At 39.4% G+C, this 230,686-nt stretch carries 218 protein-coding genes and 7 tRNA genes (2 of these 225 running past the window's edge); 117 read left to right on the top strand and 108 right to left on the bottom strand.

Going from position 1 to position 230,686, the window contains the following annotated elements:
• The 9 genes from murD to ASG14_RS12835 all read left to right on the top strand — a co-directional run.
• Positions 1-1,018: the 3' portion of a UDP-N-acetylmuramoyl-L-alanine--D-glutamate ligase gene (gene murD, locus ASG14_RS12875; protein ID WP_056871447.1), read on the top strand. Its footprint begins 371 nt before the window's first position; only the last 1,018 of its 1,389 coding nucleotides appear in the window; its start codon lies beyond the left edge, outside the window; it ends in the stop codon at positions 1,016-1,018.
• Between the two features lie 14 nt (positions 1,019-1,032).
• Positions 1,033-2,226 carry an FtsW/RodA/SpoVE family cell cycle protein gene (locus ASG14_RS12870; RefSeq protein ID WP_056871446.1) on the top strand — a complete coding sequence of 398 codons (1,194 nt, stop codon included), beginning with the start codon at positions 1,033-1,035 and terminating at the stop codon, positions 2,224-2,226.
• A gap of 121 nt (positions 2,227-2,347) precedes the next feature.
• Entirely contained in the window at positions 2,348-3,454 is a 1,107-nt protein-coding gene (murG, locus tag ASG14_RS12865) for an undecaprenyldiphospho-muramoylpentapeptide beta-N-acetylglucosaminyltransferase (protein ID WP_056871445.1), read from the top strand.
• Between the two features lie 222 nt (positions 3,455-3,676).
• Positions 3,677-5,032: a UDP-N-acetylmuramate--L-alanine ligase gene (gene murC, locus ASG14_RS12860; RefSeq protein WP_056871444.1), complete on the top strand. Its 1,356-nt coding sequence runs from the start codon at positions 3,677-3,679 to the stop codon at positions 5,030-5,032.
• Entirely contained in the window at positions 5,025-6,206 is a 1,182-nt protein-coding gene (locus ASG14_RS12855) for a hypothetical protein (RefSeq protein WP_056871443.1), read from the top strand. Before murC ends, ASG14_RS12855 begins: the two co-directional genes overlap by 8 nt.
• 44 nt (positions 6,207-6,250) lie before the next feature.
• A complete protein-coding gene (gene ftsA / locus ASG14_RS12850) occupies positions 6,251-7,609 on the top strand; it encodes a cell division protein FtsA (RefSeq protein ID WP_056871442.1) in 1,359 nt (452 codons plus the stop codon).
• 129 nt (positions 7,610-7,738) lie between these two features.
• Positions 7,739-9,358 (top strand): cell division protein FtsZ, encoded by a 1,620-nt coding sequence (ftsZ, locus tag ASG14_RS12845; protein WP_056871779.1) that lies wholly within the window; start codon positions 7,739-7,741, stop codon positions 9,356-9,358.
• Between the two features lie 166 nt (positions 9,359-9,524).
• Complete coding sequence (locus ASG14_RS12840; protein ID WP_056871441.1) at positions 9,525-10,766, top strand: aminotransferase class I/II-fold pyridoxal phosphate-dependent enzyme; 1,242 nt, start codon at positions 9,525-9,527, stop codon at positions 10,764-10,766.
• A 257-nt stretch (positions 10,767-11,023) separates the two neighbouring features.
• A complete protein-coding gene (locus tag ASG14_RS12835; protein ID WP_056871440.1) occupies positions 11,024-11,200 on the top strand; it encodes a hypothetical protein in 177 nt (58 codons plus the stop codon).
• A gap of 52 nt (positions 11,201-11,252) precedes the next feature.
• On the opposite strand, the gene ASG14_RS12830 is transcribed toward ASG14_RS12835, so the two are convergent.
• The 12 genes from ASG14_RS12830 to ASG14_RS12775 form a co-directional block, all read right to left on the bottom strand.
• Entirely contained in the window at positions 11,253-11,540 is a 288-nt protein-coding gene (locus ASG14_RS12830; RefSeq protein ID WP_056871439.1) for a hypothetical protein, read from the bottom strand.
• Positions 11,537-11,848, bottom strand: a complete 312-nt coding sequence (locus ASG14_RS12825) for a hypothetical protein (RefSeq protein WP_056871438.1) — start codon at positions 11,846-11,848, stop codon at positions 11,537-11,539. The genes ASG14_RS12830 and ASG14_RS12825 overlap by 4 nt, the downstream gene beginning before the upstream one ends.
• A gap of 290 nt (positions 11,849-12,138) precedes the next feature.
• A complete protein-coding gene (locus ASG14_RS12820) occupies positions 12,139-12,909 on the bottom strand; it encodes a hypothetical protein (RefSeq protein WP_056871437.1) in 771 nt (256 codons plus the stop codon).
• Between the two features lie 73 nt (positions 12,910-12,982).
• Complete coding sequence (locus tag ASG14_RS12815; protein ID WP_162238736.1) at positions 12,983-13,564, bottom strand: Crp/Fnr family transcriptional regulator; 582 nt, start codon at positions 13,562-13,564, stop codon at positions 12,983-12,985.
• A 174-nt stretch (positions 13,565-13,738) separates the two neighbouring features.
• On the bottom strand, positions 13,739-16,027 hold the full coding sequence (locus tag ASG14_RS12810; RefSeq protein ID WP_056871435.1) for a GH92 family glycosyl hydrolase: 2,289 nt from the start codon (positions 16,025-16,027) through the stop codon (positions 13,739-13,741).
• Between the two features lie 35 nt (positions 16,028-16,062).
• Positions 16,063-17,613 (bottom strand): glycoside hydrolase family 28 protein, encoded by a 1,551-nt coding sequence (locus tag ASG14_RS12805; RefSeq protein WP_056871434.1) that lies wholly within the window; start codon positions 17,611-17,613, stop codon positions 16,063-16,065.
• Positions 17,594-19,807, bottom strand: a complete 2,214-nt coding sequence (locus tag ASG14_RS12800) for an alpha-N-acetylglucosaminidase (RefSeq protein ID WP_056871433.1) — start codon at positions 19,805-19,807, stop codon at positions 17,594-17,596. The genes ASG14_RS12805 and ASG14_RS12800 overlap by 20 nt, the downstream gene beginning before the upstream one ends.
• 1 nt (position 19,808) lies before the next feature.
• Positions 19,809-21,035 carry an acyltransferase family protein gene (locus ASG14_RS12795; RefSeq protein WP_056871778.1) on the bottom strand — a complete coding sequence of 409 codons (1,227 nt, stop codon included), beginning with the start codon at positions 21,033-21,035 and terminating at the stop codon, positions 19,809-19,811.
• A gap of 53 nt (positions 21,036-21,088) precedes the next feature.
• Positions 21,089-22,066 (bottom strand): metallophosphoesterase, encoded by a 978-nt coding sequence (locus tag ASG14_RS12790; protein ID WP_157274919.1) that lies wholly within the window; start codon positions 22,064-22,066, stop codon positions 21,089-21,091.
• 155 nt (positions 22,067-22,221) lie between these two features.
• Entirely contained in the window at positions 22,222-23,892 is a 1,671-nt protein-coding gene (locus ASG14_RS12785) for a RagB/SusD family nutrient uptake outer membrane protein (protein ID WP_056871431.1), read from the bottom strand.
• Positions 23,893-23,910: 18 nt separating this feature from the next.
• Positions 23,911-26,949: a SusC/RagA family TonB-linked outer membrane protein gene (locus ASG14_RS12780; protein WP_056871430.1), complete on the bottom strand. Its 3,039-nt coding sequence runs from the start codon at positions 26,947-26,949 to the stop codon at positions 23,911-23,913.
• Positions 26,950-27,002: 53 nt separating this feature from the next.
• On the bottom strand, positions 27,003-27,890 hold the full coding sequence (locus tag ASG14_RS12775; protein WP_056871429.1) for an inositol oxygenase family protein: 888 nt from the start codon (positions 27,888-27,890) through the stop codon (positions 27,003-27,005).
• Positions 27,891-28,301: 411 nt separating this feature from the next.
• Between ASG14_RS12775 and ASG14_RS12765 the strand changes: the two genes are divergently transcribed.
• From ASG14_RS12765 to ASG14_RS12740, 7 genes are all read left to right on the top strand, one after another.
• Positions 28,302-29,312: a LacI family DNA-binding transcriptional regulator gene (locus tag ASG14_RS12765; RefSeq protein WP_056871427.1), complete on the top strand. Its 1,011-nt coding sequence runs from the start codon at positions 28,302-28,304 to the stop codon at positions 29,310-29,312.
• Between the two features lie 117 nt (positions 29,313-29,429).
• On the top strand, positions 29,430-31,058 hold the full coding sequence (locus ASG14_RS12760) for a sodium/sugar symporter (protein WP_056871426.1): 1,629 nt from the start codon (positions 29,430-29,432) through the stop codon (positions 31,056-31,058).
• 33 nt (positions 31,059-31,091) lie between these two features.
• On the top strand, positions 31,092-32,510 hold the full coding sequence (locus ASG14_RS12755) for a glycoside hydrolase family 28 protein (RefSeq protein WP_056871425.1): 1,419 nt from the start codon (positions 31,092-31,094) through the stop codon (positions 32,508-32,510).
• 187 nt (positions 32,511-32,697) lie between these two features.
• Positions 32,698-33,147, top strand: coding sequence for a hypothetical protein (locus ASG14_RS12750; RefSeq protein ID WP_162238735.1), 450 nt, complete (start codon positions 32,698-32,700; stop codon positions 33,145-33,147).
• Between the two features lie 32 nt (positions 33,148-33,179).
• Complete coding sequence (gene uxuA, locus ASG14_RS20710; protein WP_369817230.1) at positions 33,180-33,626, top strand: mannonate dehydratase; 447 nt, start codon at positions 33,180-33,182, stop codon at positions 33,624-33,626.
• A complete protein-coding gene (gene uxuA, locus ASG14_RS12745; protein WP_369817229.1) occupies positions 33,614-34,456 on the top strand; it encodes a mannonate dehydratase in 843 nt (280 codons plus the stop codon). The genes uxuA (ASG14_RS20710) and uxuA (ASG14_RS12745) overlap by 13 nt, the downstream gene beginning before the upstream one ends.
• A 65-nt stretch (positions 34,457-34,521) precedes the next feature.
• Positions 34,522-35,568: a LacI family DNA-binding transcriptional regulator gene (locus ASG14_RS12740; RefSeq protein ID WP_056871423.1), complete on the top strand. Its 1,047-nt coding sequence runs from the start codon at positions 34,522-34,524 to the stop codon at positions 35,566-35,568.
• A 159-nt stretch (positions 35,569-35,727) separates the two neighbouring features.
• On the opposite strand, the gene dapA is transcribed toward ASG14_RS12740, so the two are convergent.
• Both dapA and ligA read right to left on the bottom strand, forming a co-directional pair.
• Entirely contained in the window at positions 35,728-36,615 is an 888-nt protein-coding gene (gene dapA, locus ASG14_RS12735; RefSeq protein WP_056871422.1) for a 4-hydroxy-tetrahydrodipicolinate synthase, read from the bottom strand.
• A gap of 84 nt (positions 36,616-36,699) precedes the next feature.
• Complete coding sequence (gene ligA / locus ASG14_RS12730; RefSeq protein WP_056871421.1) at positions 36,700-38,712, bottom strand: NAD-dependent DNA ligase LigA; 2,013 nt, start codon at positions 38,710-38,712, stop codon at positions 36,700-36,702.
• A 149-nt stretch (positions 38,713-38,861) separates the two neighbouring features.
• On the opposite strand from ligA, the gene ASG14_RS12725 reads away from it, so the two are divergent.
• Complete coding sequence (locus ASG14_RS12725) at positions 38,862-39,239, top strand: hypothetical protein (RefSeq protein WP_056871420.1); 378 nt, start codon at positions 38,862-38,864, stop codon at positions 39,237-39,239.
• A 9-nt stretch (positions 39,240-39,248) separates the two neighbouring features.
• Here ASG14_RS12725 and ASG14_RS12720 read toward each other — a convergent pair whose 3' ends face one another.
• Positions 39,249-39,923 carry an ACP phosphodiesterase gene (locus tag ASG14_RS12720; RefSeq protein ID WP_056871419.1) on the bottom strand — a complete coding sequence of 225 codons (675 nt, stop codon included), beginning with the start codon at positions 39,921-39,923 and terminating at the stop codon, positions 39,249-39,251.
• A gap of 154 nt (positions 39,924-40,077) precedes the next feature.
• Between ASG14_RS12720 and tyrS the strand changes: the two genes are divergently transcribed.
• On the top strand, positions 40,078-41,364 hold the full coding sequence (gene tyrS, locus ASG14_RS12715) for a tyrosine--tRNA ligase (RefSeq protein ID WP_056871418.1): 1,287 nt from the start codon (positions 40,078-40,080) through the stop codon (positions 41,362-41,364).
• A 111-nt stretch (positions 41,365-41,475) separates the two neighbouring features.
• On the opposite strand, the gene ASG14_RS12710 is transcribed toward tyrS, so the two are convergent.
• On the bottom strand, positions 41,476-43,209 hold the full coding sequence (locus ASG14_RS12710) for a RagB/SusD family nutrient uptake outer membrane protein (protein WP_056871777.1): 1,734 nt from the start codon (positions 43,207-43,209) through the stop codon (positions 41,476-41,478).
• A 10-nt stretch (positions 43,210-43,219) separates the two neighbouring features.
• Complete coding sequence (locus tag ASG14_RS12705; protein WP_235528580.1) at positions 43,220-46,159, bottom strand: SusC/RagA family TonB-linked outer membrane protein; 2,940 nt, start codon at positions 46,157-46,159, stop codon at positions 43,220-43,222.
• 682 nt (positions 46,160-46,841) lie between these two features.
• Between ASG14_RS12705 and ASG14_RS12700 the strand changes: the two genes are divergently transcribed.
• Positions 46,842-48,455 (top strand): DUF6377 domain-containing protein, encoded by a 1,614-nt coding sequence (locus ASG14_RS12700; RefSeq protein ID WP_056871416.1) that lies wholly within the window; start codon positions 46,842-46,844, stop codon positions 48,453-48,455.
• 29 nt (positions 48,456-48,484) lie between these two features.
• Here the strand turns inward: ASG14_RS12700 and ASG14_RS12695 are convergent, their stop codons facing one another.
• The 3 genes from ASG14_RS12695 to ASG14_RS12685 are packed head-to-tail and all read right to left on the bottom strand — an operon-like array spanning position 48,485 to position 52,283.
• The gene (locus tag ASG14_RS12695; protein WP_056871415.1) at positions 48,485-49,468 is read right to left on the bottom strand and encodes an acyltransferase; all 984 of its coding nucleotides are present in this window, start codon (positions 49,466-49,468) and stop codon (positions 48,485-48,487) included.
• Positions 49,469-49,487: 19 nt separating this feature from the next.
• Positions 49,488-49,847 (bottom strand): hypothetical protein, encoded by a 360-nt coding sequence (locus tag ASG14_RS12690; RefSeq protein WP_056871414.1) that lies wholly within the window; start codon positions 49,845-49,847, stop codon positions 49,488-49,490.
• A gap of 6 nt (positions 49,848-49,853) precedes the next feature.
• Positions 49,854-52,283: a penicillin acylase family protein gene (locus ASG14_RS12685; protein ID WP_056871413.1), complete on the bottom strand. Its 2,430-nt coding sequence runs from the start codon at positions 52,281-52,283 to the stop codon at positions 49,854-49,856.
• Between the two features lie 192 nt (positions 52,284-52,475).
• Here ASG14_RS12685 and ASG14_RS12680 point away from each other — a divergent pair, with 192 nt between their 5' ends.
• The 4 genes from ASG14_RS12680 to ASG14_RS12665 all read left to right on the top strand — a co-directional run bounded on the left by ASG14_RS12680 (position 52,476) and on the right by ASG14_RS12665 (position 60,367).
• The gene (locus ASG14_RS12680) at positions 52,476-55,361 is read left to right on the top strand and encodes a TonB-dependent receptor (protein ID WP_056871412.1); all 2,886 of its coding nucleotides are present in this window, start codon (positions 52,476-52,478) and stop codon (positions 55,359-55,361) included.
• A 153-nt stretch (positions 55,362-55,514) separates the two neighbouring features.
• Positions 55,515-57,977, top strand: coding sequence for a glycoside hydrolase family 31 protein (locus ASG14_RS12675; protein ID WP_056871411.1), 2,463 nt, complete (start codon positions 55,515-55,517; stop codon positions 57,975-57,977).
• Positions 57,978-58,041: 64 nt separating this feature from the next.
• A complete protein-coding gene (gene glgB / locus ASG14_RS12670) occupies positions 58,042-60,024 on the top strand; it encodes a 1,4-alpha-glucan branching protein GlgB (RefSeq protein ID WP_082491539.1) in 1,983 nt (660 codons plus the stop codon).
• A 163-nt stretch (positions 60,025-60,187) separates the two neighbouring features.
• Positions 60,188-60,367: a hypothetical protein gene (locus ASG14_RS12665; RefSeq protein WP_056871410.1), complete on the top strand. Its 180-nt coding sequence runs from the start codon at positions 60,188-60,190 to the stop codon at positions 60,365-60,367.
• Positions 60,368-60,492: 125 nt separating this feature from the next.
• Here the strand turns inward: ASG14_RS12665 and ASG14_RS12660 are convergent, their stop codons facing one another.
• Positions 60,493-60,726 (bottom strand): hypothetical protein, encoded by a 234-nt coding sequence (locus tag ASG14_RS12660; protein WP_157274917.1) that lies wholly within the window; start codon positions 60,724-60,726, stop codon positions 60,493-60,495.
• 80 nt (positions 60,727-60,806) lie between these two features.
• On the bottom strand, positions 60,807-62,993 hold the full coding sequence (locus tag ASG14_RS12655; protein ID WP_056871408.1) for a TonB-dependent receptor domain-containing protein: 2,187 nt from the start codon (positions 62,991-62,993) through the stop codon (positions 60,807-60,809).
• A 516-nt stretch (positions 62,994-63,509) separates the two neighbouring features.
• Here ASG14_RS12655 and ASG14_RS12645 point away from each other — a divergent pair.
• The gene (locus tag ASG14_RS12645) at positions 63,510-63,887 is read left to right on the top strand and encodes an RNA polymerase sigma factor (protein WP_056871406.1); all 378 of its coding nucleotides are present in this window, start codon (positions 63,510-63,512) and stop codon (positions 63,885-63,887) included.
• A 166-nt stretch (positions 63,888-64,053) separates the two neighbouring features.
• A complete protein-coding gene (locus tag ASG14_RS12640) occupies positions 64,054-65,484 on the top strand; it encodes a PAS domain-containing protein (protein ID WP_082491537.1) in 1,431 nt (476 codons plus the stop codon).
• Positions 65,485-65,523: 39 nt separating this feature from the next.
• On the opposite strand, the gene ASG14_RS12635 is transcribed toward ASG14_RS12640, so the two are convergent.
• Together ASG14_RS12635 and ASG14_RS12630 are read right to left on the bottom strand one after the other, a co-directional pair.
• Entirely contained in the window at positions 65,524-66,576 is a 1,053-nt protein-coding gene (locus ASG14_RS12635) for a sensor histidine kinase KdpD (RefSeq protein WP_162238734.1), read from the bottom strand.
• 162 nt (positions 66,577-66,738) lie between these two features.
• Positions 66,739-67,962, bottom strand: a complete 1,224-nt coding sequence (locus ASG14_RS12630) for a GAF domain-containing sensor histidine kinase (RefSeq protein ID WP_056871403.1) — start codon at positions 67,960-67,962, stop codon at positions 66,739-66,741.
• A gap of 137 nt (positions 67,963-68,099) precedes the next feature.
• Here ASG14_RS12630 and ASG14_RS12625 point away from each other — a divergent pair, with 137 nt between their 5' ends.
• Entirely contained in the window at positions 68,100-68,447 is a 348-nt protein-coding gene (locus ASG14_RS12625) for a response regulator transcription factor (protein ID WP_162238733.1), read from the top strand.
• Between the two features lie 229 nt (positions 68,448-68,676).
• Positions 68,677-69,546: a PRC-barrel domain-containing protein gene (locus ASG14_RS12620; protein WP_056871401.1), complete on the top strand. Its 870-nt coding sequence runs from the start codon at positions 68,677-68,679 to the stop codon at positions 69,544-69,546.
• A gap of 645 nt (positions 69,547-70,191) precedes the next feature.
• On the opposite strand, the gene gap is transcribed toward ASG14_RS12620, so the two are convergent.
• The 3 genes from gap to pfkA are packed head-to-tail and all read right to left on the bottom strand — an operon-like array spanning position 70,192 to position 73,033.
• Complete coding sequence (gene gap, locus ASG14_RS12615; RefSeq protein WP_029280245.1) at positions 70,192-71,190, bottom strand: type I glyceraldehyde-3-phosphate dehydrogenase; 999 nt, start codon at positions 71,188-71,190, stop codon at positions 70,192-70,194.
• Positions 71,191-71,197: 7 nt separating this feature from the next.
• Positions 71,198-72,040: a hypothetical protein gene (locus ASG14_RS12610; RefSeq protein ID WP_056871400.1), complete on the bottom strand. Its 843-nt coding sequence runs from the start codon at positions 72,038-72,040 to the stop codon at positions 71,198-71,200.
• A gap of 6 nt (positions 72,041-72,046) precedes the next feature.
• Positions 72,047-73,033 carry a 6-phosphofructokinase gene (gene pfkA / locus ASG14_RS12605; protein ID WP_056871399.1) on the bottom strand — a complete coding sequence of 329 codons (987 nt, stop codon included), beginning with the start codon at positions 73,031-73,033 and terminating at the stop codon, positions 72,047-72,049.
• Positions 73,034-73,143: 110 nt separating this feature from the next.
• Between pfkA and ASG14_RS12600 the strand changes: the two genes are divergently transcribed.
• Positions 73,144-73,833, top strand: a complete 690-nt coding sequence (locus tag ASG14_RS12600) for an NUDIX domain-containing protein (protein WP_056871398.1) — start codon at positions 73,144-73,146, stop codon at positions 73,831-73,833.
• Between the two features lie 99 nt (positions 73,834-73,932).
• Here the strand turns inward: ASG14_RS12600 and ASG14_RS12595 are convergent, their stop codons facing one another.
• Complete coding sequence (locus ASG14_RS12595) at positions 73,933-74,139, bottom strand: hypothetical protein (RefSeq protein ID WP_235528579.1); 207 nt, start codon at positions 74,137-74,139, stop codon at positions 73,933-73,935.
• A 64-nt stretch (positions 74,140-74,203) separates the two neighbouring features.
• On the opposite strand from ASG14_RS12595, the gene ASG14_RS12590 reads away from it, so the two are divergent.
• A complete protein-coding gene (locus ASG14_RS12590; RefSeq protein WP_056871397.1) occupies positions 74,204-75,169 on the top strand; it encodes a hypothetical protein in 966 nt (321 codons plus the stop codon).
• Positions 75,170-75,311: 142 nt separating this feature from the next.
• Here the strand turns inward: ASG14_RS12590 and ASG14_RS12585 are convergent, their stop codons facing one another.
• On the bottom strand, positions 75,312-76,172 hold the full coding sequence (locus ASG14_RS12585) for an N-acetylglucosamine kinase (protein WP_056871396.1): 861 nt from the start codon (positions 76,170-76,172) through the stop codon (positions 75,312-75,314).
• Positions 76,173-76,390: 218 nt separating this feature from the next.
• On the opposite strand from ASG14_RS12585, the gene ASG14_RS12580 reads away from it, so the two are divergent.
• The 4 genes from ASG14_RS12580 to ASG14_RS12565 all read left to right on the top strand — a co-directional run bounded on the left by ASG14_RS12580 (position 76,391) and on the right by ASG14_RS12565 (position 80,141).
• Complete coding sequence (locus ASG14_RS12580; protein WP_056871395.1) at positions 76,391-77,413, top strand: low specificity L-threonine aldolase; 1,023 nt, start codon at positions 76,391-76,393, stop codon at positions 77,411-77,413.
• A 17-nt stretch (positions 77,414-77,430) separates the two neighbouring features.
• Positions 77,431-78,924 carry an acetyl-CoA carboxylase biotin carboxylase subunit gene (gene accC / locus ASG14_RS12575; RefSeq protein WP_056871394.1) on the top strand — a complete coding sequence of 498 codons (1,494 nt, stop codon included), beginning with the start codon at positions 77,431-77,433 and terminating at the stop codon, positions 78,922-78,924.
• Positions 78,925-78,933: 9 nt separating this feature from the next.
• The gene (locus ASG14_RS12570) at positions 78,934-79,521 is read left to right on the top strand and encodes a riboflavin synthase (protein WP_056871393.1); all 588 of its coding nucleotides are present in this window, start codon (positions 78,934-78,936) and stop codon (positions 79,519-79,521) included.
• 158 nt (positions 79,522-79,679) lie between these two features.
• On the top strand, positions 79,680-80,141 hold the full coding sequence (locus tag ASG14_RS12565) for a DUF4268 domain-containing protein (RefSeq protein ID WP_056871392.1): 462 nt from the start codon (positions 79,680-79,682) through the stop codon (positions 80,139-80,141).
• Here the strand turns inward: ASG14_RS12565 and ASG14_RS12560 are convergent.
• Together ASG14_RS12560 and ASG14_RS12555 are read right to left on the bottom strand one after the other, a co-directional pair.
• On the bottom strand, positions 80,138-80,392 hold the full coding sequence (locus ASG14_RS12560) for a hypothetical protein (protein WP_056871391.1): 255 nt from the start codon (positions 80,390-80,392) through the stop codon (positions 80,138-80,140). The genes ASG14_RS12565 and ASG14_RS12560 overlap by 4 nt on opposite strands.
• A 99-nt stretch (positions 80,393-80,491) precedes the next feature.
• On the bottom strand, positions 80,492-81,289 hold the full coding sequence (locus ASG14_RS12555; RefSeq protein WP_157274916.1) for a lipopolysaccharide assembly protein LapB: 798 nt from the start codon (positions 81,287-81,289) through the stop codon (positions 80,492-80,494).
• Between the two features lie 131 nt (positions 81,290-81,420).
• Here ASG14_RS12555 and ASG14_RS12550 point away from each other — a divergent pair, with 131 nt between their 5' ends.
• From ASG14_RS12550 to ASG14_RS12540, 3 genes are all read left to right on the top strand, one after another.
• On the top strand, positions 81,421-81,717 hold the full coding sequence (locus ASG14_RS12550; RefSeq protein ID WP_056871774.1) for a hypothetical protein: 297 nt from the start codon (positions 81,421-81,423) through the stop codon (positions 81,715-81,717).
• Between the two features lie 15 nt (positions 81,718-81,732).
• Complete coding sequence (locus ASG14_RS12545) at positions 81,733-82,323, top strand: porin family protein (RefSeq protein ID WP_056871389.1); 591 nt, start codon at positions 81,733-81,735, stop codon at positions 82,321-82,323.
• A gap of 72 nt (positions 82,324-82,395) precedes the next feature.
• Positions 82,396-82,671: a hypothetical protein gene (locus tag ASG14_RS12540; RefSeq protein WP_056871388.1), complete on the top strand. Its 276-nt coding sequence runs from the start codon at positions 82,396-82,398 to the stop codon at positions 82,669-82,671.
• A gap of 33 nt (positions 82,672-82,704) precedes the next feature.
• On the opposite strand, the gene ASG14_RS12535 is transcribed toward ASG14_RS12540, so the two are convergent.
• The 5 genes from ASG14_RS12535 to ASG14_RS12515 all read right to left on the bottom strand — a co-directional run bounded on the left by ASG14_RS12535 (position 82,705) and on the right by ASG14_RS12515 (position 85,584).
• Positions 82,705-83,649, bottom strand: a complete 945-nt coding sequence (locus tag ASG14_RS12535; protein ID WP_056871387.1) for a YihY/virulence factor BrkB family protein — start codon at positions 83,647-83,649, stop codon at positions 82,705-82,707.
• A gap of 61 nt (positions 83,650-83,710) precedes the next feature.
• Positions 83,711-84,118 (bottom strand): META domain-containing protein, encoded by a 408-nt coding sequence (locus ASG14_RS12530; RefSeq protein ID WP_056871386.1) that lies wholly within the window; start codon positions 84,116-84,118, stop codon positions 83,711-83,713.
• A 46-nt stretch (positions 84,119-84,164) separates the two neighbouring features.
• On the bottom strand, positions 84,165-84,377 hold the full coding sequence (locus tag ASG14_RS12525) for an alkylphosphonate utilization protein (protein WP_056871385.1): 213 nt from the start codon (positions 84,375-84,377) through the stop codon (positions 84,165-84,167).
• A gap of 75 nt (positions 84,378-84,452) precedes the next feature.
• Positions 84,453-84,992 (bottom strand): DUF4199 domain-containing protein, encoded by a 540-nt coding sequence (locus ASG14_RS12520; RefSeq protein WP_056871384.1) that lies wholly within the window; start codon positions 84,990-84,992, stop codon positions 84,453-84,455.
• A 112-nt stretch (positions 84,993-85,104) separates the two neighbouring features.
• Positions 85,105-85,584: a response regulator transcription factor gene (locus ASG14_RS12515; protein ID WP_056871383.1), complete on the bottom strand. Its 480-nt coding sequence runs from the start codon at positions 85,582-85,584 to the stop codon at positions 85,105-85,107.
• Between the two features lie 153 nt (positions 85,585-85,737).
• Here ASG14_RS12515 and ASG14_RS12510 point away from each other — a divergent pair, with 153 nt between their 5' ends.
• Positions 85,738-86,523 (top strand): hypothetical protein, encoded by a 786-nt coding sequence (locus tag ASG14_RS12510; RefSeq protein WP_056871382.1) that lies wholly within the window; start codon positions 85,738-85,740, stop codon positions 86,521-86,523.
• Here the strand turns inward: ASG14_RS12510 and ASG14_RS12505 are convergent, their stop codons facing one another.
• The 4 genes from ASG14_RS12505 to ASG14_RS12490 form a co-directional block, all read right to left on the bottom strand.
• Positions 86,524-87,132: an alpha-ketoglutarate-dependent dioxygenase AlkB gene (locus ASG14_RS12505; protein ID WP_056871381.1), complete on the bottom strand. Its 609-nt coding sequence runs from the start codon at positions 87,130-87,132 to the stop codon at positions 86,524-86,526.
• A complete protein-coding gene (locus ASG14_RS12500; RefSeq protein ID WP_235528591.1) occupies positions 87,108-87,317 on the bottom strand; it encodes an Ada metal-binding domain-containing protein in 210 nt (69 codons plus the stop codon). Before ASG14_RS12500 ends, ASG14_RS12505 begins: the two co-directional genes overlap by 25 nt.
• A gap of 32 nt (positions 87,318-87,349) precedes the next feature.
• Positions 87,350-88,201: a methylated-DNA--[protein]-cysteine S-methyltransferase gene (locus tag ASG14_RS12495; RefSeq protein WP_056871379.1), complete on the bottom strand. Its 852-nt coding sequence runs from the start codon at positions 88,199-88,201 to the stop codon at positions 87,350-87,352.
• A 118-nt stretch (positions 88,202-88,319) separates the two neighbouring features.
• The gene (locus tag ASG14_RS12490; protein ID WP_056871378.1) at positions 88,320-88,616 is read right to left on the bottom strand and encodes a hypothetical protein; all 297 of its coding nucleotides are present in this window, start codon (positions 88,614-88,616) and stop codon (positions 88,320-88,322) included.
• 456 nt (positions 88,617-89,072) lie between these two features.
• Between ASG14_RS12490 and ASG14_RS12485 the strand changes: the two genes are divergently transcribed.
• Positions 89,073-90,155, top strand: coding sequence for an ATP-binding protein (locus ASG14_RS12485; RefSeq protein WP_056871377.1), 1,083 nt, complete (start codon positions 89,073-89,075; stop codon positions 90,153-90,155).
• Positions 90,156-90,220: 65 nt separating this feature from the next.
• Here ASG14_RS12485 and ASG14_RS12480 read toward each other — a convergent pair whose 3' ends face one another.
• The 5 genes from ASG14_RS12480 to ASG14_RS12460 all read right to left on the bottom strand — a co-directional run bounded on the left by ASG14_RS12480 (position 90,221) and on the right by ASG14_RS12460 (position 94,604).
• Positions 90,221-90,775: a DNA-3-methyladenine glycosylase I gene (locus ASG14_RS12480; protein ID WP_056871376.1), complete on the bottom strand. Its 555-nt coding sequence runs from the start codon at positions 90,773-90,775 to the stop codon at positions 90,221-90,223.
• 42 nt (positions 90,776-90,817) lie between these two features.
• Complete coding sequence (locus tag ASG14_RS12475; protein WP_056871375.1) at positions 90,818-91,735, bottom strand: AraC family transcriptional regulator; 918 nt, start codon at positions 91,733-91,735, stop codon at positions 90,818-90,820.
• Positions 91,736-91,749: 14 nt separating this feature from the next.
• Entirely contained in the window at positions 91,750-92,646 is an 897-nt protein-coding gene (locus ASG14_RS12470; protein ID WP_056871374.1) for an NAD(P)H-binding protein, read from the bottom strand.
• Positions 92,647-93,298: 652 nt separating this feature from the next.
• Entirely contained in the window at positions 93,299-94,129 is an 831-nt protein-coding gene (locus ASG14_RS12465) for a hypothetical protein (RefSeq protein WP_157274915.1), read from the bottom strand.
• Positions 94,130-94,136: 7 nt separating this feature from the next.
• Positions 94,137-94,604 (bottom strand): nuclear transport factor 2 family protein, encoded by a 468-nt coding sequence (locus ASG14_RS12460; protein ID WP_157274914.1) that lies wholly within the window; start codon positions 94,602-94,604, stop codon positions 94,137-94,139.
• A 221-nt stretch (positions 94,605-94,825) separates the two neighbouring features.
• Between ASG14_RS12460 and ASG14_RS20535 the strand changes: the two genes are divergently transcribed.
• The gene (locus ASG14_RS20535) at positions 94,826-95,941 is read left to right on the top strand and encodes a sensor histidine kinase (RefSeq protein ID WP_235528578.1); all 1,116 of its coding nucleotides are present in this window, start codon (positions 94,826-94,828) and stop codon (positions 95,939-95,941) included.
• Positions 95,938-96,672 carry a LytTR family DNA-binding domain-containing protein gene (locus ASG14_RS12450; protein ID WP_056871371.1) on the top strand — a complete coding sequence of 245 codons (735 nt, stop codon included), beginning with the start codon at positions 95,938-95,940 and terminating at the stop codon, positions 96,670-96,672. The genes ASG14_RS20535 and ASG14_RS12450 overlap by 4 nt, the downstream gene beginning before the upstream one ends.
• Before the next feature lie 680 nt (positions 96,673-97,352).
• On the opposite strand, the gene ASG14_RS12445 is transcribed toward ASG14_RS12450, so the two are convergent.
• Positions 97,353-98,453: a Fic family protein gene (locus ASG14_RS12445; protein ID WP_056871772.1), complete on the bottom strand. Its 1,101-nt coding sequence runs from the start codon at positions 98,451-98,453 to the stop codon at positions 97,353-97,355.
• Between the two features lie 480 nt (positions 98,454-98,933).
• Between ASG14_RS12445 and ASG14_RS20275 the strand changes: the two genes are divergently transcribed.
• Positions 98,934-99,191 (top strand): zinc ribbon domain-containing protein, encoded by a 258-nt coding sequence (locus tag ASG14_RS20275; protein ID WP_157274913.1) that lies wholly within the window; start codon positions 98,934-98,936, stop codon positions 99,189-99,191.
• Between the two features lie 542 nt (positions 99,192-99,733).
• On the opposite strand, the gene ASG14_RS12440 is transcribed toward ASG14_RS20275, so the two are convergent.
• The 3 genes from ASG14_RS12440 to ASG14_RS12430 all read right to left on the bottom strand — a co-directional run bounded on the left by ASG14_RS12440 (position 99,734) and on the right by ASG14_RS12430 (position 101,998).
• Positions 99,734-100,309 (bottom strand): hypothetical protein, encoded by a 576-nt coding sequence (locus ASG14_RS12440; RefSeq protein ID WP_056871370.1) that lies wholly within the window; start codon positions 100,307-100,309, stop codon positions 99,734-99,736.
• A 273-nt stretch (positions 100,310-100,582) separates the two neighbouring features.
• Positions 100,583-101,134, bottom strand: a complete 552-nt coding sequence (locus ASG14_RS12435; RefSeq protein ID WP_056871369.1) for an RNA polymerase sigma factor — start codon at positions 101,132-101,134, stop codon at positions 100,583-100,585.
• A 267-nt stretch (positions 101,135-101,401) separates the two neighbouring features.
• The gene (locus ASG14_RS12430) at positions 101,402-101,998 is read right to left on the bottom strand and encodes a ferritin-like domain-containing protein (RefSeq protein WP_056871771.1); all 597 of its coding nucleotides are present in this window, start codon (positions 101,996-101,998) and stop codon (positions 101,402-101,404) included.
• Positions 101,999-102,250: 252 nt separating this feature from the next.
• On the opposite strand from ASG14_RS12430, the gene ASG14_RS12425 reads away from it, so the two are divergent.
• A complete protein-coding gene (locus ASG14_RS12425) occupies positions 102,251-102,856 on the top strand; it encodes a hypothetical protein (protein ID WP_056871368.1) in 606 nt (201 codons plus the stop codon).
• Between the two features lie 78 nt (positions 102,857-102,934).
• Positions 102,935-103,384 (top strand): PA2169 family four-helix-bundle protein, encoded by a 450-nt coding sequence (locus ASG14_RS12420; protein ID WP_056871367.1) that lies wholly within the window; start codon positions 102,935-102,937, stop codon positions 103,382-103,384.
• Positions 103,385-103,427: 43 nt separating this feature from the next.
• Here the strand turns inward: ASG14_RS12420 and ASG14_RS12415 are convergent, their stop codons facing one another.
• Both ASG14_RS12415 and ASG14_RS12410 read right to left on the bottom strand, forming a co-directional pair.
• Positions 103,428-103,622: an RNA-binding protein gene (locus ASG14_RS12415; RefSeq protein ID WP_056871366.1), complete on the bottom strand. Its 195-nt coding sequence runs from the start codon at positions 103,620-103,622 to the stop codon at positions 103,428-103,430.
• Positions 103,623-103,654: 32 nt separating this feature from the next.
• On the bottom strand, positions 103,655-104,377 hold the full coding sequence (locus ASG14_RS12410) for an SDR family oxidoreductase (RefSeq protein WP_056871365.1): 723 nt from the start codon (positions 104,375-104,377) through the stop codon (positions 103,655-103,657).
• Between the two features lie 201 nt (positions 104,378-104,578).
• Here ASG14_RS12410 and ASG14_RS12405 point away from each other — a divergent pair, with 201 nt between their 5' ends.
• Positions 104,579-104,827 (top strand): hypothetical protein, encoded by a 249-nt coding sequence (locus ASG14_RS12405; protein ID WP_056871364.1) that lies wholly within the window; start codon positions 104,579-104,581, stop codon positions 104,825-104,827.
• A gap of 84 nt (positions 104,828-104,911) precedes the next feature.
• On the opposite strand, the gene ASG14_RS12400 is transcribed toward ASG14_RS12405, so the two are convergent.
• The 11 genes from ASG14_RS12400 to ASG14_RS12350 form a co-directional block, all read right to left on the bottom strand.
• Positions 104,912-105,466, bottom strand: coding sequence for a DUF4256 domain-containing protein (locus ASG14_RS12400; protein ID WP_056871363.1), 555 nt, complete (start codon positions 105,464-105,466; stop codon positions 104,912-104,914).
• A gap of 45 nt (positions 105,467-105,511) precedes the next feature.
• Entirely contained in the window at positions 105,512-105,940 is a 429-nt protein-coding gene (arr, locus tag ASG14_RS12395) for an NAD(+)--rifampin ADP-ribosyltransferase (protein WP_056871362.1), read from the bottom strand.
• Positions 105,941-106,144: 204 nt separating this feature from the next.
• Entirely contained in the window at positions 106,145-106,678 is a 534-nt protein-coding gene (locus tag ASG14_RS12390) for a GNAT family N-acetyltransferase (RefSeq protein WP_056871361.1), read from the bottom strand.
• Between the two features lie 124 nt (positions 106,679-106,802).
• On the bottom strand, positions 106,803-107,234 hold the full coding sequence (locus tag ASG14_RS12385; RefSeq protein WP_056871360.1) for a VOC family protein: 432 nt from the start codon (positions 107,232-107,234) through the stop codon (positions 106,803-106,805).
• Positions 107,235-107,289: 55 nt separating this feature from the next.
• Positions 107,290-107,787 carry an SRPBCC domain-containing protein gene (locus ASG14_RS12380; RefSeq protein ID WP_056871359.1) on the bottom strand — a complete coding sequence of 166 codons (498 nt, stop codon included), beginning with the start codon at positions 107,785-107,787 and terminating at the stop codon, positions 107,290-107,292.
• Positions 107,777-108,103, bottom strand: coding sequence for a helix-turn-helix transcriptional regulator (locus ASG14_RS12375; RefSeq protein WP_056871770.1), 327 nt, complete (start codon positions 108,101-108,103; stop codon positions 107,777-107,779). The genes ASG14_RS12380 and ASG14_RS12375 overlap by 11 nt, the downstream gene beginning before the upstream one ends.
• Positions 108,104-108,551: 448 nt before the next feature.
• Positions 108,552-108,842 (bottom strand): YdcF family protein, encoded by a 291-nt coding sequence (locus tag ASG14_RS20705; RefSeq protein WP_369817228.1) that lies wholly within the window; start codon positions 108,840-108,842, stop codon positions 108,552-108,554.
• 44 nt (positions 108,843-108,886) lie between these two features.
• Positions 108,887-109,015: a hypothetical protein gene (locus ASG14_RS20615; RefSeq protein WP_255352799.1), complete on the bottom strand. Its 129-nt coding sequence runs from the start codon at positions 109,013-109,015 to the stop codon at positions 108,887-108,889.
• A gap of 633 nt (positions 109,016-109,648) precedes the next feature.
• Positions 109,649-111,697 (bottom strand): TonB-dependent receptor, encoded by a 2,049-nt coding sequence (locus ASG14_RS12360; protein ID WP_056871357.1) that lies wholly within the window; start codon positions 111,695-111,697, stop codon positions 109,649-109,651.
• Positions 111,698-111,787: 90 nt separating this feature from the next.
• Positions 111,788-113,119 (bottom strand): sorbosone dehydrogenase family protein, encoded by a 1,332-nt coding sequence (locus ASG14_RS12355; RefSeq protein WP_056871356.1) that lies wholly within the window; start codon positions 113,117-113,119, stop codon positions 111,788-111,790.
• 83 nt (positions 113,120-113,202) lie between these two features.
• Entirely contained in the window at positions 113,203-113,790 is a 588-nt protein-coding gene (locus ASG14_RS12350) for a hypothetical protein (protein WP_157274912.1), read from the bottom strand.
• A gap of 362 nt (positions 113,791-114,152) precedes the next feature.
• On the opposite strand from ASG14_RS12350, the gene ASG14_RS12345 reads away from it, so the two are divergent.
• Positions 114,153-116,372 (top strand): NADP-dependent isocitrate dehydrogenase, encoded by a 2,220-nt coding sequence (locus ASG14_RS12345; protein WP_056871354.1) that lies wholly within the window; start codon positions 114,153-114,155, stop codon positions 116,370-116,372.
• A 79-nt stretch (positions 116,373-116,451) separates the two neighbouring features.
• Here the strand turns inward: ASG14_RS12345 and ASG14_RS12340 are convergent, their stop codons facing one another.
• The 3 genes from ASG14_RS12340 to ASG14_RS12330 form a co-directional block, all read right to left on the bottom strand.
• Complete coding sequence (locus ASG14_RS12340) at positions 116,452-116,757, bottom strand: putative quinol monooxygenase (protein ID WP_056871353.1); 306 nt, start codon at positions 116,755-116,757, stop codon at positions 116,452-116,454.
• 16 nt (positions 116,758-116,773) lie between these two features.
• On the bottom strand, positions 116,774-117,454 hold the full coding sequence (locus ASG14_RS12335; RefSeq protein ID WP_056871769.1) for a type 1 glutamine amidotransferase domain-containing protein: 681 nt from the start codon (positions 117,452-117,454) through the stop codon (positions 116,774-116,776).
• Between the two features lie 118 nt (positions 117,455-117,572).
• On the bottom strand, positions 117,573-118,142 hold the full coding sequence (locus tag ASG14_RS12330) for a Crp/Fnr family transcriptional regulator (RefSeq protein ID WP_056871352.1): 570 nt from the start codon (positions 118,140-118,142) through the stop codon (positions 117,573-117,575).
• A 238-nt stretch (positions 118,143-118,380) separates the two neighbouring features.
• Between ASG14_RS12330 and ASG14_RS12325 the strand changes: the two genes are divergently transcribed.
• Positions 118,381-118,788, top strand: coding sequence for a hypothetical protein (locus tag ASG14_RS12325; RefSeq protein WP_056871768.1), 408 nt, complete (start codon positions 118,381-118,383; stop codon positions 118,786-118,788).
• A gap of 66 nt (positions 118,789-118,854) precedes the next feature.
• Here ASG14_RS12325 and ASG14_RS12320 read toward each other — a convergent pair whose 3' ends face one another.
• The 3 genes from ASG14_RS12320 to ASG14_RS12315 form a co-directional block, all read right to left on the bottom strand.
• Complete coding sequence (locus ASG14_RS12320; RefSeq protein ID WP_056871351.1) at positions 118,855-120,687, bottom strand: DNA polymerase III subunit gamma/tau; 1,833 nt, start codon at positions 120,685-120,687, stop codon at positions 118,855-118,857.
• A 109-nt stretch (positions 120,688-120,796) separates the two neighbouring features.
• Positions 120,797-120,928, bottom strand: a complete 132-nt coding sequence (locus ASG14_RS20610; RefSeq protein WP_255352798.1) for a hypothetical protein — start codon at positions 120,926-120,928, stop codon at positions 120,797-120,799.
• A gap of 85 nt (positions 120,929-121,013) precedes the next feature.
• Entirely contained in the window at positions 121,014-121,886 is an 873-nt protein-coding gene (locus tag ASG14_RS12315) for an AraC family transcriptional regulator (protein ID WP_056871350.1), read from the bottom strand.
• A gap of 171 nt (positions 121,887-122,057) precedes the next feature.
• Between ASG14_RS12315 and ASG14_RS12310 the strand changes: the two genes are divergently transcribed.
• From ASG14_RS12310 to rplI, 4 genes are all read left to right on the top strand, one after another.
• Positions 122,058-122,651 carry a hypothetical protein gene (locus ASG14_RS12310; protein ID WP_056871349.1) on the top strand — a complete coding sequence of 198 codons (594 nt, stop codon included), beginning with the start codon at positions 122,058-122,060 and terminating at the stop codon, positions 122,649-122,651.
• 214 nt (positions 122,652-122,865) lie between these two features.
• The gene (rpsF, locus tag ASG14_RS12305) at positions 122,866-123,222 is read left to right on the top strand and encodes a 30S ribosomal protein S6 (protein ID WP_056871348.1); all 357 of its coding nucleotides are present in this window, start codon (positions 122,866-122,868) and stop codon (positions 123,220-123,222) included.
• Positions 123,222-123,485: a 30S ribosomal protein S18 gene (gene rpsR, locus ASG14_RS12300; protein WP_056093004.1), complete on the top strand. Its 264-nt coding sequence runs from the start codon at positions 123,222-123,224 to the stop codon at positions 123,483-123,485. Before rpsF ends, rpsR begins: the two co-directional genes overlap by 1 nt.
• Before the next feature lie 11 nt (positions 123,486-123,496).
• A complete protein-coding gene (gene rplI, locus ASG14_RS12295; protein ID WP_056871347.1) occupies positions 123,497-123,940 on the top strand; it encodes a 50S ribosomal protein L9 in 444 nt (147 codons plus the stop codon).
• A gap of 122 nt (positions 123,941-124,062) precedes the next feature.
• On the opposite strand, the gene ASG14_RS12290 is transcribed toward rplI, so the two are convergent.
• On the bottom strand, positions 124,063-124,767 hold the full coding sequence (locus tag ASG14_RS12290; RefSeq protein WP_056871346.1) for an SDR family oxidoreductase: 705 nt from the start codon (positions 124,765-124,767) through the stop codon (positions 124,063-124,065).
• Positions 124,768-124,892: 125 nt separating this feature from the next.
• Here ASG14_RS12290 and mtgA point away from each other — a divergent pair, with 125 nt between their 5' ends.
• Positions 124,893-125,621: a monofunctional biosynthetic peptidoglycan transglycosylase gene (gene mtgA / locus ASG14_RS12285; RefSeq protein ID WP_056871345.1), complete on the top strand. Its 729-nt coding sequence runs from the start codon at positions 124,893-124,895 to the stop codon at positions 125,619-125,621.
• A 78-nt stretch (positions 125,622-125,699) separates the two neighbouring features.
• On the opposite strand, the gene ASG14_RS12280 is transcribed toward mtgA, so the two are convergent.
• Both ASG14_RS12280 and ASG14_RS12275 read right to left on the bottom strand, forming a co-directional pair.
• Positions 125,700-128,117, bottom strand: coding sequence for an AsmA-like C-terminal region-containing protein (locus ASG14_RS12280; RefSeq protein ID WP_056871344.1), 2,418 nt, complete (start codon positions 128,115-128,117; stop codon positions 125,700-125,702).
• Positions 128,118-128,213: 96 nt separating this feature from the next.
• Positions 128,214-128,693, bottom strand: coding sequence for a hypothetical protein (locus tag ASG14_RS12275; protein ID WP_056871343.1), 480 nt, complete (start codon positions 128,691-128,693; stop codon positions 128,214-128,216).
• A gap of 51 nt (positions 128,694-128,744) precedes the next feature.
• On the opposite strand from ASG14_RS12275, the gene ASG14_RS12270 reads away from it, so the two are divergent.
• Complete coding sequence (locus ASG14_RS12270) at positions 128,745-129,209, top strand: hypothetical protein (RefSeq protein ID WP_056871342.1); 465 nt, start codon at positions 128,745-128,747, stop codon at positions 129,207-129,209.
• A gap of 1 nt (position 129,210) precedes the next feature.
• On the opposite strand, the gene ASG14_RS12265 is transcribed toward ASG14_RS12270, so the two are convergent.
• Positions 129,211-129,999: a (Fe-S)-binding protein gene (locus ASG14_RS12265; protein ID WP_056871341.1), complete on the bottom strand. Its 789-nt coding sequence runs from the start codon at positions 129,997-129,999 to the stop codon at positions 129,211-129,213.
• A gap of 43 nt (positions 130,000-130,042) precedes the next feature.
• Complete coding sequence (locus ASG14_RS12260; RefSeq protein ID WP_056871340.1) at positions 130,043-131,338, bottom strand: 4Fe-4S dicluster domain-containing protein; 1,296 nt, start codon at positions 131,336-131,338, stop codon at positions 130,043-130,045.
• Between the two features lie 229 nt (positions 131,339-131,567).
• Between ASG14_RS12260 and ASG14_RS12255 the strand changes: the two genes are divergently transcribed.
• Positions 131,568-131,640, top strand: a tRNA-Phe gene (locus tag ASG14_RS12255).
• Positions 131,641-131,754: 114 nt separating this feature from the next.
• Positions 131,755-131,827: transfer RNA gene (locus ASG14_RS12250), tRNA-Phe, on the top strand.
• A gap of 52 nt (positions 131,828-131,879) precedes the next feature.
• Here ASG14_RS12250 and ASG14_RS12245 read toward each other — a convergent pair.
• The gene (locus tag ASG14_RS12245; protein ID WP_056871339.1) at positions 131,880-132,302 is read right to left on the bottom strand and encodes an SRPBCC domain-containing protein; all 423 of its coding nucleotides are present in this window, start codon (positions 132,300-132,302) and stop codon (positions 131,880-131,882) included.
• A 651-nt stretch (positions 132,303-132,953) separates the two neighbouring features.
• On the opposite strand from ASG14_RS12245, the gene ASG14_RS12240 reads away from it, so the two are divergent.
• On the top strand, positions 132,954-134,549 hold the full coding sequence (locus ASG14_RS12240) for a S41 family peptidase (protein WP_056871338.1): 1,596 nt from the start codon (positions 132,954-132,956) through the stop codon (positions 134,547-134,549).
• A 40-nt stretch (positions 134,550-134,589) separates the two neighbouring features.
• On the opposite strand, the gene ASG14_RS12235 is transcribed toward ASG14_RS12240, so the two are convergent.
• The 3 genes from ASG14_RS12235 to ASG14_RS12225 all read right to left on the bottom strand — a co-directional run bounded on the left by ASG14_RS12235 (position 134,590) and on the right by ASG14_RS12225 (position 136,250).
• Positions 134,590-135,189 (bottom strand): hypothetical protein, encoded by a 600-nt coding sequence (locus tag ASG14_RS12235; protein ID WP_056871337.1) that lies wholly within the window; start codon positions 135,187-135,189, stop codon positions 134,590-134,592.
• A 66-nt stretch (positions 135,190-135,255) separates the two neighbouring features.
• Positions 135,256-135,531 (bottom strand): hypothetical protein, encoded by a 276-nt coding sequence (locus tag ASG14_RS12230; RefSeq protein ID WP_056871336.1) that lies wholly within the window; start codon positions 135,529-135,531, stop codon positions 135,256-135,258.
• A gap of 77 nt (positions 135,532-135,608) precedes the next feature.
• Positions 135,609-136,250 (bottom strand): DUF47 domain-containing protein, encoded by a 642-nt coding sequence (locus ASG14_RS12225; RefSeq protein ID WP_056871335.1) that lies wholly within the window; start codon positions 136,248-136,250, stop codon positions 135,609-135,611.
• A gap of 84 nt (positions 136,251-136,334) precedes the next feature.
• Here ASG14_RS12225 and ASG14_RS12220 point away from each other — a divergent pair, with 84 nt between their 5' ends.
• The 6 genes from ASG14_RS12220 (at position 136,335) to ASG14_RS12195 (ending at position 143,496) form a co-directional block, all read left to right on the top strand.
• On the top strand, positions 136,335-136,817 hold the full coding sequence (locus tag ASG14_RS12220) for a GNAT family N-acetyltransferase (protein WP_056871334.1): 483 nt from the start codon (positions 136,335-136,337) through the stop codon (positions 136,815-136,817).
• Positions 136,818-136,920: 103 nt separating this feature from the next.
• Positions 136,921-137,919: a sensor histidine kinase gene (locus ASG14_RS12215; RefSeq protein ID WP_162238732.1), complete on the top strand. Its 999-nt coding sequence runs from the start codon at positions 136,921-136,923 to the stop codon at positions 137,917-137,919.
• Complete coding sequence (locus tag ASG14_RS12210) at positions 137,916-138,629, top strand: LytTR family DNA-binding domain-containing protein (RefSeq protein ID WP_056871332.1); 714 nt, start codon at positions 137,916-137,918, stop codon at positions 138,627-138,629. The genes ASG14_RS12215 and ASG14_RS12210 overlap by 4 nt, the downstream gene beginning before the upstream one ends.
• A 108-nt stretch (positions 138,630-138,737) precedes the next feature.
• Positions 138,738-139,202: a nucleoside triphosphate pyrophosphohydrolase family protein gene (locus ASG14_RS12205; protein ID WP_056871331.1), complete on the top strand. Its 465-nt coding sequence runs from the start codon at positions 138,738-138,740 to the stop codon at positions 139,200-139,202.
• A gap of 19 nt (positions 139,203-139,221) precedes the next feature.
• Positions 139,222-140,082 (top strand): alpha/beta hydrolase, encoded by an 861-nt coding sequence (locus tag ASG14_RS12200; protein ID WP_056871330.1) that lies wholly within the window; start codon positions 139,222-139,224, stop codon positions 140,080-140,082.
• 36 nt (positions 140,083-140,118) lie between these two features.
• Entirely contained in the window at positions 140,119-143,496 is a 3,378-nt protein-coding gene (locus ASG14_RS12195; RefSeq protein WP_056871329.1) for a DEAD/DEAH box helicase, read from the top strand.
• A gap of 26 nt (positions 143,497-143,522) precedes the next feature.
• Here ASG14_RS12195 and ASG14_RS12190 read toward each other — a convergent pair whose 3' ends face one another.
• Together ASG14_RS12190 and ASG14_RS12185 are read right to left on the bottom strand one after the other, a co-directional pair.
• A complete protein-coding gene (locus ASG14_RS12190) occupies positions 143,523-144,314 on the bottom strand; it encodes an NAD(P)-binding domain-containing protein (RefSeq protein ID WP_056871328.1) in 792 nt (263 codons plus the stop codon).
• A gap of 159 nt (positions 144,315-144,473) precedes the next feature.
• Positions 144,474-145,055, bottom strand: a complete 582-nt coding sequence (locus ASG14_RS12185) for a thymidine kinase (protein WP_056871327.1) — start codon at positions 145,053-145,055, stop codon at positions 144,474-144,476.
• Between the two features lie 310 nt (positions 145,056-145,365).
• Between ASG14_RS12185 and ASG14_RS20700 the strand changes: the two genes are divergently transcribed.
• The 3 genes from ASG14_RS20700 (at position 145,366) to ASG14_RS12170 (ending at position 147,870) form a co-directional block, all read left to right on the top strand.
• On the top strand, positions 145,366-145,596 hold the full coding sequence (locus tag ASG14_RS20700) for a PLDc N-terminal domain-containing protein (protein ID WP_056871326.1): 231 nt from the start codon (positions 145,366-145,368) through the stop codon (positions 145,594-145,596).
• 310 nt (positions 145,597-145,906) lie between these two features.
• Positions 145,907-147,067, top strand: a complete 1,161-nt coding sequence (locus ASG14_RS12175) for a hypothetical protein (protein ID WP_056871325.1) — start codon at positions 145,907-145,909, stop codon at positions 147,065-147,067.
• A gap of 8 nt (positions 147,068-147,075) precedes the next feature.
• Positions 147,076-147,870, top strand: a complete 795-nt coding sequence (locus tag ASG14_RS12170) for an SDR family NAD(P)-dependent oxidoreductase (protein ID WP_056871324.1) — start codon at positions 147,076-147,078, stop codon at positions 147,868-147,870.
• Here ASG14_RS12170 and rodA read toward each other — a convergent pair.
• The 6 genes from rodA to purH all read right to left on the bottom strand — a co-directional run bounded on the left by rodA (position 147,867) and on the right by purH (position 155,296).
• Complete coding sequence (gene rodA / locus ASG14_RS12165; protein WP_157274941.1) at positions 147,867-149,129, bottom strand: rod shape-determining protein RodA; 1,263 nt, start codon at positions 149,127-149,129, stop codon at positions 147,867-147,869. The two genes, ASG14_RS12170 and rodA, sit on opposite strands and share 4 nt — an antisense overlap.
• Positions 149,129-151,129: a penicillin-binding protein 2 gene (mrdA, locus tag ASG14_RS12160; protein ID WP_056871322.1), complete on the bottom strand. Its 2,001-nt coding sequence runs from the start codon at positions 151,127-151,129 to the stop codon at positions 149,129-149,131. The genes rodA and mrdA overlap by 1 nt, the downstream gene beginning before the upstream one ends.
• Entirely contained in the window at positions 151,129-151,644 is a 516-nt protein-coding gene (locus ASG14_RS12155; protein ID WP_056871321.1) for a hypothetical protein, read from the bottom strand. The genes mrdA and ASG14_RS12155 overlap by 1 nt, the downstream gene beginning before the upstream one ends.
• Positions 151,641-152,480: a rod shape-determining protein MreC gene (mreC, locus tag ASG14_RS12150; RefSeq protein ID WP_056871320.1), complete on the bottom strand. Its 840-nt coding sequence runs from the start codon at positions 152,478-152,480 to the stop codon at positions 151,641-151,643. The genes ASG14_RS12155 and mreC overlap by 4 nt, the downstream gene beginning before the upstream one ends.
• 90 nt (positions 152,481-152,570) lie before the next feature.
• Positions 152,571-153,593 carry a rod shape-determining protein gene (locus ASG14_RS12145; protein WP_056092903.1) on the bottom strand — a complete coding sequence of 341 codons (1,023 nt, stop codon included), beginning with the start codon at positions 153,591-153,593 and terminating at the stop codon, positions 152,571-152,573.
• Positions 153,594-153,769: 176 nt separating this feature from the next.
• On the bottom strand, positions 153,770-155,296 hold the full coding sequence (gene purH, locus ASG14_RS12140; protein ID WP_056871319.1) for a bifunctional phosphoribosylaminoimidazolecarboxamide formyltransferase/IMP cyclohydrolase: 1,527 nt from the start codon (positions 155,294-155,296) through the stop codon (positions 153,770-153,772).
• 423 nt (positions 155,297-155,719) lie between these two features.
• On the opposite strand from purH, the gene ASG14_RS12135 reads away from it, so the two are divergent.
• The 5 genes from ASG14_RS12135 to ASG14_RS12110 all read left to right on the top strand — a co-directional run bounded on the left by ASG14_RS12135 (position 155,720) and on the right by ASG14_RS12110 (position 159,747).
• Complete coding sequence (locus ASG14_RS12135; protein WP_235528577.1) at positions 155,720-156,568, top strand: chromate resistance protein ChrB domain-containing protein; 849 nt, start codon at positions 155,720-155,722, stop codon at positions 156,566-156,568.
• Positions 156,569-156,611: 43 nt separating this feature from the next.
• The gene (locus tag ASG14_RS12130) at positions 156,612-157,106 is read left to right on the top strand and encodes a hypothetical protein (RefSeq protein ID WP_056871318.1); all 495 of its coding nucleotides are present in this window, start codon (positions 156,612-156,614) and stop codon (positions 157,104-157,106) included.
• A 120-nt stretch (positions 157,107-157,226) separates the two neighbouring features.
• Entirely contained in the window at positions 157,227-157,748 is a 522-nt protein-coding gene (locus ASG14_RS12125) for a GNAT family N-acetyltransferase (protein WP_056871317.1), read from the top strand.
• Between the two features lie 289 nt (positions 157,749-158,037).
• The gene (locus tag ASG14_RS12120; protein ID WP_056871316.1) at positions 158,038-158,307 is read left to right on the top strand and encodes a hypothetical protein; all 270 of its coding nucleotides are present in this window, start codon (positions 158,038-158,040) and stop codon (positions 158,305-158,307) included.
• Positions 158,308-158,769: 462 nt separating this feature from the next.
• On the top strand, positions 158,770-159,747 hold the full coding sequence (locus ASG14_RS12110; RefSeq protein WP_235528590.1) for an SDR family oxidoreductase: 978 nt from the start codon (positions 158,770-158,772) through the stop codon (positions 159,745-159,747).
• A 182-nt stretch (positions 159,748-159,929) separates the two neighbouring features.
• Here the strand turns inward: ASG14_RS12110 and ASG14_RS12105 are convergent, their stop codons facing one another.
• Positions 159,930-160,508, bottom strand: coding sequence for a phosphoribosylglycinamide formyltransferase (locus ASG14_RS12105; RefSeq protein WP_056871314.1), 579 nt, complete (start codon positions 160,506-160,508; stop codon positions 159,930-159,932).
• A gap of 237 nt (positions 160,509-160,745) precedes the next feature.
• Between ASG14_RS12105 and rpsT the strand changes: the two genes are divergently transcribed.
• The 14 genes from rpsT (at position 160,746) to ASG14_RS12040 (ending at position 175,677) form a co-directional block, all read left to right on the top strand.
• Positions 160,746-161,000 (top strand): 30S ribosomal protein S20, encoded by a 255-nt coding sequence (gene rpsT, locus ASG14_RS12100; protein WP_056871313.1) that lies wholly within the window; start codon positions 160,746-160,748, stop codon positions 160,998-161,000.
• A gap of 70 nt (positions 161,001-161,070) precedes the next feature.
• Positions 161,071-161,769, top strand: a complete 699-nt coding sequence (gene radC / locus ASG14_RS12095) for a DNA repair protein RadC (protein WP_056871312.1) — start codon at positions 161,071-161,073, stop codon at positions 161,767-161,769.
• A 65-nt stretch (positions 161,770-161,834) separates the two neighbouring features.
• Positions 161,835-162,674 (top strand): endonuclease/exonuclease/phosphatase family protein, encoded by an 840-nt coding sequence (locus ASG14_RS12090; protein ID WP_056871311.1) that lies wholly within the window; start codon positions 161,835-161,837, stop codon positions 162,672-162,674.
• A 3-nt stretch (positions 162,675-162,677) separates the two neighbouring features.
• On the top strand, positions 162,678-163,451 hold the full coding sequence (locus ASG14_RS12085) for a prolipoprotein diacylglyceryl transferase (RefSeq protein ID WP_056871310.1): 774 nt from the start codon (positions 162,678-162,680) through the stop codon (positions 163,449-163,451).
• Positions 163,444-164,838, top strand: coding sequence for a radical SAM protein (locus ASG14_RS12080; protein ID WP_056871309.1), 1,395 nt, complete (start codon positions 163,444-163,446; stop codon positions 164,836-164,838). Before ASG14_RS12085 ends, ASG14_RS12080 begins: the two co-directional genes overlap by 8 nt.
• On the top strand, positions 164,838-165,026 hold the full coding sequence (locus ASG14_RS20270) for a hypothetical protein (RefSeq protein WP_157274911.1): 189 nt from the start codon (positions 164,838-164,840) through the stop codon (positions 165,024-165,026). Before ASG14_RS12080 ends, ASG14_RS20270 begins: the two co-directional genes overlap by 1 nt.
• 6 nt (positions 165,027-165,032) lie before the next feature.
• Positions 165,033-165,227 (top strand): hypothetical protein, encoded by a 195-nt coding sequence (locus tag ASG14_RS12075; protein WP_056871308.1) that lies wholly within the window; start codon positions 165,033-165,035, stop codon positions 165,225-165,227.
• Positions 165,228-165,572: 345 nt separating this feature from the next.
• Positions 165,573-167,972 carry a phenylalanine--tRNA ligase subunit beta gene (gene pheT / locus ASG14_RS12070; protein WP_056871307.1) on the top strand — a complete coding sequence of 800 codons (2,400 nt, stop codon included), beginning with the start codon at positions 165,573-165,575 and terminating at the stop codon, positions 167,970-167,972.
• 31 nt (positions 167,973-168,003) lie between these two features.
• Positions 168,004-168,294 (top strand): hypothetical protein, encoded by a 291-nt coding sequence (locus ASG14_RS12065; RefSeq protein ID WP_056871306.1) that lies wholly within the window; start codon positions 168,004-168,006, stop codon positions 168,292-168,294.
• 32 nt (positions 168,295-168,326) lie between these two features.
• Positions 168,327-168,617: a cell division protein ZapA gene (locus ASG14_RS12060; protein ID WP_056871305.1), complete on the top strand. Its 291-nt coding sequence runs from the start codon at positions 168,327-168,329 to the stop codon at positions 168,615-168,617.
• A 312-nt stretch (positions 168,618-168,929) separates the two neighbouring features.
• On the top strand, positions 168,930-170,501 hold the full coding sequence (gene rny, locus ASG14_RS12055) for a ribonuclease Y (protein WP_056871304.1): 1,572 nt from the start codon (positions 168,930-168,932) through the stop codon (positions 170,499-170,501).
• A 215-nt stretch (positions 170,502-170,716) separates the two neighbouring features.
• Complete coding sequence (locus tag ASG14_RS12050; RefSeq protein WP_056871303.1) at positions 170,717-171,232, top strand: DUF962 domain-containing protein; 516 nt, start codon at positions 170,717-170,719, stop codon at positions 171,230-171,232.
• A 111-nt stretch (positions 171,233-171,343) separates the two neighbouring features.
• Positions 171,344-174,139, top strand: a complete 2,796-nt coding sequence (locus ASG14_RS12045; RefSeq protein ID WP_235528576.1) for a TonB-dependent receptor — start codon at positions 171,344-171,346, stop codon at positions 174,137-174,139.
• Positions 174,140-174,222: 83 nt separating this feature from the next.
• Complete coding sequence (locus ASG14_RS12040) at positions 174,223-175,677, top strand: hypothetical protein (RefSeq protein WP_056871302.1); 1,455 nt, start codon at positions 174,223-174,225, stop codon at positions 175,675-175,677.
• A 64-nt stretch (positions 175,678-175,741) separates the two neighbouring features.
• Here ASG14_RS12040 and ASG14_RS12035 read toward each other — a convergent pair whose 3' ends face one another.
• The 4 genes from ASG14_RS12035 to ASG14_RS12020 all read right to left on the bottom strand — a co-directional run bounded on the left by ASG14_RS12035 (position 175,742) and on the right by ASG14_RS12020 (position 179,994).
• On the bottom strand, positions 175,742-176,053 hold the full coding sequence (locus ASG14_RS12035) for a hypothetical protein (protein WP_056871301.1): 312 nt from the start codon (positions 176,051-176,053) through the stop codon (positions 175,742-175,744).
• Positions 176,054-176,241: 188 nt separating this feature from the next.
• Positions 176,242-176,517, bottom strand: a complete 276-nt coding sequence (locus tag ASG14_RS12030; RefSeq protein ID WP_056871300.1) for a hypothetical protein — start codon at positions 176,515-176,517, stop codon at positions 176,242-176,244.
• Between the two features lie 100 nt (positions 176,518-176,617).
• Complete coding sequence (locus tag ASG14_RS12025; RefSeq protein ID WP_369817227.1) at positions 176,618-177,826, bottom strand: hypothetical protein; 1,209 nt, start codon at positions 177,824-177,826, stop codon at positions 176,618-176,620.
• 416 nt (positions 177,827-178,242) lie between these two features.
• A complete protein-coding gene (locus tag ASG14_RS12020) occupies positions 178,243-179,994 on the bottom strand; it encodes a lysophospholipid acyltransferase family protein (protein ID WP_056871299.1) in 1,752 nt (583 codons plus the stop codon).
• A gap of 96 nt (positions 179,995-180,090) precedes the next feature.
• Here ASG14_RS12020 and ASG14_RS12015 point away from each other — a divergent pair, with 96 nt between their 5' ends.
• The 3 genes from ASG14_RS12015 (at position 180,091) to ASG14_RS20415 (ending at position 182,657) form a co-directional block, all read left to right on the top strand.
• Positions 180,091-180,990 carry a ComEA family DNA-binding protein gene (locus ASG14_RS12015; protein ID WP_056871298.1) on the top strand — a complete coding sequence of 300 codons (900 nt, stop codon included), beginning with the start codon at positions 180,091-180,093 and terminating at the stop codon, positions 180,988-180,990.
• A gap of 207 nt (positions 180,991-181,197) precedes the next feature.
• Positions 181,198-182,349, top strand: a complete 1,152-nt coding sequence (locus ASG14_RS12010; RefSeq protein ID WP_056871764.1) for an acyl-CoA dehydrogenase family protein — start codon at positions 181,198-181,200, stop codon at positions 182,347-182,349.
• A gap of 131 nt (positions 182,350-182,480) precedes the next feature.
• Entirely contained in the window at positions 182,481-182,657 is a 177-nt protein-coding gene (locus ASG14_RS20415; RefSeq protein WP_200940337.1) for a DUF6496 domain-containing protein, read from the top strand.
• A gap of 15 nt (positions 182,658-182,672) precedes the next feature.
• Here ASG14_RS20415 and ASG14_RS12005 read toward each other — a convergent pair whose 3' ends face one another.
• Complete coding sequence (locus tag ASG14_RS12005; protein WP_056871297.1) at positions 182,673-183,059, bottom strand: hypothetical protein; 387 nt, start codon at positions 183,057-183,059, stop codon at positions 182,673-182,675.
• Between the two features lie 335 nt (positions 183,060-183,394).
• On the opposite strand from ASG14_RS12005, the gene rpsU reads away from it, so the two are divergent.
• The 20 genes from rpsU (at position 183,395) to ASG14_RS11900 (ending at position 202,361) form a co-directional block, all read left to right on the top strand.
• Positions 183,395-183,589 (top strand): 30S ribosomal protein S21, encoded by a 195-nt coding sequence (rpsU, locus tag ASG14_RS12000; protein ID WP_056871296.1) that lies wholly within the window; start codon positions 183,395-183,397, stop codon positions 183,587-183,589.
• 141 nt (positions 183,590-183,730) lie between these two features.
• Positions 183,731-184,615, top strand: coding sequence for a tyrosine-type recombinase/integrase (locus ASG14_RS11995; protein WP_056871295.1), 885 nt, complete (start codon positions 183,731-183,733; stop codon positions 184,613-184,615).
• A gap of 15 nt (positions 184,616-184,630) precedes the next feature.
• Positions 184,631-184,978, top strand: coding sequence for a ribosome hibernation-promoting factor, HPF/YfiA family (gene hpf / locus ASG14_RS11990; RefSeq protein ID WP_056871294.1), 348 nt, complete (start codon positions 184,631-184,633; stop codon positions 184,976-184,978).
• A 716-nt stretch (positions 184,979-185,694) separates the two neighbouring features.
• Positions 185,695-185,767 (top strand) — tRNA-Thr (locus ASG14_RS11980).
• 37 nt (positions 185,768-185,804) lie between these two features.
• Positions 185,805-185,887, top strand: a tRNA-Tyr gene (locus tag ASG14_RS11975).
• An 84-nt stretch (positions 185,888-185,971) separates the two neighbouring features.
• Positions 185,972-186,044: transfer RNA gene (locus ASG14_RS11970), tRNA-Gly, on the top strand.
• A gap of 86 nt (positions 186,045-186,130) precedes the next feature.
• Positions 186,131-186,202, top strand: a tRNA-Thr gene (locus ASG14_RS11965).
• 127 nt (positions 186,203-186,329) lie between these two features.
• Entirely contained in the window at positions 186,330-187,517 is a 1,188-nt protein-coding gene (gene tuf, locus ASG14_RS11960; protein ID WP_056871292.1) for an elongation factor Tu, read from the top strand.
• Between the two features lie 84 nt (positions 187,518-187,601).
• A tRNA-Trp gene (locus ASG14_RS11955) sits at positions 187,602-187,675 on the top strand.
• Positions 187,676-187,762: 87 nt separating this feature from the next.
• Positions 187,763-187,960 carry a preprotein translocase subunit SecE gene (gene secE / locus ASG14_RS11950; RefSeq protein ID WP_056092816.1) on the top strand — a complete coding sequence of 66 codons (198 nt, stop codon included), beginning with the start codon at positions 187,763-187,765 and terminating at the stop codon, positions 187,958-187,960.
• Positions 187,961-187,967: 7 nt separating this feature from the next.
• Positions 187,968-188,510, top strand: a complete 543-nt coding sequence (gene nusG, locus ASG14_RS11945; RefSeq protein ID WP_056092813.1) for a transcription termination/antitermination protein NusG — start codon at positions 187,968-187,970, stop codon at positions 188,508-188,510.
• Between the two features lie 267 nt (positions 188,511-188,777).
• A complete protein-coding gene (gene rplK, locus ASG14_RS11940; RefSeq protein ID WP_010601094.1) occupies positions 188,778-189,221 on the top strand; it encodes a 50S ribosomal protein L11 in 444 nt (147 codons plus the stop codon).
• 19 nt (positions 189,222-189,240) lie between these two features.
• The gene (gene rplA, locus ASG14_RS11935) at positions 189,241-189,939 is read left to right on the top strand and encodes a 50S ribosomal protein L1 (protein WP_056092810.1); all 699 of its coding nucleotides are present in this window, start codon (positions 189,241-189,243) and stop codon (positions 189,937-189,939) included.
• Positions 189,940-189,941: 2 nt separating this feature from the next.
• Positions 189,942-190,463 carry a 50S ribosomal protein L10 gene (rplJ, locus tag ASG14_RS11930; RefSeq protein ID WP_056871291.1) on the top strand — a complete coding sequence of 174 codons (522 nt, stop codon included), beginning with the start codon at positions 189,942-189,944 and terminating at the stop codon, positions 190,461-190,463.
• 64 nt (positions 190,464-190,527) lie between these two features.
• On the top strand, positions 190,528-190,905 hold the full coding sequence (gene rplL / locus ASG14_RS11925) for a 50S ribosomal protein L7/L12 (protein ID WP_025143257.1): 378 nt from the start codon (positions 190,528-190,530) through the stop codon (positions 190,903-190,905).
• Positions 190,906-191,063: 158 nt separating this feature from the next.
• Entirely contained in the window at positions 191,064-194,867 is a 3,804-nt protein-coding gene (gene rpoB / locus ASG14_RS11920) for a DNA-directed RNA polymerase subunit beta (RefSeq protein WP_056871290.1), read from the top strand.
• 94 nt (positions 194,868-194,961) lie between these two features.
• Positions 194,962-199,248 (top strand): DNA-directed RNA polymerase subunit beta', encoded by a 4,287-nt coding sequence (gene rpoC / locus ASG14_RS11915; protein WP_056871289.1) that lies wholly within the window; start codon positions 194,962-194,964, stop codon positions 199,246-199,248.
• 199 nt (positions 199,249-199,447) lie between these two features.
• Positions 199,448-199,759, top strand: a complete 312-nt coding sequence (locus ASG14_RS11910) for a DUF3467 domain-containing protein (RefSeq protein ID WP_056871288.1) — start codon at positions 199,448-199,450, stop codon at positions 199,757-199,759.
• Positions 199,760-199,836: 77 nt separating this feature from the next.
• Entirely contained in the window at positions 199,837-201,060 is a 1,224-nt protein-coding gene (locus tag ASG14_RS11905; protein WP_056871287.1) for an OmpP1/FadL family transporter, read from the top strand.
• A gap of 11 nt (positions 201,061-201,071) precedes the next feature.
• A complete protein-coding gene (locus tag ASG14_RS11900) occupies positions 201,072-202,361 on the top strand; it encodes a hypothetical protein (protein ID WP_056871763.1) in 1,290 nt (429 codons plus the stop codon).
• Between the two features lie 49 nt (positions 202,362-202,410).
• Here ASG14_RS11900 and miaA read toward each other — a convergent pair whose 3' ends face one another.
• The 4 genes from miaA to ASG14_RS11880 all read right to left on the bottom strand — a co-directional run bounded on the left by miaA (position 202,411) and on the right by ASG14_RS11880 (position 206,230).
• Positions 202,411-203,331 (bottom strand): tRNA (adenosine(37)-N6)-dimethylallyltransferase MiaA, encoded by a 921-nt coding sequence (gene miaA / locus ASG14_RS11895; protein WP_056871286.1) that lies wholly within the window; start codon positions 203,329-203,331, stop codon positions 202,411-202,413.
• A gap of 71 nt (positions 203,332-203,402) precedes the next feature.
• Positions 203,403-204,053, bottom strand: coding sequence for a hypothetical protein (locus ASG14_RS11890; protein WP_056871285.1), 651 nt, complete (start codon positions 204,051-204,053; stop codon positions 203,403-203,405).
• Positions 204,054-204,152: 99 nt separating this feature from the next.
• Positions 204,153-205,559 carry a CCA tRNA nucleotidyltransferase gene (locus ASG14_RS11885; protein ID WP_056871284.1) on the bottom strand — a complete coding sequence of 469 codons (1,407 nt, stop codon included), beginning with the start codon at positions 205,557-205,559 and terminating at the stop codon, positions 204,153-204,155.
• Between the two features lie 104 nt (positions 205,560-205,663).
• Positions 205,664-206,230: an L-threonylcarbamoyladenylate synthase gene (locus tag ASG14_RS11880; protein WP_056871283.1), complete on the bottom strand. Its 567-nt coding sequence runs from the start codon at positions 206,228-206,230 to the stop codon at positions 205,664-205,666.
• Positions 206,231-206,434: 204 nt separating this feature from the next.
• Between ASG14_RS11880 and ASG14_RS11875 the strand changes: the two genes are divergently transcribed.
• The gene (locus ASG14_RS11875; protein WP_056871282.1) at positions 206,435-206,992 is read left to right on the top strand and encodes a DUF4136 domain-containing protein; all 558 of its coding nucleotides are present in this window, start codon (positions 206,435-206,437) and stop codon (positions 206,990-206,992) included.
• 3 nt (positions 206,993-206,995) lie between these two features.
• On the opposite strand, the gene ASG14_RS11870 is transcribed toward ASG14_RS11875, so the two are convergent.
• Together ASG14_RS11870 and ASG14_RS11865 are read right to left on the bottom strand one after the other, a co-directional pair.
• Positions 206,996-208,111, bottom strand: a complete 1,116-nt coding sequence (locus tag ASG14_RS11870; protein ID WP_056871281.1) for a glycosyltransferase family 1 protein — start codon at positions 208,109-208,111, stop codon at positions 206,996-206,998.
• A gap of 77 nt (positions 208,112-208,188) precedes the next feature.
• Complete coding sequence (locus tag ASG14_RS11865) at positions 208,189-209,007, bottom strand: 2,3,4,5-tetrahydropyridine-2,6-dicarboxylate N-succinyltransferase (RefSeq protein WP_056871280.1); 819 nt, start codon at positions 209,005-209,007, stop codon at positions 208,189-208,191.
• Between the two features lie 191 nt (positions 209,008-209,198).
• Between ASG14_RS11865 and ASG14_RS11860 the strand changes: the two genes are divergently transcribed.
• The gene (locus ASG14_RS11860) at positions 209,199-209,603 is read left to right on the top strand and encodes an RNA-binding S4 domain-containing protein (RefSeq protein WP_056871279.1); all 405 of its coding nucleotides are present in this window, start codon (positions 209,199-209,201) and stop codon (positions 209,601-209,603) included.
• Between the two features lies 1 nt (position 209,604).
• Here the strand turns inward: ASG14_RS11860 and ASG14_RS11855 are convergent, their stop codons facing one another.
• From ASG14_RS11855 to ASG14_RS11845, 3 genes are all read right to left on the bottom strand, one after another.
• The gene (locus ASG14_RS11855) at positions 209,605-210,357 is read right to left on the bottom strand and encodes an EcsC family protein (protein WP_056871278.1); all 753 of its coding nucleotides are present in this window, start codon (positions 210,355-210,357) and stop codon (positions 209,605-209,607) included.
• Positions 210,358-210,411: 54 nt separating this feature from the next.
• Positions 210,412-210,894 (bottom strand): nucleoside deaminase, encoded by a 483-nt coding sequence (locus ASG14_RS11850; protein WP_056871762.1) that lies wholly within the window; start codon positions 210,892-210,894, stop codon positions 210,412-210,414.
• Between the two features lie 68 nt (positions 210,895-210,962).
• The gene (locus ASG14_RS11845; protein WP_056871277.1) at positions 210,963-211,559 is read right to left on the bottom strand and encodes an OmpH family outer membrane protein; all 597 of its coding nucleotides are present in this window, start codon (positions 211,557-211,559) and stop codon (positions 210,963-210,965) included.
• A 505-nt stretch (positions 211,560-212,064) separates the two neighbouring features.
• On the opposite strand from ASG14_RS11845, the gene gyrB reads away from it, so the two are divergent.
• Positions 212,065-214,023, top strand: a complete 1,959-nt coding sequence (gene gyrB / locus ASG14_RS11840) for a DNA topoisomerase (ATP-hydrolyzing) subunit B (RefSeq protein WP_056871276.1) — start codon at positions 212,065-212,067, stop codon at positions 214,021-214,023.
• A 321-nt stretch (positions 214,024-214,344) separates the two neighbouring features.
• Here gyrB and ASG14_RS11830 read toward each other — a convergent pair whose 3' ends face one another.
• The 8 genes from ASG14_RS11830 to mdh form a co-directional block, all read right to left on the bottom strand.
• Positions 214,345-215,271: a bestrophin family protein gene (locus ASG14_RS11830; RefSeq protein ID WP_056871274.1), complete on the bottom strand. Its 927-nt coding sequence runs from the start codon at positions 215,269-215,271 to the stop codon at positions 214,345-214,347.
• A 26-nt stretch (positions 215,272-215,297) separates the two neighbouring features.
• Entirely contained in the window at positions 215,298-215,792 is a 495-nt protein-coding gene (locus tag ASG14_RS11825; RefSeq protein WP_056871273.1) for a hypothetical protein, read from the bottom strand.
• A gap of 180 nt (positions 215,793-215,972) precedes the next feature.
• Positions 215,973-217,325: a HAMP domain-containing sensor histidine kinase gene (locus ASG14_RS11820; protein WP_056871272.1), complete on the bottom strand. Its 1,353-nt coding sequence runs from the start codon at positions 217,323-217,325 to the stop codon at positions 215,973-215,975.
• Complete coding sequence (locus ASG14_RS11815; protein ID WP_056871271.1) at positions 217,325-218,002, bottom strand: response regulator transcription factor; 678 nt, start codon at positions 218,000-218,002, stop codon at positions 217,325-217,327. The genes ASG14_RS11820 and ASG14_RS11815 overlap by 1 nt, the downstream gene beginning before the upstream one ends.
• 151 nt (positions 218,003-218,153) lie before the next feature.
• Positions 218,154-218,693 carry an SRPBCC family protein gene (locus ASG14_RS11810; RefSeq protein WP_056871270.1) on the bottom strand — a complete coding sequence of 180 codons (540 nt, stop codon included), beginning with the start codon at positions 218,691-218,693 and terminating at the stop codon, positions 218,154-218,156.
• A 58-nt stretch (positions 218,694-218,751) separates the two neighbouring features.
• Positions 218,752-219,147 carry a group III truncated hemoglobin gene (locus ASG14_RS11805; protein ID WP_056871269.1) on the bottom strand — a complete coding sequence of 132 codons (396 nt, stop codon included), beginning with the start codon at positions 219,145-219,147 and terminating at the stop codon, positions 218,752-218,754.
• Between the two features lie 84 nt (positions 219,148-219,231).
• On the bottom strand, positions 219,232-219,657 hold the full coding sequence (locus ASG14_RS11800) for an aspartyl protease family protein (RefSeq protein ID WP_056871268.1): 426 nt from the start codon (positions 219,655-219,657) through the stop codon (positions 219,232-219,234).
• Positions 219,658-220,596, bottom strand: a complete 939-nt coding sequence (gene mdh, locus ASG14_RS11795) for a malate dehydrogenase (protein WP_056871267.1) — start codon at positions 220,594-220,596, stop codon at positions 219,658-219,660.
• A 276-nt stretch (positions 220,597-220,872) separates the two neighbouring features.
• Here mdh and ASG14_RS11790 point away from each other — a divergent pair, with 276 nt between their 5' ends.
• The 8 genes from ASG14_RS11790 to ASG14_RS11755 all read left to right on the top strand — a co-directional run.
• Entirely contained in the window at positions 220,873-221,325 is a 453-nt protein-coding gene (locus ASG14_RS11790; protein WP_056871266.1) for a lipocalin family protein, read from the top strand.
• A gap of 427 nt (positions 221,326-221,752) precedes the next feature.
• Complete coding sequence (gene dnaE, locus ASG14_RS11785) at positions 221,753-226,186, top strand: DNA polymerase III subunit alpha (protein ID WP_056871265.1); 4,434 nt, start codon at positions 221,753-221,755, stop codon at positions 226,184-226,186.
• A gap of 175 nt (positions 226,187-226,361) precedes the next feature.
• On the top strand, positions 226,362-226,682 hold the full coding sequence (gene trxA / locus ASG14_RS11780; RefSeq protein ID WP_056871761.1) for a thioredoxin: 321 nt from the start codon (positions 226,362-226,364) through the stop codon (positions 226,680-226,682).
• Between the two features lie 116 nt (positions 226,683-226,798).
• Positions 226,799-228,007: a PQQ-dependent sugar dehydrogenase gene (locus tag ASG14_RS11775; protein WP_056871264.1), complete on the top strand. Its 1,209-nt coding sequence runs from the start codon at positions 226,799-226,801 to the stop codon at positions 228,005-228,007.
• A gap of 260 nt (positions 228,008-228,267) precedes the next feature.
• Positions 228,268-229,185 carry a DUF58 domain-containing protein gene (locus ASG14_RS11770; protein WP_056871263.1) on the top strand — a complete coding sequence of 306 codons (918 nt, stop codon included), beginning with the start codon at positions 228,268-228,270 and terminating at the stop codon, positions 229,183-229,185.
• A gap of 76 nt (positions 229,186-229,261) precedes the next feature.
• Positions 229,262-229,723, top strand: a complete 462-nt coding sequence (locus ASG14_RS11765; RefSeq protein ID WP_056871262.1) for a redoxin domain-containing protein — start codon at positions 229,262-229,264, stop codon at positions 229,721-229,723.
• Between the two features lie 2 nt (positions 229,724-229,725).
• Complete coding sequence (locus ASG14_RS11760) at positions 229,726-230,244, top strand: thioredoxin domain-containing protein (RefSeq protein WP_056871261.1); 519 nt, start codon at positions 229,726-229,728, stop codon at positions 230,242-230,244.
• A 330-nt stretch (positions 230,245-230,574) separates the two neighbouring features.
• Positions 230,575-230,686, top strand: the 5' end (the start) of a protein-coding gene (locus tag ASG14_RS11755) for a thiamine pyrophosphate-dependent enzyme (RefSeq protein ID WP_056871260.1). 1,625 nt of this gene lie beyond the right edge of the window; only the first 112 of its 1,737 coding nucleotides appear in the window; its start codon is at positions 230,575-230,577; its stop codon lies off the right edge, out of view.

Genomic DNA, 230,686 nt, shown 5'->3' with positions numbered 1-230,686 from the left:
CACCGGTTCCAATGGCAAATCAACAACGAGTTTACTTACCTACCACATCCTGAGGAACGCGGGTATAAATGTAGGGCTAGCAGGCAATATCGGTCATAGTTTTGCTGCTCAGGTTGCAGATGAAACGTTCGACTGGTATGTACTCGAAATCTCAAGCTTTATGCTGGATGATATGTATGAATTTAAAGCAGATATATCAGTCCTGCTTAACATCACGCCCGATCATTTAGATAGGTATAATTATAAACTTGAAGATTATGCGGCTTCAAAAATGCGCATTGTCCAAAATCAAACCGAAAGTGATGTATTCATTTACTGTGCCGATGATCAGGAAACTTTGAAAGCTATGGAGGGAATACAAATCCAGGCAACAAAATACCCCTTTTCAATTTTAAAAAAAGCTGCACCGGGTGCTTACCTGGAAAGCGAAACTATTCACATCCTTATTGAACCAAATAAAGAATTCACCATGTCTATTTCAGAATTAGCCTTACAAGGCAAGCACAACATTTACAACTCTATGGCATCAGGCATTGTGGCGAAAGTGTTAGAGTTAAGAAATGATACCATTCGCGAGAGTATGGGTAATTTCAAAAATATTGAGCACAGGCTGGAACATGTGGCCAAAATCTCGGGAATTGATTTTATTAACGACAGTAAGGCAACCAATGTTAACTCGACATGGTATGCGCTGGAAAGCATGACGACCGACGTTGTACTGATTATGGGGGGTGTTGATAAGGGAAATGACTACAACATGCTTAAAGATTTGGTTAAAAGTAAAGTGAAAGCAATTGTTTGCCTTGGCAAAGATAACAAACGCATTCATGATGCTTTTGAAGATGACGTAGAGGTTATTGTAAATACTTTTTCGGCAGAGGAAGCCACCCAAATTGCTTTTCACCTGGCGAAACGTGGTGATGCGGTATTGCTTTCGCCGGCATGTGCCAGTTTCGATTTATTTAAGAATTATGAAGACCGCGGCAATCAGTTTAAGGCGGCTGTAAAAGAATTATAGAAGGAGGTTTAACAATGTTTCAGGTTTTGCTAGATAAAACAAAAGGCGACAGATGGATATGGCTAATCATCATCCTGCTTTCGCTTATTTCTGTGATGGCTGTTTACAGCGCCACAGGAACGCTTGCTTACAAACGTGGCGAAGCAGTAGAGAAATTGCTGCTTACCAAGCATTTGATTTTTGTTTTACTGGGGATTGGAATGATTTACATTTCTCACTTGTTGGATTACAGATACTATGCAGGTATCTCCAAAATACTGATGATTATCACAATTCCTTTACTGCTCTACACCTTGATTTTCGGAGCGAACGTAAATGATGCCTCCAGGTGGGTGAAAATTCCAGTTATTGGGTTAACATTTCAAACATCCGATTTGGCGAAACTGGCCTTGATTACATTTCTAGCCAGAATGCTTACCAAAAAACAGGAGAACATTAAAGATGTAAAAGAGTCATTTATTCCTATTATGGGCTCTGTTTGCGTGGTATTCGTATTAATCGCATTGGCAAATTTATCTACCGCATTGATGCTCTTTGGGGTTAGTATTTTGCTCTTAATTATTGGCCGTATCAGCATTAAGCAAATTTCGTTGGTTTGTTTGGGCGGGGCTATATTATTAATGTTTGTTGTTTTTTTAGGTCCGAGGCGGGATACCTATGCATCCAGGATAAAGTCATTTCTTCATCCGGAGATGCAGCATTCAGATAAGACTTTCCAGGCAGACCAGGCAAAGATTGCATTGGCCACTGGTGGTGTTTTCGGTAAAGGACCAGGTAATAGTACACAACGCAATTTCCTTCCGCATCCTTATTCCGATTTTATTTTCGCCATTATTATTGAAGAATGGGGAACGTTTGGAGGAATGGTGATTATGTTGCTTTACCTGGTGCTTTTATACCGATGCATTAAAATTGTAACGCGGGCACCCAAGGCGTTTGGTGCCTTACTGGCGGCCGGACTAAGTTTCAGTTTAACCATACAGGCTTTCGCAAACATGGCTGTTGCGGTGGGCCTTGGTCCGGTTACGGGTGTGCCGCTACCATTGGTGAGTATGGGTGGTACATCGATGATTTTTACCAGCGTGGCTTTCGGCATTATTTTAAGCGTAAGCCGCGATGTGGAAGAAAATGTTGCCGGGAAAGCGGTGGCAGATAAATCAAAAGTGAGTAATAAAGTGATTGTTGGAGAAATCCCGGCAATGGGTTAAAAGGTTGCGCATACTTGCGAGCAGGTATGACAAGGCAATCTGGATAATTAAATGAATAGAAATTAAGACTGCTTAGCGACCTTAGTGATGGTAAACAAGCAACTTCAGTAATTAAAGAAAAATGAATAATTCCCCAAAAATTATCATATCAGGAGGTGGCACAGGCGGGCACATATTTCCCGCCGTTGCCATTGCCAATGCGTTGAAACGTATTGTGCCTGGCTGTGAATTATTATTTGTGGGCGCTATTGGCCGCATGGAAATGGAAAAAGTTCCGGCTGCCGGCTATAAAATTGTTGGTTTAAATATTAGTGGTATACAGCGGGGTTCAATTGTAAAAAATCTGGGCTTACCCTTCAAATTACTGGGCAGCGTTAGGGCGGCAATGCAACTGATTAAAGACTTTAAGCCAGATGCAGTTGTTGGAGTTGGCGGCTATGCTTCCGGGCCTTTATTGTACGCTGCATCGCTAAAAGGAATTCCGTACCTGATACAGGAGCAGAATTCTTATGCAGGCATTACCAATAAGTGGCTGGGAAAAAAAGCAGCAAAAATTTGTGTTGCTTTTGATGACATGGAACAATTCTTTCCGGAAGCTAAGATTCTGAAAACGGGCAATCCGGTTAGGCAGGACGTGGTAGACATTAAAGGTAAACACTACTCTGGTGCCGAACTTTTAAAGCTCGATCCATTGAAGAAAACAATTCTGGTTACAGGGGGAAGCCTGGGTGCCGGAACATTAAATAAGAGCATTGAAAAACATTTGCCCGAAATTCTGGCTCAGGATGTTCAGGTGATATGGCAAACAGGCAAGTTTTATTATAAAGGCGTAATTGAGAGACTGGGTTTAGAATACCATCCAAATGTTCGCATTCTGGAATTTTTAAATAAGATGGATTTGGCGTACGCGGCAGCTGATGTAATCATCAGTAGAGCAGGCGCCGGAACCATTGCAGAACTTTGCCTGATAAAAAAGCCGGTAATTCTGGTTCCATCGCCAAATGTAGCAGAAGACCACCAAACCAAAAACGCTTTGGCACTGGTAAAAAACAATGCGGCAGTATTAATAAACGACCGCTCTGCAGAAGATACTTTGGTAGCTGAAGCATTGAGGCTGCTAAACGACAAAGCGTATTGTGCAACGCTTAGCGAAAACATTGGCAGGATGGCCCTGCCACAGGCAGATGAAATTATTGCACATGAGGTTTTGAAACTGGTAAAAGGGTAAGGACTAATAGGCGAAAGGTTAAGGGCTGAAGTAAATAAACGATACGAAATTGCAAACAAGATGCCTGCAAGTGTTAAGAAGGCAAGCTTAAGAAAATAGAAATAAAAAGAAAGATAATTGAACGGTTGAAAGGTGACTTTGAGCTTTGTACTTCAACCATCAGCTTAAATTGGTAGAAAGAAAAGCTTAAAGCTTTAATCTTTCTGCTTTAAACATGAATAAATGGAATTAGGTAAAATAAACAGGGTGTATTTCGTTGGTATCGGTGGTATCGGTATGAGTGCGCTTGCCCGTTATTTTGCCAAACGCGGATTGGCTGTTTGTGGCTATGATAAGACGCGTACCAGGCTTACTGAAACGCTTGAACAGGAAGGCATACTCGTATCCTACCTGGATGAGGCATCTGCTTTGCCTTGCGCTTTTCTAGGTAATCACGATGACACGCTCATTGTTTACACCCCCGCAATTCCAAAGGATTCCAAAATATTAAACCACTTTAAAAATAAAGGATTCAGTCTAAAAAAACGGTCAGAGGTTTTAGGAATTATCAGTAAAGGCATGTTTTGCATTGCCGTCGCGGGTACGCATGGTAAAACAACCACCTCATCAATTGTTGCCCACATTTTAAAAGATACGGGCTACGATTGCACTGCGTTTTTAGGTGGGATTACGAGCAATTACAATACAAATGTGCTGTTTGGCGCAAACGATGTCGTTGTGGTGGAAGCAGATGAATACGATAGATCGTTTTTAACACTCCATCCGGATGTTGCAGTGATTACCTCAATGGATGCAGATCACCTTGATATTTATGGTGATAAAAGTCAGCTTGAAGAGTCATTTCACCTTTTCGCAAATCAACTCAAACCTGCTGGCCACATATATGCACATGAGGGATTACCCATTGCAAATGCCACAACTTATGCAGCCAATAGCACTGCCGACGCAAGAGCGGAAAATATTCGGGTAGAAGGCGCAAAGTTTGTTTTCGATTACCACGATGCGAACCATACCATTCGCGATTTAAAGTTGATGCTGCCTGGGAAACACAACGTAGAAAATGCAACAGTTGCCATCGCCATTGCTTTACAATTATCCATCGATACAGAGAAAATTAAACAGGCGGTGGAAAATTTTAAAGGCGTAAAGCGCCGTTTTGAATACATTGTAAACAAAGACACCCAAATATATATAGACGATTATGCCCATCATCCCGAGGAATTAAAAGCCTGTTTTGATGCGGTGCGGCAGTTATATCCTGAAAAAAAATTAACAGTTATTTTTCAGCCGCATTTATTTAGCAGAACCAAAGATTTTGCAGATGAGTTTGCCAGCGTTTTAAGCACCGCAGATGAACTGCTCTTGCTTGATATTTATCCTGCGAGGGAATTGCCTATTGACGGAATAGATGCTCAGTTTTTACTTGATAAAATAACATTGACCGATAAAAGGGTGTGCGGAAAAGAATTTGTTATTCAGCATGTTAAGAAAACCACACCTGAGCTAATTTTAACGGTTGGTGCCGGTGATATAGATACATTAATTGAACCCTTAAAAAACACAATAAACAATGCTTAAGCGATTAAACTGGAGCGCAATTTTTACTGGCTTTGCCTGGCTGATAAGCCTGGCGGGCGTGGTGGTGCTTTTAAGTTTCATCAACGTTAAAAAGCAAAGTGTAAAATGCACCGAGGTGAAGATATTGATTCCCGGCGCCGACAATTTTATTGAGCGGGAAGAAGTTGACCAGATTTTGCGTGAAGATCAGGGCGTTTTAGTCGGCAGAAAATTAGAGCAGATTAACATCCACCAGATTGAGCAAAAGCTAAGGGCGAACCCTTATATCGGCTTCGCGAAGGTGTATGCAGATATGGACGGTGTGCTTAGAATTGAAATAAAGCAGCGACAACCAATTTTAAGGGTGCTGAATATCACCGGTCAGGATTTTTATATTGACAATGATGGATTAAAAATGCCGATTTCGCCAAACTTTACTGCCAATGTACTTGTTGCAACTGGTAATATCCAGGAAGTATTTGGATCTCGTGTTGATACATTGAGAACACAGATGGCCCGGGATTTATATAAAACCGCACAGTACATTAAAAAAGATACGCTGTGGGATAACCAAATCGAACAGATAATTGTAGATGGGAAAAATGATATCGAATTGATACCCAGGGTAGGCAATCAACGGATTATTTTGGGAAGCGCAGATTCTCTGGATAAGAAGATGAAGAACCTATTGGTTTTTTACAAGAAAGCAATGCCACAGGTTGGGTGGGAAACGTATCGAACCATCAATATTAAATACACGAATCAAATTGTTTGCGAGAAAAGAGATTCATCTTTAATTGCTAAAAAAGACAGGGTTTTATCGAGTGCTGACAGCATAAGTGTTACCAGAAGGGTTTCTGATTCTTTAATTCGGAATTCGATTGCCGATGCGATAAAGAGCGAAACTGTAGTCGACGACCGTGAGCCCGGGCAGCGTGATGCGCAGCCGGTTATTGCCGCGAAACCCAAAACAGAAGTTAAAACGGAAAAGCCTAAAGCTAAGCCGGCAATCACTGAGGTAAAAAAGGAGAAGGCAAAAACGGTAGAGAAAAAGCCTGAGCCCGCCAAAGAAAAACCTAAAGTGGCCGAGAAAAAGCCTGAGGCGAAAAAAACCTTGACATTTGCGGAAAAAATGGCAAAGGAAAAAGCTGCAAAGGCCGATTCGAAAAAAACAGCAGCAAAGAAAACTAAATAAGTCCCTAGAAAAACAAAATATATAACTCAACAAAATTAACGAATATGGACAAGGCAAAATTTACTAGTCAGTCTCCAATTGTAGTCGGCCTGGATATTGGTACTACAAAAATCTGTGTTATTGTAGGCCGCAGAACACAACATGGTAAAATTGAAGTTTTAGGAATTGGGAAAGCCGAATCTGCAGGGGTTACCCGCGGTGTGGTATCCAACATCCAAAAAACTGTACAGGGCATTGCGCAGGCTGTTGAAATTGCCAGCGGACAATCAAATGTAGAGATACAGGTGGTTAATGTCGGCATTGCGGGTCAGCACATTAAAAGCTTGCAGCACCGCGGTATTTTAACCAGAAGGGAATTAAACAACGAAATCGGCAAAAAAGACATTGATAAACTGATTGATGACATGTTTAAACTTGTTATGCCTCCGGGTGAAGAAATTATTCATGTTTTGCCGCAGGAGTTTACGATTGATAACGAACCGGGTATAAAAGACCCGATCGGCATGGCTGGGGTTCGTTTGGAAGCAAACTTTCACATCATTTCGGGGCAGGTTACGGCCGTTAAAAATATAATCAAATGCGTTAATAATGCAGGCTTGCAAACTCAGGATTTAATTCTTGAGCCTTTGGCTTCTTCTGAATCGGTGTTGAGCGATGAGGAAAAAGAAGCTGGTATTGCATTGGTTGATATTGGTGGGGGTACAACTGATATCGCTATTTTCCATGAGGGAATCATTCGTCATACCGCCGTAATTCCTTTTGGTGGAAACAGTGTTACTGAAGACATTAGAGAAGGTTGCTCGGTAATGCGCAACCAGGCCGAATTGCTGAAAACACGATTTGGATCGGCACTGGCAGAAGAAAATAAAGAAAACGAAATTATCTGTGTACCTGGATTGCGTGGCAGAGAGCCAAAAGAAATTTCGGTTAAAAACCTTGCTTACGTTATCCAGGCCCGTATGGAAGAAATTATTGAGCATGTTTATTACGAAATCAAGGCTTCAGGCTACGAGAAAAAATTAATTGGTGGTATTGTAATTACCGGTGGCGGTGCATTACTTAAGCATTTAAGCCAGGCTGTTGAATACGTTACCGGTTTAGATTGCAGAATTGGTTATCCTAACGAGCATTTATCGAAATACGAAGATATGCCGAAAACTATTTACGATGATTTGAAAAGCCCAATGTATGCAACAAGCGTTGGTTTATTAATTAAAGGAATTCAAAAGGCAGAAGAGCTGATAGAGGAAATGAAACAGCCGGGCGTTTTTGTTGAAAAACCTAAAACAGCAAAAGAGAAAGAAAAACGTGGTCCTGGTTTATTTGATAAGTTACTTGCCAAAACAAGAACTTTTATTCAGGATGACATGGACGTTAGCGACGAAGATTACCTGAAAGGATAGTTTTTTTCAACAAAAGATGAGTTTTCCACATTATGAACAGTTGTGGAAAACGTGTGTGGAAAAAGTGTTAATATTACGTTTGGTAATGAACAGAATTTAAGAATTTTTAAACAACTGATTCATAAGATTATGCAGTTCGAAATGTTAAAAGATAAGTCGTCAATCATCAAGGTAATTGGTGTTGGTGGCGGTGGCGGCAACGCAGTAAACCATATGTACCTATCGGGTATTACTGGTGTGGATTTTATTATTTGTAATACCGATGCCCAGGCTTTGGAATCTAGTCCGATACCTAACAAGGTGCAATTGGGTGCTAGTTTAACCGAGGGGATGGGTGCTGGTTCTATACCTGAAGTTGGAAAAAATTCGGCGATAGAAAATATAGATGATATCAAGGCAATGCTTGGCAGCACAACCAAAATGTTGTTTATTACAGCAGGAATGGGTGGTGGTACCGGCACAGGCGCTAGTCCGATTATTGCTAAAGCGGCCAAAGAACTGGATATTTTGACTGTGGCAATCATAACTACACCATTTTCATTTGAAGGCAAGCGACGCAGGTTGCAGGCCGATGAGGGTATGGAAGAGTTGAAAAAATATGTAGATTCTTACCTGGTTATATCAAACGATAGGTTGCGTGAAATTTTCGGAAACCTAACTTTGGGCTCAGCATTCGGGCAGGCAGACGATATTTTAACAACTGCTGCAAAGGGCATCGCAGAAATTATAACTGTTCCGGGATACATCAACGTGGATTTTAAAGATGTGCGTACGGTAATGAAAGACAGTGGCGTAGCCATTATGGGTAGTTTTGCTGCAGATGGTGAGGAACGTGCTTTACAGGCTGTGGAAGGCGCTTTGGCTTCACCACTTTTAAAAGATAATGAAATTGAAGGTGCCCGTTATATCTTATTAAACATCAGCTCGGGTTTGCGTGAGGTAACGATGGATGAGGTTTCAATCATCACCGATTACATTCAGGAGAAAGCAGGCTTATCTGCTGATTTAATCTGGGGTAACTGTACCGACGAAACTTTAGACGATAAACTGTCTGTCACGATTATCGCAACGGGTTTCCAAACTTCAGAAGAACGCGTTAACGAAGAAAAAAATAAAAAGAAAATATCTCTGCTAACACCAGAAGAGGCGCCATTGGTTCGTCCGGTAGAGCCTGTTAACTCATTTATTCAGCCGAAAGCAGCGCCATCATACGAGCCGGTGCTTAAAGCTAAAGAAGAAGCACCTCAGGCCGATTTATTTGGTGGAATGTTCAGCAAAGCTGAAACACCAAAATATCAGGAACCTGAAAATGATGTTGTTCGCCATACTTTAATTGAAGAAGAGCCGCAAACGGAAACAGCAGAACCAACTGGCTTCGAATTTGAAATTAAGCTTGCAGAAACGGAATTCGTTTTCGAGACACCCGTTGCAGAAATTCCTTCAATTCCAGAACCAGAGCTTCCGGCAGTGGGTTTAGACGATAATCAAAATGATGAATCGGTTGAAGAACAGTTAAAAAAATCAAGAGAACGTATTATGCGTTTGAAAGATTTAAGCATGAAACTGCGTACCACTAATGGTTTGCAGGAGTTAGAAAATGAGCCGGCTTATAAGCGTAAGCAAATGCAATTGCAGCAGGTTCAGCATTCATCTGAATCGCAGGTTAGCCGTTTTACACTGAGTAATGATCAGGATGGCGGAACTGAGATTAGACCAAATAACTCGTTTTTGCACGACAATGTTGACTAGTATAAACCAAACATAAATTTAAAGCCTCGATATTTCGGGGCTTTTTTGGCATAAAATTAGATTGTTAAATTCAGTTAATTGACAAGCAACAGATTAAGCCTGTTGATTTTAAGCCTAATAAACCGTAAATTCGCAACAATTTCAGTACAATAAAAAACATATTACATTGGATATATTTGATAAAATAGCAAAGCACATGGGTCCGCTTGGTCAGCACCAGAAATGGTCTCATGGGTATTTCTCATTTCCAAAATTAGAGGGAGAAATTGCACCACACATGCAATTCAAAGGAAAAGAGCACTTGGTTTGGAGTTTAAATAACTATTTAGGTTTAGCCAATCATCCTGAGGTTAGGAAAGCTGATGCAGATGCGGCGGCCGAATTCGGTATGGCATACCCAATGGGGGCGAGGATGATGAGTGGCAACTCAAAATATCATGAGCAGCTAGAGCAGGAATTAGCAACATTTGTTGGCAAACCAGATGCTTTCCTGTTAAATTACGGTTACCAGGGCATGGTATCTATTATCGATACGCTGGTAGATAGAAATGATGTAATCGTTTATGATGCAGAATCGCATGCCTGTATTATCGATGGACTGCGTTTGCACATGGGCAAAAGATTTGTTTATCAGCATAATGATATCGATAGTGCCAGAAAACAACTGGAACGTGCTACAAAACTTACAAATGAATCTGGTGGTGGTATCTTATTAATTACTGAAGGCGTTTTCGGAATGAGTGGCGCTCAGGGTAAGCTAAAAGAAATCGTTGAGTTAAAAAAAGATTTTAATTTCCGCATCCTTGTAGATGATGCACATGGTTTTGGTACCATGGGCGAAACCGGTGCCGGAACACATGAGGCGCAGGATTGCATAGAAGGAATTGATGTTTACTTTGGAACCTTCGCAAAATCAATGGCCGGAATCGGGGCTTTTGTTGCTTCTACAGAAGAGATTACAAACTTTCTTCGCTATAACATGCGTTCGCAAACATTTGCTAAAGCATTGCCAATGCCAATGGTAAAGGGATTGCTAAAACGTTTAGAACTATTAAAAAGCAAACCGGAATTAAAAGATAAACTTTGGGAAATCGCGATGACTTTACAGAAAGGTCTTCGTGAGCGTGGTTTCGATTTGGGCGTAACCAATTCTGTTGTAACACCGGTTTTCTTAAAAGGTGAACTATCAGATGCAACGGCAATTACTTTCGATTTACGCGAGAATTACAGCATTTTCTGTTCTATTGTGGTTTATCCGGTTATCCCGAAGGGAATGATTGAATTACGCCTGATTCCAACTGCGGTACATACCCTTGAAGACGTTCAGCGGACTCTAGATGCGTTTAGCGAGGTTGCTGAGAAGCTGGAAAACGGCTATTACAAAGAAAATCAATTTGCTACGGCATAATATTCACAATAATTTAAAGCCCTCTAAAGATAATTTAGGGGGCTTTTTTTTATAAGTTTGTTTGTAATTTCCTGTCTGTAAATAAGTTATCTCTATTTTTAACGTGATATATGTTTATAAACTCGCTGAATGTGGAAAAAAACCACTTTAAACGGCACTTTTTAACCCTTTAAAAGTTTTTTTTGTTAGTTAAACGCTTTAAATTAGAGTTACATTAAAAAAACTAAAAACCTAAAAATTTACAGGAGCCATTAAAAATGAAAAAGTTCGAAGAAGTTAAAAGTTTAGTTGCAGCTTTGGAAGCTGACGCAGACAAATTTTACAACAAAGGAAATAGCGCAGCTGGTACACGCATACGTAAGGGCATGCAAGATTTAAAAAATTTAGCGCAGGCGATTCGTTTAGAAGTTCAGGATACGAAAAATAAAGCCTAAGTGACTCAAAATATTTATTAAAAAAGCCTTCAATTTGAAGGCTTTTTTAATTTTATATAAATTTATAATCGTCTCCCCGGTCTGATTTGATGAACCTTACCAGTTTTCCCTGCTGAAAATAAAAGAAAGAATATGGTTCTGGCCGCGGTATCCAGGTGTTTAGAGTGGTTCGATAAATTTTTATTCCATCATTAGTAGACGATACCAGTTCTGCTTTTTTATTTGCTTCCTTAAAGCTTGTTTCTGTCATGCCGATTTCGAACTTTGGTTCGTAAAAAGAAACAGTTCTGCAGCTCATCGCCGAGATTGCCAACAGGCAAATGAATAGTAGCTTTTTCATTTTTTGGCCTCCTCAATTTTTACGGTGTTAGTATTAAAAAAATGAGTTTTTTGTTCGAAGCAGGATAGTTTTCCTTTGTAAAAATGGTAAACATTATCTGCCCAATACAGGGTGTTGTTGGCAACATTTGTTTTGTAAGTAGCAGAATCGCCCGACAAATAGATACGCTCTGCCCGTTGTTCTTTTGGCTTAAATTCATCCTCTCCCATACCCATGGTTGGGTCTGCCTGGGTAACTTGCCTTTTGCCAAGCCAAGCACAGCCACTGGCTACTATAGCCGGTGGTGCAATAAAAAATAATTGTTTCATTTGTGTGTTTTTGTGTGTAATGAAGACTATTCAATAATGATGCCCGCGTTACGCTTACAGGCTCTTATATGCCCCGATGCGAGGTCAATATGAAATTGCTTTCCAACGAACTGAATGCCAGTAGATTTATTTTTGTAATTTTTCTTTTACAGATTTTTAAGCGCCGTTTTACAACCTGCCAGGGCAAAATATTTCCTGTTTACCACACACACGGCCTTGCGGATTTCTTCTGTTTCTGCTGCCCCTGATTTTGCTGTTTTCTCAAATAAAAACTGAATAGGTACAATCAATTAATAGCCTTTTGCCAGTAATGCGTGGTAAAAAAGAAAGCTGACCAAAATAAAATAAATAGCCCCAAAAATAATGACAGGTGCCGGACGCCTTAATTTTCCAAGCCAAACAAATGCAGGTAGAATCTGTAAAGCATGGAGGCCAAAAAAGTGTGCAATTCGCAAATCTCCGTAGGTTGTATTCCAGTTAAAAAACAGCAATCCTGGCCCACCATCTGGTGCGCCCACCGTGTGCGCCATGCGTTGTCCTATAAATCCGCCTTGTAATGCGAAAACAGATGAAATAACGATGCCAAATCGGATTGCCCAAAGCATTGCTACTTCAATTTTGATGTTTTGGTTTTTAAAAAAGCTGATGCCAACATATAATGCAAAACAAGTTTGGGCTGTTATAACGATTCCCATCAATGCGTAAACCACGATATTGTATGTTCCAGACTGATTAAAATGAGAAAGCTGCCCCCTGGCAGCCTGACTGGAAATTGCGAGCATTTCAAATGCCATCGCAAAAATTGTAAACCAAATAAAATATTTTTTAGTTTTTGTATTCGATAAATAAGGAAGGATTTTGGCCCAGCTGATGCAGTAAATGCCGATTGAAACCGCAAACTTTAACGGTTTTATCCACAGGTTTATTCCCAGCACCTGGCGATGCTCGAATGGTAAAAGCATTACAAACAAAAGCGCCAGGGCAAATTGACTAAATCCAAAATATAAAAGCGGCTTCGCTTGCTTGTCTTGGCTTTTAAAAAGGTATAGAAGTGTTCTCATTTAAGTGCTAAAGTCTGCAAAGACAACGCAACAAAAAATAACATAGGTTACTATTTTGAGTATTTTAAAGCCATCAGTTTTTCTTGCTGGCAATGTTTCTACGAATGCGACTAAGGCTTTGTGGTTGTATGCCAAGGTAAGTTGCAATGTGCTGAATTTGAATTCGTTTTAAAATATTTGGGTATCTGTTGATTAAGTTTAGATAGCGTTGATCGGCGGGGAGATTAGCCAGATCATGTCTGGATCTTTCGGTACTGATGAATAAGTTTTCGGCGATAAGTCTGCCGAATCGCTCAAATCTGATGCCCTTGCTGTATAATTTTTGCATGTCATCATAACTCAGGCAGAAGATTTCTGTATCTTCCAATGCCTGAATAAAGTGTAACGAAGGTTGCTGCGTTAAAAAACTTTCGTAATCACCCAACCACTCGCCTTCAAACGCAAACCAATTACTTTGTTCTCCTTTTTCCGTAATGCTGTAGTAACGAAGTCCGCCGGTATTAATTATCGCCATAGATTTACAAATTGTGCCAGCTTCGAGCATGAAATCATTTTTTTTCAGCTTTCGGGGTTTCAGCGCTTCCATAAATTCTGCCAATTCCGCATCGCTAAAGTCGATTAAGGCGGTTAGTGCGTTAATAATTGTCGTACTCATTCTAAACTGAATTTTGCTAGAAAGATAATTATAATGGCGCATAAGCAAACACCCACAAATATCTTTTTAACTGGCTGTTTCGGCATCTGGACTTAAGGTTATTCACCCCGCAAATGTTCCGGAACTGGTTTCCTTTTCAAACGCCGACGCTATTCATTGGTATTCAGCGATTTGTTATCTTTTGTTGAAGGGATTACTTTCTGGAATTTTCTCTTGAAGGTAAAACGTAAGTGTTCCACCTTTTAATAAATCAGCGTGACTTATTTCAGGTTTACTCAACGCTTTGCCATTTAGTAGAACCTTTGAAATGTAACCGGCGTTATCAGTTGTTTTTACAGTCGTGATTTTTAGTAAAACGCCTGATTCTAATTTCAAGGTTGCCTGCTCGAATAATGGTGTCGATAACTGGTAATTTCCCGAAACCGGATCGACAGGGTAGAAGCCAAGCGCACTGAAAACATACCAGGCCGACATCTGCCCGGCATCATCATTTCCGCTTAAACCGCCTGGTCCGTCATCATACTCCTCATCAAGTAACTTTGCAACTGCTCTTTGGGTTTTCCAGGGCGCAGCAGTAAAGTTGTACATAAACGGAATTTGATGGCCGGGTTCATTTCCATGCCAGTATTGGTTCTTTTCAAATAACGAGTCAAGCTGATTTTCCAGATTCTTTTTCCCCCCTAAAATGGCTGTAAGTCCCGGAATGTCTTGAGGAACATAAAGACTGTATTGCCTCGGCGTACCTTCCGTGATGTAGCTTTCGCGATGATCCGGATAAAAGGGTTTGTACCAGCTTCCATCGGCAAATTTCCCGCGAACCATGCCAACAGAAGTGTCAAAAACATGCTTATAATTTTTTGAGCGTTGTTCAAGTTCAATAAAATCCGCTGTTTTCTTTAAGTCTTTGGCCATCGTTGATAATGCATAGTCATCGTATGCATATTCAAGCGTGCGACTAACCTGCTCTTTTTTATGGAAAGCGTTTGGAACACTATCTTCCAACGGAATGTAGCCATATTTTAGATAGCTGGAGATGCCTCGTCGGCCCTTTCCCTGTAAATAATCTGCGTCGTCTGGAACTTCAAACGCATTTTTCCGCATAAGCCTATAAGCTTCATTTACATCAAACGAGCGGATCCCTTTATTGTAAGCTGATATAATAAATGCAGTTGTATGGTCTCCAATCATAGCAGAAGTATAACTGTTCCAACACGGGAATATTGGCAGCCAATTTCCTTGTTGCCCCTTTAACACGAGCGAATTTACGAAAGCACCGGTAAGTTTAGGTTTTAGTAATTCCATCAAAGGCAATTGGGCCCGGTAAATGTCCCACATGGAAAAATCATCGTAATAATCAGCTCCTTTTAATCTTTTGGTTTGCTTGTTACCTGCAAATTCGGGGTAGGCTCCGCTTACATCACTAAATAATCTTGGGTGTTGCTGCGCATGATATAAGGTCGTATAGAAAATTCTCTTGCTTCTTTCATTTTTGTCTTGCAGCTTAACCTGTGCGAGTGATGCCTCCCAGGTTGCCGTGGCTTTAGCTTTAAGTTCATTAAAGTTTTTAGCATTGATTTCAGCGTTTAAATTCTTTTTGGCTTCCGCAATGCTGGTAAAAGACGTTCCGCAGCTTAACAACAGTTGTTCGCCTTTTTTAAGTTTGAAACCTGCATAAGCCCCAATATCTTTTTTATTGCTTAGGATTTGGTCTTTATAAAGCTGTCCGGCCGAAAAAGTTCCGCTTGTTAAAATTGTCTTTTTTATTTTGATGAAAAAATAGCCGCTGAAACCAGCTGGCTGGCCTAAACCCTGGTAAAGTCTGTAGGCAGGATTATAGCCCGAAATTTCGCCTTTCGCCCTATCAATTTTTATATAACCTTTCTGCCTGTCGCTGTTCGGGGTGATGAGCAGGTAAATGCTGTCGGCCTTTGTCGCGGTTATGCGCAACATGGCACAACGTAAACTCGAAGTCATCTCCACCGTTAAGTTGTACTTTTTTAATTGCGTTTTATAGTAAGCGGGCGAGGCTACTTCGCCATCGTGACTGTAATCTGTTCCATAGTCTTTCCATAATGTGCGGAGTTTGCCCGATATTGGCATTACTGTAAAGCTTCCATAATCCTGAGTGCAAGAACCACTTATCCAATGCGTGCCCCTAAATCCGTATATTTTTTTGTTATTGTAGTAGTAAGGAGCAAGGCACTTCTGTTCGGTAATTTGCGTCTGTGGCGTCCATTGCGTCATCCCAAAGGGAAGGCCAACAGCTGGAATTGTATTGGCAAGACGTTCAGTTTTATCTTCAACATGTTCACTTGCCTTGGTTGTACTTGCGGCGGTACCGGAGAAAGGCTGAACATATCGCACCAGGTCAGCCTGCTGACTAAATGCGCTGGTTCCAACAAAAAGCAGCGCAATAAAAAAGAAGGCGAAATATTGTACGTCTGTTTTTCTAAAAATTCTCATTCGATATCAATTTTGATGGCCTGTGCAAGGTTTTACTATAATTTTAAAGTTTGCTCAACCTTCGAACCGGGCAGATTTGCATTTTCAATGCTGAAGTTAGTCACGTTTTTCAACGCAATGGAATGTTTTTGTTCACTTCTTTCAACCACCAGACCATTTAAATCAAGTGTGTCCACGTCGTCAAATACAATAGGTGTTCTAAAATCAGTTGTAAAGTAATTTAACTTAATATTTTTCATTTTCAGGTTTTTAGCATGCCGCACATAAATGCCCCATGCAGGAAGCTCGCCAAACATCGAGAACTCAGGGTATCCGCTTTCATTCTCGGTAACAGTATCCAGCGCTTCTAAAGGGATATTCGCAATTGCTTTTGAAGCACCACCACCGTAGCTGACGGAAATGTTTTCAAGCAAGATATTTTCAATTTGGTGTCCGGGAATTCCGGCCAGCACTATCGGCAGCAGGTTATGGGGTGCCGATTTAGGAAGCGGTCCCTCAAGTGGATAACCGGCGTCAGGTTTGGCGCTTGGGATATCTGCTATAACATCAACGATTTTTACATTTTTTAAGGTACTGTAGCTAGCAGTTGTATTCCGGTGGCCGAGGCGGATAAAGATTGCATTACCAGTATACCTTGCAACAACACCCTGAATATCAATTCCATCGATAAAGCCTCCATCTACTGCTTCGAGTGCAATTGCGGAGCGGAAAGTGTTATAAACCGTAATGTTTCTAACCTTAATGTTTCTGAAACCTCCCGCCGAACCGGTGCCCAGTTTAAATCCATTTGCGCTTGAGCGAATTTTACAGTTTGCAACGTAGATGTTCTCGCAAATGCCCGGGGTACCTTCCGATTTTAGACAGATTCCATCATCAGCAGCGTCTATGTCGCAATTGGTTATGCTAACGTCTTTGCAATTTACCACATCAATTCCGTCATTGTTCCAATAAACTGTACTTTCAATTTTCAGGCTATCAAGTTTTACCCCAACGCAGTTTGCGAAATCCTGAACCCAGCCAGCACTATTTTTAATGGTGATGTTTTTAACCGAAATGTTGCGGCATTCGCTGAAAGCAATTAGCCTTGGTCTGTTTGATTCGTCTGGCCTTTTAGCCGTCCAGGATTTATCTTTCAGTATTCCCTGATGAAGTAAAGCCAACAAATTTTTTACGACTTCAGCACCTCGGCCATTAACGATTCCATTTCCACTTATAGTGATTGATTCCTGTTGAAAGGCAGAAATGAGCGGTTCTGCATCACCATTGCCGTAAGCGAGCCGGTTAGTACTGCCTAACAATTCCGCCCCATCGTTTAGGATAAGTTCAATTCCAGATTTGAGCCGAAGAGGCCCGGTTACGAACTGTCCGGATGGAATTATCACCTTGCCTTTTACCTTAGCTGCTGCATCTATGGCTTTTTGAATCTCGATGGTATTGGTTTTATCAAGTCCGGATTTTGCGCCAAAATCAACGATGTTAAAGATTTTAGACTGCCCAAAAGCTTCGAGGCTGCTCAGCATAACGATGATGGCCAAAGCAAACAACAGCCCAAACCTATTTTTCATATTACTTTCTATAACTTTCATCGGCCATTAGCTTTCTGTATTTTTTATACATTTCAATCGAACGCAATACGGGGTTTCCACTTGTTTGCAAGGGATAATCCTTTCGTTTATTTACCCATTTCCATTCCCATTTTGCCACCTCGCGTTGAAAAGCGGGAATATCGAGCGGTTTTTCTTGCTTCAGCGAACTTGTTGCTGCTGCAAAAAACATTTCCCATCTCGGTTTGTAGAAATCGTTCATTAGGCCACTCCATTGCCTGCAGGCGTACTCATGCAGCGGACTTTCTTCATTACCCCAAAGCGTTATCAAATTCTTTGCATTCATTTCATAAAGGGCAGATTCCTTTTCATTTCTTCCCCAAGCCCTTGCACCAGCAACCCAGGGGCCGAGTAAAAAATCACGTCTCGAAGCCAGGAGTAAGTCCATGTCGCTGATTAATTCTAAAAACTTTTTACTGTCTTGGGTAAAATTTTGCAAATCTTTTTTTTCCAAAGCCGAAACAAATTTTCGCTGTAAAGGCAAGGCATAATTTGCCATCACCTGCCGGGTTACATCAACTAAATCATATTGAAAACCGTCGCTGTTTTTGCAAGCATCGGCGGCTTTAATGAGTGCATCCCAGGCTGGAAGTAAATCTTTTTCTTTGTAATTAAGTTTTGTGTTTGTCCACCGGGAAAGCGAATCCAAAGTTGGCCGGGCCTGAATAATTGACTCCGCACCATCACGGATATATTTATCGGTAGGTACTGTATAAACTGTTTTCCTTAATATTGACCAGGCTTTTTGTGCTTCTTTGCTGTCGGTTCCGTAACGGTTTTTAACATATTTTGGTAGCCATGCATCCAGATTTATGGGCTTGCTTTGCCAGGTATTCGCCATCATAAGCTCGTAGAGTACAGGGTTTTGTTCAATTCCCTCCATACTTAAGCCTATGCCTTTCATTTTGCCACTTTTAGCATCGGCAAGTGCCTCTGCGGGTGCCTTTGCAACAACGTCCATCCGGCCAAAAAGATTGGTATTACCACCAAAATTGTGCAGCATGTTCCATATCCAGGGCTTACCATAAAAGCCTTCGGTACGTTTCCAAACCGGTTCAATTTCCGTTGCCAAATCAAGCAGAATCATTTTATCATCTGGTACCGCTTTTAATAAGGCTTCGGTTTGGGGTGCTTTCCAAAACTTTCTGTCACTATAAAAAAGCCATCCCTGCATTACCCAAACGGCCTTTGCATCGGCTTGCGACATGCCATCATAAATTCTTGCACTCAGTTTTGCCAGATAATCAGGCTCTGCAGATGGCGGTTCATTTTCATTAAACGTATCTGCAGAATATAAATGATCTGTTCCAAGCAATTCTGTCTGTTTCTGAAGGAACTTTTTACCAATTTCCGCAAACATCGGGTCTTCCGAATCCAGAATATAGGTATCTGCAAAACCATTCGTCCAGTTGGTGGCTTTAAGTTTTGCGTTTGGATATTTTAACTTAAATGCAGCCGGCACATGCCCGGTGAATGCAGGCAAAACCGGTTTCATACCTAAAGAACGTTCTCTCTGGATGATTTTTTTCTGCAATTCAAAGTGTTCTTTCATCCACGCAAGCGGCAGTGGTCCGCCCCAGCCATCTATATTTCCCATCCAAAACCACGAAAAATACGCAGGGCCTGTAAAAAAACCTTTCAATTCATCGTCAGAAAAGCCCATTTCTTTATAAAGCAGATACCAGGTGTATTCTTCGCCAGTAATGGCCAACGGCATATTTATGCCATGTAATGCCATCCAGTCTATTTCCTTTTCCCATCGAGGCCAATCCCACCAGCTCATGCTGTAATTCAGCGTACAATAATTTAAATAGTAACGGTATTGATAAGGTGTTTCCTTTCTGATTTTAGCTGGTACTAATGGAAGTTTTGCAGGCAGTTTTAAGTTTTCGCCATTCCAGTTTATCTGGCAATGTGCATATTCTGTTAAATAATAATAGAATGCGGAAGCCAGCGCTACGCCGCTACTACCTCTTAAAACGATTTTGTTATTTTTGCTTTCTATTTCGAATACGTCCATGCCGCTGTTGCTGGCCAGGCCCTGCGTGCTAAAATTGCTGTATTGTTTTGGTAAAACTCTTTTTATGAGTTCCTGAGTGGTTTCAATGTGCGATTGCGACCATGCCTTATTAAGAGATAATAACGTAATCGCGAGTAGTAGAATTTTCAACTTCATATTATATTTTTAAAAACCATTTGTTGTCGTATAGTATTTTCAGGAGAAATAGTTGAATGATAAGCACGCCAGTCCAAAGCCCTGCCTGTTGCCATTCGGGCGGCATTTTCATTATCAAACCTCCAAAAAGAAAGCTAGAGCTCGATTCGAAATTTACCAGACCATGTGCACAGATGTATATTAAAATGGAATTGCTTCCAATCCAGATGAAGGGTAAACACCACTTTCTGAGCGGACAAATATCGAAAAGGAAATAAAATAGTGAAAACAGTATGAGGCTCCATCCACCGGCAAACAAAACGAAAGAGCTGGTCCACATTGTTTTATTGATTGGAAAAACTCCAGACCAAAGCAGCCCAAGGCAAATGCATAAACAGCCCGCAGCGAGTAAGAAACCCATCTTCTTTAACGGGGTTAGGGTGGCCGATTTACCTTTGATAAATGTTCCGGTGAAAATGCCCATCATCGCAGAGCATATAGATGGAACAGTACTCATCAAGCCTTCCGGATCGTAAATAATTCTATGCAGTTTGCCGGGCAGAAACAGCCTGTCGAAGTAGGCGGCAAAATTACCCTCAGGTGTTAACACGCCGCTTCCGAAACCTGGTACGGGAAAAGTTACCATAAGCAAGTAATAGCCAATCAGGATAAATGCAAACCAAATAAGTTGTTTAGGCAGCGAAAAGTTAAGGTAAATTATCGCTGCGAAAAATGTTGAAAGCGCAATACGGCCAAGCACACTTGCGAAACGCGTATTTTCATAACCATTCCACTTCAACAAACCATTTACAATAAAGCCTAAAATTATTAACGTTATCGTTCTTTTTATTAAAGCCATGTAAATCTGTTTCCCTCCACCTTGGTTGGAAACTTTTCCATCCAGGTAACGCTGATAGGAGAAGGGCATTGAAACGCCGGAAATAAATATGAAGAGCGGAAAAATGAGGTCGTAAAAAGTAAAACCATTCCAGGGTGAATGGTGTAATTGATTGCTTATTGTTATCAGCAAACGTTCTATAAACGATAGCGATGTGCTTTTTTCGATTTGCCAGTTGTATGTGTTTTGAACCAGACCGTAATTTTGCTTTATGCCCTGAGCCAGGCCATGAAAAATTCCTTCGCCGCTAATGATCCAGAACATGTCAAAACCTCTAAGGGCATCGAGAGAAACAAGCCGGCCGTTAGCCTTTACATTTTGTTCTTTTGAATCGGTTTTAGTGGAATTCATTTCTGAACTGGTTATACTCATGAGCAGCGTAAATTTATTGATTTTAATACAGCTTATTTTTTAATTGTGGTGTGGTAAATTGCTTCGCCTTTTTCATTAACTACCTGCACAAGTAATTGATTTCTTTGCACCGAGAATAACATAAATCCATATTCTGAAGCAACCATTTCTGCTCCCGGAATTAATTTAACAGGTGTTTTTTCTGATGCGGCACCAGAAATAAAATGATGTGTTTGTCCATCTGGTTTAATGTATTGTAAGCTGTGTTCGTGGCCGGTGAGGTAAACATCTACGCCATACTTATCGAAGACGGCTTTTAATGAATTTCTTACTGCCTTAGTATCATAGGCATCGGTTCGGCTGCCGCCAGTGTACATGGGATGATGACCTACAACGATTCTCCATTTTATGGACGGGTCTTTGTCTTCGAGGGTTTTAATAAGCCACTTTTTCTGCGCTACGGTATCCTGACCTTTAACATTTGGCCCGTATTCGGCATTTTTATAGAATTCAGGTATCAGTGGGTTGGTGTCAATAAAAGCGATTAACACCTGGTTTTGGGCGTCGCCATTGATTGCAAATTTTTTGGAAAAATAACGTGCAGGCATTTTCCACCTTCTGCTGATTTTTGAATATTCGACTTCAGCATCCGGATTTGATTTGTAATCGTGATTCCCTAAAACCACATACCAATCCCATTGTAGCGAAAAGTCTGTGTAGATGTCTTCAAAAGAGTATCTGAAAAGGGGATCCTGTGCACTGATTACGCCGCTTGGGTAAAAGTTATCGCCGGTAGAAATTATGAACTGTGCTTTGATATCTGAAGCCGTGCGCCCCATTGCGGCAGCTACCTGTTTCTGATGGTCGGCACCGTTTCTTCCCCAATCTCCCATTGCGATGAAATTTAAGCTCGAATCTACTTTGATGAGTTTACCGGCGGGCGCATTTGGCACTCCGCTTTTCAGTAATAATTGACTTTTGGCAGAAAGACCAAAGCAGAAAAGGAAGGCGATAGAAAAAATGATGCGCATGGTGTTGGTAGCAAAGGTTTCAAGGTCAAAAAAAATAGAATTAGTGGTTTTGAAAAGTTCGCAGTAAATGCAAAAATCCCGCTCCTGTAGCAATAGCCACAGGAGGAGGGAATTTTATGGTTTTTAGTAAAGCTAAACTTTTTTAAAATGATACATTAATAGCCTGGGTTTTGCACGAGAGTGTTATTTGTTGCAATCGCAGTACTCGGAATTGGGAAAATTCTGCGGTAGGTATCTGCATTGGTTTTAGATAAGCCATAACTTGCCTCGAACTTGCCGAATCTAATCATGTCATTGCGGTGCCAGGTTTCCCAGGTAAATTCTTTACAACGTTCATTATACAAAACATCCAAAGTAATTGCCGATAGGGCAGGGGAAGTTGTACGGTTAGATCGAACACTGTTAACTAAAGATAAAGCTGTTGCCCCCAAAGTGGCCGTTCCACCTCTAAAAATTGCTTCAGCTTTCATCAATACGATATCAGAATAGCGGAAAACAGGCATATCGTTATTTTGGTTGCGGTTAATCGGGTTGGTGTAATCGGCCAGAAATTTTATGTTTCTGTAGCCTGTGTTCCAGGCAATTTCATCTTTTCCTAAATCGTAAGCACTTGCGCCTAAACGCGAAGAAGTTAATGGCGTTAAGTTAAGCTGATAGGTTAAAACGCCCGCAGGAGTTGAGCCCGCATAGAACTGGTCGTAACCAAGATTTGTTGTGCTAACCATCACCGGGCTACCATCCTGCCAGGTTTGCAAACCTGTAAGCCATTGTTTGTTGCGAATATCGTTGGGGTCATTAAAGTTGGTGTAAAATTCAGAAGTGGTCATTCTTGGTCCGCTAGGCTTATTGTTAACAAGTCCGCTACCCGTATTTTGATTCATCACCGGATTTGTGAAAGCACCTGGAGTAGAACCGGAATATAAGTACCTGATGCCCAGATTTCGGTTAAGATCATACCTTGCATGGGCCATTGTTCCGCTGGATGTAGATGCATCAAAAGGAATGGCGAAAATAAATTCTTTTTGCGAGGGTCCGTTGGTTGGGTAAAACATCTGAAGATAGGTAGACATCGGTTCAATACTGTAAAGACCAGAATTGACGATTTGATCGCAAGCGGCAATACAGTCATCATATCGTGGTGTGCCAGTATAAACAGCTGCGTTTAAGTACATTTTTGCCAAAATGGAGTAGGCAAGGTACTTTGTTGGCAAGCCATATGTTGCTGTACCCGTTGTTGTTTTAAGATATGGAATAGCCGCCTTTAATTCACTTTCTACATACGAAAACACTTTTGCCCTTGGTGCATTGGATTTTAAATCGGTTGCGCCATACAAGGTATCTAAAGGAACGTTTCCGTATAAATCCATCATCATGTAATAAGCAAAGGCACGCATGGTTTTAAGTTCTGCCATACTGGTGTTTTTTGTTGCACCTGCCGGAGCTGAATTTCCGATAATGGAAATGGTTTGGTTTGCTGTTCCGATGATGTTGGTTAAATAAGACCAGCCAGCCGCCACCCAGGCATTATCTTTTGTCCAGGTGTGGCGATGCAATTCAAGGTATTTATTGCCGTCAATCCAGTCAGAACCAAAAATGGCGAGCACAGATTCGTCTGTAGATGAGCTTTGTAAAAACCAGTATGTACTGGCATAATCGCTTCTTAAATTGATGTACACGGGGCCGGATGCCGATGTAAGTTGTGCGGCAGTTTGTGGATACGACTCTGGTGTAAGTTCCGAAGTAATCGGAACATCAAGTTTTTGGCAAGAGGTAAACATTAACACCCCACTAATCAGGGCTAACATTCCAAATATTATCTTTTTCATAACTTATAATTTCTTTCTTTAGAATGATACGTTGGCACCAAGCAAGAAGGTGCGTGTTTTTGGATAGAAGTTGTTGTAATCTACACCTGGTGCAACGCCACCCTGGTTAACTTCCGGGTCTATACCTTTATAACCAGTAATGGTAAACAGGTTATTGGTTGAGCCGTACAAGCGGATGTTGCTTACATATTTAAACGGTGTTTTAAAATTGTAGCCCAGCGTTGCATTATCAAGCCTAACGTACGAACCGTTTTCTATATATCTGTCAGAATAGTAAGAGTTTCTGGTGTCAGATATCTTGTCATCGGCTGCGCTGTTAAGTATATTATTAACTGTTGCACCGGCCGTGTAAGACAAATCTGCTCTTGTTGCGTTGAAAATCTTATTACCGAAAGTACCTCTAATAAATATGTTTAAATCGAAGTCTTTGTATTTAAAGGTATTGCTCCAACCCATTAAAACCTTTGGCTGTGCGCTTCCTAAGTAAAAATAATCTGTTCCAATTCCTGGACTATTAGTTGTTGAGCCGTCGCGTTTATAAAACAAAGAGTTTCCGTTTGCATCTTTACCTGCATATTTAAGCGAGAAAAACTGGCCTAACGGATACCCAACTTTAAGGATTTGCAGTGTCGCGTTCGTTTGTCCCGGTCCTTCAGGATCAGAATATCTAACAGAATCACCATTTGAGTAAGGTCCTTTTAAGCTTGTAATTTTGTTTTTGTTGTAAGCCATGTTCACACTGGTAGACCATGAGAAATTTTTGGCCGAAACCGGGGTTGCGTTTAAACTCACCTCAATACCTTTATTGTTTATGCTTCCACCATTCGCCCAAATTGAACCACCCGGAACAAGTGAGGCAGAAACGCTATATCTAAAAAGCATGTCAGTAGTGTTTTTATCATATACATCTACACTTCCTGTTAACTTATTTTTGAAAAGCCCAAAATCAATACCAGCATTTTTTGTAGCTGTTCTTTCCCACTTAAGGTTTGGGTTTGAGCCCTGCACCGGCGCATACGCTGCCGCCTGAACGCCGTTGTTGTAATAGGTGCCGCTTGTACCGTAAATTAGTTTCCCTGTGTAGGCACCAATGCCCGAAGAGTTACCCGTTACACCGTAACTTAAACGAAGTTTTAAATCGCTGACAACGTTTTGGTTTTTCATGAAATTTTCTTCACTGATCCTCCATGCAACACCTGCAGATGGAAAGTATCCCCATTGGTTGCTGTCGCCAAATACCGAACTGCCGTCCCGTCTGATGGAGCCCTGAAAAAGATATTTGTCTTTATAGCTATAATTCACCCTGAAAAAATCTGATATCATTAGTATCCTGCCATAAGTAAGGTCGTTACCCAAATTAATTCTGTAAGAAGAAATGGCGTATGGATTACCAAGCGTTAGGTTAGAAAAGCCAATGTTATCCGTCGGGAAATTTGTACTTGAAGTTTGAAAACCATCGCCATAAACATTGTCCTGATAGGTGTAGCCAAGCACTGCATTAATAGAGTGATCGCCGAGCTGTCTGTTCCAGGTTAAAAATGTTTCGAGGGTTTTAGTTGTATTTTCAAAATTACTTCTTAAGGCCGAACCGTTAGATCCGAATAAGCTTCCGATTAGTGTATGTGCGATACCGATACCTGGGTCTGGGTTATTGTAAAAGTTTGAGGTTGGGTATTTTCCGAAATAGCTGCTGTAAAATTCACCGTGCGAAGCGGTAGTTTTCTGGTAAGACAGGTTTACGTTGTAAGTAAATCCCCAGGGAAGTTTCACTTCTGTATTAAAGCCTCCCAACAAAACGTTATATTTTGTTTCATCCTGTGCATTGCCAACAATCGCTAAGGGATTAAAGTAGCCCGAATTGTTTAAGTTTTCGAAGTAAGAACCATCTGCATTGTAAATTGGAGATACCGGAAGGCGTTTTGCCGCCTGCAATAATACAATGTTTTGAAGCGGCTCATTTATTGCTTTGCTGCTCGAATTTGAAATGTTTAAACTGAATTTCACTTTATCGTTAAAAGTATACTGATCGATATTTAAACGGCCAATTACACGCTCCAACGAACTTTCAGATAAGATACCATCTTTTTTGAAATAGTTTAAACTCCCACTGTAAATTGTGTGGTCTGAGCCACCATTAAAAGAAAGGTTGTGGTTTTGAGCGTAAGCAGTAGAACGTTCAATAGCTTTCATCCAGTCGGTACTCGCACCAAGATCATCATTAGGCGAAAAGGCCGATTTGTTAGCAGTTAAGAACGCACGTAACTGATCTGCATTCATTAAATCGAGCTGACTGCTTATCTTTTCTGCGCCAGCATAACCGCTGTAAGAAACCTGCGATTGTCCTTTTTTACCCCGTTTGGTTGTAACCATAATTACACCGCTTGCGGCACGGTTACCGTAAATAGCAGTAGCTGCCGCATCTTTCAACACATCAATAGATGCAATGTCGGCAGGTGCTATCGCCGCGATATCTGCTCCAGGTATTCCATCAATTACATAATAGGGAGCACCAGGACTGTTAACTGTAGATGCACCACGGAGAATAACTGCGGCAGGTTTATTTGGATCGCCACTGGCACTGATATTCATACCTGCAACTTTACCTTGCAATAGCTGCCCAACATCGGCAATAGCACCTTTGTTAAGTTCTTCGGGCTTAACGGATGTAATGGCACTTGATAAAGTTTTACGGGTAGTGGTACCATAGCCCACTAAAACCACTTCTTTTAACGAAGTGCTGGCCTCTGTAATGGAAACTTTATAGTTCGATGCAGCACCTACCGTAATGGTTTTTGTTTCGAAACCCATAAAGGTGAATGAAATTACATCGCCCGTTTTGGCAGATATGCTGAAAGCACCTCCGTCTGTAGTAACCGTTACTTTACTGGTTCCCTGCACGGCCACAGAGGCGCCCAAAATAGCTCTGTTCTCCGTGTCGGTCAAAGTTCCGGTAATTTTTCGTTCGGTTTGTGCCGAAACGATATTAAAGGATTGGCAAATCAGTAAAAGAAGTAAAAAAATACCGCCATACTTTAAGCGTACAAATTTAGATTTCATGATTTTTGTAGCATTAGGTTCATAAATGGTTAGTTTTATTTGATTAATAGTTGTTAGAATTTTATCGTTTCGGGTAGGTATTTGGAAACCAGTTCCTGGTAATATGGTTTAAGCTCTGCCCAGCTTTTCTGATTTGGATTTTTTGAGTACAAATCGTAGGGATTGAATAATCTAACCCATTTAAACAGCTCGTGGTCTTTTTCACTCATCAGGTGATTGTAGGCATTTTCCCGGTGCTGCGAATAAAAAGAATGATAACGCAGCATGTAAAGGCCTGCTTCCGGTATGTATGGCTTCATCATATGGTACACATACTCGTCATGTCCCCATGATAAATGCACATTATCCAATCCACAGTTCTGTTCGTAAACGCCTAGTTTCGTTTGGTAAAGCGGGTTGTGGAAATCTGGATTATTGCTAAAAAACTCCGGGTAAACGATTTTATCTGAGTACGCACATCCCACAGGAAAAGTATCGCCAACAACTGCCCACTGTGGTTCGCCGTAAAGGCACAAAACTTTACCCATATCGTGTATTAGTCCCACCAAAACCATCCAGTCCGGATGTCCGTCATTGCGGATCGCTTCAGAAGTTTGCAAAAGGTGCTGCATCTGATCCAGGTCTGTATCCGGGTCAGAATCATCTACAAGTTTGTTAAGAAAATCGAAAGCATTCCAGATTGGCATTTCTTCTATGTTGAATGCCAGATACTTTGCCTTTTTTTCCATAACAAAATCATAGGTTTGATAGGTATGGTTTAGCCGGTAAAATTCTTTTACACTGTCTTTTTCTGTTTCAGCATAATTTCTAAATTCCTGCTCTTCTTTATCCGAATTGATAGCAGAAGGATCCGGATAACGCTTCAATACATCGTTTTCCCATTGATCGAGATTGTCCAAAGGATTGTTGCTATCCCTCGCAGCTGTTTGTGAATTGCTCATATATGGTTAGATATAAATTAAAACTTATTGTTTTTTCGAGATTTAAAATTGTGCTTTTGAAACCTGATTACGCTGTTTTATGCGAAATTTATTTACGTAAACGATTAAGTAAACCTGAATATGCTGCCGAAAACAAGGCACTCTGGCGATTAATTTGGAGGTTTATTTCAGAAATTAGTGTTGTCTTAGCCAATTCCGGATTTTGGGTAAATGTTAAAATTATGTAACATAAACGTTAATGTTACGATTATTTTCTACTTTCGTATGCTTGGGTGCCTTATTGCCGGTAGGTAAGTTGAATTTCTGCTTACCGGATTTTAGATATTGCATTTCCAACATCAATAATTTAACTGGCTTATTTAAACCGCTGGTTAATTTGATTGATGAAATAACTAACCAAACAACATCGCAATGGCTTCGGATCAGGTAAATATTAAACGGCTGGCACAGGAACTTAACATTTCCATTGCAACGGTTTCTAAGGCATTAAATGATAGTTACGAAATTAGTGCAAAGACAAAAAACAGAGTCTGGGATTTGGCAAAAGCGCTAAATTATACGCCTAATCCTGCAGCCAGCAATTTGCGTAGCCATAAAACAAAAACCATTGCTGTAATTATTCCCGACGTTGCAAACAACTTTTTCTCGCTTGCGATAAAAGGGATTGAAGAAGTGGCGAGAATACACGGTTACCACGTGTTAATTTACCAGACGCATGAAGATACTGAAATGGAAATTTCATTTACTAACAGTTTATTAAACGGGCGGGTAGATGGGATTTTAACCTCTGTTTCCAGTAACGAGTACAATAATGACTACTACCGGGATTTGGTAAAAAAGGTTCCGCTGGTTTTCTTCGATCGTGTTTATGAGTCTTTGCAGACTTTTAAAATTACAACCGATGATTATGAGAGCTCCTTTGCGGCAACGCAGCATTTGCTTGATTGTGGTTGCAAAAAAATTGCCTTTTTGTTTGGTTTGGAGAAACTGCCGGCTGGTAGAGCCAGGTTTTCCGGCTATCAGGATGCGCTTAAGGCAAATGAGATTGATTTCGATGAGCAGCTAATTTTGCATTATGAAAACCTCGAAGAGCAGAATGTGGATAATATTGAACAATTGTTTCAGCAACATCATCCTGATGGCATTTTTTCCTCGATAGAAGAATTCATTATACCAACTTACCTGGCCTGCAGAAACATGTCGCTAAGCATCCCGCAGGATGTTAAGGTATTAAGTTTTTCAAACCTAAGTTCAGCGAAATTGCTTAATCCGGCGCTAACGACCATTACGCAGCCGGCTTTTGATATTGGCCATGAAGCTGCAAAGTGTTTGTTTAAAATTTTGAATAACAAAGGTTTTGATGATGAACAAAACATTGTGCTGAAATCTACACTGATAAAAAGAACCTCTACAAACTGCTGATTTGCCGCATTTAGGCCCCAGTTTACCGAAAACGTTTACGTAATTAAATCCAGGGCTTGATCGGCTTTGATTGGAATTTTTTCTGATTTTTAGAACAACCAAATATACCAAACAACCATGAATCACCTTTCAGCGCTAGATTGCGCCGTTTTTATTTTATATTTTATTATTGTCTCCGCATACGGTTATTATGTTTACCGGTCGAAGAAAAAGAAAAAAACAGATACCAAAGACTATTTTCTTGCCGAAGGTTCACTAACATGGTGGGCAATTGGTGCATCAATTATTGCTTCTAATATCTCTGCCGAGCATTTTATTGGCATGTCGGGTTCTGGCTTTGCCATGGGCTTGGCCATTGCAAGTTACGAATGGATGGCTGCCGCTACTTTAATTATCGTAGCCGTATTTTTTCTGCCAATTTACCTCAAAAACAAAATTTACACCATGCCGCAATTCCTGTCTAACCGCTATAACAATACGGTAAGCACATTAATGGCGGTTTTTTGGCTTTTGGTTTATGTGTTTGTTAACCTTACCTCGATATTTTTTCTGGGCGCCATAGCCATTGAAACCATAACCGGCATTCCTTTTAACATCTGTATCATATTTTTAGCGGTTTTTTCGGCGATAATAACTCTGGGCGGCATGAAGGTAATTGGCTATACCGATGTAATTCAGGTTTTTGTTTTGGTAATAGGAGGCTTAATAACGTGCTATATGGCCCTTCAATTGGTTTCGCAGAAACTAAATGTTGATGGTGTTTTGGGTGCGCTGCCTTTGTTAAAAAGCGAAGCCTCGGATCATTTTCATATGATATTCTCCAAAGGGGATAAATTTTACAACGAACTTCCGGGCGTTGCAGTTTTGGTTGGTGGCCTTTGGATAAATAACTTAAACTATTGGGGATGTAACCAATACATTGTACAGCGGGCGCTTGGTGCGGATTTGAAAACCGGCCGTAGCGGTTTAATCTTTGCAGCCTTTCTCAAATTGCTGATACCTTTAATCGTTGTTATTCCAGGTATTGCAGCTTTTGTACTGTACCAGCGGGGCTACTTTCATACCGAAATGCTGGATGCTGCGGGCACGCTTAAACCGGATCATGCGTATCCCGTGTTAATGAATTTATTACCCGTTGGTATTAAAGGTCTTGCTTTTGCAGCACTAACCGCGGCAATAGTTGCTTCGCTGGCCGGAAAATCAAACAGTATTGCTACAATTTTTACGCTTGATATTTATAAAAAGTACATCAATCCCTCTGCAACCGAAACACGTATGGTGGCTGTAGGCCGGTGGTCTGTTGTTGTAGCTTCGTTGATAGCAATTGTTGTCGCCCCAGCGCTCAGAAGTTTCGATCAGGTTTACCAGTTTATCCAGGAGTATGTGGGCTTTATTTCGCCAGGTGTGTTTGCTATCTTTTTACTGGGCTTTTTCTGGAAAAAAACAACCTCAAGGGCAGCGCTTTGTGCGGCATTGTTAACCATTCCGCTTTCCATATTTTTTAAGTTTTTGCCTTCAATCAGTCAGGGCTTAATTGGCGATATCCCCTTTCTTCATCGAATGTCGTGGGTTTTCGTGACCATCATCATTGTTATGGTTTGCATTACGCTTACTGATCCGAAAAGCAAAAATAATCCGCAGGGACTCGAGATTGATAAGTCGATGTTCGCGGTTACGCCGGGATTTATGGTTGCTTCTGTAATTATATTGGGTATTATGGCTGCACTTTACACCGTCTTTTGGTAACCACTGCTGTTATAAAAAAGCTAAACTAACAATATGAAATATTACCTCTTTTTTGCCCTGCTGGTTTTTGGAACTTTGGTTGCCAGCGCACAATCAAAATTTAATGTGCTTAACTATGGCGCAGTAGGAAACGGTAAAGTGAATGATGCTGCTGCAATTCAGAAAGCTATAAATGCCTGTTCGGCTGCAGGTGGTGGCCAGGTTTTGATACCAGCCGGCCACGTTTTTTTAGCGGGGCCGTTTGCGCTTAAATCATTCGTTGAACTCCGGGTAGAAGGTGGCGCCAAAATATTGGCAAGCCCGGATGAATCGCTTTACACAGAGAGCGCCTTCGGAGCGAATAAAGGAGAAGGTACCGTGTGGATAGGCGGAAAAAATTTAGAGCAGGTAAGTATTACCGGAACAGGGATGTTGGATGGGAATGGCATATCTTTTATGAGCGAAGAGTTGGTGGATTCTTATGTGCTTAAACCTTTCAACGTGGTAGATCCAAGGCCACATCTGTTAACACTTATCGGATGTAGAAAAATTAATATTGATGGGGTTACGCTGCAAAATTCGGCGTACTGGACTTTGCATCTTATCGGTTGTAATGACGTTTCATTATCAAACATTAGTTTGCTTAATAGTATCAAAATTAGAAATAGCGATGGAATTGATATCGACCACAGTAAAAATGTACGGATTACCAATTGTTTCATCGAATCTGGCGATGACTGCATCTGCCTGAAAAATCGCCGGGAATTTGAATCTTATGGTCCTTGCGAAAATATTGTTATCAGCAATTGTACCATGACTTCCAGTTCGTGTGCCATTAAAATTGGCTCCGAAAATATGGACAGGATTAGTAAAGTGCTGGTTAATAATTGTAACATTCGCAGCAGTAACCGTGGCATAGGTATTCAAAACCGGGATGAAGGTACTGTGAGTGATGTGGTTTTTTCCAATATATTGATTGAATCAAAGTTATTCTCTGATGTTTGGTGGGGGAAATCTGAACCAATTTACATTACTGCGTTTCCGAGAGCAACAGGAAACAATAAGGATGCGGGCTGGCGCTTGCCTAAAGGGAAAACAAAAGGGGAGGTAGGTTCAGTTAAAAACATTTACTTTTCTAACATTCGCTGTGTTGGCGAAAGCGGGGTATATGTAAGCGCCGCCAGTGCCGATAAAATTTCAGATATTCATTTCGACCAGGTTTCTGTACTGATAGATAAAATTACAAACCTGCCTGGGGGCGTTTATGACCGGCGTCCGAGTAATGTTGAAGGACTTGTAAAAAGTGCTATCGCAGGGTTTCATTTCGAAAATGCAGGCTACATCAGTTTAAAAAATAGCGAAGTTATCTGGGGGAAATCAAAGCCTTCGTATGCAGGCAACGCAGTTGAAACTAGAAATGTATCGAAACTAGAAAAGACCAATTTTGTAGAGCGAACGGTATCTGGTCGATGATTTATGCCTTACCATAATTATTTAACCAATTATATAACTAAGTTTTCTTCAAACAGGTGATAGACTTCCCGATGCCTGCTCTAAATGGCATTTTTACTTAAACGTTTACGCAAATAAAGTTTAGTGGTTTAAGATTTAGCGCTTGTTTTTTTTACAATTTAGACCTAAATAAGTTGCAAAGAAAAAATTGTTGATAGGTCTGTTCTTCATGATTCATTGCCGTACCGGACCAGAAATGCTTTCCGGAACTTATTCCAAATGGATTTTGAAAATGGAAAAGAGAATTACCGTCCTTATTGATTTGTTTGGAGAAGGCATTGTGCATTTACCGGTGGTTTACCGGACTAAAATAGATGATCGGCAACCAGCAATTCCTTTGAGGTATTGTACGATTGACCTCCCTCAACGTAACCTTCCGGGATGGCTTTATTCCAGCGCATTCAGTTACAGCGTAAGTTCAAATCAATTAAATAATGCGAAAGCTTTCCACTTCACGAGGGCAGAAGGCAAAAAGAATTTGTATTATGAAATTATGCTCAGTGTTATTTCGGAATATATAGAGCTCGTCGAATCTGGCAAAGTGGAAAGCCTGACAAGTGATGCTGAAACTAACTTGCACAACAAACTTGCCTCTTAATCGCAGTTAATGCCAGCACTTCCGGCCGAAACATGAAAACCAAATATAAAAAATTAGAACAAACCTGGCGTTGGTACGGACCTAACGACCCTGTAACTTTGTCTGACGTGAAACAGGCCGGTGCAACCGGCATCGTTACGGCTTTGCACCACATTCCACATGGCGAAATCTGGCCGCTGGCCGATATCGCAGAACGAAAAGCAATTATCGAGGCAGCAGGCCTGAGCTGGTCTGTTGTAGAAAGTGTACCTGTGCACGAGGCGATAAAAACACGCCGGGCTGATGCCGGTAAATTCATTGAGAATTATAAAATTTCCCTTCAAAATCTTGCTGCCTGTGGCATAAAAACCGTTTGCTATAACTTTATGCCGGTGTTAGACTGGACCCGCACACAGCTCGATCTGGAAATGACCGACGGCTCGAAAGCCCTCTATTTTAACTGGATTGATTGGTTTGCTATAACTTTATGCCGGTGTTAGACTGGACCCGCACACAGCTCGATCTGGAAATGACCGACGGCTCGAAAGCCCTCTATTTTAACTGGATTGATTTAGCGGTTTTCGACCTTTATATTTTAAAAAGAGACGGTGCGAAAGGCGATTACCCGGTTTCAGTTCTGGAAAGGGCTGAAAGTAAGTTTGCAACTTTAAACCAGCAGCAACTTGATGATTTGCGCATAAATGTTTTGATGGGCATACCCAACGAAAAAGAAATTGAACTGGAAACCCTGCGCAACAGCATTAATGAATATGCCAGGATTGGTTTCAATGGCCTTCGGGAAAACCTGGTTTATTTCCTTTCATCAATTGCCGGTGTTTGCGAAAAGGAGGGTATAAAAATGACCATCCACCCAGACGACCCGCCTTATCCAATTTTGGGTTTACCAAGAATTGCAAGCACGCTTGATGATTTCAATTACATCCTCAGCAACGTGGATAAACCTTTTAACGGCGTTTGCTTTTGTACAGGCTCGCTTGGCGCAGGTGTAGAGAATAATGCATTAGAAATTTTCAACGCAGTGAAAGCACGGGTTTATTTTGCACATTTGCGTAATGTAACCAAAGATGAAGATGGCAGTTTTTACGAAGCCGACCATTTGGGTGGCGATGTAAATATGTACGAAATCATGAAAGCTTTATCTGAAGAAAATGCCCTGAGGGAAAAACCGATACCTTTCCGCCCAGACCATGGTCACCAGATGCTGGATGATTTGGCGAAACAGAGCAACCCGGGCTATTCAGGGATAGGACGCCTGAGGGGTTTAGCAGAACTTCGAGGCCTCGAACTTGGTGTTACCGGAAATTATTAACTTTAACAGAATAAACACCCTATTTTTTAATAAACAAAAGATAAAAGGTTTTAAGATATTTTTCAATGCAGAAAGTTTCAATTAAAGACATCGCTAGGATTAGCGGCACCTCAGTAACAACGGTATCGTTCGTGATAAATGGTAAAGCGAAAGAAAAACATATTAGCGAGTCGGTAATTTCGAAGATTGAAAAAATCGTAGCAGAAATGGCCTATAAGCCAAACTCCCTTGCGAGGGGATTGCGTACAGGAAAATCCAAAATTGTCGGCTTCCTAGTAGATGACATCTCGAAACCTTTTTTCTCGGAAATTGCAAGGCATATCGATGAAAAAGCTTCAGAACACGGCTATAAGATAATTTTTGGCAGCATAGGAAACGATAAAGAACGAGCCCGCGATATGTTGAAGATTTTTAGCGAGCGCCAGGTTGATGGTTACATTATCGCCTTGCCGGAAGGCCTGGAAAACGAAGTGTCGTCGCTGCTCGACAGTAAGGTGCCGATGGTATTTTTCGACAGATTTTTGCCCGAAATAAATGCAGATTTTGTACTCACAGACAACGCAAAAGCTACTGCAGATGCTACTGCGCATCTTGTTGATAATGGGTTCAATAATATTGCGTTCATCACAATAGAAACTGCTCAGCAACAAATGCTCGACCGTTTAGAAGGCTACCGGAACACGATTAAAAGATTTGGACTCAAAGAGAATATTCTTAAGATTGTTTATACCGACCAAAAAACAACCGTTGGTAAAATAAAAAGCTTTTTACTCGAAAATAAGGATATTGATGCGGTGTTATTTGCTGCCAATTACCTTACCATGAGTGCGCTTCAGTTATTTAAAACTAAAGACAAATCGCTGCTTACTTCAAAGGCACTTATTTCATTCGATGATTTTGAACTGCTGGAATTTATTAGCCCTTCAATAACATCCATCGAGCAACCCATTAAAGCAATAGCAGGGCAGATTTTTCAGCTGATGTTGAAAAGGCTCGACGCGAAAAAAAATGATGGATTGCAGGAATCTTCTGTAATCAAACTGCCGGCCAGCCTTATTAAAAGAGCATCAACAGCTGCCAAGTTAGCTAAGAAAGTAAAGCTTGTAAGTTAATAACCGATTAAGCACTGCGTCATTTTGTTTGCCTGGCAGCGAAAAATGAAAACTGTAGCATTTTATGCTGCTTTCGCAGAAGAAGTGGATTGCATAAAAAAAACAGGTTGTTTTAATTGCTATTGATAGCAAAACAACCTGTTTTTTGTTTAAAGAATGTTAAGCAACTACACTTATCTTCTCTAATTCTTTTACAATTGCCGCTTCAAGTGCTGACGATGCTTTAACTAATGGAAGTCTAACTGTATCATCACACACGTTGAGGTTTTTTAAAGCCGCCTTAATCCCAGCGGGGTTGCCTTCTGCAAAGGCTAACTTTGTAAATTCTATCAGGCTTAAATGTGCCGGAACCGCTGATTTAAAATCGCCTTTTAAACAAAGGTTTACCATATCAGAAAATTGCTTCGGCAAAGCATTTGCAATTACCGAAATAATGCCCGAAGCACCTAACGCAATCATTGGTAAAGTAATTGGATCATCTCCGGATATTAAAAGAAAATCTTCCGGTTTATCACGCATTATCTGGTTAAACTGGTCGAAGTTACCTGATGCCTCTTTGGTTGCAATGATATTGTTAAAATCGTGTGCCAATCTGCACGTTGTTTCCGGAGTCATGTTACTCATCGTTCTTCCGGGCACGTTATATAAAATCAAATCAAGCGGAGAAACCTCTGCAAGGTGCTTGTAATGCTGATAAATTCCTTCCTGAGTTGGTTTGTTGTAATAAGGGCTAACGGATAATATTGCACTGTAGCCAGTAGAATCGAATGATTTTATTTCCTCGGCCACTGCATATGTATTGTTGCCACCAATTCCGGCAACCAATGGTAATCTATTGTTGTTAATTTCAGCAGTAAAAGCCCACACCTTCTTCTTCTCGTCTTTAGTCATGGTGGCTGTTTCGCCGGTTGTACCTAAAGAAACGAGGTAATCTATCCCTCCGTTTACCAGGTGATTAATAAGGTTCTCTAAACCATTATAATCAACTGTTCCATCTGTGTTAAAAGGCGTAACTAAAGCCACACCAGTACCCTGAAATTTGTTCATTACTTTTTTAATTATTGAATGTGAATTATGGAGCGATGGCGCATTTCCTCGTCATATCAGCCAATAATTCAATTACACTCTTTCTTATTTTATCATTCCCAATAGCTCCGCATCGCTGATGATTGGGATGTTTAATTTGTTTGCTTTTTCCAGTTTTGAAGGCCCCATATTTTCTCCGGCAACCAGGTAATTCAGCTTGCCCGATATGCCACTTAAAATTTTTCCGCCGTTAGCTTCGATTAAATCTTTTAGTTCATCCCGGCTATAGTTTTCAAAAACGCCCGAAATTACGAATGTTTTTCCAATTAGCATATCACTGTCGAGCGTTATTACTTTTTCTTCAATTTCGAACTGTAATCCGGCCTCTTTTAATAATTCTATTTGCGATATATGCTCCGCTTTTGCAAAATACTCAACAATGCTTTCAGCAATGCGTTGTCCAATTTCATCAATAACGATGAGTTCTTCTACATTTGCTTTAGCCAGGTTATCTACATTTTTTGCCCCCGCGGCTAATTTTTTAGCAACAGTTTCGCCAACATAACGAATGCCTAAGCCGAAGAGCACTTTTTCGAAAGGCATTTCCTTCGATTTTTCGATACCGGCAAGCATATTTTCTATTGAACGTTCACCGAAGCGGTCAATGGACTTTAGCTGGTCCGACTTCTGATAAAGTGTGTATAAATCACTTATATGATTAACGAGTCCTCTTTTAAAAAAGGTTTCGATAGTTTCATCTCCCAATCCGTCGATATTCATTGCCTTACGGCTAATAAAGTGTTGAATTTTTCCAACAATCTGTGGCGGACAACCTTCATCGTTCGGACAATAATGAACTGCCTCGCCTTCTTTTCTGATTAATTCAGTTCCACATTCAGGGCAGTTATGAAGGTAATGAACCTTTTTAGCATTTGGTAAACGCTTATCTAGGTTAACTTTTATTATTTTGGGAATGATTTCACCGCCTTTTTCAACAAATACGGTATCACCCTCGTGCAAATCCAGCCGTTCAATTTCATTTGCGTTATGCAAAGTTGCTCTCTTTACGGTTGTTCCGGCAAGCAAAACAGGTTTCAGGTTTGCAACCGGGGTCACAGCGCCAGTTCGCCCAACCTGGTAAGTTACCTTTTCGAGTGTAGTTTCTACCTCTGCAGCTTTATATTTGTAAGAAATTGCCCAACGTGGCGATTTTGCGGTAAAGCCCAGTTCCTGTTGCTGGCTGTAATTGTTAACTTTAATAACAATGCCATCAATGTCGTAACTTAGCTTAAAGCGCTCGTTTTCCCAGTGGTGGATAAAAGCTAAAACATCATCAATACTGTCTACCAGCCGGTTATGTTCGCAGACGTGAAAACCCCAATCTTTAACTGCATTTAAACTTTCCCAGTGGGTTTTAAATTCATTCTTATCTGTGTAGAGGAAATAAATAAACCCATCGAGGGGTCTTTTTGCAACCTCGCCGCTATCCTGCATTTTTATTGTGCCAGAAGCAAAGTTTCGTGGGTTTGCATAAGGAATCTCGCCAAGCTCTTCACGATAAGCATTAAGTTTGAGGAAGGCAGCTTTGTGCATAAAAATTTCGCCACGAATTTCGAATTGTGCAGGCGCTTTATCGCTTTTTATTTGGTGAGGAATGGTGTGGATTGTTTTTACATTGTTGGTTACCTCATCGCCCTTGGTGCCATCGCCACGGGTAACGGCCCGGAGTAGTTTTCCATTTTCATAGGTTAAGCTTATGGATAAGCCATCGAATTTAAGCTCGCAAACGTATTGAAAATTGTCTCCGATCGCCTTTCTGATTCGTTCATCAAAATCGCGGAGGTCCTGCTCATTGTAAGTGTTCCCGAGCGATAACATTGGGTATTTGTGCGGAACAGTTACGAAGTTTTTGGTAATGTCGCCACCAACCCTTTGCGTAGGTGAATTTGGGTCTGCATATTCCGGGTTGGCATGCTCGAGTTCTGCCAAATGCTTAAGTTTTTTATCAAATTCAAAATCACCAATGGTTGGCATTGCCAGAACATAGTAATTGTAATTATGTTGGTTTAACTCTGCCACAAGGGCATCCATTTCTTCTTTTGCAGTAAATAACGACATGCAACAAACTTATAGAAAATTGTTGTTTTTTGCCACAGTTAATCGCCTTTATCTCGCTTTTGCCAAATTAGATTTTGCTTGGGTGGAAACTTTGAAATACTCAAAACCTTCTTCGTGGAAGTGGTGTTGAATTTATAGAGGGAAGAGATATGGAAAATACGACTACTAAGAAAAACATCAAAAACGATTTATTACTTGAAGGCTTAAAGTTTGCTGGCAATGCCATTGGCATCCACTATGGAAAAGGGAAAATAAAAAAGTCGGTTTCCAGAAATCTGAGCATGGTAGATAGCCTGGTAACCGCCGCTTTCACCCGTAAGGGAAGCGTGCCTTTTAAGTCGCAAAGAGCTATAGAATTAGGTAGTTTGGGCGTAATAGCGCTCTATAATATTATGCGGGGTGTAAAAAGAAAACGTACAGGGCTAATTGTAGAAGGTGTTTTTCTGTCTCTAGCTTTGGGTACTGTGCTCGTTGCTTCAAATATGCAGCGGAAACGGCCAGTTGCATCGATTAAAGTGGGCGGCTAGGTTCAGTGTTTAAACCAACCTGGTTTCTATGTACTGAAAAATGGTTATAAAATCTTTATCCAAAATTTCTTTAAAAACTGCCAGCTGGTAAGTAAGTTGGTTCAGTTGATGTTCATTAAGGGTTTGCGGCCACAAGCGCATACAAATCCGGTTTAACGCATAGCTGATGTTTTCCAGTTTTTGGTAACTGAGCAGGTATTTGCTGCTGATAAACTGTTCAAGAAATTTAAAAAAAACCTCAGGATTTTTGAGTTTGCAATGTTCCAGGAAATCGCTCAGCGAATCTTTTTTAACGTTGCTTAAATTATCGTAAAACTGATTTACCTGTACCAGATTGTGTTCGATAAGCAGGTGATCTAACAGGAGTTCGAGACCGATGTGGGCCAGGAATGAAGGGCGTACGGCGGTATTTTCCACAACAGGGATAATCAAGTGTTTCAATTCAGTTGTTTTTTCCAGGAAGAATTCAGATGAGTGGAACAATAAATCAACGGCCAGATGTCTTTTCCATCCCGCCAGTAAGGCTTCTTCGTCCGGATTTCCAAAGAATAAAAACTCATTTTTTTGCGGATACAAATTGGCTTCCTTTGACGCATTCTTAACTAAATCGGGTAGCACAACGCCCATTACCACATTGGCATTGCTATTAAACCTGTCGAAATAAAAATGCGAAAGAAAATTCATGTTGTAAAGATAACTTTTATCGGTGGCGAAGTTTAAATTAGCTGCTATCTTAACCTGAAGATAACAAATCAATTTTCGAATCTATAAATCACCTTCCGGATTTCGTTTTCGGCTTTACTTTCAAAAAACTATCTTTGCGCAATAATTTTATACCATGACAAATTTTGTTGAAGAGTTACGTTGGAGAGGCATGTTGCACGATATTATGCCTAATACTGAAGAAAAGTTAAAAGAGGGTATGACATCAGGTTATATCGGTTTTGACCCAACGGCAGATTCTCTACACGTAGGCCATTTAACGCAGATTATGACACTGATCCACTTTCAAAATGCCGGGCACAAGCCTTTTGCATTAGTTGGTGGCGCAACAGGCATGGTTGGCGATCCATCGGGGAAATCTGATGAGCGCAATCTGCAAACACCGGAAATTGTTGAGCATAATTTAGCCGGCATGAAACGACAACTTGCAAAGTTTTTAAAGTTTGAGGATGCTGGGAATGGCGCTGTAATGGTTAACAATGCAGATTGGTTTAAAAATATGAACTTTTTAGACTTTATCCGTGATGTTGGCAAACACATTACAGTGAATTATATGATGGCAAAAGACAGTGTTAAAAAACGTCTTGAAGGCGATACAGGGATGTCATTTACAGAATTTTGTTACCAATTGGTTCAAGGCTATGATTTTTACTATCTATGGAAGCACCACAACTGCGTGGTACAAATGGGTGGATCTGACCAGTGGGGCAATATTGTAACCGGTACAGAATTAATTAGAAGAAAAGATAGTGGAACTGCATTTGCAATGACCACGCAATTGATAAAAAAGGCAGATGGAACTAAATTTGGCAAAACGGAAAGCGGCGCCATTTGGTTAGATCCCGAAAAAACTTCTCCTTATAAATTTTACCAGTTTTGGTTAAACGCATCTGATGATGATGTTAAAAAGTGGATTCGGATTTTTACGTTAAAAACCAAGGCCGAAATCGAAGATTTAGAAATTCAGCATGATGCCGCACCGCATTTAAGAATTTTACAAAAAGCTTTAGCTGAAGATATAACGGTTAAAACGCATTCGCCTGAAGCATTGGAAACCGCGATTAAAACCTCTGAATTTTTGTTCGGCAACGGCTCGCTCGAGTTTTTGCAAAGTTTGTCGCCAAATCAGGTTCTGGAAATGTTTGAAGGGATTCCTCAGTACAAAGTTCTCAAATCAGAGTTGCAGGCGGGTTTAGATGCTGCCACACTACTTGCTGAAAAAACCGCTGTATTTGCGTCAAAGGGTGAAACCAAAAAATTAATCCAGGGTGGTGGCGTTTCAGTAAATAAAGAAAAGGTTTTAGATGCAAACCAACTATTTACCACAGCACATTTAATTAACGAGCAGTTTATTGTCGTTCAGAAAGGCAAGAAAAATTACTTTTTATTAATTGCTGAGTAACGGTAAAAGCGGTAGTTCTTAAAATCGCATTCATAAAAAAGGTGCCTCCGTTTTACCGGAGACACCCAACTAATCCAAATTTAACTTTATTTATTTTTGAGAGCGATATAACTAGTATCCGGGATTTTGTTTGAGCTTAGGATTAGCACTTAGAATATCCCGTCCAATTGGAAAAATTTCCGTGTGTTTATCTGCATCAGGTTTTTTGTCCCACCAAATGCCTGTGTTGAATACACCCCAGCGGATCAAATCTGTTCTGCGGCGGTTTTCCCCAATAAATTCTCTGCCCCATTCATCAAGCATTTCCTGGTCTGTAAGCTGGCTGCCCGTAGCATTATACAAGCTCGGTGAGGCTGCCGGATAGTTCCGTTGCCTTACCTGATTGAGGAGCGTGGCAGCTGCGGCTTTATCACCTGCACGGTATCTGCACTCTGCAAGGGTATAGTAAACTTCAGATAACCTGATTTCTGCATAGGCAGATGTGATTCTGTTCGGATCGGAAGTTGGGTAAACCGGGTATTTTACCAGGAATACGCCAGAGTTATGATCTGCGTGATTCATGTTAGACTCCTTATCGGCGATTTTTACTCCAGGTTTTGCACCGAGGAAGAGGCCAACCTGGTCTCTGATAAACAAAGCATAGGGACCTTTATTTCCCCTTACGGTATCGGTTCTGGTAACACCGTTTACCACTTTCGAGTAGGGTAGGTAGCCATATAAAAACATACCTTCACGTTTGCTGTCGCCAAGATTTTTGTACTTTTTCAAGCGCAGATCATCCGGATATTTCTGGAATTTAACAAACGGTTTGCCCAAAGTGTGGGTATACTCCACGCTGTCTACATCGCGGCCAGGCTGTAAAGCAAAGCGGGGATTCGACTGTCCAAAATCTGTGAAACCACAATAAAGCGGGGCAGCATCGTAAGTCATTCCCCAAAAAAACATACCACTATCGTATTGCCAGTGCGTTCTGGCTAAGGTTCCTGGGAAACCGTAAATAACCTCTGAGTTTAGCGTTTTATTGGTATAGTCGAAAGGTGCGTCCCATCGGTTATCCAAGGTATAACTGCCGTACTTGCCGGCAATAATATCACGACAAACGGTTTCGCATTCTGTGTATTTATCTGTACCGATATACACTTTTGCGTTTAGGTAAAGGCGGGATAATAGGGTCGCGGCGGCTGCTTTTGTCCACCTTCCAATTCCATTTGCGCCAAGCTGCTCCCGTGTTGGTAAAAGCGGAATTGCAGCCTTAAGCTCAGATTCGATGTAATTAAAAGTCTCCTGAGGCGTTGCCTGCGTTCCACCTTGTGTAGAATTTTTTACGTCGGTTACAATTTCGATGTTCCGGTAAAAATCGAAGGCACGCAGGTAAAACCAGGCCCTCAAGGTTCTCAGTTCTGCTTTAAAATCAGTTAATTCATCAGGTGTTATGCTCAGTTTGGCTGGGTCTGTTATGCCCTCCATATCCTGTAAAGAGTTTGTTGCCAGCACGATACCCTGGTAGAAGTTTCGCCATCCGCCATTTGCAAATCCATCCTGTGCGGTCCAGGTGTGGTAGTGCATACGCTGATAATAGCCACCATCCTGCCAGTCGCCCTGGCGGTTGTAAGTGCCAATTTCATCTGTACAATCTTCGCCAACGGCGTAAACATCATTACCCTGGATGCTCCAGTAAGCATGTTCGAACGGTCGAAGAAAATCCCGGATTACATCATCCCGTCTGGTTAGGAAATTCGCCGCATCAACCTGATCGTAAACATGTTCGTCTAATTTTGTACATCCTGTAACTGCCAGTAAAAAGCACAGGACACTGCCGGTAATTAATTTATAATTCTTTTTCATTTTTTCTGCTTTAAAAAGTTGCCTGTAAACCAAAGATGAGCTGTAGCGTTGAAGGATAGTAATTAAGTGACGTATTCACACCGGGAGTAAGCCCATTTACCTGAACCCATTCAGGGTCGCCACCTGTAAATTTGGTAAAGGTGTGAAGATTCCTACCTGCAGCATAAACCCGAACAGATTTTAAATATTTTGTTGTTAACGGTTGTCTGTAGCCAAGTGATACATTATCAATTTTTAAGAAAGAGCCGTTTTCAAGAAAATAATCAGAAGCGATGGAAGTTGTTGCATTGCTCTTAAGAAGGGAATATTTGCTTGAGCTGTCGTAAGCCGATTTTAGCACGTTTGCATCGCTCTGACTTGAGGGTGTGCCAATATAAAACGCACTTGTGTTGAAGATTTTGAAGCCAAAAGTACCTCGGATAAAAATCCCTAAATCAAAACGTTTATACCTGAAGTTGTTGCCAAGTGAACCGGTAAACTTTGGTAAGCCATTGCCTACAAATTGTTTATCATCATTCGACGCTAAATTTGCCTGAACAATTGAGCCGTCTGCTTTGTAAACAAGAAGAGCGCCTGCATCGTTCACGCCTGCAGAGCGAAGCGTATAAAATTCCCCGATACTGTGGCCTTCCTGAATCCGCTGGATATTTCCTGGCGAACCCGGAGCCGGAAGTCCGGCCACATCCTGGAAAGTACCCCCTTTGTAGATTTCATTTGAAAAGGAAATAAATTTATTGCGGTTGTAAGCGAAAGTAAGATTTGCGCTATAGCTAAAGTCTGTAGCTTTCACAATCTCGCCGGTCAGGGCCAGTTCAAGGCCATAATTTTTCATAGTTCCAACGTTGGTAAATGTCGTTGATTGTGTATTTGGAGGAACCGGAACCGTATAAGAACCTAGTAAATCTTTATTGGTTCTAATGTAATAATCTAACGAGCCACTAAGGCGGTTGTTAAATAATGAAAAGTCTACACCGACGTTAAAGTTTTCAGATTTTTCCCAGCTTAAGTCTGGATTTACATTTGATGATGGTCCGTACACCTGATAATATTGTCCATTATACGGGAAGTATCCGGCGCCACCGTACAATAATAGCGAAAGGTAATTTCCAAAATCCTGATTACCGGTAATGCCATAATCTGCACGAAGTTTTAAGTCGCTAATCCAAGGCACAGATTTTTTAAAGAATTCCTCATCAGAAATCCGCCATGCGGCAGAAACTGCAGGAAAATTTCCCCATTTATTGTTGGCTCCAAACTTTGAAGAACCTTCACGCCTCAAGCTGGCTGTTAAAATGTATTTGTTGTCGAAATCATAGTTTACCCGCCCAAAAAAGGAAATTAATGTAGAGCCATTTTGTGTTGAGGCAACGGCAGATTGCCCTTGACCGGCGGCGCCACCATTGTACAAGCCAGAGCCCAGGTTATTCCACAGATAAGTATCAAAAGGCAAATCGTAATTCTGGGCATAAAACCGCTTGTAATTGTAAAGGGAATACGAATAACCACCCAAAAGCTTAACGTGGTTTTTGCCTACAGCCGCTGAGTAATTGCTAGTCCATTCAATGTTTTTCTGGTCATTTTCCTGTTGCTCCTGCGAGGCAAAGTTGGTTTGGGTAATTTTATTGGCCTGTACAACTGATGACAATGTTGAGGGTTGGAAATATAGGTTTTTCGCTGAACGGCTAATCTCGGAAATGGTTACGGTTGTACTTAAATTCGAGAGAATGTTCATTTTCAACGAGCCGTTAATGTCCAACTCTTTAATTTCAGCTTCGGATTTTAACACATTTGCATTTTCTACCGGGTTATTAGAAAAGAATCCGGTGTTGATGTAGTTGTATTTACCGGCGTTATTAAAAATCGGATAAGTTGGATTAAGTGTCAGTGCGTTGTTAAAGTTTCCCTGGTCAGAGTTGTTGCTACGCATAAACCGTGGCGCTGCTGTCAACGTTGCTACAAACATGTTGTTATCTGTCGCGTGGTTTATCGATAATCTGGCACCATATTCGGTTTTGTGTGCACGTAAATCTATCCCATCTGCATCGCGGTAATCGCCAGATGCGAAATAGTTTGTTTTAGCCGAACCGCCAGAGAATTGAACTGTATGTTTTTGCGCAAACGCCGGCGAATTGGTAACGGCATCGAGCCAATCGGTTCTGCCCTTGTAATCCTGGCCTTGCTTGTTTGCCACTCTATTGGCAATAAATTCATCTGTTGTTAAATTTTTGAGTGCATTTGTGATGTAATCAAAACTGGCATAACCATCATAGAACATTTGAGATTGTGAACTGCCTTTCTTTGTTGTAATGATAATTACACCGTTACTTCCTCTGGTGCCATAAATTGCAGAGGCAGCACCACCCTTCAGAACATCGATACTTTCAATATCATTCTGATTGATGTTATCGATATTTCCGCCGGGAACGCCATTAATTACATAAAGCGGGCCTAAACCAGCACTCCTTGATGATACGCCCCTAAGTTGTATGCTCGGACTCGAATTCGGGTCGGCCATTGCGGTATTTGTAATGTTCAAACCTGCAACTTTTCCTTGTAAGGACATTAATGGGTTATTTGCCGCAACAGGCAGTAAATCTTTAGAAGAAATGTGCGTAATTGCACTCGAAACCTCACGCTTGTCTATCGTTCCGTAGCCTACACTAACCACAACAACATCTTGCAGGGTATTTGAGCTTGAACTCATAACAACGTTAATGGTGTTGGCGTTTGTTACAGGCAATGTTTTTGGCTGATAGCCGATGTAAGAAAACGTAATTGTTTTTGCGTTTGCCGGGATAGACAAGGTGTATTTTCCCTGCGCATTGGTGGATGTACTCGATGATTTGGCATTATCTGCTACCGTAACACCTGATAACGGTGAGCCATCTGCCACATCGGTTACGGTTCCGGAGATAACTTTGGTTTGCGCTTTTGCAGAAAAAGTTGCCATACAAAGAAGTGAGCAAAAGCCCAGTAATAGTAAAAAATTCCTGTACATATAAATATTTTAAGTAGTTCTTGTTCGTTGAATTAGTTTTAGGGAGCCGCATTGAAAAAGAAAATCGTTTAATGCGAACTGGCCTGTTAAGGTGGTTTTCTTCTGCTCATAATGATTCAGATTTATTGATAAATTAAGCGACTAAAAGGTTTTACTAAATTGACGCCGATGATAATTTTATCAATGGTTTTTCTATTTGGTTAAATGTTTTACGATTAGCCTGATGGCCTTTGGATATCGAATCATCTAATTTATCATTGCTTTTGCTGTAAAAGCATTGCTTTAATGCATGAGAAAGAAATGTATAATAAAAAAATACGTTTTATAAATTTAAATACTTAAAAATCAACGTATTGTAAATGGATGTACTTCGTAAAATATAAAACATTTCGCAACCAAATCCTCTAATAGCACTTAAGATTGAAGCTTTTTTAGCAGGCTTTTCCTAGCCTGACTATATCAAGTAATCCAGGTGTCGGGATTTTTTGTTTCCAGGATGGTGTTGAAGTTTTCTTTTTATGAGTAATTATCTACCAAACTGAATTTCTGCGTGTAACATTTTATCCTAAAAATGGTAATCAACATTTTTTGATGTGTAAATAATATTATTTTTGGTTCTACCTATCTACCAAAAATGAAATGTTTGCTTCTTTACTGTTTTCTGTTTTTTATTTCCTTAAATCTGTATTCAAGTTCCAGAAAAGATAGCCTTTTAGCAGAGTTGAAGCGTGAGATTCAGAACAAGGATGTTTATGATAAAAAAAAGCTTCACAGAATTGAGTTGATTAAGCTCGCCTTACAAGAGAAAAAAAATAGCCAGTTTAATACTTTGCTACAACTTTTTGATGAATACGAATATTACAAATTTGATTCGGCCTATTATTACGGTAAAAAACTCTTGTTCGAAGCAGGCAGAATTAGCGACAAAAAGAAGGTTAATGAAAGCAAGGTTAAGCTTGCATCGCTGTTATTACATGCAGGTATGTTTAAAGAAACTTTTGATTACCTGAAAGAAATCAACTCTGATGTGCTGGATAAAAAATATAAATACGATTATTATTGTTTAAAGTCTGGCGCATATTCTAACCTGGCCATTTATAATGATGACCCCAACTTTACCCGTCCATATAATCAAAAGGCGGTAGAATTTTTAGATTCTGCAATTGCGCAATGTGCGCCAAACTCTTTCGAGCTACTTTTCACATCGGGCAACAGGCAGGTGGTGGCCGGCGATGTGAACAAATCGCCTTTGGTTTTTCTCCAAATCCTGAAAAAATTCAAGTTAACCGCACACCAAAGGGCAAGGTTATTAACTGCCCTTGCTGCTTTTTATCAAAATGAAAAACAAGATGATCAACGCGTATCGCTCTTAGCCGAATCTGCCATTTGGGATATCAAATCTTCTACAAGGGAAACACTGGCAACACTTTTACTTGCAGAAGATTTATTTAAACATGGCGACTTAGATAACGCTTATATTTTTATAAAAAACTCAAGGGATGATGCCGGCTTCTACGGCAACAGGCTAAGGAAGCTTAAAATTGAATCGATACTGCCGGATATCGCTGCCCAGGTAAATATGGTTGCTCAAAGAGCTAACAATAAACTAATGTTCTATTTTTTAGCTACAGCGCTGGTTACCGTTATCGTTCTATTGGTTTCGTTTGTAATTTTTATTCAGCTGAAAAAACTCAGGGTAAAAGAGCGGATTATCGAAGAGAAAAATAATGAGTTAAAGGTTATTAATGAGCAACTTTTATTCATCAATGATAAACTAAGGGAATATGCTACTGTAAATGAAAAGTACATAGGCTATTTCTTCGATGTAATTTCCGGTTACATTTTAAAACTCGATCGTTTAAAGAAAAACGTTGAGCGAAAAATTCTCGCAAAAAGGTTCAACGAAGTGCTCCCTGCTTTGCATGATATTGATATCAAGAAAGAACGCGAAATTTTATTCAATACGTTTGATAGTGTGTTCATTAGCATCTTTCCGAATTTTGTCGAAGTTTTTAACTCCTTACTAAATCCTGAAGATCAGATTTGGCCGAAAGCACCTGAGCTTTTAAACACCGACCTGAGAATATTTGCGTTGATGAGACTTGGTATAAACGACGTTCAGGCAATTGCAACAATTTTAGAGTATTCTGTTAACACTATTTATGTTTATAAAATGCGCATTAAAGCAAAAGCACTCGTACCCGGCGACGAGTTTGATACCAGAATTATGGCCGTGAAGGCGATTTGAGTTGCTTTGTCGTTTTCTTTTTTAAAATTTTATTGAACAAGTAAGTTACAGCCTCTAATGTCTGCGTTGTCAAACCGGCCTAAAACTTCAAAACTTTTATCAGGGTTAATTCTACCTAAATCCTGGGTAGCAATAAATGAACAGGAATTAACATTGGCTAAATCGATTACGTTAATGCCGCCGGTTTTTCCATCTTCAATCCATGTTAAAGGGTCATTTGTATCTCTTATCATAACCTGCATCCAGTTTGGGCAATTGAAAATGCCATCGCCCAAAGAGTAAGCCTGAGATAAAAGTTCGGTCATGCCGTACTCGCTGTGAATGGCAGTAATTCCAAAACCTTGTGTAAGTTGTTCGTGTAATTCTTCGCGAACCATTTCCCTGCGTTTACCCTTCATACCGCCGGTTTCCATAACAATCAAACCTGGAAATTCCAGCTTGTAGCTTTCGATGAAATCAAGCAAGGCATAGGTAACGCCAATTAAAACGGTTTTTTGCCCTTTCGATTTTAATTCGTTCAGGGTTTCGAAAAGCTCTTGGTGGTTGTATAAAAAATAGCCACTTTGTGGATGTTTACTCTTCTCAATTAAATCGTTAACCATATAAATCAACGACGAACCGGCACGTTGCTGATAGGATGGGAGCAGTGCCAGGAAGCAGTATTCTTCAATATCGCCATAAAACTGCTCAAAAGCCTGGAGATAGCTTTGCTCGTAAAGTTTTACATCAGTAACATGGTGGCTGCTCTGCACCATTCCCGTGGTTCCAGAACTGCTAAAGGTAACCGATACTGGCGCAGCACTGCTTAAAACAGAATGGGTTTTGAAGAAACTTATCGGCAAAAAAGGAATCTCGGAAATGTTTTCGATACCGTTGGCCAGAATACCCAAATGATGGATATATTGTTTGTAAACCAGGCAATTGTTGGCCTGGTGTTTAAAAATACTCAAAGCCAGCGCTTCAAATTCTTTTTCATTGTCGATGGAAAAAATGTTGTCTGCAGTAAAAGTCACCTGGCAAAAGTACGAAGCCTTATGCTATTTTTTCGTCAGTTTTTTTTACAAGCATAGCCATTCGGAACTGATAGCCGCAATAGCCACTTATTCCTGCAGCCAATCCGCTGAGTAAACCGGTTACCAGCAAAAGTATCCACCAGATTTTAACGCCCGTCATAATGGCAACCCTTGCAGCCAGAATATTATCGTTGGGTAAACTTTTAAATAGCGAGTAGCCAATCCAAAGCAAAAATATAGCAAAAAAAGATTGCCAGAAAGCAATTTTTCCGGTTTTGCCGATGATGCCACAAGTTGCGAATGAGATGACGATAATAACCCACCAAGGCGCTACCATCTGTAGCAGGAAACAAATTATCAGTATAACGATGAAGACCATTTTTAGCTATTTAGAAATTTTTAAACGAGAGATTACTTTTCCGGATTTATCATCAGGCGATTGCATATAAAACAAATCGTAAAGTTTGCCGTTCGCCCAGGTATCAACCATGTTATCATAAAATTTACTGCCTGGATTGCCAGATTGGCCACCCGGATAAACCCCATGGCCCTTTGGTATTTTCCCAAGTTCGATAACCATTCGCCAGGATGGACCGTTACTCTCGCTAATTGCATTTATGGTGCTCTTTGCGCCCCCAATTAAAAGAACTTTTGAACCAAAACCTGGTATCTTTGCAAGGTGAGGCACGTTAGTTTGCTTCACATTTGCCCAGTTCCAATCTTTATTAATCGGCCCGAACCTGCGTTCTAAACTATCGCAACTATATTTAAACGCTTCATTAACCAAATCACTTAAGGTTTCTTTGGCTGGTGTTTTTATATTATCAAACCATGGTGCATTTGGCTCTTTTAAAATCATTTCAACTGTACGGTCTCTCGATGGATAACGCATCGGGATGCCATCCACTTCGAACTCATCATTCCAGATGTCAAAACTTAAGCGTTTTGTCCATATTTCGAAAACACTGGCGGCAATTTTGTCTGCATCATATCTTTTATCCCATTTAGATACATAGTTAAAAGCCTCCTTTTGGGTTGCATTTAACTTTTCATTATCAACAAGAGGCATCAATGCCGGCAAAAGATTCTGAGCCATTATGCTATAGTTATCGGTTTGCATCAGGCGAATGCTGTCGGCAGTTGCTTTATTCATTGCTCCAAGCCTATCGTTAATGCGTTTTCCCCGCTCATATGGGGCAAACTCCCAATTTATGTAATATGGATAAGTGGTATCTGTTGAAGATTGATTGGCTGAACTTACAAAACCGCGTGTCGGATTCTTTACCGTAGGATTTTGGTCTGCCGGGATCCAGCCTTGCCAATCATAAGCTGGATCGGTTCCATCCAGTATAAATTTTCCCTGGTCTTTCCATTTTAAAGGAAACTTTCCATTCGGTGTAATTGCGATATCATTATCAACGCTTGCAAAAACAAAATTTTGTGCCGGAGCAGTATAAAAAGTCAATGCTTTTCGGTAATCGTCGTAATTTTTACCTCGGTTCAGGTAATAAAAAGTCATCAGCTCGTTAGATTCATCGTGCGCAATCCACCTTAAAGCATCACCAACAGGAACATTATTTGCCCTGCTGTATTTTGGTTTCTGGAAATAAACCACTGGCCCGTGGTGGGTATAAAATACCGTATCAATTTCATCATTTCCGCCACGGATTTTAATTGTTTCAAGCCTGGTTTTTGTAGGTTTCCAGGCGTTTTTATACCAATATTCTTTGTGCGAATCATCCTTGAACTTTATTTGATAAAAGTCCAGAACATCTGCGGCAACGTTGGTTACGCCCCAGGCAATTTTGCCATTAAAACCGATTATAACGCCAGGTGCGCCAGGGAGGGAAACGCCATAGGTATTTACGCCTGGTGCGTGGAGCTGAATTTGATACCAAATAGAGGGAAGCGTTAAATCAAGGTGCGGGTCATTGGCTAAAATTGGAAAGCCGGATGCCGTTTTACTGCCAGATAGCGCCCAGTTATTGCTTCCTATGCCTTCAACTTTTTCTTTGGTTTTTACCTCGCCCGTTTGTGCCTGGGTAAAAGAAGCTGGCGTTTTCGGTGTTGATAGTGGCGAGAAATTCCATTTTGTCCCAACTGGAATGATCGGATCTTCACGAAAAGGATAATCGGGGAAAAGGCTTTTGGTAACTTCAGGGCCAAATTTCTTCAAAATGTTGGTCATGTAAAATTCATCAGAACCCATGGCCAGTACAGCCGACATTTGCTTTAAAAGAAGCGCACATTTTTTTGGCGACCAATTTTCGGGTTTAAAATCGAGAATTTTATATTCTATTGGATAATTTGCATGAGATAATGTTTTAATGTAGGCGTTAATTCCATCCGTATAAGCAAGTATCATCTCCCTGGCTTTTGGATCAGCCATCATCCCTTTTAATGAACGTTCTGCGCCATAAACCATACCCATTCTACGCTGATAACGGTCTACTTCTATTGCTTTTTCGCCCACAACCTCACTAATTCTTCCAGCGGCAAAACGGGTTTGAAAATCCATTTGCCACAACCTGTGCATGGCGGTAACGTAACCTTGCGCAAGATATAAATCGTGATCATTTTTAGCAAAAATATGAGGAATCATCCGGTCATCAAACACAATTTCAATTTCCTCAAAAGCACCTTTAATTTTTGCTTTATGATTAAAAATAAAATGGTTGTTTTCAGCATTTTGCCAAAAGCCCATAAAAGGATTGAGGAATTTTAACAGGGGAGGCGTACTGCCAATTTTTGTATTTAATAGAAAAGCTAACGCTATAGGGACAATGACACAAAAAAGAGCCTTAATTTTATTCATAGATGGTTAGCTAAAAAAGACAACTTGCATATATTAACTTTTGGAGGATGTTATGCAAATTACAACAAAAAAACCTCAATCAAAATTATTAAATGATTTGGATTATTATGCTAACATAATTTGTTTAATTCAAAAAAAGCATTTAAGTTTAACTAACTAAAAAACACACTAACCAAATTTATTTACTTATTTATGAGCAAAATCTTTACACAGATCTTCTATGTATTTATGCTTGTTTGCGCAACTTGTTTTGCCGTGCAGGCTCAGAACATAACCGTGAGTGGTACGGTAAAAGATAAGCAAACAAAGCAGCCATTAATTGGCGTAACTGTTACGGTAAAAGGTCAATCCGGTGGTACGGCAACAAATGCTAACGGCGCATTCAGCTTTACAACCTCTGCAAAATTGCCCTTCACATTAATGAGTAGTTATGTTGGTTATTCGGCCGTAGAACAGCAAGTAACGGGTTCAGCTACAGGCATAAATGTAGAAATGGAGGCCGCTGCCTTACTTGGTGGCGATGTGGTTGTTTCCGCATCAAGAACACCTGAGCGGATTTTAGAATCGCCTGTTTCCATCGAGCGGATGAGTGCTGCATCCATTAAAGAAATAGCTGCACCTTCTTTTTATGATGCGCTCAACAACATGAAAGGTGTTGAAACGAGCATGCAGAGTTTAACTTTTAAATCTATAAATACCAGGGGTTTCAATTCAAACGGGAACACACGTTTTAATCAGTTTATTGATGGCATGGATAACCAGGCGCCCGGTTTAAACTTTTCGGTAGGCAATATCGTTGGCATTACCGAACTGGATATCGACAACGTTGAATTACTTCCCGGCGCAGCTTCTGCACTCTACGGTGCAGGCGGTATTAACGGTACACTCCTGATGACATCAAAAGACCCTTTCAAATACCCAGGAGCAAGTTTTCAATATAAAACAGGGGTTAACCATGTAAATGATAATAACAGTAGCGTACAGCCTTTTAACCAGTTAGATGTTAGGGTTGCAAAATCATGGAATAATAAATTTGGCGTTAAAGCGGCATTCTCATTCGTACAGGCTAAAGACTGGTTCGGCAACAACTATTCAAACTTCGACAGGGTTGCAAATAGTGTAAAGCCAGGCGATAGAAATTCAGATCCTGGTTATGATGGCGTAAACGTTTATGGCGATGAGGTTAATTCCAATCTCCTGGGCGCAGCAAGGTCTGTACAAGCCGCTTTTCAGGCTTCTTCACCTGCCGGATTTGGTGCTTTTAACAGTTTTATTGGTTCCGGATTAACGTATCCGCAAATTGTTAACCTGGTTAGTACAAACGCAACTTACGCTGCTTTGCGTCCTGCATTGCCATTTTTAGGGGTAATGTATAGTTTGAATAAAAACACAACGCCTAGCCAAACGGTGTCCCGAACAGGATATAACGAAGCAGATTTAGTAGATTACGACACGAAGTCGCTAAAAACTTCAGGTGCACTTTATTATAATTTTACGCCTACAATCCAGGCCATTGCGCAGGCAAACTGGGGTACGGGAACATCGGTTTATACCGGTTCTGATCGTTATTCGCTCCGCAATTTTAGCATTGGTCAATTTAAACTTGAGTTAAAAGGACAGGATTTCTTTGTAAGGGCTTACACTACGCAGGAGCGTTCAGGTGATTCCTATATCTCTTCAATCTTAGGTAGTTATATAAATGAGAAAACAAGTCCGACTGCTGCAGCATGGTTCCCAACCTATACCATTGCTTACTCGGCCGCGAGGGCACAGGGCGCCAGTGATGTAGCGGCACAAGCCGCCGCCAGGTCCGCTGCTGATGCAAACCGGGCGCTTCCGGGCTCGTCTGCCTTTGCCGTAGCAAAAGACCAGATTATGAATACAACCATTAGTGCTACAGACCCAAGCAAAGGTGTTTATGGCGCTAAATTCGACGATAAAACGAACCTGTATCACTATGAAGGCATGTATAACTTTACCAATGCATTCAATAATGTGATTGAATTCCAGGTTGGTGCTTCTTCAAGAAAATACCAGCTAAGATCTGGCGGAACAATCTTTGATGATTTAAATAGAAAAATTGACATTAATGAATACGGCGCTTTTGCGCAGGCGGGTAAGAAATTTGGAGAGATTTTTAAGTTAACTGTTGCCGGCCGGTACGATAAAAGTACCAACTTCGAAGGGCGGTTTACACCGAGGATTACTGGTGTATTCACTGTTGCGAAAAACAATAACATCCGTCTTTCCTTCCAAACAGGTTACCGCAACCCAACCACGCAAAATCAATATATAGATTTATCTGTAGGCGGCGGGGTACAGCGTCTAATTGGCGGCTTACCTGAGTTCCTGACTAAATACGGACTAAACGTTGAGGCTACCAAAGGTTATACGGAAAGCAGTTACAGGTCTTATCTGGGCTCCGTAATTGGCGGTACACCAAGCCCGGCACTGTTACAAAAATATACTTTTGATCCACGCGGCGTTCGTCCGGAAAGTGTTAGATCTTACGAAGTTGGTTACAAAGGTTTGCTTGGTCCGAAGTTGCTAGTTGATGCTTATGGATACTATAATCAATACAAAGATTTTATAACCGCAGTTAATGTTTACCAAAATGTTAATGGAAGTTTTGTAAAATATGGTGTTCCTGTAAATGCAGAAGGAACGGTAAGTTCTTATGGCGCTGCTTTAGGTTTAGATTATTTAATTGGCAAGTACAACCTTAGCGGAAATGTTTCATACAACCAGATTGGCGATTTGCCGGCTAACTACATTAACGATTTTAATACTCCGAAAGTTAGGTACAACCTTGGTTTGGGAAATAAAGAGGTGATTAAAAACTTTGGTTTCAATATTTCTTACCGCTGGCAAGATGAATTTTACTGGAATTCTACTTTCGCTGCGGGCCAGGTACCATCCTACAGCACAGTCGATGCTCAGGTTAGTTTAAGAATTCCATCGGTTCTATCTACCATTAAGCTCGGAGGTTCAAACATTTTAAATAAATATTATTTCACTTCATATGGTAATCCAGAGGCTGGTGCTATTTATTATTTAGGATTTACTTTTAATCCATAAGGATAAAAAATTAACATAAGGCCCTCATTACGTTGAAAAGTAATGGGGGCTTTTTTATGAAATAGTGTCATTCCTTTTATAAAATATTTGTATTATAGTGCTTTCTTAACGAGCTTGTTTTAGAAAATCGAACTAAATTTTGAAATTATTAGGATGGAAGAGCAAAACGATAAGCCGAGCCCGGCTAGTGAGCTGATTGAGAAAGAGCAGGAGATACAACATTTAAATAATCCTGTAGATATATCTGTTAAACCAATTGTTAAACAATATCTTGGTGCAGTAACAAAAGTTAAAAAAGAAGGCAACAGGTTTTACTTCTCAGATGGCGATGCAAGAGTTGAGATTCGGGTGGTTAGCGATGATATTATTCGCGTTCGCCTGGCGCCGCACGGTGTTTTTCTTGATGACTTTTCATACGCAGTACCGGAGGTTGATCAGAAGGTTTCGGTGTTTAAAATGCAGGAACACGAAGATAGCTACACCGTTTCTACCCATGCAGTAACCTGTAAAATCGACAAATCGAACTTCCATATTTCTTTTTCTGATAACATTACAGGTACGGTAATGGTTGATGAGGCAAATTCTATGCACTGGGAAGAAAATACCGATTTTGGTGGCTATTACATCTTCGCAACAAAAAAATGCCACCCCGAAGAAAATTTCTTTGGCCTTGGCGATAAGTCGGGCAACTTCAACTTACGCGGGCGCAGGTTTCAAAACTGGAACACCGATGCCTACTCTTTTGGATGGAACCAGGACCCATTATACCGAACCATACCATTTTACATCGGCCTGCATAACCAATCTGCCTATGGAATTTTCTTTGATAACACATTCAAATCGTATTTTGATTTTGGTGCAGAAGATGTAAGCAAAACCAGTTTCTGGTCTGATGGTGGCGAATTGCAATATTATTACATCCACGGTCCGCACATGATGGATGTTGTTAAACGTTATGCGAGTTTAACCGGCACACACCCAATGCCACCAAAATGGACTTTGGGCTATCAGCAATGCCGTTGGAGTTATTATCCGGAATCAAAAGTTAAGGAAATAGCAAAACAATTCCGTGAGCGGAGTATTCCATGCGATGCCATTTACCTGGATATCGATTACATGGACGGTTACCGATGCTTTACCTGGAATAAAAAGTATTTTCCAGATCCGAGAAGGATGATAAAAGAGCTTTCTGACGATGGTTTTAAAACCGTGGTGATGATTGACCCGGGGATTAAGGTTGACGACGATTATTGGGTTTTCAAAGAAGGTAAAGAGAAGCGGTTTTTTTGTCGCCGGAGTGATGACTATTATATGGAAGGGCATGTGTGGCCAGGACGTTGCCAGTTTCCTGATTTTACAAACCCAAAAGTTCGAACCTGGTGGGGCAACTTATACAAAGAACTGGTAGATATGGGCGTTGCAGGCTTTTGGAATGATATGAACGAACCGGCTGTTTTTGGTTCGGGTACATTTCCAAACGATGTACGCCATAATTATGATGGTTTCCGCGGTTCGCACCGCAAAGCACACAATGTTTATGGGATGCAAATGGTGCGCTCTACTTACGAGGGCTTAAAGAAACTGATGCGCAATAAAAGGCCGTTTACAATTACCAGGGCCGGTTATTCGGGTATGCAACGTTACGCAAGTGTGTGGACAGGCGATAACCTCGCAAGTTGGGAACATTTAAAAATGGGCAACATCCAATGCCAGCGATTGTCGGTTTCCGGAGTTCCTTTCTGTGGCACTGATATTGGAGGCTTTAGTGGCGAACCTGATGGCGAATTGTTTACCAGATGGATTCAGTTGGGTACTTTTTCGCCATTTATGCGGGCGCATTCAGCAGGAGATACCGCAGAGCGGGAGCCATGGAGTTTCGGCGAATTCTTTGAGAATATTAACCGTAAATTTATCGAGTTAAGGTACCGCCTGATGCCTTATTTATATTCTGTTTTTTGGGAACATCACCGTTACGGTTTTCCAATTTTGCGGCCATTGGTTATGCTCGAGCAGGAAAAAATCAGCAACAGTTTCCGTCAAGATGAATTTTGCTATGGCGATAAATTACTAATCTGCCCGGTTTTAGAACAGGGAGCAGTTTCGAGGAAAGTCTATCTCCCAAAAGGAACCTGGTATAATTTCTGGACAAACGAAGTTTTATCTGGTGAGAGCGAACATCTCATAGAAGCTAAAATCGATAGCATGCCAATGTTTGTGAGAGCAGGGTCGGTAATTCCGGAGTATCCGGTTATGCAGTATGTAGATGAAAAGGCGATAACAGAGGTAATGCTGAACATTTATTACAGCGATTACGAAGTTAACTCGTTCATGTACGAAGACCATGGCGATACATTCGCTTACGAGCAAGACATTTACCTGGAGAAAAAATTTACCGTGAAAGGTGACGCCTCGACGTTGAAAATCGGTCAGGTAACGGAAGGCCTTTATACGCCAAACTACGAATTTTACGCTTGCAACATTTTCGGCGTTAATTTTCAGGTTAAAAAGATTGTGGTTGATGGCAGGGAAGTTTCCGAGTTTTATACCGATGAAAAAGGTTCGCCACATTTTAAATGCAATAAGAATTTTTCTGATATACAGATTCTTAGTCTGTAATACTTTAACCCCGAAAACTTTCAAACTGTTTTCGGGGTTTTCAAACATCTAACTGAAATTTACGATGTCAGCAGTAAAAAAAGTACCTGCAAAATCTCCGGCGAAAAAACCGGTGCAAGCAGCAGTAATAATCGATAAGACTTTGGCGGTATGGCCGCATAGTTTGTACACCGATTATGATATCGATTTATTTCTTGTGGGCAAACATTTTCGTTTATACGAGAAAATGGGCGCTCACCTTATCACACTCGAGCAAACCCCGGGCGTATATTTCTCTGTTTGGGCGCCAAATGCAACCAGTGTTGGTGTAGTTGGCGATTTTAACGATTGGAATCGAAACCATCATCCTTTGAATAAAAGATGGGATAAATCTGGTATCTGGGAAGGATTTATTCCTGGCTTACAGAAAGGTGATGTTTACAAGTACGTTGTAAAAGGCTTTGATAAATCTGAACACTTAAAGGGAGACCCTTACGCAGTTAGGTGGGAACATCCGCCTCAAACTGCAAGTATTGTTTGGGATACTGACTACAGCTGGAAAGATAAGGGTTGGTTATCCAAACGGCCAAAAATCAATGCCCTGGATCAGCCAATTTCTGTTTACGAGTTACATTTAGGTTCGTGGCAACGCGACCCGGGCAACCCCGAACGGGTCTTGAATTGCAGGGAAGTGGCAAATGCATTAGTGCCTTATGTTGTCGAAATGGGTTTTACACACATAGAACTGATGCCGGTGATGGAGTTTCCTTTTTTCCCGAGTTGGGGTTATCAGATTACAGGTTATTTTGGAGCGAGTTCAAGATATGGCAGTCCTCAGGACTTGATGTACCTTATCGATGAACTCCACAAAGCCAAAATTGCAGTCATTCTGGATTGGGTTCCATCACATTTTCCGGGCGACAGGCATGGTTTATATGAATTTGATGGCACGCATTTGTACGAACACGCCGATATGCGCAAGGGTTTTCATCCCGATTGGAAATCTTATATTTTTAACTATGACCGGAATGAAGTGCGTTCATTTTTGATTAGTAACGCACTTTTCTGGCTGGATAAATATCATGCCGATGGCCTAAGGGTTGATGCGGTGGCTTCAATGCTTTATTTTAATTTCTCGCGGGAAGATGGCGATGCCGCAACCAACGAGCACGGTGGTAGTGAGAATTTAGGCGCCATCCAGTTTCTGCAGGATTTAAACGTTGCTGTTTATGGTAATTTCGATGGTGTACACACCATTGCAGAAGAAAGCAGCACCTATCCGGGCGTTACCCATCCGGTTCATACCGGGGGTTTAGGTTTCGGTATGAAATGGATGATGGGTTGGATGAACGACACCCTCAAATATTTTAAGGTAGACCCATTGGGCAGAAAGCACTATCAAAATCAACTCAGTTTTAGCATGACCTATGCCTTTACCGAAAACTTCATGCTGCCTTTTTCGCATGATGAGGTGGTGCATGGGAAATCGCCGATGTTGTATAAAATGCCCGGCGATGAATGGCAGAAATTTGCAAACCTGCGGGCGCTCTACGGCTATATGTATACGCACCCGGGCGCAAAATTGTTGTTTATGGGTAACGAATTTGGGGATACAAATGAGTGGAATTTTACGCAGTCACTGGATTGGCATTTACTTCAATATCCTCCCCATAAGGGCATGCAGGAAACCGTTAAGGCATTAAACTTTTTATATAAGAAGGAACCTGCTCTCTATCATTTCAATTTTAGCTATGAAGGTTTTGAATGGATTGATGCCGATAATAGTGATGAATCAGTGTTTGTGTATATGCGTAAAGGCCCAAAGCCGAAAGACACATTAATTATAGCCCTGAATTTTACGCCGGTTGTTAGGGAGAGTTACAAAATAGGTGTTCCGTTCAAAACTAAATGGAAAGAGCTTTTTAACTCAGATGATATTGTTTATTATGGAAGCGGAATTAATAACCGGGGCGAAATAATTCCAGGTTTGGAGCCGTATAACAATCAGAAATATTCCATCACCATAACTTTACCGCCACTGGCAGTTGTTATTTTTAAAAGCAAGTAAATAATGTTTTTCAAAAAAAAATCCCGCAAATGAGCGGGATTTTTTTTTAATGCGCTGACTTAAGCTGTGCGTTGCAAGGAAAACAGATAGCTGCCACTCAATGGGTGAAAAAACAAAAACCTTCAATCACATCTTTATGTTGTATTAATAAAAACTTGTAATTATGAATACAGATCCAAAAAACGAGCAGGAACGAGAAGATAATAAAGGTCAGGCTACCGAAAGTCCGAATGAGCAAAAAAATGTTGATGACAACGAAGTGCAACGCGGATTGACTGGCGAAATTGATGATGAAGAGAACGTAGGCGGGGACCTAGCAGGAAATGCTAGTGGTAATACATAATGGCCATTTGGTCGTCTTTTCCCATCAGCCTGCTTCAGAAATTAAAATGCAGGAAACAAAAAAAGGTAGCCAATTGCTACCTTTTTTTTTGTTTAGAATCTGTGCCTTAAAATGCCGACTGATGGTTACTGATCATCTTCGTCGTCGCTAAATTCCTCATTTAACAACGTTCCTTCTCCGTCAGCATATTCAACCTCGTCTTCCGAATACTCGGCGTCCTCTGTCACTTCATCTTCATCATCAGGATCGGGATTAATACCTTCTGATTCTGGTTGAAAGTTATCCTGCGGGCCTGAACGCTCCACTTGAAATTGCTCAACATTTGGGATTTCTTCCTCTGTTGATGTATTGTCTGGCATTAAATTGTTATTTTCCATAGCTAAGTGATTTAGGTAAACTTCATTTATAACAGGATAAAATGGAATTAGGTTTTCGGTTTTTACAATTTCAGTTTTATACCTCCGTTAAAAGTTCTGCCTTCCGTGTGTGTCCAAATATCATCGAAAGTGGGATTCGTATGTTCGCCATTAACAACACTTTTGTATTTACTTTGCCTGGTATCTGTAAAGTTTTCAGCATTTATAAAAATCGATATTTTGCCAAAAACCTTTTCTGCCATAAACCCAAATTCCCAGTAAGAAGGCGTTTGGAAATTGTTGTAGAGATATTGCCTGTCGGTGAAATAGCCCTCAAGGCCAAATTTGAAGATTCGCTCTTTCTCATACAAAAGCGCCAGGTTTAACCGGTTTTTGGGTAGGAGGCGAATATCTTCTATAACCGGCAGGTATTTTGCTTTAGCATTGGTGTATGTATAACCCGCGAATAACTTAAAATATTCCTTAAATATAATTTTTGCATTGCTCTCCATGCCGAGGCTGTTCACCGGCGAAGTGGTGTTTGCAAAGTAGAAACGGGCTTCTGCATCCTGTAAAAGTATGGTTGAATTGCTGATTCTCGTATAGAAAAACATTTGATTCAGGCTTATTAGCCAGTCGTCGCCAATACTCGTTCTATAGTTAACATCTGCCGTACCGCCATAACTCTTTTCAGAGGAAACATTGTTTAATGGCAATAGTCGCTGATACTGAAAAGTTTCAGTTTGTTCAGTAAAAAGCGTTGGTGTTTTGTAACCTAATCCGCCACCAATTCTCGAACTCCAGTTATCGTTAAATTTATACAAAGCAGAAACTCGTGGAAGAACGAAAAAATCTGTTTTGTTGTACAAACGATTGTAATAATGTGTTAAATCTGCTCTGATACCACTTTCCAGCTTCAGCTTTTCTGAAGCATCCCAGGTTTGTTGAAAGTAAATGCCGGCGGTTTTTGTGTTAAAATCTCTGGATTCTTTATTAACATCATCCTCCCTGAAATTATCATAAACAAGATTGGCTCCGAATATCAAACTTTGTTTTTTCAAAGTTTTCAGGTAACTAATATCTGTGTAAACGTTGTAATTTGTGCCCTTGAAACTATAGTTCGGCACATCGATACTCCTCTTAAAATAATTAAAGCTCGATTTAATACGAAACAAATCCCGCTCACCCGATTTTAAACTTAAATCAACCGTTGAGGTGTTTCTTGTGGTTTTGTTGGTCTCGAAGTAAGTGTGGTTTACATCAGCGCCGTCTTTAATCAGAAAAATGTCGCCACCAGTTCTTTGGCTTTGTGTAAATGCGTTTCCAATAACGAGCGTTGTCTTCTCATCCGGATAAATAAATATTTTTGGGTGAATGGTGAAATCCCTTGATTTTGCCAATTCTGTAAAGTCATCTTTATCTACGTCATAAGGCTTTTGAAAGTTAGTTAAGGCGAGTAAACTGTAGCCAATTTTTTCGTTGCGTTTCATTGCAAAACCTCCAATATTTGTTTGGCCTACGTTAGATTGATTTACAATAAAATTGTAATCGCCTTGCGTTCTTGGGGTTCTGGAAATAAAATTTACAACACCGGCGATTGCGCCTGCTCCGTAAAGTGTAGATGCAGGGCCTTTAATAATCTCTACCTGAGCCAAATCTAATGGTGGAATCTCTAGAATGCTTAATCCATTAGCGAAATTACCAAAGCTTGCATAGCCGTCTTTTAAGAGCTGGGTGTAACGCCCATCCAAACCTTGTATTCTAATACTCGCATTGCCGCTGGTAGCAGAGGTTTGTTGAACCGAAATGCCGGTGCTCTCATGCAAAATCATGGAAACATTAGCAGGCCGCATGTTACTTTTTTCGTCAATTTCTTCCAATTCAATCGTTTCTACCCTTGTTGGGGTATTTTGAATGGATCTGCTCGTCCTGGTCGACGAAATGATAACTTCTTCAAGTTCTTCCTCCGTTGGATCCAAAAAAATCTCTAAAGGATTAGCCTGGTCTGCAGGAAAATTAACAAGCACCTGTTTTTGCTGAAACCCGACATGATTAATTTTTATGGTTTGCTTTCCTGCCGGCACATTGCTTAGTTGGGCAAGTCCGCTTTCGTTTGATATACTGGTTATTTTATGGGCAGCAATGCTTACTGTTGCACCCTCTACAGGTGATTTCTGGACTGCAGATTTAATTAAAATTTTGAAATCGCTTTGTGCGTAAGCGCTTGTTGCACAAAAAAATATGCACAACAATAAAAATATTTTTTGCATTAAAATTATTTTTAATTGAATGAAAATACTGGATTAACTTTTATTATCCGAAGAGGTAGACATTCATTTTTGGCGGTTGCCAGATGGTATTTGAAAACCCTGAAACAAAAAAGTTTAAGTATTGTGCTTCATTTTGAACTGCGCTTTCTAATCTAAAAGAGTTTGGACCAGAAGATTTTAAAAGAAAAACAAAGTTTTGCCCGCAACAACTACAAACGCAAAGCGGAGAGCAGCTATCTGCTTCAGCGCAAGGGCTGTGTTTTTTGATAGTTAACGACGAAGCCTGCTCATTTAAGCCTGTTTCTTCCCTGATGTCATCGCACTTTACGAATGACATTAATAGAACCAGTAAACTAAAAAAACAGAGGCTAAACTTCATTTGAGGCAAATGTACAAATCTATGGTATAAAAAATTTAAAACTTCTGTGTTTAATAGCTTTTATAGGCTGCGTTAGCCGTGTGTTTTGGCTATTATTCCCTGGAGTTGTTTGTTTTTCAATAACATAGCTAAACATTATGAGCTTGGCCCTGTTGCTAATCTGTTTACCGCACAATTTTAATATGCAGATGTTAATTACCACTAACCAAACCCCCGAAAATAACCCTCTGAAGGTTTGGCTTTCTGCAAATCAGATATCGGTAAGTAAACTTAAAGCTAAAGACAAACAAGTTTTTAAAACGCTCTATGCAGTTTATGCTCCGCTGATTTACGGCGCAATTAACAGGGCTTTAAATGATGATGCTAAATCTGCTGAGGTTTTGGAAAGGACGTTCTTGAAAGCATGGGAAAGTGTTGCTGAGTACGATGAATCAAAATTGAAAATTTACACCTGGCTCAACCGCATTGCCACTCAGGAGACCATTGAACTGGCAATCGAGCCTAGGCTCATCTAAGCTAAGGCATACCATCAATCTTCAGAAAAATTATTTTTCCGTTTGGATTTAAATTAATTTGCAAACTTTTTAATTACGCAATGGATTGTATAAAAGCAAACATAGCGTGATTTAAATTTTAAATCTGAATTTATTAGTTAAATAGGTAAGATAGATAGGATAGGTAATGTCAAAAATTTCGATAGAAGATAGGTTGAGGCTATTTATCAGGGCAAGCGTCGATATTGTCTATGAGATGAGTGCGGATTGGTCTGAAATGAAAAGGCTTGATGGTAAAGACTTCATGTCAGATACTGCCGAGCCAACTAAAGATTGGTTGTCCAAATATATTCCCCAGCACGAACAACTACGGATGAAAACTGCAATTGCGGAAGCCATAAATAATAAGACTGTTTTCGATTTAGACCATCAGGTTAATTGTATTGATGGCAGCGTTGCCTGGACCCATTCAAGGGCGGTACCGTTTATCGATAAAAAGGGCAATATCCTCCACTGGTTTGGCACCGCTGGGGACATTACCAAGCGAAAAGCGGATGAACTTGCACTACGTACCAACCTAATGTTACTACAACAGGCCGAGCGGGTCGCTAAAGCCGGCAGCTGGTCGTTCGATGCAGAGACTTCTACCTTTAGCTGGTCGGATGGGATGTACAGTCTTTTCCAATTAGAAAAGGGATCGGTTATCAAGCCGGAAATTTATGCGGAATTTGCCGGAGCTGACAGTTTTGAAAAAGCCACTTCCATTGCCTCGCTCATTCGGCTGGTAGCCACGCCTTTTGATGAAGTGCTTAACTTCAACATTAACGGCGTTAATAAAACAATGCACATCAAGGCGAGTGCGGTTAAAGCTGATGGCTCTGCCACCATGATTGGTGTCAATGTGGATATTACCTCACTTCTTGAAGCCCAGCAGGCAGTTGAGGAGCTCGAAGATGGTCAGAAATCCGAAATCCTGAAAGCAATTTTAAATACCCAGGAGCACGAGCGGTATGTGATTGCAGAGCGCTTTCACAATGGTATTGGCCAGCTGCTTTATGCGGTTAAGCTGGCGCTGATTCAACTTACCCAGTCTTTGGCAATCGAATCAACTGTAAAGTTCGAAGAAAGGAAGAAATACCTTGATGAGTTGCTAAATAATGCAATTAAAGATAGCAGAGCCCTTTCACGTGAGCTTACGCCCCAACTCCTTCAGGATTTTGGTCTGGAAGTTGCCTTAAAAGATATTTGTACGAGAGAAAACAGCGCAATAAACTGGTCTTTCCAGATTGCGGCAAATGCAACGGTGTTAGATCCATATTTATCGATTTTTCTATGCAGAACCTGTCAGGAACTTGCACTAAATATTGCTCGGGAGAGCCAGGCAACTCACGCCGCCTTATCATTAAAAGAGAATTCCGGCCTTTTAATCCTGTCGCTAACCCATGATGGAACGGGGATCATTTATCAAAATGGATTTTCAGACGGTATTGATTTGAGTTTTATCAAGAACATGGTGGCCCTGCTCAACGGTAAGTTTACTTTTAATTCCAACGTCACCGGGAGTGAAGTATCTATTGTGCTGCCGATGAGTACGCGATTTAAATTAATGCATGGTTAGTGGTTGCTTTCGTTAATTTTCCTTCACTTGTGCTTAAAACTATTTCGATAAGGTTATGGTGAATGTTGTACCAAGATTTTCTTTGCTTTCGCAGTAGATAGTACCTTGATGCCAACCAACAATTTCCCTCACTATAAAAAGTCCTAATCCGGTTGTTGGTTCACCGTTAAGTCCTGGTCGTTTTGCCACGGTATACCGGTCGAAGATATTAGGTAACATTGCTTCCGGAATTCCAATTCCGTCATCGTTAAATGTTAAAATAATTTCTTGCTCGGTTTCATCAATATGAATAGAAATTTTGCCGTTTGCATGTGTAAATTTTAATGCATTGGTAATCAGGTTATTTACTATCTGCATAAATTTCGCCTCGTCTATATTTGCCCAAATTTCTTCCTGCTGAACATGTAGCGTAAACGACCGTTCATTTAGGTCTTGAAACTGCTTGCATTGTTCAATATACTGCGCAATTTTTTCCACTAAATTTACCCTGCGTTTTACAAGCGGGGTGTCTACAGTTTCTAAAAATTCTTCACCAACAAGATTTTCAATCAAGGCGATGGTTTGCGATAGGATGTCAGAAATTGCTTTGGTCTTTTTGAGACTTTTTGGTTCCAGCGCATCCTGGCCAAGCGCAAAAGCCATAGATTTTGCAATCTCCAGCGGTCCCCGTAAATCATGCGATAGCATTTGTAAAATAGAATTCTTTTTATTGGCAAATTTCATAGCCGTTTGGTAGTTTTCTACCTCATCGGTGATGATGCAAATGCTCGCAAATAATATTAAGTCAGTTTCACTTCGATAAAGGAAAGGTATAACCGAAATCCACTCTTCCTTTGCGTTTTTTAGTATTCTGAATTTAACGATGCCAATTGATTTCCCCTCCTTTAAGCGAGCGTAAGCTTGTTTTGCTATGTCAACATCTTCCTGATGAACTAGATTAATGAGTTTACCAGTGTCGGAATTGCCTGTCTCCTCAAGCAAATGAGATAGCGTTTCATCAATATGCAATAGCGCTCCGGTATTTATATCAAAACTGAAATTGATGTTTTCTAGTTCAAAAAAAGGAGATGAGTTTTGATGAATTCTAACCATATGATTAATAGAGTTTATTGCCATTCAGTCGATAAATGCCAAAACAGGTATCGTCAGGAATTGACTGAAGTTGGTTTTTAAGATATAACCACACTATTTAAACAGTAACAAGTTTCAGTGAAATATTGTTCAAAAAAAATCTTTAAACTATGGATAAGAAGGCTAGGAAAGCATTCCGATTGGTTTTAAAGCCGGAAGTGAGATAAAAAAGGAAGAACCTCTATTTTTGCCTTCGCTGGTAGCCCAAACTTTGCCTTTATGCAGTTCAACTAACATTTTTACGATGGAAAGGCCCAGTCCATTAGAGCGTTCATTGCCGGTTGGTATAGATGAAAGTTTAGCAAATTTTATAAACAGTTTACTCAAATCTTCTTCGGATAAACCTACGCCATTATCTTTGAATTCTATAACAATGTCTGCTCCGGACGGAAAGCAATTAATGTAAATTACAGAGCCGACGTGCGAATACTTAATGGCATTGCTCATCAGGTTGGTCAACGCATCTTCAATTCTCCGCCTATCAATTTTAAAAGTTTCCTTGGCATCGCAATTAATTTCTAGTGTTTGAGATTTGTTTGCCAAGGCACTTTCAAAAGTCGATTTAATGAACTTTGCTAACTCCTCGAAGGTAATTATTTCAAGTTTTAAATCGATTACACCATTATCGTTGCTAGCTTCCTCTAAAATATTATTTAAACTTTGCTCAATAGCTCTTGATGACCTCTCAATTTTACTCCCCAGCGCAGATTGAGTTTCAAATGGTAAAGAACGTGAGGCTAGAATTTGCGAATAGGCCAGAATTGAAGTTATCGGATTTTTAAGATCATGCACTAAGCGGTGCATCCTGTCGTCGTACGCATTCACATTTGTCCTGTGCGCAAGCCGCGATTCGAGTTTTTCGAGTGTCAAGTCGGCAAGCATTTTCAACATGTTAAGCTGTTTTTCTGAAACTGTCGATCTCGGTTTTTCGTCAATTACGCAAACGGTTCCAATTTGGTACCCTTCATGCGTTACAATGGGTGCACCCGCATAAAATCTAATCCCATTCCTGGCTGATACATACGGACTGGCAAGTAGGGCAGGGTAGCTATGCGTGTCGGTAAAAACGGTGATTGCTTTATTTAATATTGTAATTGAGCAAAGGCTGTCCTGTCTTTTAATCTTATTTGTTTCGATAGCGCTAATATTTGCTTTAAAAAAAACCTGTTCCTCATCTACAAAGTTTACAAATGCACTCGAAGTATCGAATACTTCTTTAGCCAGGAGCGCTATGGTATCGAATGCCTTTTCGGCGGGTGAATAAAGTATGTCATACCTCAACAATTTCTCCAGTCGCTCTGAATCGTTGTGTGGTATTAGATTAAGTGGGACGTTATCTGAGGTCATATTCGAACTTATAATTGCATATTAACAGAAAAGTTGTGCTTCTGTTTCAGAAATTTAAAACAAAAGGACGTATTTATACTTATATAGATGTATAAATTCTTATTGCTAAAGCCAGGTTCCGGAAAATGTTTAAAATAATGATAGTTGACGATAGTCCGGAAATATTAGAGGCCCTGCAACTGATATTTGAGCTCGAAGATTACGATGTAGTTGTTGCCGATAGCGGCCATGCAATTATTCAAAAAGTATATCTTCATCAGCCTGATATAATTTTGTTAGATATTATGCTTGGGGATTTTGATGGAAGAGACATTTGCCGTGAAATTAAGGATGATGATATGATAAAAAAAATTCCAATCATCATGATATCATCAACACATGGCATTAACACATTTCTCCAATTGAAGTGTAAGCCCGATGGTTATATGGCGAAACCATTTAACGTGGCAGAACTTACGGCGCTTGTTGCCTCGAAATTGGCTTAAATTATTATTCTTCACCAAACTGTTCCCAACAATTAAATTTTCTGGTTTATATCTATCAATCTCTTACTAAGGGCAGTCGCCATTTCATGCCGTTCCGCGGTGTCTTTTGTATCCGTCTATTATTTAAGTTATTACAGACGCCCAATCTTTCTCTTTTTTAAACTTCAAACCATTTAGAATTGATGGTGTTAAATTATTGACTGAATAACAGTTTTAAAATTTGAAAGATATGAACGAAGGAAAAATTGAATATGTCAACCTGGAAGAGTTGTCAAATACCGATTACAAAATTAGTGACGGCCAGGCCAATATTACTTCCTGGCCAGTTCTTGATGAAAGCGATAGTACTGTTGGTAAGGTAAGGGATCTCTTGTTTGATCCTTCGCAAAATGCGATACGTTACATTATCGTTGATTTAGATGAGTCGATTGCTGGCCCGGATGAAAAGGCTATTTTAATACCTATAGGTTATGCGAATCTTGCCGACGACAGAAAAGCCGTTGTAATACCTGTGATGAGCATTGAGCAATATCAGTTAATGCCGAGGTATATTATTGGCGAGGTAACAAGGGACACTGAAATGCAAATAAGATCTGCTATTGGCAGCCCCGCTGCGTTAAGGATAGAAGAAGAAATCGTAGAACTTGAGCATCCAGACTTTTATCAGCATCATCATTTTGATAGGGGAAACATTATTTTTCAGGAATTTTCCCATAATTCAGCTGAAACCGAACCTACAATAGCGCCTGCAGACCGTGAGGAAGAAAGAGCGACAATTCATGACCTTATCGATAACTCGCACACAAACATTACCAGCTCGCATGCTAATGATAATGTAGCCCATCAATTACACGAACAAGCAGGTGGAACGGAAACCGGTAGTGCTTTTGAAGTTACTGCTGATGGAAGAATTTTTAGTATTGAGCCGCAAGACAATGGTACTTACAGGATTCTGGAACACGGTGAAAAAGTTGGGGTAATTTACGCCGAATCAGGAGAGAGAGGTGTTCAGTGGGCAACCATGGATGAATTAGATAGTAGGTTTGTCGAGGTAATTGGCGAAGCAATTACGTCCCACAATGCCTCAGCGACCAATTAGGTTGTTTCAATAATATATGCTTAAGCTTTATTCTAAATTGAATTATTTTGGGTATTGGCTGTTAAAATAGTAAAAGCTATAAAATAAGAAAAGGAGACCTTATCCAAGCGTCTCCTTTTTTTCTAACCAAATATAAACCTGTTATGAGCCAGGCTTTGTCTTTAATTCTCTTTATCAAAATTAATTTTGCCAAGAGAATGATTTATCTTTTCTATATGAATAAACATCTTCCGTTTATTACTCTACAAATATAGTAAAATTTTTCTTAGTGTAAAAAATACACTAACATTTTTTTAGGTATTTTTTTTGTCATTTTTTATTCACAATTCTTTTTAATGAACATTTGATGAATTAAAATGATTGTGTTGCAAATATACCATAGATTTATTCACAGCAATTGTTAAATCTTATCAACTATTGGTATAATCTGCCCAAAATTTCATTCATTTTTTCAAAAGTCGTAATATTTTGACCAGCTAACTATCGTTTTTACTTGATATCGTTAATAAACGGTTTATAATAAATAATGTTTTACAGATTAAGTTAAATTTATGTTAAATAAATAATCTATTCATATGTAAAAAAGGTATATAAGCAAAAAAGACTCCGTTGGGAGTCTTTTTTGCTTATGATGTGAGCAGGCAATTACAAGCTAGCGTAATATTCTACAAATTTAGCCAATGCTGAAGAGTAACCCCATTCGTTATCGTACCATGAAACAACCTTAACAAAGTTGTCGTTTAATGAGATACCTGCTTTAGCATCAAAGATAGAAGCATGGTCATCTCCAATAAAGTCTGAAGAAACTACTTCATCCTCAGTATAAGCTAACACACCTTTCAATTCACCTTCAGAAGCTGCTTTCATTGCTGCTTTAATTTGCTCATAAGTTGCTGGTTTTTCTAAACGAGCAGTTAAATCAACAACTGATACATCTGCAACAGGCACACGGAAAGACATCCCTGTTAATTTACCTTTCAATTCAGGAAGAACCATACCTACTGCTTTTGCAGCACCCGTAGATGAAGGAATAATGTTCGAGAAACCACCGCGGCCGCCTCTCCAGTCTTTCGCAGATGGGCCATCAACTGTTTTTTGTGTTGCAGTTACAGCGTGGATTGTACTCATTAAACCTTCTACAATACCAAAGTTATCGTTTAATACTTTAGCAATTGGCGCCAGGCAATTCGTGGTACATGATGCATTGGATACGATAGTTTGATCTGCAGTTAATTTATGATGATTTACACCCATAACATAAGTAGGGATATCGCCATCTTTAGCAGGAGCAGAGAAAACTACTTTTTTAGCACCTGCCGCAATGTGTTTCTCAGCATCAGCACGGGTTAAAAATAAACCTGTAGATTCAATTACTACTTCAACACCAACAGCATCCCATTTCAAATCGGCTGGATTGCGTTCTGCTGTAACGCGAATGGTTTTACCGTTAACTACTAAATTTCCATCAACAACTTCAATCGTACCATCAAACTTGCCATGGGTAGTATCGTATTTTAACATATAAGCCATGTAATCCGGCTCAATTAAATCGTTTATTGCTACAATATCTAATCCTCTTTTCAAAGCAGCTCTGAAAACCAGTCTGCCGATACGGCCAAAGCCGTTTATTCCAATTTTGCTCATTGTTTTGTTAATTAATGTAATGTTTTAATAAATTAAGTATTGGTTCTTTTATAATGCTTTTTATTGTCAAATCGTATTTATCGGCCGTATGTATCAACCTGTCCTGAAATTCTGCTGCAACCGTTCCAACAAAATGTAATTGCTCTTCCGGATATTTTTCAACCATTGGCAGAACACAAGTTCTAAAATGCTTCTCAAACCCTTCGTCTATCATTCTGATAATATAACCGTGTTTATTATTTTGTACGAAAAATTCAAAAAAAGAACTCAAAAAAATGTTGGCTTGTGGCTTATTATAAATTCTTTCAAATATCTGCGGCCTGTCCAGGTTATAAGTTCTGTTAAATTTAGCTTCGAGCTCTGCTGGCAAACGGTGATTTAAATAACTCTTCAGCAACATTTTGCCCAGGTAATTTGCCGAACCTTCGTCGCCCAATATATAACCTAAACCAAAGTTGTTCGTAAGCGGTTTTTTACCATCAAAATATGCGCAATTAGAGCCGCTGCCTAACATAGCAACAATTCCTGTTTTATCATAGCAGGCTGCTTTTGCAGCACCAAATAAATCATTCTCGACGATTATTTTACTGTATCTAAAAAATGACGACAGCGTTTTTGCCAGTTCTTCTTTTCTTTCTGCAGATGATGCTCCGGCGGCAAAAAAGTAAATCTTTTTAATGCTTTCCGCATTGTTTACCAAAACTACTTTTTTATTTAAAATTTGAAGAATAGTTTTCGAATCTACAAAACATGGATTCAGGCCAGTTGTATTGCAGTGTGCTACAACCACTCCGTTTTGTGTAAGTTTCCAAAAGGCCGTTCTCGAACCGCTATATACTACTGCTATCATTTTAAATTAAATCGATAAAACTTCCGTCATCTCCATCAGGTCATCTTCAAGCTTAAACGTGTGGTTAGACAGTGCTTCCTCAATACTTGTAAGTTTAATTTCATTGCCTCTTAAACCTACCATTTGCGCACTCTCGCCCGAAATAAGCGCATTAACTGCCGCAAAGCCCAACCTGCTGCCTAGTATTCTATCGAAACTGCTAGGACTGCCGCCCCTTTGCAAATGCCCCAGAATGGTAACTTTAGTATCGTAATGGTCGAAAGTTTCCTTAACCCGTTTTGCAATATCATAGGCGCCACCTTGTTTGTGTCCTTCTGCAACAATAACAATACTCGATGATTTTTTTGTAGCAGCACCTAAGGCAAGCTTTTCAATCAATTCATCAACACTGGTTTCAATTTCCGGTAACAACACTGCTTCTGCGCCACTGGCTATCGAGCTTCTTAAGGCTATACAGCCAGAATCACGGCCCATCACCTCTATAAAAAATAACCTGTCGTGTGCATCTGCAGTATCTCTTATTTTATCAATTGCTTCAATTACTGTATTAATTGCGGTATCGTAACCTAAAGTAAAATCAGAACCGCTTAAATCATTATCTATCGTGCCTGGTATACCAATTACTTTTACGCCAAACTTTTCACCAAAACGTTTCGCTCCTGTGAAAGTTCCATCGCCTCCAATAACAACTAAGCCGTCGATATCATTTGCTTTTAAATTTTGGTAGGCAATTTCCTGTCCTTCATCCGTTTTAAATTCTAAACAACGGGCAGTTTTTAGTATCGTTCCACCCAGATGTAAAATATTACTTACAGAACGGGCGTCCATTGGTTTTATAGTATTGGCGATTAAACCCTGGTATCCTTGCATAACACCAAACATGTTGATGCCATGGTAAATTCCTGTACGAACCACTGCTCTAATGGCAGCATTCATTCCTGGTGCATCGCCCCCGGAAGTAAGTACAGCTATATTTTTAATATTTGGTTTCATCTTCGTAGTACGAATATAGTGTGTATTTTCTACACTAAGTAATTTATTTTATTTTTTTTACTTAATATTGAAAGTCATACCTTTAACGCTTAAATTAACTAAATTTTACCTTGGAACAAATTTTACCTCATTTAGATTCCGTTTTCTCCATCGACTGTGTGCTGTTTGGATTTGATGGTAAGGAATTAAAAATCTTACTCATTGAACGGAATGAAGAGCCATTTAAAGACTGGTGGGCATTACCGGGTAACATCGTTGGCGCAGATGAGAGCCTTGATCAGTCTGCTGCCCGAATCCTGTACGAATTAACGGGTTTGCGTGGCATTTATATGGAGCAATATTATGCCTTTGGCGACCCGGGAAGGCACCCGCAAGGACGCGTTATCACGTTAGCTTATTACGCCCTGATTCGTTTAGGCGGAGATAAAGATTTGCGCCCGGTTAGTACCTATGCAAAACAAGCCAATTGGTTGCCAATAACTGCACTTCCAAAACTAGCTTTCGACCACCAGAAGATTTACGATAAGGGTTTAGAAAAAATAAAGCGAAGAATTAAACACCAGCCAATTGCATTCGAATTGCTGCCTGAGAAATTTACTTTAACCCAGTTACAGCATGTTTATGAACTTGTGCTTGGTAAAAAACTTGACAAACGAAACTTTAGAAAGAAAATTGTTAGTTTTGGTGTGCTAAAAGAACTAGATGAGAAACAAAAAGGTGTATCATACAGAGCTGCAACCTTATACCGGTTCGATAAAAGAAAATACGCCAAACTCTTCGGAAAAGAAATTTCCTTTTAGCGATAGTAAAGCGGTGGCCAAACTAAAAAGGTGTATCATAAATGCGGTTATCTGCTTCAGCGCAGCGTTAGGCATTCAGGATACACCTTTTGTATTCTATTAAATATCCAGTTCGAATGATGATCTGGAAGCTTTATCTGCCTGATCTAATAAATCGGCATCATGTGCTGCAGCATCCTCGCCGCTAATTACCGTGCTTTGATTTAGGGCGTCTTCTTCGCTGGTTAAAGCATCTTCCTTATCGTCAGAAAGTTCTTCTTTGTTCGGGTCTATACTCATTTGATTGGGATTTAAAATATTCGTCAAGTTATCGTTTTTGTAAGCAAATTACAAGTATTTTAGACCAGAAATAATTCAATCCGATATTGAAATGTTGTGTCAACCCATTATCAAAAAGCATGTTGCTTTCATCCTGCTAATTTTAGCCTTCTGCGTCAGTTTTACGGCTTGTAAGATTTCCCTCTCAGGAAAAAAAACGCCGAAAGTATTAAGTGCTGATTATTGCGTAGCCGATTATGCGCAGGGGCTGCCAGCTTCGTATAACGATTCTGATTCGTTAAGAATTGTTTTTAAAATGCTATCCGGCAAATTGAATGCTGAAGAATTGCGGCTTGCGAATACAACGGGTACTTTGCGCCAGATTAAAGAACGGTATGATTTAAACAACAGTACTAACGATAAAGGTTTATTGCGCACCCGGGCACTCGATGTTGAAATTGAGAACAGAATTACCTACGCAGAAAATGTGCTTAACGGTATCTCTGCAGCATTGCGTTGCGAATCTGAGCGGACTGGAAGGGTTGCTGATTATCTGGACGACCTCGGGAAAAAGAGAGTGAACAGATTTACTGTTGGGGCTATAATTGCTGGTGCAGTAACGGGTGTTGCACCTTTAATAATTAAGGCACAGCAGCCGCAAAATGCAGTCGTAATCGCAGGGTCGGGTCTGTCTGCAGGTTTAGGCATTGCAGCGTTAACCAATAACCGAAAGAAAATACAGTTGTCTTTTCAAAAAAATCTGCTTTCGGATATCTGGTATGTTCCCGATAGCTCAAAAGTGTATCCTAAATTTGTCTGGTTAATGCTTAATGAACCTGATGAGGTTTCGGGCGGCCAAAAAGCATCCGTTGTGGGGAGGCTTAAAAAAAGATGGTTAAATTTTGAATTCGAGCAGAAACTTAGCGACCATCTTCGCATGCTTCTTTTTGATAACGGTGGCGTTTTTACAGAAAGCGAACTCAACACCAGGCAGGTTTTGCTTAATCAGCTGAGTACAGAAATGCAATTGTTAAACGTAAAATTATTAACGCTTTCACGGAAATTGAAAACTTATTAAAGGCAGGTTATTGACAGCCCGCAATTAAAAATTTTGGTAAACAGCATTGCGTAGTTTCTACCAATAAAAAAAACCGACTGAAATTTCCAGTCGATTTTTTTAATATTATGAACTTCAGCTTAGGTAATAAAAGCTGATTTGATTAGCTTTTTGGAGCCAACTCCAGGTGGTAATGCACTAAATCATCTATTGGCGAGCGGATAATTTTACCAACACCCATTTCATAGCGGTCGGCAACGATACTCAAAATATCGCGGAAACTGTAGCCAACAGAACCAACGCAGTTTAACTTGTGGTCTTTGTAATTTGGGTAATGAATTACCAAAGCTTCAAAAAAAGCAGTGAAAGCATAGTCGATGGTTTTGTAAGTATAATCCTCGTAACTATCTTTAAAATCGTATAAAAATTTACTGAAACTTGCGCAGAAACGGTTCGGTAATGGTTTGTTATAAATGTTATCGAAAATATCTTCGTTTGTTAAAGCGTAATTGTCGTAAAAAGCTTCTCTTAAACCTTTTGGCATATAACCTTTCATGTAATCGCCTAAAATGCGCTTCCCGATGTAAGAACCGCTACCTTCATCGCCCAGGAAATAGCCTAATGAATCAATGTTCATGGTAATATCGGTTCCGTCGTAAAGGCATGAGTTAGTGCCGGTGCCTAAAATACCTGCAAATCCGGGCTCGTTACCCAAAAGTGCTCTGCATGAGGCAAGTAAATCATGACCAACAAAAATTTCTGCGTTCACAAAAACCTGTTTCATAGCATCGGCAACAATTTTTTTATTTGCTGGCGTAGAACAACCTGCCCCGTAATAGTATACAGCCGTTAGTTTCTCTTTTTCTAGGTGGTCCGGAAGAGTTTCATTTAAAGATTGTACAATATATTCCCCTTTTGAGAAATATGGATTGTAACCTTCGGTATTAAAGTAAATTTTTCTGCCGGCCTCGTTGATCAGGCACCAATTTGTTTTGGTTGATCCACCGTCTGCAATTACTATCATTTTATTTATTTTTGGTTTTAGCACGATAAAAGTATAAAAACTCTTATATTTTGTATCTTTTTTTTTAATAATTTTTTAACAATTTGTTGTTGTTAAAATATAAGTGTGTAAAAAATACACTATATAAGCTGTTTAATCATGCTAAAACCTTAAAATTATACCATATAAGGCATTGGTCTTATTTTTTAACCTAAGCTATTTTTTACAATTTTTATACGATGAATAACGAACTTTTAGATTTCAGAAGTGATACTGTAACCAAGCCGACTCCGGGTATGCTCGAAGCGATGATGAGTGCAAAGGTTGGCGACGATGTTTTTGGAGAGGATGAAACAGTCCACCAGCTGGAAACCAAACTTGCAGAATTATTTAATATGGAAGCGGGTTTATTTTGCCCGTCAGGCACGATGACCAACCAGATTGCGATAAAGTGCTTTACACAGCCGATGGATGAGGTTATCTGCGACCAGACGGCACATGTTTACAGGTATGAAATCGGAGGCATTGCCTTTCACTCTGCGGCATCAGTAAGGTTGTTGCATGGCGAAAGAGGTATTTTAACTCCGGATCTTATCGAACCCGAAATCAATGAAGACAATATCCACTATCCTAATTCCAGTTTGGTTGTACTGGAAAATACTGTAAATAAAGGCGGAGGAAGTTGTTACAAGCTGTCAGATATTGCTCCCATTCATCACCTGTGTAATATAAAAGGCTTAAAACTTCATTTGGATGGTGCCCGTATTTTTAATGCATTAACTGCTACAGGAGATAGCGCCCATGATTATGGCCAATATTTCGACGGTATTTCGGTTTGCTTGTCGAAAGGCTTGGGCGCTCCGGTTGGCTCTGTTTTGCTGGCCAGTAAAGCAACCATCCACAAAGCAAGAAAAATAAGGAAGGCTTTTGGTGGTGGAATGCGGCAGGCCGGCTTTCTTGCCGCTGCGGGAATTTATGCTTTGGATAATCATGTAGAAAGATTGAAGGATGATCACAAACATGCGAGAGATTTGGCGGCAGCATTAAGTGGTACAAGCTATGTAAAATCAGTTATGCCTGTTGAAACCAACATTGTAATTTTTGAAGTTGCAGCCGGAACGGCAAACAAAGTTGTAAGCCGCTTGCAGGAAAAGGGGCTGCTTTGTAACACCACAAGCTCAAGTACAATAAGATTGGTTACACACCTCGACTTAAGCAGTTCGATGATTGATAGGGCAATCGAAATAATAGTACATTTGTAATTTACCAGCCTAACCAAATGCCACAAATCTCGAAGATTTTAATCGCAAACCGCGGAGAAATTGCTTTACGTATTATGCGTTCGGCAAAAGAAATGGGAATTAAAACCGTTGCCATATTTTCAGAAGCAGATAGGGACGCTTTACACGTCAGATATGCTGATGAGGCCGTATGCGTTGGTCCGCCGCCCTCTAACCAAAGTTATCTGGTTGGGGAGAAAATTATAAGTGCATGTAAGGAAACCGGTGCAGAAGCCATCCATCCTGGCTACGGTTTTCTTTCTGAAAATGCAGTTTTTGCAAAAATGGTGGCTGATGCCGGGTTGATTCTAATCGGGCCATCGCCGGAAGCAATGGAAACAATGGGTAACAAGCTCTCTGCAAAGGCGGCGGCGCTGAAATACAACATCCCAATGGTTCCCGGAACCGAAGAAGCTATTCAGGATGTGAATGAGGCAAAGCAGCGTGCAATTGAAGTAGGATTTCCGATTTTAATAAAAGCCGCTGCCGGCGGTGGTGGAAAGGGGATGCGTATTGTAGAGCAGGCTGCAGATTTTGAAGAACAAATGCAACTGGCTGTTTCAGAAGCTACTTCTGCGTTTGGCGATGGCGCAGTATTTATCGAGCGTTATGTAACCTCGCCAAGGCACATCGAAATACAGGTTTTAGGCGATACACATGGTAATATTATGCACTTGTTTGAACGCGAATGTTCTGTACAGCGACGCCATCAAAAAGTTGTTGAAGAAGCTCCATCAGCAGTTTTGACGGAAGAAATAAGACAGAAAATGGGCAAATGCGCAGTCGATGTAGCCCGTTCTGTGAATTATACCGGTGCCGGAACCGTTGAATTTATCCTCGATGAAAATCTGGATTTCTTTTTTCTGGAAATGAATACCCGGTTACAGGTTGAACACCCTGTTACAGAATTAATTACCGGAATTGACCTTGTAAAGGAACAAATAAAAATTGCCGCCGGCGAACCAATTGGATTTTCGCAGGCAGACCTGAAGATAAGTGGCCATGCGATAGAACTTAGGGTTTATGCTGAAGACCCAAACAATAATTTCCTTCCGGATATTGGTAGACTTCAAACCTATAAAACGCCCAAAGGTAACGGCGTAAGAGTGGATGATGGTTTTGAACAGGGAATGGAAATCCCGATTTATTACGACCCAATGATCGCGAAGCTCATAACCTTTGGTAAAGATAGGGAAGAGGCAATACAGAGAATGGTTAGGGCAATTGAAGAATATGAGATTACCGGGATAGAAACCACCCTTGGATTTGGTAAATTTGTGATGCAACATGAAGCTTTTAAAACCGGGAGGTTTGATACTCATTTCGTAGGTAAATACTTTAACGCCGGAAGTTTGAAAGCTGAAAATGACGATGAAGCCTTAATTGCTGCGGTAATCGCATCGAAATTGTTTCAAAAACCGGAAATTGATGTTGCGCAAAAAGATTTGTCGGGAGTTACCTCCAATTGGCGAAAAAACAGAATGAATTATTAATAGCTTGAAATGTTTACCGGAATAATCGAAACCCTTGGCGAGGTTACAGCCATTAAAACCGAACAATCAAATATTCACTTTACTATTGCTTCAGCGATTAGTAAAGAGTTAAAAATCGACCAAAGTGTGGCGCATAACGGCGTTTGCCTTACTGTTGTGGCCCTTGGAGAGAATACCCATACGGTAACGGCTATTGATGAAACACTTAGCAAAACCAGTTTGGGTAATTTAAAAACCGGCAGCAAGGTAAATCTCGAACGTTGCATGCAAATGAACGCCAGACTAGATGGACACATCGTTCAAGGGCATGTAGACCAGACCGCAACCTGCATAAAACGAGAAGAACTGGACGGAAGCTGGGAATTTCGTTTTAAATATGATGCTTCCCTCGGAAATGTTACGGTAGAAAAAGGTTCGGCCTGCGTAAACGGAATTAGCTTAACGGTTGTAAATTCAGCTGCTGATGAGTTTTCAGTATTTATCATTCCATACACCTTTGAACACACAAACCTGCAGGAAGTTATGCCTGGCGATGTTGTAAATCTAGAGTTCGATATTATTGGAAAGTATGTCGCCAAACTAATGGGCAATAAATAACACTGTGAAATTATCTTTAACCGCAAGAGTCTAAAGCTTCATTTTATTCAAACATTGCCAATAGTTGAGGCCGGCAAATACTTGATCGCGAGCGAAACATTCCCTTTTAAAACCGAATTAAACTTTAATTTTGCTGTAGATAGCAAGCAGAAGCTAATATGTATAGTAAGGAAGAGGCGGCAAAGTTACGGCAACAGTTTTGGATAAGTTTTGGGCAATATATGAAACCGGTTCCTGCTACTGATGGCTATCCTGTAAATTGGATAAATTACAAAACCGGCGTTAAACACGTTTTCATTAAAATGGATGTTAATACCAAAAAAGCCATCATCTCCATTCAGCTTACCCACACTGATGAAGGCATACGGGAATTGTTTTTCAACCAATTTGAAGAATTCAAAACGCTGTTTGCAAGTTCCATGGGCGAGCAGTGGCACTGGATGCAGGATGCGACAGACGAATACGGCAAAACGGTTAGTCGGATATCAACCACACTGGAAAACGTTAATATTTACAACAAGCAAGACTGGCCCGAGCTGATTTCTTTTTTTAAGCCCAGACTGATTGCACTTGATGAATTTTGGGACAATGTAAAACCCGTTTTTCAAAATTTAAGCTAATCAGGGTTTTTCAACTGCTTCATTCTGGCTTTTACGTAAGCAATTTCATCTTTATCTGTTTCTGCATTAAGCTTGCTTGCAAGGTAAAGCTTGTAATATTTTTCTGCCTGTTTAAGCTGCTTATACTTCGTATCGTGTAAAATACCCAAACGATAGTAGATGGCAGGCGTTTCTTTAAACTCCAGGCCTCTTTTATAAGCGGAGGTTGCCTGCACCAGTTTGTCTGTTTCCTGATAAATTAGACCCAGCAAAGCGTAATAATCGGCGGTGTTTGGAGAAATTGCTTCATCAATTGTTCTTTTTGTATAGGTAGCGGCGGCCGAATAATTTTTGAGTGCTCTATAGCCGAGCTAGGTATAATATAGCGTAGCCTCATTTTGTAAGCCCATTACTTCCAACAGTTTAAATAAGCTTATTGCCTTTGTATAGTTTTTGGTAAAATAGTAGGCCTTGGCAACGTCTTTAATTACATAAGCATCGTTATCAACACTCAAAATCTTCTCGCCAGAAGCAATAACTTCATTATATTTTTTTAAAAAATTAGCTATCGGTAAAAGTGCTTTTTTTAAAATGATGTTACCCGTATCAGCAGCAATGGCTACATTTAAAACCTTGTAGGCTTTTTCCCGCTCTTGTAAACCGGCATAAACATCGGCCAAATCATTAGCAACATCGCCTTCCAAAGGGTTGAGTTTATTCGCTTTGACAAGGTATACAAGCTTAAGTGAATCCTTATTAGAGGCAAACAGATTAGCCAGCGATTTATAGACACTAAAATTATTGCTATCTATCTTTACAATTTCTCCGTAGTACAATTTCGCTTTGTCAATATTTCCCCGCCTTGAATTTATGCTAGCCAGGCTAAACAATATCGGTAAACTATGCGGTTGCACGCTATAAGCCTTGAGGTAAAATTTCTCCGCATCTACGTTATTGCCACTCATCAGGTAACAATAGCCAATTTGCGACAGCGTTCTGGCATCAGTTATGTCTTCCCCATAAACCGTTCTTAAGTAATTTGCAGCATCAGCGTATCGCTGTGTCTGGTAAAAATCGAAAAGCTTTTCTTTATCAACCAAATTAGCAGTTTGGCTGAATACGGCATTACAACATAACATGATTACAAGACTAGCAAGCCACCTTTTCATATAATTTAGTTTTCAACTAATCTATTAGTTGTTTTTGGTAATTGCAAATCCTCGTTAAAAATTTTCCTTCTGAAAACAAAAACGGCCTGTCGCGGTTTATTGTTTATAACATAATATTAAAACAAGAAGCTATGAATACTTTAAAGAAGTTTGAATTAATGGAAAAGATTGTGCGTGAATTGGAAGATTTACAGAATTCGCAACAGGCACTTATCCAAAAAATAGCGAAAATCGAAGTAGATAACATCGAATTAAGCGATAAAAGATTAGAAAACGATTTGCCGGATATTCATCAGAATCTTGCTGATAACTTAGATACCATTTCAGGTATTTTAGATTATTTTGCTGATAAGACTCAAAATTTTGGTGATAAGAACAATGTAGATGCGCTTAAAGAGCAGGAAGCAATAAACAACGCAACAAGCTAATTAATAAACACGATCATGAAATCTCTCTATCTTTCAATCGCCTGCTTGTTTGCGGGCTTTTGTGCAAGTGCACAAATTTTACCTTCATTTCAGCTTGGCGTAAAAGCTGGTGCTAACTTTTCAAAATTTGATACTGAAAATACTTTCAGTAGTGATAACAGAACAGGATTTTATGGCGGGTTGTGGGCAAGAGTAGGTGGAGCGGGTGTGTTTTTCCAGCCTGAGTTATACATTTCGGGTAAGAAAACCAATTTGGTAAGTGATGCAACCGGGCAGGTAAATCAGGTAAGGTTTACAAGTTTAGATGTGCCACTGTTAGTTGGGACTAAGTTTGGCGCTATAGGCGTTGGCTTGCGTGTTAACACCGGCCCTATGTTCTCCCTTATTTTAGATGATAAGCAAAGTTTAGGTCAGGCAACTGGTAATGTTTTTTCTGGTAATTTTAAGGATCAGGCAGTTTCCTGGCAATTCGGAGCTGGTTTAGACATTAAGAAACTTAGCATCGACGCAAGATATGAGCTTGGCCTATCAAAATTGAACAAAGATGGCTATCCGCCAACTAAATTAAACCTCTTTACAATCGGCTTAGGCTATAGAATTCTATAAAAGTAGAATTCTTTTTAGCTGGCCTTTTGAATAATAATGCTTTTAAAATACAACTAACCTAATATTTACCCTATGAACTTAAAAGAATTATTACTTAAAGGGCAAAACTTTGTTGCCTTGTTAAATCAATTCAGAATTGATGTGAATGAGTTAATTATCAAAGATGAGGAAACACTTTTTAACGACAAACCTGTAAAAAATATGGAAGTAGTTAAAGAATCTGTTTGGATAGAAGGAAAAAACAATGACGGACTCGTTAACTTATTCGGAACCTTACATTACAATCTCTTAAACAAACTTGCAGTATTTGAGATGCAGGATTACGAAAAAGTACCTGCAGTGCATTAAGTGATTCTACCAAAAAAGAGGATAATTGATTTTTCAGTTATCCTCTTTTTTATGCACATCTAATTCGCCGTCAATAGCGGTTAGCTCGTAAGCAAATGCGCCATTTTTGGGGATGATTGGTGTATCTCTGCCAACACTTAAAGCTTTAATAAATGATGCGCCAAAATAGAAAATAAGTGAGGAGTAGAAAACAAAAAGCATAATCACGATGATGGAACCCGCTGAACCGTAAATGTTACTGATGTTGCTGAGTGGCAAAAGGATTCGCAGAATAAATTTTCCGGCCGTAAATAAACACCCGGTTAGCAGTCCGCCAGAAATTGCTGCCCGCCAGGTTGGCCTGCCATTTGTTAAAAACCTGAAGAGAATGGTAAACCACGCGGTAACAATAATTACAAACACCAACTGATTGATGACAGAAGTTGCTACCAACTCAAATGAAGGCGAATTCGTTTTCAGGTACGAGCCAATTATTGCCTGAATGCTATCTGCCAGTAGCCCTATAAAAAACAGGATTCCCGCCAACAAAATAATCGTAACCGAAATTGCCCTCGACTTTAGTGTGTCCACAATACCCTTTTTATCTTGTAAACCAATATTCCAGATTTGTTCAAGAGAATTTTTAATAACGTTGAAGAGTGTTGTAGCAACAAATAAAAAGAAGACAAAGCTGAAAAGCGTAATGTACCATTCCTGATTGATGCCGCGGATATTTCTTAACGTTAGCCTTATCTGGGCAATACTTTCATCATCGAGTATGTTATTCAAGCGCTCAAAAAGGTGCGTAACCAACAACCGTCTGTCGGTGAACATCCCGAACAGCCTGATTAAGATAATGAGAATAGGAGGCAAGGCAAAATTGGTAAAAAAAGCGGTTGCACCTGCAAGTCGCAATGGGTCGTTTTTTTGAAATAAATTGAACGCTTTTCTCAGAGTTGAGAAAAAAAACTTTAAATCCCGCGTTAATTTTAGATACATTGTTCTTGCTTAAAAGGCCGAAAATAACAAAAAATTGGTTCTGTAGAAGCCTTCGTAAATGTTAATTTGTTGAATTCACTTTTTTAAAAACCAGTAGCGTTTGTTCACCTTTAAATAGTTTTAACTGACCATCAACCAGTTTGGCATTATCCGTTTCATTTAATGCAGTTAGGAAAGCATTTTCTTCTGAGGCTGTTTCCTGACACATCATTTTTGTGCCGTATATATTCTTTAGCGATACTTTTCCGTCACTCATCTCCGCTTTTCCGCCGTAGTTGTTGCAGAAAGATTTCCCTGTCACATTCAAACTATCGCCAAAATTTAACGTTGCTTTAGCATTTTCAGGGAGCGTTTTGCCGGTTAGTTCAGTCAGTTCCCAGGTTGTATTTTTCAATTTTGCAGGGTCAAGCTTTTCCAGACAAGAGCTTAAGAGGCATATCAGGAAACAAAATATTAATAATTTTTTCATAGGTTTTGATTTCGCAGATTGCTACAAAAACCACTCCAATAAATATCTAGTTTTTCTTCTTCAAAAATTCAGTTTTCAACACCAGAATGGTACCGTTCACTTTTCCTTCTATGGCCTTAGGATCATCAGTTAAGCGAATATTTTTCACCGCCGTTCCTTGCTTAATATCCGAAGCCATTCCTTTAACTTTTAGGGTTTTGATTGTGGTAACCGAATCTCCCTCGTTTAGGATGTTGCCGTTGCTGTCTTTAGTATCCATGATTAAAATTTTCGGCGAAGTTAGAATTATTAATCAATAGATTACTTTAAGTGGCTTCCAATCTCTGAAATAGAGTTATTCTGCCATTAAGCGTGGTTCAGCTTTCGTCCTTTTAAAAATTAAAGCACAAATAACAGAAACAATTAAGCCAACAGGCAGGATTTCCATGTAAGTAAAGAGAATGACTAAAACCGGACTCTTGTACATTTCCCTATAATCATTCATTTCTTTAACTTTTACAGCCATTTCTGTTGCGGTTGCTCCTGCTTTTTTAGCTTCTGCAAGGGCATGGGCGGTATATTTATCCATAAAATCAGGCACAAATAAATAGTAGTCGATTAACCACACCGCAACATACATAGTCGATGCTATTAAGCTGATGTATAAGCCAATCTGAAATGCTTTCCCGAAAGATATTACGCCATTATTATGTTTATCGCGATAGCTTTTTACCGCGACAAATATAAAGGAAAACGCGAGCAGCATGGACGCATAACCGATAATCATGCTGCCTTCAAAATTTGCGTTCTTGTAGCAGTTAGTGATTGAGAACAACATTAAAGCGGAAACCACAACACCTGCAATTAACCCGAATACGATAACAATTCTTTTCATTTTATTTTTTTTTAAGTTTCGAGGAACAATTTCCAGGAAACATTTTATTCATCGTTCATACTTTCGGGTGATTTTTAAAAAAGGTCTGATTTACATGCTTTAGGGTGATTTTTTACTTGATTATATTGAGGCGCTTAGCCATTTCCACAGCCTGTGTTCTGCGTTTAACTTCCATTTTTTCGAACAGTTTTGAACTATGCGTCTTCACCGTATTCACTGAAACGAATAACTGAGCGGCTATTTCCTGGTTACTTAAACCGGTTGCCATTAGGTTTAAAACTTCCAGTTCGCGTTTACTTAAATTGAGTTTCGCCAGTTCGTGCTGGTTAACGGTGAAGTTTTCGGGTTTCTCCACATAGATTTCCTTTTCGACAACGACGGTTTTAATTTTGGGTTTGGTGAGCCTTAAAGCCAGCCAGATGCCAAGGCCGGTAAAAATTAAGGCAATTATTCCTGCATATATTTCGAAAGCATGGCTCATTATTATAAACCGGAGTTCCAACCATTTCAATAAAAACAATAACACGGCCAATGAAATACCGTAAAGGATTACATTTTTGTTTTTAGTTACAAAGTTTGATTTAAGTAGCATTAAGTTTTCCCAGGTCAAAAATAGCAAAAATCGTAGTTATTAAATTACTGGCCCCAACCGCTATTATGTTTTCTTTAATGAGATAAATTTATTTCAATTATAAAAAGGTAAATAAAGATGATAAATTAGCAAATAAAAAAACAAAGCCCATTTATGAGAACATCTTTAATAGCACTTTTCTTATCGGTAGCATTATTTTCATGCAAGCAGGAAAAAATCGAGAAAACATATAAGCCAAGAGCGTTAGCAGCCGGAGAAAGTTTCAATGATTTTCCAAAAGATAAAGGTGACGCATTAAAAATTGCTAAAGTTGATTCGGGTAGAAAGGAAGGCGACCTGTTTGTTTTAAAATTTAGAGATACCGCAATTCTGATTCAGGACGATCAAAGGCCTTTAGCTAATAAATTTTACCAGCCAAAGTTTTTAAACAGCCAGAAAACGGCCGCACTTATCCAGGTAGCAGATAGCTCGGGTTTGGTTTCGCCATTTTACATTGTTTCGCTTAAAAACGAAAAACCCGAAGTTATCAAGTTGGATAGGCCATCAAACGGTGCAAACGATCGAAAAATAACTGTCGGTTTGCAGGAATTAAGCCTTAGCACCATTTTAGTAAATAACGATTACATCATTACACTTATAAATGGTAAGGTTTACCCTTTAAAGAGACAGAACGAAGCGGAGCGAATTCAAGGACAATTTTTATTTAGCTCGGGCGATAGGAAGACGCTCATTTTCGCAACTGCGAAGTCGCTATACCAGATAAATTACATTACGGGCGAAACTGTGAACCTTACGGCGCCTGCCTCAATATTAGACCCAGCAACCGTAGCAACGAATGTTCAACAGAATTATCATTTTAAAGAGAATGCTAAAGGAAGTTTGTTTTTAGAAAAAAATGACGACAATAAAATTGTTGATATTAGCGAATTTAGAAAGTAGTTAGCCAAGCATTGTTCTAAACGTTAAGTTTATTCGTGGGCGGCTTACCTTTTTAGTTGGCGGAAGTCGATGCAACCAATTGGTTTGGGTTTCATCAGCCATGATTAATAAGCTGCCATGCTCTAAAAAGGTGCCAATCGTTTCTTTGGTTTGCTTGTGCTTGAAAAGAAATTTTCTCTCAGCACCGAAACTCATTGATGCAATTGCAGAATTTTTGGCCAATGCTTTTTCATCATCGCTGTGATAGGCCATGCCTTCATCACCACTGTGGTATAAATTTAACAGGCACGAGTTAAACATTGTGCCAGTTTTTTTCTCTGCTATGCTCTTTAATTCCAGCAGCTCAGCTGTCCAGGGAAGCGCCGTTTTCGACGACCTTGAATAGGTATATGAGTAATTTTCATCTCCGTACCAGGCTACTTTTCTTTTGGTAATTATATGTTTGCCCATAATAAAAGCTTCGTCATTCTTCCATTCAATAGTATTCAAAAGCACTTCGAAATAACGGTTTGCTTCTGTTTCAGAAAACAATTTTCCATAATATTTAACCGTTCCGCCATGTGGCAGCAGATTGGTGTCTTCATTTATCGCTTTGCTAAACAAATCCATCTTTTATACTTCTGTTTTAAACAATTTCCGCAAGGCCGGAATCCATGTGCAATAGCGTCGCTTTCTGTTGCGAAGAACACCCGGTTTTCCATTTTCATTCGCTTTCCGGATTTACAATTTAAATTGCCGTAAATTTTTAAGCGCCTATTACCTGCGAAACAAATCTTTTTATTTTTTACCTGCATTTTCAGCAACCCTGATGATAGTTCCGTGTGTTTTACCATGCCGGCTGCGGATTGGCTTTTGCTGCTTCCCAGCCGATTATAGCTGTTTTTCTATCGGTACCCCAATGGTAGCCGCCCAATGCACCACTAGACTGAATTACCCGGTGACAGGGAATTAAAAATGCAACCGGGTTGTCGCCGATGGCTGTCCCCACCGCTCTTGCAGCATTCGGGTTTGCTAAATTTTTCGCAATTGCCCCATAGGTTGATAGTTGCCCCATGGGGATTTTTAGCAAACTTTCCCAAACTTTTATTTGAAAATCAGTTCCTTTTAAATGCAGCTTTATTTGCCGGAGTTTGGTCCAATCATGGTTAAAAATGAACAACGCATTTTGCTGTTCTAAATCTGCTAACTGCGTGTAAATGGCTTCCGGAAATTTGTTTTGCAGCGTTTGCAGCGCCGTATTTTCATCCTCATAAAAAGATATATCACAAATTCCCTTCGATGTAGATGCGACAAGGATGTTCCCGAACGGACTTTGGGCAAAACTGTAATTTATGCTAAGGTTTTTGCCACCATTTTTGTATTCGCCGGGCGTCATCCCTTCAATATTAATGAATAAATCGTGCAGACGGCTTGAACCAGACAAACCTGTCTCCAGGGCGGTGCTAAACAAGCTATGATTGTTTTTAAGTAACTGTCTTGCGTGGCCAATACTCACATATTGCAAAAAACGTTTTGGACTTGTGCCCGCCCATTCGCTAAAGAGTTTTTGGAAATGAAACGGACTAAGATTTACCTTTTTGGCAATTTCTTCCAAACTTGGCTGACTTTTAAAATTAGCCCGAATGTATTTTATCGCTTCGGCAATTCTATTGAAGTTGAGCTCATCCTGTGCTTTCATAATGTTTTGAATTATTAATATACAAAAGTACTTTTAGAATACGCTCCTTACCACCCGAAACTTGCTGAATATCGCCAAACTTCATCTTTTGTCTGCCAAACTTGAGAGATTGAAAATTTCAATTAATTAATAGAAATTTAAGAACCAGATGCGCCCATTCTTCGTCTAAAGATATTTCAGGTCGGGTTTGCTGTGCCCTGCGATACCAATAATCAGCATTCCAGATATCGCCTTCCTTGCGGTGGAGATAGGCATGAATATGTGCTGAGCCCACATCATTTAATTGGTCAACTTCCTCATGTGCTTTTTGCCAATCGCCCTTGCCATCGAACCAAAGCGCTCGCAAGTGAATAGAAAAGTCATCATAAGGAGTATCATTTTTTAGTGTTTCTTTAAATTCTGTTAAAGTTTTCATTAAATTTTTTCTCTGGTTAATGCTTCAAATACTTGGAAAATGAATGAATTGTATGGTCATAAGTCGACTAAAATCAAAAAGGTTGTTAACATTAAACTTAACAAAATCTTGTGTTTTCATTTAGCAATAGCAAAAATATAAAGCGATTTTAAAATAGTAATTAAGAAATGCCTGAATTTTATAAAGTACGTTCTAAAGGGCTTAAAACATTTCTTATTTTGTGAACGAGGTTTATGTTTTTACGGTTTTAGCAATAATTTATAGTGGCCATTTCCGGCCTTCTGAAAACAATTGATACCCGAATCTGTTCTTCTATCGATTAAACTGCACTCAAAACCAAAAATCATCACCAGTATTGCATGCTAGTCTCACCCACTAATTGTGCATTTATCCATGATGTTATTGAACCATGGATTTATTATACACATAGTGAAATAATTAAGCTATATTTTGGTAATGAAAGAACACACTAAGCAAATCTCAGAATTAACAAGTTTAAACGAAGAACTCGAGAACTATTTCCGCAATACGATAATTCCACAACTTTTTGTTGATGGCAACCTCAATCTTCGGAAGTTTACGCCTCCCGCAATGAAACAGTTCAATCTGACAGCGGGTGACATTGGGAGGCCGATAAGTGAGATAAAGGAAAACCTTCGTTTTCCGTCGATATTGGAAAATATAAATGCCGTTATTGAAACTGGTGATATTCTCGAAAAAGAAATTCAGACGGTAGATTTTCGTTGGTATCAGATGAACATTCTGCCTTACATTACCAGAAATGATGGGAACACCAATGGCGTTATCATTACTTTCGTTGAAATTACCGCTAGAATTAAAGATCTAAAAGAGCAGGAAAAGCTGATCGCTGAACATGAGTTACTTTTAGATACCATCTCTCACGACATAAAGACGCCGCTAACAGGTTTAGGCCTAACGCTGGAATTGCTGAAACTCTTGCCCGAGAAAGGTATGGACAGATTTCCGGTGTTGATGCAAAATGCCGAGAAAAGTCTGGTTAAAATGAGAGATATTATCTATGAACTTACCGATACGAGGATTAAGGAGCATAAATACCAGGCCGTAGAAGAGTTGCTGAATTTTGAGCACATATTTGAGGACATACGACTTACCCTGGCTCCACAAATTTTGGAAAGCGGGGCACAAATCAGTACAAAAATTGAAGTTTCTGAAATTACGTACGTCCGGCGGAAGCTGAGAAGCATTGTTTACAATCTTGTTAACAATGCTATTAAGTATAAAAGCCCTGATCGCAAGCCCAAAATCTCTATTAAAACATATATTGAAAACGACCATATTTGCCTGTCAGTTGAGGATAATGGAATCGGAATTGAAGATAAAAACCTCGATAAAATTTTTACCAAGTACCAGCGTGTTGAAAATCTAACCGAGGGAAATGGTTTAGGCCTTTATCTGATAAAGGAAATAATTAATCGATCTGGTGGCCAGATTTTCGTAGACAGTAAGCTTGGCGCAGGCACAACGTTCAGGATTTTACTGAAAAAGAAATCTCCATAAATGCTGCCAGATAAATAATTTTTTGTTTTTGATAAAATCTGTGCCGTGTGGAATGCTTTTGCAACTTATTTCTTCAGTAGCCACATTGGCTTATGTTTCTCAATTTTCTTATTTATCGGGCAGTTTTCGTCGTGGCAACCCGGCAAATACCCAATGCTCATTAAAAATTCGTTAACAATTTCTCCGCCCGTAAATTTAAATGTCTTCTTAAATATCTTTATCCATTCTTCCTTAGTTTTTGGATGCTGAAACTCGAGCCAGCGCTCAAAAGAACCTAAGTCTTTTTGCAGTGTTAAAATGGTCCTGGCGTTTTCTATTGCAGCATTAACTTTTAAACGGTTCCTTATAATGCCCGGGTCATTTAACAACCTTTCCCGAGCGGTTTCGTCATAAGCAGCCACCTTTTGGATGTTAAAATTATCATATGCTATCCTGAAAGATTTCTCCTTTTTTAAAATGGTTTCCCAACTTAGCCCGGCTTGATTAATTTCCATAACCAACCGCCCAAAAAGCTCATTATCATCATGAATCGGAAAGCCATAATGATTATCATGGTAGTTTTTGTGCAAAGCCTTTCGTTCTTCAGGCTGCATGTGGTCGATGGCACTGCAATAAGACATATTTGTTTTTATAAATGAAGCATTAAAGTACGCGAAACTTTTTTAATTAAAAGAAGCCCTAAAAGCCAGTGGAGAAAAATTGGTTTTCGTTTTAAATAATTTGCTGAACGATTGCGGATGTTCAAACCCTAGTTGATAGGCAATTTCGCTAACCGATAAATCTGTAACGGATAGTTTTTCTTTAGCCATGTTTATCAATTTCTCATGAATGTGCTGCTGTGTACTCTGACCAGTTAATACTTTTAGAAGGCTACTGAGGTAATTAGGCGACATGTTTAGCGCATTAGCTATAAACTGTACCGATGGCAAGCCTTTATTTTCCAAAGCATCGTTTTCAAAGTAGCCCGCTAAAATAGCTTCCAGTTTGTTAAGTACCGAATGGTTGGTAATTTTCCTGGTTAAAAACTGGCGGTGGTAATACCTGTCGGAATAGGTAAGGAGCAATTCCAGTTGTGCAAGCATCACATTCTGGCTAAACCTATCAATGTTGGAATGGTATTCGTGCTGAATGTTCTGCATAATGGCAGCAATGGTATTTTCCTCTTTGTCAGAAAGAAAAAGTGCTTCATGAACTGTGTAATGAAAAAATTCACTTTGTTTAAAAAGCTTAGCTAAAGGCGTGTTCCACAAAAAATCAGGATGAACGAGTAACATCCATCCCGAATGATTTATTGCTGCTTGTTTTTCTACTTCGATGCTGAAAATCTGGCCTGGTGAAATGAAAAACATAATGCCCTCATCAAAATCGTATTCCTGTTGCCCATAGCTGATTTTTGCATTAAAATTTCTTTTCAGGGCAATGGAGTAAAAATCAAATACAAGATTATTTTTGCCCTGAGGCATTTTTTTGATGTCGGCCAGATTGATTACACTAATCAGCGGATGGTCCGGTTTTGGTAGACCCCGGAAATTGTGAAGTTCGCTAATGGTTTTAAATTTATGAAACTGAACGCCTGCCATATTCAAATATAATGTTATTGATTGAAGGCTGCTGCAAATTCTTTTGCGTAATCTTTCATTTTAACTTTGCCCATTTCAGCAGGCTTATTCTTATAATAGTCTTCTGCTAATAAACCACTATGGAGTGCGCCGTACATTTCTACCAAGCCTGCAGCAATTTCCGGGTTCATGCCAATCGAAATCAAGGCATTGAGTGTATCTTCGTCAGACACTAAGATCCATTGTAAATCTGGTTTCCCAATGGCTTCACCCAAAATTTTTGCCGTCTCATCGCCAGACAAATCTTCGCTGGCTACAGAACGTGCTTTTCGACCAGTTGAGGTTGAGGTTAATTCTGCGGCAACAGCGCTCGCGATATCGATAGGAGAGACCCAGGGAATTACCTCTTTTCCACCGTAATTTGCGGCTATTATTCCTTGCGATTTTATCATTGGGATATAACTGAGAAGATTATAGTAAAACGAGTTAGGGCGCATGTGCGTAATGGAAATCTCCTCCGGCAAGGCATTCAAAATCTCTTCTACCTGATGAGCGCCTTTTAAGATTCCATTGCCTTCGGCTAAATTTCCTCCGATGGTACTTAAATTAACCACTTTTTTAACACCGGCTGCTTCGATGGCTGTGGCATAATTTTTTCCTAAACCGGTATAATAGGCAAGAAGATCTAAATTTTGGTCGAAATAATTTCCTGGGGGAACCATTGTATACACTGCATCGGCACCGGCAAAAGTATTTTTTAGAAACTCAACATCATGCAAATCACCAATTGCGGGGGTAGCGCCAAGGTCTTCAATTTCTTGCTTCCTTGCCGGGTTACTGCTGATCACAATTACCTCATTGCCATTTGCAACTAAATCGCTCGTTAATGGTTTACTTATATTCCCTAACGAACCTGTTATAATAACTTTCATATTCCTTTGATTAATTATTCAAAGTTGTGAATTATGAAAATACATTTTGAAGCCAAATTTACTGTCTTTGTAGCCAAATTCTAGAACACTATACGTGCTTTTGTGACTTCCAAAGTTGGTTGGTATAATCTTTATGGCGATGAAGGCATCATTTGAAGTTAAGTAACCGCTTTTAACGATTTACTCAAAAATTTGGGAGCCGTTACTGGACAAATTTCGAACTTTTTCTTGTCTGATTTGCAGGAATTGGCGAAAGTTGCAAATTATTTTAAAATTTAAAAGTAGCATACTGGACAATTTTCGAACTCAAAATCAAGCCATTTGACATGTTCAAGGAGAGACATTTTTGAAGAAACTGCCACTCAACTTGGCAACTTGCTGTAGAGTCAATCCGCGAAAAATCGAACTTTTATGAACATTATGAAGCGATAGTAAATTTTGAAAAAGTGTTGAAGAATAAAATTTAGGGACAGTACAGGAAAAAGAAATTATTGTAAGTGTTTTATGGATTGGGATAATGGCAAGCTATAGTAGGACTCCACAGTTATTTAGCGAAAAACAGAATCCAACATTGATACGCAATTTGCCGTACTTAAGCTAAATTAGTGTGATACAGGTTCGAGCCAAATCATGTGCACGATTAAGTGCCGAACTACTGCCTGATCAACCAGGGGGTGGTACCTTTCGGACCGTACCATGGAAATGTGCTTAATGCAGTTGATATGCGAGCAGCAGAAAACTCATAGGCGTCAACATACAATATTTTCCCATCGGCGGAGAGCACACCATAATACGGGATATGCGTTATCAGTGGTGCTGCTACATCGGGGTTAACGCCGGAAAATATGATCCGTGAGCCATCCTGTATGTAATTTTGGGCATAGTTCGTAGGTGGATCAAACGCTGCAAGTATAAATTTGCCGTTCTGAAAGTAATTGGTTGTACCTGTTGCCAAAAAACGGATCACGTTGACATCCGGGAACCATTCAGGATGATCGGGCTGCGCCCAATTACCAACAATGCTGGGTGCATCTTTAGGAAATAATTTCATATCGACCATGGAGATAATGGGCGACATTCCGCCCGTGATCCTAGACTTGTCAGCAGAGATCGTATACACCTGCGGCGAATTGAATTGCTCATCCCCGGGCAGGTCAAAATGAATGGTGACCGTTGTCTGCCCCTGGGGGTTCTCTTCCACTTTGGTGATCTTTCCATGAACATCGCCCCGGTGCCATACGCTTAGCGTCAGGTGCGACCAGGCCGTCACATCGTTTCCTTCACCGAACCTTAAGGATAGTGGCCTTGGAAAATAATGATTACCGACATTCGCAAGGCCGGTGTATTCTGTATTTGAAAAACTGTACAGGCCCTTTGTATCCTTGTCCGGATCTTTCTGCGTGTTATCTTTTTTACATCCCGCGCTGATCAGCAACGTACTTAGGATCATCGTTGTAAAAATGAATTGAATAACTTTTTTCATGATATGGTTAAGGTTTATTATTTGTGCTGACAGGGAATAAAGCCTCATCTACTTGCGTACCCTGGCCTGCCACCCGGCACCAGTTGCCCGAAGTCTTATGATATACTTCCAGCCGGCGGACCTTGATATTCAGATCACTGCCATTGACAACGATATTTACATTGATCAGCAGGTTGACCACAGCGGTGGTGCCATCATAGATCCGGATGAACTCATTACCGGGTACGGGACTGACCGACTTAAATACCAGTTTCTCCTTTTTTTGTGCCTCGATCCATTGCTGACGGGTGAAAGAAATATCCCCTTTAGGACCAACAGCGATCATATCCGTGCAATCCAAGTTTGTGCCAGGGCCCTGGCTACGCAAGAGTTGTCTAATCTCCTGTCGTTCTTTAGCGTAACTGCTGGTATCGATCTGGGCCGATGCGCCGAGCGCTACCACCAATAAAAGAATTAATGTTGATAGTGATTTCATGGTGATCTTTTTCCTCAAATCTACCGGCATGGATCATACAAAATGAGAAAAGTAGACTAACCCACCCATGTCGGAAACAGACAAAGGTTTCCCATCTACCAGATCATTTCGTCGTCGATGAAATGATCTGGTAGACATCATGGCGAGGTTGGTCGAATAAGTGTCAGTTCGTGCCGTCCCGCGCAAATTGATACGTATCTTAGCTGGTGATCAACGACAGCATGAAGAAATTACCATTCATTTACGCCAACGAACCTAAATGGAGGCTTTCGCGCCACATGGCGTTCTGGTCTCTTTGGTTCATTTTCCAACTGTTACTTTATTCCTTTTCGCCTTCGCCTGTACTGCAAAAACAACCTTTCTTACATCGACTGGCCATCACTTTACCGGAAACACTGGTTTATATGATCCCAAGCATCTTCCTTGCTTACACACTGATGTATCTGATCATCCCGAAGCAGGTAATACCCGGTCATTATTTGTTGGCAGCTTTTTGCTCGGTTGTACTCATCATTTTAACGGCTGTTTTATCTGCTGCGTTGTCCATGACCATTGTCGATCATTTACGGCATCTTCAGGCCGATAAGTTATCACCGAGGGTCGCGGGTGAGCCGCATCCTGCTTTGTATATCCAGTTAGGCACGGCAATTCTGGCCGGTTTGCGGGGAAGTATCACGGTGGGCGGCGTAGCGGCTGCCATTAAACTGATGAAATGCTTTTATGAAAAGCAACAGGCTGCGCTGCTGCTGGAAAAAGAGAAGGCCAATGCTGAACTGCAAATGCTGAAAGCCCAGCTGCACCCGCATTTTCTGTTCAATACTTTGAATAATATTTACTCGTTCACCCAGGAGGTTTCAGAAAAAGCTTCAGGGATGATCATGGGCTTATCCCAATTACTCCGCTACATTTTATACGATTGCAGCAAGCCATTGGTACCGCTTGATAAAGAGTTTAAAATGATCAGGGACTATATTGAACTCGAATCGACCCGTTACGATAATAGCTTAGATATATCGCTGCAACTACCCAACGCAGATAGCCATTTGATCGCTCCGCTAATCTTACTGCCTTTTATTGAGAACTCGTTTAAGCATGGGGCAAGCCAAATGACAGAACATCCCTGGATCAGCCTACATATAACTATTCATAGTGATGCACTATCGATGAAGCTGATCAACGGCAAACCAGAGACGGTCAAGGTAACAACGCCGGGTATCGGCATCGAGAACGTGCGCAAACGCCTCCAATTACTTTATCCCGATCAGCATAAGCTGACCATTAACGTTGAGGAGGAAATGTATATCGTTGATCTGGAACTTGATCTCATAAAAAAATGAAGACTCTCAAAACCTACAACTGCCTCATCGTTGATGATGAACCTCCAGCAAGGGAGATAATGCGGCGCTACATTGCTCAGGTGCCGATGCTGACGCTGGCGGGTGAGTGTGGTAATGCTTTACAGGCCATTACGGCTCTTAAGCAGCAGCAGATCGATATCCTGTTTCTGGATATCCAGATGCCGCAGATCAGCGGATTAGATCTGATAGGTACACTAGTCAACCCGCCAATGATCATATTGACCACCGCTTTCGAGCAATATGCTGTTAAGGCATTCGAATTAGATGTCACGGATTACCTGGTCAAACCGATCCGTTTTGAGCGGTTCCTGAAGGCTGTAATGAAAGCATTGCCAGAACAAATGTTGCCTTCAGAAACACAAACTGCGGCCATTGTAAACGACAGCGCAGCCCCTGCTTTTCTTTATTTCCGGGCCGATCGGAAAATGGTGAAAGTCCAGCTTGATGATATCCTTTACATAGAGAGCCTGAAGGACTATGTCAGGATACACACCACGAAGGGACCTCTCATGACCAAATATGCCATGGCTTCCCTTGAAGCCATGCTTCCCGCTGCTTCATTTATCAGGGTGCATCGATCATATCTTGTAGCACTCACTAAGATCGATTCTTATACCACAGAAGACATCTATATTTTAAATAAGATCATACCGATTGGGAAAATGTATCAGTTACAAGTGATAGCGTCATTAAGAAAAGCGAACGGATAACATTTCGAAGTTCATAGTAACTATTTCTCGTATTCTTTCCTATCATTCCAAAAGAAAGTTCTAAACAGTATCCAATTTAGACCCGAGGCAGCCTAATTGGGCATTTCGGCAAAAATGGCCGCCCGTTCCGCATTTAAGGTGTCACCCCATTCCGCTTTAAAGTTGACCACCTGTTCCGGGGCAAACTGGCCGTTTTGATCTTTCGATCAACTTTTTCACGACTTGCTTTTTGGTATATTCTTTTAGTTTCTGCGTCAAATAATCGCTCCTGGGAGCATATCAGCAAATCAGAGTGGACTACGGTCGCTTTGCTATTTTTGAAGGGATTACAGCGTTTTTTAAGCGTTGCGGTTCCTCCGCAATGGATTTTGATCTTTAGAAAAGTCTAAATTGGGGATAAATCGGGCAGGGAGATGAACTAAACCGAAAAGTCTTGAGGAAAATGGATTTGGATCCGAAGTGTATATTTGCTCAAAAGGAAAGGAACTAGATGCGCATCATCCGGTAATCAAATTGGTGGCCAGTTTGGCCTGAAACAGAGGGGTCACTTTCAGGTTCTTCCCCACAGTAGGCCTTACTGGACAGATTTCGAACTTTTTCCTGTCCGATTTCCAGGAATTAGCAAAAGTTGCTAGTTATTTAAAATGTTAACTGTATAGTCAATATGGTTTCCTTGCACATTAAACATTTAGAATATAACTTGTGCTTCTTCCACCAGCAGCTTCTTTTAATAAAAGCCCTTTTTCCACTAGTGTAGAAATATCTCTTCCAGCAGTATCTTGAGAACATTTTGTGATTTTTGCCCATTTTGAGGAATTAAGTTTTCCTTCAAAGCCATCTAATAGCTTGTTAAGCATAAGCCTCTGTCGATCATTAATGTTTGCGGTTGCAGTATTTTCCCAATATTTTGCCTTTTGCATCACCTTGGCTAATGTCTGGTCCGTGTTGGATAATGCTCGATCATAGCAGACAAGAAACCATTTTAACCATTCAGTAATATCAAGATTACCTTTTTGAGTTTTCTCAACCATGCTATAATAAGTGTTTCTTTCAACTCTTATTTGAGCAGACATGCTGTAGAATCGTTGTGTGCTTTCATCTGCCCTGCCAAGTTGCATATCTGTAATAGCCCTTGCAATACGGCCATTTCCATCATCAAATGGGTGGATTGTCAAAAACCATAAATGAGCTATTCCTGCTTTTAAAACTGGATCAAAATCACTTAAAGAATTGAACCAAGTTAGAAAATGCTTCATTTCTTGCTCTAGTAGTTCGGCGTCGGGTGCCTGATAGTGCACTGTTTCCCTTCCCATAGCACCGGAAATTACCTGCATAGGATCATCTTTGGAATTATTCCTCCAACTACCTACTACAATTTTATACATACCACTTCTGCCTGTTGGGAAGAGTGCTGCATGCCATCCAAACAATCGCTCGTCACTTAAGTCTAAGTTATGGCGTTGGGTCGCGTCCAACATCATTTCAACTACACCATCGACATTTCTGTCTGAGGGAACAAGTCCGGCGACTTCCATTCCTAAGCGTCTTGCAATAGATGAACGTACTTGGTCTGGGTTAAGTATTTCCCCTTCAATCTCACTCGACTTCAGAACATCTAGAGTAAGTGTTTGTAAGGTAGCTTCTTTTTTTAAGCTGAAACCGAGCCCCTCCATTTTGCCTAATAACCGACCCTGCTTATACCGTACCGCCGTAAGTAATTTCGAGAGTTCCCGATCATTCCAAGTAAAGTTAGGCCACCCCTTATATTGATGTATGTACATTCTATTCTCCGCGCTGTATGCGGTAAATATAACATGTTTTCTCCGCATAATCAAATACGATCTAACGATGAAATGCGGAGATTAAGTAGATTAATCTCCGCAGGTTTAGGATTTTTTATTATTAAGTGGATAAACCAGGATAGATTGACCCCATTCCACCAGAAATGAATCTAGTGTAAATTATTGGTGGTGTTTGTGTTAGAGTTTGGCGGAAATGGGTCAATTGGAATGGTATTTCCAATATATACCCCTTCTAGTAAAACAAGATAAATATAAAATACAGGTGTTATCAGATGATACAGGTAATTCGTGATTTATTGTAAATATGGAGATTTCGCTAGAGGTGATCAATTGATTTCGGAATTTAAGGTTAGTCTCTTTCGGTCTAAACTGACCAGTTCAACAAATTGATAATTAATATTCTACAAATGAGTCATGTGTTTCTTAGGCTGGTAAACCCGCTACGAAAATACCTGGTCAATGGAGCCGAAATCTCCAGCCATGGATGTTTTGAACGGTAGAAACAAACCAAAAAAGACGACTATATCTTCTCCAGATGCGCTTCCCTTACGTGGCTTTCTGATATGCCCAAATTGTGGCTACATGCTCTCAGGTAGTGCTTCAAAAGGTTACAGCAAGCACTATCACTATTACCATTGCTTTTCGGAATGTGGGGTGAGATATAACGCGGAAAAAGTCAATAGGCTTTTTGCGGAGGAGTTAAGAAATATTCTATAGATCCAATGTTGCATGAGGCATATGTTATGATTTTGAGACAGGTTTAACAAGCTTTTTCAAGTGAAGATAATAGTGAATAGTCAAATGTAAAAAACCAGTTGGAGGAGTTTAACAATAGACTTTCTAAGCTAGAGACAAAATGCTCAATGATGTAATTCTTGATTTCGAGTACAGGAAAATAAAATCAGACTATGAAAGAAATACCCTTATTCTTGAAAATAGACTCATCGATTTATCCAGGGGAAAAGAGAATATCGTTGAGTTAATCGGAAAAGCGACTGGGTTGCTCAAAAACTTCATGAAACATATATAGAGACAGATTCTGAAGGAAAAAGGCGATTAATCAGTTCGATCTATCCCCAAAACTCACTTTTGACGGAGCACAACATCGAACTGTTCGAATGAATGAGGCTGTAGGCGTTCTAGGTACTTGGAAGGCTGTTTTGAGGAAAAAAAAAGAGGCAAACCAGACAAAAATTTGATTTGTCCACTATGGTAGCTGTCGCTGATCTCCGAACGGAGCGTGTACAGAATTTAAATTACTAATTAACGGGTATGCTGATGAAATAACCATCGCCATCCTTTTTCACCAAAAGCTCTAAATATTCATCAAATTCGACAAGGTTTGGCAACTCATCCTTCAAAAAAGTTGTGAAGATCTCGATATCTGTATCTTGATTTAAAACTACTTCTAATGTTTCGGGAGTTTTCCAGCTTGCAGTTTTAATTTCGGGATAAACACCTGCTAAAATATCGTTAAAAGAATTTCTGCTGCCCGGATTTGGTAAATGTTGTGCGATGACGCTTAAATAGGGCTTTAGCGCTTTACCTTTTGCAACCCAGTCATTGCCACGTTTAAATACACGACCAAGATATTTGCCTTGAAGACGTACCGCGAATGAACCGCCAACACGCTCAAGCTTAAGCGAAGCATCGCCTTGTTTTGATGGTAAACTAAACTTGTAGCGCTCCAAGTCAATCCCGATTTCTCCCGGATATAAAACTGTTTTGGGCTTGCGGAGCCTTTTGAAAATTATCCAGGATAGCGTAACGACTAATGTTCCACCGATAAAAATTTCTGCGGTTTTAATGTCCCGCTTTGATAAAAAACCATTCATTAAGCTAAAATCAATTTCTGTATGTAGTTTTATATATTTTGTCTGAAAACCTACCGAATACTGATAGCAATCAAGCTAACACTATTATCAGCTTTGTGTTCAGTTTGTAAAACCGATTTTTAAAGTCCGTTAGGCAATACTGGCGAAATTTCTGGCTGCTTTGCAACCTGTTCTATTTCTTAGTAATAAACGAGCTTAAGGCCACAAAAGTTTTTTTTAAACCGATTTATACGACTAACGAATGAAAATTGATCTAACCATTCGTATATTCTGCTAGCTCAAAAATGGTGACTGAAAATCTTTACTCTTTTCCCCATCGTTTAACTTATAAATTTTCAGAATTTTTTTGAGCATCTCCCGGGCCATATGTATTCTGGTTTTAACCGTTCCTAATGGCAAACCCGTTGCATCAGCGATTTCCTGATACTTGTATCCTTCAAAATATCTAACAAATGGCACTCTGTAAATGTCTGGAAGCATATCCAATGCCTTGCCAATGTCTTTAATTACAAAGCTGCCCTCTGCAAGGTTCGCGGTTGCCGAATTTGATAGCTGACTAGAAGTAATTTCATCCGTTTGGCAAACGTGGTCTCGCTTGTATTTTTCTTTGCGAAAAGTGTTGAGAAAAGTATTTCTTAAAATTGTGTAGAGCCAGCCTTTTAAATTTGTGCCGTCGCGGTATGATTCTCTAAAACGAATTGCCTTAATTAATGTATCCTGCACCAGGTCTGCTGCGTCACTTTCATCTTTGGTAAATCGTATGGCATGATTTAATAGTGCCACCGAGTGGTCATTTAGGGATTTGTTGAATTCTGATTCAGTCATATTGAGTAAGGATGATACTGTTCATAATTTATCAGATTCGCATGCAGTTTGGTATTACAGTACTACACTGCAGCTCCAATATTTTTCGCAGCAACATTAACGCCCGAAATTTTTAAATTGCTTATTAAATGAACTAAGAACTAATTGTATTTTTTTGATTACAGTTGCCTTGCAAGCTACACGTCAAACTGCGAGATTGCCTTTAAAAGCGGAAAAACGCTGGTTAAATGCAAAGAGCCCTGTAAACAGAGCTCTTCGTATTTATTTTTATTCTTGTGCAGCGGCCTGGTTAACGAAGTTCACTGAACATTCTGTTAATGCAACGTCAGTCGCTTTTTCGTTTTCAAGTGTTTGTCCAAGCAATTCAGCAACATCTGTGTGGCCCATGTTTTCTGCGAAAACCTTCAATGTTCCATAGGTTGCAATTTCGTAATGCTCCACTTTTTGAGCAGCAAGAATTAAACCTGCATCGCGTACCATTGTGCCCGAATCTGTATCTTCGATAATACCATTAGCTTCTTCTAAAAGTCCTTCCATTGCATCACATTTTTTCGCAGATGCTTTTTCATCAAGAAGTGCAAATACCTGCTCAAGTGTATCGATGTGTGTTTGGGTTTCCTGGGTATGTTTCTCGAAAGCTGCTGCAAGCTCTGGGCTGGTGGCTGCTTTTTGCATTTTAGGTAATGCTTTTACCAAATGTTTCTCAGCCCAATAAATATCTTTAAGTTCATCTATAAAGAATTCGTGAAATTCAGAATCCTCCATTTTTCCTGAAGCAGATTTTGAAGATTTTTTTGGCGCTGCTTTAGTTGAGCCAGTTGTTTTGGCCGAACTTGTCGTTTTGCTTTTTGTTGTAGTTGCCATAATTATGTTTTTTATAGAATGTTTATACACAACCAAGAACTTCTTCAAAATGTTTAGTAAACGCCTGCCGAATTTATACTCATTTTTTTGCGGTAAATACAGTACAAGAACCATACAATACGGTTTTCTAGCCTCCAACCGGCATTGGCGATGATTGTTTAAACTTCTTAAATTTCGGCGGGTTATAGAAGTGTTACAATCCGGCAGGTAATTCCAATAAGTAATCAGAGGTTAAACTAAATACAAAATTTTATGGAAGAAGATAATCAATCGGGTCATGTGCCAGCACAGGTAACTGGCAGTAAAATGGATGCTGTGGATGAAAGAACCGCCACAACCGAAGAGGAGGCTGAGCTTTTATTTAACCGGGCGGCGATTCGTTTAAGAAACGTAAATGAATGGGAGGCCTACGCAGGCATTTCAGGCTTTAAACTTACTGATGCAAACGGAGCAATATTAGATCGGCAGGCAGAAATCGGCGATTTTATTCGTATAGACATACCCGGGCCGGGCACGAAAGCGGGTGAAGGTTACGATTGGGTTAAAATCACTTCAATTAAGTCATCCGGCGAGAACGGAGAACAAATATTATCGATGACCGTTCACCCCACACAAAATCCGCTCACTGAAGAAGAGGATACGGCGCACTTTTTGAAAGATGGCGCAAGTTCTACCTTTATTGTTCGCAAAAAGGGATTGGTTGTTTATGCAGAAGAACATGGCAGAAATGAGGAGCCGAATACCGACGAGGGCAATGTATATGATAAGGCCAGGAATTTCGTTGTTGGCATGGCGGCTAAAGCAGGATTTTCTTATCCGCAATGGAAAAGCCTTGTTAAAGGTTTATTGGCCGATTAGTTTTCATCAACGTAGGTTGTATAAAATTCAAAACAATTAGCTGATGCGATTCGTTTGTGTTTTAAACCTATTGAAATTATGGAAAATAATAATGAAATCATCTCAGATTTAAAAGGACTAATCTCTATCGTTAACGACGGAAAAGAAGGCTACCAATCTGCAAGCGAAACAACTGAAAATTTAGAGTTGAAAGCAATATTTTTAAAATATGCTGCAGAGCGTAAAGCATACGAATTAGAACTTAAAGCGCATTTAGCAAGCCATGGCGGAGAGTCGGATAACAGTGAAGGTGGCATCCTTGGTGCTATTCACAGAACATGGATCGACATTAAAGAAGCTTTGAGCAGCAAAGAAGATCAAGCAATTCTTGGTGCTATTGAAACTGGCGAGGCTGCCGCAGTTGAAAAATACGACGCGGTGCTTAACGACCCAAAAACACATGCAGACCATCTTGATTTGTTAAATAAACAAAGAGATGGAATACAAAATGCACTTACGGAGATTAAATCTCTTAAAGCAAGCGCATAAACAGATAAGTCTCGGTTTTTAGCCGAGACTTATTTTTTTGTTCTTAGTTATCTTTTGGTTCAGCCTGATTAGCCACTTCTACGTTACGGCTGAGTGTTTTAAACCTGACGCCGTTTTCCTGAGCTACCGTAATCGTTTCGTGTCCGTTTTTGCTAATATTCAGATCACTTATTTTACCTGCTTTTTCCTTGTGGGTACCGCCAATAACCATGCATTGGTCGCCATTTTTAACTGCCATAGTTCCCTTTTATTGTTAACATTGCTTTTCTTCTAAGGATTCATCATTTTGAAATAAGCCGAAATGGCATCGTTATTTGCTTTTGCCCTCGGCTCGCTGGTTCCAAATGTAAGTTCATTTTTTCCCTCTAGCAACTGATTAAATATAGACTCAATAAAATCGCTTACCGGCGGATATTCATTGTGCAGACCAGTTCCGCCCAACTCGGTATTCAATGCAGGTGGTATTATTTCAATAACCTCTACATTTTCATTTTTTAATTGATGTCTGAGTGAAAGTGTAAATGACCGCAGAAAAGCCTTCGTTGCGCAATAAACAGGTACTCTTGATAGCGGCGCAAAAGCCAGTCCGGAGCTTACATTCATTATCGTGTCCAGACTTTTCAGTTTCAAAAACAGGTTTGTCAAATGTATCGGAGCCAAAACGTTAATTTCCACCTCGTTTTTTGCTTTATCATAGAGGTCGTTATCACGTACATCTACCCAATTTTGAATTCCCGCATTGTTCACTAAAACATTTAAATCGGGATGATGCTCTTCAATCCAGCTGAAAAGGTCCAAGCGTTCTTTTGCATTGGCCAAATCGCAAACTCTGGTTGTAACCGAGGGAAAAGTATTGCGCACTTCTTCAAGCGCAGACGTTCTCCGGCCGCAAATGATTACGGTATTATTTTCTTTTAAGAATCTTTCTGTCAACCCTAAGCCAATTCCGGTAGCGCCTCCGGTTATTAAAATTTTATTACCTGCTATTTTCATGTTTCTAGTTTTAATACTACAAATTTAACGCTCAAAAAATGAAGTTGATGGTGAGTAGTTAAGTATTTTAGCGCAGTAACTGCAGATAGTTATACGGCTACAACTAAATACACTTAATATTGACATTTATTCGGGTAAAAAGGGTGTTTTTACGGTTTCAGTTGGGCTAAATCTAAACTAAATTTGTACAAACCTTACAACATGAAAAATCAATCCTATCTTAAATCGTTGCAAAATTTAATACATAGGGCAGAAATGCTAACCGCTTATGAGCCTGAAAATTTTGAAGAAATTTTTAATGTGCTGAGGAATTTCCCTCAATTGCAAACCACTAGAACCGCTTTACTCATTAATAACTTACCAACAGAAAAAAACTGGCTCAACATTAAGTACAACATCATCGACGATATGGTTACTAAAGTTGGCGACTTCATTAAGCCAAATGCATAGCATCCATAAGGTTAACGCAAATGCCTTGGTTTCATTTTCGTTGCCGCAAACGCTAAGTTTCAACAGCAGTTTTCATATTTTTATTTACACCCTCAACAAGCCACGAAATCCTCTGGCGGCGTAATAAGATTCTGCACCATTGTGGTAAATAAATACCTGGTTATAACGTCTGTCGCCAAAAAGTGCACCGCCCAAAGCCCTAATATTTGGCGGACTCAAAATCCAGCTCGAGGTTTTTGTATCAAAAGCTCCAAATTCTTGCAGGTAACGATAATTTTTTTCGTCCAGCAGTTCTATGCCCATTTCGCCTGCCACATCAATTACATTATTTTTCGGCTTATTTTCCTTTCTTGATTCAAGCGCTTTGCCATCGTAGCAAAAGCTTCGCCGGTTTTTGGGGCTTTCCACAGCACAATCAAAAAAGACAAATTCATTTGTCGCGGCGTCGTAATCTAGAATGTCGGGTTCTCCTCCGGTAATTTCCATTTCATTAAGAGACCATAACTTATCGTTGTTAATTTTAAGCTTTGTTTCCACGTCATTCCACGCCACATCCTTATGGCGGTTCATGTTTTGCTCAAATCTTAACTTCAAAATATTAGTCAAATTTTCCTGCTGCTCTGCTGTTAATTTTTTCATTCGTTACCTTTATTAATGTTTGCGCTTACAACTTCAATTCAATGTTTAATCCTCTATCGCTTCAATGCCTGATGCTTTTAGCTTTTCTAAATGCTCCTTCATTTGTTTTAGCTGTTCAGGCGAGTGTCCTTCCCATTTAAGCAATTCGCCAACAACCCTAATTGCGTGTTTGCTGCGGTATGATTTTGTTGGGTTTCCTGGAAATTTCTTATCCGTTAAGTTTGGGTCATCTTCGATAAAACCAGTTGGTTCAACAATGTAAATTCGACCGGTTGCACTGCCAGAAGCCAGTTCTGCACCCCATGTGGCCGCATCAATCGTTTCCGTAAGGTAAACAGATTTGGCATTTTTATTTGTGCCATAATTTGAATTAAATCCCGGCACAATGGCATCACCAATCTTTAAATCTGCTTTGGTTCCGTGGTAGAATATCCGCGTTTGGCGCTCAGCATCATTTGCAGTTTTTGATTCCATATTATTGTTATTAAAGCTTTTAAACCATAAATTTAATAAAAGGGCAATTAAAAGCTAACTCTTTTTAAACGACTGTTTCGATATCCATCGCGTTAAATTGAACCGGTAATTCCCTTTGTTTCCTTTTGGTTTAGTGTTGCAATGGCGTCTTCGATGTTTCTTGCATAAGGCTTTAGTCTTCGAATTACCTATTTAGAACTACAACTATTCGCTACTGGTCTTTAATGAAAGTTTCATCATGATATCGGTTTGTTCATCATTTCCCAACCTAAAAATATGTTTATCGAAGGCGACAAAACCATTTTTCTTGTAAAAGCTTATTGCTCTTGGATTTTCTTCCCATACACCCAACCAAACGTAATCTGCATTTCTACTCTTCGCAATTTCAATGGCCTTATTGTATAAAAGTTGACCAACATTTTTTCCATGAAACGATTTAAGAACATAGATTCTTTCAATCTCCACCGCATTCTTGAGTTTCAGCTCTGTTTGGGAGTTGCCGTAATTAATTTTAAGATAGCCAATGGTTTCATTTTGCAGTGTCGCAAAATAAAATTCCGAATTTTGATTATCCAGCTCAGCGCTTAACTTTTCCTGAGCAAAGCCAGATTCAAGGTAGGCGTTCATATCTTCCGCTGCATTCGTTCCCGAAAAAGTTTCTGAAAACGTTTGTTTTCCAATGCTTTGCAGCGCTTCAACATCCTCCGAAGCAATTTTTACAATTTGGATATTTTCCATCTCTCTATGTGTGCATTTATGTAAGTTTATAACTGCTCAAAATAGGCCAGTTATAAAACTAAATTAAAATAAAGTCTGCTTAAATTTTTAACGAAATTTACACAAGCAAAAAAACTTTCAGCCTCTAAGCCTGGCTTTCACTTGCAAAGTCAATCATCCATTCAATGCCGAATTTATCTCTAAACATCGCAAAATAAGACCCCCACGGACTATCAGCCAGTGGCATTTCAATATTTCCGCCTGCTGAGAGTGCTTTGTAAAGTTGCTCTGCCTCTTCGCGGCTCTCTGCGCTGACCGATATTTTCGACCTGTTTTCATTTTCGTCCACGCGGCCCATTGCCTCTGGGACATCGTTTCCCATTAGTGTGTTTGCGCCAATTGACAGGGCGATGTGCATAATTTTGTTGGCATCGTTTTCCGCTACCGGAAAGTCATTTGTAGCCAAGTCTTTCAGGCGAATAATTCTTGTGAAATCGCCACCGAAAGCTGCTTTGTAGAAATTAAATGCTTCTTCGGCATTGCCGTTAAAGTTAATGTGTGGATTAATAAGTGCCATGATTCTGTTTTTATTTGGTTAAAATTGGTTGTTTTTTATCAAGTATTGCGTACTATTACTTAGCGGAGACACTAAGTAATTTTTCCAGATTTTCGACAGAAGCAGTGAAGCCTTCTTTAAAGCCCATGTCAATCATTCGCTCTAAACGCTCCAGAGATTCATTATAAATGGTAAGATTTATGCTGGTAATGCCATCCTGCTCCGCAAAATTGTAGTTCCATTCAGAACCAGGCAGTTCTGGCCGCTCATTTTCATCTGCGAAGGCATTGAGCATTTTAAAATTGGTTTTGGGCGTTATAGAAGTGTACTCCTGAATCGACCAACGCTCGTGGCCTTCCGGACTAACCATTGCATAAAACCTTTTCCCACCGACTTCGAAATTCATATATTTCGTTTTAGCTTTCCAGGGCTTTGGTGCCACCCATTGGTCGAGCAAGTTGGCCTTAGTGAAGGCATCCCACACCAAATCCAATTCAGCATCAAATTCGCGATTTATAACGACTGTTTTCGTTTTCTTGTCGACAGTAAAATCAAATAATAGCTTATTTTTCATTGTTTTGTTTCTTTAGTATTGATAAGACATCATCTAGTTGGTTAAATCTCGTTTCCCAAATCTTTCTCAGCTCATTTATCCATTTATCTATTTCCTGCATTTTCTCAATTTCAAGCGAATAATAAATTTCCCTGCCTTGCTGTTCCTGCTTTACCAGCTGGCATTCGCTTAGAATGCGAAGATGCTTGGAAACTGCCTGGCGGGTTGTGTTGAAATTTTCGGCTATCGCATTGGGTGTCATTGCCTGTAAGGCAATTAAGGTTATAATTGCTCTTCTGGTTGGGTCGGCTATGGCCTGGAAAATATCTCTTCTCATCGAAAATGAATTTACGAAACTATTCGGTTGCACAAATATATATGCAACTATTCGGTTTCGCAAATTTTTAAGGTGATATTTTGCCTTTATTTTTCTGTAGTAGAAAATGCGCAAGTAGGAGGCAGCAAAGAACGTTTTCTTGGCGTTATAATGGGGTTTACGAATCAGCTGGAAACTTTTTTAAATCGCTGATTGCGTTTTTTATGAATAACTCTTTATTTATTTTGACATCTTTTAGTAACGCTTTCCGTTCTTCAGGAAGTGTAAAATACTTCTCTGCCGACAAATTTATTTCAATCATAATGGGCAACAAATCAATTCCTTTGGCTGTAAGTTTGTATAAAACCTTCGCTTTGCTTTCCGGATGTTTTGATTTTCTGATTGTACCATGCGCACCCTAAATCTGCGCTCCTTAACCCTTATGTTGGTAGCAAAGAAATTTACCTACTTAACCAAGATGTTCTGTGTAATAAGCAACGAACTCTCTGAAGGATGAGTAGAAATCTCTGAATTCAAAATATCGTGGACTTATACTGCTCACGTTTGGAAAATTTGCTTTTCTGAACAGCATTTTGGTTCTGGTCAGATGGAAATACTGTGAAATAACAAGAATACTTTTAAAGTGCAAACTGTCTGTCAATTTAATTGTGTTTTTAACCGTTGCGAGTGTGTTATTGCCGAAATTGTCCACGAAGATAACGCTGTCAGGCACGTTTTTTTTTATTAGATACGCTTTCATTTTATCGCCCTCATAAAACCCCTCTTTTCCAAGTCCACCACTTACTAGTATTTTTTTACGCGGCCGGAACGATAGACGTTCACGACACATTCCATACGTTTTTCAAGTCTTACCGAAAGCGTTCCATCTTCATTTACCTTGCTGCCCAGAACGACAGCGAGGTCGGCTCGCATTTTTTTGTCTCTCAAGCCGTCAACAGTTATGAAAGTCAAATGTCCACCTATCCATAATAGTAGGATTAAAATAAATATTTTGACTGTTGGTTTGAGGGTTATCATGAAAGTTAGCTAAAGTAGTGGGGCTTCGCGTTGGGGAAGATAATCAAAATAAAAAGCTCCTTTTCGTATTTTTTAATTTAGAACTGGTGCTGAATTTACAGTTTTGGTCGGTGGAGGTAAATTCGTACTAGCGGTCTTGCTAAATTGTCAACCAGAACCTGCAACGACGAAAATATCTGTCACATTGCTCCTTTACTTTTTTAAGATCATAAGGTGCTTAATTCGTTCTACGGGTTTACAAGACATTCAAATCTGGCTAAATCTACCGTTTTAATTATTTCATCGTGAAGGATATTTTCCATATGTAACAGATGCAGCGTCAATAAAATTTATATTTCCTGGATTTCCAAAAAAAAATAGCTGTTAAAAATTTTTACTCAAAGGCAATTTGTTGCCGTGATTGTCCATCGCCTTTTTTAGTGGTTGTTTAGCATTACATTTCTAAGGTCATCATTTTATTGTCAGTTCCGTTATCATCCGGTAATCAATGTAAATGTTTTATGAGATGCATCTATCCCAAAAAACCATTTAAAGTTTTGCCGAAAATCCTATATAAAAATTTCTCGTCGCAGCCGGATTAAAGAACCGGTTATTCGCTGCATTCAGGTCATTTCCCAAACTGTAATTTTCATTAAGTAAGTTGTTTATTCCAGCAAAAACCTCCATTTGAGCGCTTGCGATTTTTATATTTCTTTTCCCGGCTTTTACCTCAATAAGGTTATATTTTCTAGCGAATGCTGTATTTGCGTCATTCAGGGGAATTCGGTCTGTGTAATTATGCTGGACGAATAGGTAGTAATGATTTTTAAATGCCATTTCCAAACTGCTCACCAATACATTTTCGGGCACACCGGTTAATTTATTGCCGGAAAAATTATCATTACCGCTGCTAAAATTCTCGAATCGATAGTGGTTATAAGTATAATTGCTGCGAAATTGTAGGTTTTTTAAAAGGTCGTCACCGTTTTGGATCAGCCAAAAGCTCGTTTCCAACTCAATTCCTTTTTGTTTTGTACCACCCGCATTAATGAAATATTCTGAGCCATCAGCATTTAGCCGTCTGACAATGGCCTCATCCAGGGCATAGTGGTATAAATTTGCATTCGCATAGAATCGATTATTCATCGTTTTGAAACGTAATCCGGCTTCATAATTCCAGCCTTTTTCTGCCTCAAGGTTGTTATTTATCGTATTATCGGACGAACGAACTTCGGCAAGGGTCGGGGGCGAATAGCCTTTACTGGCCGAAAGTCGGATTGATAGTTCAGGCTTCAGTAAATAAGAAACCGCAAACTTCGGCATCAGTTGTTCTGCAAACGTTCGCTTTTGTTTTGCCACGAGCATCGGGAAAAAACGCTCGTAATTGTAGTTAAAAAAGTTTATGCTAGATGCCACTTCAATGAGTAACTTACTTTGTATGTCGAAGTTGAATCGTAAAAAAGCAAAGTTTTGCTTTGCGGTTAGGTCATCATTTGCCGTAATGTCCGCAGGCTCGCCGGCATTGTTCCCGAAGTTTTTAACCTGCGTTCTGGTGTCTGAGCTTTCTAAGCCGCCTTGTGCATTCCATCTGAAAGTGCTGGTATTTTGGGCGAATTCTAGAAATGTCCTTAAACCTAGAGTGCGCTCGTATCGCTTCTCGTAATTGGTTATAAATGGATTTTTAAAATCAGTGTATGAAGTAAACAACGCAACTACGTGCCTGAAGTTTTTGTCGATTTGGTAAGTATTGGAAAGGCCCGCGAACGCCGTTTTGTTGTATATAGCAGCCTGCTGCGCGACGGCGCCAGGTATCGTTGGCGTGGCTGGTCGCGCCTGTTTTGGGTTTTGTTCCATTTGCGCTGCGGTCAGACCGCCTGGCGTTTTGTAAAACAAGTCGCTATAAAACACGAAAGCTTTTAGAAATCCCGATGGATTATAGTTCCATTCCTGCGTGGTTTGAAAATACTTTCTGTCCAAAGCACTGTTCTCCCGATACCCTTCACTTTTTTGATAACCCTGAATAAAGCTGAAATTGTAATTCTTGAAACGGTGCTGTACGCTCGCCGTTTGATGCAACAAACCGTAAGACCCACCACTCAGCGACGCTTCAATTTTGTTATTTATTTCAGGCGTACTTACTAAAACAGCGCCTCCTGTGTTTGCGCCGAAAATGCTGGCATCAGGTCCTTTATAAATTTCTACCGCACCCAGAGCGCTCGCATCTAAAAGATTTAAATAAGTATTCCCCCCCGCATCTGTTAATGGGAAATCATCTAGGTAAATCTTTATGTTTCGAATGCCAAAAGGCGACCTCAGTAAGCTTCCGCGGAGCGATAAACGATAACTCCCTGGCGAGCGCTCTTCCATCCGCACCCCTGCAGCCGAATTAAACGCGCTTACTAAAGCAGTATTAGGCTGGTTTTTAATTAAATTGCTATCAATTAAACTTACTGCAGATACTGACCGGATGATAGGCTGTGAATTATAATAACCCTTGATAACAACATCATTCAGTTTTTTAACAGAATCGGTAACGGTATTTTGGGCTTTGGCGGTCAATGCAATACACACGCAAATTATGGAAGCAGTTAATTTCAATCAGATTATCTTAAAAATGGTTACAAAAATGAATTCGCAGACTACTTGACAAAATTACAAATAACCTGCAAATACCTTTTTAGAATTGTACTATTTCGTTGCTACTTTCCATATAATTCCACTCACATCATCGGCCACGAGCAGTGCGCCGTCAGGCGTTAAGGTCACGCCAACCGGGCGGCCATAAACATCGCCTTTATCAGCATCCGCGATAAATCCTGTTAAAAAATCTTCTGGTTTACCAATTGGTTTGCCATTTTTAAAAGGCACGAAGGCGACCTTATATCCTGATAAGGCAGAACGGTTCCAGGAGCCGTGCTGACCAATAAATGCACCACCCTGATATTTTAAAGGAAATTTGTTGCCTTTATAAAATGCTAATCCTAAAGAAGCGGTATGCGAGCCGACTGGAACGTCGGGAACAATTGCTTTTTTTACAAGGTCAGGGTTTTTACCTTTCATGCGGGGATCTTCATTCTGACCATAATAGGAGAACGGCCATCCGTAAAAAGCCCCTTGCTTCACGCTTGTAATATAATCCGGAACAAGTTCATCGCCTAATCCGTCCCGTTCGTTAACTGCTGTCCAAAGCATATTGGTGCCAGGTGCCCAATCAATGCCAACCGGATTGCGCAAGCCACTTGCGTAAATTCTTTCGCCGGTTCCGTCAGGATTGACCTCAAGAATATTTGCACGCCGTTTCTCATTTTCCATTCCGTTTTCACCAACGTTACTGCCAGAGCCAACGGTAATGTATATTTTCGTTCTGTCAGCATTAGTCAGCAAATTTCTTGTCCAGTGGTTATTATAGCCACCTGCAGGCAAACTCAAAATTTTCTTACCATTTCCGGTAATTTTGGTGTCGCCGCTCTTATATGGGTATTGTAAAAGTCCATCGGTATTGGCAACATAAAATTTGTCGCCTATAATTAGCATGCCATAAGGTTGGTTCAATCCGTTTAGAAACGTTGTCACCGTTTCTGCTTTTCCATCTTTATCAGCATCGCGGTACAATAATATTGTGTTGGAACTTTTCCCCGGAACCTCAGATTTTGATTTGCCGGTAACTGCGCCCGCAACTGATTCTGCTGCGCTTCTTTCCGAATTGCTCAAGGCAACTAAAACATCACCGTTCGGGGCTATGTATGTATTTCGTGGGCTTTTAATGCCCGAAGCAAATCTGGTTACCGTGAAACCTTCAGGTGCTACCGGCATTTTATTTTCGGGCCAGCCAATTACCTTGCTAAACTTATTTTTCGCAGCCTTTTCATCCGGCGCAGGAAGTGCCAAATCTGCAGTATAGGTTTTTACGGTGGTGTCATTAGCAAGGCTATCTGAACCATTTGCTGAATTCGATTTAGATTGACAACCGGCAAATACCGCCGATGAAATCAAGGTCACATATATAATGTCTTTTTTCATACAGTTATTATTGAGCAATAGAATTGATTGTTACTCCATTACAACAGCAAACAGGAAAGTATGTTTTGACGGATTTGAACTTGTTAAAGTAGCCTGTAAGTAATCCCAAATCTTATCATTCTGGCATGAACAGCCTCATTTAGCCCGCCGATAAGATCTCGTTTAAAGTTCGCTAATCGAAACGAATAACCGGAGTATATGCCAAATTTTTTAAGATTGACGGCTAACTGTAAACGCGCTCTTATATCCGTGCCTATCGTTTTACGGTCTTTATCAGAAAAATATTCTTTGTCGTTAGCAGCTAAAGCATCACCTTTTTCATAGATATTTAATATTAAAGCCAAGTCTAAACCGCCGGTTAAATCTACAGTTGTTTTTCCTTTTCCAAATCTGTAGCCAACGTTTGGATGCAGAATCAGCGCATTTGCATTTAAAAATGTTTGCCCGGAAGCAGACAAATCTGCGGCAAAACCAGCTGGATTCACATTAGAAACACGAATGATTTTTGTTTTAGCGCTTAATCTTTCAAAGCCTAGATCAAAACCGGCAAGTAAGCTGCTGTTAAAAATATATTTTGAATTCAAAGAAATTCCATAACTCAATGTAAATCCTCGTCCGTAGGGATTATTAGTGTAGTTAAATTCTTGACCGCTTACAGTATTTGTATTCAAATAACTTGTGGCAGCTGCCCCCGGACCGCTATAACTAAACCAACCGGAATTTACAGCTACTGATAAGTCAGCCTTTTTGAGCGAAGGTATGTTGTGAAATTAGGAGCAAAAAAATTAAAGCAAGGATGAAATTCTTCATTTTCGGAGCATGTTTTAAAGTAGATTTGTTAAATGTACAAAAAATGGAAAATTAAATTAATAGTATGAGTTTAGGTCTGAAATGAACGGATTTTGCAGGATAAATAACAATGCAATGTTCCTTAATTCAATCGATTCTTTTATCTTTAGGCGATTTTAAAAAAGGGGATTTCTAGATAAAATTCCATTGTTTCATCAAATAATTAGTAAAAATCAAATATATTATGTCAAATACATCAAAAATCATCTATACCAAAACAGATGAAGCGCCAATGCTGGCTACCTATTCGTTGTTACCTATTGTGCAGGCTTTTACCGCGTCAGCAGGTATTGATGTAGAAACCAGAGACATCTCCTTAGCGGGAAGAATTTTGGCAAACTTTCCCGAGTATTTAAATGAGGACCAAAAAATTGGAGATGCTTTGGCAGAGCTTGGTAGTTTAGCAACAACGCCGGAAGCAAACATTATAAAATTGCCAAATATTTCAGCGTCTATTCCACAATTGGTTGATGCAATTACTGAATTACAATCTCAGGGCTTTGCAATTCCAAACTATCCGGATAATGCGCAAAGCGAGGAAGAAAAAGCGATAAAAGCTAAATATGCGAAGGTTTTGGGCTCGGCCGTAAACCCAGTTTTACGAGAAGGTAACTCAGATAGAAGAGCGCCTAAAGCAGTTAAGAATTATGCTAAAACCAACCCTCATTCTATGGGCAAATGGTCTTCAGATTCTAAAACTAAAGTAGCAAGCATGAGCGAAGGTGATTTCTATGGCTCGGAAAAATCTGTAACCATTACAGATGCAACGCAGTTTAAAATAGAGTTTGTTGCTGCAGATGGCACCGTAAAAGAATTGAAAGCCCTTGCACCTTTAAAGGCAGGTGAGGTGATCGACAGTTCTGCACTGAGTCTATCGGCATTGAAAACTTTTGTTGCCAAAGAAATTGAGGAAGCGAAAGCAGCAGGCGTTTTATTATCTGCGCATTTAAAGGCGACGATGATGAAAGTATCAGACCCGCTTATTTTCGGGGCAATTGTAGAGGTATATTTTGCAGATGTTTTTAGGAAATATGCTGATCTGTTTAAAGAATTAAATGTTGATACAAGTAATGGTTTGGGTGACGTTTATGCAAAAATTGCAGGCAACCCTAAACAGGCAGAAGTTGAAGCAGCCCTAGCCGGAGCGATTGCAAATGGACCGGCACTGGCCATGGTAAACTCTGATAAAGGCATAACAAATTTACATGTGCCATCTGATGTTATCGTAGACGCCTCCATGCCGGCAATGATTCGTACCTCTGGCCAGATGTGGAACGCAGAAGGTAAACCTCAGGATACCATCGCATTAATTCCCGATCGTTGTTACGCCGGTGTTTACACAGCAACAATCGAAGATTGTAAAACACACGGTGCTTTTGATGTAACGACCATGGGATCGGTTCCAAATGTTGGTTTAATGGCTCAGAAGGCGGAAGAGTATGGTTCTCACGATAAAACTTTTCAGGCTACAGCCAGCGGAACAATCCGTGTAACCGACGCAGCTGGTAAACTATTCTTCGACCAAAAAGTGGAGAAAGGCGATATCTTCCGCATGTGCCAAACTAAAGATGCGCCAATTCAGGATTGGGTTAAACTGGCTGTAAACAGAGCCCGTTTATCAGAAACGCCTGCGGTTTTCTGGTTAGATGAAAAAAGAGCCCACGATAGGGAAATCATTGCCAAAGTAAATACTTACCTGAAAGATCATGATACGACAGGATTAGACATTCGCATTCTTGCGCCAATCGAAGCCACGAAATTTACTTTGGAACGCATTCGTAAAGGTGAAGATACCATTTCTGTAACGGGCAACGTTTTGCGTGATTACCTTACAGATTTGTTTCCGATTTTAGAACTGGGAACATCAGCTAAAATGCTTTCTATTGTTCCTTTAATGAATGGTGGTGGTTTATTCGAAACCGGTGCTGGTGGTTCTGCTCCGAAACACATTGAGCAGTTTATCGAAGAGGGTTACCTGCGTTGGGATTCGTTAGGCGAATTTTTAGCGCTTCAGGCATCTTTAGAGCATTTATCGCAAACTCAAAACAATGCAAAAGCACAAACTTTAGCTGATGCACTGGATGAGGCGAATGCAAAATTTCTTGCTACTGATAAATCTCCCGGCAGAAAATTAGGCACAATTGATAACCGTGGTTCTCACTTTTACCTGGCTTTATATTGGGCAGAAGCATTAGCTGCACAAACAAAAGATGCTGAACTGCAGGCTAGATTTGCACCTTTAGCAAAAGCTTTAACAGAAAACGAAAGCAAAATTAATGAAGAGTTAATTGGCGCACAAGGCAAGCCTCAGGAAATTGGCGGTTACTATAACCCAAATGATGATTTGGCAAGTAAAGCCATGCGACCAAGTGCAACTTTAAATGATACACTGGCTTCTTTATAAGTAAAATACGAATAGCTAAAAATCCCTTCCGAATCTGATTCGGAAGGGATTTTTTATTTAAACCATTCTTTGTTTTTAATTAGACGCCGATAGGCTTTGTGAGAACAACGGCTCTGCTATCCAGCAAAGGAAGAATTTTCCCGACAACTAAATCTTTATAATGTGCGGAGTCCCGATGTTCGTCTATTGCTGCTTCATTTTCATAACCTTCAAACAAAACGATGGTATTTGTATCGGCAATGCTTTGATGGATGCTGTAAAACAGGTTTCCAGGTTCCTTAACACTCTCGGCTGATACAGTTTCCAGTAACGCTAATACCGATTCTACGCTTCCTTCTTTAACTTTCCATGTGGCAAATACATGGATTGGATTTTGATTTTTCATTTCCTTTTTGATAAGATTACGCCTCAACCAGTTCTAATATTTCAATCATTTTTTCTGCTACAGCCTTAGCTGAGGCAGGATTTTGACCCGTTACCAGGTTTCCATCGGTAATACTATTTTCAGACCATGGCGTCGCCGCGTGAACGATTGCGCCCTGGGCAGTCAGCGCTGTTTCCAATAAAAAAGGGACATCTGCTTTTGCATAATTTTCTTCTTCTTCATTAGTAAAGCCGGTAACGTTTTTGCCGTTTACAAGGTAAGAGCCGTCGTTAAGCTTAACATTTAATAATGAAACCGGACCGTGGCAAACCGCACCCAAAACCGCATTGCGCTCGTAAGTTTCTGCAAGTATTTTTTTAAGCAAGGGATGTTCTGCCATATCAACCATTGGTGCTAATCCGCCGGGAATAAAAACAGCGTCGTACACACCTGCATTCACTTCCGAAAGTTTCGTTGCTTTTTGCATGGCTGCCCAACCTTCACCTGTTAAAAATGCAAGGTTTGCCGGGTCGTTTGCGAGGTTCACGGCATCCAGGTAAGGTGTTTCGCCAGTTAAACTCGCAAAGTCGATAGTGTAACCTGCCTTTTCAAATTCAGCATATGGGTGCGCAACTTCTGGTAAGAAAATGCCGGTTCTTCTTTTGCTTGCGCCTATTTCGTGCGCATTTGATACAATAATTAAAATGTTCTTTTTCATGACTTTAATGTTTATGATCAGTGTTTTTGTTTTCTGATTCAAAACTAGCACATCAACATGCCTCGGTTAAAGGAGGCAAGTCACAAAAAAAGTGTGACTGAAATCACACTTACAATTTTTATTTATTGGCTGAGTAGAGTCGACTAAGTGTTTCGCGACTAACGCCGAGGTACTCTGCAATGTATTTTTTGGGAATTCGCTGCATCAAATCGGGGTAAAGCTTCGCGAATTCTTCAAACCGTTTTTGCGGGTTGCTGGATAACAAGGCTACAATCCTTTTCTGCTGTGCCACGTATGCATTAGTGAGTTTCACCCTAAAAAAATGTTCCATACCATGAAGGTTTTCCGATAATTTTTCACGTCCTTCAAGCGTAAGGCACAACACCTCGCCAGCCTCCATGCAAATCACGTTTGTGCTGGCAGGCAATTGTTTAAAATATGCAACATAGTCAGAGAGCCACCAGTTTTCTGTAGCAAACTGAATAATATGTTCTTTCCCGGAAGCATCAAGGTAAAAAGCTCTGAAAACGCCACTGAGAATTAAAAACTCAAATTTTACCTGCTCATCTTCCTGAATCAGATGTTGATGCCTTTTCACCTTTTTCAAGGTAAAAAAAGTTTTGATGTGCTCAAAATCTTCATCGCTGATGTTTGTGATGTCCTTAATGTGTGCTTTGAGTTTCTCCATATTGCCGGCCTAAATTTAAAAATTTTCAATGGTAACTTGCTTATTTCTCAATCGGACAAACACATCTTCAACGCTTATAACACGATATGTTTGTTTAATTTCATTTTTCCGGTTAATTAACTGACAAATCAGCCGAGGCAACTTTAAATTTTATACTAATTGGTGGATTTATTACCTCGATAAAAAACCATACTGGCCTATGCTTGTTATATCTCTAAATAAAAAAGGAGATAAAAAAATGAATACGAACGAAAATAAAGGCTCACAAGATAAAATACACAGCACAACAGAAAACAGCGAAATCAATAAAGAAAATTTATCTTTTGATGAGCATAAGCAAAGCTATGAATTTGATGTAAAAGGCAAGGACGAGGATTACGACCATCCAATGGGCTACGAAACTGTATCGGCCGGTGCTGTTGATGATGACTCGACTTACGATGAAGCAAATCCATACGTTGGTGATGAATATGCGAGAAATGAAGAAATTGCGGACGATAATTTAGAGGAGCTGGGCATGCATGTAGATAATGGCGAAAGTGTGAAGTTAAGTGCTGAGGATGAAATTTTAGCCCGCACACCAGAAGACAACCGCGACGATTTGGACGAGGAAGGCTATCCAATTAATGACGAGCCGTTGAAATAACCGATTGTTTTAGTTTGTTAATGATATAGAAGCAGGGAGAAGTTCCTGCTTTTTTTATGAGGAGAATTATGGATTTACATCTAAATTGAAGCGGCGCCTAAGCTCATCAAGTTTCGGATTTTTATTTACCAGATAGTCATATTTCTCCCGGTTACCGTAAAGCCGGTTTTCAATTTTCCGCTCCATTTGTTTGTATGTAACCTCAATTCCGAAATTCTTTAGCTCATTTCGTAAGTAGTTTAGCAACTCTACAGATTCTTTCTGCACAAACTGCTCCTGCGTTTTGCTTTCTACAGAGATTTGGATAACCTCCGGATTGAGTAACGTGGGTGCAAAATTATTTAAAATGGTAAACAGGTTAATTTTATCGGCGGCTTTTAAAATCTGGATGTAGTTATTCCAAACTTCCAGCAATCTTTCATAGGTAAAGTTTTCTCTTGCCTCACCGGTAACTTTTTTTGGGCCTGAATCTTCTTCGCCACTGGCAACACGCTCCAAATCATTCAGCGATGGAATAAGGGTGCTTGCCGGATTCGCTTTCGGGATATTTATGCTTATCGACGTTGCAGGCGGTATGGTTGCAAGTCTCGGCGTATCAGCAGGTTTTCCGTTTGTAGCAAACGGTTTAGCATTGGCGTCGTGGGCAGGTGGAGATACCTGTTGTGGCGAAGCCGAAAAAGGCTGTTGACTACCTTCAGCCGTTAATTTTGCACCTTCAACCTTACTTACATCAGTTTTTTTTTTATCCTGATCTTGGTCAGTTGCTGTGTTATTAGTAGTTATAGGTTGCTGCGCCAGCTGGACGACTGACCGGATATGGCACATTTTTATCAGTGCCAGCTCTACCTGCAAGCGCTGATTTTTAGAATTTTTGTAGTTTAAATCGCAACTGTTGGCCAAATTTAAAGCCGTAAGTAAAAACGACAGTTCCGTTTGGCGACATTGTTCAAGATACTTTTGTTTGATGTTTTCGCTAACCTCCAGAAGTTTAATCGTTGCGGCATCTTTACCAACCAGCAGGTTACGAAAATGCGTTGCGAGTCCGTTGATAAAGTTATTGCCATCAAAACCGTTATTTAAAATTTCATCAAATAACAGTAATGTGTTGCTCACTTCCGCCGAGGTTAAATAAGAAGTAAGTTTAAAAAAATAATCGTAATCTAAAATATTAAGGTTATCAATTACCGCTTTATAAGTAATGTTCTTATTTGCATAACTCGCAATCTGGTCGAACATGGATAAGGCATCCCTTAAGCCACCATCAGCCTTTTGCGCAATAATGTGCAATCCGTCGGTTTCAAAAGCAATGTTTTCACGTTGTGCTATCGTTGCCAAATGGGTCGAAATGTCTTCAACCTGAATGCGATTGAAATCAAAAATCTGGCAACGCGATAAGATTGTTGGCAGGATTTTATGTTTTTCTGTGGTTGCTAAAATAAAAATAGCATAAGAAGGAGGTTCTTCAAGTGTTTTCAAAAAGGCATTGAATGCACTTTGAGATAACATGTGAACCTCATCAATGATGTATATTTTGTATTTTCCGGCTTGTGGTGGTATTCTAACTTGCTCAATCAGGCTACGGATATCATCAACAGAATTATTTGATGCCGCATCCAGTTCGTGAATGTTAAATGAATGGCCGGTTTGAAATGACACGCAGTTCTCGCAGGTGCCGCAGGCCTCCATGTCGGCCGTAGGATTGGTACAATTTATGGTTTTCGCAAGGATACGTGCACAGGTTGTTTTACCAACGCCCCGTGGTCCGCAGAACAAGAAGGCCTGCGCAAGCTGATTATTTTTGATGGCATTTTTTAATGTTCCGGTAATATGTTGCTGACCAACAACGGTTTCGAACGTTGCGGGGCGATATTTACGGGCAGAAACAATAAAATTTTCCATCGGCACGAAAATAGGAAAATTTTACGGAGTTAAAATGTCGAAAATTTGAATGTTGAAAAGTTGGCCAGGCTAAACTTACCGAACCGTTTTTTGCGGCCTAAATCGCGGTTTACATCGGGTATCCATTAAGAGTTCCGTTTTTCAGGGGTTCGTTACGAAGCTGATAAACGAAAATGCCTGTTATGAATACTGCAATTAACAGGAAGATTATAAGCCAGTCGAATTTACTTAGGTTTTTCATAAGAAATAATTTACTACAAATGATAACCAAGCTGATTTACTTAAAGTTTTTTCAAATTTGAATTGGATGGTTTTTCACTAATCTCCTATTTAATTACCGCTTTTAACTCATTCCTATATTGTGAAGCGCTCTTTCCGGTAAATTCTTTGAACAATTTATTAAAATGACTAAAGTTATTGAAACCACTTTCGAAGCAGATGTTTGAAATCGTTGTTGGTTTTTCTGCTAAAAGTTTCGATGCGTGAACAATGCGATACTCATTCACAAATTTGGTAAAAGTCTTTTTTGTTATCTTTTTAAAATAGCGGCAAAACGATGGAACAGTCATGCTGGCCATATCTGCAACGTACTCCAAACTAATTTCCTCCAAAAAATGGTCTTTAACATAATTGAAAATCATGTTAATCCGATCATTATCCTGAACCTGCAACTCCAGGGAAAAATTTTGTGCATTCAAAAGTTTGTAATCAGAAGCCTGCTCCAATTCCCGCAGTACGCCAAGCAAGGCCAGCAGTTTTTCAAGCGGCCAGGCGTTATGCATCTTTTCCAATGCCGGTCCAACGAGCTTCATGGTGTCCTTTCCGAAGGCAATTCCGTATTTTGCTTTTTCAAATAAATTTGCAATGCCTTTTGTTTCTTTAAGCGTTAAAAATTCCGTGCCTAAAAAGTTCGGTTTCATTTGCACAACAACCTCGGTTTTATTGCCAGTGCTGGTGTCGGTAAAGCCACAGTGCGGCAAATTACTTCCAATTAAAATTAAATCGCCATCCGTATAATAGGACACATGGCTGCCGATTTGCCGCTTGCCAGCACCGCCATTTACAAATACCATTTCAATTTCAGGGTGGTAATGCCAAAGGTGGGCTTTGTTGTTTTCATTCTCTATATATTTCGAGTAATAAAAAGAGCTGCCAAATGATGGTTCAACAACTTCAAAACTTGGTCTTATTTTCTTCATTTATATCCAAATTTAACCATTAAATTATGCTTAATTGTTTATTTAGTATCACATTAGGTAATTTAAGGTTAATATAGCATACTAATTGGAGAATATTCAATCGCCTTAGCCTTTAAAACACGAGTATCTTAGCATCATCAAATAATTACAAACCCATAAAAATTATTGATTATGAAAAATTTACTAAAAATCAGCCTTCTTGCAGCAACAATGTTCACGGCTTCAGTAACATACGCAAACGACGGCATTTATACACTGAATGTGAAAACTGACGAGGCAAAAACAATCCGTTTCAGCATCGACGAAGCTTCAGATGTTAACCTTTCTATCAGAGAATTAAATAATCAGGTTTTGTTTGAAGAGAACATTCACTCTTCAGGTGCTGCTTCAAAGAGTTATGATTTAAGCGCACTGCCAAACGGAGAATATTTACTTAACGTAGAATCTGGTGCTAAACTTGCGAGTTACACAATCGTAATTGCGAACAACAAAGCTGTAGTTTCGGCACCAAAAATCACTCAGTTGCTTAAACCTGTGTTTGTTCAGGAGAAATCGATTTTAACGCTTTCTTTGGATAATGCCGATAATGGTCCGGTAGAAGTTCAGATTCTAAATGAATACAATGAAGAACTGTATAACGAAACTTTTACGGATAAAGCTAAGCTTGTGAAAAAATTTAACACCGCTAAAACTTTCGGTAAAGAATTAACTTTCGTTGTTAAATCTAAAAATCAGGAAGTTTCCAAAACTATCGCAATTCGCTAATTTCGTTAAATATTAAAGTTAATTTGGCTGTCTGAAAAGACGGCCTTTTTTATGGTGTTTTTTGCCGGTGACGTGCAACCATCAATCTGTTTGATTTTAAGCAGATTACCCTGCTTGTTTTTTCTAATTAAAGCTTTGATTTAAAGAAAAGTATTATTACTTTTGCAACCCCGTAATATACCTCGGGATTAAAAAAAAATTAAATTATATAACAATGAATCAGTACGAAACTGTTATCGTTCTAACCCCGTTGTTATCAGAAGAAGTTGCGAAAGAGGCTTTAGCCAAATTCAAAGCTGTTCTTACTGATGGCGGTGCCGAAATTGTCCATGAAGACAATTGGGGTTTGAGAAAATTAGCGTATCCGATCGCTAAAAAATCTAACGGATTTTTCAATTTAACCGAGTATAGTGCTCCGGGCGACTTGATTGCTAAATTAGAATTACAATTAAAACGTGATGAGCGTGTGCTTCGTTTTTTAACCATCAGGTTAGATAAACATGCGGTTGCTTATAACGCTAAAAAACGCAGCGGTGCGTTCAACAAAAAAACTAAGGAGGTTGCAGCGTAATGGCGAGAGAACAAATACAATACGTTACTGCCCCTAAAGTAGAGGATAACCGTAAAAAATATTGCCGTTTCAGAAAAAACGGTATTAAATACATTGATTACAAAGACGCAAACTTTTTGTTAAAATTCATTAACGATCAAGGTAAGTTATTACCACGCCGTTTAACTGGTACTTCGTTAAAATTTCAACGTAAAGTGGCTCAAGCCGTTAAACGTGCCCGTCACATCGGTTTGTTACCATTCGTTGCTGACCAATTAAAATAGGAGGATTTGATATGGAAATTATTTTAAAACAAGATATTAAATCATTAGGCGAGAAAGACGATATCGTTACGGTAAAACCAGGTTATGGTCGTAACTATTTAATTCCGCAAGGATTTGCATCTTTAGCTACATCTTCTGCAAAGAAAGTTTTGGCTGAAAATTTAAAGCAAGCTGCTTTTAAACAAGATAAAATTAAGAAAGATGCTGAAGGTATCGCTGAGCGTTTAACTGATGTTAAACTATCTATCGGTGCTAAAGCTGGCGAAAGCGGAAAAATATTTGGTGCAGTTAACACTATCCAAATTGCTGAGGCATTAAAAGCACAAGGCTTTGATGTTGACCGCCGTCGTATTACTTTCGAAACTGAGCCTAAATTTGTTGGCGAATATATCGCTAACTTAAACTTACACAAAGAAGTTAAAGTTCAGGTTCCTTTTGAAGTAATTGCTGAATAAGCATTCTTTAACGCATAAAAAAGTCCTTTCAGTTTCTGAAAGGACTTTTTTTTTGATTACCATTGATGAAGGACAGAAAATAACTCCACCATCACCAGGCGACAAAATAACCAGCTACAAACTTATCCTTTCGGTGTTGTAGGCCTGATTTCAACTTTACTTGGCAAGGTTCTCGCAGGCATTGCAAGCAAATCCACAACCAGTTTACCCATATCTTCGGGCTGTATTTTCCATGCATCTGCTTCAGCATCCGGATTATGATCATTAAAATGACTGGCTACCGAACCTGGCATAATGGTACTAACTTTTACACCATACTTTCTCAAATCGAGCATTACAGATTGCGAAAAGCCTGTTAAGCCAAATTTACTCGCATTATATGCCGAGCCGCCAGCAAAGAAGTTCGTTCCGGCTAAGCTACATATGGTGATTATTGTTCCCTGTGTCTTCTTAATTGCTTCAACAGATGCCTTAATTCCATAAAATACGCCAGTTAAATTGGTATCGATGATTTCGTTCCAGTGGTCAATTTCCAGTTCATCAATAGGGGCAAAATAGCCAACACCCGCATTTGCAATCAGTACATCCAGTTGCCCCCACTTTTCAATAATCAAATTTACTGCTGCCTGCTGCGAAGCGAAATTTTTAACATCGGCTTCGATGGCTAAAACGTCGCCGTGTTCTACCAAAGTGGCCGCCGCTTGATTTGCCGAATCTATCGTTCTGCTGGTAATGGCAACTTTATAACCGTTTTTTAACAGTGCTTCGGCAATACCGAAACCAATTCCTTTACTTCCTCCTGTTACAAGGGCTACTTTTACGCTCATAATTTATGCTTTTTGTTTTAACGTTCGAAAGGCAAATATGTTTAATAAGAAATGAAATAAGCCGGTGATTTTTATAATCGATATTTGCAATTAATAAGCGCTTAAGTTTTTATTAACTTTGCCAAATGGCGAAAAAACGAAATCCAGGCGCTAAAGCAAAGGCGAAAAACCCATTAATTAAAAAGATAACCGATATCGCTACCAAGGTGTTTATATACTTTTTGTTGGTATCTATTTTTTGGGTAATTGCATTACGATTTATAAACCCACCAATTACTTTACTTATGGTTTTGCGTAACATTGAACGCAAAGCGGATGGGAAGCCTTTTAAAACTGAGAAAACCTGGATTAAATTTGAAAACATTTCCGATAATATGAAACGGGCCGCTGTATCGGCAGAAGATCAATTGTTTTTACAACACATTGGCTTCGATTTTAAATCAATTGAAAAAGCCTTTGCAAGCAATGCAAAAGGGAAAAAGGTAAAAGGAGGGAGCACCATTTCTCAGCAAACGGCGAAGAATGTTTTTTTGTGGCCAGGGCGTTCCTGGATCCGTAAAGGTTTTGAGGCCTATTTTACCTTGCTTATTGAAATGTTCTGGAGCAAAGAACGGATTCTCGAAGTTTACCTTAATGTAATTGAAATGGGCGACGGAATTTATGGTGCAGAAGCTGCGGCACAGGCATATTATGGTAAATCGTGCACCAGGCTTACCCGCAATCAGGCGGCATTAATTGCTTCCTGTTTTCCAAATCCAAGGAGGTGGACGCCCAAAAATGCAACCCCGTATATCAGGCACAGGCAGTACCTTATCTTAAAAAATATGAGAAGACTTGGCCCTCTGGATTTTTAACAGGTTAGAAGCTGCCTGGTCCAAAAAGCTGTATTGGTTAATCTACTTGTAACAAGGCTTGCATTCCGGTTTTTAAAACTAATCATGTTCCTTATTCCACCTGACTTTTAACTCGCCATTTTCGTCAAAGGCCTTGAGGTGTAACACAATGCCACGCATTCGGGCCGCTCTCTTCTGAGTTCTATCCAGGTTTTCATCCCCTTTGGGATTTCGCAGGGGAATATCCATTTCAATATTGGTTCCTGTGGTAATGCCATAAATGCCTTTAACATTTAGGTTTAAAACGCTCGAATTTATTTGCATCGGACTAATTTCAATCTTGTCGCCCCTAATGTTTAGGATTCCATCGAGGTTATTTATCCTGATATCAGAGAGATTCCGGTTTGCAAAAGCCAGTTTCCCAACTTTTTCTAATGGTTCAAAGTTTGTTAGGGCAGCTTTATTCAGGTTGAAAACTACTTTGCCGTTTATCGAACGTGGCATGATTTTACCATTATGGGCTATCCTTCCGGAAATATTTACCAGCGATGATAAATAGCCTTTTAAATTTTTACTGGTGATGCTTTTCTGACCGAAGTTATCGAACGAATAGAAAAAATCGGAAACGCTAACATGACTAATCTTTGAGTTAATTTTAAAACTGTTCGATGCCGCTTCCTGTATTATGTTTCCATTAAGCGATAACAAACCTCCCGCATGAGCGACGCTGATTTTATTCAGGTAAATCCCTTCTCCACGAAGCGAGATATCTGCATCGAGGTTTTTGGCGGTAAATTTATCATAGATTGCCTTCCCTACGGTTAGGCGAATGTTCATTTTAGACACCTCCAGAACATTGCTAAGTTCTTTTGAAGCAGTCTTCATAGAATTAGTGGATTTTGATTTTTTCTTAGCCGTTCGCGGTCCTAAAAATGGAAGGAATTCATTTAGGTAAAGCTGCGGACTATTCATTTTCAAATTAACCAGAATTTTATCTGGATCGGTATAATACAGATTCGCGAAGTTTGCAATGCTACAATCTACATTTAGTTCGCTTTTACCAAGTTGGAAATGTCCGTTCCGGATCGATAAATCGTTCTGGTTAAAATTAATATTCAAGGCACTTTTCACCAAATGGAGCGAGCGTGGTATATAGAGTATATCAGCATCAGCAATCTGAATCTTACCGGAAACGACAGGCTTGGTAAAAAGAAAATTATCAATATCTGCCTTACAATACAAACGAAGGTTGGCCGTACCGTTTTTAAATTCGAAATCGTTTGTACCTAAGGAATTATTCAGGTTAGACAGTGGAAACTGAGACGTTACCAGGCCCGTTGCTATTGGCCTCGATAAGTTGTTTACGGTAAATGTGTCGATTTTTAGTGGTGCATTGAAATATTTCGCGGTAAGTCTGTGAAATTTTATAGATGAGTTTTCATCACCAATTACCCCGCCAACCGTATCCTGATTGGTGAAAGAACCATCGAAATTTGCTTCTGTTAATTTTCCCGCCGGGATGCTAACCACGTTATCTCTAACTTTTATGCCAACTTTAATCAATGGATCGCCGTATTTGCCCGAGCCATCATCAATTATATTTCCCCTGATATCGACAGGCTTCTCAATGCCAAACTTTAAAAGTTTCGAAGAAATGTTGGGCGATAGGAGCAAAGCCACCTCTTTAAATAGAATCTGATCTACAGCGATACTAATGTTGAAACCAGCTTTTGCCAGGTCGATCTTCGCACCAATTTTAAAAGGATGTTCTCCAATATTTAATACCTCTGGGTCTAAAATTACCGCATCCTCTGCTTTGCTGTAATGCGCAGAAAGGGTTCCTTCGAGCAATTTATCTTTTAAGAAACTACCTTTTTTTGTGTTGAAGGCGAAGCTGTTAACCATGGTTTTCAGCTTTATCCTGCCGGTCCAGCCGCTATCGGGATATTTTAGACGCCCCTGAATCTGGTCGATATTAAAATTGAAAAGTTTAAATCGCTTTTGGTTATCTACAATCAGGTTTACTTTATTAAAATCGATTTTCTTAACTGCAAAATCTGAAGAACTTTTCGCGTCAGGTTTTTTTTCGACCTTTTCTTTACTTTTAAAGATACTGGTATTGCTATAACCTGTTGAATCTGTATAAAGATAAATAGAGGCGTTATTTAGCGTAATCTGGTTAATGTTAACGGAGCCAAAGATGAGTGATAAAACATTCAATGATACATCGATGTCTTCCGCTTTAAGCAGATCATGTTTATGTCTCGACCATAAACTGTCTCGTAGTAATACATCTTTCAACGAAACAGAAACCCCTGGAAAGCCTTTGAGTAGGGTCGGCTCCATGCTGTTTGCCGTGATTTCGCCATTTAAATTTTTATTTAGCTGCGAAAGGATAGAACCCAGGATTTCTTTTTTATTTCGGCTGATGTAAAATGCACCGGCCAGCCAGGTTAAAATAACCAGAACGAAAAGCGTAACAATTACTTTTAAAGATATTTTCAACCAGCGTGCCATAGAGTCGTTTATATCTGGTAATATAAAGTTTTTTTCTAAGCAATTTTGTTTTGCCGGTGGTAATTATTCAGAGCTAAAAAGGGTAAGTTGTATTTTCTATAATAAGTGTGCAAAAACGGTTGAGTGCCAGCTGTTTTTCAGAGGTACTTCCCATTTCGTTTCCAACTCATTTAGGGTTTGAACCATGTTATTAAACACAATAGTTTCAGGCGTAATGTTCTTTATGTTTACAAGTGTTTCGAAATCTTCCTTGCCCTGAACATGAACTTCATCAGCAATTTTGTAAGCAATGTTAAATCGGTTAAACAAATCAACATTGTAGGTTTGTTCAACATCTTTAATAATCCTTACCGAACTATCAATTGAGCAACCCGTAACATTTGCCTGGCTTTCATCAACTGTTAAAATAATAAAATAACCATATCTGATTTCCGCTTTTGCCATTAGTTCGTTTCCATGCGCCTTCCATTGGCCTGTAAAAGCTTCCAGTTTTGCTAAAATTTCAGCTTCTTCAGCAGAAGTGAATTTTCTATTGCTTTGGTATATCCAAACCCGTGATTGTGGAGAAAAAATCATACTACAAATTTATCATTTTAATTAACTTGGAATCATCAAAATGCCATCCCCATGAAAAAGTTTACATTCTGCTTGAAATTGCTGCTCATTCCTGCCTTGTGCCTGCTTTTAAGCGCTTTTTCAACCAAAGATTCTCTTGAGGAATATGTCATTTATCTTCAAAAAAGTTTAACAACGCATTATGATGCCAGCCAGGAAATCAGCCTTGTAAAAAGGTACGAACTAAATGTTACCAACAATGGTTTTTGCCGATATAAACGTTTTTTTAATAACGGAAAAATAGAATATTTCGCCTTTAAGCTGGCAAAATTTAAAGATTTGGATTATTACGGAACAACCACTTCCGGTCGGCTCGTTTTAAGAACCAGAAGTGATGATGTTATCGTTCAAACCTATAATGACAGAAGCGGGGATGTAGATTCTATGTCAACCTGTATCGTTGTCCCACTCAAAAATATAGAAGCTGAGGACTTAAACCGAATCAGGGATAATTTAACAAAAATTACAAATCCCTAGCTTACAATCCATTTGCTCTTACTGTAATTTCTGCAATATCCAGCACTTTCACTTCCTGCTCTTTATCTTTTAATTTAATGCCATCGCTTAGCATCGTCATACAAAACGGACAGCCAGCGGCAATAACCTGCGGATTTGTCTGCAGCGCTTCGTCAATGCGTTCAACGTTGATGTCTTTATTGCCTTTTTCCGGTTCTTTAAACATTTGTGCACCGCCGGCGCCACAACATAAGCCGTTGCTTTTGCAGCGTTTCATTTCTACCAGTTCGGCATCCAGCACCTCCAGCGCTTTTCTGGGCGCTTCATATATTCCATTTGCCCTGCCTAGATAACAAGGGTCGTGGTAGGTAATTTTGCGGCCTTTAAAACTCTCGCCGCCTTCTGCTTTTAGCTTGCCTTCGTTTATTAGATCCTGTATTAACTGTGTGTGGTGAATGACTTCATAACTGCCGCCCAAACCGGGGTATTCGTTTTTTATCGTATTGAAACAGTGCGGACAGCCGGTAACTATTTTTTTAATATTGTAGGCGTTTAATACCTCAATATTTGTCATCGCCTGCATCTGGAAAAGAAATTCGTTGCCAGCCCGTTTAGCAGGGTCGCCGGTACAACTTTCTTCTGTTCCTAAAACAGCATATTTTATGCCCACGTGATGTAAAATTTTGCAAATATCGCGGGTTATTTTCTGTGCTCTTTCATCGTAACTACCGGCGCAACCTACCCAAAATAAAATCTCGGGTTCTTCGCCAGCGGCCATTAACTCAGCCATTGTTGGCACTTTAAATTCCATATCCTTGTATCAAGTATTTTTATAAATAATTAAAGGCAATCACTTAGTTTCCCTCCGCCCAGTTTAAACGGTCGGCAGGAGAATATTTCCAGGGCGCCTGGTTATTTTCGATATTACCCATCATCGCGTTTATGCTTGCAGGGGCCTGAGATTCTTCCATAACAGCAAACTGGCGTAATTCCATAATAATCTGCAGCGGGTCTATATTTACCGGACAAGCTTCAACGCATGCGTTACAGCTTGTGCAGGCCCATATTTCTTCTCTGCTAATGTAATCATCCAGCAAGGATTTTCCATCCTGATAATCCTGTCCGTGTTTATCAATGTTTTTCCCAACTTCCGTAACCCGGTCGCGGGTATCCATCATAATTTTTCTCGGTGATAACAATTTTCCCGTAATATTTGCCGGACAAACCGATGTGCAACGCCCGCATTCTGTGCAGGTATAAGCATTCATCAGGTTAACCCAGTTTAAATCGGTTACGTCTTTTGCACCGAATTTCCCTGGCTCCGTTTCTGCCGGAACAAATGAAGGATCAAGCATTGCCTTTACCTCATTCGTTACAGATGCCATGTTTGTGAACGCTCCCTTTGGTTTAAGATTCGAAAAATAGGTATTTGGAAAAGCAAACAAGATGTGGAAATGTTTAGAATAAGGGAGGTAGTTTAAAAATGCCAGTATCCCTACAATGTGGAACCACCAGCAAGCTCGCTCCAGCGTTATTAAAGCGCTTTCTGAATTCGGCAATATCCCCATAAAAAACTGACTAACAGGGAAAGAACCCGCACTCACATAATGACTGGCGCCTAAAGTTTGAAGTTTCGCATCGGCAGCATTCATCAGTAAGAAGGCAGTCATCAGTAAAATTTCCGTAATCAGGATGTAATTTGCATCTGACTTAGGCCAGCTCGTCATTTCCACGCCTCTAAAGCGTTTGAGTTTTAAAACATGTCTCCTGATTAAAAATATTACGCAAGAAAGCCATACGGTTAACGCAAGAATTTCAAACGAGCCGATTAGAAAGTTATATAAACCACCTAAACCGTGAAAAATCCGGTGTGTGCCGAAGAGTCCATCGATCATAATCTCCAACACCTCAATGTTAATGATAACAAAGCCCACGTAAACAAAAAAGTGTAAAAAAGCCGGTATCGGGCGTACAACCATCTTCGACTGACCAAAAGCAACACGTAACATCGTCATTAGCCGTTTTTGAGGCTGGTCGCTTCGATCTATGTCTTTACCCAACCGGATATTACGGATAATTTTCCGAAAGTTAACCGTAAACAGCCCCACAGCCGCTAACGTAAGTAGGAGAAAAAGAATTTGACTTACCATGTAGTTTAGGATTGTAGCGCTAAATTAAGGTATTTAATTTAAATAAATTACTATGCATGCATAAAAAAATGCCTAAAAAATATAGTTTGTATCGATTCTAAAGATCGAAGGCTTCGCTTTAAAAAATGTAGCAAAATTTAATTAATTGATAATGAGGTACTGAAAGGCTTTTTTTAAAAAAAATTTTGCTTTTGAAAAAAGAACACTACATTTGCAATCCCAAACGGGAGGTGCCATAGCTCAGTCGGTAGAGCAAAGGACTGAAAATCCTTGTGTCCCTGGTTCGAATCCAGGTGGCACCACTTCCAAAAGCCTTTCAATTTTGAAAGGCTTTTTGGTTTAACTACAACGAATGATTTTTAAATCCATTCTTGTATTTGAAAAAAAGAATATTACATTTGCAATCCTTAACAGGAGGTGCCATAGCTCAGTCGGTAGAGCAAAGGACTGAAAATCCTTGTGTCCCTGGTTCGAATCCAGGTGGCACCACTTCCTAAAAAGCCTTTCAGAAATGAAAGGCTTTCTTTTTGATATCAGCTTACTACTCTGCAAGTTCTGCAACTTTTTCAAGCGCCGCGGGCCAGGTTTTTTCCATATAATCAACCCAGTCTTTGCTGATTTGGAGATCAATTGTGAGCAGTGTCTTACCCTCCACGGTTTCCAAAGTGTAGTTTTCAAATGCTTCACCCCAATCTTTATTCAGGTCTTCTTTTCCATCTTTAAATTCGCCAAGATGCTTAATCGAAATAAACTGGTTCGGTATGTTTTCTTCGATCCTCGAAACCATTCCATGCCCTTTTCCATCAGAAAAGTAGGCTTTACTACCTTTTTTCCAATCCGTTTCAACTGTCGAACCCGCTGCAAATACTGCGGTCCATAGGGGATAAGTACTTACGCCCAAAAGAACCTCCCAAACTTTTTCAGCAGAAGCGTTAATTTCTTTTTTAAATTTTAGCTTTTCCATAATAATTTCTGTGTTTCCCAATCAAATATCCTTAAAAACATAAAGAAATTGGAGGGGCAAAGGCGACAAGTTTCGGGTTTTGGGGCAAGGCTGTAAAGTTTTAATTTTTAAACAAACGTTTGATTAAGCCTTTAAAGCCATTATCTCCTTCTTATGTAAGTGGTGGCGGTATCTAAATCTTCGAGATTGCCTGCTACTTCGACTTTATGGAGCTTTTCATCTACTTTATTAACTGCGCTACCTTAATTTGGCTATTTTTATTTCAGTAATCAGCCGAGGGTTTATGGTATTATCAGTTCATATTTTGAAAAGATACAAATCCAAAGGTTGAGCAAAACAGATCCGCTCTTTTATAAAGGAAGCAAGTAAAAAAAATTTAACATCAAAATATACGCCTATTAAAACATTTCAGTTGGTAGAAGGACTGAATCCCTCTGTAACGCCATCCCAAGTTGCAGCAAAAGCCTTTCAGCAATGAAAGGTTTTTTTGTATACCGTCATTTTTCTTTGGTTTACCGATAGCCTTAACTCAAATTCGATATTTGTTGTTACATTAGTTTATGTATATCGTAAAAATTTGCTTCGAGCGAACTTTTAGTGCTGATTTGACGTATATATAATACAGAACACCTTTCTTGATGATCAATTCCTATGAAAAAAAATATTGTTAACTCGATCTGCCTCATTTCGATGGCATGCCTTTCGATATTCACATCGTGTAAAAAAAGTTCGCCTGTCCCCGATGTAGTTGTTCCGCCAACAACACCTTCGGTAACAGGAACGAGGGATGAACTAACAAAGGATTCGATATTTCTGTATTCTAAAGAACTTTATTATTGGAATACCTCTTTGCCAACATACGAAAACTTTAAACCACGTTCTTACAGTTCTAATGAGACTGAATTGTTTGCGATTACCCAATTCTCGACCGACCCCGCAACCGGTAAGCCCTATGAGTATGTGAGTGCAACCTCTACCACGCCAAAATATTCTTTTTTCGATTATGGCACCGCAGGCAAAAAAGCATCGCTGAAAGCAGATGTGAATGGCACTGAAAATGATTATGGTTTTTCAGTTATGTACAATACTACAACCGATTTAAGAGTTAAATATGTTTACCCGAATTCGCCTGCAAGCCAGCAGGGGTTAACCAGGGGTTGCAAAATAACGGCAGTAAACGGGCGGATGAGCTTAACCTATACAACGAGTAATATTTCTTTTCTAAATGATGCCCTTTTCGGCACCAATGCTTCTGTAACCTTAACCTTTATCGATTTAACCGGCGCCACAAAATCGGCTACCGTAACCCGGGCAACTTATACAGTAAATCCAATACTGTATACAAACGTGTATACTGCAGGTACGAAAAAAGTGGGTTATATTGTTTTCAATAGTTTTACAAACAATGCTTCGGCAGCAATAAGCTCAGCATTTAACGGCTTTGCGAGTCAGGGTGTTACAGAAGTTGTGGTTGATTTAAGGTATAACGGCGGAGGTTTTGTAAGCACCGCGACACAGATAATCAACATTCTTACTCCGATGGCACAAAACGGAAATACCATGTTTTCTACCTATTACAATACTTATCTGCAAAACTTAACCACTGCACAGCGTAAAGCTTCTATCTTGGCCAATCAGCCTTTGTTGGATGATGCGGGAAAAGTTCAAACCTATACAAGCGGTGTAAACGGTAAGTACGCAACTTATGCAGATTTAGATTACTCGGCAAACTCATCAGATAACGTTGAAAAATTTGCAAAATCAGGCTCCCTAAATTTAAACCGGGTCTATTTTATTGTTACAAGTTCTACAGCCTCGGCAAGTGAGTTAACGGTTAACAGTTTAAAACCTGTTATGGATGTAAAGTTAATCGGCACAACTACCTACGGTAAGCCTGTAGGGTTTTTCCCAATAAAGATTGATAAGGTGGATATGTACATTCCTGAGTTTGAAACGAAAAATCAGGCTGGAACAGGCGGTTACTACTCGGGCTTAACAGTTGATAAAGAGGCTTTCGAAGATTTAACTAAGGGTTGGGGCGATGAAAGTGAAACACTTTTGGCTTATGCATTACTCTATGCGAGAACAGGAAGTTTCGTAACCTCGCCAGCTAAAACTGGCAGCTTAAGTGCACAATCTACAACCATGCCCGCCAGATTATCAGTTTCAGAAATTAAGCTGGTTGCAGACCAGCTGGATCAGAATAGTTTTAAAGGGATGATTTACGAACCCCACAGAAAGTTCTAGACAACAAAAAGGCCCCGATTTTATAATCGGGGCCTTTTGTTTACAACAATATTTTGCTGCTAATGTCTTTGTTAATGGTGATGTATCCTGGATATTTCACCGGCGTATTGCCAATCATTATTGTTGGTTTAATTTTAATGGTGAGCAAGCCCAGCTTTTCATCGCTTTTAGAACCTTTCTGAGCGGCTTTAATAATATCGTTGAGCACATTTCCATTCGATATAAGGCCATAAATATTGCTGCCCATCTGTACAGGAACGGTTACGGTTTGCCCTTGGGGGATGCTAACGGCCTGGTTTACGATACCTTCAGCTAAATCAGTATTGTTTACCAGTATTTTGTATTCGAACTGATTAATTGCAGCAAGGTCTGCCGATGGATTGGTTATTTCTAAATTAAGGTTGGCCCGCAGCGGAATGTCTTTTCTTAACAAACCTAATGCTACTCCGGGTAAACTTGCCAGGTTAAAATCCTGCTGATTTATAAGTCGCCCTAAATCAGAACCCGCTAAAGTAATCTGGTTAACGTTTTTTATTTTATACGTACAGGCTTCCAGCGCCTTAATTTGCTGCGCCTGCTTGTTGATGCCGCAACCAAATATAGAAATGGTTAACAAGCAAAACATTAGTGTCTTTTTCATGTGTATCATAACGCCAAAATATGAAAACTATTTCAGTTGCAGGCTTTTTTACAAACCGCTTAATCGTTATGGCGCTACGGTTTCAATTTCATCGGCGTCGTCACCGGCGTCCTGTTTTGGCTTTTCGTCACTGCCCGGCGTACCTGCTTCAGCTTTTGCATCACTTTTATCCTCAGCAGCATCGGCAGAACTGTTTTCTTCAGCAGCCTGTTCCTTTGTGGTTGTACTTGCGCTGTCTTCTGTTGACGGAATTATTGTTTCAACCAAAGACTGAGCATCTTCAGTTGGCTCTGGGTCTGGGTTCGAATTCGAAATCTGCGGTTTAATATCTTTATTTTCCATAATGGTCTTTTAATAATAAAACCATAAGTAGGCTTTTTGTTTGCTGAATTTTTGCGAAAAGCATTTCAGCATTCTAATTATGCGTTTTTAAGAAATATGGTTTCAATAACATTTGCCAAATCATCACATTTATCAGTTGTTTTTTCCAGTTGTGCCAGTATTTCCGACTGCCTGATGAGCGATATTGCATCAATTTCTTTGTCGAAAAGCAATGAAATTGCCTGTTCGTAAAGTCGGTCGGCTTTGCTTTCCAACTGACCCACCTCCACGCAAACGTTTATAATTAACTGTTTATTTTTAAAATGCTTTAATTCTTTTATCGCTGTACAAAGCTGACTGCACATTTTAGCTATAATTTCTGCAAGTTTCAACATTGCAACATTTGAGGTATCCAGCTGATAAAGTTCCATGTTTAAAGTCGTTCCTAAAATGTCATCCGCAATGTCATCAATCGAAGTTGCAAGTGCATGTACATCCTGTTTATCAAAAGGAACAATAAAACTTTTGTTTAGTTCGGCGTAAATGGTATCCGTGGCCTGGTCGCCGGTAAGTTCAAGCGATTTTATTTCTTTAGCGATTTTTACCTTTTCGGCCGGTTCCACCGAGCGTATAAATGTGATGAAGCTTTCTGAAATTTTAACCAGGTTTTCTGCACTTTGTTCAAACAGCGGCTGGAAAGTTTTATCTTTCGGTATAAATAAACTAAATATCTGATTCATGTTTCCTTTAAAATATTAGTAAATGTACCTTTGGTATATTAACAGAACATCAAGCGTTTATTATGATCTCGAATTAAAAAGAACATGGGTATAAGTTTTCGTAAAATAGAAGAAAGAGACAACAAGGAATTAGCAGATTTAATCAGGGTAATTTTCAGGGAATTTAAAATAGATAAACCTGGCACGGTGTACACCGATCCAACAACAGACCATTTATCGGAAGTGTTTAAACGCGAAGGTTCTGTTTACTGGCTGGCAGAGGAAAATGGCATTTTATTGGGCGGTTGTGGTATTTTCCCAACCGAAGGCCTGCCTGAGGGATGTGTAGAGCTCGTTAAATTTTATGTATCTGCCGCGGCCCGTGGCAAAGGCGTTGGTAAAGCGCTGATGCAAAAAAGCATAGAATCTGCCCAGCACTTTGGTTATAACGAAATATACCTTGAGTCTTTCCCAGAACTTGAAACGGCAGTTAGTATGTACGAAAAAATTGGTTTCAAAAAGCTGAATGCACCACTTGGAAATTCGGGTCACTTCGCCTGCAACGTTTGGATGCTATTGGTTTTATAGCTGCCTGGTATGCTGAAAATCCCATTGGGATAATTTTTAAGGTAGTTGAGATAACAAATTAGATGGAATTTAAAGCTTTGCAGAGTTTTACAGCATGAAACAAATGAAAACAATACTAATCCACATCATCTGCTGGGTGCTCGTATTGGCTTATCTCTACGGCGAGGTACTTATTAAGGGCGTAACCTTAAGGCAATCTGCATTTGATATTTCGATGAACTTTATTCAGATTCTAGAATTTTACATCTGTTATCTGCTTATATATCCCTTTTTTTTAAAACGTGATAAAATCTTGCAGCTGATTGGTTCACTTTTACTTACGATCGCCTTTTTCATCGCTTCGAGGTACCTCATTGAGCAGGTTTTGTATTTTGAATGGTTTGGGATGAAAAATTATTCTGATGATACGAAGGCTTCAAAGTATATATCGGATAACATTTATTACAGCATTTCTTTTCTGGTTATACCTGCAGCGATATACAGCGTTCAGCAAAATTTTAAAACAGAAAAAGCCAACCAGAAACTAAAAGCTGAAGTTGTAAAGTCAGAACTGGCATTTTTGAAATCGCAGATAAACCCTCATTTTTTATACAACACTTTAAATTACGTATATTCACTTGCTATTCCTGTTTCCGATAAACTTGCGAATGCGGTGCTTCGCTTGTCTGATTTAATGCGTTATACGCTGAACGAAAGTCCGGATGGAATGGTAAACCTCGACAAGGAAGTTGCTTATTTAGAGGGTTATATCGAACTTTTCAAAATGCGTTTCGAACCAAACTTTCATGTTGATTTTACTTCGCTAGGGGTAAGTCAGCAAAAAATTGCTGCGCTGGTATTGATTCCGTTTGTTGAAAACGCATTTAAGCATGGCGTACTAAACGACCAGGCCCAGCCGGTTCGTATACGGTTGAAGGTTCAAAATAAAAGACTGAGCTTCGAAGTGAGCAATAAAATAAGCCATGCACAAAAGGATCATTCGAGTGGTGTGGGTTTGGCTAACGTACACAGGCGGCTTGATTTAATTTACCCTGATAAGCACGATTTACTGGTTTCGAACAACGGAAATACTTATAAAACAACCTTAATTTTAAATTTATGATTCGCTGTTTAGCTGTTGATGATGAGGCTTACGCTTCAGACATTATCGCCGCATTCATTAATAAAACACCTTTTTTAGAACTGGTTGCAACCACCACGAATGCCTTTGAAGCCTTGGGCATGGTGCAGGAAGGGAAAATAGATCTGGTGTTTCTCGACATCCAAATGCCTGAATTAACAGGAATTCAGTTTCTGAAAATTTGTGGCGATAAATGTAAAGTTATTTTAACTACAGCTTATCCCGAATATGCGCTGGATGGTTTTGACCTAAACGTTGTAGATTACCTGCTAAAGCCGATTTCGTATGAACGGTTTTATCAGGCTGCCCAAAAAGCCCGTCAGATTATTTCGCCAACACCAATTGAGGCTGCACCTCTATCAACTTCTGTAAGTGATTTTATTTTTATAAAAGGAGATACCAAAAACAAGTTCATCAAGGTTAATTATAACGAAATTTTATACATTGAAGGCCTGAAGAACTATGTTTCTGTCTACACGGCCACTCAGCGGATTATTACCTATCAGTCTTTGCGGGAGCTGGAAACGCAATTACCACATCCGCCGTTTTACCGGGTTCATAAATCGTACATTATTTCCCTCGAAAAAATTAAAACGATAGATGGGAACGCACTTTTCATTGCCGACCAATCCATTCCCATTGGTGATACCTACAAGGAAGATTTTTTTAAAATCGTGCGGGAAAGACGCTAAATTACCCGGGCGATAGGGGTAAAGTGAAAGGGTAGGATGTTCATAAATTGTCGGTAAATTTTAGCCCGATTTTTTTAAGTTTGCTGAGAATTTAAATCAAACAAATTTATGCAAGAGCCCAATTCGCTAACCCAGGTTGCAGCGTTTCACACCACTTTTAAACATCCAATTTTGGATGCGCCGGTTATTCCATCTAAACAGCGGGCTAACCTTCGTATTTCGTTACTGGCAGAAGAGTTGAAAGAGTTGCAGGAGGCTGTAGAAAACGATGATTTAGTAGAAGTGGCCGATGCGCTTTGCGATTTGCAGTATGTTTTGGCTGGTGCCATTCACGAGTTTGGTTTAGGCGCTAAGTTTAAAACCTTGTTTGATGAAGTTCATCGTTCGAACATGAGTAAGGCTTGCAAAACCGTTGCTGAAGCAGAACAGACGATTCGGTTTTACCTTGATAAAGATGGTACTGAAGCTTACCATAAAGAAGTTGATGGATTGTTTCTGGTTTTCAGAAAAGGCGACGATAAGACCCTTAAATCGGTTAATTATTCGCCGGCGGATTTGAAAAGTTTACTTTAATTTAAAACATCAGAAAATTTTGAAGAGACTTAAGGGAATTGTTAATGAGCTTAAAATCTCAGCAGAAAATCAGCACCGCGATGCTGAAAAATTAATACGCGAATTTATTTTTTACTCACCCAAAATGCCTTTGCGTTTGCATCAGGAAACGCTTTTGGCCGAATCGACAAGGTTTAGCTTAAAGGTTTTCGATGCTTATTTTACGCGAGAAGAGCTCGGATTTAATTGCTTTAGCTGGGGAAGCGGGGCTACAAAAGTCCTGCTTACACATGGCTGGGCCTCGAAAGCGGCAGATTTTTACGAACTGATTGTAGAACTCCGGAAGATTGACAGCCTGGAAATTATCGCTTTTGATGCGCCGGGAAATGGTAGCTCCAATTCTGAATTTTCTAACCTGATGCTTTATGCAGATGCAATAAAATCAATTGCAGAAAACTATGCCACACCGGATATCCTTATTGGTCATTCGCTTGGCGGTATGGCAAACGTAATTGCAATTCAGGAAATACCATTGAAACCTAATCTGTTAATCAGTATTGCACCTTTAATAAGGCTGAAGGAGAATTTTGAGCAAAGCATGGATTCGGTAAATATCGGCAGGTTGGCGCAAGCCCATTTCTTTAAAAACTTTAGTAAGGAATTTCCGGTTAACGCGGAGCATTTCAATCTTACCGGTTTATACACACTCGAAGCAGATTTTAATCACTTTTTAGCCTACGATGCGGAAGACCACATTTCTCCATATCCTTTTTTAGCCGGTTTTTTAGCTGAAAATGAAGGTATAAAATCGAAAGCTTACCCAGGTGCCGGCCATTATAAAATTCTTAAATCGACAGATGTTATCGCCGATATTGTAGCGCTTATAAATTCATCACTTTAAAAAATCCTTTATCTAATTTCTTGTTATATTGTGCTGATGGATGGAGAAAAATCGAACTTAGCTTCTCAAACGGGCAATCCTTTCGATTACCTTTTGAAGGAATTTAATCTGAAGGATCTGAGCAATATTTTTATTTTAAGGCATTTAAGCAATCAAATTCACACTGATACCAAAGACTTCTTTAAACTCCATCCAACGCAAATTGAAATAAATTTTGCCGCCTTCACGCATCCCTCAGCGTCGCAAGCCTTTCCCCTGGTTCAGGTTCAGCAAACTGAAAACGCCGTTAAATTATCGTGTCGCTGCGATGCCCTCAAAAATAAGCTTTGTGAGCATCAGGCGCAGGTTTTATACAACATTTTGCAGCGTCAGGAATTACAGATTTTCTTTGACGCTAACTTAAGGCGACAAAAACTAACCAAAATAGCTGCGGATTACGGTTTGGAAAACGAAAAAAATCTGGAAGAGCTTTTTAAAATTAAATTAGAACATGATGTGCTTAACATCGCACCGAAACTAGCCGCCTTGCAGGCCTTTAATACGGAAGCCCGGCAACAGCTTCAGTCTGCCTTACTCCCGGCTAAAAAAACTGTCTCGATCTCAAATGCTGAAGGCACGCCACTCTTGCTCGTGCTGGGTAACCACCGCTATTACGGGCAGCTCAATATCGAGTTGTTCGAGGCTGCACTTACTAAAACCGGGAAAGTTAAAAACCCGATGAAAGTGGTTAACCCTGCAGATTATCTCTTCAAAACAGAAGACAGTGCAGTGCTGAAGTTTTATAGCGGAATTGCGAGGTTTCAAAATAACTATACAACGGAAAATGTTGCCGCTGAAATTGAGGCATTAAAATCGGTAGTGAAAAACCCCAGGAAAATGCCGGTTTTCCTGCACGATAATAAACTGCATTCCAACATTCAGCCTTCATCAATTCTACCTGTCGATTTGCAGCTACTTGATGGTGATTTACATTTATCTGTGAACCAAAAAGACGATTTTTTCGAAATTAACGGCCGTTTACAGATAAACGGAAATGCCTATTCCCTCGATAATCTTGTTATTAGGTATAACTATTTTGTGCAACTGAAAAACCAGCTTTACCTTTTAGCTAATGCAGATTTGGTTAAGGTGATAGGCTTTTTTGTAAAGCAAAGCAATCGCCTTGTTATTCACAAAAGCAAATATCCGGAGTTTCAAAAAAACATACTTATTCAGTTAGAAAACAATATCAAGGTAGATTATTCCTTCCTTAAACCGGCAACGCAGGGGCAAATTGAGGAAAAGGGCTTCGATCTGGAATTGGAAAAACTGGTTTACCTGTCAGAATCTGAAGATTTTATTCTGATTACTCCGGTTATGCGTTATGGTAACCTGGAAATTCCGGTGCTTTCCAAAAAGACAATTCAATCGCAGGATAAGTTCGGTAATCTTTTTACCGTGAAGCGTGATGAAGAGGTCGAGTTGCAATTTATTGCTGAAATATTAAGGCAACATCCTTTCTTTTACGATCAGGAAACGAACGATTCGTATTACCTCCACCGCAAAAGATTTTTGGAAGAACTTTGGTTTTTAGATGCTTTTGAGGCATGGCGAAGCAAAGAAATTCATATTTTAGGTTTCAACCAGCTCAAAAACAACAAGCTTAATGGTTACAAAGCTGCAATTAATATCGAAGTTTTAAGCGGAACAGACTGGTTTGAAACCAAAGTAAAGCTGAAGTTTGGTACGCAAAATGTGGCGCTAAAGCACCTGCACAAATCGATTAGAAATAAAAGCAAATTTGTAACGCTCGATGATGGAACTCAGGGCATTTTGCCTGAAGAATGGATTAGAAAGTTTACGGGTTATTTCAGCGCAGGTGAAATTGTTGAGGACACTTTGCTTACCCCAAAAATAAAGTTTGCAGTAATAAACGATTTGTATGAAGATGCTTTGCTTGAAGGCCATGTTAAAAATGAGCTTAGCAGTTTTAAACAGAAGTTTGACGGAGCAGATTTAGCCACTGATATTGAAATACCTCAAGAACTTAATGCTACGCTGCGTGAATACCAGAAAGACGGTTTAAACCGCCTAAATTTTCTGGATGATTTTAACTTTGGTTCCATCCTGGCCGATGATATGGGATTGGGCAAAACCATTCAGATTATTGCCTTTATTTTAACGCAACGAAAAAAAGTCGTACAGAATACAAATCTAATTGTTGTGCCGGCATCGTTAATTTTTAACTGGAAAACGGAAGTCGAAAAATTTGCGCCATCTGTTAAGGTGAAAACCATTTACGGAACCGACAGGACAAAAAAATCCTATAATTTTGACAATTATGAAATTGTTCTCACATCTTACGGCACACTACTTTCTGATATTCGTTTCCTGAAAGATTATCGCTTCAATTATATTTTTCTGGATGAGTCGCAAAACATAAAGAACCCCGAATCGCAGCGGTATAAAACGGTGCGCATGTTGCAATCCAGAAATAAAGTGGCCATTACGGGAACGCCCGTAGAAAATAATACGTTTGATTTGTATGGACAACTTTCATTCGCTTGTCCGGGTTTGTTTGGTAGTAAACAACAGTTTGCAGATTTATACTCTACCCCGATTGATCAGTTTAAAGACAGCAAACGGGCGGCTGAATTGCAGAAAAAGATTCGGCCTTTTATTTTAAGAAGAACTAAAGAAGAGGTTGCCAAAGAACTACCGGATAAAACTGAGGTAATACTTTATTGTGAAATGGGAGCGGAGCAACGTGAAGTTTATGAGGCAAATAAAAAGGAAATTCAGGATTATATTCTAGGGAAAACTGAAGATGAGTTGCCTAAAAGTTCGATGCATGTGTTAAAAAGTATAACCCGCCTAAGGCAGATTTGCAACTCTGCAGCCCTGCTTGCCGATGGGAAGTCCTATTTACAGGCATCATCAAAGATTGATGTGCTTATAGAACAGCTTCAGGTTAAGGCCGCAAACCATAAAATTTTAGTTTTCTCGCAATTTGTAACCATGCTCGATTTAATCAAAAAAGCGCTGGAGCTTAAAGGCATTAAGTATGAATATTTAACCGGGCAGACTAAAAAGCGGCAGGAAGTTGTGCAATCATTCCAGAATACCGACGTTCCGGTTTTTTTAATCAGTTTAAAGGCCGGTGGAACGGGTTTAAATTTAACCGAAGCAGATTATGTTTACCTCGTTGACCCTTGGTGGAACCCTGCGGTAGAAAACCAGGCCATTGACCGGGCGTATCGCATTGGCCAACATAAAAATGTAATGGCCGTTCGCCTGATTTGCCCGGATACGATTGAGGAAAAAATTATGAAACTGCAGGCAGTGAAAAAAGATCTGGTTAAAGATTTAATTCAGAACGAAAACGGCTTGTTTAAAAACCTAAGCAGGCAGGAATTATTGGGCTTGTTGAGTTAATTATTTTTCGCGGAGGAAATCGGCACTTAAAGCTTAATTTCAAAGGCATAACCCAAAAACTCCGGAACATTTATACTCTCTACTATCTTCCAGCTCGCTTTTTCAGCAACAAATTCCGGGCTCTGCAAGCCACTATCGAGTGCTGCTTTGGTATAAAATTCCTGCTTCGATGGATGTGTTGGTGCACAAGCATTGTAAATTCTCCCAAAAGCCTGCTTGTCTAAAATAGAAATCGCTATGCCTACAGCGTCCGTTTGATGAATGAGGTTTACTGGCGCCAAGCCGTTAGGCACATTGGTTTTGCCGGCAAAAAAGCGACCAGGATTGCGCTCCGGGCCGATTAATCCCGCAAAGCGGATAATGGTATAATTTTGAGGGTATTTTATTTTAAAAACTTCTTCCGCATCTGCTACTACACCGCCAGAAGCTGTATCAGGCCTGGTCGATGTATTTTCGTTCACGGTTTTATTCTCGTCGCCATACACACTTGTCGAGCTAATTAACACAATGTTTGCACTTCTATTTTCAGCACTTTCTAAAATCGATTTGATTTTGAAAGGATAGCTTTCCAGTTCGGCTGAATTTCTTTTAGGCGGTATGCAGATAAAGAGTACATCAGCATCAAAGAAATCGTCGTTGCCAACAATTTTCTCCCCGGTAAAATTTATAAGAAATGGTTTTACTTTAGCTTCTGCCAACAAAAGAATTTTTTCCGGAGTTGTTGTCGACCCTTTAACATTATAGCCATTTTCGATTAATTTCTTGGCAAGTGCAAAACCGAACCAACCACAACCGAGAATAGAAATGTTTTTTTTCATGATTTTATGCTTTAGCGGATAAGCTTAAAGGTTTCGCAACCGATAGCAAAAATATTTAAAATGAGCAATAACAGTGAATCGTCAAATAGCGACTGCGAATCAGCAAAGCACTTTAACCAACGAGCTAATGACTATTGAACCACTGCAAGATAAACGGACTTAGCCTTTATCGATATTGTAGCACGCCCTACACCGCGGCTCATAGCTTTCTTTCTCGCCCAAAAGTACAGTCGATTCATCAGCAACGGTTCGGTAACTAAATAAAGCAGGGTTACCACAGCAAACGCAAACCGCATTAACCTTGGTTACATGTTCTGCAATGGCCATTAATGCCGGCATTGGTCCAAAAGGCTTACCGGTAAAATCCATATCCAACCCTGCTACAATCACCCTGATACCTTTCATTGCAAGTTTATTGCATACTTCTGGCAGTTCGTTATCAAAAAACTGAGCTTCATCAATGCCAACAACCTGTGTATTTGCGCCTAATAAAAGTATGGCCGATGCGTTATCCACCGGTGTAGAATTTATGGAATTTAAATCGTGCGACACTACAGCACTTTCATGGTAACGGGTATCCGTGCGAGGTTTAAAAATCTCAACATTTAACTTTGCAATCTGAGCTCTTTTTAACCTGCGAATAAGTTCCTCTGTTTTTCCAGAAAACATAGAGCCACATACAACTTCTATACTTCCTGAAAATTCACCTCTTCTCCTAAAATTTTGTTCGCTGAATAACATGCTCAATCCTTTACTTTCTCTGTCGTATGATAATTTTTAAACTGAACAAATATCATATTAATTTACTGAAGTGGCCCGGTTGTAACTTCAATTATTTCGAATGACAAAGAGTGACAAGCATTTAACTTTAGATATATGCAAATCTATGCTCTTTTTAAATTCAAAGTGTTAGCCAAAGATAGTAAAATATGAGCTGAGCATTAAAAAAAACCATCGCCAAAATGCAGCGGCTTATACTATAAAGAACCTAAAATTTTCATTAACTTCCCGTGTAGAATAAATCTCTTTTCATACAACTACATTTGTTTACATGGCGTTGAGCGGTAATTTAAAATTCATTATGGGAATTGAAGAGTTGTTTTTGTTATTTTTAGGCATAATTGTCCCAGTCTGGGCGATAGTCGATATGTTTACCAATCTGCCCTTGAGGTATAACAAAACCATGTGGATTTTGCTGGTTATATTTCTTCGATTGCTTGGCCCTATTATATACTTGGTTTTCACCCGATTTTTTACCAAACCAAAATCACGGGAAATTTGATGTTCGTTATCTCTCCAAGCTGTTTTATTTTGGTTTGATAAGAAACCAGTTTGGCGCAGGCTCAGAAAAAATTTGAAAATAAATCTCTAACATAATCGCTGTATTTATGTTATTATGATAATTATTTTAGCGGAACGACAAGCGTTACACCTATCGGTAACAACGATTGTGTATTTCAAAAGATAAATTACCTTTGATAACATGGTGAAATTTTTATCATTTGATCATTGAAATTGAATACCATAATTAAGTGTTATTTTTGTATACATAGTTACCAACATAAATCACCTAAAAAATCGTTTTATAATTTATGATGAACCAACAAGATATTTTCCGAAAGATAGGTGCAATTTTGACAGAGCTTAACGAGCAATATCATTTTCTGGCTCAAAATCCTGAAGAATTAAATGAGTTAGAGCTCGAACTCTTTCTGGCTAATGCCGATTTCCTCGCAGACCATGTTAAAGTAGTTAAAAAACTTAACACATTAACGGAAGCAAAAAAACCGGTGGAAACTGACGCAGGTTTATTGCTCGAAGAACAAAATACGATTATACTGCCCGAGCAACTTTATCAGCAGGAAAAGGAAGCTGACGACGCCGGCAAACTTGAAGAAATTGCAACAGCCGAGGAAGAAGAAGAACGTGTTGATGTACTTCCGGAAGAAGAAATATTCGAAAATAAGTTCATTCAGCAGGAGAAAACGGAAGAATTATTAGAAAAAGATTTTTTTAAGCCTGATCAGGAATCAAAGAGTTTTGAATTTGTGTTGGGTAAACACAGCAACGATGATAAGTTTGATTATGAAGAAAAATCAGTAGATGAAATCTTCGACAGGCCATTAAGCAAGGCAGAAGAGGAGGTGTTGGCGCAGAAGAAACGCATCCTGGAAAAAGAGCAGGAGCCAATTGAAGAGGCACCTTTAGCAGTCGACGAAGATGAAATTGGTCCGGAGCCATTCTTAATACCACATGAGCAGGAGCATCCTATAAACCACACCGCGGCAGACTCATCATTTGCGCCGCACCAATCTGAACCAATTGAAGCTTTAAAAAATGTCGACCTTGATGATGACATCATTTCGCCACCTGTGGAAACTGAGCGGCCGGTTTTTACCCCTCACGCCATTCCTGTAAAACCTGCAAATGAACCTATATCTTCGAAACCAGCTCGTTCGTTAAATGATTTGCTGGCAAAAACGAATAGTGCACAAGATGAGCCAGTTAAGGCGCCAATTGCGGATTTAAAACAGGCAATTAACGTGAATGAGAAGTTACTTTTTATTAAAGATTTATTCAACGGATACAATCTGGCTTATTCAGAAGCACTCGATATTGTGAATAAAATGCCAAATTTCGAATCTGCAGACACTTTCTTACAGAATAATTATGCGGTTAAAAATAACTGGGGAGCCAAGCAATCTACGGTAGACCAGTTTTACGAATTATTAAACAGAAGATTCTCCCGCTAAAAAAAAATATGGATTTACAGCTCAAAAACAAAACAGCCTTTATTAGCGGTTCTACTGCAGGTATTGGCTACGCCATAGCCGAAAGTTTACTAAAAGAAGGCGTTAAAGTTATTATAAACGGGAGGAGCGAAGAGCGTGTTGATGCGGCTCTTAAAGAATTGGCTAAAATTTCGGGCAGCGAAAACGTTTCGGGGATTGCAGCAGACTTTTCGAAGGTGGAGGAAGTAAATTCACTAATTGAGCAGTTACCTGAGATTGATATCCTGATTAACAATGCCGGGATTTTTGAGCCTATGGCATTTGAAGAAATTCCTGATGAAGACTGGTTCAGGTTTTTTGAGGTGAATGTGATGAGTGGTATCCGCCTGTCACGCTCGGTATTTTCAAAAATGCTTGCTAAAAACTGGGGTCGAATCATTTTTATTTCGAGCGAATCTGCCGTTTTTATTCCTGATGAAATGATTCATTATGGCATGACTAAAACAGCACAGCTAGCCGTGAGCAGGGGTTTAGCAGAATTAACGAAAGGCACAGGAGTAACCGTTAATTCGATTTTGCCCGGCCCGACAAAGTCGAAAGGGGTGGGTGGTTTTATCGAGGACTTAGCGAAATCAGGAAATTTGACGGTTGCAGAAGTAGAAACGGACTTTTTTAAAAATATGCGCCCAACATCGCTTATAAAAAGATTTTTAGATGTTGAGGAAATTGCAAATACCGTAACGTATTATGTAAGCCCTTTGGCATCGGGTACAAATGGCGCATCCATTAGAGTTGAGGGTGGATTAATCCGCTCCATTCTTTAAATAAAGCCCATCCGGTTCGAATCCAGTTTCAAAAAGATAAAAATCAGGATGGTAAAACTCCACAAAGAGGAACCGCCATAACTGATTAACGGGAGAGGAATACCAATCACCGGAATAATCCCAATCGTCATTCCAATATTTATAAATATGTGGAAGAACAAGATACAGGCAACACTATAGCCATATACCCTGGAGAAAGTAGAACGCTGACGTTCTGCAAGATTTATCAATCTGAGCAGTAAAAAACTGTACAAACCGATAAGTATTGAGCAACCCAGGAAGCCCCATTCTTCACCCACGGTAGAGAAAATAAAATCGGTACTTTGCTCCGGAACATAGCCGTATTTAGTTTGTGTTCCCTGTAAAAACCCCCTTCCGGTTGCTTGTCCGGAGCCGATTGCAATTTGAGATTGAATTACATTATAGCCGGCACCTTTGTTGTCTGTTTTTAAACCAAGCATTAATTCAATGCGGTTCCGCTGATGTGGCTGGAGCACTTTTTCGTAAGCTACCTTAACCAGAAACAAATAACCGATTGCTACTAAGGTTACGAAAACCGTTGTAATAATTAGTTTCTGTTTACGCTTGTTGGCATAGATAAATAAGCCGCAAATTGCAACAAGAATAAGGATTAATATGGTTGTGGGTACAAGAAAATCGGCCACGAACAGCACAATCATCCCTAAAAATATCAAAAGGAAATAGCCCGATAAGCCTTCGCGGTACAAAGGGAACATAAAGGCGAGGAATACCAAAGCCGAGCCCGTATCTGGCTGCATCATGATGAGCAAAAGTGGGGCAGCGACAATGATTCCGGCAATTAAGATGGTTTTCAAATCCCTAAACTTAGGGTTAAATGTGCTTACATACCTCGCCAAAAGTAGTGCTGTGCCAAACTTTGCAAACTCGGATGGTTGCAACCTGAATGAACCGATTGGAATCCAGGCCTGGTTGCCACCAACATTCCGCCCGATAAACAGCACCGCGATGAGCAGCAGCAAAGTTCCGCCGTAGACAAACGGTGCAAATACATTGAAAAGCCTTCCATCAAACAGTAAAATTGATAAGCCTAGAACCAACCCCGAAACGATATAGATTAACTGTTTTCCGTAGCTGCTGGAGAAATCAAAGCCTGCTGCGTTATCAGGATGTGGAATTGAAGCGTAGATATTGGTAAAACCAATTGCGCACAATGCAATATAAATCAGAACCGTTATCCAGTCAACATTAAAGAAAAACCTGTTACCCTGTTGTTGCATCATTTTTTATTCTGTTCTTTTTGTGCGGTTGTTGCTGGCTTTTGCAATAACTGGGCAGAGATGGGCCTTTTGGCAGTAGCGGGCTTCAGCCTTAAACTGTCGTTTAAACGTTTCATAGAATCTGTTTTCTTAATTATCAGACTATCCGCTTTTGTTAGTTTCAGTTTTTTACTCTTATCGATAAGCAAAGGCAATAGATTCTGGCTTTTCATCCACTCTACCTGATTTGCCCTTGCGCCGGTAACGCTGCCTTTAATGTATTTCTCTACCAGGTAACTGGCTATCGGGGCCGCATAAGTACTTCCAAAACCAGCATTTTCCACAATAACGGCAATCGCAATTTTTGGGTTATCCCTCGGTGCGAAACCAATAAATACGGAGTGGTTTTTTCCGTGTGGATTTTGTACTGTTCCGGTTTTGCCACACATTAGTAAATCTGGTATTCTTGATAACGTTGCTGTTCCCCATGCGCTGTTTACACAATCCTGCATGCCATCAATAACCGGCTCGAAATATTTTTCATCTACACCAACGTAATTTTTTTCTTTGTACTCCTTTTTAATTTTATCGCCCATCGCTTTTATCAGATGGGGTTTTATGTAATAGCCACGGTTGGCAATTATTGCCATTGCGTTTGCAATTTGTAAAGGAGTTGCCGTTATTTCACCCTGGCCAATGGCCTGCGAAATTACAGTTGTGTAACCCCACCGCTTACCGTAAATTTTGTCGTAATGGTCGGCATTGTAAAAGTAGCCTTGCTTTTCGAATGGTAAATCGATGTCGAGTTTTTGACCGAAACCAAATTTTGCAATCTTGTCCCGCCAATCCTGATAGGTTTGACGTTGATTTTTCATGCCATTTTTTGTGATAAGTTTTTGAAAAACGTGGCAAAAATAAGTATTGCAGCTTCGTGCAATGCCTCGCCGCATGCTTATATTTCCGTCAACGTGTTCACACTTCACCTTATGGTTACCTGCCATGTAATATCCGGGGCAGTTGAAGGTTGTGTTTACATCAATTACACCTTCCTGCAAGGCGAGTAATGCGTCAATAGGTTTAAACGATGAGCCGGGAGGATACTTTCCCTGTATCGGGCGAACGATGGAAGGTTTGTACGGGTTTCCAATCAAATCCATGTAATTATTGCCCTGACTTCTGCCTACAAGTAAATTCGGGTCGTAACCCGGGCTACTCACAAAGGCCAGAATCTCTCCGGTTGATGGCTCAATTGCTACAATTGCGCCAACCTTGTTTTTCATCAACTCTTCACCAAGTTTTTGCACCTGAATGTCGATGCCGGAAATCAAACGCTCTCCGGAAACTGCATTTACATCATATTTTCCATTGGCATAACTGCCCTGAGGTGTATTTCTGGCATCATAAACGGTGTTGACAACGCCTTTTTCGCCACGCAAAATTTCTTCGTAAGAACGCTCTAAGCCACTCTTTCCAATGTAATCGCCAGACCGGTAATAACCTTCAGATTTTTCAATATCATCCTGACTAACCTCTTTAACATAGCCAAATAACTGGCCGCCAACGCTGTCTGGGTAATGACGTATGGTTCTGTCCTGAGTTGAAAAACCCGGAAAGCGGTACATAATTTCCTGCAAACGAGCATAACTCTGTACAGAAATTTGTTTTGCAAATGGGGTGGCTTGGTAGTTCGACTTAAGCTTTGCCTTACGCATACTTTTGCGAACCTCTTCTATCGAAATTTCGAGCGCATTTGCAAGCGCCACCGTATCAAAAGATTTTACCTCGTTTGGTATTACCATCAAATCGTACACGGGCTCATTCTGCACAATAACCCTCATGTTTCTATCCAGAATTGCACCGCGGGCTGGGTATTTGAATTTTTTCTTTAACACATTACTTTCGGCAGCAACAAAGGCTTTATCGCTCACAATCTGTATGTAAAAAAGCTTTGCCAGCAAAATAATGGCCACCACAATAAACAAGCCTTGAATGATGTATTTCCGATTAAATAATTGCTCCATTAGCGGGACGTCCTTTTATAGAAAATAAACTCAACCAGTAAGATTAATCCAAGCGTAAAGATACAACTTATGCCACATCTCATTAAGGTATAGCCAATTTCTGTTAATCTAAAGGTTTCTAAAAAGAACAAAACAAGATGATGGGTACTGATGCAAAGAAAAGAATATAGTGCAAACCATTGGAATCCCATGTAGCTTAAAGCTGGCTCAGGGTCGTCAATGGCGTCTTTGTTTAAACTTATAGATATGAAAGAGATGCGAACAAAAGCCAAAACCACGCACGCTGTTGCATGTACGCCCATGGTATCGTAAAAGGCATCGAGTGTTAAACCCGTTCCAAAGGCCAATAAATAAAGGAGGATGTTCGGAATACCGAATGGAAGCAAAAGCAGGAAAAGCACGTAAATGAAAGGTGTAGATAAATCATAAAAGCCCATGTTTTTGAGCAAAAAGATTTGAACAAAAAGCAGGATAAACCATCTTATGATATTTATTATTATTAATCTACTGCTCATTCTTTTGGCTTAACCGGGTTTTCTAAAAGTTCCTGTTCTTTAGCAAGTTTGTTTTTAATCACGTAAACATACTGCAAAGTTGAAAAATCATTGAATAAATTTAATTCGGCCGACAAAAAATTATCATTCGTTGCGATGTTTGTTCTGCTAAGCCTACCCACTAAAATTCCTGCGGGAAATTTCCCTAAACCAGAAGTTACCACCGTATCACCAACATTCATTTTAATATGATTTGGAACTTCTTTAATAAAAGCCTTACGGATATCGAAATTATTATCGCCCCACACCAAAGACCCAAGGGCATTGTTTCTTTTAATGTTTACACTAATTTTTGTGTCTTTATGCAATAACGACTGAATCGTTGCCAGGTGTGCAGAAACATCACGTATAAAACCAACTACGCCCTGCTGCGGTGAAATAACAGCCATTCCGGGTTCCAGTCCGTCAAGCGTTCCTTTATTCACCGTCATTACATTATTTCGCAAGGTTACCGAATTCTTAACCACTTTGGCCGCAATGTAGGTGTATTGCTGATTGGTTGTCGTGTCAATAACTTTAACATCCATAGCAGAATCTACTGTTGTTAAAGCCAGGAGTGTTGTTTTAAGCTTCGCATTCTCGGCGGCCAGACTATCATTCACTTTCCCTAAATTTAGATACCTTTTGAAAACGTTAAAACGCTCATAGGCTGTGCCAACTACCTCATTTGTTGAATTTAGAGTTACGCTTCGCTGGTAAGCATTATTTTTGACCGTTAAATAAATTCCGATCAAAAAAAAGATAATAAATAAGAAAAATGCGTTGTATCTGCTTATGAAAATCCAAAGGTTACGCATTCCAGTTGTAAATTTTAAGTATTACGTTGTAAGTTTTATGCTCTAAGTAAACACGACTTAAAACTTTTAACCTACAACGCACAACGTGATTTATTGCATTAAAAATTTATAAGTTCCGATGTTTTTAAGGGCAATGCCAGTACCGCGAACAACTGCACGCAGTGGGTCTTCAGCAACATGAACAGGTAGTTTTGTTTTTGCTGCAACACGTTTATCCAAACCCCTAAGCAGCGCACCGCCGCCTGTTAAATAAATACCGGTTTGGTAAATATCTGCAGAAAGTTCTGGTGGTGTAATCTCTAAAGCTTTTAAAATCGCTTCTTCAATTTTAGAGATAGATTTATCCAAACAGTGCGCAATTTCAGTATAAGAAACGGTGATTTGTTTAGGAACACCCGTCATTAAATCACGGCCCTGCACGGCGAAATCTGCCGGAGCATCCTGCAATTCGGGTAGCGCTGCACCAACTTCAATTTTTATTTTCTCCGCAGTTCTGTCGCCAATCATAATGTTGTGCTGGCGGCGAATGTAGTTTACAATATCCGAGTCGAAATTATCTCCCGCAACGCGGATAGATTGATCGCAAACAATACCAGACAATGCAATAACAGCGATTTCTGTGGTACCGCCACCGATATCAATAATCATATTACCCATCGGTTCTTCCACGTCAATCCCAATACCAACCGCGGCAGCCATTGGTTCGTGAATTAAGTAAACCTCTTTTGCACCTGCAATTTCCGCCGAATCTCGTACGGCACGTTTCTCTACTTCAGTAATCCCGGAAGGAATGCAAATAACCATTCGTAATGATGGAAACATCCAGCCTTTACCGCCATTAAGCATTCGGATCATGCCTTTTATCATCGCTTCAGCAGCGTTAAAATCGGCAATTACTCCATCTTTCAATGGGCGAACGGTTTTAATATTATCATGGGTTTTACCTTCCATTTGCATGGCCTGGCGACCAATTGCGATCACTTTATTAGTAGTACGATCGAACGCAACAATAGATGGCTCATCTACAACCACTTTGTCGTTATGTATAATTAGGGTATTCGCAGTGCCTAAATCGATGGCAACTTCCTGCGTAAACCAATTGAATAATCCCATGTATGAGTTATATTTTCTTTAATTTGTTAAATCTATATTAAACCTAATGTAAAAATAGGTTTTTTATTGTTTTAAGTTCAACTTTCTTTATTAAGAAAGATAAATGCTAAAAGCCCGCAGGCCATAACGGCTGCAATAAGCTTTACGCTTTGTGCTTCAGCTTGCAGCTTAAAAAACTAGTGTTTAAAATGCCTAACGCCGGTGGTAACCATTGCAATGCCTTTTTCGTTAGCTTTCGCAACCGAGTCTGCATCTTTAATTGATCCTCCTGGTTGTAAAACTGCCGTAATTCCCGCTTCGGCTGCTATCTCCACGCAGTCGGGAAAAGGGAAGAATGCATCCGATGCCATCGAGCTTCCTTTAACGCTGAAACCGAAAGAGGCCGCTTTTTCAATCGCCTGTCTCAATGCATCAACGCGTGAAGTCTGGCCAACGCCACTCGCAATTAGTACATTATCCTTAACCAAAACAATGGTATTTGATTTTGTATGTTTTACGATTTTGTTAGCGAAATGCAAGTCTTTTAATTCTTCAGCAGTTGGCGCTTTCTCCGTAACTGTTGTCATTTGCTCCGGTCCTTCGATTATTAAATCTTTATCCTGCTCAATTACGCCGTTTAATAAAGTTTTAAATTGCTTTTTAGCTAATTCAACCTCATTGCGTTGCAAAATTACCCGGTTTTTCTTTTTACTGAACAATTCAACTGCTTCCAGCTGGTAAGCTGGTGCAATCAGCACCTCAAAAAACAGGTTGTTAATTTCCTGAGCAGTTTCTAAATCAACTTCAACATTGGTAATTAAAACGCCACCAAAAGCAGAAACCGGATCGCAGGCCAGCGCATCAATCCATGCCTGTTTTACAGTACTTCGCGAAGCGATACCACAGGCATTTGTATGTTTTAGAATGGCAAACGTGGGCTCATCAAATTCATCTATTAAGGCAACTGCGGCGTCTACATCAACTAAATTGTTGTAAGAAAGTTCTTTACCGTTCAGTTTGGTGAACATTGCATCCAAATCGCCATAAAAAACACCGCCCTGGTGTGGGTTTTCACCATAACGCAAAGTCTTCGCTTCGGTAACACTCTGCTTGAAAACATCAAGCGGTTCTTCGGCATTAAAATAGTTGAAAATCGCGGTATCGTAGTGAGAAGAAGTGTGGAAAGCCTTTTTAGCATAGGTTTTACGCTGCGCTAAAGTAGTTTCCCCGTTTTGTTCTTCCAGTTGAGCTTGTAGGGTAGGGTAATCATTTTTTGATGCGATGATAACCACATCGTTAAAGTTTTTGGCTGCAGCACGGATTAACGAAATGCCGCCGATATCAATTTTCTCGATGATTTCCTCAGGCGTTCCACCTGCTTTAACTGTTTCTTCGAAAGGATATAAATCAACAATTACCAGGTCAATCTCCGGAATTTCATATTCTGCAATCTGTTCCTGATCGCCCGCCAACGCCCTACGATTTAAAATTCCACCGAAAACCTTTGGGTGCAAAGTTTTAACACGGCCACCTAAAATTGATGGGTAACCTGTCAAATCCTCAACAGCGGTTACGGGCAAATTCAAATCTTTTATAAATTGTTCTGTTCCACCCGTAGAAAATAACTGCACGCCCTGAGCGGCTAATAATTTTACTAACGGCGCTAAACCATCTTTATAATATACTGAAATTAAAGCGTTTTTAATTTTAATCGGCTGACTCATGCTACTGTAAATTTTGAGCCGCAAAGGTAGTAAAACACGGTGGTTTTTTTGGCATGTTAACAGCTAAAAAAACGATTGACTAAGCTAGCCTTCATCGTGGGCCTTAAAGGCATATTAAATTTTCTAACAGACTGGTTATTGCTTTTATCGCTTGCTACTTTCGGTAGTTATTTGCCGCCGTACCCAATCAAGGTTGCTTAGCTTTTTTTAATAAAAGGTAGCCAAATTGAAGTTCTGGTGAGCTTGCAAAAGCAGAAAAAATAATTGATTAATGAAATAAAACTGGGGATTGGAAATGGCCAGATGAGTTATATTACTTACTGCAAAAATCAATAATGTTCCATTATTCAGAAAAGTTGCGCAAGGTGGAAGGTTGAAGAAGATTTTTACCTTTAGCTAACCAAACTAACCAAATATAATGAAATGGATTACCAGAGAACACCCAAAATTAACCGTATAGCTTGTCCCTGGCTAATCAAACGTTTTATTGACCAAGATGCTGAGATTATTTATGTTCCATTTGAGCAAGTGATTGTAAAGGCAAATGAGCTGGATGCGATACCTTTTGACCTGCCGGGCGTAGAGTACAGCCACTATGAAGATGAATGCATATTTGATTATTTCTTGAAAAAACATAAACTTAAGGATGAAGCCCTCGACCGCATTGCGGCAATTGTTCGGGGTGCCGACACCGATCGACTGGATTTTGCGCCGCAGGCGGCAGGCCTTTCGGCAATTTTTATGGGTTTATCGCAACAAATTAAAGATGATTATGAACTGCTGGAGATCGGCATGAAAATTTATGATGGCCTCTACCATTGGGCAAAACACATGTTTAATCAGAAACATTGCGATGCGGCTGGAGAACAATTATTGCTCGATGTTTACCATAAATACCTCAAAACGGGTAAGAAAAAGGCGCCCGGATGGACGATGGAGTTGAAAGAAATGATACAAGACCAGATGGATACCAACATGTCTATAAGTTTAAGGCGGGCTTCAAACGAATTGGATATTAATCCGGCATATCTTTCAAGGGCGTTTTCCAAGTACTTTGACAACATGTCTTTTGGGGATTACATCCGAAAGATGCGCATAGACAAAGCCATTAAACTTTTGGAAACCACTTCATATTCGCTCACCGAGATTGCTTACCTAACAGGCTTTTCTGATCAGAGCCATTTTAACAGAATATTTAAGAAACAAACCGGTGAAAATCCTTCCGTTTATAGAAAAAGAGCTAAAAAAAGTAAAGAGTATACAAATAGTTAATTCAGTTCTATTTTGACTTATAACGCGAAGTTATTTTTAGGCCATGAAGAAATACGTTGTCTTATTAATGCTTATCAGCATCAAACTATCTACTTTCGCTCAGGAAAGTTATCCAAAAATTACCGGTTATGTGGGTGTGGTGCATCCCATTGTCACCTTTACTTCCGAAAGTACCACCTTTAACTTCGACGGGCACTATGTTGTGGGCGTTCCCGTTGGGCTTAACCTTTGGAAAAGTAAAAAAATTGGGTTCTCTTTTGAGGTAGTTCCCTATGTTAGGGCGGAAAACGGGTCGAGCAAAATGTCGAACTTGCTTATCCACCCGGGTGTACTTTTGTCGCTCGGAAGCGGATTTACTTTCGTCGGGCGCCTGGCATTTGAAACCTCTGGCCGATATGGCTTTACACCAGGAATAAACAAAGTGATCATCAACAATAAAGCCAGCAAAATCTTCGTCGTTCTTCCGGTACCTGTAAGGTTTGGAAACGATAAGCCCTCTTCTGCAACCATCGCATTTCAGGTCGGCCTGGCCTTTTAGGTTTTATACATTCAGTTGCGCTGGCAGCAAAAACTTCGGCTGTATTTTTCTTTCTCTTGATTAATCGGTAGCCATAGTAAAGCAAAATCTATTGTTTATTTTCGCTGCACAAATACAAAGATGAAAATAACGATTGCCCGGCCTGAAGATGCCAAAGAACTCGAAAAACTGGTAAACGCTGCCTATCGCGGCGAAGAATCGAAAAAGGGGTGGACAACCGAGGCTGAAATTCTTGATGGCATCCGTATAGATGAACAGGCTTTGATGCAAATGTTGGTTAAGCCCGAAGTGGCAATTTTAATAATCAGCGACGAGGATGCGAAGATTTTGGGAACGGTTTGCCTTGAGGTAAAATCTGCTGACCTTTACCTTGGTATGTTTGCGATTTCACCAATTTTACAAGGGCTTGGTTATGGCAAGTTACTCCTGGCGGAGGCAGAGCAATATGCCCGTGCAAATAATTGCTCCAGGATAGTCATCTCGGTTATCAGTGGCCGCCTTGAGCTGATAAATTGGTACAGCCGTCATGGTTATGTGCCTACAGGCCATTCAATCGCCTTTGAGGAGATTCCGGAAAGGTTTGGAAAGCCCAAAGTGGAAACCATTCGGCTTATAGAAATGGAAAAAGTGATCGATTTGTAAAGGTATCATGCTCAGCATAGTTGCTTATCTCGAAGGTGTTAGGGAGATTTCTTTTATGAGGTTAAGTGCACTCGGCGCCTTAGTAACTGTCAATTTACGCTTCAGCTAATTGACAATAAATAGAAATTTGAGTTATAGTTAATTCTGAAAGCATTTGCGTTGACGTAAGTCTTTGTATTGCGCAGCTAAAATAAAAAATCTGGGATTAAAAACATTTTTATCGGTTCGATGCTTAGGAATAGGTAAGTGCTTCAAGTGGAGCTAGTAATGAACGATAAAAACTTAGATAATGTTCAAAATCATCGGGATAAATTTATTGGCGTTTGCTGCTTATGCTTTGCTCATCGTACACACCAGTACCGTAGCCGATAGGGGCTTCAGTATAGCCGTAGGAATGGGCGTTTGCATCTTTCTACATGTGGTGTTAAACCTGGTTGCAGCAATTATTTTTTTAGTGCTTGGCAAGAAAGAGTTTGTAAAATCTTTTTTTATAAGCGCTGCGGTTCTGGCACCCGTTGGCTTTGTTACCTGGCTGATTTTGCTAAGTATTTATGGCTAATTGTTCAGGGCTGTGTCTTGAAAATGAAGTTAGTCTGGGCTAGTGCTATAATTCGGCAAATTTCTTGTTTTCTCTTTGCCGGTTCGCATGGGCGATAATTTTCTTGCTAGAACCCTTCTCTCCCGGAGAAGGTGCCGGTAGGCGGATGAGGCTTGTGCGCATTCAGGTTGCCTATCGCATGGGCGATAAGTTTCTTGCTTCAACTCCGGTCTTAAGACAGAAAATAGGTACATCGCTTTTAAAGAAACAGTATTTACATAAGCAACTTTTGGCCAATGTGTAGGGTTTTTAACTTATATCTGTCCGGTTGATAAAAACTCCAAACCGATTTAATGAGCGGGAGTTTAAAGCGCAAAAAATAATCGGCTGCGATGGTTCAAGAATAATAAATTACTTCATAGCATGTTTACAACAAACTTATCTCTGCGGCAAATCTTTATTTTAAATTGTGTTTTGACACTTGTGTTCAGTTTGATGCTTAGCGGATGTGGTACATCTACGCCGAGCATCAACATGCAAAAAAAAGTAGCTCAAAAGACTTACGTAATCGTAGGGGCCTCGAGTGGATTTGGAAGGGGGGTTGCAGAGGAGGTTGGGCGTTATGGCGCCAAAGTTATTCTTGCAGCTAGAAGAGCTGAGGCGCTCGAAGAAGTGGCCAGGGTAGTTCGCTCTAACGGCGGAACGGCCATCACGCTGGCAATGGACATTAGCAAGCCGGAAGATGTTGCGAGGTTGCAGAAGCTGGCTCTGAATGAACTTGGCCATGTCGATGTATGGATCAATATGGCCGGTGTGGGTGCCATTGGGCGCTTTTGGGAGATTCCAGTGGCAGATCAGGCAAGGATTGTCGAAATCAACCTGACGGGATTTATTTATTCAAGTCACGCTGCGATTACGCTTTTTAAAAGCCAGGGTTTTGGAACCCTGATTAACATGGGTTCCATAGAAAGTGTAAACCCACTTGCCTACCATGCATCCTATTCGGCTACGAAAGCAGGTGTTTTAAATCTCTCCAAAACCATCAAACAGGAGTTGAGGCTGGCAGGTTACAAAAATATCAAGGTGGTTACGATTGAGCCATGGGCTGTAGACACGCCATTTTGGCGCCACGCCGCTAACTATAGTGGAGGTACGCCTAGGATGGCCGCAATGGATCCACCATCTAAAGTTGTAAATGCGGTTGTCCGCGGCTCGGTAAGACCGCGAAAGGAAATTGGCGTTGGTTGGAAAGCCAAAGGCGCTAAATTTTCACACTGGCTTTTTCCAGGACTTACAGAGCGGATTTCTGCAAATATATCTCACCGCTATCAAATCAGAATGGCGCCTCCTGCAGATACCACATCCGGCTCGGTTTTCAAACCAATGAAGGAAGGTACAGGCGTTGACGATGGGGTTCGAGAACGGATGAAAAGGGAAAAACAGCAGAAACTTAAACGCTAAGCAATATGTTCGCATTCCGAATCGTGCATATTGCAGGAGCAATGCGCTTCCTCGTGCAAATCATTTCTTCAGGGAAGCCATACCGGTTTTGATTAGGAAAAGGTGCACCAGGGCGGATACTGGCGTTAAGGAACAACTTCTTCAGGTTCAGGACAAAAATGAGTAGGGATGCCTCCCTTGCCTTATTTTTTAATTTTCTTGAGCAGGCTTTCTACAATCCGCGGATAATGAAGGTGTTCGAGTTGCTGGCCCTTAAATTTTACCATTTCCAGGTTATCATTTTTATCAATTTTATATTTCGCCTGGTAAATGTATTCGCCTTCATCATAATGTTCATCAACATAATGAATGGTGATGCCACCTTCGGCTTCGCCAGCGGCAAGTACTGCATTGTGTACATTATCGCCATACATACCTTTGCCGCCAAATTTTGGTAAAATAGCAGGGTGTATATTTACAATCCGGCCGGGATAGGCTTCGATTAAATTTTTTGGAATTAGCCATAAAAAGCCCGCCAATACAATAAAATCAATATCCAGGTTCTTGAGTAAATCGATAACTTCGTCTGTTTTGTAAAATTCGTTTTTGTCGAAAATGTGACTCGGAATTTCGAAGTTATCAGCCCTTTGCAAAACGTAGGCATCAGCATTATTGGTTAATACTAAAGAGATTTCTATATCGGTACTTCGTTTAAAATGCTCCATTAGTTTTTGGGCATTAGAGCCCGAACCCGAAGCAAAGATGGCTATTCGTTTTTTCACTCAAATTCGTTTTCCCCAAAAATAGCATTTTTAGGCAGGTATTTTTTAATATGATATTTTTTATGGTTTTAATTCTATTGCGTTAACGATTAAATTGACGTATTTTTGCGCTGTAAATAAAAGGTTTAAAAAAATCGCTAAAAAAAGTAAAACTGTTTTGTAATTTAAAAACATTAATCCTATATTTGCAACCCGAATTACAGGAAACGATTAAGAAAAAATAAAGGCTAAATTAAAATGGCAAATCATAAATCTTCATTAAAAAGAATTAGAGCAAACGCTACAAAACGTTTACGTAACAGATATCAGGCAAAAACTACACGTACTTTTATTAAAAGACTACGTGCAGCAGAAGATAAAAAAACTGCTTCAGATTTATTGCCTAAAGTAATTTCTATGCTAGATCGTTTAGCTAAGAAAAATGTTATTCACAAAAATAAAGCGGCTAACAACAAATCAAAATTAACGAAATTCGTTAACGGTTTAAAATAAGCTAATTTTTTACGATATTAGTAGAAGGCATCCCAACCAAAGTTGGGATGCCTTTTTTTTTATCAAAAATATGGCAGATTACCAGCAAAGAATAGGCATTAAAACCTGGGCTGAGGAAGACAGACCGAGGGAGAAACTCTTATTGAACGGACGAAGACATTTAACAGATGCCGAACTCATTGCAATCTTAATCGGTTCGGGCAATAAAAATGAAACCGCTGTAGATTTAAGCAAGCGGATTTTAAACTTCTACGAAAACAACCTCACCAAACTTGGAAAAGCCTCTATTGCTGAGCTTTCAAAATTTAAAGGAATAGGCGAGGCAAAAGCAGTTTCCATTGTGGCAGCGGTAGAACTTGGGTTAAGGCGAAAAGAAACTGCCCAGGACGAAGTCACTCAGGTTACGGCGTCAATTGATGTATTTCGCTACATGCAGGCATCTTTCGCCCACCTCAATCATGAAGAATTCTGGATTCTTTTGCTCAACAGATCAAATAAAATTATAGGTAAATACCTCATTAGCAAAGGTGGGCAGGCCGGAACCATCGCCGACCCAAAAATTATTTTTAAAGTAGCACTCGAAAATAACGCCGCGAGCATCGTTTTAGCCCACAACCATCCCTCAGGAAATTTAAAGCCAAGCGATAGCGACAATAAGCTTACCCGAGATATGGTTGCATCTGGAATAATGCTTGGGTTGTTCGTTGTAGACCACCTAATCTTTACTGATAACGGCTACTACAGTTACAAAGACGAGGGGCTCGTTTAATCGAAAAACAATTTTAATTTAACACTAAATCAATTTAGCAAAAGAACAATTTTGTAATTTGCGGCATGAAAACATGTATCACTTTTGCCATTTCTTTGTTGTTTAGTCTTGCAATTTTTGCTCAAAAAAAGCAAGTGCCAGTTAATATAATAACCTATAATATTCGCTATAACAATCCTGGCGACGGTGTAAACGCCTGGCCAAACCGAAAAGATAATGTTAAGGCTTTGGTTAAATTTCACGATGCCGACATTCTTTGCGTGCAGGAAGCGCTTGCAGAGCAGTTTGATGCGCTTAGCGAAAACACCAATTTCGATTTTGTAGGTGTTGGCCGCGATGATGGTAAACGTAAAGGCGAATTTTCGGCCATTTACTTTGATAAAACCAGGTTTACAAAAAAGGATGGCGGAACATTCTGGCTTTCCGAAACGCCAGAGGTTCCATCGAAAGGATGGGATGCTGTACTGCCAAGGATTTGTAGCTGGGTTAAGCTATATGATAAACTTAACAAGCAGGAATTTATCGTATTTAACACCCATTACGATCATGTTGGTGTAAAAGCAAGAATCGAATCGGCAAAGCTGATAAAACAAAAAATACAGGAAATTGCCCCAAAGTTACCCGTAGTTTATACAGGTGATTTAAATGTTACGCCAGAAACTGAAGCTATTGCTACGATAAAATCATTCCTTCAGGATGCTAAAGAAATATCAGTTGAGCAACCTTACGGGCCGGCCGGAACATTCAATTCTTTTGATTTTAACAGCGAGTTAAAAAACCGTATCGATTATATTTTTGTAAATAATGGCTTTAATGTTCAAAAGTTTGCTGTACTTAGCGATAGTAAAGACAAAAGATATTTTTCTGACCACTTGCCCGTATTTGTAAGGCTTTTCTTTAAATAGCTATTGAACACAGACCACTTATTTCCATTTAAGTTTCAATTTCTTGGTGAATATTATCACTATCACTACATTTTTGAAACACTTGCTTTTATTGTGGGCGTTCGGGTTTACTACTACTTAAAGAAAGGCATTGCTGACCCAATTTCGGATGAAAACCGGCTCTGGATTATGCTCGGTGCTATGCTTGGCGCCCTAATCGGTTCCAGGCTTATTGCCATTCTCGAAACACCCGGACAGTTAAATCAGCTAACTTTTTTAACGCTTTACCAAAGTAAAACCATTGTTGGTGGTTTGCTCGGCGGCCTTTTTGGCGTAGAGCTTATTAAGAAAATAATCGGTGTAAACATCGCCTCTGGCGATTTGTACGTTACACCCATTATTATTGCATTACTTATCGGCAGAATAGGCTGTTTTTCTATGGGAATAGACGAACCCACCTATGGCTTACCCACCAATTTTTTTCTGGGTATGGATTTAGGCGACGGAGTTAACAGACATCCAATTATGCTTTATGAAATGTTGTTTTTAACTGCTTTGTTAATACTGTTCAGGTCGCTTAAAAACAAGGTGCTCATAAACGGCGATAGGTTTAAGCTATTGATGGTATTGTATTTTCTTTTTCGGTTTCTTATCGAATTTCTAAAACCATACGAGCCCCTGTTTTTAAATTTAAGCAGCATACATTGGTCGGCATTGTTTATATTTATTTATTATTACCGGTTCATAATAAGAATATTTAAGTCTGTTTTTACCGTACAAACCAGCGCTTATGGCTAATACAAGAGATTACATCTACTACGATTACACGAAAAGCCTTTGTCCGGAATGCCTGATGCTTTGCGATGCAAAGATTGTTTTTCAGGATGCAAAGGTTTTTATGCTCAAAAACTGTAAAGTGCACGGAGACAGCAAGGTAATGATTGCTGACGATGTAGAGTATTACAAGCAGATAAGAAACTACAATAAGCAGTCGGAGATGCCGCTTAAGTTTAATACTAAAGTACATTATGGCTGTCCTTACGATTGCGGATTATGCACCGACCACGAGCAGCACTCTTGCTTAACGGTAATCGAAGTAACAGACCGCTGTAACCTTGCCTGCCCAACGTGTTATGCCATGTCATCTCCAAATTATGGCCGGCACCGTACGCTCGAAGAAATTAACCGCATGATGGATGTGGTTGTTGCAAATGAAGGCGAACCGGATGTGGTTCAGTTATCGGGTGGGGAACCCACTGTACATCCTGACTTTTTCGCGATTCTGGACCTGGCCAAAACTAAGCCCATTAAACACTTAATGGTTAACACCAATGGAATTCGCATTGCTAAAGACATAAATTTTGTAGAGAAGCTGGCCTCTTACATGCCCGATTTCGAAATTTACCTGCAGTTTGATAGTTTTGATGCAGGCGTGCTAACGCGTTTAAGGGGCGAAGATTTAACTGAAGTGCGCAAGAAAGCGATTGCTAATCTCAATCAGTTTAATGTATCAACAACGCTGGTGGTTACCTTGCAAAAGGGTTTAAATGATGGTGAAATTGGCGACATTATTGATTATGCTTTAAAACAGAAATGTGTTCGTGGTGTTACTTTTCAGCCAACGCAGGTTGCCGGCAGAAATGACGATTACAACGATCAGGCAGGAAGAATTACCCTAACTGAGGTTCGTCGGAAAATTTACGAGCAATATCCAACTTTTACGCCACAGGATTTAATTCCAGTTCCCTGCAATCCTGATGCGCTCTGCATGGCCTACGCGTTAAAAATTGGTGATGAAGTGATTCCGATGACGCACCTTATTAATCCGGAAGATTTATTGAACAACTCTAAAAATACAATTGTTTTTGAGCATGATGAGCAATTGAAGGAGCACATGCTTAATCTTTTTAGCACCGGCGTTTCGGTGGATTGTGCTGAAGATACTTTCGGCGAATTAATGTGTTGTTTGCCGAGGGTAAAGTCTGATAACCTGAGTTATGACAATCTTTTTCGTATCATTATCATGAACTTCATGGATCCGTTAGATTTTGATGTGCGTGCGGTTAAGAAATCATGCGTGCACATTGTTAGCGAAAAATATAAAATTGTGCCTTTTGAAACCATGAATATTTTCTATCGTGATAATAAAATAGATGCCATAAGGGCTGAACTAAATATGAAATAATGTTAATTTTACTCCTTATATTATACGGGTTTGCCACAGTAATTCTATTTGTAGTGGGGCTAATAATGATCATTGTTGCCTCCACAAATAATGGTTCGGTAAAACCAGGTTTGAAACTCCTCATTGCATCAGTAATTATGGTTGTAATTGGGTTAGGCGCCTGTGCTGTAATTCTGGCAAACGGTTAGCAACCTATGGAAGGCTTTATTTTCTACTGGCTTATCGTTGTGGTACTGTTTGTGGTTGGTATGATCCAGCTTATCATAAAATCGGCGAAGGGATTGCCGCTTAAACCGGCTTTGCGTTTACTTATTGTGTCGGTAATTATGCTGGTGATTGGTGCAGGTGCCTGCGCTGTAATTCTGTCGAATTTAACCATTAACCATTAGTAATATTGATAGCTGATGCTAAATTTTCCCGAAGAATTCTCAAACTGATTTCATCATTTTGATAGCTTTTTCGAAGGGTTGGATAGTGCTTTTTTTTGGTAACTGGCTCAATTTCTTCCCGTGGATTAAAAAGTTTTCGGCAGATTTGTTTCTAGTGTGTTTTTGAACAGGCAATTTACCGGGATGAGGAGGGGGTTGCAGCTTAAGCCTGCGGCTGATTTTATTACATCAAGATTTCTCGATTAGCTTTCTGCTTTGGGCTTTAAATAATATCTTTGCGTTTTATAAAACTGTGTATCGCCCGATATTGCTTTGGTCGCTGATACGCGTTACCGATACTTATAGATGAAAATATCATACAACTGGCTAAAACAATTCGTTCAGATAGATAAAACACCTCAGGAACTTTCTTTAATTCTAACCAACGTTGGTTTAGAAGTGGAAAGTGTAGATAAGGTACAGGCCGTTATCGGTGGGCTGGAGGGTCTGGTTATTGGCGAAGTTTTAACCTGTATTCAGCACCCTAATGCCGATCGTTTGCGTGTAACCACAGTAAGTGTTGGCGGCGTTGAAAATTTGCAAATTGTTTGTGGTGCGCCCAACGTAGCCGCAGGCCAGAAAGTTGTGGTCGCCACCGTTGGCACAACCGTTTATCCTTTAGAAGGCGAACCTTTTAAAATCAAAGAATCGAAGATAAGGGGAGAAGTTTCTCAGGGAATGATTTGTGCCGAGGATGAAATTGGATTGGGCAAATCGCATGATGGAATTATGATTTTGCCAGCCGACACCCAGGTTGGAATCCTCGCGAAAGAATATTTCCAACTCGCAGACGATTACGTTTTCGAGATTGGCTTAACGCCAAACAGAGCCGATGCGGCCTCACATTTAGGGGTTGCCCGCGATTTGGCTGCTTACTTTAGAAGCGAATTTGAAATGCCGGATTTGTCTGCCTTTAACGTAGACAATGAAAATTTGATTATTCCGGTTGAAGTAAAGGACCTCGATGCTTGTCCACGTTACAGCAGCCTAACCATTGCAGGTGTTCGTGTTGGCGATTCGCCTGACTGGCTTAAAGATAAATTAAAGGTTATTGGCCTGCGCCCCATTAATAACGTGGTAGATGTAACAAATTATGTTTTGCATGGCCTTGGTCAGCCTTTACATGCTTTTGATGCAGATAAAATTACAGGCGGCAAGGTGTTGGTAAAAAAGGTAGCTGAAGGCACCCCCTTTGTTACTCTGGATGATGTAGAACGAAAGTTGAGTGCAGATGACCTGATGATTTGCAATGCTAAAACGCCAATGTGTATTGCAGGGGTATTTGGCGGCAAAACTTCCGGAGTTGATGCAAATACTACAAATGTTTTTCTGGAAAGCGCCTACTTCAATTCTGTATCTGTTCGTAAAACAGCTAAGCGGCACGGGTTAAAAACGGATGCCTCCTTTCGTTTCGAGCGGGGAACCGACCCCGAAATTACGGTTACAGCCTTAAAATATGCGGCCATTTTAATTAAAGAACTAGCCGGTGGCGAAATCTCATCACCAGTTTCTGATGTTTATCCTACGCACATTAAACCCTTTGAGTTTGAAGTAAGCTTCACCAACATCAATAAGTTAATCGGTGCAAACATCCCCCCGGTAGAAATTAAGCACATTATAACGGCTTTAGGAATTTCTGCCACCAATACATCTGATGATACGCTCGCCTTAAGGGTGCCTTCGTTTAAAGTGGATGTTACCCGCGAGTGCGACATTACCGAAGAGGTTTTACGTATTTACGGATACAATAACATCGCGATTCCGACGAAGATAAATGCATCGCTTTCGAACAGCTCGAGGCCTGATAAAGAAAATACACAAAACGTAATTGCAGACATGCTAACTGCCAATGGTTTTGCTGAGATTTGGTGTAATTCGTTAACAAAATCTGCTTACTCTAAAAACTTAGATCAAGCTGTATTTATTTTAAATCCGCTCAGTAGCGATTTAAATGTAATGCGACAAAGCATGCTAATGCCTGCGCTGGAAAGTGTTGCTTACAATCAAAACCGTAAAAATGCCGACGTTAAATTTTATGAATACGGTAAAACTTATCACCTTATAAATGAGCAGTACATCGAGCGGCCAAGGTTATTGTTATTGGTATCGGGCGCAACGCAGAGCGAACAATGGAATCAGCATACCAAATCGGCTACTTTTTACAATTTGAAGGCTGCCGTTGATGCCGTTATTTCCCGCTTAGGAATTACAACTTACCAGACAGATGTTTTGGAGGATGAAAATTTTGCTTACGGAATCCGGTATTTCCGCGGAGATAAAACTTTGGTAAGTTTTGGTGCCGCCACCAAGGCCGACAGAAAACAAGTTGATGTGCATGCGGAGGTTTTTTATGCCGACTTTGATTGGGCAGGCTTGCTGGATATTGTTAAAAAGAATAAAATCGTTAACAAAGATGTTTCTAAATATCCACAGGTGAGAAGAGATTTATCAATGCTGGTTGATAAGGATGTTACCTTTGATGCTCTGAAAGGAATTGCTTTCAAAACCGACAAAAAACTGATTAAAGAAGTTGGCGTTTTTGATGTTTACGAAGGTGACAAACTTCCGGAAGGAAAAAAATCATATGCATTAAATTTTATTTTGCAGGATGAAGAGCAAACGCTTACTGATAAGCAAATTGAAAATACGGTACAAAAGTTAATTGCCAATTTTACGCAACAAGCGGGTGCAGAAATTAGGAAATAAAATTTAAATTCGTATTTTTAGAAATAAATTCATGGCTTCTGTTGCAGATCAATTAGATAAGGTAATACTAAAAACAACGCGGATAATCGAGTTGTGTAATGCTTTGCAGGAAGAAAATGATTTATTAAAGCTTGAAAATCAATCGTTAAAAGTGGCGCTTGATACTTTTAAAGGTAAGCATGGCGAACTGGAAGAAAAACTTCGGGTTACCAAACTTGCAAAGAGTATTGAAGGCACGAGCGAGAAGTCGCTTGATATTAAACAAAAAATTAACGATTTTGTGCGGGAGATTGATAAAAGTATCGCATTGCTTAAAAAATAAGTAGTGAGACATAATCAGAAACTAAGCTAACAATGGGAGAAATCTCGATTAAGATAACTATTTCCGACCGTATTTATCCTTTAAAGGTTAATGTTGAGGAGGAAGAAATTGTGAGGCGGGCAGCAAAAATGATCAATGAGCGCATAAAAGATTATCAAGACAATTATGCGGTCAGAGATAAGCAGGACCTTCTTTCTATGGCAGTATTGCATTATGCAACGGCTGTGCTGAGAACAGAAAATAAGGTGCAAAACCAGGATACTGCAGTTGCTGACAAAGTCGAGGAATTAGATGTTTTATTAGGTGATTTCTTTTCAAAATAAGGTTCGTTCTTTTTAAGTGTTCGTCGTTCTGGCTCCGGCCTGAATCTGATAATTGAGGTGCTGAAATAAAACCGGAGGGTAATATAAAAGCATGGCGTTAACTTATAATTAGCATAAAAGCATAGCCGCGGCTAGTTTTTTGAGTTTCAATTTTATAAAACTTAACACTTCAATATCTATGGGGTTAAGAGGGCGTATTTCATCTGCTATGGCACCTGAAAATGGCTTAAATCCCAATTATGCTTAGTTGAGGTTTAAAATGATGAGACTTTAAAAAAATTAGTTGCGGTTTTTTTTTACTTAAAAAACAAAATGGAAATAACGGAGATTCTAGGATACATATTTGCCCTTATAGCAGGCTTAGGTATCGGCATAGTAGTAGGCAGGTTCCTACTGCGCAACTTGCTTAAACAGCAGGAAGTTGCTGCACAAAACAAGGTTAAAAAGATTTTAAAAGACGCAGAAAACAACGCGGAAATCTTAAAAAAGAATAAACTTTTAGAAGCAAAGGAAAAGTTTCTGCAACTTAAAGCCGAGCATGAGCAAGAGGTAAATGCTAAAAATAATACCATCAACCAACGCGAGAATACCATGAAACAGAAAGAACAATCTGTTAATCAGCGTATGGAAAACTTTAACAAAAAGGAAGCGGAACTTGATAAACAAAAAATTCATTTAGAAAAGCAAACGGATCTTGCTGTTAAAAAGCAGGAAGAGGTTGAGGTTTTAAAGCACCAGCACTTAAAGCAGCTGGAAACCATTGCCGGCCTTTCTGCAGAAGAAGCCAAAGAGCAATTGGTAGAAAATCTAAAACAAGAAGCCCGCACCCAGGCGATGATGCAGGTTAAAGACATTGTTGATGAGGCAAAGCTGACAGCCAGCAAGGAAGCGAAGAAAGTGGTTATCCAAACCATTCAGCGTACAGCAACCGAAGCTGCAATCGAAAACTCGGTTTCGATTTTTCATATTGAAAGTGATGAGATTAAAGGCCGTGTTATCGGTCGAGAAGGCCGTAATATTCGTGCACTTGAGGCGGCAACAGGTATCGAAATTATTGTTGATGATACTCCGGAAGCGATCATATTATCAGGTTTTGACCCGGTAAGAAGGGAAATTGCCCGTTTAGCTTTACACCGTTTGGTAACCGATGGCCGAATCCACCCGGCTCGTATTGAGGAAATTGTTGCCAAAACCAAGAAACAAATTGAAGACGAGATTGTAGAAATTGGTGAGCGTACCGTGATTGATTTAGGTATCCACGGTTTGCATCCGGAGTTAATTAGAATGGTTGGCCGTATGCGTTACCGTTCATCTTACGGACAAAATCTTTTACACCACTCTCGTGAGGTTGCAAATTTTTGTGCTACAATGGCTGCAGAGCTTGGCTTAAACGCGAAGATGGCTAAACGGGCAGGTTTGTTACATGATATAGGTAAGGTACCTGATGATAACCCTGAATTGCCACACGCGATTTTAGGTATGCAACTTGCAGAAAAATATAAGGAACATCCTGAAATTTGTAACGCAATTGGTGCCCACCACGATGAAATCGAAATGACATCGATGATTTCGCCAATTGTGCAGGCCTGCGATGCGATTTCGGGCGCTCGTCCGGGTGCGCGTAGAGAGGTTGTAGAAAGCTACATTAAGCGTCTCAAAGATTTAGAAGAACTTGCCCTATCATATCCGGGCGTAGAAAAAACCTTCGCAATACAGGCAGGAAGAGAGCTAAGGGTAATTGTGGAAAGTGAAAGAATTACCGATGCCCAGGCAGAGTTGCTTGCTGCGGATATTTCGACACGCATTCAAACGGAAATGACTTACCCTGGTCAGATTAAAGTTACGGTAATACGCGAAACGCGTTCTGTTGCATTTGCTAAGTAATTGCTGATGTAGTAAACTGAACGGTTACAGCAGTTCAAAGAGGATATAGATAAAAGCGATGACTGAGGTCGTCGCTTTTTTTATTTTCTATTTTTTGGCGCTTAGAAACAGTAACGTCACTTTTTATTTAGCTCATTTAAAAATTGAAATTAGCTGCCGCTTGCCTGTGGCTAAAAATAAATCGAAGACATCAGTATTTTTTTTATTTTTACATAATGAGCAAGCAAACCCACAAAGTTGAAATTAAACGGCCTGTAGATGTTTATTTCGATAAATATCAGGAAAGCCATAATAATGAAACAAACGAAGTTATCCATTGGATTTGTGTGCCGCTGATTATTTTCAGCTTGCTGGGCCTCGTCTGGTCAATTCCGTTTCCACATATCGCTTTTTTAGGGAAATATAACGGCTTTGTAAACTGGGCATCTTTTTTAATTGCTTTCTCTGTGTATTACTACTACCGTTTGTCGCCTGTGCTCTCTTACATGATGTTACTGCTCATCGTTATAATGAGTTGGGGAATTGTATCGCTGGAACAGTGGCAAAAAACGGGTGGCCCCGCGGTTTGGGTAATTTGTCTTATCATCTTTGTAGTTTCCTGGATTGGCCAGTTTATCGGGCATAAAATTGAGGGGAAAAAACCATCATTTTTAGACGATATTAAGTTTTTGTTAATTGGACCGATATGGTTATTGCACTTCATCTGCAAAAAGGCGGGTATTAAATACTAAATCAAAAGCCGGTAACATTAAATTAACCTTTAGCTAAACAAAGCTTAATTAACATCTAACATAGAGCTAACATTGTGGTAATAGCTTTGCCTAAAATTAAATACAGGCAAATTGAACTTACTCAAACTTTTTAAAAGCACAGCATTAGCAATGCTGGTTTTCTTTTTAAGCGCAGCTGCTTACGCCCAAACCGGTAAAATTTCCGGCGTTGTATCAGACAATAAAACAGGTGAAACATTAATCGGTGTTACCGTAAAAATTAAAGGTACTACAAAAGGTGTTTCGACAGATGTTGATGGAAAATACACGCTTCAGGCCATGGCCAATGGCAAATATGTTCTGGAATTTTCTTACATCGGTTATCAAACCAAAGAAATCTCAGACATCGAAGTTAAAGCTCCCGCGGTTACCAACCTTAGCGTAACCCTTAGCGAGGCCAGCGGGCAAAATCTTGGTGAAGTTGTTGTAAAAGCCAGTTTTAAACAAGAGTCTATCAATACATTATATGCACAACAAAAAAACAGTGCGTTAATTTCTGACGGAATTTCGAGCGAGCAGATTAAAAAGTCGCCAGATAGAAATACTTCTGATGTGTTAAAACGTGTTAGTGGAGCAACTATTCAAGACAATAAATTCGTAATTGTTCGTGGATTGAGTGACCGCTACAACACTGCCACGCTTGATAATTCGACTTTGCCAAGTACAGAAGCAAACAAAAAAGCATTCTCTTTCGATATTGTACCTTCTAATCTTGTTGACAAAATTACCATCAGCAAAACTGCAACGCCTGATCTTCCGGCGGATTTTGCAGGTGGAGCGGTTCAGATAGTTACCAAAGATATTCCCGATCAGAACTTTCTTTCTTTTGGTGTCGGCTACGGATACAATAGCCAATCTACTTTTAAAGATTTTTTAGCAACCAAGAAAAATGCCCAGAATTATTTGGGTTTTGAGGATGGCTCGAAACAATTGGCAGAAAACTTTCCGAGCAGCGAGCAGGTGGCTAAGGGAACATTAACAAACTCTAAAAGCATTGCTGCATTAGAATCTTTACCGAATGATTTGAGTGTTAAAAACAGGTCGGCCCTGCCAACGCAAAATTACCAGCTAAGTTTAGGGCGTGTAAAGCATTTCGAAAGTGGTAATACTTTCGGTGCGTTAATATCTGCAACTTACAGAAACGCACAAACCATAAATCAGGATGTTGAACGTAATTTCTACGTGTATAACTATCTCGATAATCAATATAAGTTTTCAACAAACTTAGGTGGTTTGGCAAACTTTGCCTATTCGTTCGGAAAGAACAAAATTAGCTTTAAGAATATTTATAACAGAAACTATGATGATACCTATGCAGAAAGAACGGGTATAAAGGATGGTAATTCATTAAACCGTTTTTATGCTTTCGATATTATGCAGAAGTCGCTTTTTAAAACAACTTTAGAAGGAGATCATCAGATTGGGGAAGGAAATAATAAGTTAAAATGGACTGCATCTTACAGCAACATTAGCAACAACCAGCCCAATCAGTTAAAAATTAATTATACAAAACCATTAGCGGCTCAGAATGATCCAAGTGTTTTGTACCAAGCTAACATTACTTCGTTAGGAAAAGACAATACGAGGTTGTTTTCAGATTTAAATGAAAACATTTATGCCGGCGATGTTAATTACAGTACTCCATTTAAATTATTTGATGCTTCGAGTACTTTCAAAGTTGGCTTAGGTTCGCAATACCGCGACCGTAATTTTACTGCCCGCTTCATCGGTGCTGAATTGATTACCAATAACCCTGCCTTGCAAACACAAATCAGAAGCTTACCTGTTGATCAGATTTTTTCTCAGTCGTTGTTTGATTCTGGTGCTTACAGACTTGCAGAGGTTGGTGGCGAACTGGATAGTTACAAAGCAAACTCGTTTACGAATTACGGTTACTTAATGTTGGATCAGAAATTTGGAGAAAATTTCAGAGCGGTGTATGGTGCGAGGGTAGAAAGTTACAACGTAAAAGTGATGAGCATTAGCAAAACATATGTTGATGATTCGCAGGTTGACGTTTTGCCTTCCGTTAACTTAACCTACAGTTTAACTAAAAAAGCAAACTTGCGTGCATCGTATTACCGTACTTTAGCAAGACCAGAATTTAGGGAATTATCGCTTTCATCTTACTACGATTACGAATTATTGGGTAACATAACCGGTAACCCAAACCTGAAACGCTCATTAATCGATAATGCCGACATCAGGTATGAGATTTATCCGGAAGCAGGTCAGTTGTTCTCTGTTTCAGCATTCTACAAACATTTTACAAACGCGATCGAATCATACCGTTACGATGTTTTATCAACGCCTGATGTTTCGTTTTTTAATACCCCTAAAGCTTATACTTATGGTTTAGAGTTTGAAGGCAGGAAGAACTTAAACTTTATTGGCGAAAGTAATTTGTTCAAGAATACAATTGCTTATGTTAACCTGTCGCTAATAAAATCAAAGGTTACTAACCCTACAGATCAAAACTATATCGATAAAACCCGCCCAATGGTTGGCCAGTCGCCATATGTTATCAATGCTGGTTTACAGCACAGTGCTTTAGATAATAAGCTTAATTTCAATATCCTTTACAATAAAATAGGTAGAAGAATTGTACAGGCAAGTGGTATCAACTTTCCAAGCACCTGGGAAAATCCGAGAGATGTAATCGACCTTCAGGTAAGTTACAAAGTGTTAAAATCGAAAGGCGAGTTTAAACTAAACGCCGGAGATATCCTTAACCAAAGAAGCATAATTTACTTTGATTACAATGGTGATAAAAAATACAACGGCAGCGTTGGCAACGGCGGAGATGAAACCTTCTCATCATACAAGTCTGGCACTAACATATCACTCTCTTTTAACTATACTTTTTAGTGATTAACAATATGGTAACAGGATATTAATCCTGAATAAAAATTAAAAATTTCTATTTGTAAAAAAATATTAAAGCAAAAAAAATGAAAAACCAATTTATACTACTCGCTTTATCAGTAGTTTTATTTTCAACGTCGTGTAAAAAAAATGTAATTGTGGAAGGTCCTTCTACAGAAACTCCAGGTGGTACGGCAACTGGTGTGGTTGAAGTAACCGGCGAGATTTCGGCTAACACAACATGGTCTGCAAGTAAGATTTATTTATTAAAAGGATTTGTTTTTGTAAGCAACGGCGCAACTTTAACAATTGAGCCAGGCACAATTATAAAAGGCGACAAGGCAACAAAAGGTACTTTAATTGTAACCCGCGGTGCGAAAATTAATGCAACAGGTACGGTAGACAAACCGATTGTTTTCACTTCGGCTTTGGCCTCAGGCGCCCGTAGCCAGGGTGATTGGGGTGGCGTTATCTTGTTAGGTAAAGCACCGGTTAACCAAGGTACTGACGTTAAAATTGAAGGTGGATTAGTTCAGCCAACAGGAAAAGACGAGAAATTATACATTTACTATGGTGGTACTGATGCAGCAGATAACTCAGGAACGATGAAATATGTTCGTATTGAATATGCTGGTATTGCTTATTCAGTTGATAACGAGATTAATGGTTTAACAATGGGTGGCGTTGGTAACGGTACTACACTTGATTATATCCAGGTTTACCGCTCTGGCGATGATGCTTTCGAATGGTTTGGTGGTACAGTTAACGCGAAACACTTATTGGCTATCGGAACATGGGATGACGATTTCGATACAGATTTCGGTTATGCAGGTAATGTTCAGTTTGCTTTAGCGCAGCGTGTTTCTACTGTTGCGGATCAATCTCAATCTAACGGTTTTGAATCTGATAACAATGGAACAGGAACTGACCAAACGCCAAAAACGTCTGCTGTTTTCTCTAACGTAACCGTACTTGGTCCGATTAAGGCTGCTGGTGGTGCATTCAACGCAAACTTTTTCCATGGTGCGCAAATTCGTCGTAACTCTTCAATCAGTATCTTAAATTCGGTTATTGCTGGTTTCCCAATTGGCTTATATATTGATGATACTAAGGTTGTAACAGCTAATTCTACATCAGCAAACTTTACAAGTGGAAATATGGTTATCGCAAATAACCTGATTTATGGTACAAAAGGCACTGAAGTTAGTGTTAGCAATGCAGCGGCGGCCGTAGCAATCGAAGCTAAATTACGTGCTGACAACATTTTCGCTCAAACCTCTTTTGCATCAGCGATATACACAAACCCATATTTATACTATAGTGATTTCGGTGCTGGTGCTACATTGGGTACGGCTAATTTCACTTTGTTAAATGGGTCGCCTGCTGCAACAGGAGCTGCTTTTACAAATGCTAAAGTTTCTGGTTCTTTCTTTACTCCGGTAGCTTACAAAGGTGCATTTGGTGCTGAAAACTGGGCTTCGGGTTGGGCAGAAGTAGATGCTCAAAGCTTAGCGTATACTACGCCAGGAGCAGTTAAATAAAATAACAACTTCATAACATAATAAAGCCGGAGCATTTAATTATGCTCCGGCTTTTTGTTTTATTTTACTCTGAAACCTCTTTTTTCGCTTTCGACGCGGATACTTTAACGGCTACCGGTTTTACCGCTTTTTCTTTAATTACGAGTGGAGCAACCTGCTCTTCTTTAATAAATGAAGCTATTGAATCTTCTGCCGGGGCGATACTGATTTTTTTGGAAAGTTGTTTCGCAAATTTCTCAATAACTTTTTCGGGTTTTTTTGCTTTTCCAAATTGATTAACAATTTCGCTAATTGCAGTTGCTAGCCTCAATTCTAATTCTTTACGCAGTTTTTTACTCGCCGAGTGATTTTTCGACTTAGATTTATTCTTTTTCATTTAACAATCAGGATTTCCTCAAAGATAAAATATCGTGATGTTAAGTTAATATTATGATTATGTTAAGTATAATTTAAAGCCTTAACAAACAGCTAATTTTCTAAAAAACTGCATAACCCGATAAAAAATGCTTCAAGGATAAATCAAGCGTGTTTTTAGACGGCCAAGAACTTAAATCGATAGATCATTTATATGCCCGAGCCCTTTGCAATGCTTCCGCCCATATCTAAAGCGCTTTGAAATTCTTCAAGGTACTGAAGCAAATGCCGTTCTGCCGTCGCGAAAGACGTAAATGACGCTGATGGTTCGTATGGGTCGCTGCTGTTGTAATTTTTATAGAATAAGCTTGTTTGAAACACAAAAACTTCTTCCTTGTTTACTGGCGACATAATCCGGGCCTTTATTGGGTGAGCATGTATTTCTGTGAAGTACTCTTTCAAAACGGTATAAATTACAGGCTGCATAGGAATGTTTTTTTTGAACGATAAAAATAGCCTAAAAAATACCAATGCGGGCTTGTTGTTGATTTTATAACGTTAGCTTAACATTAATTTAATATTAAATTTATTTAGACGGGTTGTAGTTGTAGACAATCTTATACTCAACATCCTTTAGTTTTGTGGCTATTTCTCCAACCTTCAAATCCTGCAATTGTGGTGTCGGTTCGCAGAAAACATACTTTTTGCCCTGATAAATTAAGTAATCGCCTTTAACCGGTTTATCAAATTGAACTGCCATACTTAGGTGTGTTGGATATAAAAGTGCCACCATTGGCAGGTTATAAATCTCTTTTACCAGGTAGAAAAATAATGCGGCCCTGTCATCGCAATCGCTATATTTAGTTAATAATGTTTGCTCTGGCGATAAACGTTTTTCCCTTCCGAAGTTATCCTGGTCATTCTCATACAAAAAAGCATATCTGGTGAAACGCATTAAATAGTCTACACCCTTTTTTTGATCCAGCTTTTTTACATTGTTCTTCAATATCGGAATTAAGGAACTGTAAGTTTCCCGACTGAGTGGAATGTTAAAATATGATTCGAAATCTACCCCAGGATAATTAGCAAAAATTGCCTGAACTGCATCGTTAACTTTTAACTTGAAATGATAGGTTTGATGCTTGTAGCTGAAATCTACATCCTTTTCAGAATAGGTTTCCGGCTTAAAATCGGGCATTCGGGTAACTTTATATGAAAATGAATTTACGCCCTCTGGTATTGCAATCCTCACCGGTTTATACGCACCCGATTGTTGAAAAAGTTTGCCATAATCATGGTAATTAAGGCACATATATTTATTATCATCTACCATAAAAAACGGAATGTCACTGATGTCTTCACCGTTTTTTACATAAAATATAATTTGCCCATTTCCAACTGCTAAACGGGCATCATAGCCACACTTGTTTAACAGAAACCATTTGTATAAGGTGTATTGGCTATAATTTTTCAACTTCGGACTTAACAATTCAGCAGTTTTTCGAATAAGCTGGTAATAGATCCAGTCGTTCAGTTTATACTTTTCTCTATAAGCTGTTAAAGCGGTAGTTAAACCGGCATAGTTTCCGGCGTTGATGGTGTTGTAAAAACTATTTACCGTTTCAGAAGTTGCGTTTAAGGGTGTAGCGACAATAATTGATGAATCTGCTGAAAAGTTAAACGTCCCGTTGTAAAAGTCGACGGAGTAGTTAGCAGCCTTCGTTTCACAAAAAACCAGTACGAAGCAAATGCTTAACACTAAAATTAAAGAAAATTTATTGGTGCTGCTTTTCAACTTGAAATATTTGGTAATATTAAATTTACTTAAAATTAATATTAAAACAACAATTTCTTTATGTTAAAAAAGTTAAATCGGTTAACACGCAGGTAATCTGAAATTCTAAAATGTTATGGGTCAGCGCTTAGTATCAATCGAAAGAAACCATACCGCAACTTTTACCGTAAATATAACCGAACGAATGAGTGAATGGATTTGCAGGAGTTGATAGGCCTGCATTTCCTTTTTTGGGCAGTAGTTATGGATCTAATTTCTTTCCGGGACTTTCGATTTTATAACATTCCCTTAATATTTAGCTAATGATGTAACCTCATATTTGCATTATAAATTACTTGGTTAGTATTTATAAAAAAGTTTAGGTTAGTTGATAAGAAAAAACCCGGATGGATATCCGGGTTTTTCTATTTTATAATCTAAAGGTTCTTGCCTAATTTTTCTATCATTTCTGGCGGAATATTATGTGTATCTACAACCAGAAAACCATCTAAACAATCAGAAAATTTTGGGTCGATGTTAAATGAAATGATTTTTGCGTTCAGGTTCATGTACTGGCGCAAAAGCACAGGAACTTTGATGTGTGAGTTTTCGATGTCGCCAATTATGCTATCTAAGTCTTTAAAAGAATCGCTGCTATCAACCAAAGTATCGGTCGAAATCGGCAATAAATCTGCCTTAAATTTGTTTCTTGGTTTTACATATTTGGCCATCTCATAATCGAAATGATTTTTGGTGATGTAATCGACAATAAGTGCCTTACTAAATTTAGAAAAACTATTGCTAATACTCACCGGACCAAACATGTAGCGGTATTGAGGATTATCGATAAGGTATTTTAAAATCCCTTTCCAAAGCAAGAAAAGTGGAAGCGGTTTACCCTGGTACTCTTTCCTTATCCAGGAGCGTCCCAGCTCGATACCTTGCCGTAACATAGGGTAAAACTGGTCTTTCATTTTAAACAGCTCTGAAAGATAGAAACCTCTGCGACCCATGCTTTCCAAAATTTCGTCGCCTTTGCCAATGCGATAAGCGCCAACAATATTTTCAAGTTCTTTATCCCAGATAAAAAGGTGGTTATAATAAATATCGTAATTATCTAAGTCTATTTTTTTATTTGTACCCTCACCAACCTCTCTAAAAGTAATTTCACGTAAACGGCCAATTTCTCTTAAAATATTTGGAATTTTTAGCGTTGGCACGATGTAAACCTCATAGTTCTTTTCCGTCCACACTTTAAAATCGTCCAGCGTTGTCACTTCCTCTTTTATCAAAACCCTCGATGTTTCTTCGATAACCTCTACCGGTTTCTTTTTAATCTTAAAGAGTTTGAGTGGATTAAAAAGTTTCTTTTCTGTGTCTAAACCAACACCTAATGCATAAGTACGGGCTCTTAAAAAGTCCATTAACTTATTGGTTTTGTTCATGTGAGAAATTTCATCAAGTCCGATAGCTTTTCCTATCCTTACACGAATGGTGCGGCCATGCTTGTTCAGAAACTCGGATGGTAACTTTGCGGTCCTAAGCGTTGGATGGATGAAACTTAAAATGTTGAAGAAAACACCATTATTGCCGTGAAAGTAGATGGGTACCACCGGTACCTTTGCTTTCGCTATTAATTTGCCCACAACCGGGTGCCACATTCTATCGGTAACCTGTTGTGCATCCAATTTAAACGTCGAAACTTCACCAGCGGGAAAAATTCCTATCGGCGTACCGTTTCTTAAAAGATCGAAAGTTGTTTTTAAGCCGCTAATGCTTGATGAATGCTGTACGTTTTCGAAGGGGTTAACCGCCACGAAAAATTCATCTAAGTTTGGAATCTTTTTCAAAATGAAGTTAACCATGACCTTCGCATCCGGGCGAACCGTGCACAAAAGTTTAACGAGCGCCAAGCCTTCTACGCCTCCGTATGGATGATTTGCAATCGCAATAAATGGTCCGGTTTTAGGGATACTGTTTAGTTCATCTTCATCAAAATCAATTGAAACACCAATGGTTTCCAGTATTTTATCAACGAATTCTAAGCCTTTAAAGTGCTGGTTCTGAGAGAAAACGTCGTTAATATCGTTCAGTTTCATGATTTCCATCATCAAACCTGCCAAACCGGGAACGCCTAACTTATCTATCTTCGTCGCCTTCGCAAACTCTGAGGTAGTAATAATCTTCATAAAAAAATTTTAGCTTGTTGATATTGCGTAACAGTAACGTGTTTTGCAATCCCAAAAATAAGATTTATATTTATAATACACACGTCATATCATATTATGAGAATTTGGCTTAACAAACATTTTGGTTTCAGCAAAGGCGAATTCAACGGCTTAGTGTTCTTAACTGCAATTATTCTCCTCTTAAAAATTTCTCCCTTAGCGTACAATTATTATAAGCCTGTTGATGAAGATGGGCCGGCTTTATCGGCAGCAATTAAAAAAATAACAATTACCGACGAGGAAAGTTCGTACTACACCCGCGATAGAATCGAAAATGCAGGGATTAAGACCAGCTCAAGGTTATTTAAATTCGATCCCAATAAAATCAGTTCGGAAGAGTGGCAAACACTTGGTTTATCGACAAAGCAAGCGCAGTCTATCGTAAATTATAGAAACAAAGGAGGTAAGTTTTACAGAGCAGAAGATTTGCAAAAGATGTACACCATTTCGCCCGCGATGTATAAGAAGCTTTTGCCATATGTAGAAATAGAAAATAAAGAGCCATCATTTGCAGGGAAAAATTTTCAATACGAGAAAAAAGAGTATGTTAAAAAGGCGCTTGTTGTCGTTGAGCTTAACCAAGCCGATTCTGCCGGTTTGGACCAGATAAAAGGCATTGGGCCGGCTTTCGCAACCAGGATTTTAAAATATCGGGAGCGTTTAGGTGGTTTCTACAAAAAGGAACAACTTCTGGAAGTTTATGGCTTAGATTCGGTAAAGTATGCAGAAATAAAAGACCAGATAACGATAAATGCATCGTCAGTTAAGACGCTTAATATCAATACCGCTGACTTTAGTGCATTAAAGTCATCACCCTATCTATCCTACAAACAAATTAATGCAATTATTCAATACCGCAAACAGCATGGCAACTATGCTGGATTGAGTGATTTGAGAAAAGTGGCTATTCTTACGCCTCAGATTATTGAAAAAATTACCCCTTACATTACTTTTTAGTTGCTAAACGCTTTATCGTTCGGTTGAGACAGAAAAATAATTTAAATTCTTTTCAAGAAAAAATCCAGTTTTTTTATGTGTTAAAATTGGCAGATCGGGTAATTGAACCCAATACCATTTCGTTCTGCATTTGTGCGAATTTTAAATAGGAAATAACTAAAAAATAATTGTTTATCATTGCCGCCACTAACCATAAAATATAAATTAATGAGCGTAAGCTATAATTTTTCAGAAACTGAAACACAGGTAAATGTAAAGGCGATGGTTCGGGATTTTGCCGAGAAACACATTCGCCCGAATATAATGGAATGGGATGAGGCACAATTCTTTCCGGTAGATTTATTTAAGCAATTGGGGGAGATGGGGTTGATGGGCGTTTTAGTGCCCGAAGAGTACGGTGGCTCAGGTTTGGGCTACCAGGAATATGTAGATGTAATTGTAGAAGTTGCCAGAGTTTGTGGTTCTATCGGCTTATCGGTGGCCGCCCACAACTCGCTTTGTACCGGCCATATTTTGGCTTTTGGTAACGATGAGCAGAAGAAAAAGTGGTTGCCAAAATTAGCAACTGCCGAGTGGATTGGCGCCTGGGGTTTAACTGAGGCCAATACTGGTTCTGACGCACTGCGGATGATGACAACAGCTGTTGAAGATGGTGATGACTATATAATTAATGGTTCGAAGAACTGGATAACCCATGGAAAAAGCGGCGATGTTGCCGTTGTAATGGTACGTACGGGCGAGCAGGGAAGCTCGAAAGGAATTTCGGCAATAGTGGTTGAACGTGGTACGCCAGGATTTTCTGCCGGTAAGAAAGAGAATAAATTAGGAATGCGGGCATCTGAAACCACAGAGATGATTTTTGATAATTGCCGCGTTCCAAAGGCAAATTTGCTTGGAAATGTTGGCGAGGGTTTTAAGCAGGCCATGAAAGTTTTAGATGGCGGAAGAATTTCAATTGCTGCATTAGGTTTAGGCATTGCAAAAGGTGCTTTTGATGCTGCGGTTTCTTATTCGAAACAACGCCAGCAATTTGGGCAACCAATTTCGAGTTTTCAGGCCATTAGTTTTAAACTTGCAGATATGGCGACAGAGATTGAAGCATCGGAACTTTTGATTCGCCAGGCCGCTGATTTGAAAAACAGACACCTGCCAATGACAAAGGAATCGGCAATGGCTAAATATTTTTCGTCGGAAGTTGCCGTAAAGGTATCAACCGAAGCAGTGCAGATTTTTGGTGGTTACGGCTATACTAAAGATTTTCCTGTAGAAAAATTTTACCGCGACAGTAAATTATGTACAATAGGCGAGGGGACTTCAGAAATTCAGAAAATTGTAATTGCCAGAGAAATTTTAGGCTAAGCTTAATCAAAATATTAACAACCAAATATATTTATGAGTAATCCGGAAGGTAACAACCTCCGGATTTTTTTTGTCTGTTTTTTTCAAACTAAAATATTTTACAAATTGTTTTCAATGAAAAACTAAAAGATATGGCAAAGTACTCAGAAAAAGCTGGTGAAAAGGTGGAGCAAACCATGCACGAATTGAAAGAAGGTAAGCTCAAAAGTGGTTCGGGCAAAAAAGTAACTTCTAAAAAACAAGCGGTGGCAATAGGCTTATCAGAAGCCAGAAAAGAAGGTGCAAAGGTTCCGAAAAAGAAGAGCTAATTTAAAAAGACTTAATTACTGGGGTAAATCTTTAACAGAAAGAATGCTGTCTACAAGATAAACCGAGAAGCCTCTCCAGGGTAAGGTATTTTTGTATTCTTTGTAATGCAATTCATAAAACTTACCACTATTAGCCATCATTTTTTCGGCAATTGCTTTACTGCCAATAGAAAACTCAAATTCGTTATTTTGTAAGGTTCCTGTCTGCCTTGATTTTATGCCGCTTTGAATTAGTTTACCTTCGTATGTTTTAAACATGTAGCCTTTTTTAACAACATAGTTAAGTTCTCCAGCTTTAACACCTTCGCCAAAAACGAAGAAATAACGATAATAAGCTAAGCCAGCCAGTAGAAGAATTGCAATTACTGCAATGATTGAAATAACTTTTTTTCCTGTAGTCATTTGTTGTTTATTTAAGATCTAAATGTATAAAAAGAAAATAATTAATTCAGTTAAACGATAATATGTTTTCATTTGCAGTGTAATGATTCAAGAGACGCTTTGAGGATTAACACCTGATATTTTCCAGTTTTAAAACAGGTTTTCTACAACAGGATTTAAAAAAAACAGGAGGCAATAATTTTCCAGGCATTTTATAGCAGCAATTAAATTTATATGCCTGAGATTCGTTAATGTTTTTTTCGCAAAAACGTTTCTGAGTTTCAATAATTTGCTTACATTTGCATCCCTTACAATAAGGAAAATTTAAAAACCACGAGAGGAGGTATTTCAGCGTTATGATTATTATCAACATTAAAGACGGCGAATCATTAGATAAAGCCCTTAAACGTTTCAAGAAGAAATTCGAAAAAACTGGTGTATTGAGAGAACTACGTAGCCGTCAGGCATACGAGAAAAAATCTGTAGCTCGTCGTACTGAAATTAAACATGCTGTTTACATTCAGAATATGAACCAGGATACAACCGTATAGTTTCAAAGATATATACAATAATATTAAGTGCCTTCAGTGTTTTCTGAAGGCATTTTTTTTGTGTAAAATTTTCTGTTAATAATTTCTTAATATTAAAACAATTAGTAACTTCAATCTTAGTGGGCTACTAATTTATATTAAATGTTGCTGAACGGTTTTTTAACATATTTACTTCACGAGAAACGCTATTCTCAGCATACCATAACCTCTTACAAGGCTGATTTGGTTCAGTTTGAAAAGTACATTGCCGATACGTATGGTTTAAATTTTTTAGACATTAAGCATACCCACGTGCGGAGTTTTATGGTTGATTTGATGGAAGAAAAATCATCAGAAAACAGCATCAACCGAAAAATATCTTCGTTGCGCAGCTTTTATAAGTTTCTGATACGTGAAGGTAAAGCCGAACAAAACCCAATGGTTTTGATTAAAGCGCCGAAAATCCCTAAACGCTTGCCGGTTTTTGTAGAAAGTCAAAAGCTTGATCACCTGCTGGATTCTGAAACCTTTTTTAACGATGATTTTTATTCCAAAAGAAATCATCTTGTAATCGAATTGCTTTTTGGTACGGGCATGCGGCTGGCCGAATTAATTAACCTAAAGGAAACAGATTTCGATGTTTATTCAAATACGATTAAAGTCTTGGGTAAACGCAATAAGGAACGCATTATTCCCATCAATAAACAACTTGTAAATCAATTAAATAGTTACATCGAATTAAAAAAGTTGCAAAGTTTCGATAACAATTTGCCAAACTTAGTCGTTACCAATAATGGTGCGGCTGCTTACCCTAAGTTAATATACCGCATTGTAAGTTCTTACCTAAAATACGTGTCAACTCATGATAAAAAGAGTCCGCATGTACTTCGCCATAGTTATGCAACCAGTTTGCTCAATGCCGGTGCAGATTTAAATGCAATTAAGGAGTTGTTAGGTCATGCCAGCTTAGCCGCTACACAGGTTTACACACACAATTCAATCGAAAGATTAAAAACAATTTATAAACAAGCCCATCCAAAGGCGTAAAAAAAAGGAGGAAAAATGAAAATCGGAGTTCAATCAATCCACTTCAGTGCAGACAGTAAGTTGTTAAACTTTATACAGAAGAAGGCCAATAAGCTCGATCAGTTTTTTGACCAGATAATTAGTGGTGAAGTGTATTTAAAGTTAGAGAACGTAGAAGATGAAGCCAATAAAATCAGTGAAATAAAGCTGATTGTACCGGGTGGAACGTTATTCGCTAAAGAACAATGTAAATCATTTGAGGAAGCCACGGATTTGGCAATCGAATCATTAAGAAAGCAGATTACCAAGCATAAAGAAAAAACAAGAAAAAAAATTAGTGAACAGAAAACTGTTTTAATTGATAGTGAAATATCTGATTACTAATTAACGATACCATTATAAAAACGGCATAAAGTAATTTATGCCGTTTTTTGTTTGGGCGGATTCACATGATTTATAATAGAAGATTAAATTATCACCAATTAAACCGGAACGTTACCTATGAATAAGAATTTAGCATTGAAAAGCATTGGCTTTTTACCATTTGTAATTTATCTCCTAGCAACCAGCATCTGGAAACTAAGTTACTGGGTAAGTATCTTGATGCTGTCGACAGCTATTTTGTTAGGAATGGTTTCGTTGTTTTTGCAAAAAACTAAAGGGTTGTACCTTTTGGTGGGCGGTATATTTTTAATAGCGTTATCAATTTTCATCTATCAATATTTACCGTAACAATTTCTTTTTTTTTGGACATTTTGAAGGGACGGTTTTATTTTTAAGAAATCCAATTACCAGGTACTAACAAATAATGTAAAAAAAAAATTCAGCAGAAAACACTGTCCACTCTTGCTGAAACATCTGATTACTAAGTAAATATTTTTTCTATTTTTAGATAAGCAATTAGCGGGTTTAAAGGCCTGCTAATTTTTTTTTAAATTTATTTTGAATAGAAATATAAATGTGTAGATTTGCATTCCAATTCGGAAAGGGGGTTACCTCAAATAACGAAATGGATTGTTCTGTGAAAGTATAATATTTTATAAAATACGCATTCATTTGTTTAGAAAACCATTTTTTTAAACGGTGCAATAAAAATAAAAGCCTCCTTAGCTCAGCTGGTAGAGCAACTGACTTGTAATCAGTAGGTCATTGGTTCGATTCCGATAGGAGGCTCTGTTATTTTAAGGTGTTCGCATTTTAGGATAAAGTTGGGGAGATTCCAGAGCGGCCAAATGGGACAGACTGTAACTCTGTTATCGCAAGATTTCGAAGGTTCGAATCCTTCTCTCCCCACAAGTTGATTGTAGATTTTAGATTGACGATTTTAGATTGAGACCATCAATCGTAATTCATAAATCTAAAACCGTAAATTAGCAAGCGGAAGTAGCTCAGTTGGTAGAGCGATAGCCTTCCAAGCTATAGGTCGCGAGTTCGAACCTCGTCTTCCGCTCTTGGAAGTTCATTAGTAAATAGTTCACTGGTTCATTTGTAACCTAACGAACTGGCAGGCTATTGAACTAATGAGCTGAATAAAAAGCCGACTTAGCTCAGCGGTAGAGCACTTCCTTGGTAAGGAAGAGGTCATGGGTTCAATTCCCATAGTTGGCTCAGGTAAAAGAAGCTTTGTTAAATCTGTTAATTAGAACAGAGTAGACAAGGTTTTTTGTGTTGCATTGCAATAAAACAATAAATAAAAAATAATAAAAAGTTAACCTACTAATTAGTTATAAATAAAATGGCAAAAGAAAAATTTGACCGCAGTAAACCGCACTTAAACATCGGTACAATCGGTCACGTCGATCACGGTAAAACAACTTTAACAGCAGCTATTACAAAATGTTTAGCTGATGCAGGTTTATCTGAGGCACGTTCATTCGAATCTATTGACTCTGCTCCAGAGGAAAAAGAAAGAGGTATTACAATCAATACAGCTCACGTTGAGTATTCAACAGCTAACCGTCACTACGCACACGTTGACTGTCCAGGTCACGCGGATTACGTGAAAAACATGGTAACTGGTGCTGCTCAAATGGACGGTGCAATTATCGTTGTTGCTGCTACAGATGGTCCAATGCCACAAACTCGTGAGCACATCTTATTGGCTCGCCAGGTAGGTGTTCCTTCATTAGTTGTATTCATGAACAAAGTGGATATGGTTGATGATCCTGAGTTATTAGAATTAGTTGAAATGGAAGTTCGTGAATTATTATCATTCTATGAATTCCCAGGTGATGACATTCCAGTAATCCAAGGTTCTGCTTTAGGTGGATTAAACGGTGATCCGAAATGGGTTGGAAAAATTATGGAATTAATGGAAGCGGTAGATAACTACATTCCAATTCCTCCACGTTTAACTGAACTTCCTTTCTTAATGCCTGTAGAAGATGTATTCTCAATTACTGGTCGTGGTACAGTTGCTACTGGTCGTATTGAGCGTGGTGTAATCAACTCAGGTGATCCGGTTGAAATCTTAGGTATGGGTGCTGAGAACTTAAAATCTACAGTAACTGGTGTTGAGATGTTCCGTAAAATTTTAGATTACGGTGAAGCTGGTGATAACGTTGGTTTATTATTACGTGGTATTGAGAAAACTGATATCCGTCGTGGTATGGTAATCTGTAAACCAGGTTCAGTAACGCCTCACACAGATTTCAAAGCTGAGATCTATGTATTATCAAAAGCAGAAGGTGGTCGTCACACTCCATTCTTCAACAAATACCGTCCTCAATTCTATTTCCGTACAACAGACGTAACTGGTGAGATTTCATTAGCTGAAGGTACTGAGATGGTAATGCCAGGTGATAACGTTACAATTACAGTTAAATTGATTAACGCAATCGCAATGGAAAAAGGTCTACGTTTCGCTATCCGTGAAGGTGGTAGAACAGTAGGTGCTGGTCAGGTAACTGAAATTTTAAAATAGTAACCCCAAACCCCTACGGGGGCTTAAGGAAAATAATTGAAAGCAAGGTGCTTGAGAAATACTTAAGTACTTTGCTTTTAAATTACGGGAATAGTTCAACGGTAGAATAGAGGTCTCCAAAACCTTTGATCAGGGTTCGAATCCTTGTTCCCGTGCCAAATAATGGTTGTTTAATGAATGTTACAAGGATAGAATGTTAGCATTCGTTCATTCACTAACTCAATCATTTAATCATTTAAATAGATATGGCTAAAGTAGTTCAGTTTATAAAAGAATCGTATGATGAAATGACCCAGAAGGTTACATGGCCAACCTGGGGCGAGCTTCAAAATTCGGCGGTTCTTGTTTTAGTAGCCTCTTTAATTATTGCATTAATCATTTTCGCAATGGATAAAGGTTCTGTATTCGTGTTAGATACTTTTTACAAATCACTTTCTAATTAATATACTAATGAGCGATCTTTTAAAGTGGTATGTTGTAAGAGCGGTAAGCGGTAAAGAAAAAAAGGTAAAACAGTATATTGATGCTGAAATAAGTCGTTTAGGTTTCTCTCATTTGGTTCCTCAGGTTTTAATACCTATGGAGAAATATTACCAGATGAAAGACGGTAAAAAAATTGCAAAAGAGCGTAACTTTTATCCTGGTTATGTTTTAATTGAAGCAACTTTAGACGGCGAACTAGAACACATCATTAAAGGCATTAATAGTGTAATTGGATTTTTAGGTGATAAAGCCGGTAATCCAATCCCGATGCGCCAGGCAGAAGTTAACCGTATTTTAGGTAAGGTTGATGAAATGAGTGAGCAGGGAGAGATGATGAATGTGCCTTTCTACGTTGGCGAAAACATCAAAGTTATGGATGGACCTTTCAACGGTTTTACCGGTGTTATCGAAGAAGTAAACGAAGAGAAGAAAAAATTAAAAGTTATGGTTAAGATTTTCGGTCGTAAAACGCCACTGGAACTTAACTATATGCAAGTAGAAAAGGAGTAATCTGATTTACGATTTTAGATTTTAGAGTTTCAAATTACGATTTAAAAATATAGAACCTTCAGATTGATTTCTGGAGGTTTTTTTAATTAGAGGGCTTGCTTTATTTCACGACTTCACAAATTATAAAAAATTTCTCTTAATCTATTGTCTATCTGCAAGATTATTCATATCTTTGCAGTCCTTTTGGTTTTATATAAAGCCGCCAGGAAATTAAATGTTACATGCTTCCACAATTAACATTGAGTTTTAAATAAATAAAAACACAAAATGGCAAAAGAAGTCAGTGCAATGATCAAATTACAGATCAAAGGCGGAGCGGCAAATCCATCGCCACCAGTAGGACCTGCATTAGGTGCTAAAGGTGTTAACATTATGGAGTTTTGCAAACAGTACAACGCTCGTACCCAAGATAAAGCAGGTAAAGTATTGCCGGTTGTAATTACTGTTTATGCTGATAAGTCATTCGATTTCATCATCAAAACCCCTCCTGTAGCCATCCAGTTAAAAGATGCTACTAAATTACAGAGTGGTTCTGCTGAGCCTAACCGTAAAAAAGTTGGATCGGTGACCTGGGACCAGATTAAAGTTATTGCTGAAGATAAGATGCCTGATTTAAATGCATTTACAATCGAATCTGCAATGAGTATGGTTGCCGGTACAGCACGCAGTATGGGAATCACCGTTTCTGGTGACGCACCCTGGAATAATTAATTAAAAACAGTTTACAACAGTGGCGAAATTAACTAAAAATCAAAAAAAGGCACATGCTAAAATAGAAGCTGGTAAAGCTTATACTTTACAGGCTGCTGCTGCTTTGGTAAAAGAAATCACTACCACTAAATTCGATGCATCAGTTGATATTGATGTATCATTAGGTGTAGATCCACGTAAAGCCAATCAAATGGTACGTGGTATTGCTACTTTACCACACGGAACAGGTAAAACTGTACGTGTTTTAGCTTTAGTAACTCCTGATAAGGAAGAAGAAGCAAAAGCAGCCGGCGCAGATTTCGTAGGTTTAGACGAATATGTGGCTAAAATTGAAGGTGGTTGGACCGATGTAGACATTATTATCACTACACCAGCTTGTATGGCGAAAGTAGGTAAATTAGGCCGTGTTCTAGGTCCAAGGAACTTAATGCCAAACCCAAAATCTGGTACAGTAACTAACGAAGTTGGTAAAGCTGTAACAGAGGTTAAAGCAGGTAAGATTGATTTTAAAGTAGACAAAAGCGGTATTATACACGCTTCAATTGGGAAAGTATCATTCCCGGCAGATAAAATTTATGAAAATGCATTAGAGATCATCTCTGTAATTTCTAAATTAAAACCATCTGCTGCTAAAGGAACTTATTTTAAGAGCATTCACGTGTCTTCTACAATGAGTCCTGGAATTGCAATTGAAACAAAATCAGTAGCGGGGATCTAATCATGAACAGAGAAGAAAAAAACGAAGTAGTTTTAGAACTACAAGGACAAATGCAGGAGTTTGGCAATTTTTACATTGCTGATACTTCGAGCCTTTCTGTTGAGCAGATTAATAACATCCGTCGCAAATGTTTTGAAAGTGATATCGTAATGAAGGTTGCTAAAAACACTTTAATCCGCAAAGCGATTGAAGGTTTGGACGGCGATGCTTCTGAGATATACGAAGCCCTTAAAGGTTCATCATCATTATTATTCTCAAAAACAGCAAACGCTCCGGCTAAGTTGATTAAAACTTTGAGAAAAACTTCTGATAAACCTTTGCTTAAAGCGGCATACATAGATTCATCAGTATACGTTGGCGATGACCAATTGAATAACTTAGTAAGCTTAAAATCGAGAGAAGAGCTTATTGGCGATATCATTGGATTATTACAATCACCAGCTAAAAATGTTGTTTCTGCCCTTAAATCAAGCGGTGGCAAAATTGCAGGAATTGTTAAAACTCTACAAGAAAGAGAAGGTTAACGAACACCTTAAGTTCGAAAATTAAACAAAATTATTACACGTAAATTTTTAAAATCTTAATAAAATGGCAGATTTAAAAGCGTTTGCTGAGCAATTGGTAAACTTAACAGTAAAAGAAGTTAATGAATTAGCTCAAATCTTAAAAGATGAGTATGGTATTGAGCCTGCAGCTGCTGCTGTAGTTGCTGGTCCTGCTGCTGGTGGTGATGCACCTGCTGCTGCTGCAGAAAAAACATCTTTTGATGTAATCTTAAAAGAAGCTGGTGGTCAGAAATTAGCAGTTGTAAAACTTGTTAAAGACTTAACTGGTTTAGGTTTGAAAGAAGCTAAAGACTTAGTAGACGGAGCACCAAAAGAATTAAAAACTGGTGTTGCTAAAGACGAAGCAGAAGCTCTTAAAAAACAATTAGAAGAAGCTGGAGCAGTAGTTGAAATTAAGTAATAACTTAATTTAGCTAAGCTAAAAATGTATCAGACACCGACTGAAAATGTCGGTGTCTTTACCTGTTTATAAACACCTCATTTTGCTTGGTTAATGAGGATGTTTCAAACCCGAAACCAAACAAATAGTTTATTCTTAAACTAAAATCTTTTAGTCCATTGGCAAAGACAGTCGAACAAAGAGTAAATTTTGCAACTAGTAAGCACATTATAGACTATCCGGATTTTCTGGATGTGCAATTGCAATCATTCAGAGAATTTTTCCAGATAGATACCACATCAGACGATCGCTCTAGCGAAGGTTTGTTTAAAGTGTTTGCTGAAAACTTTCCAATAACAGATTCAAGAAACATCTTCGTTTTAGAGTTTCTTGATTATTTTGTTGATCCGCCACGTTACGATATACACGAATGTATTGAGCGTGGATTAACCTACAATGTTCCATTAAAAGCGAAGCTAAAGCTTTCTTGTAACGATGTTGAACATGAAGATTTTGAAACCATTATTCAGGATGTGTACTTAGGTACAATCCCGTATATGACACCAAAAGGTACATTTGTTATCAACGGTGCAGAGCGTGTTATCGTTTCGCAATTACACCGTTCTCCAGGCGTGTTTTTCGGCCAAAGCCGTCACACAAACGGAACCAAATTGTATTCAGCACGTGTTATCCCTTTCAAAGGTTCATGGATCGAGTTTGCTACAGACGTTAACAACGTAATGTATGCTTACATCGATCGTAAGAAAAAATTCCCGGTTACCACTTTATTACGTGCTATTGGTTACGATTCTGATAAAGACATCTTAGAACTTTTTGATCTTGCTGACGAGGTAAAAGTTAGTAAATCAGGTTTAAAGAAATATATCGGTCGTAAACTTGCTGCAAGAGTTTTAAAGAAATGGGTTGAAGATTTTGTAGATGAAGATACAGGTGAGGTAGTTTCTATCGACCGTAATGAAGTGATTCTTGAAAGAGAAACCGTTTTAGAAGACGAACACATTGATATGGTAATCGAAGCAGGTGTTAAAACCATCATTCTTTCTAAAGAAGATGGTGCTAGCCAGGCCGATTATACCATTATTTATAATACATTACAAAAAGATACATCAAACTCTGAAAAAGAGGCTGTTGAAAACATCTATCGTGCTTTGCGTAACGCAGAACCACCTGATGAGGAAACTGCACGTGGTATCATTGATCGTTTATTCTTCTCAGATAAACGTTACGATTTAGGAGATGTTGGTCGTTACCGCATCAACCGTAAATTGAAAATGAATACACCGGATGATGTTAAAGTTTTAACAAAAGCGGATATTATCGCCATTGTTAAATACTTAATTAAATTAATAAACTCTAAAGAAGAGGTGGATGATATTGACCACTTATCAAACCGTCGTGTACGTACGGTAGGTGAGCAATTGTACGCACAATTCGGTGTAGGTTTAGCCCGTATGGCAAGAACCATCCGTGAGCGTATGAACATTCGCGATAACGAGGTGTTTACACCAACTGACTTAATTAACGCCCGTACGTTATCGTCAGTTATCAACTCTTTCTTTGGTACAAATCAGTTGTCTCAGTTTATGGATCAAACCAATCCATTAGCCGAGATTACACACAAACGTCGTTTATCAGCTTTAGGCCCGGGTGGTTTATCACGTGAGCGTGCTGGTTTCGAGGTACGTGACGTTCACTATACGCACTATGGTCGTTTGTGTACAATTGAAACGCCAGAGGGACCGAATATTGGTTTGATTTCATCACTTTGTGTGCATGCAAAAATCAATAATTTAGGTTTCATTGAAACACCATACAAACGTGTTGAAGATGGTAAAGTAGTTGTTGATTCTGATGTTATTTATTTATCTGCAGAGGATGAAGATGGAAAAACCATCGCTCAGGCAAATGCAGAATATGATGATAAAGGTAACTTTATAACACCACGCGTAAAAGCACGTTATGAGGGTGACTTCCCGATTATTGAGCCTGAGAAATTAGACTTGATGGATGTTGCGCCTAACCAGATTACTTCAATCGCTGCGTCGTTAATTCCGTTCTTAGAACATGATGATGCGAACAGGGCATTGATGGGATCGAACATGCAACGCCAGGCCGTACCATTGTTACGTCCGGAAGCTCCGATTGTTGGTACAGGTTTGGAAGGCCGCGTTGCACGCGACTCAAGAACACTTATCAATGCAGAAGGTAATGGTGTTGTAGAATATGTAGATGCGAATGAAATCACCATTAAATACGAACGTAACGAAGATGATCGTTTAGTTTCATTTGAAGGTGATAGCAAAACTTACCGTTTAATTAAGTTCAAAAAAACCAACCAGAATACTTGTATTAACTTAAAACCAATCGTTAAGAAAGGTCAGAAAGTTACTAAAGGACAAGTTCTTTGCGAAGGTTATGCAACTGAAAATGGCGAGTTGGCATTAGGTAGAAACCTTAAAGTGGCATTCATGCCTTGGCAAGGTTTTAACTTTGAGGATGCGATTGTAATTAACGAACGTATTGTTCGTGATGACGTTTTCACTTCATTGCATATTGAAGAGTTTGAATTAGAAGTACGTGATACTAAACGTGGAGAAGAGGAATTAACACCAGATATCCCGAACGTTTCTGAAGAGGCTACTAAAGACCTTGATGAAAACGGTATTATCCGTATCGGTGCTGATGTAAAAGAAGGTGATATTTTAATTGGTAAGATTACCCCTAAAGGTGAGTCTGACCCATCACCTGAAGAAAAATTACTACGTGCAATCTTTGGTGATAAAGCAGGCGATGTTAAAGATGCGTCTTTAAAAACTCCTCCTTCAATCCAGGGTGTAGTAATTGATACTAAGTTATTCAGCCGTGCTAAGAAAACTACAAAAGCTGAAGAAAAATCGGCAATTGAGAAATTAGACAAAGGGTATAACAACATCACTGAGAAGTTAAAAGCAGAATTAGTAGATAAATTATTCACCATTGTAAATGGAAAAACATCTCAGGGTGTATTTAACATTTACAAAGAATTGTTAGTTGCTAAGGGTGCTAAATTCACTCAGAAAATTTTAGCAGATCTTGATTACAATCACATCAGCCCTAACAAATGGACTACTGATGATGACAAGAACGAGATGATTAAAATGTTGCTTCACAACTACGGTATCCGTGTTAACGAAGAACTTGGCGCTTACAAACGCGATAAATTCGCAATTAGTGTAGGTGATGAGCTTCCATCGGGAATTGTACAGATGGCAAAAGTTTATGTTGCTAAAAAACGTAAATTAAAAGTAGGTGATAAAATGGCTGGTCGCCACGGTAACAAAGGTATTGTTGCACGTATTGTACGTGATGAAGATATGCCTTTCTTAGCTGATGGTAGCCCTGTTGATATTGTGTTGAACCCACTTGGTGTACCTTCACGTATGAACTTAGGCCAGATTTACGAAACCGTATTGGCATGGGCCGGTAAAGAACTGGGTGTTAAGTTCGCTACACCTATTTTTGATGGCGCTACGCACGATGAGGTTGAAGAGTGGATTGCTAAGGCAGGTGTTCCTGCCTCAGGAAAAACTTACCTATATAATGGTTTAACTGGTGAGCGTTTCGATCAGACTACAACAGTAGGTATTATCTATATGTTGAAACTAGGTCACATGGTTGATGATAAAATGCACGCCCGTTCAATCGGACCATACTCATTAATTACACAACAACCATTGGGTGGTAAAGCCCAGTTCGGTGGCCAGCGTTTTGGTGAGATGGAGGTTTGGGCATTAGAAGCATTCGGTGCTGCTAATATTCTTCAGGAGATATTAACCGTTAAATCGGATGATGTTATCGGAAGAGCCAAAACTTACGAAGCTATTGTTAAAGGTGAAAACCTACCAACACCAGGTGTGCCAGAATCGTTTAACGTATTGGTGCATGAGTTACGCGGTTTAGGTTTAGATATTACGTTAGATTAACTAAGGTAGAAGGTATAGAGGTAGAAGGTTAAGGGTTTAGACGCCCCAAGCCCTCTACCTTTCCGCCCTCCGCCTTTAACCTTATAAAAAGAGTATGTCTTACAAAAAGGATAATAAATTAAAAAGCAATTTCACATCAATCACGATTAGCTTATCGTCTCCGGAAATTATTTTGGAACGTTCGAGCGGTGAGGTGTTGAAACCGGAAACTATTAACTACCGTACTTACAAACCTGAACGTGATGGTTTGTTTTGCGAGCGTATTTTTGGTCCGGTAAAAGACTACGAATGTCATTGCGGTAAATACAAACGTATCCGTTATAAAGGTATTGTTTGTGATCGTTGTGGTGTTGAAGTAACAGAAAAGAAAGTACGTCGTGAGCGTATGGGACACATTGCTTTGGTGGTTCCTGTTGCGCACATCTGGTATTTCCGTTCATTACCAAACAAAATCGGTTATTTATTAGGTTTACCTACTAAGAAATTAGATTTAATCATTTATTACGAGCGTTACGTAGTTATCCAATCAGGCTTAATGGCCGAAGAAGGTATCAATTATATGGACTTCCTAACCGAAGAAGAATATTTAGATATCTTGGATAAATTACCTAAAGAAAATCAATACTTAGACGATAAAGATCCTAATAAATTCATCGCCAAAATGGGTGCTGAAGCGTTAGAAGATTTGTTAAAACGTATTGACTTAGATACTTTATCTTACGACTTACGTCACCAGGCAGCTAACGAAACATCTCAGCAGCGTAAAAATGAGGCGTTAAAACGTCTTCAGGTTGTTGAAGCTTTCCGCGGCGCTAATACACGTATTGAGAATCGTCCTGAGTGGATGATTGTTAAAATTGTTCCGGTTATTCCACCAGAATTACGTCCTTTAGTTCCATTAGAAGGTGGTCGTTTCGCAACTTCCGATTTAAATGATTTATACCGTCGTGTAATTATCCGTAACAACCGTTTAAAACGTTTGATCGAGATTAAAGCACCAGAGGTAATTTTACGTAACGAGAAACGTATGCTTCAGGAAGCTGTAGACTCGTTATTTGATAATTCACGTAAAGTTAACGCGGTTAAAACTGAAGGTAACCGTGCTTTGAAATCACTTTCAGATATTCTGAAAGGTAAACAAGGTCGTTTCCGTCAAAACTTATTAGGTAAACGTGTGGATTACTCAGCACGTTCGGTAATTGTTGTAGGCCCGAGCCTTAAATTACACGAGTGCGGTATTCCTAAAGATATGGCTGCTGAGCTTTACAAACCATTCATTATCCGCAAGATGATTGAACGTGGTGTTGTAAAAACAGTTAAATCTGCAAAGAAAATTGTAGATAGAAAAGATCCTTTAGTTTGGGATATCCTGGAAAATGTACTAAAAGGACACCCGGTTTTATTAAACCGTGCACCTACGTTACACAGACTTGGTATTCAGGCTTTCCAGCCAAAACTAATCGAAGGAAAAGCTATCCAGTTACACCCTTTAGTTTGTACTGCATTTAACGCCGATTTTGATGGTGACCAGATGGCTGTGCATTTACCACTAGGTAATGCGGCAATTTTGGAAGCCCAGGTATTAATGTTGGCAGCACACAACATCTTGAACCCTGCAAATGGTACACCAATTACAGTACCATCTCAGGATATGGTTTTGGGTCTTTACTACATTACTAAAGGCCGTAGAACTGATGAAACCAGAGTTGTAAAAGGACAGGATTCGAATTTTTATTCTCCTGAAGAAGTTATCATTGCTTATAATGAGAAAGAATTAGACTTGCATGCTTTTATCAAAGTAAGGGTAAATGTTAAGCAATCTGATGGTTCTATCGTTAATAAGTTGACAGAAACAACTGTTGGTAGAGTTTTATTCAACCAGATGGTACCGGAAGAAGTTGGTTACATCAATGAGTTGTTAACTAAAAAATCGTTAAGAGATATTATCGGTGAGGTAGTTAAAATGACTGGTATGGCCCGTGCTTCTCAATTCTTAGATGATATCAAAGAATTAGGTTTCCGTATGGCTTTCCAGGGCGGTTTATCGTTCAACTTACAAGATGTAAATATTCCTGTAGAGAAACATACATTGCTTGAGCAAGCAGCTGCTGAGGTTGAAGAGGTGAGAAACAACTATAACATGGGTTTCATTACCAACAACGAGCGTTACAACCAAATTATCGATATCTGGACCCGTATCAACAACAGGTTAACTACTTTCGTTATGACTCAGTTATCTTCAGATAACCAAGGTTTTAACTCAGTTTACATGATGCTTGATTCAGGTGCACGTGGTTCAAAAGAGCAGATTCGTCAGCTTTGCGGAATGCGTGGTTTGATGGCAAAACCTCAAAAATCAGGTTCAGGTGGTGATATTATCGAAAACCCTATTTTATCAAACTTTAAAGAAGGCTTATCCGTATTAGAGTACTTTATCTCTACTCACGGTGCTCGTAAAGGTTTGGCAGATACGGCTTTGAAAACGGCGGATGCGGGTTACTTAACTCGTCGTTTACATGATGTTGCACAGGATATGATTGTAAATGATAACGATTGTGGTACCTTAAGGGGTATGTACACAACAGCATTGAAAGATCAGGAAGATATTGTTGAGCCATTATACGACAGGATTTTAGGTCGTACCTCGTTACATGATGTGTACAATCCATTGGATAACACGTTATTGATAGGTGCGGGCGAAGATATTAACGAAGATGTAGCTAAAGCGATTGAAGAATCTCCTTTAGAAGGTATCGAAATTCGTTCGGTATTAACCTGCGAAGCCAAACGTGGTGTTTGTGCACTATGTTACGGACGTAACTTAGCATCAGGCAAACGTGTTCAGAGAGGTGAGGCAGTTGGTGTAATTGCAGCACAATCAATCGGTGAGCCGGGTACACAGTTAACACTTCGTACTTTCCACGTGGGTGGTACTGCATCAAACATCGCTGCAGAATCAAACATCGTAGCTAAATTTGATGGTGTTATCGAATTTGAAAACATCCGTACTGTTGATACACAAACAGAAGATGGAACAGTTCAGGTTGTATTAGGTCGTTCAGGTGAATTCAAAATTGTTGAGCCAGGAACGGGTCGTATTATTGTAACCAACAACATTCCTTACGGTGCATTCTTATTTGTTAAAGAAGGCGATAAATTATCAAAAGGAGATAAAATTTGTTCGTGGGATCCATATAACGCGGTTATTCTTTCAGAATTTGCCGGTAAAGCACAATTTGATGCAATTATTGAAGGTGTTACCTTCCGTGAAGAGTCAGATGAGCAAACTGGTCACCGTGAAAAGGTTATTATCGATACACGTGATAAAACAAAAAACCCTTCGGTTCAAATCGTTGATAAAAAAGGCGAATTCATTAAAGGTTATAACATCCCGGTAGGTGCTCACGTTTCTGTTGATGAAGGCGAAGCTATCCAAACTGGTCAGATTATCGCTAAAATTCCTCGTGCAACTGGTAAAACCCGTGATATTACCGGTGGTTTGCCTCGTGTAACGGAATTATTCGAAGCTCGTAACCCATCTAACCCGGCTGTAGTAACCGAAATTGATGGTGTTGTAACTTTGGGTGGCGTTAAACGTGGTAACCGTGAGATTACAATTGAATCTAAAGATGGTGAAGTTAAAAAGTACCTTGTTCCATTGTCTAAACACATCCTTGTTCAGGATAATGATTTTGTGAAAGCTGGTATGCCATTATCAGATGGTTCGATTTCTCCTGCAGATATCTTATCAATTAAAGGCCCTGCAGCAGTTCAGGAATATCTCGTTAATGGTATTCAAGAGGTATACCGTTTGCAAGGTGTGAAAATTAACGATAAGCACTTTGAGGTAATTGTTCACCAAATGATGCAGAAAGTTCACATCGAGGATCCAGGCGATACTATTTTCTTAGAAAATAACGCTGTTGACCGTTGGGATTTTGCTGAAGAAAACGATGCAATGTACGACAAGAAAGTTGTTGAAGATGCAGGCGATTCGACAGATCTTAAACCAGGCCAAATTGTTTCATTACGTAGATTAAGAGATGAAAATTCTCAGCTGAAACGTAAAGATTTGAAACAAATCCAGGTTAGAGATGCGAGACCAGCAACTGCGAGTTCTATCCTTCAGGGTATTACACGTGCATCATTAGGTACTAAATCGTTCATTTCTGCGGCTTCATTCCAGGAAACTACGAAAGTATTAAATGAGGCAGCAATTGCAGGTAAACGCGATAATATGTTGGGCTTGAAAGAAAACGTAATTGTAGGTCACTTAATTCCTTCAGGAACTGGTGTACGTGGTTACGAAAGAATCATCGTTGGTTCTCAGGAAGAGTACGACAAATTATTAGCTTCGAAACAAGAAGAAGTAGAAGCATAATATTTCAATATTTTAAGAAAAGTCCTCCACTAAAATGGAGGACTTTTTTGTTTAAATTGGATTTCTAGCGTTCAATATTTCCGGCAATTACAAATTTTGTCGTTAATACTATGAATACTCGATTCAATAAATCTCCTTATTTTATTTAATCTTTTCTTTAAATCCGCCGTTTAGCAGCGGATTTTTTTATTTTTGACTTATGGAAGAACAACAAAACGAAAACCAGTTGAACATAGAGCTATCTGAAGAGATTGCTGAAGGTATTTTTTCGAACCTGGCAATAATTACCCATTCTAATACGGAGTTTGTGCTCGATTTTATCAGGGTGATGCCGGGCTTGCCAAAAGCGAAGGTAAAGTCGAGAATTATCCTTACGCCTGAACATGCAAAACGTTTGCTAACCGCACTGGAAGATAATATCCAAAAATTCGAACACGTTAACGGCCGCATCAAAACGCAGGAAGAACCGCCTTTTACGATGGGTTTTGGAGGCCCTACAGCCCAGGCATAAATTTCTTTAAAACAAAATAAACAAATACTTGATTGCTATGTTAGCATAATATATATTTGTCATATAACCATATATAAATGAGAAAAATTTTATTGAGCGTATTACTTTCTGCCCCGCTGTGGGTTTTGGGGCAGGGTTTCCAGGTTAATTTACAAGGCCAGAAACAAATTGGCATGGCTGGTGCGGGTTCTGCACTTGCTTTAGATGAAGCTTCCGTATTTTACAACCCAGGTGCAGTTAGTTTCCTGGAGAAAAATTCCATTTCTGCGGGCGTGAATCCACTTTTGTTTAAGTCGGCTTTTCAGCGAACGGGCTCAAACGTTACCGAAGATGTAAAGAATAAAATAGCGCCACCTTTCGAATTCTACGCAGTTTGGGGTCCGAAATCAAACCGTTGGAAACTTGGTTTAGGGGTTTACACGCCATTTGGGGGTTTGGTAGATTGGGGTGATAACTGGTCTGGTAAATACGCCCTAACTTCTTTAAACCTGAAAGCAATTTATGTTCAACCTACTTTGAGTGTAAAAATTACTGATCAGATTGGTATCGGTGCCGGTTTTGTTTATAACCATGGCGACGTAAACCTTCAGCGGGCACTTCCGGTAAATTATCCTGATGGCCGCTCGGGCAAGGTAACGCTTGACGGTACAGGTAAAGGTTATGGCTGGAATGCGGGTATATATATCAAAACTTTAAGTAATGTTACTTTTGCAATTGTACATAAATCGAAAGTGGTAACGAAGTTAGATGGAGGTTCTGCGCAATTTGATGTGCCTGAATCTTTGAGAACTTCTTTCCCGGCAGGAAATACATTTAATGCAGAACTGCCTTTACCCGCTACAACTAGTTTAGGTATTGGAATTCCATTATCGAAAAGCACGTTGCTCGCATTCGATGCAAGTTGGGTGCAGTGGCACATCTACCAGGATTTATCTTTCGATTATGCAACCAATACTTCAGCACTTGCAGATACAAAATCGGCCAGAAACTATCGTGATGGTTCTTCATTTAAACTGGGTATAAACCACCAGGCATCTGATAAACTTGCCCTACGGGCCGGTGTTGGTTATGCTTTTAGTCCGGTTCAGGATGGTTATGTAACTCCGGAAGCACCAGATGCTGACCGTTATATTTTAAGTGCCGGTGCAGGTTACGCTTTCACTTCTAAATTTGAAGTTAATGCATCATTCTTTTTTGAAGATGTTAAATCGCGTAAACAACGCAATATTGAAACTGGATTAGATGGTACATTTAAGACTTTGGTTTATGCGCCGGGTATTTCATTAACTTATAAATGGTAGGAGAATTTCAAATGAAGAAATATATATACAATAGTTTTTTTGCGGCCGTAATTCTTTTTGCAGCGGCTTGTAAACCCGATATAGATACCGCTGTTGGGACATCTGCAGGTCAGGCAAATTTTAGCAAATACATTGCCGTGGGTAATTCTCTAACATCTGGCTTTGCCGATGGCGGGCTTTACCTTGAAGGCCAAAAAGTTGCTTACCCTAATCTTGTGGCTGCTCAAATGGCCACTGTTGGAGGTGGTAGCTTTACTTCTCCATTTTTTACCGATGCGCAGGCAAATGGTTCAGGCTATTTAAACTTATCAGCACTTGTAAATGGAACGCCAACTTTAACAAACGTAACGAGTAACCTCGCTTACCGTGATGCGGCCGGGCATTTGGCAAAATACACCGGCGAGGTACAAAATCTTGGTATCCCTGGTATGCGTGTTGATTTAGCTTTTGCTGCTCCTTTTGGTGCTGCAAATCCTTATCTTGAGCGCTTGCTAACTGATGCACAAGTTGGAACGGTGAGTTATTTCCAGTTTATTCAGGGAAGAAATCATACTTTCTTTTCTTTGTGGCTAGGTAATAATGACGCTTTAGGTTACGCAACAAATGGTGGAGTAACTACCGATGCGACAAACGTGTTGACTGATAAATCGACCTTCGCACTTTTATATTCGAACTTAGTAAATTCATTAACAGCTGGCGGACAAAAAGGCGTAGTTGCTACCATTCCTGACGTTACCGCAATTCCATATTTTAATACCGTAACCATTGCAGCCTTGCTTAATGCAGCCAAAGCAATTAACCCTGCGGCGGCAGCAATTTATATTCAAACCGGAACCGGTGCGGTAAGGGCTGCAACTGCTGATGATTTGATTCGTTTACCTTTCCAATCTTCTGGTTTATTTGGTGTTCCAAATGCTTCGGGCCTTCCTTACGGCTTACATCCTTTAAATCCGATTGCCAACAACTGGGTTTTAGATAAAGACGAAATCGTTAAAGTGAAAGATTATGTACTTAGCTATAACAGTACCATCAAATCGCTTGCGGATAGCAAAGGCCTTGCCATAGCAGACACCTATACTTATCTAAATCAGGTGAAAACAGGCATTGTTTTGCAAGGTGTTGGAATTAATTCCGGCTTTATAACCGGTGGTGCTTTTTCTTTGGATGGTGTTCACCTAACGCCACGTGGAAATGCTGTAATTGCAAATGTATTTATTGATGCAATTAACGGCAAATATGGCTCTAATATTCCTACTGTCGACATTACACAGTATAGAGGTGTTAAGTTTCCAGATAAATAAGATAGTTCAGAAAAACAAAAAGGCTCCGGATTTTATCCGGAGCCTTTTTTTATGGCTTTTTGAGTTCTTGGTCTATCATGTTAATTACCGATTCGGGTTTACCCGGCTCAAACCACTTGATATCCTCATCTCTTCTAAACCAGGTTAACTGCCTTTTGGCAAAACGCCGGGTGTTCTGTTTAATGGAAGCAACCGCAACATCTAGCGGAACTTGCTCATCCAGATAATCGAATAGTTCGCTATAACCAACCGTATTTAAAGCATTATCTCTTCGATAATTAATTAATGATTTCACTTCTTCAAGCAAGCCATTTTCCATCATTTTATCTACCCGAAGGTTAATGCTTTGATAAAGTTTGGCCCGGTCGGTATTTAAGCCAATTTTTATGATGTTAAATGGTCTTTGTTTTTTCGTTGAAGACAACATTGAGGACAGCTTTTTCCGCGTTGAGAGAAAAACTTCAAGTCCTCTAATCATTCTTTGCGGATTATTTTGATCAACTTTTTCGTAATACTCCGGGTCATGCTGTTTAAGCTGATTTTGGATTATTTCCAAGCCTTCATCGTCAAACTGTTTATTTAATGCTGCTCTAATTTTAAGATCAATTTCAGGCATTTCATCTAGGCCATTAACTACAGCATTAACGTACAAACCGCTTCCACCAACCATCACCGCCTGATCATGCTTTTCGAAAATGTTTTCGATAACCTTCAAAGCTTCTACTTCGAAATCTCCTGTGCTAAAAAGTTGTGTAACGGAATGGGAGTTAATAAAATGATGTTTAGCAGCGGCGAGTTCAACAGCATTTGGCTTAGCTGTGCCAATTTCCATTTCCTTAAAAAACTGCCTCGAATCTGCAGATACGATTTCGGTTTTATAATGTTTTGCGATATCAATGGCCAAAGCCGTTTTGCCGATGGCTGTTGGGCCAACGATAACGATTAAGGTTTTGATATTGCTTTTTAACATAAGGTTAAGGTATAAAAAAACTGCCGGATGGTTTGTCCGACAGTTTGATATTTAAAAACTTGTATAACTAATTAATAATCATCTTTGTGCGTATCATCTTCGTAGCTTTCGCTGTCCGAAAACTCATCGCCAAACTCATCATTCTCTTCCGAATCCTCTTCTTCATCGCTTTCCTCTGCATTGATACCCATTTCACCCATTGCTTCAAGTTCATCAGTATCTTCAGGAACAAAATTCATTTCATTAAGGAAATCAAATTCGCTGGCAGATGCTGCGGCCCCACGTGGGTCGACAGATTGCGGCCCGTTTTGTTCCATAATTTTCGGCGCTTCGCCGGCGCTTTTTGCTAAAAACGGATATTCAATATGTGGGTCGGCTTCTAAAATGATTTTAACGAGTTCTACATGGAAATCGTAAGGGCGGTCGAAATTGTAGGTATAATAAAATTTTTGATGAGGGTCTTCGATAAAGCCGCTGAGTTTCGAGTTTTCCATTAGCACAACTCTATCTTTTTTACGTTCATTTGGTAAATATGCAATTTCATCACCTTTCAACCAATTATCGGTACTTACATAAAATGATGAAGATTTTTCGGCGTTATATCCCGTCGATTTGTGAATTGCCTTGTGCAAATCTTCAAATGTCTGGTTAGATTTAATGTCGATCTCTCGCACAACATCATCAAAATCTTCAAAAGTAATTTTAAATTTATAAATAGCCATTATTGTTATTTGGAGCTGTAAAATTAAAGTTAATTTGTTTTATCACAAAACAACATTTACGACAAAAAGTTGTTTGGTTGATTGTTTTTGGCAATTAAATTATCTATTAACAGGATTTAATCCCATTTGTTTCGCCAGGTTGAGCATAAAATTAAACGCTTCGTTGTAGTCGTTTGTTATCTCACCTTCCAAAATGGCTTCGCGAATTGCGCTTTTGATTATTCCAACTTCTTTACCGGCATCAAGGGCGAAGGTTTCCATAATATCGTTGCCGGTAATTGGAGGCTGCCAGTTTCGTAATTTGTCGCGTTCTTCTACGTCTTTTAGCTTTTGTTTAACCAGTTCAAAATTATTCCTGTACTTGGTTTTTTTGTATTCATTTTTTGTTGTAACATCTGCATTGCAAAGCAGCATCAAACTTTCAATTTCTTCACCTGCATCAAAAAGTAATCGCCGAACAGCAGAATCTGTAACTGTATCCTGGGCTAAAACGATTGGCCTTAGGTGAAGTTGCACCAGCTTTTGAACGAATTTCATTTTTTCATTCAGCGGCAATTTTAACTGGTTAAAAATTTTCGGGACCATTCTGGCGCCTTTATCTTCATGGCCGTGGAAAGTCCAGCCGTGGCCTTCCTCAAAACGTTTTGTCGCCGGTTTGGCAATGTCATGGAGTATTGCTGCCCACCTCAGCCATAAGTCTTCAGTATCGGCACAAATGTTATCCAAAACCTCCAGGGTGTGGTAAAAATTGTCTTTATGCCCTTTTCCTTTAATTATGTCCACGCCGAAAAGCTGCGCCATCTGCGGGAAAATAATATGTAGTAATCCAGTATCGAACAATAACTTAAATCCTACAGACGGCTTAGGGGATAAAATGATTTTATTAAGTTCGTCTGTTATACGTTCTTTCGAAACGATGTTAATGCGGTCCTTTTGCGTTTTTATGGCATTAATTCCAGCTTCATCAATTACGAAATTTAACTGCGATGCAAATCTTATGGCCCTCATCATCCGTAGGGGATCATCTGAAAAGGTAATTTCCGGATCTAATGGTGTACGAATGAGTCTATTTTCTAAGTCACGCAGTCCTTCAAACGGATCTAAAAGTTCGCCAAAATGTTCTGCATTTAGGTTTATCGCCAGTGCATTTATTGTAAAATCGCGGCGAAGCTGGTCATCTTCAAGTGTGCCATCTTCTACGATTGGTTTTCTTGAATCGGAGCGATAGGACTCTTTTCTTGCGCCAACGAATTCTATTTCCAAATCATTTACTTTGATGTTGGCCGTCCCAAAGTTTTTAAAAATGGCAACTTTAGTATTCAACTTGCTGCCCACGCTCTCTGCATATGCTATCCCGCTGCCAACTACCACAACATCTATATCTTTAGATGGTCGGTTCAAAAACAAATCGCGAACGAAACCTCCAATAACATATGCCTGGATTTGGTTTTTATCGGCAATTTCCGATAGTGTTCTAAAAATTGGATTTTGTAAATGTTGTTGCATAAGTCTGGAGCCGCCATGCTGAATGTTAGTTCAGAAACTTTTTTATAAAGAACCTGAATAGACATCAGGTTGCCGGCTATTTAATTTTTACAAAAGTAATAAAATTACTTACGAATAAACTCAAACTGGCCTCCTGGAGAAAGTTTCATAATTGTGGATGGCTTTTTTGAAGTTCTGCTTTCCTGTTCAAAATCCACTACGTAATCAACGCCATCAATGATTTCGGCGCTAATATCATCGAAGTTTTTTGGTGATGGCTCACCGCTTAAATTCGCTGATGTAGAAACTATTGGCTTGCGGAAGCGTTGTATTAAAGGTGTGCAAAAATCGTGTTTTACAATTCTTATCCCCACACTTCCATCTTCATTAATTACATTTTGAGCTAAATTTTTTGCGCCAGAAAAAATAATGGTAAGCGGGTTCTCGGCATATTCGATTAAATCGTAGGCTATCTCCGGCACTTCAGTAACGTAACTTTGTATTTTGCTGTCAACATCAAGAAGAACTATCAAACTTTTTTCGGCCGGTCGATTTTTAATTTTCAGAATTTTATCAACCGCTTCCGGGTTGCTAGCATCACAGCCCAAACCCCAAATTGTATCTGTGGGGTAAAGTATAACACCGCCCGATTTTAAAATTTCTAAAGCCTTATTTATTTCTTCTTTAAGCATGCTGCAAAGGTAATTTTTTATGCAATATGTTAAATGTTCAAAATGCGATAATATTTAACATTTAGGCTAAAACAATGGCTTTTAATCAGCGTTTTACAATAAACAACTCTAATGTAAAAATAATATGTTGTTTTTGTTTTTGCCTCAGGATTTAGGTATTTTTAGTACAGGTTATTTTAAAAAAATATAAACACAAATTAACAAATGAAAATTTTCCAAAAATTATTAATGCTGATTGCCGTTGTAATCACATTAGCCGGGTGCTCTTCGCTTCGGACCGCTTCAGATTATGACAAGAACGTCAATTTGAACGCTTACAAAACTTACAATTTTTACGATAAAGGCATTGCCAGAGTTAAGCTAAACAATCTTGATAAAAGAAGATTAATGGCTGCTGTTGAAGCTGAAATGAATGCTAAAGGTTTCACAAAATCTAGCCGGCCAGATTTGTTGGTTAATCTTGTTGTTGTAGCCAGAGAAAAAACCGACTTTTATGGTCCGGCGTACTACGGCGGCTGGGGTTGGGGCGGCGGCTGGGGCTGGCGTGGTGGTTGGGGCGGATGGGGCTCTAACTATGTAAACCAATACATTGAAGGCACAATTATCATTGATTTCTTAGACCCTGCTAAAAAGATATTGTTCTGGCATGGTCAGGGTGCTGGCTTTAACCTCGATAACTTTAGCAAAAGAGAACAGCGTTTGTACACCGGCGTGAAAGAAATTTTAGCGCAATATCCGCCAAACGCGATTGCTGCCAAATAACATTTAGGTTAAAACACTTTTGTAGCAATTTATTAGTTGCTCCGTTACTAAAGGGCTGTTGAATTTTTGAACAAATTCCAGCCCTTTTCTTTTCATCAGCTGTTGCTGAGACGACGATTCGATTACCTGATTAATGGCCGCCGATAAGGCGTTTACATCGGTAGGCGGTACGTAAATACTTTTTGGCCCACCTGCTTCTTCAAGGCACGAACCCGTTGCCGCAATTGTAGGCAGACCCGAATAGAGTGCCTCGATTATTGGAATGCCGAAGCCCTCGTAAAATGAAGGATAAACAAATAATGTAGCCAACTGATAAATACCGGGTAAATCAGTAAACGGAATATTTTGAAGAAAAATGACTCTGCTAGTTAAACCAAGTTTTTTAATTTCCCTTTCAATCGTCTGGAAATAAGCCGTCTTTTTGCCAATAACAACCAGTTTATAGTCTTCGCTAACATTATTCAAGGCCTGAATGGTCAGCAAAAGATTTTTGCGCTCTTCAATCGTTCCAACACTGAGTATAAATTTCTCCGGGAGCTTATTTTTTAAACTGACCCGTTTTAGCGTTGATTCATCGTAAGGCTTCTTAAAAATATCATCGCAGCTTTGATAGATAACCTCAATCTTATCAGGATTAATTCCATAAAACTCGATGATATCTGCTTTTGTTTTTTCACTGATGGCGATTATCTTATCGGCTCGCTTACACGCAGATTTACTTTTCCATTCGTATAATTTTCTGTCGATAAGTTTATAGTATTTTGGAAAGCGCAGAAAAATCAGGTCGTGCATGGTAACAACCGATTTAATCCTGGTGTGTTCAATTGCAAAAGGAATTTCGTGGCTTAAGCCATGGTAAATTTGAATTTCATCATTTACCAGGTCTTTTAAAATGTTTAGGCTTCTCCAAAGGAAAGTACCATTTTTTGGCAGTTTCAGTTTGATGTTTTCGTCTGCGAGGAAGCCATCAATCTGTTGCCCTGTTTTTACTTTAGGTGTATAAACGAAATATTCGTTTTGCGGAAATTGCCTGGCGAGTGCCTCAATTAACGATCGGCTGTAATTACCTAAACCTGTCAGGTTATTTGCAGCACGTTTTCCATCGAAACCAATTTTCATAAATTGAAAGGTGTAAGGCAGAGGGTTTAAGGCTTTGGATGATGCCTTACACCCTAAACCTTACACCTCAATCCATTTTATACGGCTACATTGTTTTCTCTCAACGCATCGTTAAGTGAAGTTTTCTTATCTGTACTTTCTTTACGTTTGCCAATAATTAAAGCACATGGAACCTGGTATTCTCCGGCAGGGAACTTTTTGGTGTAACTACCCGGAATTACCACCGAGCGGGCCGGCACAATTCCTTTATACTCTACAGGCGTTGGGCCGGTAACATCAATAATTTTGGTCGATGCCGTTAAAACAACATTTGCACCCAGAACGGCTTCTCTTTCTACCTTCACACCCTCAACAACAATTGCTCTGGAACCTAAAAACGCATCATCTTCGATAATTACAGGAGCTGCCTGAACAGGTTCTAAAACGCCACCAATACCAACGCCGCCACTTAAATGAACACGTTTTCCGATTTGTGCGCAAGAACCAACTGTAGCCCAGGTATCTACCATTGTACCTTCATCTACATAGGCGCCAATGTTTACATACGATGGCATCATGATTACGCCTTTAGCCAAATATGCACCGTAACGGGCACTTGCCATTGGTACAACACGTACGCCAGTTGCTTTATAGTCGGTTTTTAACTCCATCTTGTCATGGTAAACAAAAGGACCGCTCTTAATTTCTTTCATCTCACGAATCGGGAAATACAAAATAACAGCTTTCTTTACCCATTCATTAATGCCCCAGGAATTTAAAACTGGTTCAGCAACCCGAATTTCGCCTTTATCCAATCCCTGGATAACGGTTTCAATAGCTTCGCAATAGTTGCTGTATTTTAAAAGGGTTCTGTCTTCCCAAGCGGCTTCAATTAATTTCTTTAAATCTGAATACATGATGTTTTTAAATTTTACGCAAAATAAAAGAAATTTATCTATAACTCGGGATTTCAGTTTATAAATATTGTTGATTTGGTGCATTGCTCAATTGCCTGTAAAAGTTACTACGACCTGTTAATGTCAATATTTGGACAATTAAACCGCTAAGAATTTAACATTTCATCAATTTAACTTATTTTTGAAACGTTATGGCAGAGGTAGAAAAACTGAGAATTGATAAATATTTGTGGGCAATCAGGCTGTTTAAAACCCGGAGTTTGGCAACCGAGGCATGCAAAGCAGGAAGGGTAAAGTTTAAAGGACAAAATGTGAAGCCATCAGCGATTGTAAAAATTGGTGATGTTTACCAGGTATCAAAAGGTATTGAAAAGAAAATTATTGAGGTTGTAGACTTCTCTTATAACAGAACAGATTCGCCAACGGCCTTAACTAAATACAAAGATTTAACACCTGTTGAAGAAACACATGCTTTTAAATCTATGTTCCATTCTCCTAATTTAAAAAGAGATAGGGGAACAGGCCGGCCGACGAAAAAAGACAGGAGAGAAACGGATGATCTGATAGGCGGCTTATTTCAGGAGGATGATGAGTAAGTTAACGAAGCTGTAAGTCTTCAGAATTTTCGATTAACTGGATGTTGAAATACCGCATTCTGTAGCTCATCATTGCTGTTTTACCTAATCTATCTATCAATTTATAATTTGCAATGGCGCCAACAGCCGCACCCACAAAAGGCAGCATTTGGGCAAGCTTCGCTAAATCGATATAATCTCTGTATTGCTGTTGAAAAGTTGACCAATCAAACTCATCAATATTTGTTGGCAATTTATGCGCTTTGCTATCCCAGTCTTCCATCTTTAAAAAAATATTTTTGCTTTCCTCCTTACTCGAAAACGCAAGTTGAAAAATGTGTAGGATAAAGAGGCGTTCCCGGTAATCTTTAACATCATAACCGTAAACTGCAGCAATATCGAAAAGCATTTTCATCTTTATTCCGAGCAACAAAGGGAAATCGGCAAGGCTCATAAGAAAGCCGCCGGCGCCGGTTACACCACCTTCGGCTGCACCTGTTTTCTTGTAATTTTCGATTTTCTGCTTAATCAGTGCTTCACGGTGCATTAAGGTAAAATCGGTAACCGGCTTTGATGTTGTAAATGTAGAACCAAAAAGCACAGCCTTAACCATCTGCTTAATGGCGGTTGTTATGGCATTGTGAACCTTATCAGGAATATAGCTATTAATTTTTCGCTGAACGTTATCGGTCACCTTACTCAAAAGCGATGGTTTTTGTAAAGTTTTAAACTTCCAAAATTCCAGTTCACTTTTTATTTTTTGCTCGTAAGTCATGCTGATTATTTCGAGTTAGACGTATTTAATAAAGCAATTGTTTCAAACTTGCCTTTAATAATCTATTCTTAAAGGAGAGGTTTCCCATAGTCTGAACGCTTCCATCGCTTCATCTCTTAACATTTGTACCACTGGTAATGTTCGGTGTTCCATAGGTTTGTCCAGTTCCTCGTAAATAAATTTATCATCAAAGCCTATATCTGCCGCATCTGCCTTTGTGTTGGCATAATAAATAGTTTCAATACGCGACCAGTAAATGGCGCCAAGGCACATAGGGCAAGGCTCGCAACTTGTGTAAATAACACAACCGCTCAAATCAAAGGTGTTTAATGCCGTGCAGGCCAGCCTGATTGCCGAAACTTCGGCATGTGCAGTAGGGTCGTTAGTGGTGGTTACCTGATTCGCCGATTTTGCCACAAGCTTACCATCTTTAACAATTACTGCTCCAAAGGGGCCGCCCACGCATTCGCTAACATTTTTTACCGATAGCTCGACGGCCATCCGCATAAATGCTTCGTGTTGTTCTTTATTTTCCATATCTAAATGTTCAGACAAAAAAAATGCCCCGATTGTTCGGGGCATTCCTTGAAGTTTTTAGTTTAAAACTATTTTTTAGCGTAATCAGCATTTAAGCCTTTAATCACTTCAGAAGTTACATCTAAACTTTCATCAGCAAATAAAATTGCGCTGTTGCCTTTTGAGTAGGTCAACACCATTTTATAGCCTTTACCTTTAGCATAACCTTTTAAGTAAGCAGCAACTTTATCGTATAATTTTTCATTTTCTACAGCCTGCTCGTTTTGTAAAGCGCCACCAGCATTTTGTTGGTAGGTTTGCAATTCTTGCTGCTTGCGGCCTAAACGCTCTTCAGTAGATTTACGAACATCAGCAGCTAAAGAGCCTGCAGTTTGTTGGTATTGGGCAACTTCTCTTTGAAAAGCCTGTGTTTTTGCCTGCATATCTGCCTGCGCACTTTTCGATTTACCTTCAAATTTAACTTTTAGGTCTTTGTAATAATCGTATTTGGTTAATAACGAATCTGAATTTACAAATACAATTTTCTCATCTGCGGAAACAGCCGCAGTACTATCTGTTTTTTTAGCTTCAGTTGTTTTAGTTTCTTTGTTTTGGCATGCAGAAAAAGCTGTAATTAATGCAGCCGTTGCAAATAAACCAAAGGTTTTAAAGGTTCTTCTTTCCATTATTGTTTAATAAATTTTAGCAAAGATAAAAATGATAATTAAGTATGCAATAAATACTTTATAGGCTTAAGGTTTTCTATAATAAATGCTTATCTTTTCGTTTAACGGGTTTCTGCAACTTAATATTATCACGTGGAAAGCAAATCCGCTGTTTCAGGTTAAGGTTAGTCCCGCTTGCCGCTTTACTTCGTGTTCGCTTTAATCGGGTTTAGGTGGCACATTTTAGCTTAGACTTTCACGGTTGCATGGCGCAGAACCGACCCAAACCGATAAACCTGGCTAATTAAACCCGATTGAAATGAAAAGCGCCCGATTCTTCTTCGGGCCTTGTAATGGAAAGCGGGGCTGACGGAGATTGAAAGGCTGAATTTGCTTTTCAAAACCTTATTGAAATGGCTTGAAAGGCATCTATTTCCCAATCTATTAACAGGTCAAAACTTATCCACATATTAGCGTATGTGCCAAAATTTCCGTATTTTTGATACTTATAGTTTTTAATTAAAATATGAGCGAAGAACAAGATTTAAAGTCAAATTATTCGGCAGATAATATACAGGTTTTAGAAGGTTTGGAAGCGGTGCGTAAGCGCCCTTCGATGTATATAGGTGATACCGGTGTAAAAGGTTTACACCATTTGGTTTACGAGGTTGTAGATAACTCAATTGATGAGGCTTTGGCCGGTCATGCAGATACAATCGATGTTAGGATTTTAGAAGGTAACTCCATCAGGGTAGAAGATAACGGCCGTGGTATTCCAACCGGTATTAACACAAAAGAAAATAAATCGGCGCTCGAAATCGTAATGACGGTTTTACACGCGGGTGGTAAATTTGATAAAGATACCTACAAGGTTTCTGGTGGTTTGCACGGTGTTGGGGTAAGTTGCGTTAACGCATTATCTACACATTTAACAGCCGAGGTACACCGCGAAGGTAAAATCTGGATGCAGGAGTACAATATTGGTAAGCCACTGTATGATGTGAAGGAAACGGGCGTTACCGATAAACGTGGTACGATTGTAACTTTTAGTCCGGATGCTACAATATTTACCCAAACTACTGAATATAAATACGATACTTTAGCCGGCCGTTTACGCGAACTGGCATTTTTAAATAAAGGAATTACGTTAACCTTAACTGATGAACGCGAAGTGTTGGAAGACGGTTCGTTTTTATCGGAAGTTTTCCGTTCGGAAGGTGGTTTAAGAGAGTTTGTTAAATTCTTGGACGGAACCAGAGCATCATTTTTACCAGAGCCTGTTTATATTGAAGGTATTAAAAACGGTATCCCGGTTGAATTGGCTTTCCAGTACAATGACAGCTACTCGGAAAATGTGCACTCTTACGTAAACAACATTAACACACACGAGGGTGGTACGCATATCGCAGGTTTCCGCAGGGGTTTAACGCGTACTTTAAAAAGCTACGCAGATAAATCTGGTTTGTTGAAAAACCTGAAAATGGAAATTACCGGTGATGACTTTAGAGAAGGTTTAACAGCAGTTGTATCAGTTAAAGTGCAGGAGCCACAATTTGAAGGGCAAACTAAAACCAAATTGGGTAACAGTGAGGTAATGGGTGCGGTTGATGTGGCTGTTGGCGAAGCTTTAGGTGCTTATTTGGAAGAAAATCCGAAGGAAGCCAAGCTGATTATTAACAAAGTTATTTTAGCGGCTACGGCACGTGCCGCAGCACGTAAGGCTCGTGAAATGGTTCAGCGTAAAAGTGTGATGGGTGGTTCTGGTTTGCCAGGTAAACTTGCCGATTGCTCTGACAGTGATCCTGAAAAATGCGAAATTTATCTGGTAGAGGGTGACTCGGCAGGTGGAACTGCCAAACAAGGTCGCGATAGAAATATTCAGGCTATTTTACCTTTAAAAGGTAAAATTTTGAATGTGGAGAAAGCGATGGAGCACAAAATTTACGAGAACGATGAGATAAAGAATATGTTTACCGCGATTGGCGTAAGCATTGGTACACCGGAAGATGATAAAGCGTTAAACTTGACAAAACTTCGTTACCACAAAATCGTAATCATGACGGATGCGGATATCGATGGGTCTCACATTACGACATTAATTTTAACTTTCTTTTACCGTTACATGCGTGCTCTAATCGAAGCTGGTTATGTTTATATCGCATCGCCACCACTTTATCAGGTAAAAAAGGGTAAAGAGTTTGAATATTGCTGGAATGATGTACAACGCGATGCTGCGGTACAGCGTTTAAAAGGTGCGGGTAAAGAAGATAGCGTACACATTCAACGTTATAAAGGTTTAGGTGAAATGAATGCTGAGCAACTTTGGGATACAACATTAAATCCTGCTACGCGTACGTTATTGCAAGCTACAATTGAAAGCGCAGCAGAGTGCGACCATACTTTTTCTATGTTAATGGGCGATGAAGTTGCTCCTCGTAGAGAGTTTATTGAGCGTAATGCCAAGTATGCGAAAATTGATGCTTAATTAAGCCTAAAGCTTAAAGACCAAGCGAAAAGCAAATTAAAAATAGAAACCTCTGTAGAGTTATAAACTCGCAGAGGTTTTTTTGTTTAAAGTAGTTTGCAATCAAAATCTAAGATTGAACTTGGTTACCGATTCTAAAACACATTACAACGGTGCCTTAAGAAAAAACCTCTGTCAAGTAAAACTTGCAGAGGTTTATTTGAAATCGATAATTGTAAGTCAATCATCAAATTTGCCATCAACGCACATCCCATCCAGCATGCGCCCCGATACATTAACTAACCAGTCCAAAGAAGGACTACAACTAAAAATCTATAGAAACTATAGAATGTAATAAGAGCCCACAGGCGCTAATTCGGTTTGAGGTTTGTCCTCGTAAATTTTGTTATCATCCAACATCTGGCATAAATCTCTTTCAATTGTTCTGCAAATTGTAGTTGTCGGCGTATCCGTTGGCTTATTTTCAAAAGGATCCTGAAGGTGAACGGCCATTTTTTCGACCAATAAGAAGAAAGCAGCAATTGCAACAACCAAAGGAATTTCCATGTAGCCAAAGTATTCTATTAAGCCAAAAGGCAACAAAACGATGAATAAATGAATAGACATGCTGATGTATTTGCTATACGTAACCGGAAAAACGGTGTTTTTGATTCGTTCAGACCCGCCCATGTGGTTACATAACCCGCAAATAATCCGGTCGATTTCTATCTGCTGATATTTGTTTATCCAACCTTCCTGTAAGGCTCTTTTTAAATCCATTCCATGCAACTCGAGCAAGCTGGCAGTAACATTTTTACGTTTTTTGATAAACGCAAATTCCTCCTGCGTTAAATATTCTTCCAGGCCTTTTCTTGGGTTAAAGCCCCTCAGAGACTGGCTTAAGGCATAACACCATGCAATTTGGCGTTTAATGAAACGTTCCTTAAAAGTTTCGATTTCTTCCTGACCGTAAGGGTTTTCGACGAACGACAATATCTGGCGGGCAATAGATCTGGAGTCGTTAACAATTGCGCCCCACAGTGTTCTTGCTTCCCACCATCTATCGTACGCCTGGTTAGAACGAAATGCTAACAGAAGAGAAATTATTGTGCCCAATAATGCCGGTACTGCTACCGGAATGGAAATACGGGTAACATGAAAATTTTGATAAAGCACTACAATGCCCACCGAATAGGCGATAACAAAAAGCAGTTCTTTCTTTATTTTCCCAAATATATAGGTGAGCGGAATATTATTTCGTAACAGCATGATATAAATTTTTTTAGTTTGAAAAATTAGGCATTCGACTCTTGTAACTGAACTTCCTGAATCTTGGTTTCGATTAAGTTTTCAGAATTATGAACAGTTAAAGCATTTAAATAAAGCACCTCGCAGCCAGAGCGTTCTGTTAAAAATTTCGGGTCGATGCTGTATTTGTTAATTGGTTTGAAATTGTAATTTTTGAGGTATGCGATGTAATCAACATCAAAAGCTTCGAGAAAATTTTTGAATGCAGCAACTGTACTTCCATAAAAGTATTCGATACCGATGCAATTTATTTGTGCCGGGTATTTACTTTTAAACTGATTGATGGTATTGTAAAAATCGTCGCTTACATTTTCGTAATCACGGCTGCGGCGGCTAAGCATGAGCATATCTGTAATAGAATCGGATAACTTGAAGGCATGTACAAAAATTATGTTCATCTTTTCTGCCTTTTGCTTTACCAATGCTTCGAGTATGGCTAGGCTATTCAAATTAAAGTCGGTTGGAATTAATACTGTTCTCATGGCACATGTTGTTTAAATGAATCGATTAATTATTTATACAAGTTTAAGCCGGTGTTATTACAGCGAAATAAGAATGAGATTAAAACGAGATTAGAATTTCAAATATTTTGGTTGTGATTGAGCTTTTAAGTTGATGAGCGATAAAAAAGGAGTTCCAATAACGACCGAACCAATACGCATTTAACCCATAATTGGTAAAATAACCTTAATTTCCGTACCAATTCCTTCCTGAGATTTGATGGCAATACTGCCGCGATGCAAGCGGATGATGTTCAAAGATAGGGGTAAGCCAACACCATAACCTTTAAATTGATTGGTGTTTGATGCACGGTAGAAAGGCTCAAAAATGTGTTGCACGTCTGATTCCGGAATACCAATACCCTGATCGACAACGGCGATAGAAAGTATATTCGATTTGCTTTCCAAAATAATATTTACCGGCTTATAGTTTGAATATTTGCAGGCATTGCTTACAATGTTGGTAATTGCGAGCTTAATTAAGTTTTTATTTACTTGCAGGGTTAACTGTTCTTCATCTTCCGGCAAGTTAAGGAAGTTGATTTCTATCCTGCTGTTAGGGTGAACCTGATTTACAGAATCTTTAATTTCCCAAAGCAGTTCATCCATCCTAACTTTTTCTCGGGGTTGATTTTTTCCGTTGAAGCCGGATTGTGCCAAACCTAAAAGACTTGTTAAAATATGTTCTAGTCTTTCTGCTTCGTCCTGAATTTTTGATAAAGCTTTGTGCTGTTTTTCCGAGTCATCTTTAGCTTTCATTGCCAGTTCTACCTCGCCGCTTATAATTGTAAGTGGCGTTCTTAGCTCATGAGAAGCATTGCTGATGAAATTATTTTGTGTTTCGAAAGCAGTTTCAAGCCGGTTAAGCATGTTGTTAAACGTTTCTGCCAGTTGAGACATTTCATCACTGCCTTTTTTAACATCCAGCCTTAAATGTAGGTTTTCTGCTTTAATCCGCTTAACACTTTTTATTATATTTCTAAGAGGCATCAACATGTAGTTGGAAAATTTCCAGCCAACCACAAATGATAAAATTACAGAAAGGAAGAAGCCGATTATCAGAATTTTCTGTAAATCTTTCAGTTCGCGGAACCCAAATGGGTCGTTAGCGGAGACCACCACGATGTAGCCACTTTTTTTATTTTTGAAAAATTTACCGGCGTAGAAATGATTGTCGACGCGGTACCTGGCCATTAAGCCTGAATTAATCCGGTTGTAAAAACTTTTCGGTAAAACGATATCGGCTTTTATTTCGGGTTTGCCCGCTTCGATGATGTATTCTCTTTCTGAAGGTAAACGCTCCAAATATTGATTACGCATTTTCGCGTAAACACTGTTGTTGTCGTCTTCGTAGAGTTTTAATTGAGCGGCAATGTTAACTCTTGCTTCCAGGCGTTTGTAAAAGTCTTCGAAGGCAAATTCGTTAGAAAAATACCAGACAAATCCACTAAGCAATGAAATTATAACAGCAGATAAAATTGCGAACAATAGGGTTATTTTTTTTGCTATCTCCATTATCTTTCCTTCAAAACGTAGCCTAAACCAACAGCTGTATGAATGAGTTTCTGATCTGAATTTTTATCAATTTTCTTTCTTAAATAATTCACGTAAACATCAACTACGTTGGTGCCAAGGTTGAAATCGATGTCCCACACGCTTTCTAAAATATCAATACGCGACAATATTTTTGATTTGTTTTTTGCCATATACTCCAGCAGCCTGTACTCGGTAGCAGTAAGCACAATATCTTCCTGGTTTCTTTTCACGGTTTTGGCGCTCAGGTTAATTTGTAAATCTGCAATGGAAATTATCTGGTCGAGCGATACCGTTCCGCTATATCTCCGCAGCAGCGTTCTTATCCTGGCAAAAAGTTCGGCAAATTTGAATGGCTTTATCAGGTAATCATCGGCACCATTATCTAGGCCATTAACTACATTTTCGGTAGAGCCTAGCGCCGTAAGCATTATAATGGGCGTAGTTGGTTTTTGTTCTTTTATGATTTTGCAGAGTTCCAGGCCATTAATTCCCGGCAACATAATGTCCAGAATTATTAAATCAAATTGGTTTTCTAATGCCATTTGCTTTCCAATGGAACCATCTGGAGCAATACTAACTGTAAAACCTTCATCGGTTAAGCCCCTCGAAACCACTGAAACAACACTTGGTTCATCTTCTACCAGTAATAAATTCATCTTGTGGCAAATATCTAATAAACGTTAAAATCAAAATGTAATTTTTTAATTTAAAATAGGGTGTTGGTTTAACGTAATTAGCGGGATAATTGTTTTTGGACCCGGCACGCAAAAAAGCTCCTCAAATTTTGAGGAGCTTTTTTAAAAGGTACTAATTGCCTTTTTCTGATTTTTCTTTAAGGCTTGCCAGGCCACTTTCAAAGTCTTTTCCTATCATTTTATCCATCCCACCCATAAAAACACACATCCATTTGCTTATTAAATTTTGGTCGCCACTCATAGTCCAGGTTACCTTATTGCCACTTCCATCTGGCGCAATATCAAATTTCGTGTCGGCATGACTTTCAAAAGGTTCCCTGAAAAATAAATCAATATCAACCTGCTTATTGGGTTCAACCTTCAAAATTTTCATTTCGCCAGCGCCCATTTCTTTTCCTTTCCATTCGTAGATATGGCCTGGCTGCTGAGGTGTTCCCGAGAATGTTGTTTTCGCTGTCGGTTCCATTTTTGCCCAGGGATTCCATTTGTAGAATTCCTTAAAATCGGCTACGTTTTTGTAGATGACGCTGTCTGGCGCATTGATAACTACAGTTCTGTTTACCGAATAAGTCTTCGGAAGGAATAAGCCGCCCACGATAATAATTATAGCCAGGACGACAATAATTCCGAATAAAACTTTTAATACTTTCATAATTTGATTAGTTTGGTTAATTAAATTTAAAAAGAAACCTTATAAATCAAAATTGATGTTAAATAATATTTATTCTCGGTTTAGGCGGGTTTAACTTAAAATTCATCAAATCGGCTATGGACTTTGCCTTTTCCTTTATGCTTTCGGCGTTGTCTCCTTTAAATAAATCATCAACGGTTTCGAAGAAAATATTTTTCCAGATGTCGAATTCGTCAGTTTTCAGCGTCGCTTTATCACGAAGTTCGAAATGTGTTAGCATAGGGTTGCCTTTGTATGTGGCGTTGCCAAACAGTACGCTTTCCCAAAAGTCGTACATTTTAGGCAAGTGGTGAGTCCAGTCAACTTTTGCGATGTCGGTAAAAATTGGACCAATCCTTTTATTTTCCTGTATTTTCTGGTAGAAGGTATCAACCAACAAAATTAAATCTTCGCGTGTCTGTATGTCTTTCTTCATCTAATAGCCGGTTCTTTGTGAGGTTAAATTTCGGGTAGTTGCATCAAAAAAGAAACTTAAAAAATGAAAATACATGGCAGAATGCTATTTCACTAGCTTCAGCCTTAGTTTATCATAGTTAATTACCGCTTTGTATTTAATCAAAATATCGCCGCCAATAATGCTTGCGATTGGCGGGTGGCCAAATTGTTGATACGTTTCACTTACCGATTGTAAATCAAAGGCAACGGTTTCATAATCCTTTATCTTCAAGGAGCCAATTTTTAGTGACGGAATTGTAGCCTGAATGGTGGTGGTGGTTGTGAATAACGTTGCTGCATTTATCTCATCAGAAACATGAAGCGTTTCTGAAAGATGTTTTTCAATAAGCCCTTTATCGAAAACGCTTCGTGATGCACCGGTATCTAAAACGGCGAAATGTTTTTCATTAAAAACAACAATTTCCACCAAAAGGTGGAAACCGTCGTCTTGTAAGTTTATAAGTTTTAAAGGAATGGAAATCGACTTCATTTAAACCAGTTTCATGTCTGATAAAACGCTGTTCATGTTTCTAACTGCATCGGCACTTTTATTAAATGCCGCCTGTTCATCCTCAGTTAATTTAAAATCGATAATTTTCTCCCAGCCATTTCTTCCGATTATAACCGGTACGCCTAAACAGATATCGCTTTGGCCATATTCACCTTCCAAAGAAACGCAACAAGTAAACAATTTCTTTTCATCACGCAAAATGGCTTCAACCAATGCAGCGCCGGCAGCCCCCGGGGCGTACCAGGCAGATGTACCGATTAGGCCGGTTAACGTTGCACCGCCCACCATGGTATCAGCTGCAACTTTATCAAGCGTAGCTTTATCTAGTAAATTGCTTACCGGTAAACTTTGGTAAGTAGCAAGTCTGGTTAATGGAATCATGGTTGTATCGCCATGTCCGCCAATCACAAAGCCTTGCAAATCGCCTGGGTTGCAATTTAATGCCTGAGAAAGGTAGAATTTGAAGCGCGAACTATCCAAAGTGCCACCCATACCAATAATTCGGTTTTTAGGTAATCCTAAAGATTTTAGCGCCAGATAGGTCATAGTGTCCATCGGGTTACTTATTACAATTATGATGGTTTCAGGAGAATATTTAAGTATATTTTCAGCAACACCTTTAACAATGCCGGCATTTATGCCGATAAGTTCTTCACGGGTCATCCCTGGTTTACGGGGCAAGCCCGAGGTAATCACGACTACATCAGAACCGGCAGTTTTGCTGTAATCATTAGTTACGCCTGTAATTTTGGTATCAAATCCTAAAAGAGTTGCAGTTTGCATCATATCTATGGCTTTACCTTCGGCAAAACCTTCTTTAATGTCTAATAATACAAGCTCGTTCGCTAGTTCCTTGCGTGCAATGTTATCTGCACAAGTTGCGCCTACAGCGCCTGCTCCTACAACCGTTACTTTCATATATTTTAAATTTATGGTTTGCTGTTAATTACCAATCGAAGGTATAAATAAATATAAGGTTTAAAAATCCTTTTCAAAACTTTATCAAGTATTTGAAAGGGTTCGTACTGTGGAACAAATTGCCAGCCAAATTTGATTTTTGAAGCCTGGATAATTCGTCAATCGACAAAAATTTACCTCAATAAAAATATGGGGCTATTGTACGCCAAATAGGAATAGAATTGGCTGTCGTAAAACCTTATAAGGCATTGTTGGTTTGATTTAAAAGAAATTAATATGGAAAACAAACCGTTATCAAATTTAGACTACCGTTCTTTTGAAGGAAAATGGTATTCGTTATACTCAATTCCGACTTTGATGGATAAGAACTGGCGACAAACAACAGAAACTTATACTTTGCAGGAGGGTGATCACTTTGATGTTTACACTACGTATCACAAAGAAGGAAAGCCGGAAGAGCAGTCCATTACCTCGAAATTATTTTTCGACGAAGGTAAGCCAGATGGCGACATGAAAGCGCAGTTTTTATGGCCGTTTAAAATTGGATACTGGATTATAGAATTGGCTGAAGATTATAGTTATGTTGTTGTCGGTCATCCCGATGAGAAATATCTTTTTATTATGGCCCGAGAACCGAAAATGGAGGCAGATTTATTGGTTCATATTATAGAAAGATGCCGTGAGAAGGGTTATAATGTGAGCGAGCTGGTTAGTCAGGAACATTTTTAAGTAGCTGAGAATTCGATTTTGCAGTCTGAATTTAAGTTTACGGCACAGGTAATTGAGGTTGTAAATTACAATCAACATGACTTGGCAATAATTTAATTGTTGAAGAATTTTATGGCTTCCTGAATGTTTTTGTCTGAAATTAAATCATCTAAATTGTCGTCTTTGAATAGATGGACATCAGGTATAATTTGCTGATGTTAGTTGCCATTACGGTCAGTATTGTAAGAAGTGGTTAGGGCGGTGTTTTCTACTGACTTCCAGTCTACGGGTTTTTAAACGAGCATGACAAATTACACTATAAAGCATCGTTTAGCCAGCACAAAATCCTGGATTTTTGTTGATAAAATACTGACAACATCAACCGTCTAATTCGCTATTTTTGAAAAACCGTTAATATTCTGCAGCGGCTAATTCTTTAAAGCAACATATGTACTTAATTTTTGATACTGAAACTACGGGCTTGCCACGTAATTACAACGCTCCAATTACCGATACCGATAATTGGCCACGTTGTATTCAAATTGCATGGCAGCTACACGATGAGATGGGACGGATGGTTGAACATCAGGATTACTTAGTTAAGCCTGAGGGGTTTAACATACCGTATGATGCTGAGCGAATCCACGGAATCTCGACTGAATTGGCTGATGAACAGGGAATATCACTTGCCGAGGTTTTAGAAAAATTCAACATTGCCTTATCGAAGTCAAAATTCATAGTTGGCCAGAATGTGGGTTTCGATGTAAACATCATGGCTTGCGAGTTTCACCGTTTTGGCATCGCGAACCGGATGGCAGAAATGCCTGTTCTGGATACCTGTACGGAAGTAACGGCAGAGTTGCTGAAGCTTCCGGGTGGAAGGGGCGGGAAGTTTAAGTTGCCAACGCTAACTGAGTTACACGCGTACCTTTTTGGCGTTCCTTTTAACGAAGCGCATAACGCAACGGCCGATGTTGAGGCCACCACGCGTTGTTTTTTGGAACTTATAAAAAAAGAGGTCTTCAAAAAAGAAGAGCTTCTTGTTGATGCCGAATACTTCCCTCGTTTCCGGGAAGTAAACCCAGCATCTATACCAAGCTTTGGCATTCCGCATGTAAACTTAAAATCGGCTTCCGATGAAATTCGTAAGCGCCTTCAAAAAGCCGAAGGTGGCGGCGTATCGAGGCAGGAGCTGGCAGAAAATAAACAAGAGTTGGCTGCCGCAACCTTTGTCCACCTTCATAATCACACACAGTTTTCGGTTCTGCAGAGTACAATTAGCATAGCCGATTTAGTAAAAGCTGCGGCTGCGCAAAAGATGCCGGCAGTAGCCATGACCGATCATGCGAATATGATGGGTGCCTTTCATTTTGTAAACGCAGTTTTAAATCATAACAAAGCCGCTGAAGCTAAAAATGCGGACGCAATTGAAGCCGGCGAAAGGCCAACCGAGGTTGTAATGACCCCGATAGTTGGAGTTGAATTTTTTGTTTGTGATAATCATCTGGATAGAACAACTAAAGATAATGGCTACCAGATGGTATTGCTTGCGAAGAATAAGAAAGGTTATCATAACCTTGCAAAAATGTCTTCAATAGCTTATACGAAAGGCTTTTATTACGTTCCAAGGATAGACAGACAAGTAATTGAGCAATATAAAGAGGATATAATTGTTTTATCAGGAAACCTTTCCGGCGAAATTTCGAACAAGCTCTTAAACATGGGCGAAAATCAGGCTGAGGAAGCTTTGCTTTGGTGGAAAGCGCAGTTTGGTGCCGATTTTTATGTGGAAGTAATGCGCCACAACCAGGAAGATGAAGACCGCGTTAACACGTCCCTGATTGCGCTAGCCAAAAAGCACGACGTTAAGCTGATTGCCACAAACAATACTTATTACATCAATAAAAAAGATGCAAATGCACACGATATTTTACTTTGTGTAAAAGATGGTGAGAAACAGGCAACGCCAATTGGTCGGGGTCGTGGTTATCGGTATGGATTGCCAAATCAGGAGTATTATTTCAAATCTCCTGATGAAATGAAAGCACTTTTTGCCGATTTGCCTGAAGCGATTTTAAACATTCAGGAAGTTGTAGATAAAATTGAAAGCTACAAACTTGCCCGTGAGGTATTACTTCCAAAATTTGATATCCCGGAAGAATTTCTGGTTGTCGAAGATGAAACGGATGGAGGTAAGAGAGGGGAAAATAAATTTCTCCGCCACCTTACTTATGAGGGTGCTAAGAAACGTTATGGCGAACTCACCACTGACGTAATTGAAAGGCTGGATTTTGAATTGGCTACCATTGAAAAAACGGGTTATCCTGGTTATTTCTTAATTGTTCAGGATTTTATTGCTGAAGCCCGTAGAAGAGATGTTTCCGTTGGTCCGGGTCGTGGCTCGGCAGCAGGTTCTGTGGTTGCATATTGTCTTTGGATAACGAATATCGACCCTATAAAATATGATCTCCTTTTCGAGCGTTTCTTAAATCCGGATCGCGTTTCAATGCCCGATATCGATATCGACTTTGATGATGAAGGCCGGGGCAGGGTTATGGAGTATGTAATTAATAAGTATGGCTCCAGCCAGGTAGCGCAAATTATCACCTATGGAACAATGGCTGCGAAATCATCTATCCGCGATACGGCAAGGGTGTTGGATTTGCCACTTTTTGAAGCCGATAAAATCGCGAAGCTAATCCCAAACATGAAGCTTGCCAAAATTTTTAATCTCGATGAAAAGAGTTTAAAAGATGCTTTGAGGCCGGATGAATATGAGCGTGTTCAGGAGCTTAAAGCCATGGGTGGGCAGAAAGATTTAAGCGCAGAAACCATTCAGCAGGCGCAGGTTTTAGAAGGTTCACTAAGAAATACTGGCATCCACGCCTGTGGTGTAATTATTACGCCAAGCGATATTACCAACTTTGTTCCTGTGGCAACTGCCAAAGATTCTGATTTATATGTTACCCAGTTCGATAACTCTGTAGTAGAAAGTGCCGGCTTACTAAAAATGGATTTCCTGGGATTAAAAACCCTAACGCTGATTAAAGATACCGTTAAGCTGGTAAAGAAAAGACATAATATTCTGCTCGATCCTGATAACTTCCCGATTGATGATGTTTTAACTTACGAACTTTTTCAGCGTGGTGAAACCATTGGCATTTTTCAGTATGAAAGTCCGGGTATGCAGAAATACATGAAAGAATTGAAGCCGACTGTTTTCGACGACTTGATCGCCATGAATGCATTGTACCGCCCCGGACCGATGGAATATATCCCAAGTTTTGTTAGGCGTAAAAATGGCGAAGAGGAAATAAAATACGATTTAGATGCCTGTGAAGAATATCTAAAAGAAACCTACGGGATTACGGTTTACCAGGAGCAGGTAATGCTTCTATCACAAAAGCTGGCCGGTTTTACCAAAGGTGAGGCCGATGTTTTGCGTAAGGCAATGGGTAAAAAACAGAAAGATGTTCTTGATAAAATGAAGCCTAAGTTTGTTAAACAGGCTTCAGAGAAAGGACACGCTGCGGATACTTTAGAAAAAATCTGGAAAGATTGGGAGGCGTTCGCATCTTACGCTTTTAATAAATCGCACTCTACCTGTTATGCCTGGATAGCTTATCAAACCGCATATCTGAAAGCGCATTACCCTGCAGAATATATGGCAGCAGTACTATCAAATAATATGAGTGATATCAAGCAGGTCGCATTCTTTATGGAAGAGTGCCGCCAAATGGGTGTTGTGGTTTTAGGTCCTGATGTTAACGAATCTGATCTAAAATTCTCCGTAAACGCCAGAGGCGAAGTCAGGTTTGGTATGTCGGCTGTTAAGGGCGTTGGCGAAAAAGCGGTGGAGAGTATTATCGAAGAACGTTTGGAGAAAGGCCCTTACGCTTCTGTTTATGATTTTGCAAAGCGCTCCAACACCAGGATAGTAAATAAAAAGGCTTACGAGAGTTTCGTTTACAGCGGCGCTTTCGATGCGTTTGGAGGCCATAGAGCTCAGTATTTTTACATCGGCCCAAATGATAAGATGAATGGTATCGAGAAAATAATAAAATACGCAAACGATTTCCAGAACAACGAGAGTACTTCTCAGGCATCATTATTTGGCGGTTCGAAAGCGGATATGATTCTGGAACCTACCTTGCCAGTTTCACCGGAGTGGGCGTTAATGGACAGACTCAAATACGAGAAAGACGCGATTGGTATTTTTCTTTCCGGTCACCCGCTTGATAACTATAAACTGGAGCTCGACAAGTTCTGCACACACGGCGTTAGGCAACTGAGCATCATCAACAAAGTTAGAATGGGCGATACCAATGAAGAAATCCTTGCTGAATTTACTAAGTTGCAAAACCGCGAACTTTGTGTCGGCGGATTGGTGGTTACTGCATCGCAACGCATAACAAAAAACGGAAAACCTTTTGGAACATTCGTTTTTGAAGATTACGATGACGCCTGCGAAATGGCCTTATTTGGAGAAGACTTCCTTAAATTTAAATCATTTTTAACGGAAGGTTATTTCCTGCAAATCCGCGGAAGAGTAGGCGAGCGCTTTGGTAAAGCCGGTGACTGGGAGTTCAAAATCACTTCAATAAACCTAATGTCGGAATTGAGGGACAAACTTGCGAAGAGCCTTACCATTCAGGTGCCTATCGAAAGGGTTAACGATGAATTGATGCGTCAGATTGAGGAAATTTTAGCAGACAATAAGGCAAATACCGAGCAGCAAAACTGCCAACTTAACTTCGCTGTTTTCGATAGCGAAAAACAAATTATGTTAGACTTGCCTTCTAAAAATTTAAAAATTAATCCGAGCAACAAGTTCTTAGAACAATTAACAGGATTGAATGTTGTAAATTACAAACTGAACTAGGTTAAACCATCATTTAGCAGCTTTGTAAATAGATTAGCTATTTTTTAAAGCTGAATGTTTGGTGCTTACTAATGGGGACTTAAAATTAAGCTTTATAAAGGCAATGTCAAATTGGCAAGATACCATAGCTGGCATTACAATTGAATACATATATTTGAACATAAAAAAAATAATTATGGCATTAGAAATCACAGATGCAAACTTCGAGGAGCTTGTATTAAAATCAGATAAACCCGTATTAGTAGATTTTTGGGCAGAATGGTGTGGCCCTTGTCGCATGGTTGGTCCTGTAGTAGAAGAGATTGCGAAAGAATATGATGGTAAAGCTATCGTTGGTAAAGTTAACGTAGATAATAATCCTCAAATTTCGATGCAATTTGGTATTCGTAACATTCCTGCTTTATTGTATTTTAAAGATGGACAGGTTGTTGACAAACAGGTTGGAGCTGTGCCTAAATCTATCTTAGCAGAAAAATTAAATAAGCAATTAGCTTAATTTAAAATATAGCCGAGAGGCTTGTAACATATTTAAAACCCGGATTCATTTGTTTGTTCCGGGTTTTTTTATGCAAGAATATTTTTGTTCCTTTATTGAAAAACTCAATCATCTTTATGAACCTATTAAATAACAAAACATTAGGTGTTGCACTGGCAGGATTATCAATGAGTTTAGCCTTTGCCAACCCTGTTTCTGCTCAAAGCCCTGTTGAAACAAATAAGCCTTCGGCTGATTATAAACCTGCATTTGAAGGTCAAACCCGGATTGCAGGCGTAAAATCGAAAACAGCAATTGATGTTTCCGTTTTAAATGATAAACTCGAAAACCCCTGGGCAATTTCTGTGCTGCCAAATGGCGGATTTCTAATTACCCAAAAACGTGGTACAATGGTTATACTTAGCGCCGATGGTAAACTCAGTAAAATGATAGCTGGCCTGCCTAAAGTAGATCCATCCGGACAAGGCGGATTGCTTGATGTTACCTTAGATCCTGATTTTGCAAAAAATAGAATGGTTTATTATGCATATTCAGAACCTCAGGATAAAGGTGTCCTGCTGGCCATTGCTAAAGGCAAATTATCGGCAAGTGAAACCGCATTAGAAAATCAAACTGTAATTTACAGGGCAACACCATCTTATACTGGTAAATTACAATATGGCTCCAGAATTGTTTTTGATAAAAATGGGAACCTTTTTGTAAGTACCGGTGAGCGTTCGGGAAGTGATATCAGAATGCAGGCGCAATCCTTAAATTCATCACTAGGGAAAATTCTCCATTTAACAAAAGAAGGAAAGCCTGTTCCTAACGGACCATTTGCGGGTAAAGCAGATGCAAGACCAGAAATTTATGCTTTGGGTTTGCGTAACCCGGACGGCTTGGCGATAAATCCGCAAACAGGTGATTTGTGGGAAGCTGAATTTGGCCCTAAAGGTGGCGATGAGGTTAACATCATTAAACCGGGGAAGAATTATGGCTGGCCGGTAATTACCTATGGTACGGAGTATAGCGGACAAAAAGTTGGCGATGGTATCCAACAAAAAGAGGGGATGGAGCAGCCGGTTTATTTCTGGAATCCAAGTATTTCACCAGGTTGTATCGCTTTTTACAATGGTTCGGCCATTGCCGAATGGAAAGGTAACTTATTTGTTGGAGGCTTAGGTGGTTCACACATTATTCGTTTGGTAATTAAAGATAATAAAGTTGTTGGCGAAGAGCGGTTGCTCGAAGGAATGGGTGAGCGTTTCCGGGATATGGTAGAAAAAGACGGAGCACTTTACACTGTTACCGATAATGGAAAATTGTATAAAATAGCTAAGAAATAATTTAAAAAGCCGAATTCAATATTGAATTCGGCTTTTTAACTAATTCTTTCCTTCGAGAACAGACTTGTTTTTCTCGGGGTTAACTTCGGTGAACCGTAATAAAGCGCCGAAATATTTAATTCCTAATCTCAGATTTGGTAAAAGTTATCCAATCTGTTAAAAAATTGTTTTTTCTATTCATTAATATTCAGTCGCTTCCGTAATTAGAAAAAAGTCTCTTAATGATGAAGATTGAGTGGATAAATTTTTAGCTTTACGATATGCAAGCAGTAAACTATGAAAATGAAACAAGTTACGGTAACCTGGAATTGCTTGCGCAGCAGGTTGTAGAGGGTTTTATCACTGGTTTGCATAAAAGTCCGTTTCATGGTTTTTCAGTAGAATTTGCAGAACATCGTCAATATAACAATGGTGACAATGTGAAGAATATTGATTGGAAGTTATATGCCAAAACCGATAAATTGTATAGCAAAAGGTTTGAAGAAGAAACCAATTTGCGCTGTCAGTTTGTTATCGATGTGTCCTCTTCGATGTACTTCCCAGAACCAAAAAACAACAAACTTACCTTTTCAATCCAGGCTGTTGCATCATTGATGTATTTGTTGAAAAAACAGCGTGATGCTTTCGGACTAAGTTTATTTACCGACGAGCTCTTGCTTAATTCGCCCGCCAAATCAACAACTGTACATCAGAAATATCTGTTTATGCAGCTCGAAGATTTACTCGACAAACCTAAAGTAAATGCACAAACAAATTTAAGCGAAGCTTTACATCAGGTTGCAGATCTGATTCATAAAAGATCGCTGGTTGTAATTTTCAGCGATTTATTTAACACCCAAACAACCAAAGCTAAAACCGATGAATTTTTTGACGCTTTGCAACATTTGAAATTCAATAAACATGAAGTGGTCGTTTTCAATGTTGTTGATAAATCAAAAGAAGTAAATTTTGATTTCGAAAACCGTCCTTACCAGTTTATTGATATGGAAACAGGTGAAATGATAAAAGTGCATACCAGCCAGGTGAAAGAAAATTATACAGCTGCGGTTGCAGACTATCGCCAACAAACGGCATTGAGATGCGCAAAATACAAAATAGACCTAATTGATGCCGACATAAATGAAGGGTTTTATCCTGTACTGCAATCTTATTTAATTAAAAGGCAGAAGTTAGGTTAGTATTTTAGGTTGCCATACAAAAAACTGCTAATTAGAAACGTTAAAATAGTTGTATAAAATTTTTAAACCTCAAACGATGTTAGAAAAAGGCTCTAAAGCACCAGATTTTGAATTGAATGCGACTCCCGACCAAAAAATAAAACTGAAAGATTTTAAAGGTAAGAATGTAATTTTAGCCTTCTATCCGGCAGATTGGAGCCCGGTTTGCAGCGACCAAATGGCTCTTTATAACGAAATGCTTAATTACTTTAGTAAATACGATGCACAAATTCTCGGCATTTCTGTCGATAGCGTATGGTGTCATCTTGCCTTTTCTGGAGATAGGAAATTGCACTTTCCTTTACTTGCAGATTTTGAACCGAAAGGCGAGGTGTCAAAAGCCTACGGTGTTTATGACGAAGAAACCGGAGAAAGTAAACGTGCCTTGTTTGTAATTGATAATGAAGGTGAAATTGCCTGGAGCTATCTATCACCAACGGCCGTAAATCCGGGTGCAGATGGAATTTTAGATGCATTAGAAGAAATTAAAAAAAAATAAACATGAGCACATTAAAACCATCCTTATCAGATAAAGACCACATCCAGGCTTCGGAATCAGCAACCGTTGAGATTGTTGAGTTTGGCGATTATGAATGCCCATATTGTGGCGATGCATATCCAATTGTTAAAGAAATTCAGGAAACTTTTGGCGATCAGATAAGTTTTGCATTCCGGAATTTCCCCCTTCAGGAAGCTCATCCGTTTGCCTTTCCGGCAGCCTTAGCTGCCGAAGCAGCGGCAGTACAGGGTAAATTCTGGGAAATGCACGATGCCCTTTACGACAATCAGCATCGGCTTGCCGAAGATATTTTTACTGAGTTGGCAGAAACAATTGGCTTAGATTTAGAGAAATTTGAAAAAGATTCGCAATCGGAAGAAATAAAACAGAAAGTAGACAGCGATTTTGAAAGCGGTGTTAGGAGCGGGGTAAACGGAACACCATCATTTTACGTAGACGGAACAAAGTTTGATGGCGGCGTACTGGATTTGTATCAAATGCTTAAAGAAAGCGCAGAATAAAAAACCTCATGTATTTTGCAATACATGAGGTATCAGATAAGGGTAACCGGAAAACTAAAAAACTAATTATGAGTTTTTAGAATTTAACAAAACGGAAATCGCTTCTTGTGTTTTGTTAGTTCAAAGGTGCACTTCAATTATGAAGTTTTAGTGAAGAAACCTGCCATTCGGATTTTATTTTAGTGCATGATTTTTCTTTGGCACTTTGGAAGCCGAAATATTGCCTGGGCTAATTATTTAGCCCGCATTATGAAACAATATTGCACAATCCTTTATTACTACAGTATCATTTAATCATGCCGATTAAATATTAATTTAAAAGTTTTTTCCATGAGTAAAAATGTTGCAGAACAACTGGTAGAAATGCTTGTAGAAGCCGGGGTAAAAAGAATTTACGCCGTTACAGGTGATAGCCTGAATTATTTTAACGACGCGGTAAGAC

It is taken from the genome of Pedobacter sp. Leaf194, from assembly GCF_001423945.1.
Taxonomy (GTDB): Bacteria; Bacteroidota; Bacteroidia; order Sphingobacteriales; family Sphingobacteriaceae; genus Pedobacter.
This window is presented reverse-complemented; position numbering and strand designations above follow the sequence as displayed.

What these genes read in the sequence shown, in the direction of transcription:
- ASG14_RS12870 (WP_056871446.1), top strand. Translation starts at nt 1,033, where the DNA reads ATGTTTCAGGTTTTGCTAGATAAAACAAAAGGCGACAGATGGATATGG.
- murG (WP_056871445.1), top strand. Translation starts at nt 2,348, where the DNA reads ATGAATAATTCCCCAAAAATTATCATATCAGGAGGTGGCACAGGCGGG.
- murC (WP_056871444.1), top strand. Translation starts at nt 3,677, where the DNA reads ATGGAATTAGGTAAAATAAACAGGGTGTATTTCGTTGGTATCGGTGGT.
- ASG14_RS12855 (WP_056871443.1), top strand. Translation starts at nt 5,025, where the DNA reads ATGCTTAAGCGATTAAACTGGAGCGCAATTTTTACTGGCTTTGCCTGG.
- ftsA (WP_056871442.1), top strand. Translation starts at nt 6,251, where the DNA reads ATGGACAAGGCAAAATTTACTAGTCAGTCTCCAATTGTAGTCGGCCTG.
- ftsZ (WP_056871779.1), top strand. Translation starts at nt 7,739, where the DNA reads ATGCAGTTCGAAATGTTAAAAGATAAGTCGTCAATCATCAAGGTAATT.
- ASG14_RS12835 (WP_056871440.1), top strand. Translation starts at nt 11,024, where the DNA reads ATGAAAAAGTTCGAAGAAGTTAAAAGTTTAGTTGCAGCTTTGGAAGCT.
- ASG14_RS12830 (WP_056871439.1), bottom strand. Translation starts at nt 11,540, where the DNA reads ATGAAAAAGCTACTATTCATTTGCCTGTTGGCAATCTCGGCGATGAGC.
- ASG14_RS12825 (WP_056871438.1), bottom strand. Translation starts at nt 11,848, where the DNA reads ATGAAACAATTATTTTTTATTGCACCACCGGCTATAGTAGCCAGTGGC.
- ASG14_RS12820 (WP_056871437.1), bottom strand. Translation starts at nt 12,909, where the DNA reads ATGAGAACACTTCTATACCTTTTTAAAAGCCAAGACAAGCAAGCGAAG.
- ASG14_RS12815 (WP_162238736.1), bottom strand. Translation starts at nt 13,564, where the DNA reads ATGAGTACGACAATTATTAACGCACTAACCGCCTTAATCGACTTTAGC.
- ASG14_RS12810 (WP_056871435.1), bottom strand. Translation starts at nt 16,027, where the DNA reads ATGAGAATTTTTAGAAAAACAGACGTACAATATTTCGCCTTCTTTTTT.
- ASG14_RS12805 (WP_056871434.1), bottom strand. Translation starts at nt 17,613, where the DNA reads ATGAAAGTTATAGAAAGTAATATGAAAAATAGGTTTGGGCTGTTGTTT.
- ASG14_RS12800 (WP_056871433.1), bottom strand. Translation starts at nt 19,807, where the DNA reads ATGAAGTTGAAAATTCTACTACTCGCGATTACGTTATTATCTCTTAAT.
- ASG14_RS12795 (WP_056871778.1), bottom strand. Translation starts at nt 21,035, where the DNA reads ATGAATTCCACTAAAACCGATTCAAAAGAACAAAATGTAAAGGCTAAC.
- ASG14_RS12790 (WP_157274919.1), bottom strand. Translation starts at nt 22,066, where the DNA reads ATGCGCATCATTTTTTCTATCGCCTTCCTTTTCTGCTTTGGTCTTTCT.
- ASG14_RS12785 (WP_056871431.1), bottom strand. Translation starts at nt 23,892, where the DNA reads ATGAAAAAGATAATATTTGGAATGTTAGCCCTGATTAGTGGGGTGTTA.
- ASG14_RS12780 (WP_056871430.1), bottom strand. Translation starts at nt 26,949, where the DNA reads ATGAAATCTAAATTTGTACGCTTAAAGTATGGCGGTATTTTTTTACTT.
- ASG14_RS12775 (WP_056871429.1), bottom strand. Translation starts at nt 27,890, where the DNA reads ATGAGCAATTCACAAACAGCTGCGAGGGATAGCAACAATCCTTTGGAC.
- ASG14_RS12765 (WP_056871427.1), top strand. Translation starts at nt 28,302, where the DNA reads ATGGCTTCGGATCAGGTAAATATTAAACGGCTGGCACAGGAACTTAAC.
- ASG14_RS12760 (WP_056871426.1), top strand. Translation starts at nt 29,430, where the DNA reads ATGAATCACCTTTCAGCGCTAGATTGCGCCGTTTTTATTTTATATTTT.
- ASG14_RS12755 (WP_056871425.1), top strand. Translation starts at nt 31,092, where the DNA reads ATGAAATATTACCTCTTTTTTGCCCTGCTGGTTTTTGGAACTTTGGTT.
- uxuA (WP_369817230.1), top strand. Translation starts at nt 33,180, where the DNA reads ATGAAAACCAAATATAAAAAATTAGAACAAACCTGGCGTTGGTACGGA.
- uxuA (WP_369817229.1), top strand. Translation starts at nt 33,614, where the DNA reads ATGCCGGTGTTAGACTGGACCCGCACACAGCTCGATCTGGAAATGACC.
- ASG14_RS12740 (WP_056871423.1), top strand. Translation starts at nt 34,522, where the DNA reads ATGCAGAAAGTTTCAATTAAAGACATCGCTAGGATTAGCGGCACCTCA.
- dapA (WP_056871422.1), bottom strand. Translation starts at nt 36,615, where the DNA reads ATGAACAAATTTCAGGGTACTGGTGTGGCTTTAGTTACGCCTTTTAAC.
- ligA (WP_056871421.1), bottom strand. Translation starts at nt 38,712, where the DNA reads ATGTCGTTATTTACTGCAAAAGAAGAAATGGATGCCCTTGTGGCAGAG.
- ASG14_RS12725 (WP_056871420.1), top strand. Translation starts at nt 38,862, where the DNA reads ATGGAAAATACGACTACTAAGAAAAACATCAAAAACGATTTATTACTT.
- ASG14_RS12720 (WP_056871419.1), bottom strand. Translation starts at nt 39,923, where the DNA reads ATGAATTTTCTTTCGCATTTTTATTTCGACAGGTTTAATAGCAATGCC.
- tyrS (WP_056871418.1), top strand. Translation starts at nt 40,078, where the DNA reads ATGACAAATTTTGTTGAAGAGTTACGTTGGAGAGGCATGTTGCACGAT.
- ASG14_RS12710 (WP_056871777.1), bottom strand. Translation starts at nt 43,209, where the DNA reads ATGAAAAAGAATTATAAATTAATTACCGGCAGTGTCCTGTGCTTTTTA.
- ASG14_RS12705 (WP_235528580.1), bottom strand. Translation starts at nt 46,159, where the DNA reads ATGGCAACTTTTTCTGCAAAAGCGCAAACCAAAGTTATCTCCGGAACC.
- ASG14_RS12700 (WP_056871416.1), top strand. Translation starts at nt 46,842, where the DNA reads ATGAAATGTTTGCTTCTTTACTGTTTTCTGTTTTTTATTTCCTTAAAT.
- ASG14_RS12690 (WP_056871414.1), bottom strand. Translation starts at nt 49,847, where the DNA reads ATGGTCTTCATCGTTATACTGATAATTTGTTTCCTGCTACAGATGGTA.
- ASG14_RS12685 (WP_056871413.1), bottom strand. Translation starts at nt 52,283, where the DNA reads ATGAATAAAATTAAGGCTCTTTTTTGTGTCATTGTCCCTATAGCGTTA.
- ASG14_RS12680 (WP_056871412.1), top strand. Translation starts at nt 52,476, where the DNA reads ATGAGCAAAATCTTTACACAGATCTTCTATGTATTTATGCTTGTTTGC.
- ASG14_RS12675 (WP_056871411.1), top strand. Translation starts at nt 55,515, where the DNA reads ATGGAAGAGCAAAACGATAAGCCGAGCCCGGCTAGTGAGCTGATTGAG.
- glgB (WP_082491539.1), top strand. Translation starts at nt 58,042, where the DNA reads ATGTCAGCAGTAAAAAAAGTACCTGCAAAATCTCCGGCGAAAAAACCG.
- ASG14_RS12665 (WP_056871410.1), top strand. Translation starts at nt 60,188, where the DNA reads ATGAATACAGATCCAAAAAACGAGCAGGAACGAGAAGATAATAAAGGT.
- ASG14_RS12660 (WP_157274917.1), bottom strand. Translation starts at nt 60,726, where the DNA reads ATGCCAGACAATACATCAACAGAGGAAGAAATCCCAAATGTTGAGCAA.
- ASG14_RS12655 (WP_056871408.1), bottom strand. Translation starts at nt 62,993, where the DNA reads ATGCAAAAAATATTTTTATTGTTGTGCATATTTTTTTGTGCAACAAGC.
- ASG14_RS12645 (WP_056871406.1), top strand. Translation starts at nt 63,510, where the DNA reads ATGAGCTTGGCCCTGTTGCTAATCTGTTTACCGCACAATTTTAATATG.
- ASG14_RS12640 (WP_082491537.1), top strand. Translation starts at nt 64,054, where the DNA reads ATGTCAAAAATTTCGATAGAAGATAGGTTGAGGCTATTTATCAGGGCA.
- ASG14_RS12635 (WP_162238734.1), bottom strand. Translation starts at nt 66,576, where the DNA reads ATGGTTAGAATTCATCAAAACTCATCTCCTTTTTTTGAACTAGAAAAC.
- ASG14_RS12630 (WP_056871403.1), bottom strand. Translation starts at nt 67,962, where the DNA reads ATGACCTCAGATAACGTCCCACTTAATCTAATACCACACAACGATTCA.
- ASG14_RS12625 (WP_162238733.1), top strand. Translation starts at nt 68,100, where the DNA reads ATGATAGTTGACGATAGTCCGGAAATATTAGAGGCCCTGCAACTGATA.
- ASG14_RS12620 (WP_056871401.1), top strand. Translation starts at nt 68,677, where the DNA reads ATGAACGAAGGAAAAATTGAATATGTCAACCTGGAAGAGTTGTCAAAT.
- gap (WP_029280245.1), bottom strand. Translation starts at nt 71,190, where the DNA reads ATGAGCAAAATTGGAATAAACGGCTTTGGCCGTATCGGCAGACTGGTT.
- ASG14_RS12610 (WP_056871400.1), bottom strand. Translation starts at nt 72,040, where the DNA reads ATGATAGCAGTAGTATATAGCGGTTCGAGAACGGCCTTTTGGAAACTT.
- pfkA (WP_056871399.1), bottom strand. Translation starts at nt 73,033, where the DNA reads ATGAAACCAAATATTAAAAATATAGCTGTACTTACTTCCGGGGGCGAT.
- ASG14_RS12590 (WP_056871397.1), top strand. Translation starts at nt 74,204, where the DNA reads ATGTTGTGTCAACCCATTATCAAAAAGCATGTTGCTTTCATCCTGCTA.
- ASG14_RS12585 (WP_056871396.1), bottom strand. Translation starts at nt 76,172, where the DNA reads ATGATAGTAATTGCAGACGGTGGATCAACCAAAACAAATTGGTGCCTG.
- ASG14_RS12580 (WP_056871395.1), top strand. Translation starts at nt 76,391, where the DNA reads ATGAATAACGAACTTTTAGATTTCAGAAGTGATACTGTAACCAAGCCG.
- accC (WP_056871394.1), top strand. Translation starts at nt 77,431, where the DNA reads ATGCCACAAATCTCGAAGATTTTAATCGCAAACCGCGGAGAAATTGCT.
- ASG14_RS12570 (WP_056871393.1), top strand. Translation starts at nt 78,934, where the DNA reads ATGTTTACCGGAATAATCGAAACCCTTGGCGAGGTTACAGCCATTAAA.
- ASG14_RS12565 (WP_056871392.1), top strand. Translation starts at nt 79,680, where the DNA reads ATGTATAGTAAGGAAGAGGCGGCAAAGTTACGGCAACAGTTTTGGATA.
- ASG14_RS12555 (WP_157274916.1), bottom strand. Translation starts at nt 81,289, where the DNA reads ATGAAAAGGTGGCTTGCTAGTCTTGTAATCATGTTATGTTGTAATGCC.
- ASG14_RS12550 (WP_056871774.1), top strand. Translation starts at nt 81,421, where the DNA reads ATGAATACTTTAAAGAAGTTTGAATTAATGGAAAAGATTGTGCGTGAA.
- ASG14_RS12545 (WP_056871389.1), top strand. Translation starts at nt 81,733, where the DNA reads ATGAAATCTCTCTATCTTTCAATCGCCTGCTTGTTTGCGGGCTTTTGT.
- ASG14_RS12540 (WP_056871388.1), top strand. Translation starts at nt 82,396, where the DNA reads ATGAACTTAAAAGAATTATTACTTAAAGGGCAAAACTTTGTTGCCTTG.
- ASG14_RS12535 (WP_056871387.1), bottom strand. Translation starts at nt 83,649, where the DNA reads ATGTATCTAAAATTAACGCGGGATTTAAAGTTTTTTTTCTCAACTCTG.
- ASG14_RS12530 (WP_056871386.1), bottom strand. Translation starts at nt 84,118, where the DNA reads ATGAAAAAATTATTAATATTTTGTTTCCTGATATGCCTCTTAAGCTCT.
- ASG14_RS12525 (WP_056871385.1), bottom strand. Translation starts at nt 84,377, where the DNA reads ATGGATACTAAAGACAGCAACGGCAACATCCTAAACGAGGGAGATTCG.
- ASG14_RS12520 (WP_056871384.1), bottom strand. Translation starts at nt 84,992, where the DNA reads ATGAAAAGAATTGTTATCGTATTCGGGTTAATTGCAGGTGTTGTGGTT.
- ASG14_RS12515 (WP_056871383.1), bottom strand. Translation starts at nt 85,584, where the DNA reads ATGCTACTTAAATCAAACTTTGTAACTAAAAACAAAAATGTAATCCTT.
- ASG14_RS12510 (WP_056871382.1), top strand. Translation starts at nt 85,738, where the DNA reads ATGAGAACATCTTTAATAGCACTTTTCTTATCGGTAGCATTATTTTCA.
- ASG14_RS12505 (WP_056871381.1), bottom strand. Translation starts at nt 87,132, where the DNA reads ATGGATTTGTTTAGCAAAGCGATAAATGAAGACACCAATCTGCTGCCA.
- ASG14_RS12500 (WP_235528591.1), bottom strand. Translation starts at nt 87,317, where the DNA reads ATGCAGGTAAAAAATAAAAAGATTTGTTTCGCAGGTAATAGGCGCTTA.
- ASG14_RS12495 (WP_056871379.1), bottom strand. Translation starts at nt 88,201, where the DNA reads ATGAAAGCACAGGATGAGCTCAACTTCAATAGAATTGCCGAAGCGATA.
- ASG14_RS12490 (WP_056871378.1), bottom strand. Translation starts at nt 88,616, where the DNA reads ATGAAAACTTTAACAGAATTTAAAGAAACACTAAAAAATGATACTCCT.
- ASG14_RS12485 (WP_056871377.1), top strand. Translation starts at nt 89,073, where the DNA reads ATGAAAGAACACACTAAGCAAATCTCAGAATTAACAAGTTTAAACGAA.
- ASG14_RS12480 (WP_056871376.1), bottom strand. Translation starts at nt 90,775, where the DNA reads ATGTCTTATTGCAGTGCCATCGACCACATGCAGCCTGAAGAACGAAAG.
- ASG14_RS12475 (WP_056871375.1), bottom strand. Translation starts at nt 91,735, where the DNA reads ATGGCAGGCGTTCAGTTTCATAAATTTAAAACCATTAGCGAACTTCAC.
- ASG14_RS12470 (WP_056871374.1), bottom strand. Translation starts at nt 92,646, where the DNA reads ATGAAAGTTATTATAACAGGTTCGTTAGGGAATATAAGTAAACCATTA.
- ASG14_RS12465 (WP_157274915.1), bottom strand. Translation starts at nt 94,129, where the DNA reads ATGAAAAAAGTTATTCAATTCATTTTTACAACGATGATCCTAAGTACG.
- ASG14_RS12460 (WP_157274914.1), bottom strand. Translation starts at nt 94,604, where the DNA reads ATGAAATCACTATCAACATTAATTCTTTTATTGGTGGTAGCGCTCGGC.
- ASG14_RS20535 (WP_235528578.1), top strand. Translation starts at nt 94,826, where the DNA reads ATGAAGAAATTACCATTCATTTACGCCAACGAACCTAAATGGAGGCTT.
- ASG14_RS12450 (WP_056871371.1), top strand. Translation starts at nt 95,938, where the DNA reads ATGAAGACTCTCAAAACCTACAACTGCCTCATCGTTGATGATGAACCT.
- ASG14_RS12445 (WP_056871772.1), bottom strand. Translation starts at nt 98,453, where the DNA reads ATGTACATACATCAATATAAGGGGTGGCCTAACTTTACTTGGAATGAT.
- ASG14_RS20275 (WP_157274913.1), top strand. Translation starts at nt 98,934, where the DNA reads ATGGAGCCGAAATCTCCAGCCATGGATGTTTTGAACGGTAGAAACAAA.
- ASG14_RS12440 (WP_056871370.1), bottom strand. Translation starts at nt 100,309, where the DNA reads ATGAATGGTTTTTTATCAAAGCGGGACATTAAAACCGCAGAAATTTTT.
- ASG14_RS12435 (WP_056871369.1), bottom strand. Translation starts at nt 101,134, where the DNA reads ATGACTGAATCAGAATTCAACAAATCCCTAAATGACCACTCGGTGGCA.
- ASG14_RS12430 (WP_056871771.1), bottom strand. Translation starts at nt 101,998, where the DNA reads ATGGCAACTACAACAAAAAGCAAAACGACAAGTTCGGCCAAAACAACT.
- ASG14_RS12425 (WP_056871368.1), top strand. Translation starts at nt 102,251, where the DNA reads ATGGAAGAAGATAATCAATCGGGTCATGTGCCAGCACAGGTAACTGGC.
- ASG14_RS12420 (WP_056871367.1), top strand. Translation starts at nt 102,935, where the DNA reads ATGGAAAATAATAATGAAATCATCTCAGATTTAAAAGGACTAATCTCT.
- ASG14_RS12415 (WP_056871366.1), bottom strand. Translation starts at nt 103,622, where the DNA reads ATGGCAGTTAAAAATGGCGACCAATGCATGGTTATTGGCGGTACCCAC.
- ASG14_RS12410 (WP_056871365.1), bottom strand. Translation starts at nt 104,377, where the DNA reads ATGAAAATAGCAGGTAATAAAATTTTAATAACCGGAGGCGCTACCGGA.
- ASG14_RS12405 (WP_056871364.1), top strand. Translation starts at nt 104,579, where the DNA reads ATGAAAAATCAATCCTATCTTAAATCGTTGCAAAATTTAATACATAGG.
- ASG14_RS12400 (WP_056871363.1), bottom strand. Translation starts at nt 105,466, where the DNA reads ATGAAAAAATTAACAGCAGAGCAGCAGGAAAATTTGACTAATATTTTG.
- arr (WP_056871362.1), bottom strand. Translation starts at nt 105,940, where the DNA reads ATGGAATCAAAAACTGCAAATGATGCTGAGCGCCAAACGCGGATATTC.
- ASG14_RS12390 (WP_056871361.1), bottom strand. Translation starts at nt 106,678, where the DNA reads ATGGAAAATATCCAAATTGTAAAAATTGCTTCGGAGGATGTTGAAGCG.
- ASG14_RS12385 (WP_056871360.1), bottom strand. Translation starts at nt 107,234, where the DNA reads ATGGCACTTATTAATCCACACATTAACTTTAACGGCAATGCCGAAGAA.
- ASG14_RS12380 (WP_056871359.1), bottom strand. Translation starts at nt 107,787, where the DNA reads ATGAAAAATAAGCTATTATTTGATTTTACTGTCGACAAGAAAACGAAA.
- ASG14_RS12375 (WP_056871770.1), bottom strand. Translation starts at nt 108,103, where the DNA reads ATGAGAAGAGATATTTTCCAGGCCATAGCCGACCCAACCAGAAGAGCA.
- ASG14_RS20705 (WP_369817228.1), bottom strand. Translation starts at nt 108,842, where the DNA reads ATGAAAGCGTATCTAATAAAAAAAAACGTGCCTGACAGCGTTATCTTC.
- ASG14_RS20615 (WP_255352799.1), bottom strand. Translation starts at nt 109,015, where the DNA reads ATGCGAGCCGACCTCGCTGTCGTTCTGGGCAGCAAGGTAAATGAAGAT.
- ASG14_RS12355 (WP_056871356.1), bottom strand. Translation starts at nt 113,119, where the DNA reads ATGAAAAAAGACATTATATATGTGACCTTGATTTCATCGGCGGTATTT.
- ASG14_RS12345 (WP_056871354.1), top strand. Translation starts at nt 114,153, where the DNA reads ATGTCAAATACATCAAAAATCATCTATACCAAAACAGATGAAGCGCCA.
- ASG14_RS12340 (WP_056871353.1), bottom strand. Translation starts at nt 116,757, where the DNA reads ATGAAAAATCAAAATCCAATCCATGTATTTGCCACATGGAAAGTTAAA.
- ASG14_RS12335 (WP_056871769.1), bottom strand. Translation starts at nt 117,454, where the DNA reads ATGAAAAAGAACATTTTAATTATTGTATCAAATGCGCACGAAATAGGC.
- ASG14_RS12330 (WP_056871352.1), bottom strand. Translation starts at nt 118,142, where the DNA reads ATGGAGAAACTCAAAGCACACATTAAGGACATCACAAACATCAGCGAT.
- ASG14_RS12325 (WP_056871768.1), top strand. Translation starts at nt 118,381, where the DNA reads ATGAATACGAACGAAAATAAAGGCTCACAAGATAAAATACACAGCACA.
- ASG14_RS12320 (WP_056871351.1), bottom strand. Translation starts at nt 120,687, where the DNA reads ATGGAAAATTTTATTGTTTCTGCCCGTAAATATCGCCCCGCAACGTTC.
- ASG14_RS20610 (WP_255352798.1), bottom strand. Translation starts at nt 120,928, where the DNA reads ATGAAAAACCTAAGTAAATTCGACTGGCTTATAATCTTCCTGTTAATT.
- ASG14_RS12315 (WP_056871350.1), bottom strand. Translation starts at nt 121,886, where the DNA reads ATGAAGAAAATAAGACCAAGTTTTGAAGTTGTTGAACCATCATTTGGC.
- ASG14_RS12310 (WP_056871349.1), top strand. Translation starts at nt 122,058, where the DNA reads ATGAAAAATTTACTAAAAATCAGCCTTCTTGCAGCAACAATGTTCACG.
- rpsF (WP_056871348.1), top strand. Translation starts at nt 122,866, where the DNA reads ATGAATCAGTACGAAACTGTTATCGTTCTAACCCCGTTGTTATCAGAA.
- rpsR (WP_056093004.1), top strand. Translation starts at nt 123,222, where the DNA reads ATGGCGAGAGAACAAATACAATACGTTACTGCCCCTAAAGTAGAGGAT.
- rplI (WP_056871347.1), top strand. Translation starts at nt 123,497, where the DNA reads ATGGAAATTATTTTAAAACAAGATATTAAATCATTAGGCGAGAAAGAC.
- ASG14_RS12290 (WP_056871346.1), bottom strand. Translation starts at nt 124,767, where the DNA reads ATGAGCGTAAAAGTAGCCCTTGTAACAGGAGGAAGTAAAGGAATTGGT.
- mtgA (WP_056871345.1), top strand. Translation starts at nt 124,893, where the DNA reads ATGGCGAAAAAACGAAATCCAGGCGCTAAAGCAAAGGCGAAAAACCCA.
- ASG14_RS12280 (WP_056871344.1), bottom strand. Translation starts at nt 128,117, where the DNA reads ATGGCACGCTGGTTGAAAATATCTTTAAAAGTAATTGTTACGCTTTTC.
- ASG14_RS12275 (WP_056871343.1), bottom strand. Translation starts at nt 128,693, where the DNA reads ATGATTTTTTCTCCACAATCACGGGTTTGGATATACCAAAGCAATAGA.
- ASG14_RS12270 (WP_056871342.1), top strand. Translation starts at nt 128,745, where the DNA reads ATGAAAAAGTTTACATTCTGCTTGAAATTGCTGCTCATTCCTGCCTTG.
- ASG14_RS12265 (WP_056871341.1), bottom strand. Translation starts at nt 129,999, where the DNA reads ATGGAATTTAAAGTGCCAACAATGGCTGAGTTAATGGCCGCTGGCGAA.
- ASG14_RS12260 (WP_056871340.1), bottom strand. Translation starts at nt 131,338, where the DNA reads ATGGTAAGTCAAATTCTTTTTCTCCTACTTACGTTAGCGGCTGTGGGG.
- ASG14_RS12245 (WP_056871339.1), bottom strand. Translation starts at nt 132,302, where the DNA reads ATGGAAAAGCTAAAATTTAAAAAAGAAATTAACGCTTCTGCTGAAAAA.
- ASG14_RS12240 (WP_056871338.1), top strand. Translation starts at nt 132,954, where the DNA reads ATGAAAAAAAATATTGTTAACTCGATCTGCCTCATTTCGATGGCATGC.
- ASG14_RS12235 (WP_056871337.1), bottom strand. Translation starts at nt 135,189, where the DNA reads ATGAAAAAGACACTAATGTTTTGCTTGTTAACCATTTCTATATTTGGT.
- ASG14_RS12230 (WP_056871336.1), bottom strand. Translation starts at nt 135,531, where the DNA reads ATGGAAAATAAAGATATTAAACCGCAGATTTCGAATTCGAACCCAGAC.
- ASG14_RS12225 (WP_056871335.1), bottom strand. Translation starts at nt 136,250, where the DNA reads ATGAATCAGATATTTAGTTTATTTATACCGAAAGATAAAACTTTCCAG.
- ASG14_RS12220 (WP_056871334.1), top strand. Translation starts at nt 136,335, where the DNA reads ATGGGTATAAGTTTTCGTAAAATAGAAGAAAGAGACAACAAGGAATTA.
- ASG14_RS12215 (WP_162238732.1), top strand. Translation starts at nt 136,921, where the DNA reads ATGAAAACAATACTAATCCACATCATCTGCTGGGTGCTCGTATTGGCT.
- ASG14_RS12210 (WP_056871332.1), top strand. Translation starts at nt 137,916, where the DNA reads ATGATTCGCTGTTTAGCTGTTGATGATGAGGCTTACGCTTCAGACATT.
- ASG14_RS12205 (WP_056871331.1), top strand. Translation starts at nt 138,738, where the DNA reads ATGCAAGAGCCCAATTCGCTAACCCAGGTTGCAGCGTTTCACACCACT.
- ASG14_RS12195 (WP_056871329.1), top strand. Translation starts at nt 140,119, where the DNA reads ATGGATGGAGAAAAATCGAACTTAGCTTCTCAAACGGGCAATCCTTTC.
- ASG14_RS12190 (WP_056871328.1), bottom strand. Translation starts at nt 144,314, where the DNA reads ATGAAAAAAAACATTTCTATTCTCGGTTGTGGTTGGTTCGGTTTTGCA.
- ASG14_RS12185 (WP_056871327.1), bottom strand. Translation starts at nt 145,055, where the DNA reads ATGTTATTCAGCGAACAAAATTTTAGGAGAAGAGGTGAATTTTCAGGA.
- ASG14_RS20700 (WP_056871326.1), top strand. Translation starts at nt 145,366, where the DNA reads ATGGCGTTGAGCGGTAATTTAAAATTCATTATGGGAATTGAAGAGTTG.
- ASG14_RS12175 (WP_056871325.1), top strand. Translation starts at nt 145,907, where the DNA reads ATGATGAACCAACAAGATATTTTCCGAAAGATAGGTGCAATTTTGACA.
- ASG14_RS12170 (WP_056871324.1), top strand. Translation starts at nt 147,076, where the DNA reads ATGGATTTACAGCTCAAAAACAAAACAGCCTTTATTAGCGGTTCTACT.
- rodA (WP_157274941.1), bottom strand. Translation starts at nt 149,129, where the DNA reads ATGCAACAACAGGGTAACAGGTTTTTCTTTAATGTTGACTGGATAACG.
- mrdA (WP_056871322.1), bottom strand. Translation starts at nt 151,129, where the DNA reads ATGGAGCAATTATTTAATCGGAAATACATCATTCAAGGCTTGTTTATT.
- ASG14_RS12155 (WP_056871321.1), bottom strand. Translation starts at nt 151,644, where the DNA reads ATGAGCAGTAGATTAATAATAATAAATATCATAAGATGGTTTATCCTG.
- mreC (WP_056871320.1), bottom strand. Translation starts at nt 152,480, where the DNA reads ATGCGTAACCTTTGGATTTTCATAAGCAGATACAACGCATTTTTCTTA.
- ASG14_RS12145 (WP_056092903.1), bottom strand. Translation starts at nt 153,593, where the DNA reads ATGGGATTATTCAATTGGTTTACGCAGGAAGTTGCCATCGATTTAGGC.
- purH (WP_056871319.1), bottom strand. Translation starts at nt 155,296, where the DNA reads ATGAGTCAGCCGATTAAAATTAAAAACGCTTTAATTTCAGTATATTAT.
- ASG14_RS12135 (WP_235528577.1), top strand. Translation starts at nt 155,720, where the DNA reads ATGGATTACCAGAGAACACCCAAAATTAACCGTATAGCTTGTCCCTGG.
- ASG14_RS12130 (WP_056871318.1), top strand. Translation starts at nt 156,612, where the DNA reads ATGAAGAAATACGTTGTCTTATTAATGCTTATCAGCATCAAACTATCT.
- ASG14_RS12125 (WP_056871317.1), top strand. Translation starts at nt 157,227, where the DNA reads ATGAAAATAACGATTGCCCGGCCTGAAGATGCCAAAGAACTCGAAAAA.
- ASG14_RS12120 (WP_056871316.1), top strand. Translation starts at nt 158,038, where the DNA reads ATGTTCAAAATCATCGGGATAAATTTATTGGCGTTTGCTGCTTATGCT.
- rpsT (WP_056871313.1), top strand. Translation starts at nt 160,746, where the DNA reads ATGGCAAATCATAAATCTTCATTAAAAAGAATTAGAGCAAACGCTACA.
- radC (WP_056871312.1), top strand. Translation starts at nt 161,071, where the DNA reads ATGGCAGATTACCAGCAAAGAATAGGCATTAAAACCTGGGCTGAGGAA.
- ASG14_RS12090 (WP_056871311.1), top strand. Translation starts at nt 161,835, where the DNA reads ATGAAAACATGTATCACTTTTGCCATTTCTTTGTTGTTTAGTCTTGCA.
- ASG14_RS12080 (WP_056871309.1), top strand. Translation starts at nt 163,444, where the DNA reads ATGGCTAATACAAGAGATTACATCTACTACGATTACACGAAAAGCCTT.
- ASG14_RS20270 (WP_157274911.1), top strand. Translation starts at nt 164,838, where the DNA reads ATGTTAATTTTACTCCTTATATTATACGGGTTTGCCACAGTAATTCTA.
- ASG14_RS12075 (WP_056871308.1), top strand. Translation starts at nt 165,033, where the DNA reads ATGGAAGGCTTTATTTTCTACTGGCTTATCGTTGTGGTACTGTTTGTG.
- pheT (WP_056871307.1), top strand. Translation starts at nt 165,573, where the DNA reads ATGAAAATATCATACAACTGGCTAAAACAATTCGTTCAGATAGATAAA.
- ASG14_RS12065 (WP_056871306.1), top strand. Translation starts at nt 168,004, where the DNA reads ATGGCTTCTGTTGCAGATCAATTAGATAAGGTAATACTAAAAACAACG.
- ASG14_RS12060 (WP_056871305.1), top strand. Translation starts at nt 168,327, where the DNA reads ATGGGAGAAATCTCGATTAAGATAACTATTTCCGACCGTATTTATCCT.
- rny (WP_056871304.1), top strand. Translation starts at nt 168,930, where the DNA reads ATGGAAATAACGGAGATTCTAGGATACATATTTGCCCTTATAGCAGGC.
- ASG14_RS12050 (WP_056871303.1), top strand. Translation starts at nt 170,717, where the DNA reads ATGAGCAAGCAAACCCACAAAGTTGAAATTAAACGGCCTGTAGATGTT.
- ASG14_RS12040 (WP_056871302.1), top strand. Translation starts at nt 174,223, where the DNA reads ATGAAAAACCAATTTATACTACTCGCTTTATCAGTAGTTTTATTTTCA.
- ASG14_RS12035 (WP_056871301.1), bottom strand. Translation starts at nt 176,053, where the DNA reads ATGAAAAAGAATAAATCTAAGTCGAAAAATCACTCGGCGAGTAAAAAA.
- ASG14_RS12030 (WP_056871300.1), bottom strand. Translation starts at nt 176,517, where the DNA reads ATGCAGCCTGTAATTTATACCGTTTTGAAAGAGTACTTCACAGAAATA.
- ASG14_RS12020 (WP_056871299.1), bottom strand. Translation starts at nt 179,994, where the DNA reads ATGAAGATTATTACTACCTCAGAGTTTGCGAAGGCGACGAAGATAGAT.
- ASG14_RS12015 (WP_056871298.1), top strand. Translation starts at nt 180,091, where the DNA reads ATGAGAATTTGGCTTAACAAACATTTTGGTTTCAGCAAAGGCGAATTC.
- ASG14_RS12010 (WP_056871764.1), top strand. Translation starts at nt 181,198, where the DNA reads ATGAGCGTAAGCTATAATTTTTCAGAAACTGAAACACAGGTAAATGTA.
- ASG14_RS20415 (WP_200940337.1), top strand. Translation starts at nt 182,481, where the DNA reads ATGGCAAAGTACTCAGAAAAAGCTGGTGAAAAGGTGGAGCAAACCATG.
- ASG14_RS12005 (WP_056871297.1), bottom strand. Translation starts at nt 183,059, where the DNA reads ATGACTACAGGAAAAAAAGTTATTTCAATCATTGCAGTAATTGCAATT.
- rpsU (WP_056871296.1), top strand. Translation starts at nt 183,395, where the DNA reads ATGATTATTATCAACATTAAAGACGGCGAATCATTAGATAAAGCCCTT.
- ASG14_RS11995 (WP_056871295.1), top strand. Translation starts at nt 183,731, where the DNA reads ATGTTGCTGAACGGTTTTTTAACATATTTACTTCACGAGAAACGCTAT.
- hpf (WP_056871294.1), top strand. Translation starts at nt 184,631, where the DNA reads ATGAAAATCGGAGTTCAATCAATCCACTTCAGTGCAGACAGTAAGTTG.
- tuf (WP_056871292.1), top strand. Translation starts at nt 186,330, where the DNA reads ATGGCAAAAGAAAAATTTGACCGCAGTAAACCGCACTTAAACATCGGT.
- secE (WP_056092816.1), top strand. Translation starts at nt 187,763, where the DNA reads ATGGCTAAAGTAGTTCAGTTTATAAAAGAATCGTATGATGAAATGACC.
- nusG (WP_056092813.1), top strand. Translation starts at nt 187,968, where the DNA reads ATGAGCGATCTTTTAAAGTGGTATGTTGTAAGAGCGGTAAGCGGTAAA.
- rplK (WP_010601094.1), top strand. Translation starts at nt 188,778, where the DNA reads ATGGCAAAAGAAGTCAGTGCAATGATCAAATTACAGATCAAAGGCGGA.
- rplJ (WP_056871291.1), top strand. Translation starts at nt 189,942, where the DNA reads ATGAACAGAGAAGAAAAAAACGAAGTAGTTTTAGAACTACAAGGACAA.
- rplL (WP_025143257.1), top strand. Translation starts at nt 190,528, where the DNA reads ATGGCAGATTTAAAAGCGTTTGCTGAGCAATTGGTAAACTTAACAGTA.
- rpoC (WP_056871289.1), top strand. Translation starts at nt 194,962, where the DNA reads ATGTCTTACAAAAAGGATAATAAATTAAAAAGCAATTTCACATCAATC.
- ASG14_RS11910 (WP_056871288.1), top strand. Translation starts at nt 199,448, where the DNA reads ATGGAAGAACAACAAAACGAAAACCAGTTGAACATAGAGCTATCTGAA.
- ASG14_RS11905 (WP_056871287.1), top strand. Translation starts at nt 199,837, where the DNA reads ATGAGAAAAATTTTATTGAGCGTATTACTTTCTGCCCCGCTGTGGGTT.
- ASG14_RS11900 (WP_056871763.1), top strand. Translation starts at nt 201,072, where the DNA reads ATGAAGAAATATATATACAATAGTTTTTTTGCGGCCGTAATTCTTTTT.
- miaA (WP_056871286.1), bottom strand. Translation starts at nt 203,331, where the DNA reads ATGTTAAAAAGCAATATCAAAACCTTAATCGTTATCGTTGGCCCAACA.
- ASG14_RS11890 (WP_056871285.1), bottom strand. Translation starts at nt 204,053, where the DNA reads ATGGCTATTTATAAATTTAAAATTACTTTTGAAGATTTTGATGATGTT.
- ASG14_RS11885 (WP_056871284.1), bottom strand. Translation starts at nt 205,559, where the DNA reads ATGCAACAACATTTACAAAATCCAATTTTTAGAACACTATCGGAAATT.
- ASG14_RS11880 (WP_056871283.1), bottom strand. Translation starts at nt 206,230, where the DNA reads ATGCTTAAAGAAGAAATAAATAAGGCTTTAGAAATTTTAAAATCGGGC.
- ASG14_RS11875 (WP_056871282.1), top strand. Translation starts at nt 206,435, where the DNA reads ATGAAAATTTTCCAAAAATTATTAATGCTGATTGCCGTTGTAATCACA.
- ASG14_RS11870 (WP_056871281.1), bottom strand. Translation starts at nt 208,111, where the DNA reads ATGAAAATTGGTTTCGATGGAAAACGTGCTGCAAATAACCTGACAGGT.
- ASG14_RS11865 (WP_056871280.1), bottom strand. Translation starts at nt 209,007, where the DNA reads ATGTATTCAGATTTAAAGAAATTAATTGAAGCCGCTTGGGAAGACAGA.
- ASG14_RS11860 (WP_056871279.1), top strand. Translation starts at nt 209,199, where the DNA reads ATGGCAGAGGTAGAAAAACTGAGAATTGATAAATATTTGTGGGCAATC.
- ASG14_RS11855 (WP_056871278.1), bottom strand. Translation starts at nt 210,357, where the DNA reads ATGACTTACGAGCAAAAAATAAAAAGTGAACTGGAATTTTGGAAGTTT.
- ASG14_RS11850 (WP_056871762.1), bottom strand. Translation starts at nt 210,894, where the DNA reads ATGGAAAATAAAGAACAACACGAAGCATTTATGCGGATGGCCGTCGAG.
- ASG14_RS11845 (WP_056871277.1), bottom strand. Translation starts at nt 211,559, where the DNA reads ATGGAAAGAAGAACCTTTAAAACCTTTGGTTTATTTGCAACGGCTGCA.
- gyrB (WP_056871276.1), top strand. Translation starts at nt 212,065, where the DNA reads ATGAGCGAAGAACAAGATTTAAAGTCAAATTATTCGGCAGATAATATA.
- ASG14_RS11830 (WP_056871274.1), bottom strand. Translation starts at nt 215,271, where the DNA reads ATGCTGTTACGAAATAATATTCCGCTCACCTATATATTTGGGAAAATA.
- ASG14_RS11825 (WP_056871273.1), bottom strand. Translation starts at nt 215,792, where the DNA reads ATGAGAACAGTATTAATTCCAACCGACTTTAATTTGAATAGCCTAGCC.
- ASG14_RS11820 (WP_056871272.1), bottom strand. Translation starts at nt 217,325, where the DNA reads ATGGAGATAGCAAAAAAAATAACCCTATTGTTCGCAATTTTATCTGCT.
- ASG14_RS11815 (WP_056871271.1), bottom strand. Translation starts at nt 218,002, where the DNA reads ATGAATTTATTACTGGTAGAAGATGAACCAAGTGTTGTTTCAGTGGTT.
- ASG14_RS11810 (WP_056871270.1), bottom strand. Translation starts at nt 218,693, where the DNA reads ATGAAAGTATTAAAAGTTTTATTCGGAATTATTGTCGTCCTGGCTATA.
- ASG14_RS11805 (WP_056871269.1), bottom strand. Translation starts at nt 219,147, where the DNA reads ATGAAGAAAGACATACAGACACGCGAAGATTTAATTTTGTTGGTTGAT.
- ASG14_RS11800 (WP_056871268.1), bottom strand. Translation starts at nt 219,657, where the DNA reads ATGAAGTCGATTTCCATTCCTTTAAAACTTATAAACTTACAAGACGAC.
- mdh (WP_056871267.1), bottom strand. Translation starts at nt 220,596, where the DNA reads ATGAAAGTAACGGTTGTAGGAGCAGGCGCTGTAGGCGCAACTTGTGCA.
- ASG14_RS11790 (WP_056871266.1), top strand. Translation starts at nt 220,873, where the DNA reads ATGGAAAACAAACCGTTATCAAATTTAGACTACCGTTCTTTTGAAGGA.
- dnaE (WP_056871265.1), top strand. Translation starts at nt 221,753, where the DNA reads ATGTACTTAATTTTTGATACTGAAACTACGGGCTTGCCACGTAATTAC.
- trxA (WP_056871761.1), top strand. Translation starts at nt 226,362, where the DNA reads ATGGCATTAGAAATCACAGATGCAAACTTCGAGGAGCTTGTATTAAAA.
- ASG14_RS11775 (WP_056871264.1), top strand. Translation starts at nt 226,799, where the DNA reads ATGAACCTATTAAATAACAAAACATTAGGTGTTGCACTGGCAGGATTA.
- ASG14_RS11770 (WP_056871263.1), top strand. Translation starts at nt 228,268, where the DNA reads ATGCAAGCAGTAAACTATGAAAATGAAACAAGTTACGGTAACCTGGAA.
- ASG14_RS11765 (WP_056871262.1), top strand. Translation starts at nt 229,262, where the DNA reads ATGTTAGAAAAAGGCTCTAAAGCACCAGATTTTGAATTGAATGCGACT.
- ASG14_RS11760 (WP_056871261.1), top strand. Translation starts at nt 229,726, where the DNA reads ATGAGCACATTAAAACCATCCTTATCAGATAAAGACCACATCCAGGCT.